The sequence below is a fragment of the Pseudobutyrivibrio ruminis AD2017 genome (assembly GCF_000424305.1).
In the GTDB taxonomy this organism is placed as follows: domain Bacteria; phylum Bacillota; class Clostridia; order Lachnospirales; family Lachnospiraceae; genus Pseudobutyrivibrio; species Pseudobutyrivibrio ruminis_B.
In genome coordinates, this window is the sequence record NZ_KE384162.1 from 403,701 (window position 1) to 634,386 (window position 230,686).

The window sequence follows — 230,686 nt, forward strand, 5'->3', positions numbered from 1 at the left end:
ATAGATTTAGAGCTGTTGCAAGCTTATCTTTTAATTCTGCTTTGGTGGAGTTGTCGTTCTAGAATCCTTATTTATAAGTAAAGCTGCTATGTCGTCATAGGTGCTACCCTGTTTAACATAAAATGTACCCGCTTGAATAAGATTATCCACCTTAATTTTGCTTAGATATTTATTAAAATCATCAACAGAGTCAATAAGACCTGCTTTTTTAAGATTTTTGCAAACCATTTCAGATGATTCGCCACCTCGCACTGTAAACGGAATATAAGTAACAGTTTCTGGCTCTTCACTTTCTTCTTCGGAAACATCTTCTATTTGAGGAGCTGCCTCGGCAGTTACTGTTGCTTCTTTTTCAATATTATTTTCATCTGATTCTTCAGCAACTTCTTCGGAATTTTCTTCATCAGATGTATTCATAACCATTCCAAGCTCTGTGGCTCTTTCAATTATTTCCTCGTCTGAAAGTTTTTCCTTTGCAAAACTGTCTTTACCAAAATAAAAGCTAATAGACAAAATCAGTGTGGCAAAAATTATACCAATTCCAATTCCTCTAATATAGTATTTTATTCTCATCTTCTCCCCTCCTGATAAAGACCAAGAACAAACTTAACTTCACCTAAGCCTCTTCCTAGCTTTTTAGCTATCTCAACCTCAGTAAGGCCCTCGTCATGCAAAGTTAATATTTCCATGTTGCCGCTTTGCTTAATAGCTGGCGATTCATCTGCGAATTTCTCAGCTAAAGCTTCTGTAAATGAGATTGGTTTTTCTACGGCTTCTCCAAGAGCAACAAATGGCTTTTGTGATTCTTCCTTCGCTTTTTCTAAAGCCGCCATTTCACCTTCGATTTCAATTTCTCTGTCTCTAAGTAAATCAAGCTTTTTAGCAATAGATGAATCTAAAGCAACAAGAGTGTCCTCTAATTCAGAAAGCTTTTTTGTCATATCTACAGTATCCTGCTGCTTTTCATTAAGCATAGAATACATAAAGGTCACTTCTTTATGGGACTTATCAACAGACTCTAAAACCGTATCGGAGTACTCTGAAATTTCCATTATCTTCTGATTGGTCTCTTTATCAGTTTTCCTATCCATTTCTTCCATGGCATCATCGATAGTGGCGGATAGTTTATCCTCTAACTCCACTTTAGCATCTGCCATTTTATCTCTTATTATTTGTTCGATTTGGTCCTTTGTAAGCTTTTGAAGATTTTCCCTATCCTTTTCAGATAACTTTTCAGACACAAAAAAACTCCCAATGCAAAAGGCTAACCCAATGATTAGGAGTACAATTTCAAGTACTGTCATTATAAGTCCCCCTTTAAACTCTCATGTCAAACGAAGGCTTTGACTTATCTTTAACTGAGCCATCACCATCTAAATTCTGTCCCTTTTTATCTTTAGGAGGTTTACGTTTTTTATTACCCTCGTAACCTTTGCCATTACCTTCTCTATCGTAAGAATCTTCTGCTTTCTTAGCGTTGTAGGTGTCATTAACCTGATGTGCAAGCTGATCCTGATGCTTTTCAACTGTGTCAGTCAAAGCCGCCTGCTGAAGCAAAGGTTTTTGGTCTTCATTAGCTTTTGTGTTACTAATTTCATTGGTGTTTTGAATCATTCCATTGAAATTAATTGGACTAATTGACATAACATTCCCTCCCTGTTGGAATACCATACAATTAAACTACCAAATTATTTATTTGTTAAAATTCCCATGTAATCACCAAGGGTTGTTCTCATTTTTTGAAGAGCCTTGGTGTGAAGCTGTGAAACTCTTGATTCAGATACCTCTAGGGCTGCACTGATTTCTTTAAGAGTCATATCTTCATAATAATACAATAAAATAACCTGTTTTTCTTTTTCTGTAAGCTTATCTAATGCTTCCTTAAGCTTTTCAGATAATTCCTGCTTTGAAATATTATCTTCCGGTTGAATGAAATGAGAATTATGCTCAGCTTCCATAACTGGTTCATTGCCAGATTCAACGAATTCATTTAATGAAACAACGTTTGTAACATTAAGCTGTGATTGCCATTTCATAAATTCATCAGGAGATATATTTAATTCTGCAGCAACATCTTCATCAGATGCACTGCGGCCTGTTCGCGCTTCAATGTTTTTGATTGCATCATCAATCATTCTTTGACGCTGTCTAATGGTACGTGGAATCCAATCCATCTTTCTGATTTGGTCCAAAATTGAACCTCTGATACGTAAACTAGCATAAGTTTCGAATTTAACATCCTTAGCTAAATCAAACTTATCTATAGCATCAATAAGGCCAAAAATACCATAGCTGCATAAATCCTCATACTCTACTGTATTTCCCAAATACATACAGAGTCGGCCTGCAACAATTTTAACAAGTGGCGCATATTCAAGTATTAATTGTTCTCTAAGCTCACTAGAGGGATTAACTTTATATTTATCCCAGAGCTTTTCTCTGTCACCTGCTTTCATTTATGCCCCCTTCAATACGAGTAATCTTATTGTTTTAACCTTCCTCAGATTCACTCGAATTTTCCTCTGTTGTTGTAACATCCTCTTCTGGTAATTCCTCACCAGCTTCTTCTGGCATAATTGCATTCATCTGTTCGTCTACAGATGCAGTTGGTTCCAAAGTTCTAAACGAATAATCTAAAATAATCTTAATGACAGTCCCCATAAAAAGGAAAATCAAAACGACAACTAAAAGCCTTGTCACAAAAACGGAAAAATCAGCATGCTGCATAATAGAAATGACGCATGAAATTAATGCCGCAACTAGTGTGATAATAATAGGTATAGGCTTAGTATTCATCCTTTCCTCCAACCATCTAGTATATATTTTAAATAATCTTTAACTCTTTGCCAACTGCTTTTATATAGTAATCACCAGATTCACTGTATATTTCTACTGTTCGACCATAATTTAGGCCACAATCTTCCGCTACAAGTCTAACGCCCAACTGCTTCAGCTTTGCCCTGGATGCCTCCGCATTTCTTTGACCAACATTAATTCCTGCTGCGTTAGCTCCAGGCATTTCGAACATCTTGGCGCCACCTGCAATCTTAGCAACAAGTCTAGCCTTATTTGCCCCTGCTTTAATCATGTCATCATAAAGCTTTTGGATTCCAGTATCGGCAAACTTTGCAATATTAGAATTGTTTCTAATCGACGTACTGTCCGGTAACATTATATGTGCAAGCCCTGTAATCTTTGTGGAAGGATCGTAAATCGCAATTCCAATACACGACCCAAGACCAATAGTAGTAAGATTATCTGGAGCTTTGCATACCTTTAAATCGGCCATGCCTACTTTAATCATCTGCCCCATAACTAAACACACTCCTTATATTGGTACACCAAGTGCCGTTAATATCTTTGCATACGAATCTTCCTCAGGCATAAGAATAAAATGTCCTTTTATTCCTAAATCATCAGAAAAATCTGTGTTAATCATAAGTGCATTATCGCCAAAAATTCCAAACTGAACAGCAGGAACAGACAGAATGGCTGCCGCCATATCTACCGCAACAAATGGTACTGAAGGCACAATTGTAAGGTTTGTAAGACCGGATAATGCAGACAAATAAGAGCCTGCAATAATATTTCCTACTTCCTTAATTGCAGACAAATCCATTTCGTCAAAAGGTTCGTTATACGAATCATCTCTCATCATAAGTTTGTTAACGATATGATGTGCACTGGCCATATCCATCAAAAACATCATAGAACCATCTATGTCTTCTTCAACACCAAGTAATATACCAACAATTATCTCATCCTCTGCGCCAATTGCTGAACCTAATTCCTCAACAGGTAAAAATGCAACCTCTGGAACGCTCATATCAATTCTAAGGCCAAGCATATTGGCGATGGCAGTTGTTGCATTGCCAGCGCCAATATTACCTATTTCCTTGAGGACATCAAAATATTTCTCATTAACTTCATCAAGTGTGAGCATAAAAACCTCCCATTAAGAAGCATCATTTTCCCCAATAATTGAGCTAATCTCAAAGATAGAAATAAGCTCGTCACCATTTTTGCCTACACCATTAATGAAAGAGTTTTTGCTCTTAAGTGTAGAGGAAGGTGCTTCAATATCATCCTCTGATAAAGAAAGAACTTCTTTAACCTCATCTACAATAACGCCCATTAATCCACCTGCATCAAGCTTAAGAATAATAATACGAGAAGCATCTGTAAATTCATCATCATCAAGATTCATTCTACGTCTAAGGCTCATTACAGGAACAACCTCACCACGAAGATTAATAACGCCTCTATAGTAAGATGGCGCCTTTGGAACTCTAGTGATTTTACTCATACGAACAATGTTATCAATATAGGAAATGTCGATACCATAATGCTCGCCACCAATTTTTACTACAATGTATTGCTTCTTTTCTTTTTCAACTACATCATACATAGCCAAATCTGACATGGTCTCACCTCCTATTAAATAACAGCGTTGACATCAAGAATCATAGCGATTTCGCCATCACCAAGGATAGTAGCACCGCTAATGAGCTTGTTATTGTCAAGCTTTCCAAGTGACTTAATAACGATTTCGAGCTGTCCAATAAGATTATCTACGATAATACCGCCTAATGTATCGCCCTTCTTACAGATAACAACTGTCATTGTATCTTCTTCACTTTCCTTTGGCTCGAAATCAAGGATCTTATCAAGGTGAATAAGAGGAATAACCTGGCCTCTAAGGTGGATAACCTCTTTAGACTCAACATACTTGATATCAGATACTGGAATATTTTCAATGTTCATAATTGAAGCTAATGCAATCGCATATTTTTCATCTCTTATCTCAACCATAAGAGCCTGAATAATAGCAAGCGTAAGTGGTAATCTTACCGTAAAGGTTGAGCCTTCACCAAGAACAGACTTAACGGATACGTCACCACCAAGTGCTTCGATATTACTCTTAACAACGTCAAGACCAACGCCTCGACCAGAAATATCTGTAATCTGCTTTGCCATAGAGAAGGATGGCATAAACAGGAAGTCGATGATTTCCTTCTGAGTAAGATTTTCTGCCTCTTCAGGTGTAACAAGACCACGCTCGACAGCCTTATCTCTAACCTTATCAGTGTTAATACCGCCACCATCATCACCTACTTCGATGATAACGTTATTACCCTCCTGGAAAGCATTAAGGAAAATAGTACCTTTTTCAGGTTTTCCAGCTGCCGCTCTGTCTTCAGGAGATTCGATACCATGGTCAGCAGAGTTACGAAGTAAATGCTGAAGTGGGTCACCTAACTGATCAACAACAGTACGGTCAAGCTCTGTATCCTCACCAGTCATTACAAGTTCCATAGGCTTGTTAAGCTTACGGTCAAGGTCACGAATCATACGTGGGAACTTGGCAACTACTGATTCAATAGGAACCATTCGAACCTTCATAACTGATTCATGAAGATTTGTTGTGATTCTCTCTAAGTATTCAATATTCTCATGTAATGTCTGATGATCGATTTCACCAGATGCATTAGACTGTGATGCAAGTGAGTTCTTTGCAATAATAAGCTCGGAAACCTGATTCATCAAAGCATCAAGCTTTTCAATATCAACACGGATTGTACGTGAAGTAACAGGCTTGTTAGCTGGCTGATTCTTTGCTCCGGCCTTTGCTGCAGGTGCCTTTGCTGCAGGTGCAGGTGCCGCTGGTGCAGGAGCAGGTGCTGCCTCAGCTGCTGGTGCAGGTGCCGCTGGTGCTGCCTCTTCCTCCTTCTTTTCGTACATATCAGGTGTGACCTTTTCAGCTTCAACAGAATCTATTTCAGAAACTGTCTTTATAGACTCAAGAATTGGGTCAAGTTCTGATTCACTAGAAAGAATAAATGAAAAATCAAATTCGAATTTCTCATCTTCGATATCACCTGAGCTTGGGTCAAAGGCCATAATCTGACCAAATTCCTCTACTGCCTTAAATACAAGGAAGGCTCTGGCTGCCTTAAGTAAGCACTCTTTATTAATATGGATTGTGAAGCCATATAACTGCTTTTCGCCCTTTAGCTTTTCAACAGTTTCAGGCTCAATATTCATATGCTTAAATAAAGGACCATCTGCTTCGCCAGCAGCAGGTGCTGCGTCAGCTGGCGCTGCCTCTGTGGCAGGTGCTGCGTCCCCTGCAGGTGCTTCTCCACCCTCAGCCTGAGCAAGATAGTCATTCAAAAGCTTAATTAAAGCTTCATTTTCTTCTTCGCCTTCGTTTGAAGTTGCTTTTACTGTATCAAGGTAGCCCTCGATAGCATCAAGACACTTAAAAAGAATGTCGATAAGGTTTGAGTTAACCTTAACGTTATCATTACGAACTTCCTGGAAAACATTTTCCATGTCGTGTGTAAGATGCTGCATTCGTTTGAATCCCATAGTACCAGCCATACCCTTTAAAGAGTGGGCAGCACGGAAAATCTCATTTACAACATCCTTATTTTCAGGCTCTTTCTCTAATTCCATTATGTTATCTGAAAGGCTCTGAATATGACCGCTTGTCTCGTCGATAAAGATATCCAAATATTGACTTACATCCATCCTACTAACCTCCAAGTTTCTTTACTATTGAATTAGCTACTGATTTAAGTGGTACTACCTCATTAGATAAACCACCTTGTTCCACTGCCTTAGGCATTCCATATACAACGCATGTGGATGCCTCTTGCGAAATTACGTAAGTCTTTTTGTATTGATTCAAGTATCTGATTCCTTCTGAACCATCTGCACCCATTCCAGTAAGTACAACACAAATAATTTCATCAAAGCTTGTTTTTGCCAGTGACTGATACATAACATCAGCACAAGGCTTCAAGCTATTTACCGGTGGGCTGTCATCTAAATGACAATATGCAGCATGACTTCCGTCTTCGCAGATTTTCATGTGCTTACCACCTGGTGTTATATAAACTACTCCAGGCTTAAAATACTCTCCATCTTCCGCTTCCTTTACCTTTATCGTTGAGATTTGGTCAAGTCTGGCAGCAAGTGAGCCTGTAAATCCTTCAGGCATATGCTGCACTAAAACCAAAGGAACAGATAGGCTTTGTGGAAGCATTGGCACAAATGTGTGAAGTGCCTGTGGTCCTCCGGTAGAACAAGCAAGTGCTATCAGCTTCTTAGTTCTAACTCCTGTTCCCTTTGGAGCAGGTGGCTTTTGATTAGAGCTTGTTGTAGGAGTAGGAGCAGTACCTGTTGCTGGCTTTGATACTGTTGAAGGACTGGTTTGCGCACTACCAATACCTCTTTTAGCCTCCTCAAGCTGACTTCTAATCCCAGCCATTCTTTCGGCTGTCTTCCTGTGAGAATCACCTATAGCTCTTGTATTCTCACTTATGCTTGCCTTAGGAGCGATTTGTTTAAAGGATCGGGATTTAGTAACATTGTGAAGAGCTTCCAAAAGTTGCCTTCCAAAGATTTCTCTGGTTTCGCCGCTAGAACGGATTGGCTTAACCACAAAATCCAATGCACCATATTCCATTGCCTTCATTGTACTATCTGCATCTTCCTTTAAAGAAGAACTGATTAGGACTGTGTTTGAATCAATCCTCTCATTGTGCAATCTTTCAAGCAATTCCACGCCTGTAAGCTTGGGAAGAATCATATCAAGTACAACCAAATCGTATGGATTATTTTTAATTTTCTTGTAAGCATCTTCGCCGTCTGCACTGACGTCAATTACACGAAAATCACTATCTGCATTGATAATATCACAGATAACTCTTCTCATGAGTGCAGAGTCATCGACAACTAAAATCTTATACATTCTTTACCCCTGATCTTTTTTTCTTAAACGTCGGTCTTCATCAAAAATGTACTTAATTATTGTTTCTCTATCTTCAGGTTCTTTAAAAAGAAATTCTATACGATGTTCGTAGATTCCTAGGCCTTCTTTATATTCAGTTTTTATTCTTTTTGCGATTACATTTATCGTTTCATCTATATCTTTTGTTTTTAGCTTAAAAGACACATACATGTATCTTTCAGTTATAATATCTGCTTTCGCATTAAACTTAGCTCCGCCACCACTTATATCTAAAATAAAGCCTTCAACAGGGGCACCGTAAGTATTACCATATTTTTCCAAATCATCCTCTACTAAGGTCATGTTAGGAAGAAGTGCTACATCCTTAGGTATTGGAAGAACTTTTATTGGTATTAAGCATTGAAATCTGAAATAATCTCTTCTTTGTACTTTTTTTAATTTACTATCTGGCACAAACACGTAGACTGGAAAATTCTCTAGCCTACCGCGCTTTGTTATTTCTCCTGATAATTGAAACATACCGGCTTTAGTATTAAACACAGCAGTAAAAGGGACATTCATTGGAATTGTTACCGTATGCCCTTTTCTGGTAGGAATATGAAATACTATTTCCTCTTTTTTTGTTACACCAAAAACACTGGAAATATATACACTCCTATCCTCGTCTATGTTGTTTTCCACGTCAGAATTTGTACTGGCAAATGAAAACTCTATAGGTGTGCCAGGTTTAAGTTCAATTATTTCCATAAACTATGCCCTATCCTTAAGTAATGCGCTAAAAATATGTGAAACACCCCATTTAAAATGAGTGCTTTCATCCTTCTGCAGTAGCTTTGAAGCAACGCTTTCAAAGCACTTGGTAGATTTAGCTGTAGGATACTCCAAAGAAACCACCTTTTGATTTCTTACAGCCTTTTCTAACGAAGAATCATAAGCAATGTATCCTAAGTAATCCAGATTTCCGCCTAAAAACTTTTTAACAACGGAATCCATCTTAGAATAAACAGCTCTTCCCTCGGCTTCACTCATAACCTTGTTAGCAACTAGGTGCACATTGGTTCCTTCTTTAGAATATTTTTGACTTTTATACATAGCCTTCATCAAAGAATATGAATCCGTAAGGGAACTAGGCTCTGGTGTTGATACTAGAAGAACTTCTGGTGAAGCCAAAACAAACTCAAGTACCTGATCCGAAACTCCAGCGCCCGTATCTATAATTAGGATATCACATAAATCATTTAAAAGTGATAGGTTGTGAACTAAAAACGCAATTTGTTCACGATTTAGATTATTTAGTCCTACTACACCTGAACCGCCAGAAATAAATCCAATGCCAAGAGGCCCTGGTGTAATAATATCTCTGATGCTCATTCCCTTAAAAATAACATCAGATAAGTTAAAGTTTGGCAAAGTGCCAAACATTACTTCAACATTAGCAAGGCCAAAATCCGCGTCTAAAATAATTACCCTTTTTCCCAGGCGAGTAAACCACACAGCCAAATTTACAGCCATGTTAGATTTACCAACACCACCTTTGCCAGATGTAATGGTAATAACTTTAGTATTTTCTACTGTCCTTATATTTTGAGCCTTAATAACATTACGAAGATTTTCAGCTTGATCCATTTAATTTCCTCCCAATAACTGTTTTACCAGCTTCTGGGCGTTTACAATCTCAATGTCATCTGGCACATTTTGACCTACAGTAATATACGAAAGTGGAGCCTTCGTATATTGTTTCATATTGAAGATATTTCCAAGACATTTAGTCTCATCAAGCTTTGTAAATATCAAATTAAACTTTGCAAATTCCATATAAGAATCTGCAATATCAATCAAATCCTTTTGCTTTGTTGTAGCCGAAAGAACAAGATACACTTCGCTGTCGTAAAAATCTCCTAGTGCATTAATAAGCTTTTTGGTATCCTGTCTTTGTTCTTCGTTTTTGTGAGAAAAACCAATTGTATCAACTAAAATTACATCTAAATCTTCATTTTCTCTTGTCTGTTTTTTGACGGTATCAAGTAATTCCTCCGCTGAATATATAACATTTAAAGGAACTCCTAAAATGTTAGCATAGGTTTGGAGCTGATTAGCTGCTGCCATTCTATAGGTGTCAGCAGTAATAAGGCCAACCTTCTTACCTTCTTCAACTTTAAATTTTGATGCGATTTTAGCAATAGTTGTAGTTTTACCTACACCTGTAGGTCCAATAAAAAATACAACCTTTGGTCGCCTTTCGCCAGGAACAATTCTGGTTGGTGTACCAAGCTTCAGTACCATCTTCTGATAAACATTTGATAATAGATTATCAAGAGAATGGCTGGTACGAAGGACCTTGTCCATGTCCTCTAATACCTGATTAATATATTTTTCCTGAACCTCGTTTTCTAGAAGAACGTTATATAGCATCTTCACAAAAACATGATTATCTCCATCTATAGAAGGCTTTTCTGAATACCCCTTAATAGGAATATCGTCATTTTTTTTCTCATTTATTACAGTTGTTGTAGCTTTTAATGGTTTCTTGTATATACCAGTTTTCTGGACAGGCACCTCATCAGGCTCCTTAGCAGCTGATTCCTTAATAGCCGATTCCTTAACAACCTGTTCCACTTTAACTTCAGGCTCCTGCTTTTCCAAAACTTCATTTACTGCAGAAAAAGCATTCTTAAGTATGATGGCATCATCTGCAACAGCTTCAAAAGAACCTGAAGCCTTAGGCTGTTCGGCTGTTTCCACAGCAAATGCCTTAGCATCATTCGAAAATCCTTCATCTTCAACAGCAGCAGTAACCTCATAGGTACTGCTTTTGAAAAATCCCCCAATGCCCTTTGGCTTAACAACCTTCACATTCATAATAACGGCTGCATTGCCAAGCTCCTTTCGAACCTTTTCCATTGCTTCTTCTTCAGTTTTACCTGTGTACTTATTAATTGTCATTTACTCACCCCGTTACCATACCTACCGATGAAAGTTCTACATTAGAATCAATTTCATTATAAGAAACAACTATCAAATCCTTAATATAATCCTGCGTCATACTCTTGAAGTACATTCTTACAATAGGCGATGTTACAACAATAGGCGTCTGGCCCATTTCTTCAACCTTCTTAATCTCCTCCTCTAAGGAAGCTATAATAGCCTTTATTCTTTCTGGATCAAGTGTTAGATAAGCACCTTGTTCCGTCTGTTTTATAGAAGCCATTATGTCTTGCTCTACCTTTGGATCAACTGTTATTACCTGAGTTGTCTCATTAGGAGCAAAATATCTTCCAGATATAGCTCTCTTTAATCCCTGTCTTACATATTCTGTTAGTACATCCGTATCATGCGTTGTTGTAGCATGATCTGCCAGGACTTCAAATATAGTAAGCAAATCTCTAATTGAAACTCCTTCTGAAAGTAAGTTTTGGAGAACCTTCTGAATATCTCCAAGACCAAGCAGCTTAGGAACAAGCTCATCAACAATAACAGGATTACTTTCCTTAAGGTTATCAATAAGATTTTGAACATCCTGTCTGGTAAGAAGCTCTGCTATATGGCTTCTAATTACTTCAGTCAGGTGTGTTGCTATTATTGATGGTGGGTCAACAACTGTATAGCCTAAAGACTCTGCTCGTTCTCGCTGACTTTCTGTAATCCAAAGTGCTGGCAAATGGAAGGATGGCTCAAATGTTGGAATACCTGTAATCTCTTCCTCTACATATCCTGGATTCATTGCCATATAGTGGTCAAAAAGGATTTCTCCTTCAGTTACCTGAATACCTTTAATCTTAATGATATATTGATTAGGATTAAGCTGGATGTTATCCCTTAATCTAATAATAGGAACAACAGTACCAAGCTCTAAGGCAATTTGTCGTCTAATCATTACAACTCGATCTAACAAATCACCACCCTGGTTAACATCTGCAAGCGGAATAATTCCATAACCAAATTCCAGCTCGATTGGGTCAACCTGCAGCAGTGAAACAACATTTTCCGGCTTTCTGATTTCTTCTGCCTCTGTCTCCTCGGCTGCAACCTCCTGCTCGATTTCCTCTTCGCCTATTGTCTTGGATATTGAATGGCCGGAAACAATAAATACAATACCAAAAGCTAAGAACAATACCCAGTTAAGTGGTGTTGCAATACCTAGGAATATCATTGCTGCACCAACAATATACAAAACCTTTGGTATACCAAACAGCTGACGTATAAGGATTCCGGAAAAATCAGCAGCCTTTGAACCCTTAGTTACAAGAATACCTGTTGATAACGAAATAAGAAGGGATGGAATCTGAGAAACAAGGCCATCACCAATGGTTAGAATACCAAATTGCTGAATAGCTTCAGCAAATGGAAGTCCCTGGTTTAAAACGCCCATCACCGTACCACCGGCAAGGTTAATCACTGTTATGATTAAGCCTGCAGTAGCATCTCCTTTTACATACTTAGTAGCACCATCCATGGCTCCGAAGAAAGCAGATTCCTCTTGAATCTTATCTCTTCTTCTTTTAGCTTCTGCATCGTCAATTGCTCCAGTGTTAAGGTCCGCATCAATGGCCATCTGCTTACCTGGCATAGCATCCAGTGTAAATCTTGCAGATACTTCAGCTACACGCTCAGAACCTTTATTGATTACCATAAACTGAATGATAATCAGAATAAGGAAAATGATTGCACCAATAACAAGATTATTTCCACCAACGAAGCTACCGAAGGTTTCAACTACATTTCCCGGGTCACCTGTTGAAAGAATAAGTCTTGTAGATGATACGTTTAATGAAATTCTAAAAATAGTAGTGAACAATAGTAATGTTGGGAAGAAGGACATATCCAAAACTTCCTGAACAAAAAGTACGTTCATAAGTATAATGAGAGCTACCGAGATATTAAATGCAATCATTATATCCAAAACAAAATTAGGAATAGGGATAACGAAGAAGGTAACTGCAGCAAGTAAATATAATGCAATTCCTATATCCGATTTTTTAACTGAAGCTGCAAAATCCATACTCATCTCCCCCTTTCCTTAAAGATTAGCTAACCTGCTGATTTCTGTTGGTATAAACAACTGCCAGAATTTCCGCCACCGCCTGATATAACTCAGGAGGAATGGTTTCATCTAATTCAACTGTTGCATATAAAGCTCTTGCTAAAGGCTTATTTTCAACAATTGGAACATTGCTTTCCTTAGCTACATCTTTAATTTTCTTTGCCAGATAATCCTCACCCTTTGCTACAACACGAGGTGCATCATCCTTTGTATTATCATAAAGAATAGCAACTGCAATGTGAGTAGGGTTCGTGATAACAACATCAGCCTGAGGAACATTCTTCATCATTCTACGCTGAGAGCTTTCCATCATTCTCTGACGCTGTTTACCTTTGATTTGAGGATCTCCTTCAGTGTTCTTATATTCGTCCTTTACCTCTTGCTTGGTCATCTTCATATCATCTTTAAATTTGTAGCGTTGATATCCATAATCAACCAAGCCAAGGACTATATAAACTACACTTATTCTAATTCCTGTATCTACAATTATTTGGAATATCAGGCTAAGAGCTGCGTTAAGTGAAATGTCATAGAGTAAAAATAATGTTTTAGCCTGACCTTTAATACTAGTATATGCAATATAAAAAACCAGCAAAATCTTCGCTATAGCAAAGAGAAGATTTACAATTGACTGCTTAGAAAAGATACGTTTAAAGCCGCTTATTGGATTAAACTTTGAAAGCTTTGGTTCTAGTGGTTTCATTGTTGGCTTCCAACCAACCTGTACCAGATTAGTAACAAAATCTGCCGAAAAGCCAATAAGCAAAAACGGTAAAAGTATAATAAGAGTTTTTCCTAATAAACTTCTAAAAATTCCTATAAAGGCCTGGACTGTTAAGCCCCCCTTCATATTTACAATGTCAGGAAATAATGTGTAAATCCATCTAAAGATTTCTGCTATCCTGATTCCTGCGAAGCTTAGAAAAACTCTAAGTGCTATAAAAAAGCCTAAAAGCGAAACTCCATTAACAATCTCCTTACTTTTGGCAACCTTACCTTCCTTTCTGGCATCAGAAAGCTTTTTGCTGGTAGGGTCCTCAGTCTTTTCTCCACCCTCTCCATCTGGAGCGAAGAATTGGAGGTTATATGGAATTAACAAGACTTTTTCTTCATACATCAATACATCCCCTGCAAATAAAGTGACAACATCTTCTTCATTTCCTTAAAAATAAATGTTGCAATATCTGGTAGCAAAAATACAGTCAAAAACAAAACTATAAAACCAACAATAATTTTGAGCTGTGCACCAACAGAAAACATGTGAATCTGAGGTGCAACCTTTACCATAATTCCAAGTATTGCATTAAGTATCATTATTACTGCAAATATTGGAAGAACTATTCTAAATCCAATAACAAAAATATCTCTTATAAAAATAATAGTGGAACTCATTAATGAATCCCATTCAAAAACTGCTCCACCAATAGGGATTAGTTTATAGGCATCACAAAAGGTTCTGAATATGTATCTATGCATTCCTGAAAGAATCAACAGAATCATTATAAAATTGTTATATAAGGTTCCTGTTGCTGATGTTTCTGTCTGCAACGATGGGTCGTATTCCTGTGCCATGGAAAGACCTATATTCATATCAATCATATTACCGGAAAGTAAAATGATGAAATTGCAGCAAAAAGTTGCAAAACCTATTATTAAGCCTGTAATTGCTTCCTTAACAACTAAAAAAGCATATCCTACTACCGTAGAATAATTGAGGTCATCAAAATCAACAACAAAATATAACAGCAAGGCGACTAAGGCAGAAAAGCCTACTTTTAGTCTGGCTGGTGTATTTCTGGTGTTGAAAAATGGTGCCACTACTACGAACATGGATATGCGGGTAAGGAGTAACAAGTAATATTCAAAATTTTGTAAGGTAAAATGTACGCTAAACATCTATTCTAGCCCAGGTATAATGAAAAGTTTGCCCACAAATCAGTAATGTAATTAACCAAAACTGTGAGCATCCAAGGACCGAAAAACATAAGTGCCGCAAATACCCCCACAATTTTAGGTATGAAGGTAAGAGTTTGCTCTTGAATAGATGTGACAGTCTGAAAGATACTAATAACAAGACCAATCACAAGAGAAACTAGCAAAAGTGGTAATGATGTAATCAATAGAATGTAAATACTGTTTCTAATGATGTCTAATACCTGTCCTTCAGTCATAACCTATCCTCTCCGTAAAATGTGAAACTCATTAATAAAACGTCTTCACTAACCCGCCAATAACAAGATCCCATCCATCTACAAGAATAAACAATAAAATCTTGAATGGTAAAGAAATCGTGGTAGGTGGAAGCATCATCATACCCATTGACATAAGTACTGATGCAACAACCATATCGATAACTATAAAAGGTACATAAATCAAAAAACCAATAATAAATGCAGCCCTAAGCTCTGATAATATAAAAGATGGAACCAGAACTGTAAATGGAACTTCATCTAATTCATCTAAATCATAGGTAATGCCAGCAATGTCGCAAAACAATGCCAAATCCTTTTCCTGTGTCTGAGGATACATAAACTCTCTGACAGGAGCTATTGCTGCATCGATTGCTTCTTCCTGAGTAATCTCTCCAGCGTCAAAAGGATCAACAGCATCTGTTTTAATCTGAGTTAAAACAGGTGACATGATGAATAAAGTTAAAAACAACGCCAACCCTATCAAAATCTGATTTGGAGGCGCTGTGTTAGTTCCAATAGCAGCGCGAACAAAGTGCAGTACAATGACGCATCTGGTAAAGGATGTTAGCATTATCAGAATCGAAGGCGCCAAGGTAATGATAGTAAGCACAAGCAGCATTCTTAAAGTTGCTGTAAAATTTCCGTCCTCGCCATCAAAAGTTAATGAAAAGCCCTTATTGCCACTGCCGACAACCTCATCCGATGCATTAGGCGCATTTTCAGTTGCACCATACAGCTCGTTACTAGCCCCATATTCTGTACCATATTCAGTTGCATAAGCCCTTGTGCTGCAAGTAAAAAGCGTAAATGAAACTACAGCTAGTGAAAACACAAAGCTGAAAATCAAATACCCCTTCTTTAATTTTTTCATAACACACTCGTCCGTAAAATTTAATTTTGTTTTTTAGAAAACTTTTCCAATACTGATTTGAAATCAACAGGCATTATCACATCGTTTGTCTCATCGTATTCTCTGAGCTGTGATGAGGATAATTCACCTAAGAGTGTGACCTCGTCCTTGCCTGTAGCAACGACAAAATATTTATCCTCACCAGCTCTTATAATCTGAACAAACTTATTATTGGATAACCTGATAGCCTCAACTATCTCAAGGTTTTTGTTAAGCCCTTGTGTCTTTTGATACCCTGCAATCCATTTGGTCACAAATGTAGTTAACGCAAGGACTCCTACAAATACAACTAAGGCAAAAATCAATTGAAAGAAGCTTTCCCCCGCCGAAGAAAGTAAAATCATTTATCCAATTACCTTCTTTACAGCTTCTAATACACGCTCAGCCTGGAATGGCTTAACGATAAAGTCTTTTGCACCAGACTGAATGGCTTCAATAACCATAGCCTGCTGACCCATAGCAGAGCACATAATAACACATGCGTTAGGATCTTTTTCCTTGATAGCCTTAAGCGCTCCAATACCATCCATTTCTGGCATTGTGATATCAAGAAGTACAAGATCTGGAGAAAGCTCAGCATACTTATCAACAGCGATTTTGCCGTTTTCTGCCTCTCCAACAACATTGTAGCCATTCTTGGTGAGAATGTCCTTAATCATCATTCTCATAAATGCAGCGTCATCACAGATTAAAATGTTTTTTGCCATGTTTTCATCTCCTTAATATATTGTTTATTCTTTGATGATTTCTGTTATACGTACACCAAAAGACTCCTCGATTACTACGACTTCGCCTTTTGCCACGTACTTGCCGTTCACAAGTACATCTATTGGTTCACCGGCTATTTTATTAAGCTCGATGATGGTACCAGGTGCAAAATCCAAAATATCTTGGATTGTTTTATTGGTTCGACCTAATTCTACAGTTACCTCTAAAGGAACATCTAAGATTAAATCGATATTCTCCTGAGCGAACTGAGCTGCAAAACCCGGTCCAAATGGAGAAAACTGTGCCGGTTGTACATTTACCTGCTGCTGAGGAGGATACATGTACTGTGGCATCATCATTGGCTGTCCTTGTGGCATTTGTCCTGCCATAGCATTTGGGTCCATGCCAGGTGGAGCAGCTGCTGGTGGTGGTGGAGCCGCCGCTGCTTCTGGAGCAGGAGCTGCTGCCGGTGGTGGTGATTCAGCAACCCCGTCATCAACAGTTGATTTGGAGTCACTCTCCATATTATTTAGAACTGAATCACACATCTCCTTTGCCAGTGAAATTGGATACAACTGCATCATTTCACTATCTACAAGAGTGCCTATTTCCATTTTAAAAGCGATTCTTACGAAATTGCTTTTCAGGAATTCATCAATATCACCAGCATCAATTGTTGCAAGATCTGTAAGTGTTGCTGTTGGTGGTGAAATATCTACCATTTTATTGAGCATTGATGATAGTGAAGTTGCACTCGCACCCATCATCTGGTTCATGGCTTCTGATATAGCTGATAGGTGTAGATCTGAAATCTCACCGTCTATATTAGTGCCGTCGCCGCCCATCATAAGATCTGTGATGACTTTTACATCATCCTCCTTAAGTACAAGGATGTTTGAGCCATCTAGACCTTTGGTATAACCAATTCGAACTACAACGCAGGAATTATCATAATTAGATGCTAATTCGTCCCAATTAGTTTCAGTAACAACTGGTGTCGAAATTTCTACCTTCTGATTAACCAGTGAGAAAAGTGTAGTCGCCGCACTTCCCATGCTTATATTGGCAACTTCACCAATAGTATCTATCTCCTGTTCAGAAAGCTCTCCACCGCCGCCCCCTGAAGATTCCGGCTCAGCGGCTGGTGCATCGGGAATACCCCCGCTTAGTAGTGCATTAATCTCATCCTGTGATAATACACCGTCACCCATTCTACTGCTCCTCCCTTATGATTTGTGTCACCCTAACTGCGTAATCTTTACCTGATGCTCCTGGAAGGGCTTGGAACTTCTTTATGTCGCCCACGAAAACATCCAATTCTTGATCAACCTTTGTATCAAGTCTTACTATATCCCCAACCTGTAGTTGGGAGAAATCAGCTACTGTAATAGTGCTGTTTCCAAGTACCGCTGTAACTGGTATCTTAGCATGTGAAATGAGTCCTTCAACTGTTTCTGAATAATTCTCTCCTGCTTTCTCCTTTTGACTACTATACCAAAACTTTGTGTTTAATTTGTCCATAACTGGCTCTAAAGTAATAAAAGGTAAGCAAACATTCATAAGTCCTTCAACATCACCTATTTTGATATTAACCGTAACGATTGCTATCATTTCAGATGGTGATATAATCTGTGCGAATTGTGAGTTCGTTTCTATTCTTTCTAGTCTAGGATGTACGTCTAATACATTTTCCCATGGTTCTCTCAACAAATCAACACATGATGTCATGACTCTTTCTATAAGCAAAAGCTCTATTTCTGAAAAGTCTCTAATCTTATCAAGCGGTTCACCTTCACCACCTAGCATTCTATCTACCATTGCAAATCCAAGATTAGAAGCCATTTCTACAATTATATTTCCCTCTAGTGGAGAGAAGTCTACAACGCCAAGAAGTACAGGGTTTGAAAGAGAATTTGAAAACTCCATGTATGTAACAGCTTCGGAGTTCATTACCTCTACCTGTATATTCTTTCTAAGAAAAATCGGAAGGTTGGTGGAAAGCAATCTTCCATAATGCTCGAAGATAATCTCCATTGTACGAAGATGTTCCTTAGAAAACTTGGATGGTCTGGCAAAGTCATAGTTCTTTACAGGCTTTTCTTTATTATTTTTGATCTCATCTGCGTCTAATTCACCACTAGTTAAGGCATTAAGCAGATTATCTATTTCGTTTTGTGAAAGAACGTCACCCAAAGTTTTCTCACCACCTTATTGTCCCTAAATTTTGATTATTGGTAAGTAGCACTACTAAAGTTTACTCTAACTATGAATGCTGACTTAAACAATCCCTGGAGTGCTTCTAGGATTTCTTCCTTTACTGCATCCTCATTGTTTCTCATATCTTCAATTGTATGAGAAGCTATAACAGTTTTGATCGTATCGCATATGATGTTATCTGATGTATCAAGGTTTCCTGCTCCATCACCAAATGTAGCGTAATCTTCGTTTGTAGAATCAAGTGATAAGGAAATTCCAAGCACTGCGTAATGTAAGCTGCCATCACCATTATCCTTTAAGTTAATAGTCATGGTCTCACCTTTATTTACTGGGTAATCAACCATATCCGCAACATTTATAGAAAGTGAGCCTGCCGTATCCCCGGCTACCAAGTCCAAATCGATGGCTGAACAAACCTTTGTGATTAACTCATTAGCCTTTTGTGTTTCAGGTATGATTGTAATAGTAAGCACAGCTGTAAGAACAAGATTGACAACAACCAGTGCAAGTATAACTACCGTAATCAAATTCTTCTTCATAACATGCCTTTCTTATTCACCCAAATCTGATGAATATGAGTTGTATATTTTGATTTCAACACGTCTATTTCTTGCTCGTCCCTCTGCAGTACTGTTATCTGCTATTGGAACATATTGACCTCGACCAGCTGATTTGATATATGCCGGATTAAGGTTTGTTACCTGCCTTATTCTATCAGCTACATACAGCGCTCTGTACATTGAAAGTACATCGTTATTTGCGTATGTGTGAGATTTCATCGGAACATTATCTGTATGCCCTTCAATCTCAATGATATTGTTATCGTACTGACTAAGTATCTTAGATAAATTATCAACTATTGTCAGTGCATCCTCTGTAAGTTCTGCTTTACCTGAATCAAAAAGTAGAGCTCCGTTAATTGTAATCATTACGTAATTTGCATTGAACTCAACCTCTACCTGGTCCTGAAGACCATATTCAGAAAGCTTGTTTTCTATTTCTTCTGCAATAGATTCGCTTTCAGAAGCACCGGCTTCCTCTAAAGCTTCCTTGGCATCCTCTACAGAAACACCATTTGAAGTGTCTTCACCTTCATTTGTTGCAGAACCATCCTCTTCTTGTTCTCCCTCGTTTTGTTGGTCAGAAGCTCCTTCTTTTTCATACTGTTCATCATCACCATCATGAACACTATTGAAATAGTCATCAAACATTTCAAGCTGACTGATTCCCGAAGAAATCATTTGACCTTCACCTATTGAGGTACCGCCTGATGAAAAAATACTAAAACTAGACTGAATACTTGCTATTACTTCCTGAAATTTCTCCGTATCAGTACTACTCATAGAGAACAGTAATACGAAGAAGCAAAGTAACAGGTTCATCAAGTCTGAGAAGGTGGCCATCCAGGCAGGAGAACCAGCAGGAGCTTCCTCTTGCTTTGGCTTCTTTGCCATTAGCCTTCACCTCCTCCATCGCCTCCGCCGATACCTTCACGTGCTGAAGGTGGCAAGAATGATTTAAGTTTTTCTTCTATTACTCGTGGGTTTTCACCTGCTTGAATTGAAAGCAAGCCTTCCACTGTAATACTCTTAGACATTGTCTCTAATCCACTGTTAACACCAAGCTTATTTCCTATAGGGCCTGTAAGCCAGTTGGCAATTAGAGAACCATAAAGTGTTGTTAGTAAGGCAACGGCCATGTTAGGACCGATTGTAGATGCATCCTCAAGGTTCTTTAACATGTTAACCAGACCTACAAGGGTACCAATCATTCCCCAGGCTGGTCCCATTTCACCCCATTTAGACCAAAAGTTAATACAAACTTTATGTCTGGCTTCCATATTGTCTAGATCCGTTTCTAGAATTGCTCTAACTAATTCAGGATCTGTACCATCTACTACTAAGTTAATTCCTTTTTTTAGGAATTCATCATCTATACTATGTGCTGCCTCTTCAAGAGCTAATATACCTTCTTTTCTGGAAATATTGGCTAAATTAATGATTTGAGAAATACTGTCGGCTGGGCTGACAACCTTTGGTTCATTGATAGCTAATGTGATACTCTTCAAGCCACCAATAAAGTCTGGCATCTTATTACAGGCCAAGCAAGAAGACAAAGAACCACCAATTGTGATAATAACCGATGGAACGTCTATAAAGTTTGCCATGGCTGCGACACCACCGGATGAAACGATTCCGAAGATAACCATTACTACACCCAGTAACAAACCAGCTAAAGAAGCTATATCCAAAACTCTCACCACCCCGTAAAATTTTAGTGAAATCTAGCCAAATTATATGGAATTACGCGTTTTAACTTTTGTGTTTATTTTACTAGATTTAAGGTTTATTGTCTACTTTTATACATAAAATCCTCTCATATTATTGTGTTTTTTCCATGTCCTAACCACTAAATATAGAATTTTCACAAAATGTTTAGAATTTTTCTACACAATTATTCTACGCGGCTTCCAAGAACTACATGCTCCCGCAAGCCATCTCCCATTTCAGCCAAGGAAACTTCCCTAAAGGGCCCCTCCTTAGCTGAATGGGGCCCTCTTGCTCGCGCTTGCCTAGGTTGAGTAGCCGCTTACTATACATAAAAATAGCTAGGGCGCGTAGACGCCCTAGCGAGATTTAACCTAAACTACATTATCGTTTAAGATTTATAAGTTCCTCAAGCATTGTATCTGATACTGTGATGATACGTGAGTTAGCCTGGAAACCACGCTGTGTAGTAATCATATCTGTAAATTCAGCAGAAAGGTCTACGTTAGCCATTTCAAGCTGACCTGTGTTCATAGATGAACCATCAGCAGAAATATCCACACCTATTCCATCGAATTCACCAGAGTTAAGTGTTGTCTTGTAACAGTTGTTACCGATCTCTTCAAGACCTGATGCATTAGCAAACTGTGCAGCTGCAATCTGTCCCAAAAGAACTGTATTACCATTTGAGTAAGAGCCGAAGATTCTACCATCATTAGACACTGAAAGTCCTGTCATGGTACCAAGCTTCTTACCTTCACCACGCATAACTGTTCCATCAGGAACACCTCTGTTACCAACAGCTGTTGATGTACCGCCATTGTCATAAGCCATAAGCTGAGAAAAATCAATCTGTATATCTGACAAGGCTCTATTAATATCATCACCCTCTAATGGATTAGTTATACTTCTATTAGGTCCTAATAAAGATGTATGTAGAGTAATTGTCTTTTCACCTTCATTTCCAGCATAAATAAGGTGACCTTCTTTTGTGTGGAACTGAAGAGTAGATGCTGCAAATGTAATTACAAATTTAGCATCCGCACCACTACCTGTACATTGTACATCTGTTACAGCACTATCATCATCTAAACCGCAAACCTGCGCTAATGATACGTTTGTTCCATCTGCAGCATCAAAGGTTTTAGTCTTTGGATTATATGTATAATCTACACCATTATATCTGATTGTGTTAGCATTACCTGTTGACTCAACACCAGTACTTAATGGATATTCCTTTGTAAATGGAACAGTACTGTCACCACCAAAAATCTTATCCAAGGTATTGTCATCAGAAGCATTTAAATAATCAGTAAGAATATTTTTATTGTTTGTATCATAAACGCCAGTTAAATTAATTGTATATTTGCAAGTTGTTGGATCTTCTAGCTTGATTGCAAACTTAGCGGTGTAAGAATATCCCAAGTTATCATAAATGGTAAATGATCTGGCATAACCACTAGATGAACTAAACTGAGAATCATATTTATCAAGTACACCACTGAAGCTAGCCTCTGTTGTAGCCTCTGGTGGAGATGTAAGATTTGCAGGCTGCATAACTCTAAGAGGTGTTACTGTATTTTTATTAATAACAGAAGGATTCTGTGCGTCTACCTGCCAGCCCATTACAAGATAACCTGTTGTAGTCATAGCAAGGTTACCGTTACCATCAATGTAAAACGAACCAGCTCTTGTAAATACATTTTCAGTACCATTATTTACAACGAAAAAGTTTGTAGTATTTGTATCTGATAATCTTATATCAAGAGCATCACCGGTTGATTGAGCAGCACCTGATGATGTAATGGAAATCTTTGTGGCACCATTAGTAACACCAAGACCTATCTGCTTGGCATTAACACCACCACGTGTTTCTGTAGCTCCAGATGCCTGTGAAGTTGTCTGATACATAATATCAGAAAAAGTGGTTGAAGATGATTTGAACGCAACAGTGTTAACATTAGAGATGTTATTACCAATAACATCCATCTTTGTCTGGTGTGTCTTAAGACCAGCCACGCCAGAGAAAAGTGATCTCATCATAATGAATGACCTCCTCAAAGCATAGTGCAATTGAGGTAACTGTGTTGCCCCATCTGTCAGTCAGGGGCAATTAGCTTCCATAAGGTCCAGCTAAACAATTACAGCACCGTCAATATTTGTAAAAATGTTCTCTTCTGATTCAGTCTGATCCATAGCAGTTACAACTGTTTGATTAGGTACGTTTACAATAAATGCAAGTGTATCTACTAAAACAAGAGAATCAGTAATCCCCTTAGCCTGTGCCTTTTGAACACCCTCTTCTAATCTAAGAGACTGCTCTTCAGATAAAGTGATATTTCTATCATCAAGCCTTTGGGTTGCATGCTTGGAGAATTTTAGTTCAGAAGCACTTTCAAGCTTCTGTTTAAAAATATCCTCAAAGCTGGCACCGTTAAGATTGCCTAGAGGTCTAGCCTCAGCAGCTGGATTAAGATATGTTCCAGCAACCTGCTCTATGGAGGTAAAATTTGGATTAATGCTTATATTACTCATATATCCCTCTCCTAAGCTTCAACTTCCTCAACGGTTTCTTCCTTAGCTTCTTCTGCATCACCAGAAGTAGCCTCATTAGTATTATCGGCATCTTGAACTGCATTTTTTAGATTTGAATACTGTGTAATTGAATCAATATACTTTTGATATAGTTTATCAAAATCTTGTATAAAGCTTTGTGAACGTGGATAGTCACTTAATGCGTTAAAATAACCGATTGCTGTTTCAACAATTTCTCCATCCTTAACAGTAATCTGTTCTTTGCTAGGAAGCTTTTTCATTACATCTTCGAATAAGCTGGCTACATATTTAGCCATGTAGTAATCACCATCCACTACCGATGTAATCTTTGATTTCTCATAAAGCTCACCATTAACAGATACCATTAATCCCTTTTCGTCATCCTTCTGAACGAAGTCTACAAGACCGCTTATTTCTTTTCCATTAATGTTTAGTGTAACATAATTACCAACTAAGCTATTGCCTTCGATGTTTTCCATTCCAGCCTGTACATTTTGGATTGCTTCAATCTGTGTAAATGAAGCAAGCTGTGCAACGTATTGGCTATTATCTGTTGGTTGTAATGGATCCTGATATTGCATTTCAGCTACTAGAAGCTGTAAAAACATATCCTGATTATATTCGGTACTTTTTGCATCCTTCGTTTTCGATGTGGATGTAGTAGTATTACTTTTGGTAGCCTCCTGTGACGTTTCAGTCTTTTTATATTGACCATTAGTTACGCCACCAACAAGGTCTAGCTTTACTGCATCTGCCATTTAATTCCTCCTCCCCACTATGCCTTATAATCTAACGAGTTTCCGTTATCCTGCATCATCTGAGCTATCAATATCTCCTCATCAGACATTAATCCTGAAAGCGAATCTAAGCTGTTCAGATTAATTCCCCTTGTCTGCTTACGAGACTGATGTTCCTGCTCCTGACGCTCACGTTGATTTCTGGCATCTTCTTCAAGGTTTCTTTCAAATTCGTGAGTACCAACTGATACTTCAATTGAAGTAACCTTTGTAGAGCTATTGTTCATTTCAAGCTTAAGAGTTGCCATCTGGCTTTCTAAAGCCTGCTTCACTGCATCATTTTCAGTGAATATCTTTGCAGTGATTTCATCTCCTCTTTGTGTTACCTGCATGAAAATTTTTCCTAATCCTTCAGGATTTAATGTCATTTCCATGGTAGTTGATTCTGCATTAGTTAAAACCTTTGCCTGCTCAACCAACTGATTTACAATTTCTTCTGATGTAACTGTTTCTCCTGTTGGCAGTGAAACTATTTGTTTATCAACCGAGAACTGTACCTCAAATTTAGGTTCAGCAAAAACCACTCCTTCAGGTTTTATTTCAGGTTTCGTTTCAACCTTTGTAGCCTCTTTAACATCAAATTTAAATGTTTGCTTGTCATCCATTTCGTTATCAGATGATTTGTTTTCTTCATTTGAAATTTGAGGCTTAATAGGTGTTAGCTCTTCTGTAGAATCAGTGTTAGCAACTGAAGTTTCCTTTGAAACCTCAGCTTTTTCTTCATTCACTTCCATCTTTGGTTGAACACTGATTGTCTCATCAACGGCCTCCTCAAAAATAACAGTATCTTTACTTTCCGTTCCCTCTGTTATCTTTTCTGAAATCTGTGGTTCTGCCACTACTTCAGCCTCAGGTGTGAAAGAAGTAAAAATTTCCTTTAATTCTTCAAAGGATTTATTAGTTTCATTGAATAGCTGGTTTGAAATCTCATTTACAGTATCAAGAATTGTTTTAAATTCCTCACTCATCACCAAAGTGATAGAGTCGTTCTCGCCAGTAAGCTTTGCAACTACCTGAGATAGATTTTGAGGGTTAAACAAATCCATAACAGTAAATCCAAGAAATTCTAAGACCTTTTCAATGTCCTCTTCGGTAACACCAAGCTTTTCTTCAATGACTTCTTTAACTTCCTCAATTGCTTCTTCGATTTTAGAAACAGTCTCTGAAGTATCTTCCTTAACTTCAGGCTTGCTATCTACCATTTCCGGCTTCTTGTCAGTTGTAGTTGCAAGCTGCTTAGTCTGATTTGGTTCTATCAAATCCGGCTTAGTTTCTTTGACATTTGAAGAAGTAGCCATTGAATCGTCAGCATTTGTTCCTGCTAACTTCAAGGTCTTTTCGAATAGGGCGGCATTTTGTGGGCCAGTCTTAGTGGACTGCATCTCAACATTAATGCTCTTTACCTGCACCAGCAAATTCGAAACATTGCTACTTGTCATGCACTGTCCTCCTTTCTACATATTATGTTTTCAAGCTGCTATATAAGAATCCTAAGGCTCCATCATCTTTGTAATGATAGCTGCATTTTCTGTAGACATAGCTGAAATGATATCGGCTCTGGTTGCTGCATCCATAGAAGATAGAATCTCGCAAACCAAATCAAAATCATCAGTCATTGTATCAAAAATTGCGGCTGCATTCTTTGGCTTCATGCTAGAATAAACCTTTACATAGTCTTCGATTTCGGCATCCTTTTGAAGCTGCGAAACAACTTGTTTGTAAATTGCTTCAGCATTGTCAGGCTCAATGGACTCATAGTAACTCTTATATTCATTTATATCGGGTGCTTTATCCGAAAAAACAACCTCTTCATAAAATTTTTCTTTTTCCTCTTCAAATGCAGCCTCATTAGCTTTATACTCTGCAAGCTCTTGAGATGCAGCCTCTAATTCAGCAATATAATCACTATTTGCAGTGCCATCAGCTTTAAGCTGTTCTATCTCAACCTCCAGCTCTTTAATTCTAACGACAGCTTCTTCTACAGTTTTGTATGGAATTTCTTCCTCTTCCTCCTGTGGAATATATTCTTCGATACCAGGAAGAATTTGATTTACATATGGAACATCCTTTAAAAACGGGAATAAAACTGTAGAACCAAATCCACCAACGTCCATCTTTACTAAAAACGCAAAAATAACAAGCCAAATCAAAATGATAAGCAGTACAACAAAGGCCATAATAAGGCCTCCTACAACCCCCAGTCGTTCCTCGTCACCTGGATATACTTCACCATTTTTATGAGCTTCTTTTCTTGCTTCTTTTTCAGCTTTTTTTGCCTCTTTTTTGGCTTCCTTTTCTGCTTTTTTCGCAGCCTTCTTATCAGCCTTTGGATCTGCGGCCTCTTCAGTTGTTGCTTGTGTCTCTGTAACGTCTGCCATAACTTATCCTTCCTCTTTTTCTGAATTAAAATACAAATAACTAACTAGTTCATCAGTAACTTTACTTTCCTCGTAATCCATTTCATCTAAGAATTCTTCAAATGCATGCTCTCTAAGTTTTTCATGCATTTTTCTTTCCATCATGACCTCATTTAACTTCTTTCTGGCAAGCTCCATAGCTTTTTGAGCTTTTGACAGTTCTATCATCTGTTCTCTAAGAGCTACCTTTACAGAAGTAATTGCATTTTTACAAGTTTTAATATCTTTAATATTTATTTCCCCAACAGATAATTCCCTTAGCTGTCTTTCATATCCAGCCTGTTTAATCATTAACTCTCTAAGCTTTCTTTGTTCCTCATTAAACCTGGCTGTAGCCATACCAAAATTTGCTTTTTCCTGCTCTTCAATTTTTTGTTTCAAATCTAGGATGTTTTGCATCCTGTAAACAAATTTTGCCATAGGCTTCTCCTTGATTATTCATCAAAAATAGCTGTCATCTGACTGATGATATCATCAAATTCATATTTATCATGAGTTTGCTGCAAAAGGAACTCATTTACTGCATCTATCTTCTTAATAGCATAATCAATAGATTTGTTAGAACCGTTTTTGTAGGCTCCTATATTTATCAAATCCTCTGCCTCCTGATAGGTTGCAAGAACATTTTTAAGCTTTCCAGCGATGGCTTTATGTTCAGGAGTTGCCACTGCAGACATAACTCTGGAAATAGATTGAAGTACATCGATTGCTGGATAATGATTTTTCTGGGCAAGCTTTCTGTTTAGCATGATATGTCCGTCTAAAATCGAACGGGCTGTATCAGTAATAGGCTCATTAAAATCATCACCATCAACCAAAACTGTATATAATCCCGTAATAGAACCAACTGCCGAATTTCCGGCTCGTTCCAAAAGACGTGGCATTTCCGAATATACTGAAGGTGGATAGCCTCTAGTAACTGGCGGCTCACCCGAAGCTAGACCAATCTCACGCTGAGCCATAGAAAAACGGGTAAGAGAGTCCATCATAAGAAGTACATCCTTGCCTTGGTCTCTAAAATATTCAGCTATAGCTGTAGCTGTAAGTGCAGCCTTTTTTCTAATCAAAGCAGGCTTATCAGATGTAGCACAAACTACAACAGACCTTGCCATACCTTCAGGGCCCAAGTCATTTTCTACGAACTCTCTAACTTCACGACCACGCTCACCAATAAGCGCAATGACATTTATCTCAGCCTTAGTGTTTCTGGCAAACATACCCATAAGAGTAGATTTACCTACACCAGATCCTGCAAATATACCAATTCTTTGTCCCTTACCAACTGTGATAAGCCCGTCAACAGCCTTAACTCCAAGAGATAGTGGTTCTTTAATAATAACTCTTGCCATCGGATCTGGAGGATCTGCCTCAGCTGGATACTCAATAAGATTTTCGAACCCAGTCAAATCATCCACATCTGATGGCACGCCAAGTCCGTCAACAAGATGACCTAAAAGCTCATCTCCAACAGCAACCCCAAGAGGATGCCCGGTATTTTCCACCATGCATCCAACACCTATTCCCTCAACATTCTCATAAGGCATCAAAAGCAGACGTTTATCCTTAAATCCGACAACCTCTGCTTTTATTCTTTCCTGAGAACCTTCTACTATGATTTCACACAAATCACGTAGCTTTGCCTCAGGTCCAACTGATTCAATTGTAAGTCCAACTACTTTAACCACCTTGCCAAGAGATTTAAAATAATCTTTTTCAACAAGCTGCATCAAAGAATTCGCATCCAAATTATCTTCTCCTTAACTCAAGGCTCTTATTTGTCTAATAAGATTATCTAATTCAACATCAATACTACAATCAAATATTCCCCCATCTGTTTCAATGATGCATTGACTGTCATTTAAAAGAGGATCCGAAATAATATCTAGTCCAACCTCTGCCCCAACCTTTTCTTGAATTTCTTCCTTTTTACCTTTAATGAATTCAGCATTTGCCTCACTAACCTTAATTTGCATCTGGCCAGTGCGCTCAATCTTCATGATACAGTGGTCTAGAAGATGATATAAAACATCCTTTTTACCACTTAGCTCACAATTAAAAACATGTTCAAATACAGGAAGGCACATTTCTACAATTTCTCGTTCCATCTGAAGCTGCTTTTCCATGTAATCATTCTGGATACGGTCTACCTCGGTCTGCATTTGTTTTTGCGCATTCTGAAGCTCTACAGCAGCTCTTTGAGTGCCTTCATTATAGCCTGCCTTTTCACCATCCTGACGTGCAAGATTCTTCATTGCATCAGCATTAAGCTGTGCCGCAGAAATAATCTCATCTGCCTGAGAATTAGCATCTGCAATAATGCGTTCTGCTTCCTCTCTAGCCTCATTAAGGATTGCCTCAGTCTGCTCAGACATATCAATAGGCTCTTCTTGGGGTTCTGCAGAAATAGTATCTACAAGTCCTAAGAATTCGTCTACATCCATGCCCTCTGGTATTTGTTCACCAGACTCCTCCATAGCCGCAAGACGCCTCTGCCGCTCTTCCTCTAAAAGCTTCGCCTTATATTCTTCTTCCTGCTTTAGGATAAGTCGTTTGGCAAGTTCATTGGAATCAATAACCGCAGATTCCCTTTCGCCTTCCTCATCATAATTATCCGGTGCAACAGTAAAGCCATAAATGACGTTTTTACTAGACAACAAGTTCGTCTCCTCCACCTCTTGAAATTACAATTTCTGCGGAATCCTCAAGCTTTCTAATAATACCTACAATCTTCTGCTGAGCTTCCTCAACATCCTTCATACGTACAGGGCCCATGAATTCCATATCTTCCTTGATCATTGCTGCAAGACGAGAAGAAAGGTTTTTGAATATAGCTGCCTGAACCTCATCATTAGCTCCCTTAAGTGCAACTCCAAGATCTGAATTGTCGACATCTCGAAGTACACGCTGTATAGCTCTATCATCAAGAAGCAAGATATCCTCGAATACGAACATCTTCTTTCTGATTTCTTCTGCAAGCTCTGGCTCTTCGATTTCCAGAGATTCCATGATACGTTTTTCTGTACCACGGTCTACAGTATTAAGAATATTAACAACTGCATCTACACCACCAGCGATAGTGTAATCCTGATTGATAAGAGATGATAGCTTTCTTTCAAGAACTCGTTCAACCTCTTTGATAACCTCAGGTGATGTTCTATCCATCATGGCAATACGTTTTGCAACATCCGCCTGTTTTTCAGGTGGCAATGCGCCGATAATAAGTGATGCCTGCCCCGCCGACAGGTAAGACAAAATCATTGCAATTGTCTGTGGATGTTCCTCTTGTATAAAGTTAAGAACCTGGGAAGGCTCTGTTTTTCTAATAAATTCAAATGGTCTAACCTGCAAGCTTGCAGTAAGTTTGGTAATAACATCCTGCGCTCTGTCGTCGCCAAGAGCCTTTTCCAAAAGCTCCTTAGCATATCCGATACCGCCTTCTGCAATGTACTGCTGAGCAAGACACACCTGGTAGAATTCTTCAATAACTTCCTCCTTGAGCGCTGGAGAAATGCTTCTCGTATTCGCAATCTCAAGTGTAAGTTCCTCTATTTCCTCTTCCTTGAGATGTTTGAAAATCTGAGCGGATTTCTCTGGCCCAAGAGCAATTAAAAGTATAGCTGCTTTTTGTACGCCGTTTAAATCTTCAGTTGCCATAAATTATGCTCCCCAATCCTCGTTTAGCCAATTTCTCAAAAGCTGAGCAACAGCTTCTGGTTTCTCATCCACAAATTTTTCGATAAGGATACGAGCCTCTGATTTTTCTGTGTAGCCAATATCCTCTAATTCTTCTTCCTCCTCTTCCTGAGTAGAAGCAATCAAATCGTCAATGGTAAGCTCCTGTTCAACAGGTTCTTCCTCTGCCTCAGTCTTAAGACTTCTAAATACAACGAAGCCAAGCATTGCAAATATAAGAAGTGCAAGAACGATTTGAAGTATATCTGTTACTGAAATTCCAGGTCCCTCTGAATACTGGAACATTGGAATTTCATAAGCGACCACCTTAACACTTGCCACTGGAAATCCAGTAGCCTGAGCAACAACCTCTACAATATCATCAGTAACCTCCTGCTGAATTGGATCAGAATTTTCCTTTACAAACTCATCGAAGGTCTGTCCCAATTCATCTAAGGTGCCATCCTTTTCCATTTTATCCTGATTATATATTGCATAGGTCTTACATGTTACTGATATAGAAGAATCTTCCAAAACTCGCTTTCCCATTTCATCCTTATGAGTTGTGATTCTCTCATCTGGCAGATAATCCTTATAGAATTCTTCTGTAGATGTTTCTGTCTGATTATTATCCTCCATAACGTAAGTGGTATCATCATCATTTGTATCCGTTCCTGGTACACCACCTGCGCCATTTACTGAGTTAGAGCTGGAACCTGATTCACTATCTAGATAGCCTTCTGTTCTACCTTCATCTATTGAATAATCGTAATCAACATAGCTGTTTTCATCAAAGTTCATTGAAAGATTAACGCCAACAGAAATATCATCATAAAGATTAGTGCCATCTAAAACCTTGTGAACTCTTTCAGCTATTTCATTACTTGCTTTTTGTCTTACATCCTGATTGCCTTTCGCACTGGATAAGGATGTTGTCTCCTCATCTCCTGGGAAAAGCATATTACCTTCTGTATCCATAATGGAAATGTTATCAGTAGTATCATTTCCCAAAGTGCAGGCTACATATCTTGCTAGGCCTCTAGCTGTTTCTGCTGGCATTTCAGATGAAAGGGTCAATGTAATTGTAGCCCAGGATGGTTCTCTTTTTGCAATTAATGTTCCATCCTGCTCAGGAATATTTAGTATTACATCTGCATGCTCTATCATTGATTGAAGTTCTAGAGTCTTTTCGTACTTTTGCTCTAGAAACTCTTGATATTTCTTTTGCTTATCAGCCTCTGTGGTAGAAAAGCTTCCGTCAAAGACGTCCTTCATGGAATAGCCAGAGCTTGGAATATCATTAGAACCAAGGACGACATTCATCTGTCCATAGTCCTTATCAACAACGTAGAATGTAAAGCCGTCTTCACTGGTTTGATATTTAACGCCCTCACCTTCAAGCAATTCCTTAACCTGTGCGGCCTGTGCTCCATCCTCACACTGAATCAGTTCAACGTAATTCGGTCTTGTAATGACAACCGCTAAAATAATAAAAGACACAAGAACAACAGCAGTAATTGACACTATCAATACCTGCTGTCGCTTTGTGAACTTTCTCCACCATTCAAGTATTCGGTTTATGATTGCTTGGATTTGTTCTGGCATATTATCTCCCCTTTAAACTCATTAATAATACCTAAACTATATCTGCATTTGCATTATCTGCTGGTACGCTTCAAGTACCCTGTCTCTAACAGCAACAGTGTATTGGAGTGCAATATTTGCTTTTTGCTCCGCAATCATTAAATCGTGAGTGTTATCTGTCTCACCAAGAGAAAAAGCAATCTCCTCTTTATGAGCAGCTTGTATTTGTGAATTAGTATCATTCACCAAATTCATTACAGAATCAAGCATGCTCTGAAATCCTTTATCTGCATCCACCTTTACTTCAGCTGTGGATGTAACTGGCGTTGCGCCATATAATTCCTTAATAGCAGCAATATCCATTTAGCTCCTCCCCTGACCTTTATTTAAAATGACCCCTCCTTGATATAGTTACTGTCCAACCTGAATTCCTGTTGTTGCCATACTCTTTATAGCTTGGAAGGCTGTAACATTTGCTTCATAAGAACGACTGGCATCAATAAGGTTAGTCATTTCTGTAACCGTATTTACGTTAGGATATCTAACATATCCGTTTTCGTCAGCATCAGGATGGGAAGGATCATAAGCCATTATGAAATCCGTTTCGGTATCCTCAGAAACCTTGGTTACCTTAACACCATTTCCCATATAAGCCGCTGTGCTATCTTTAAGAATATGTTTAAATGATGGTACGCCTGCCTTTAACTGCTTTTCCTGAAATGTAACAATCTTTCTTCTGTATGGGCCACCGTTTTCAGTACGTGTAGTACTTACATTAGCAATATTTTCAGCAATAACATCCATTCTAAAGCGTTGTGCTGTCATTCCAGTAGCTGCAATATCAAAAGGTTGAAATAATCCCATAGCCTAACCTCCTAACTGAAGCTGATTACTTAGAAATCACCGACTTGAATCTATTAAATTCATTAGTGGTGCTGGTCATAAGTGCCTGGTACCTAATAGTCTCAGATGCAAGCTCTACGTTTTCGGTATCCATATCAACATTGTTACCATCTAATCTATATGAATAATTTTTGTAGTCTGTATATTCAATTCCTTCAACTTTATGTCCATCATCATCAAGCATGTTAACTGCACGCTCTAGAGATGTTTCACGAGTGCCCAGGAGTTCTTTTCTAAGGACGCTTTCGAACTCAATATCCTGCCTTTTATAGCCAGGAGTATCGTCATTAGCCATGTTGTTGAGTATTAAAGTCTGTCTCTGCCAACTAACATCAGCTGTATTATCTAGTGCATTTACAAAACCAAAAGCATCCGAAGTAATCATAAAATATACCTCCTAGATTAATTCTAATTATAAATAATATGTAAAAAAACACAAGGGATTTTTACATCATCTAGTACAACTTTCACAAACCAAATACAAGAATTAGTATTGAACATAAATATTAAAAAGATATTTATATATATATTATGCTATTTTTGTGTAAAAGTTATGAAAAATAACCGCTTTTTATAAATAAACAAAAAAGGACCTACTTCAAGTAAGTCCTTTTATTACACAAATCCGTTTATTTATTTTTCTTAATTTCATCAAGTTCATCAAATACAACATCATTTAACACCTTAATGTATGTACCCTTCATACCTGAAGAACGAGATTCGATAACTCCTGCTGACTCGAACTTGCGAAGAGCATTTACGATAACTGATCTTGTTATACCTACTCTATCGGCAATTTTTGATGCAACCAACACCCCTTCGGTACCATCTAATTCATCGAAGATGTGAATGATTGCTTCAAGCTCTGAGTATGAAAGTGTTGAAATAGCACTTTTAACTACCTGAAGCTTTCTGTTTTCCTCTGCAGACTCTTCGTTAACTGAACGCATCATTTCAAGACCAACAACTGTTGTACCATACTCAGTTAAGATAATATCGTCAATATCATACTGCTTGTCAAATCTATAAACAAATAATGTTCCAAGTCTTTCGCCTGCAATATCAATTGGAGCAATGATTGCTGAATACATATCTATATCAGATTTCTCAAAGCCAAGAGTCTTAAGATTAACATTTTCCTTTGTAGAAAGGATTGAAAGTAATCTTTCGTTTAAAAGAGGATCGATAAAACCACCAACCTCATCAACAATAAGCTCGCCGATTTCTGTTGTATTTGGAAGATGTGAAAGTCCAAGTACTTTACCCTTCTTTGAAATAACAAGTACTGATGAATCAAGGATTTCTGTAAGTACAGAACAGATATCATTGAATACCACCTTTGATGAATTGTTATTATGAAGAAGCTTTCCTATCTTTCTTGTCTTGTCTAATAACTGTACACTCATTTTAAACTATATTCCTCCTAAATCTAAACATACTCAAACATTCATAATCATCTTTCCCCTAATTTTGTGAAATTTGTGTATATTATAGCACCGATTGATACAAATTACAAATAATATCAGAAAATTTATACTATTTATTCTGATTTTCAACAAATCTGCATTCATCGTTGGCGCAAACTAATTTATTGCCCTTCTCAACCATGTAGGTTCCACACTTAGGACATTTTTCAGTAGTTGGTCTAGACCAGCTGATAAAATCACATTCTGGATGATTAGCGCATCCAAAGAACTTTCTACCCTTCTGAGACTTTCTGATAACAACATCTCCACCACACTTAGGGCATGGAACACCAATCTTCTCAAGGAATGGCTTTGTATTGCGGCATTCTGGGAAGCCTGGGCAAGCTAAGAATTTTCCGTGAGGACCGAATTTGACAACCATGTTTCGACCACATTCCTCACAGATAACGTCTGTAACCTCATCATGAATCTCAACCTTTGCAAGTTCTTCCTCTGCAACTTTAACAGCCTTTTCAAGGTCTGGATAGAAGTTTCTAACAACTGACTTCCATTCAACATTACCTTCTTCTACTCCGTCTAAAAGAAGCTCAAGATTAGCTGTAAACTTATCATCTACAATGATTGGGAAGGATGCTTCCATAATAGAATTAACAACCTCTCCAAGCTCTGTAACAAAAAGATTCTTTGCTTCCTTTGTGATGTAGTGACGCTTAATTAATGTTGTTATAGTAGGCGAATAAGTACTTGGTCTACCAATTCCAAGCTCCTCAAGAGTCTTAACAAGTGAAGCCTCTGTAAAATGAGGTGCTGGCTGAGTAAAGTGCTGTTTTTCTTCAAAGCTATTGAATTTAAGCTTAGTATCCTCTGTAAGCTTAGAAAGTGGATGTGTCTTTGACTCCTCTTCGTCATCAGCAGATACGTAAATCATCATGAATCCATCAAAATTGATAGATGAATCAGCTGCTGTAAACACATGATTCTTAGCCTGTACATTAAGAGATACTGTATCATAAATTGCATTTGCCATCTGGCTTGCAACGAATCTCTTCCAAACAAGCTGATATAGTCTAAACTGATCTCTTGTTAAGCTATCTTTAATTTCTGATGGAATAAGCTCAATATTAGCAGGACGAATAGCCTCATGAGCATCCTGTACCTTGCCACTATTCTTCTTAGCAGAAACATTTGCCTTTGATAAATAATTCTCTCCGTAATTACCAGTAATAAATTCTTCCGCAGCCGCTCTAGCTTCATCAGAAACTCTAGTTGAATCTGTACGAAGGTATGTAATAAGACCGATTGTGCCATGTCCCTTTACGCTAACACCTTCATAAAGCTGCTGTGCAACACTCATTGTCTTTTGAATTGAAAAATTCAAAGCCTTTGAAGCTTCCTGTTGCATAGTAGATGTTGTAAATGGAAGTGGCGCCTTCTTCTCTCTTGTGCCCTTTTTAATAGATGCTATTGAAAAATCAGCACCTTTCAAATCTTCCATTATCTTATCAAGACTTTCCTTATCTGAAATGTCTTTCTTACCAGATGTATCGCCATAATATTTAGCGACGATTGGTTTTTTAGAATGTTCTGCATCAAGCAAAACATCAAGTGTGTAATATTCCTGTGGTATAAAAGAATCTATTTCTTTTTCTCTATCACAGATGATTCGAAGAGCTACAGACTGAACACGTCCAGCCGATAAGCCTCTTTTGACCTTTGCCCAAAGAAGTGGTGAAATCTTATATCCAACCATTCTATCAAGCATACGTCTAGCTTGCTGCGCATCAACAAGATCCATATCAATTTCTCTAGGATTCTTAAGTGCGTTTTTAACAGCTGTTTTTGTAATTTCGTTAAAGGTAATACGATATACCTTTTTATCTTGTAAATTAAGGGCGTGAGTAAGATGCCATGAAATAGCTTCTCCCTCACGGTCGGGATCAGTTGCGAGATAAATCTTATCCGCTTTCTTTACTTCCTTGCGAAGCGCAGCAAGTAACTCTCCCTTTCCACGAATTGTAATATATTTAGGTTCAAAATCATTATCTGGGTCAAAGCCAAGCTGGCTCTTTGGCATGTCTCTAACATGACCTTGAGAAGCCATAACCTCATAATTACTGCCTAAAAATTTCTTGATTGTATGCACCTTCGCAGGCGACTCCACAATAACTAGATTTTTTGCCATTTAAATTTGCTCCTATATCTTAAAATAGAAATCGTTTCTCACTATACAACATTATTTTTTTATTTTCAAGAAAAAATTACCTCTATTGATGGAACAATTTAAATAAGTAGTATGTAATCTGACTACAAATCATTCCATTTTTACGTAATTATTTTTGAAGACCTCAGTTAGTATTCCTTCCTTTTCTAAGGACAATACAAGTGATAACAGTTTTAAATAATCCAGCTTGCTCTCTTCTAGTGCAGTAGAAAGACTTTTAGGATATTCATCAAACAAATCATATACCATCTTTTGTTCTTCAGTAAGTTTTAGATTTCTTTTTTTGTTATTTTCAACTTTGGGACTTTGGCCATATGCCTCTAATAATTCATTAATAAACAAATCAATATCACAGATTATTCCGGCACCCTGTGCAATAAGCTTATTAGTTCCCGTACTTAAGCTATCTCCGATACGCCCTGGAGTAACATATATATCCTTGCCGTGCTCTAGAGCAAAATCTGCTGTTATCAAAGATCCAGATTTTTCTCTGGCTTCAATAACTACTACTATATCAGAAAGTGCCGATACAATTCTATTTCTTCTAGGAAAATTCATTGCAAGTGGACTGGTACCCAGTTGATATTCTGATATAACTGCACCACCTGATGATACTATTTCTTCATATATTAAGCTATTCTCACTAGGATAAATAACATCACATCCGCTTCCTAATATAGCAACAGTATTCCCACCTTTATCAAGACAGCCTCTGTGTCCATAGGTGTCAATTCCTCTAGCCATTCCGCTAATTACTGTAAATCCATTTGCTCCTAATTTTTCACCAAGTTCCAAGGCAAGCTTCTTGCCATAAGCGCTGCATCTTCTCGCTCCAACTATTGATACAGCTCTTTTAAAATCAGGTAGCTTTCCTATATAAAACAGGCCATAAGGGACATCATATATATTCTTAAGCTTTTCAGGAAAATCATCACTTTCGATAGTAACAAAGGAAAATGGTGTATTACAAAAATCATAATACTCCTTCTCCAAATCAAATTTATTTTTATGCTCCAAAAAGGCGTCTATTGTTTTTTCATCCAATAGCTTCGAAGCCATAAGTTCTGCCTTTGTTGCATTATATATGTTATAGCTATCGTAAAAAAAGTCAATCAGTTTAGCCTTCTTGCCATATGGAACATCCTCATTTTTCATGAAAAAATATTGGTAATGTTTGCTTTCCATTAGATGCCCTCCTCCCAATATCTTTTATCCAAGCCACGATAACACAAGGCCTCCTGCAAATGTTCTAGAAGTATATCTTCACTTCCTGCCATGTCCGCGATAGTTCTGGCGACTCTTAGAACCTTATGGTAAGTTCTTGCAGTAAGGGAGTATTTTTCATACATTTGCTCCATATATTCAATTTCTTCATCAGATAAGCTGCAGAATTTATTCATCAGGCCGCTCGGAATCTGACTGTTGAATTTGAAATCATAATCCTTAAAACGGTTCCTTTGAATCTGCTGACATTTAATTACTCGCTCTCTAATATCAAATGAGCTTTCATTGTTCTGTTTCATTGAAATCTGGGCAAAATTTAATGTCGGAGCTTCTACACAAATATCAATTCTATCTAAAAGAGGCTGTGATATTTTTGATAAATATCTTTGAATTGACATTCTTGTACAATGACATCTGTTTAAGTCAGGATAATAACCACAAGAGCACGGATTCATTGCAGCCACTAACACGAAATCAGCTGGAAAAGTGAAGCTTCCTGCAGCTCTTGAGATATTCACCTGCTTATCCTCTAACGGCTGTCTTAAAATCTCCAATGTACTTTTATTAAATTCCGTAAGCTCATCTAAAAATAAAACTCCTCTGTGAGCTAATGATATTTCCCCAGGATGAGGATTATGTCCTCCTCCAACAAGCCCCTGTGCTGAGACAGTATGGTGTGGACTTCTAAAAGGTCTTGATGTAATAAGTCCCTTTCTTTCATCAAACATTCCGCAAACAGAATAAATCTTTGATAGTTCAAGCTGCTCTTTTTCATCCATCTCAGGAAGAATTGAAGGGATACATTTTGCAATCATTGATTTACCTGCGCCAGGTGGGCCAACCATAAGCATGTTATGCATGCCAGATATGGCAACCTCACAAGCTCTTCTAAGTGCATGCTGCCCGTTAATCATAGAAAAATCGCATTCATCTTCCAAGCTGTTATTGCAGATTTCTACTGCAAGCTTTTCTTCTTCAAATCTCCCATCATTCATAAGGTCGATAACATCAGATATGTTTTCAACTCCTATGCTTTTTATACCAGAAACCAGTCTTGCCTCAAGAAGATTCTCCTTTGGGACAATCAAAATTTCAAAATTATTCTTTTTGGCTTCAATCGCCATTGATAACACACCGTTTATAGGCTGTATTTTGCCATCTAAGCCAATTTCTCCGCAAAGACATATAGATGGAAGCTTTTCGCATTCAATTACGCCTATAGCCGATAATATGGCCACAGCAATAGGTAAATCAAATCCTGCTCCTGTTTTTCTAATACTTGCTGGGGATAGATTAATGGTCATTCGTTTAATAGGCAGTGCATAACCTGCATTTTTTAATGCAGCTCTAACTCGCTCCTTTGCCTCCTTCACCTCAGAGGATAGATATCCCACCATCTCAAAAATGGGCATACCTTCAGAAATATCTGCTTCCACAGATATTAGCTTTGAATCGATACCAAAAATGGTAGCGGTATTAACAATACTATACAATTGATCTCCTTACGGATAGGAAATGAATTTTAAAAAAATTAGACAGGCGTTATATTAACATACGCCTGTCTAAAAATCAACAAAATTATAACTATCTAATTCTTTCTGTTAAACCTAACTTCTTATGAACCTTTCTTAAGGTCTTGTTTGCAAAATATGAAGCCTTATCAGCATTTTCTTTGATGCATTCGTTAATGAAGGTCTTATCCTGCTCAAGCTCACGGCATCTTTCATGGAATGGAGCAAGCATATCTGCTACTGACTCGCCTACAGCAAGCTTAAAGTCGCCATAGCCCTTTCCATCAAATTCCCTTGCAACCTCATCCATAGTCTTGTTTGTAACAACGCCATAGATTTCCATAAGGTTAGAAACTCCTGGCTTATTTTCAACATCATATCTAACTTCAGCGTCAGAATCTGTAACCGCCTTCTTGAACTTACGGATGATTGTATCCTTGTCATCGATAAGATAGATTGTGGCATTAACATTCTCATCTGACTTTGACATCTTCTTATTTGGCTCTGCAAGAGACATAATTCTTGCGCCAGCCTTAGGAAAATACCCTTCTGGAATTGTAAATACATCACCGTAGATGTTATTAAATCTTTCTGCAACGTCACGGCAGATTTCCAAATGCTGCTTCTGATCAGCCCCGATTGGAACTAAATCTGTCTGATAAAGTAAAATATCTGCTGCCATTAATGCAGGATATGTAAATAAACCTGCGTTAATGTTATCTGCATGCTTTGCTGACTTATCCTTAAACTGAGTCATACGATTAAGCTCGCCCATGTAAGTAAAGCAATCTAAAACCCATCCAAGCTCAGCGTGTGCTGGTACATGTGACTGAAAATAAATACAGTTCTTCTTAGGATCAAGACCTGCAGCTACATACTGTGTGTAGATGCGTCTAGCATTCTGCTTAAATTCTGTAGGATTCTGTCTAACTGTAAGTGAATGTAAATCCATAACACCGAAGAAACAATCGTATTCTTCGTTAAGATTAACCCAATTCTTAAGCGCTCCTATATAGTTTCCAAGTGTAAGCTTGCCTGTAGCCTGCATACCTGAGTATAAAACTTTTCTTTCCTTTTCCATAATGCATTATCTCCAATTATTTATTATGTAATATATTCTTTCTGATGTATTGGTTTGTAGCTTCTTCTCCCTCATTTGCAAGATGGGTAAGCATATCCTCTAGTAACGCCGCTGTATCAGGGTGCATAAGATATTTTGCCTTACCTTTGTTGTAATATTCAAGAGCACTTCTGTCTGTGTAAGCATCCTTTTGGTAAGTCTTACATGCTGCCACTCTATCACAATACATCTCAACTACGTAGTTAACTGGCATTTTCATACCAGCCATTCCAGATTTTCCGTCTAAGGCGTAATCAATCCAGTATTCAAAATGATGTTTATTTCTTCCCTTGTGATGAAGCCATGCCATAGATACCCCATTGGCTTCTCTTTCAGCATTGTTAGGACTTTTATCCCCTTGATAATATTTTGCCCCAACTCTGAATTCTACAAAGGAATATTTAGAAAGGTCATGTAGCAGTCCCTGTTTATATAAACCAACTGCGAAGCAGCCCTTCATAACTAAATGTCTATGATGTGTAATCGTTTTAAAATGTTCCCAAGCCTTCATTTAATTCATACCTTTCTTTACTTTAATTCCAACTAAAACACTAATGGAATTGCCTGGAACATTAATTGATTGCTGGTCATGTATAGGCTTTGGAGAAAAATCTCCATCATAATCAGCAGTATTAAAACACAGGCGCCATCGTTTTCCAGGGGATAACAATGGCAAAGCCATGTCTATAGCATCGTAATGATAGTTATAGCAAACGAAAACCTCTTCGTTTTCGTTAACGTAAGCACCGTTATATAGAACCCCAAGTGCCTTCTGCTCCTCCCCTATAGACATCATCCATGGTTCTGTGCCATGGAAAGACATATCAGGAAGGCCTAAATGCCTGTAATCATTCATCAAAAACGGATTTTCAACTCTAAGACATTTATGCTTCTTTCTAAAATCAATAAGCTGTCGAACAAAATCTGTAAGCTCAGTTTTGCTTTTAGTTTTAGAAAAGACAGTGAATCCTACTTTGTTATCCTGGCAATAAGGATTGTTATTACCAAGATGAGTAGCTGCTGCTTCATCAGCTGCTACAAAAAGAGGAACACTTTGTGCAAGCATAAGCGCAGTAAATGCATTTCTCATTTCCCTGTAACGATTGGCATTTATTGTTCTATTAGTAGTCTTTCCTTCAATTCCATAGTTAAAGGAATAATTGTTATTTGTTCCATCTCTATTGTCTTCGCCATTGTCAAAATTGTGCTTTTCGCCGTAAGAAAAAGAATCCCAAAGAGAAAAACCATTAACATTGGCCATATAATTTACAAAACCATATTTAGAATTCTGGCGTCTCATATGATTAGCAAACTGAACCATGCTGCCATTCATATGATTTTCAATCTGTCTTGTAACATTCATGAAAGAATCATTGTATATAAATAAATGCTTCTTACCTGATTCTTGGCACAGAATTTCTTCTGGTATATATTCGTAAAAAATCTTAGTATCAGCAAGATATGCATCTTCTGCAATACGTTCTATTGGAGCACTACATCCAACAATATGAAAACCATCAATATGGAAATATTCAACATAATATTTAAGGCAATCAAGTATTGTATCTGCAGAAGTTTCAAATGCAAATGCCATCTCCATAATGACCTCAAGGCCACCACGATGAAGCGAGCTAACTAAATCTCTAAGCCCTTCAATGGCTTTATCAGCTCCACCAAAATAAGAAGCCTTAGGCGCAAAATATGAAGCTTCACCAAATCCCCAATAATTATGTTTATCTGTGTATTCAATGACTTCAGAAATCTTGCCATTAGGTGAAATAACCATTTTCTTTTCAAGAAAAAGCTCTTCAAAATCATATAAAGGCATAAGCTCAACTGATGTAATTCCAAGGCTCTTAAGATAATTAAGTTTAGATAATAAACCTTTATATGAGCCTATTTTTGATTGGTGCATTCCAAAGCCAGCCGTAAACCCACGTAAATGTAGCTTGTACATAACCATATCTGTAGGATTAACGTATACTTTAGAATCCTTCCAAGGCTTTTCAATATGACCTATACCGGAATAAACCTTAAAAGACGAAGACTTTCGTCCCTTATCATCGCCCCAAATATCTCTTCCGCAGATAGTGGTAGCATATGGGTCAACATATATAGCTTCATCTTCTTTTATTAAATAGCAAATACTATCAACATCAACATCTAAAAGTTCTATGGAATATGCTCTTCCAATAGCAAAATCATCCGTTAATTCAATCTCTTCAAGCTTCTTTTTTGTAGTCTTATCAAATATGATAATAGAAGCTTTTTTAGTAGCTGGCTTTTTAGCTACTGTAATTACTACCGAATTCTTTTTATTGACTCTAGGACCATACTCCCTAAAATCCCCTCTAGATACCTTCATATTTAAGCCTCGATTCAAAAAAACGTTGTGTCTAATGCATATAAACTAGCAAAAAATAATATTTCCACTAGACAATATTCCTGATGAATTATATCATAATGACATATCTTAAACAATTTTTTTATTAGGAAGGATACATAAATATGGACGAAAATGAAGTATTTCCAGTTGACAACGAAGACGATGATGTTGTTGTCACACTTAATTTAGATGATGGTACTGAAGTTACATGCGAAATTCTTACTATTTTTGATATCGGAGATCAGGATTATATTGTTCTTCTCCCACTTGATGAAAATGGTGAAGAAAACGCTGACGGCGAAGTATACATCTATCGCTATTTCGAAGATGAAACAGGCGCCCCATCACTTGATAACATTGAATCAGATGATGAGTACGCTGCAGTTTCTGCTAAGTTCGACGAGCTCTATGGCGAAAGCATGGACGAAGAATAATCTAGTTCAGTGAGGAATCGGGATTTATCCCGATTCTTTTTATTTGTATAGCTTAGATACAGATTTTTCTTAGTTCTTGTCATTCCAACGTAAAACAATCTTCTCTCACCTTCTATATCTTCTTTGGATACAGCTTTATTAGTGGGGAGTGTTCCCTCATTTGCCGATATTATGAATACATTTTCAAACTCAAGCCCTTTGCTGGCATGAAGGGTGTACAAGCCTATTTTTCCTGCTTTGTCACCGCCTCTATTTTTATTTTCGTAATCAACCTTTAGTTTAAGCATATTAAGCTTATCTATTGATTGCTTTAGTGTTTTACAATCAGATAAAACCCCACTTAGAAAATCCAAAACATCTACATATTCATTAACCTCTACCTGGTTTTTGACTGCTTCCTCCTGTAAAAAACCTCTATATCCCATAACATTTTTTATGTAGTTTATAGCTGCGGCAGGACTCATTTTAGATATGAGTCTGATATCGTTAATAAGCGCCTCAACCTGTCTAAAATTTGAAGGAGTATTACTGTAAAACTTCAGCATTCCCTCTAACGTATTTCCGTATTCGACTGCTCTTCTATGTAAATATCTATTAGGACGATTCATAACAGACAAAAGTCTTGCCTTCGTACTATTTCCAATAGCAATTTGAAAGTAATTTTCGATATCAGCAATGACAAAATGTGTATAGATATTAGGCATTTGTTCCTTTAAATAAAATGGTAGCTTTGCATTAATTAATCCATCCACAATATATCTTGCGTCATTATGATTTCGATAAAGAATTGCTATTTCACCGTAATCAATACCTGATTTTCTCAGCTTACTTATAGCTTCAATTACTCCTTTGGCCTCTAAATAATCATCGTCAAATGCTTTTATAAAAAGACCTCCTAAGGGTGATGTACTATAAATATTTTTTTCGAATCGATTTATATTTTTAGATATTAGCTTTGAAGAGGTTTCAACAATATTTTTAGGATTACGATAATTATAATTAAGTAATATCGTTTCTGCATCTTCGTAGGTACTAACAAACTTTTGCATCAGACCAGGATTTGCTCCTCTAAAGCCGTAGATAGACTGATCATCATCTCCTACACAAAAAATATTTCTGGTTCTTTGAGATAACATATTCATCAATTCAAACTGTATATCATTCATATCCTGCATTTCATCAACAAGGAAAAACGAAAATTTCTTTTGCCATCTTTTTAAAACATCAGGCTTTTCATTAAATAATCTATATGTTTTTGTTAGCATGTCATCAAAATCTACAACATGATATTTTCTTTTTAGTGATTCATATGCCTTTAAAAACTGTATTAAATCATCTTTTTCGATTATCTTTGGTTCATAGTCCAAAATGCTTTTTGCAGAATTATAAAATGCTGAAAGCTCAGCAGAATAAATTCCAAGCATGCTATTATCATCAAATCTTTTATCAATAAGTCGCATGGCATCTAGTAGTACTTTGTTTCTGTATGAGCCCATCAGTATATCCGATGTTTTATAATTCATTTCCTTCTTTAAAATGCCCCAAAATAAAGAATGGAACGTTCCGAAGGTTACCGGATATATATCATCTGATAACCTATCGAAACGTTCCTTCATTTCAATAGCTGCGGCTTTAGTGAAGGTAATCACTAAAATCTCTTCAGCTGGGACACCAGATTTTATTAATTCTATTACTCTTCGAGTAAGTACAGCTGTCTTTCCACTGCCAGGACCTGCTAAAACCATACATGGTCCTTCCTTTTTCATTACAGCTTTAAGCTGACTATTATTTAATTCCATAAATTATCTAATAGTCCAACTTACCAAAAATCTAAGGTTCCCCAACCTTATATATTAAGATAACTTTTCAATTGCTGCTTTGATACGCTTGATTGATTCTTCCTTGCCAAGAATCTCCATAAGCTCTGTTGCACCACCAGGTGTCATCTGCTTTCCTGAAACAGCTGTACGAACTGGCCAGAGCACGTATCCGTTTTTGTATTCATGCTCAGAAGCAAATCCCGAAAGAAGTGCATAAAGAGCATCGTTAGAGTAATCATCCTGAGCCTCAAGAACTGGTAAAAGCTCCTTAAGAACTGCAAGTGATGTTTCCTCGTTTGTCTTCATCTTCTTGTGAGTATACATTGAGCTATCATACTCAGGTACAGCATCAAAGAAATCAACGTGGTCCTTGATGTCTGGGAAGATTTCGATTCTTGTCTGAACCATCTTGGCAATCTTCTTAAGGTCATAATCGCCCTTAATGTATTCCTTAAGATATGGTTCAGCCATCTCATAGAACTTATCAAAGTCCATAGCCTTCATGTATTCACCGTTCATCCACTTAAGCTTTGTGATATCGAATACTGCAGGTGACTTCGAAATACGATGATAATCGAATTCCTTAACAAGCTCCTCTAAAGAGAAGATTTCGTTATCGTTTTCTGGAGACCAACCAAGTAATGCTACGAAGTTAACAACTGCTTCTGTTAAAAAGCCCTGCTCGATTAAGTCTTCGTATGAAGAATGGCCTGAACGCTTAGAAAGCTTCTGGTGCTCCTCGTTTGTAATAAGTGGGCAGTGAATGTACTTAGGTACTTCCCAACCAAATGCCTCGTAAAGACGATTGTACTTTGGTGAAGATGAAATATATTCGTTACCACGGACTACGTGTGTAATACCCATAAGGTGATCATCTACTACGTTTGCAAAATTGTATGTAGGATATCCATCAGACTTGATAAGAATCATATCGTCTAATTCTGCATTATCTACTGTAATCTCACCGTAAAGCTCATCTACGAATGTAGTTGTGCCTGTACGAGGGTTGTTCTGACGGATAACATAAGGCTTACCAGCTGCAAGATTAGCCTCTACCTCTTCCTTTGAAAGATTGAGGCAATGCTTATCATAGATATGGATTTCCTTACCACCGATAACCTGCTTACACTCCTCAAGACGCTTGTCATCGCAGAAGCAGTAATATGCCTCTCCTTTTTCAACAAGCTGCTTAGCGTACTTAAGATAGATGCCTTCTGCCTGTCTTTCAGACTGAACATAAGGGCCAAACCCCTTGTCCTTGTCAGGACCTTCATCATGGATAAGACCTGTAGCTGCAAGTGTTCTATAAATAATATCAACAGCGCCTTCAACAAGACGTTCCTGATCTGTATCTTCTATTCTAAGAAGGAAATCTCCTCCCTCGTGCTTAGCTACTAAATATGCATAAAGAGCTGTACGAAGATTACCAACGTGCATACGACCAGTTGGTGATGGTGCGAAACGTGTTCTTACCTTACTCATTATTTTTCCTCACTAATAAATAAATTTAGGACTGCATACTAAATGCAATCCTAATTTATTCTATACTAATTTCAAATTTTTTCAAGTCTCAGCGAGGGATTTATAGACTTGGTGCTTCTCCATTCAAATCTTCTGGAGGTTCACCCTCAAATCCTTCAGGTCTTTGTCCTCTTTCCATCTGGCCACCACCTTGTCCACCTACTGGACCACGGCCGCCCATGCCTCCCATATTAGCATTTGTATTTCCTGTAATATTTACTTCACCACCATTTTCAATCACCTGACTATTTGTACCGCCTTCTGCATTTACAGTTCCTCCATTAATTACTACTGAAGCGTGGTCTGCATCTATAGCTCCCTCTGGAACATCTGCCCCTGTAGCATTTATTGTTCCACCATTTATGGTAATGCATCCCTCATAGTTTCCATTACAATCAATAGCATCCCCCTTTTCACTTGTAACTGTAATTTCACCATCGTTTATTTCAATGTAATAGCTGGCATTCAAAGAATCATCAGCTGTGGTAATATCAATTGTTCCTCCATTTATATACATTGAATTTTTAGATTCAATCCCTTCATCTTCACTGCTACCTGTAATCTCGCCACCTGTCACAACAAGAACGTCTTCACTTTCAATCAAATCACTTGCAGCAGTAATGTTAATATTTCCGCCATCAATGCAAACCAAATCATTTGCATGCATACCATCTGTACCATTTGATGTGATATTGATTATTCCGCTTTCTACGTATAGCTTGTCATCTGATACAATACCATGCTTATGATTTGCAGTAATATTTAAAGTTCCTTCTCCTAAAATAACAACGTCGTCTTCGCAGGAAATAACTCCCTTTCCGATTTCCTCTCCAGTAGTTGAATCTGTCGCGTAGGTATCACTGTCAGTAAGATTATTTGTTGTGCCATCGGCCATTTCTATGTATAGGTTTTTAACCTGGCTTCCGTAGATAACAGGGCCTGTTGTACTAGTGAGAGTCACATCGTTTAATATAAGCTTTACGTTTTCTTCTGTGTTAATAACTATAGAGCAATCCTCTGATGCACCTGTAAGTGTATATGAGCCCCCTTCTGTTATAGTGCATACGCCATCCTCCGCTGCAGCGCCTGAACCACTTATATCAATACCTGAATCCGAAAATGTTATAGTTCCTTTTTCTTCCCAATCTGTTTTAACTGTTAGCACATTATAGGTTTCAGTGCCACCGCTACTTGCTGCAGCAGTTGCAGTGATTGTGTCTGTTGTAGATTTGCTGCTTGTTTTATTATTTCCGCAGGCTGTTACTGCTGCTACCATCATAATAGCCAAAATACTTAATACTATTCGTTTCTTCATAATTACAACTCCTCTGCTTCATTCATATCACATCTACCACAGATTACTGTGAGGTTACCATTTCTCATTCTGATATCATCTAAGAACTGCTTTTCTTCTCTTTCATTTTTTAGCTTAACTCTGTAATTTATCTCATACATAGACCCCATATTAGTAGTTCTTACAGCTATTTGTCTGTATGTCTTAGTATACTTTTCAAACAAATCATCAAAGATATCACTATAATCAAGATTCTCTGGTATTGTAATTCTCAAATCCTTTTCTTCAGTATTGTTAGCACCATATTTAATTGCATTTAAGATAAAATAAATGATGCAGATTGCAATTGTTAATGTTGCTGCTAAAATAACCTCTCCAACCGCACATACAATACCTATTGTCATTGAAAAGAATATAAAGCTTATGTCCCTAGAGCTTCCCTGAAGTGATCTAAATCTTACTAATGAAAATGCTCCAAGTACTGCGATAGATGTTCCGAAATTCCCATTTACTACTAATAATACGATACAAACTAAAATAGGAAGTGTTATCAAGGTTCGTGCAAAGTTTTTTGAAATCCTATTGCCAGTTTTCATGTAAGTTAAAGAAATAAGTAATCCAAGTAACCCTGCCGCCACTGAATAGATAACAGCGATACTATTTGTTATTTCCACCTCAGCTGTCGAGGTTCCCGATAATGCTAATAAAATTGACTCCATGTTATTTTCTCCTTACGCTTCTTTTAATTGTTTCTTATAGAAATTTCCATACTTTGAAAATGAAGTTGGATAAATCTGATACTTTGATAACAGCCTTGCAAACCAAAGTGGCATGGCATCTGAAATTTTCACCTCCATCAGCCTGGTGCCTTCATCTAATAAATAATCATTATCCTCATCAACATATAATGTAAGATTTTCATCTCTGCTTCTAATGTTGATATCAAAGGTAACTCTAAATTCAGGGTCCTCTTTTCCAAACATTGCTATTCTGTCATAGGCTATGTATCTTTTAGGCTCCAATGGATAATGCCTGAAGAAATAATCTATCTCTTTAAATATCTGATTTGGATTGGTAGGCATCCTACCATCTATGAGATACATTTCAGCCTCTTCCATAGGAATAGCTACTCTTCGTTTATTAACTAACCCCTTGTACTTTTTCTTAATTTCTAAAAAGCACATACTGTCATAAGCGGGTTCTCCATAGCACCGGACTCTGAATTTTTCTTTATACTTTGGACCTTCTATAGAAGTGCGAATAAGTTCATCAGTTGGTGTGTCATAATATATATTTCTTATTGTGTGAAGTCCGTATTCATCTTCTAACATGTAATCATCCAATTCTTTTTTGAATTCCATGTAAGTTTTCTCATCTAACAAAAACTTCTTTTCGTATCTGTTAAATACCTTTTGTATTTGCCCCATATTCTTGCCTCCTTTAGATTGCCCTGTGTTATTGTGATTAAAATTTAGTTTAGTAAAGTGAAGGTGTGGTGAAGAGCTACAAAAGATTGAACGAAGTTTAGCCGAATGTTTTTACATAGAATTTACCCAAAATAAAAAATCCGCTTTGAGATATATTCATCTCAAAACGGATTTAGATACTTGTATATTAAACTATAAAGAATTTATAAATCTCATAAATGCATCAAGGCCTTCTTCGTTATTCTTGTATACACCAGCACACTCAAGAACCTCACAGAATACCTTTCCGATTTCCTGTTCAAGGATTTCATTAACATTAGTAGCATCGATATGGTCATAATTCTTAGAAAACTCATCTACCCAATCTGCATGCTTTTCAAGGACTTCATTACTTCTTAAATCCTTGCCATTTACTATGTAATCAGCAAGCTGCTCCATTTCGCCCTTAAGACGACTTGGAAGAACAGCAAGCCCCATAACCTCAATAAGGCCAATGTTTTCCTTCTTTATATGATGTAAATGAGCATGTGGATGATAAACACCAAGTGGATGCTCTTCTGTTGTAATGTTGTTTCTAAGAGCAAGATCAAGCTCGAATAAATCCCCACGCTTTCTGGCAATTGGAGTAATTGTATTGTGCTTTTCTCCATCTGTTTCAGCAAAAACAAATGCAGCCTCATCAGTGTAGCCTCTCCATGCATTAAGGATGTGCTCTGCTAAATCGATGATTCTCTTCTCATCCTTGCACTGAAGTCTGATTACTGAAAGTGGCCATTTAACAATTCCAGCTTTAACATCCTCAAAGCCATTTACTGTAAATTCCTTTATAATAGGAGCCTTTTCCATGGCAAATGTGTAATGTCCACCCTGGAAATGATCATGACTAAGGATTGAGCCACCGACGATTGGAAGATCTGCATTGCTTCCAAGGAAGTAGTGTGGGAACTGCTTTACAAAATCAAAAAGCTTTACAAATGTAGCACGCTCAATCTTCATAGGTGTATGCTCACCATTAAATACGATGCAATGCTCGTTGTAATATACGTATGGGCTGTACTGGAAGCCCCATTTGCTATCATTTATAGTGATAGGAATAATACGATGGTTCTCTCTGGCTGGATGATTTGTACGTCCTGCATAACCCTCGTTTTCAATACAAAGCTGACACTTTGGATAAGCAGACTGCTTAGCGTTCTTAGCTGCTGCTATAGCCTTTGGATCCTTTTCTGGCTTTGACAGATTTATAGTGATATCAAGTGTTCCATAATCAGTCTCTGTAGTCCACTTTAAATCCTTTTTAACTCTATATGTTCTGATGTAATCAGAATTACGACTCATATTATAGAAGAAATCCGTTGCTGCTTCTGGACCTTCATTCTTATAAATACTATAAAACTTTTCGATAACCTGGGAAGGTCTAGGACAAAGCTGATTCATAAGCTTTGTATCAAATAAATCTCTATATGTAATAGAATCCTCGATGATGCCACGCTTTACTGCTTCATCTAATAAATCCTTTAAAACATCCTCTAAAACAATATTTGATAAATCACAATCAGGGTCAGTATACTCATCCTCTTTCATACATTCTAATAAAAGATTTGTAGTATAAATTCTCTCACATTCTGGTGTAAGTCCCTTATCAATCCCATATTGAACTAATTTTTTTATACTCTCCTGTAGCATAGGCTCCTCCAAAATAAAAAATAGTTTCCAAAGATCATCTCTTCGGAAACTATTTTACACCTTTTCAGTTTTCTACTTCAAGTATTCTTGATAATAAAAAATGCAAAAATGACTATTAAAAACCCGCCTTAATCAACTAATAGTTTATGGTCCTCAACTTATAGTTGATAAAAAAGGTATTTACAGCGTTATATTTGCATGATAATATTGCAACTCGTGTTCTATTTATAACATTTTTAACACAGGTAATTATTAATCATTCATTTTTCACGGAGGAATACATGAAAAGGAAGAATATTCAAAAAACACATGGTGTAAGAACAAAACTTATCTCAATTATGCTCATGGTAGCAATTATACCTTTAGTAGTTGCTGTAACAATCAGCTACGTTAGTTCAACTAACAATGCAAAAGAAACAGCAAAGCAGAATTTAGATTGGCAGGCAAAGTACATCGAGTCTGAAGCAGACAAAATGTTAATCAGAGCCCAGACTTCTCTTGGAAGCTTTGCGACCTCACATGACACAATCGCATTCTTAAAGGGCGAGGTTGAAGATCCAACTATCGTAAAAGAGACTATGGTCGCAATTAATGAATCTTTCCATGATACTAACACAATCGTTATGTCTAACGCAAACGGTGACATGGTTCTTAGAAGTGATGATGGCGAATTAAAGAACATTGCTGAAAGAGATTATTTCCAGGCAGCTATGAAAGGCAAAGCTTATGTATCAAATGTATTCGTTAGTTCAGTAACAAATTCAAGAAACATTTGTGTTGCAGTTCCTATCTTTGATTTAGATGGAACTACTGTAATCGGTGTAGTTCATAAGACACTTAATCCAGATGATATTCATACATTATTAGCAGAAGAAGCTGATGAAGCTTTTGTTGTTGATAAGAACGCTGATATGGTTGCTCATTCAGATTTTGAAATCAAAGCAACAGATGAACCACAGAACTTTTCATCTTCACCTTATATGACATCTGAAGATGAAACTGGTTTCTATATCAGTACTTCAAAGGGTTACCCTGTTTATGTAAGCTATGTAAGAAATGCAACATCTGGCTTCGTTATCTGTGCTGGAAAAGCAGAATCAGAAATCGTTGCTGAGGCAAGACGTGGTGCAATGACAATTATCTTAACTGGCATTGCCATGGTTGTATTAGTATTAATCCTTTCTATATTTGTTGCAAATAGTTTTACAACACCAATTATTGAAGTAAACAAATTATTATCAGCACTTGCTAATGGTGAGTTTAGAAAGACAGATAAATTTACAAAGCGTACAGATGAGTTTGGTCAGATGATCAATAATACAAACTCACTCATCGACAAGCTTTCAGCTATCGTTGGCCACATTAAGGAATCTACAAATACTGTAGGTGAGTCTTCAGACGAGTTATCAGAGATGGCTAACCAGATTGCTGCAACTACAGAATCAGTTGCTGTAGCAGTTCAGCAGATTGCTAGTGGTGCAGTAGAGCAGGCTGAAGAAATCCAGTCAGCTGCAGATAGCACAAACCAGATTACAAATGCCGTAGATAACGTACAGTCATCTACTACAGATATGACAAACCTTGCAGACCGTATGAAGTCAGCATCAGAAGCATCAAGCAACTCTCTTGCTACTCTTCAGGCTACAAGTTCTGAAATGACAACAAAGATTGAAGAAATTTCTACAAAGATTTCTTCAACACAGAACGCAGTTGCAAATATCAACGAGCGTGTAGAAGGTATTTCTGGCATCGCTGCTCAGACAAACCTTCTTTCACTTAATGCTTCAATCGAAGCTGCTAGAGCTGGTGAAGCTGGTAAGGGCTTTGCAGTCGTTGCAGAAGAAATTAGAAAACTTGCTGATGATTCGGAGAATCTTGCATCCGAAATTAGAATTCTTATGGATCAGCTTTTAGCTGAGGCTGAGCAGGCAGTTAATGCTGCAGCCCTTGTTATGAATGGTAATGAAGAACAGCAGAAGGCTCTTGGCGAGACACTCTTCGCTGTAGAGGGAATGCTTCAGGATATCGAGGAGACAGTTGATAGTGTTTCTAAGATTTCAGGCGAAGCTAACACATGTGTAGCTTCAAACAATGTTGTTGCAAATGCTATGTCTTCACTCTCTGCTATTTCAGAGGAAAATGCAGCATCTTCAGAGACAACAGGTGCATCTGTAGAGGAGCTTTCAGCTACAGTTACTAACCTTGCTGAATCAGCAACACACCTTAAGGATATTGCTGAGAAATTAAATGAAGATATGAAGTTCTTCAAGTAAAAAGCGTTGGAGGTTCAAAATGGCAAATTTTATTAATAACTCTAATAGCTCAGATGAAAAGCAGTATATTATTTTCACATTAAACAATGAGTTTTATGGCATTGATATTATCCATATCAACACAATTATTATGATGCCAGAAATCACAGACGTACCACTTTCTGCTGATTACATTAAAGGAATGATTAGCTTACGTGGACATATTATTCCTGTAATTAATTTGCACAAACGTATGAATTACGGCGAAGAAGTAATCACAAAAGATACTCGTATAATTGTTTTCAATATCAATGAAAACGAGCAGGTAGGTATCGTTGTTGATACTGTAAAAGAAGTAATGGTAATTTCTAACGAAGAGATTGAGTTCCCATCACCTTTCATGAAATCAGAAGATTCATTTATTTCAGGTGTTGGTAAAAAGCCTGATATGCTTGTCTCAATCCTTGATATCAACTCAATTGTTGATGATAATACTCTTGCTGAGTGCATAGCATAATAAAAAATAAAGTCTGGAGCAATATTGCTTCAGACTTTTTTGTTTATGGGTGACAATTACCACAAGGTTTGTATGGTGCCGTAGATTTTATATATACCGTTTATTTATATATAATCAAAAATAGTCATCTGACCATCAATCCAAGACTTCTGTATTGTCTCGTGAATTTCATCTCCTTCTTTGAAGCCACCAATCAAAAATGGTGAATTCACATCGTGAAGCTTCTCATTAAATCTTACCTGCTCTAAATCGCTATTGGCATAGCAATATCTGCAGAAATGTCTACAGGTATCATAAGCTCCAATATCTGTGCCAAGATAGCAGGCGCAGTCTGCTCTTGCAGGCTTAACATTCGACTTAGGTACATTTAAATGAGCACCAATGGCATTTTCATACATTGAAACCGTCATACAGCCGTTACAATCAGCCCCGTATCTGGCAAGAAAGTCTCCTTCTGCACATGGCTTTACTACCATATTATTAGCCTCTGCTATTTTAATAAACTCTTTACCAAGAAATAGTTTATCTTCTGCTGAAACAGGTCTTGCTTCTGGAAAGTTTCTTTTAACCTTTTCATAAATATCGATAAAACTAATTACAACATGATCGGTTGAACCTTTAAGAGTTTCAGCCATTTTTGTAAAAGCATCAATATGAAAATCCACTGTATATTTATCATTAACAAAAATTGGATCATAGCGCCATCCAATTCGATTCACTCCTACCTTCTTCGACAGGAACTTAAAGGATTCCATTACTTCTTTTTTATCTGGAACACCTGGCTCAATATCCTTGCCATATGGCGTAATAGTCACATACCAATATTGACCATAGTCTTTTACTAGGTCTAAATACGGAAAAAAAGGTGCTGGATTCTTTGTGCAAAAGCCAATAGCATCCACCACCTGTGGGTTTAATACATATTTATTTACTGAACTTGGGTTATATGGATTACGCACACAGACATACCCTTCTTTCAGACGATTAGCAAACCACTCAGGAAAGAATGCTGGTATATCGGTGCGTTGTCCAGTATTTAATATCATTTATTTACCTTTTATAAATCATCAATAGCGTCTTTTATTTTGTCTGCAAAGCCCTTTTTCTTCTTTTCAGACTTAACAGCCTTAGGACCACCAGAAATAGTATTTCCTGTAAGCTCATCAAACTTACGAAGTGCTTCCTTAGCATCCTTTGATAAGCCTGTTGGAACCTGTACAACAAGTGTAACATACTGGTCACCACGAACATTTCTATTTCTAAGTGAAGGTATACCCTTTCCACGAAGTCTGATTGTTGTATCAGTCTGTGTACCTGGCTTAACCTCGTAGCTTACCTTGCCATCAAGTGTATCAATGATAACTTCGCCACCAAGTGTTGCCTGAGCAAAAGAAATTGGTGCTGAAGAATAAATATCCATATCTCTACGCTGGAAAATAGGATGGCTTGCGACGATAACTTCTACAAGTAAATCTCCTCTAGGGCCACCATTTCGACCTGGTTCACCCTTTTCACGGATACGTACGCTCTGGCCATTATCAATACCAGCTGGAATAGATACAGAAATCTTCTTCTTGCGAGCGACATAACCTGTACCGCTACAATCTGGACATGGAGTATCAATAACCTCACCAGTACCCTGACAATCAGGACATGTAGTAACGTTCTGAACCATACCAAATAATGACTGCTGAGACATCATTACACGTCCCTTACCGCCACACTTAGTACATGTACGCTTGCTAGTACCAGGCTTAGCACCACTACCATGACATGCAGCACACTCTTCTTTAAGTGTAATCTCAAGCTGTTTTTCACAGCCAAAAGCTGCTTCTTCAAAAGTAATATGTACAGCTGCGCGAAGATTTGCACCACGCATAGGACCGTTAGAAGCACGTCCACCGCCGCCACCAAAGAAGCTACCAAAGATATCACCAAAGATATCACCGAAATCCATGCCAGAGAAATCAAATCCACCGGCACCGCCACCTCCGTTTTCGAAGGCGGCATGGCCGAATTGATCATATTGACGTCTCTTATCAGGATCTGAAAGAACAGCGTAAGCTTCTGAGGCTTCTTTGAATTTCTTCTCAGCTTCAGCATCTCCTGGATTCATATCTGGATGATACTTCTTAGCAAGCTTTCTATATGCACTTTTAAGCTCACTCTCTGAGGCTGTCTTGGAAACTCCAAGGACCTCATAGTAATCACGTTTTTGTTCTGCCATCTATTACACTTCCTTGAAATCAGCGTCTACAACATCGTCGTTTGCTGGACCCTGAGCACCTGCACCATTACCTGCTCCTGTGAACTGGCTCATGTCTGGGCCTGCACCCTGAGCACCTGCTGCTCCAGCACCTGCCTGTGACTGCTCGTACATCTTAGCAAATACCTTCTGAGCTGACTCTGTAAGCTTCTCCTGAGCTGCCTTAAGTTCACCGATCTGTGAATCGCTCATTTCCTCTGGAGTCTGGTACTGATCAAGTAACTTCTGAGCTGCTTCGATGTCAGCCTCAACAGCTGCCTTATCAGCTGCATCAATCTTATCACCTACTTCATCAAGAGCCTTCTTTGTCTGGAATACAAAGCTCTCAACATCGTTTCTAGTATCAACAGCTTCCTTACGCTTCTTATCCTGAGCCTCATACTCCTGAGCCTCTTTAACTGCCTTATCGATATCTTCATCAGACATGTTAGAACCAGCTGTGATTGTGATGTGCTGCTCCTTACCAGTGCCTAAATCCTTAGCAGATACGTTAACGATACCGTTAGCATCAATATCAAATGTAACCTCGATCTGTGGTACACCCCTCATTGCTGGTGGGATACCATCAAGTCTGAACTGTCCAAGTGACTTGTTATCCTTAGCGAACTGACGCTCACCCTGTACTACGTTGATATCAACGGCTGTCTGGTTATCAGCTGCTGTAGAGAAGATCTGGCTCTTCTTTGTAGGGATAGTTGTGTTTCTCTCGATAAGTCTTGTAGCAATACCACCCATTGTCTCGATTGAAAGTGAAAGTGGTGTTACATCAAGAAGAAGGATATCGCCTGCACCAGCATCGCCAGCGAGCTTACCACCCTGGATAGAAGCACCGATAGCTACGCACTCATCTGGGTTAAGTGTCTTGCTTGGCTCGTGACCTGTAAGAGCCTTTACCTTATCCTGAACTGCTGGGATTCTTGTAGAACCACCAACAAGAAGTACCTTTGAAAGATCTGAAGCGTTAAGACCAGCATCCTTAAGAGCCTGGTTAACAGGGCCTGCTGTAGCTTCAACAAGGTCATGTGTTAACTCATCAAACTTAGCACGTGTAAGGTTCATATCAAAGTGCTTTGGACCTTCTGCTGTAGCTGTGATGAATGGAAGGTTAATGTTTGTAGTTGTAGCGCTTGATAACTCCTTCTTAGCCTTCTCAGCTGCTTCCTTAAGTCTCTGAAGAGCCATCTTATCTGTTGAAAGATCTACACCCTCAGCTGCCTTAAACTCAGCAAGCATCCAGTCTGTAATCTTCTGATCGAAATCATCACCACCAAGTCTGTTGTTACCAGCTGTAGCAAGAACCTCGATAACGCCATCACCGATTTCAATGATAGATACATCAAATGTACCACCACCTAAATCGTATACCATAATCTTCTGCTCCTGCTCGTTATCAAGACCGTAAGCAAGTGCTGCTGCTGTAGGCTCGTTGATGATACGCTTTACATCAAGACCTGCAATCTTACCAGCATCCTTTGTAGCCTGACGCTGAGCATCGTTAAAGTAAGCAGGTACTGTGATAACTGCCTCTGTAACTTTCTCACCAAGGTAGTTCTCAGCATCGCTCTTAAGCTTCTGAAGAATCATAGCAGAAATCTGCTGTGGGCTGTATTTCTTGTCGTCAATGATACGACCGTTGTCTGTACCCATATCTCTCTTGATAGAAGAGATTGTCTTCTCTGCATTTGTAACAGCCTGACGCTTTGCTGGCTCACCAACAAGTCTCTCACCTGTCTTTGTAAATGCAACGATAGATGGTGTTGTTCTAGCACCTTCTGTATTTGCGATAACTGTTGGCTTTCCACCTTCCATAACAGCTACGCAGCTATTAGTTGTTCCTAAATCGATACCAATAATCTTTCCCATTTTTATTTCCTCCTATATATTACTTAGTTAGCAACCTTAACCATTGAATGACGAACAACAGAATCGTTCATCATGTAACCCTTTTGGAATTCCTCTACGACGATGTTCTCGCCTACCTCTTCATCCTCTACATGCATTACTGCGTTGTGGAAGTCTGGATTGAATTCCTGTCCTACTGCCTCGATTGGCTTAACACCAATTTCTTCGAGTGTAGTAAGTAACTGCTTATATATCATGAGCATTCCATCAGCAAATGGATCTGCTCCTTCCTCAACTGTAGCAAGACCTCTTTCGAAGTTATCTACTACAGGAAGAATCTTTTCTACGATGGCCTTCTGACCATTTCCAAACATCTGAGCCTTTTCCTGGTCAGTACGTCGTCTGAAGTTTTCAAACTCTGCCATCTGACGAGTAACTCTATCTGTAAGCTGTTCGATTTGCTCATCACGCTTATCTTTTTTCTTTTCTTTCTTTTTGAAAGGCTTTTTACCTTCCTTCTCTTCCTTAGAAGACTCTTCTGAAGATTCATTAGCTGTTTCAGCTGAAGCTTCTTCTGAAGGCTTAGCATTTTCTTCTGCCATAGCCTCAGCATTTTCAACTGCTTCTTTTACTGCTTCCTCAGTAGAGAACTCTTCCATCTTTTCTTTATTCTCTGCCACGAATTTCATCTCCTTAATTTCTATTATCATTTATTTCTGTCAGCTTCCTGTTTTAGTAATTTATCCAGCTGACCTTTAAGACTTTTTATATTATCAACAACATTTTCGTAATCCATTCGCTTAGGACCAACGATACCGATGGTACCTTTGACTCCATCACCAAGCTCGTATGTTGCTGTAACTATTGAGCAATCCTTCATGGTAGATATTGGAGATTCATCACCTATATAAACCTGAATGCCTGTATTGTCACCCTCACTTGTGCTGTCACTTAAAAGCTCCATAAGTGATTGTTTTTCTTCAAATGTATCAAGAAGCTCTGAGGCTTTCTTTGAATCTGCAAGCTCTGGGTATTTGAAAATGTTGGTAGCGCCTGATGTATATACCTGCAAATCATCACCCTCAGTGATTGTCTCTGCTACGGTGTCAAGAACCTGAGCAATGATTTCATCATGTATACCTGCCTGCTCCTTAAGCTTAGTAATAAGTGCCAGGTTAATCTGATCAACTGTAAGACCGTTAAGATTAGTATTAAGAAGCATGTTAAGCTTTAGCATTGTTTCGTTATCAAGTGGCTTTTCAACGTTAATGATTTTGTTCTTAACGATGTTGCCATCCATAACAACTACTGATAATACCTGATGCTCATCAACGGCTGAAAGCTGTACAAACTTTAATTTGTTTGAAACAACTGATGGTGCTGAAACAAGTGTTGCATACTGAGTGTTGTTAGCAAGTGTCTTTGCTACATTCTTAAGAAGGCTTTCCATCTTTTCTGTCTTCTCAATCATCCACTCCTGCATGTCGGCAACTTCTTTATCCTTCTCAGCTATCAGATTGTTAACATAGAATCTGTAGCCCTTATCAGAAGGAATACGGCCTGCTGATGTATGTGGCTGAACGATATATCCTAAATCCTCAAGATCTGACATCTCATTTCGAATGGTAGCTGAACTAAGATTCAAATCTGTGTACTTTGAAATTGTTCTTGAACCCACTGGCTCGCCAGTTTCAAGGTAATTCTTGATAATCGCATTTAAGATTTTTATTTTTCTTTCATCTAATTCGATATCAGCCATGCATTCACCTCTTCCCCGTTTTCTTTGTTAGCACTCATCTCATTGGAGTGCTAATCATTTTCTGATGTTAATTTACACCTAGGCACCTCTTTTGTCAACACGCTTTATATTTTTTTTATACTTTTTATCCTTCTTTTATTAATAAGTAATCATGGTTAACAATTGTTATTTTTCAAGGTCTTTGATAATATATGATAAGAAATTCTTAGAGGTGAAAAATGGATCAAAGTAAAATTAGAAATTTTTGCATAGTTGCACATATCGACCATGGCAAATCTACACTTGCCGATAGAATCATCCAGATGACTGGCACTCTCACTGACCGTGAGATGCAGGCCCAGGTTCTTGATAACATGGACCTTGAGCGTGAACGTGGTATCACTATCAAGTCTCAGGCCGTTCGTATCATCTATAAGGCTGATGATGGGAACGAATACATTTTCAATCTTATCGACACTCCTGGTCATGTTGACTTTAATTATGAAGTTTCTCGTTCACTTGCTGCCTGCGATGGAGCTATCCTTGTAGTAGATGCCGCTCAGGGTATTGAGGCTCAGACACTTGCTAATGTATATCTTGCACTGGATCATGACCTTGATGTTATTCCAGTTATTAATAAGATAGATTTACCATCAGCAGACCCTGACCGTGTTGTAGAAGAAATCGAAGATGTCATTGGACTTGAAGCACATGATGCCCCACGCATCTCTGCTAAGACAGGTCTTAATATTCATGACGTTTTAGAAGCAATCGTACATCAGCTTCCAGCTCCTAAGGGAGACCCTAAGGCTCCACTTCAGGCACTTATATTCGATTCCCTTTATGATTCATATAAGGGTGTTATCGTATTTTGCCGAGTTAAGGAAGGTACTCTTAAGGTTGGCGACAGCGTTAAGATGATGGCTACTGGCGCCCAGTTCGACGTAGTTGAGGTTGGATATTTTGGTGCAGGCCAGTTCATTCCTTGCAATGAGCTTCCAGCTGGTATGGTAGGCTACATGACAGCTTCCATCAAAAACGTTAGGGACACTCGCGTAGGTGATACTATAACACATGCCAACAAGCCAGCCGCTGAACCACTTCCTGGCTATAAAAAGGTTAATCCTATGGTTTACTGCGGACTTTATCCTGCAGATGGAGCTAAATATCCAGACCTTAGAGATGCCCTTGAAAAGCTTCAGCTTAACGATGCTGCTCTTCACTTCGAGCCAGAAACATCTATAGCACTTGGTTTTGGTTTCAGATGTGGTTTCCTTGGATTATTACATTTGGAAATTATCCAGGAGCGTCTAGAGCGCGAATACAATCTTGACTTAGTTACAACTGCTCCATCAGTTGTTTACAGAGTATACAAAACAGATGGCACAATGATTGAGCTTACAAACCCAAGCAATCTTCCTGCCCCATCAGAGATTGACTACATGGAAGAACCAATCGTTGAAGCTGAAATCATGGTTACAAGTGATTACATCGGCGCTATTATGGACCTTTGCCAGGAGCGTCGTGGTCAGTACATCAGCATGGAATATATTGAAGAAACCCGTGCAGTTCTTAAGTACACTCTTCCACTTAACGAAATCATCTACGATTTCTTTGATGCACTTAAGAGCCGTTCCCGCGGATACGCAAGCTTTGATTACGAAATGAAGGGCTATATGAAGTCAGACCTTGTTAAGCTTGATATCCTTATTAATAAAGAAGAGGTTGATGCTCTTTCCTTTATTGTCTTCTCTGGCACAGCTTATGATAGAGGCCGCAAGATGTGTGAAAAGCTTAAGGATGAGATTCCACGTCACCTGTTTGAGATTCCTATCCAGGCCGCAATCGGTTCAAAGGTAATTGCCCGTGAAACTGTTAAGGCCATGAGAAAGGATGTCCTTGCTAAATGTTACGGTGGTGATATTTCCCGTAAGAAGAAGCTTCTTGAAAAACAGAAGGAAGGTAAAAAGAGAATGCGTCAGGTTGGTAATGTAGAAATTCCACAGGCAGCCTTCATGAGCGTTCTTAAACTAGACGAGGATTAAAATGACTCCTATTGAACTATATATTCATATACCATTTTGCGTAAAAAAATGTTTATATTGCGATTTCCTTTCAGGGGTTTTCGACGAAAAAATGCAGCGGCGTTACGTCGCTGCTTTGTGCGCTGAAATTAAATATGTAGCAAATGCCCATCCAGGCTGTCTAGTAAAAACTATCTACGTTGGTGGGGGAACTCCTTCCTGGCTTTCAGAGGATTTGATGGATGGGATTATTACAACTGTAAAACAATACTTTAAAATAGACCCACTTGCCGAGATTTCAGTGGAATGTAATCCCGGTACTCTCTCATCTGAAAAGCTTAATGTATACAGAAGCATCGGAATCAATCGTCTTTCTATAGGTTTACAGTCAGCTAATGATGATGAATTAAAGGAGCTTGGTCGAATACATGACTATAATCGATTCCTACATACCTTCGATTTAGTTAGAAAAGCAGGCTTTGACAATGTAAATGTAGACATTATGACAGGACTTCCTCATCAAACAATAGAAAAGCTGGACCGCACGCTTAACGCGGTAACAATGCTTCGTCCTGAACATATTTCAGCTTACTCTCTCATCATTGAAAAGGGCACACCTTTCTATGAGAAATATAAATTCGATGCAGTCAAGCAACAGGCTGGCATGGAAACTGAAGACCTTCCTACTGATGAGGAATCATACCGCTTATATAAGCACACAATGGACTTTTTAGAGTCTAAAGGTTATAAGCGTTATGAAATATCTAACTACGCCAGAAACGGCAAAATATGCCGCCATAACGTAGGCTATTGGGACAGAGTTCCATACTTGGGCGTTGGGCTTGGCGCAGCATCTTTATTTGATAATATTCGAACCAGCAACGTTCGTGATATTTATAAATATGTGGAAACATCAGAGGCAATCGAAAATGGTCAGTCCTTGAATTTTGAACTATCTTCTCCTTACTATGAATCTGAGGAGGTTATTTCTAAAAAGGATGCCATGGCCGAATTCATGTTTTTAGGCCTTAGAAAAATAGATGGAATTGCTAGAGCTGATTTCTATCAAATGTTTGGCATAGATATTGAAGCTATCTATGGCCCAGTTATTACAGCACTTAGAAACCAAGGCTTTATGGATGCTAAAGAGGGCCGATTATTTCTTACTGATATAGGAATAGATGTGAGTAATCAAGTATTATCCAAATTTTTATTGGATTAATCCTTATTTTCTCTTGACAAAACCACATCTATTATCTATTATATTTGAGTATGCGTTGAACTGTCCGTGTCCGGCTACAACGTATTTTAATTTGAAACATTATTTTTATACAAATTGGAGGTGTAGCAACACATGGCAAATATCAAATCTGCTAAGAAGCGTGTTCAGGTAGCAGCTATCAGAACAGAGCGCAATAAGGCAATCAGATCAGAAGTTAAGACATACGTTAAGCGTGTTGAGGCTGCTGTTGAGTCTGGCGATAAGGCTGTAGCTGAGTCAGAGCTTAAGGCTGCTATCAAGGTTATCGAGATGGCTGGTTCAAAGGGTGTTTATCATGATAACACTGTTAGCCGTAAGGTTTCTCGTCTTACAAAGCTCGTTAACAAGCTTGCTTAATTAATTATACGAAACAAAAAGCATCGGTCCCGTCAGCCGATGCTTTTTTTGTTGCTTATTATTTTTTAAAATTGTTCTATTATCTTCTTTTGCCAATTATCTCCAGTAACATTTTTCTTTAATTCTTTTCCAAGTCTCTGGCCTCTGATTAATTCTATCTGTTTATTGGCAATATATCTTTGAAGTTCAGCAGCATGATCAGCCGAAAGAATACAGCCACTTACCACTGTCCCATCTTCTTTTTCTTTTTGGTTATTAATACGTCCTGTTAGCTTGGCTACTAAATAATCCTCACCATCTGCTTTTTTATCAGTAAGCATGAGTACAAACGCCTTATTTGCATCAAGTCTTGTGGTGTTAACTTCTTCTATCGCAACACCGCAATATGATAGATCTTTAACTAGTACTTGATAGGCATTTTCACCTTGTACAATGCTCATGACCCTATCGATAGCTATACGGATACCTCTTCTTCGATTATATTTCTCGCCTATAGGATTATGAACGGTAACAACATGGATAGATTTTCCAGATTTAAGTAAGTACTTAAATATCTTCACGTCTTCCCAGTGAAAAACACCCTGAGGTAATATCGCAATCAAATCAATTTTGGAAACTATTCCCTTGAAGCTAACTTCCTGTAGCTTCTCCTGCCACATCTTAAGTATGTTTTCAAGCGGAAGGAAATTCGTGAATTTATCCTCTAATTCAGCATACTCCTCTTCAGAAAGAATAGCATACTCAGTAGGAAGTTCCATTTTCTTATTGTCTAAATATCCAACAACCGATAAAGTAGCTTCCCTGGTAATATCTGAAATATTAATTTTTATTGTTTGTTTTTCTTTCATAATTTAGTTTTAAATAGACTTAATACAAACTATCCGGTTATTTTCCTGCGTACTTCATAATTATTAGTTCCACGGCAAGCTTTTCGTCCAACTTACCAGTTTTAAACTGCTCTTCAAAATCTGCAGCATCATTTAAAAGATTTGTAATTTCTTTATCTGAAAAATTATTAGCCAGCTGCATGGTACGTCTTACCGCAAAATCTGGAACACCAACTCTTTTAGCAATTGTAGAAGCATTATTACCAAAGCCTGATAATTCCTTTATAACCTTCATCTGCCTAAACTGGCGGACAATCATTGTAAGAATCCTCATTGGTGGTTCTTTTGCTGATAACATGTCCTGATATAAATCCATGGTACGCATCATATCCTTTGCAGATATTGCGTTAAGCATATCAAAAATCTTAGTCTCAACCTTTGCCACACAGATTTCATTAACATCCTCTATGGTAATTTGATTTCTATCGCCAACATAAGTGATTAGCTTTTCTAACTCTCGCGACATATTATCCATAGAGTCATGTGTCATATTAAGGAATTGAGTCCAAGCATCCTTTTTCATCTGTTTTCCGGCATTGTTAAGTTGTGCTCCAACCCATTTTGCAAGAACAGCCTCATTAGGCATATTTATTTCTATATCTCTGCCAACAGCCTTAGCTGCCTTATATAGCTTTCCTCTTTTATCAGCAGATGGTTCTACAAAAATAAAAACAGTAAATTCAGGTATGGCTGACAGGTAATTACCTAAGTCCTCAGGCATCTTTTTGCCAAAGCCACTATTTTCAATAAGAATAACTCTGTGTTCTGCGAAAAATGGCATCGTCTCAGCTTGATCAATTATCTGCGCTGTATTAATACCATTATCCTCATATTTGGAGAAATTCATATTATCCCCTTCATTAACGAGGGCGGCTATAAGCTTATTTTTATATTGAAGCTTAAGATAATCTTCTTCACCATATATTAAATATAAATTTTGAAATTGTCCTTTAGCTATATCTTCATCTATACGTCTCATAGATAAAAGTATAGCTTATATTTAAACGTACTACTAGAGAATTTTTTAAAGAAATAGTTAGAATTTAGCATCAAAATTCATACCAGCGAGCAGACCTGCATCGGCCTCTTTTCTGTTCTTCTGATATGGATTATTTTCATTTGGATAAGCGATTTTGGTAGACGTAGTTCCACCAGAAACATAGGTTTTACCGCATTCAGGGCATACCGCAGTGTGGATAGCAACCGAAGCCTGTAGCACCTTTCCACCTGCCTCTTTAGCCTTATCATAAGCATTACTTACATGCTCCTGCTCGTGGCCTCTTACTCTTGCTCCAGCTGCTTCTGGCGCAATGTGAGCAGCAGATTTAAATGAAACCTGCTCATCAGAGCCGTCCTGATATGTACGGCTTGCACATGTAGCGCACTCAACCAAACCAGCAGATATAGCTTGCCTACGATTGGTATATTTAGCTGCCTGGGCCTCAGTTCCACCATTAGCTATAATCTCACGTCCTAATGAACTAAGAGGCTTAAGATCATAGCCTCCGCCAATACCTATATTCAGATTACCAATCCCCATCCCTTGCATAAGCACCTCCAAGAACCTGTGCCTATAGATATAATTATATTAACACCTAATTACGAAATAACTATGAACAAGGCTTTCTATATCATTAATTATAATTCGTTATCAAATTCTGGTATAAAGCTTTCCTTTGCCACAGTTCTGTCCTGTATAAAGGCATTTTCCACCCCTATAGACAGTGCATAATCTATCAGGCTATCATATTCACGCTTTGTAACTCTGCGGTTTAATTCAGGGTAATTTGAAGCGATTTGAGGCATAGGTGTATATTGGCTCATCATGCTGATGTAGATGTTATCTCCGTATGTTTCATATAGGTATTTAACGATGGCTTTAGCATCCTTTACGTGTCCTGGTAGCAATAACTGACGTACAATTACTCCAGATTGAATAAAGCCATTATCATCAAATACTGGAGTGCCGCACTGCCTTACCATTTCTGCTATGGCTTCTTTTGCAACCTCAGGATAATCTGCGGCATGAGAATATTTTGCTGCAAGGTTAGAATCCATGTACTTAAAATCAGGCAGATACGTATTTACGATACCATCTAGCTGTTTTAGACTATCTGCCTTCTCATAACCACTTGTATTATAAATGATTGGTATTTCAAGCCCATTTGCTTTTGCGATTTTGATAGACTCTACAATCTGTGGGATATAATGAGTTCCAGTAACAAGATTGATGTTATTAGCTCCCTGATTTTGTAAATCTAGATATATTTCAGCAAGCTCATCAATAGTAACTTCCTTTCCAACCTGGCCATGACTGATTTTTTCATTCTGACAAAAAACGCAGTGAAGGCTGCATCCTGAAAAGAATACAGCCCCACTACCTTTTGTACCAGAAATGCATGGCTCTTCCCAAAAGTGTAAAGCCGCTCTAGCTATCTTCACTTTATTAGAAACCTGACATACGCCAAGAGTGATGGTTCTGTCTACACCACAGTTTCTTGGACAAAGCATACATTTCGAATTCATTTATTATTTACGACCCTTTGTCTTAATCTCGTTTACGATAAGCTCTACAAACTCGTCAAACTTAACTGTTGTAGTGCCCTGCTCGCCGTGAAGTCTGTATGAAACAGTGCCCTCAGCCTCTTCATTCTTACCAAGAACTGCAAGGTAAGGAACCTTCTGAATCTGAGCTTCACGCATCTTGTAGCCAAGCTTCTCTGAACGTGTATCAAACTCAACACGAACATCTGCATCAGCAAGTGCATCAACAAGCTTCTGTGCATAAGCGTTAAGACCTTCATCATCATTCTTAACTGGAAGAACCTTAACCTGTGTAGGTGCAAGCCAAAGTGGAAGGTTACCCTTTGTCTCCTCAAGAATGTAAGCCATGAATCTATCAAGAGATCCAAGGATAGCTCTGTGGATTACTACAGGTGTCTGCTTGTTAGAATCAGCATCTGTGTATGTAAGGTCAAACTTAGCAGGCAAGCAGAAATCAAGCTGGCAAGTAGAAAGTGTGATTTCGTTACCAATAGCTGGCTTAACGTTAACATCAAGCTTTGGTCCGTAGAATGCAGCCTCACCGATCTCCTCTGTGAACTCGATGCCGATTTCTGTAAGAGTCTCACGAAGAGCCTGCTCTGCTGTGTTCCACATCTCATCATCCTGATGATACTTCTTTGTATCAGCTGGGTCACGAAGTGAAAGAACGCATCTGTAATCTGTAATACCAAAATCCTCGTATGTGCTGAAGATAAGGTCGCATACGTTCTTAACCTCAGACTTAATCTGCTCCTGTGTACAGAAGATATGTGAATCGTTCTGGCAGAAGTGACGTCCTCTTTCGATACCCTTAAGAGTTCCTGATGACTCGAAACGGAAATCGTGTGCGATTTCAGCGATACGAATAGGAAGCTCCTTATATGAATGTGGTCTATTAGCATAAATTCTCATGTGGTGTGGGCAGTTCATAGGACGAAGAACGAAGTTCTCTCCTTCAACCTCCATAGCTGGGAACATGTTCTCCTTGTAGTGATCCCAGTGACCAGATGTCTGGTAAAGCTGAACTGTACCAACGCATGGTGTCATAACGTGAAGGTAACCAAGCTTACGCTCCTTGTTACGGATGTAGTTTTCAAGCTCTGTCCAGATTGTGTAACCGTTTGGAAGGTACATTGGAAGTCCCTTACCAATTAAATCGTCAGACATGAAAAGCTGCATATCCTTACCGATTTTACGGTGATCACGCTCCTTAGCCTCCTCTAAAAGTGCAAGATGCTCATCAAGCTGCTCCTGTGTTGGGAAGCAAACACCGTATACACGGTTAAGTACCTGATTGTTAGCATCACCCTTCCAGTAAGCACCAGAGTGCTTAACAAGCTTGAAGTAACGGCACATCTTAACGTTGTCTACGTGTGGTCCACGGCAAAGGTCTGTGAAATCGCCCTGGTCATAGCAAGAAATTGTCTGAGTATCCTCATCCATGTTATTGATAAGGTCTACCTTATATGGATCATCCTTAAACATCTCTAAGGCTTCAGCCTTTGAAATCTCACGACGATAAATCTTGCAGCCAGACTTTGCTACCTTCTTCATTTCCTTTTCGATTTTAGCAATGTCTTCATCTGTAAGCATAACATCGCCAAGATCCATATCGTAGTAGAAGCCTTCCTCTACAACTGGACCAACCCAAAACTTAGCGTTTGGATAAAGATGCTTTACAGCCTGTGCCATCATGTGTGCACATGAGTGATTGAGAGTGTTTAATGACTCATCTTCTTTGAAATTAACCATGATTTTCTCCTTTTTCTAATGAATGAAAATGTAAATAACTACTGGTACTAAGGGTGTAAAACAAAAAAGCACCCATAGAACTGGCATTTAACCAATCCTAAGGGTGCGAATAAACATTTCACACGGTTCCACCTTAGTGTTTCACTCATTTTGTCTTTAACGGAACTACCCGGAGACGCTTCGGAATTAATCCTTCTACGTTCAGCTCGAGAATGGTGTTCATATAAGCCTCCACTAGACGCTTCCAGCCTAGGCGTCCTCTCTCTTAGCTTTAGCAAATACTACTGTTTCTGTCATCGCTTTTCGTGGTCTATACTACCACAAATCATAGGATTAAACAAGCACCTGGTAGCTTAATATCACTAATTAAATCTGTTCAAAATTTACGTGGTCTTCAGCAAAATGCTTTGTTGTGGCACCTTTGTCGGCATCACTGCAGCATGGATCTTCTGCCTTTGGTGTAACCTTCTTATCTGCTGATTTATAAACTGGTGTGTTGTTTCCAAATCCAAGCATCTCTGTCTTAAATGTTAAATCTGAAGCTGCCTGTGCAAGGTCTGTAGGAACTACAATCTTTGTAGCACGTCCATCTCCCATCTTCTCAAGTGCTTCAAGCTTCTTTATAAGAAGAACTCTCTCATCAATATTTGCAGCCTTAAGCATTTCAATACCACGAGCCTCTGCCTCATAAACAAGGCGAATAGATTCAGCCTGACCAGTTGCTCTAGCGATTGCTGCATCTCTTTCAGCCTCTGCCTTAAGAACTAATGCCTGCTTATCACCTTCTGCTCTTGTGATAGATGCCTGCTTATGACCTTCTGCCTCAAGAAGAGTCTCACGACGGTCACGCTCTGCCTTCATCTGCTTTTCCATTGAACGCTGAATTTCTTCAGGTGGGATGATATTCTTAAGCTCAACACGGCCTACCTTAATACCCCATGGGTCAGTAGCCTCATCAAGTATTCCCTGCATTCTGGCGTTGATATTATCACGTGATGTAAGTGTCTGGTCTAATTCAAGCTCACCTACAAGGTTACGTAAGGTTGTAGCTGTAAGATTTTCAAGAGCAAGGATTGGGCGCTCAGCACCATAAGCGTAAAGCTTTGGATCCTGAACCTTGAAATAAACTACAGTATCGATTTTCATGATAACGTTATCCTTTGTGATAACATCCTGTGGTGGAAAATCTGCAACCTGTTCCTTTAATGAAACCTTCTTTGAAACCTGGTCAACAAATGGAATGATTACATGGAAACCTGGTCCAAGTGTATCATGATACTTTCCTAATCTTTCGATTACGAATACATATCCCTGTGGAACGATTCTGATTCCCATTCCAATCGCAACAATAATTAAAACTACAAGCGCAATAATAAATCCTGTCATAACATTAACCTCCATTGTAAATTTATTTTACTGGTACACAGTGCTTGTCATTAATATCGCAAACCTTCTGAACTCTGCGTCTATACTTCTCCTCCATAAGAGGCTCAGTTGTAAGCCATGTCTTAACAACCTCCATAGACATAAGTCCACCAATAATCTTTGCACCTAAGCAAAGGATGTTTGAATCTGTATGCTGTCTGGCAAGTGTAGCGCAAAGTGGATCCTGACAAACAGCTGCATAGCAACCATTAATCTTGTTTGCAATAAGCGCACTACCATAGCCAACACCATCGCAGAATATTCCTCTATCACATTCTCCCTTAGCTACTGCAAGGGCTGCTGGATAAACATAGTCAGATAAGTCACAACTGTTTTCATCATATGTTCCAAAATCCTCTACCTCATAGCCCTCGCTTAAAAGATAAGCCTTAATTTCTTCCTTCATTTGAGTTCCCGCATGATCATTTGCCATAGCAATTTTCATATGAACACCTCCATAAAAAACTTTATGTTCTAATTTTAAATGACTTGTATATATTTTACAACATTCTTAATATGTGAATCTTCTTCTAAATCATCTAATATGATATGATTAGTTTAAGAAAACGTTTAAGTTATTGAAAACTCAATATACTAAGGGGGATTTTACAAATGAAAAAACGTATTTTGGCATTGTTCTTAACTTTGTCAATGGTTACGGCTGTGGGCTGTAAGGGGACAGCTCCAGAAGATGCAACCAGTGAACCTAAAGAAGAAGCTACTGTTGAAGTGGAGCCAGAAGAAACTCCACTTACAGGCGAAAATCTACTACAAAACGGGGATTTCACAAGTGGACTATCAGGATGGGATACCTACTGCTATGACGGTGAATGTGGTCTTCTGGTAAATAAAGATGGCGCTTTGGATTGCTGTATCAAAAGCGTAGGTTCTGTAGACTATGGCGTACAGCTTTTTCATGATAGCTTTTCTTTAGATGAAGGCTGCGTATATAAGCTAACCTTTGATGCTTATAGTGACACGGCCCGCCCTATTCAGATGAGATTTCAGATTAATGGTGGCGACTATCACGCTTACTATGAAGAAGTTGTTGATTTAGGCACTGAAAATAAATCCTATGAATATACCTTCACAATGAATGAAGCCTCTGACCCTGCCCCACGCTTTTGCTTAAACATGGGCGTCATGGGCGATATGGGAGCAGATTTTGCAGAGCATCATATCATTATGGATAATTTCGTTTTGACGCTAGAGGATAATTCAAACAAGGTTGAAAGCAATTCGCAGGTTTCAATTCCTGATATTGCGGTAAACCAAATTGGATATTTACCAAATGCACTTAAGACTGCCACAATTAAAGGCTCAGGCTTAGAACAAACTGCAAAGCTTATTAATGAAAAAACTGGTAAAGCCGTTTATGAAGAGGCTATCGGTAAGGGCGAAAAGAATGCTGATACTGGAGACAGGGAAGCAGTATTTGACTTCTCTTCCATCAAGGATGAAGGCACTTATCATGTAGAAGCGGGGGATGCCATTTCACCTTCCTTTGTCATCTCAAAAAGTGTCTATGATGATGCACTGGCAGCCGCAATTAAGATGCTTCATTATCAGCGCTGTGGATGTGAATTAACAAAAAATGAGGCTGGGGATTTCGCTCATCCTGCTTGCCATGACTCAAAGGCTGTTTTGTATGAAGACAATTCTAAAAAGCTGGATGTAACAGGTGGCTGGCATGATGCTGGTGATTATGGCAGATATTCTGTAGCTGGTGCAGTTACCGCCGCAGATTTGTTACTTGCCTATGAAAATTATAGGGATGTTTTTGATAAGAAAAATTTGCCCGATGTTCTTGAGGAAGCAAAATATGAATTGGATTGGCTTTTGAAAATGCAAAGGTCCGATGGTGGCGTTTACCACAAGGTAACCTGCCGAAATTTCCCTGGCGAGGTAATGCCTCAGGATGAAACCGATGAACTAGTGGTTATGCCTGTTTCTACTACTGCAACTGGTGATTTTGCCGCGGTAATGGCTATTGCATCCCGCGTTTATGAGAAAACAGATAAGGCTTATTCAAAGAAATGCTTTGATGCTGCAGTTAAGGCTGCATCATATTTGGATACAACCCCTCATGATTCAACTGGTTATCGCAATCCTTCAGACGTAACAACAGGAGAATATGAAGATACCTGTGACGTGGACGAACGCTTCTGGGCTTATGCTGAATTATATAAAACCACAGGGGACAAAGCCTACGAAGAGAAAATGGTTTCAGAGCTTCCTAACAATGGTTATACTTTAGGCTGGCAAGGGGTTGCTGGATACGGCGCTTACGCATATTTCACCAGCAAAAGTGCTACCCTTTTACCTGATGTAAAAAAGGATGCTGAAGCTGCTGCTAAAGAAATAAGAGGCTTTGCCCATTCAAATGCCTACGGCTCTTCTATCATCACAAACTATCCTTGGGGAAGTAACCTAACAATCGCTAACAACGGCGAATATCTTTTAATGATGAAGGAGGCACTTGGGGAATATGATAAAGAAACTGTAGATAAGCAGTTAAACTACTTATTCGGAAACAATGCTACTGGCTACTGTTTCATGACAGGCTTTGGAACATTATATACAGACCACCCACATCATCGTCCATCACAGGTTGTGGGAAAAACCGTTCCTGGTATGATTGCAGGGGGGCCTAACAATGGACTTAATGATCCATATGCAGCTAATGTACTAAGAGGTGTGCCTGCAGCCAAATGCTATGTGGACAATGCTCAAAGCTATTCAACAAATGAAATTGCTATATATTGGAATTCTCCTGTTATATATCTGCTTGCCGGAGAAATCTCAGAAAGTAAAGGAGGTCGCTAACGCGACCTCCTGATAAGCCATCATCACCCTTTAATAATCTTTCATATACATATCCGGGAACAATTTTAAAACTCGTCCTCAATCTCTGTAATGGCACACTTACCACACATCTGACCTACAAATTCCTCCATATAGAAGAACTCTCCATCAAAATATGAATCAAATTCCTTTATCGCGCCAGCTAAAGTGAATGCCTTGCCGCAATCCTTACATTTTCTCATGAGAGACATGGCAACCTCATCATCCTCTACCTCGTAATCCTCATGCTCCATATCGCCCTCTTCATAGCCCTGTAGCTGATGGCTTGATAAGTACTCATCTGATGGCTTAAGCTCACCATCTATCTCTGAAAAAAATCCCATTAAATCCACCTCTTAAAATCTTCGTGGATTTAATTATAACAGACAAGCACATTATAGCAATAACGAAAGCTTTTCAACCAAATGCATGCACGCGCCTACGTCCTAAATTTCAAAAATCAAAACTTCAGACGTAGTGTATCAATATTTAATACCCTTAGTGTGTCTTAAGCTTAGTTATATCAATTGTATAATAATCAAGTGATATTTCTTTTTTTACAGGATTATTCACAATAATATTTACTACGAATAACTTTGAATATTTTTCATAACAAATTGATTCTTTACAATATAATTCCCAATACTCAAAACACCACTCATAATATAATCGTGCAGCTTTATTACCTGGAATTGATTTAAAATAATAATTCCAGAGGCTGCTCAAAACAACCAATCCATATTCAGGGTTATCATTGAAAATAAGTCGATTAAGGATGAAGTATGTTAAGATTTGAATGTATGGCTGCTTTTTAGGAATAATGAGAACTCCCCCATCATTAACCCATCGAACCCATTGAACAAAAGAATCACTTTCTTTATTCAATTGCTTAAGTATGCCAAGATCGAAACCAATGATTCCAGTATACTTTTTCATAACATCTGTATCATCAAAAATCATTTTAGGATTATAATTTGTTAATTTGTATTTTTCATATACAGAAATCAAATCATCACCGGCTTCCGGTATTAATTTGTAAAATCGATTATTATCAACTTCTGCTAAATCAATATAAATAGTTTCAGCTTGTTCTACAATGAAATTATTTATATTAAAATTTTTAAAATCAAAAATAATTCGCTCTGTCCCCTGCATATATTACCCCCCTATAATAATGCAATTTTTTTAACAACTATAATACTTCGCCAGCAATAATTGATGCTAACATTTGATGTTGATATGAATCTTCTGCATACCAACACCCCAATTCATGATTCCATCTCCAGCCTTGCTTTCGCAATGTCCTTTTAATAAAACTAGATGGCATATCCGAAAAATAGATTTCTAGTTTTCCTTCATCCACAATACGTTTACAGAAACTATTTTCAGCTCTTAACAGTTCATCTATCGATGGCTTAGTTTCATTGCTGCGTTGAACTCTTTCCGACTTATCATTAATCAAAGAATTCATTTCAATAATGCTATGTTTAATACTATTGATATCTACTAATTCACTATTTATATTAACAATAACATCATCCATAAAATAATAGTCATACTTATATATAGATAACACGAGTTTTATATCCAAAAGTTCCCCTTCTTTTAGACACATATCATTCTTTATCTCATAATAAAAATTAATCCAGTCACCATCTCCACTTTTTCTTTTAAGTACTATATCTTTACAATCAGATTTTTTGATAAGGGTCACGTCATTTAAAGTCATTTCATTTAATAATATTTTCCATTCATCTGAAAATCCACTATCTAACCAAAAATCCAAACGAATAATATTTCCATCATATAATACTCCACCATACTCTAAAGAATAATCCTCAGCATCACATATACAAAGATTACCGATTGCTGGTCTATCAACATAAAAACTACTATTCTTATCATAATCTACCGAAGGCATTACTATATCAGCTTCGGTATTACCACTTTTTAAAGACCTTATATCTGAAACTGCAGCCATACCACTAACATCAGGAATATTCTTCATACAGTATTTTCCTGATGAATCTATTCCTCGCTTTTTAGCATCGTTAATCTCAATTGAGAAAATTACATCATCTGATTTGCCTCTAATTGATTCTTTTAGATTAACATAATAATCGCCACTATCTACTGCTGAAACAAATTCTCCAATTTCCTCAAAGAAAGCAATCCTTTTATTATTTATGGTCGCTTCTTTAAGATATATAAATCGTTTCCTTCCTGAAAAATTATATACTCTAAAAATCAGTTGTGTTATATCAACAAGATTATTTACCCCTATAAACTGAATTGTAATACCATCATTATTGTATAAATAATAATTATCTTTACTTTGTGTATAAATAGAATTATCAGAAGCTAATTCAATGAGTTTACCTACACGAATTTTGTCAAATTCATATACCGACTTGAATAAACGTACCGCTTCTGTAATATTTTTCTCAGTTCCTAATCCAAATAAACAATTCAATCCATGACACACAATACATTCCTGCCTCATGGTCCCATCATTCATTCCTTTAATAAAACAAGAATCTGCTAAAGCATCATCTCTATCAACACCTATTCCCCTTTTATAACAAATCCCTAAATAATAATATGCATCGGAGACTCCTTGAGTTTTTGCCATGTTTAGATAATAAAAACCAAGTTTTATTTCTTCCTCAGACTTACCATTAATCAAACGCTTTGCCTCAGCCATTATAGATAAATCATCAAGAGTAAACGCATAGTATTCCGTTAGTTTTTTAATAGCTTTTTCATGATTGTATATAGCAGCTGATAATAATAGATTCTTTGCTTTTAATTTCCTCTTAATTCCGACACTAGAACCATTCAAAATATCGATTGCAAGCCAATACTGAGCATCCGGAATACCAACTTTAGCATATTCCTTAATCAAAGAAATAGGTGTATCACTTCTAAAAACCAATTTCGGATTATTCTCTTTTTGCCATCCTGGGAAAAATTTTGAGAGCTTATTGTCATATCCTCCATATGGATTTAATATGTATGCTGATATCCAACAATTCTTCGCTTTCACTTTATTAAGTTTACAAGGCGATTTTCCCTCATAAAACATCTTAGCTAATTTTGAATAAGCATCTGGATTTGAACCTTTTGTGGCTTCAATAAACCACTTTACAGCTAAAGCACTTCCTTTTTCTGTTCCTTTATTTTCAAAAAAACATCCAATTTTATATTGAGCCTCAGCATTTCCAACTAAAGCGGCTTGCATTATCCAATAATTAGAATGAAAATAATCATTTAAGTCCAAATAACGATTTGCTAATTCTAAATAGTCATTATCCTCAATTGAAGAAAAAACAATTGTTTCAGTTTCTTTAGGTCGTATAGACTCAAGATAATCTTCTAATCGTTCCTCTTCCTCCTCTTCCTCCTTTTTCTTTATTTTCTCCTTTAATTTTTGTTTTTCAAAAGCTTCATGTGCTATTTGAACTACTTCATTTATATCAGTTTTTTCTCCAAGCAATTTTAATGTAAGTCCATAGTCTAATTCGTTTGCTTTACAAAAACTTGAAATTGATGGGTATTCGCCCCCATTGTAGTCAATCTGTATATGTTGAGGATTAGGCTTATTACTTCTGCATTCGTTAATTATCTCTTCTATACTCATTAAAGATTTATAATACCAATAAGCCTTACTCTGTTTTATATTCATTGCTCTGCAAAATGCAGAAAAAGAATTGTATCTAATATCTTTATAATCAATCTGAATTTTATGCTGCCAATTATAGTTTCTATATGAATTCAATATGGCTTCTAACGAACGGCCTCTAGAAATACCGATTCGCAAATCAATAAGTGGTATAGAATAATCCACAGCAAAATCTACTAAATTATCATACTCTTTATCCTTAAAGCTATAACTCATTTCAAATTACTATTCCTTATTTTTTTTACTCTCACCCGTTAAATAATCAATGTCAATTCCAGGTTGCACATTATACACAAACACATGAAAACACACACCTTCTCCGTCATCTTCAACAGAATATGCTTCCATCTCAACTCCTCTAGCTACAAGTTCTTCTCCCTCGAAGTAAGGACTTACTCTGTATAACACATGATTAGAAGAATTATCTAGATATTTCATTACTTCTTCCTCAAAAGGAAGCATTCCTTCAACATTGAAATACCTAGTACCCGTAATAAGATTTAATTCGTTACCATTTTGTCCTGTTAACGCATATGCGATTAAGTGACATCTGTTATATAAATATGGTGGTTCCGAATCAACTATTCCTGGATACTTTTCTTGATGCCACCCTGAGGGTTTAATATATCCAATAGATTGACGTTCTTCGGTTGGCATCATTTTTTTTTCAAGCATCACAAACGCTGTACCACATCGTCCTAATCGATCTAGCGGAGAATACATTTCTCCGTCTAGATTGTTAATATCATACTTTGTAAACCCAGGTTTATTACCATTTAACTCTATATAGAGTTCACCGCCATATTCAGGAATTTCACTTTTTTCTATATCAACAATACTCGCTGAAAACGTATCGGCATTGTTCTCCATAACCGTATGCTTATTAAAAACTACACGAGTAAAAATAAGCACAACAATAAAGGCACAAAGGACAATAGCAACAAATTTAATTTGCCTGTTTTTCTTTTGCTTAACGCTTTTCCGCCAGAATTTATCGTATTCTTTTTTGCTGTCCCATTTATATTGTCTTCCCGTAATTAAATCCTCCAACTTATCGCGAGTATTTAGATTTTTTGTTCAATACATATCCTAAAAATGCGCCAACTGCTCCACCTACTATATGAGCCATATTAGATATATTATCTGTTACTAGTATTCCCTCTAATACTTGTTGGCCAATATATATGATTGCCACCAAAATAAAAGTAAGAGGGATTTCACCATCCCTAAATCCCGTAAATGAAGCTAAAATAATAAATGCAAATACAACTCCACTTGCTCCACAAAGTGCAATTTCAGGAAAGAATATATAGTTAACTAACCCCGTTACCAACGCAGTAATACCAATTATTTCCGCCAAAGTCTGAGAACCATGTTTCTCTTCCAGCATAGGACCTAGCAACAACAAATATGCCGCATTATTAATAAAATGCTCCCATCCTCCATGGCCGAAAATATGTGTAAAGAATCTCACATACGTAAATAGATTACTTAATGGAGAATGATATGTCATAAAATACTTTTCAGTACTCGTTCCCCCGGTCAAATAGCCAATTATAAGAACAACCAAACATATAAGTACAAAGCTCAAAACTACAGGCGCATTATATGTGATTCTTAATCTTTTCTTATTCATCCAACTTATCCTCACATCTCAATAAAAAAGGAGATACCTGCAGATTTCAAGTATCTCCCAGTGTTTTAGTTATCTGCTTCCTGCTTCTAACAATGCCTGTTTCAACTCATCTTCTATCTTTGCTAACTCTTGCTGCGCTTCTACTCTACGTTTAGAACCTTCCTCATGAATCTTAACCACTTCATTTATTGATGTGATTATATCTGAATTAACTTTTCTAATCGTCTCTATATCAACAATTGCACTTTCTGAAGCAATTGCTGCATCAATAGCACCTTGTTTTAATGTCTCAGCATTACGTCTAAACATTTCATTTGTCATATCAGTGACAGCACTTTGTGCATCTAGAGCTCTTCTAGTATGCTCAATACCAAGCGCTAATACCATCTGGTTTCTCCAGAGTGGGATTGTATTAATAATATCAGAACGAAGTTTATCAACAACTTCTTGATCTGAATTTTGGAGAAGACGTATCTGTGGCGCCATTTGAATAGAAACTAATCTTGTAGTCTCCAAATCAAAAATTCTTTTTTCAAAACGCTTACAAGCATCTGTGTAATCTCTGTACATCTGAATATCAAGCTGATCTTGTGTTAAATCTGCCTTCTGTTGAAGTTCAACAAGCTTTGTAGCTTTAGCCTGTTCTAAAGCTTTTTTCCCAGCAATAATATACATTGTTAATTCCTTGTAAAACTCAAGGTTCATATTGTACATTTCATCATAAACAAATACATCCTTTGTAAGGACTTGCTGATGACGCTGTAAATCTTTTTCTATCTTCTTAATATTAGTCTCCGCGCTTTCATAATTAGAGACTAAATAAGTCACTTTATTTTTCCCTTTCTGGAATAGTCCTAATAAACCTTTCTTTTCTGGTGCAACAGTAGAATTTATTGCAGCTCTTAAATCCCTAAGACTGTCGCCAACCTCTCCAAATTCCTTAGTGCGAACCTTTCCTGTTATTGATGCAGAAAAAGTAGAAATTCCCTTCTGCGCGTTTGCTCCATAAGAATTAAGAACCTTAACATCACTTATATCAATCTGCTTAACAAACTCCTCAACCTGTTTCTTCTCCTCCGCTGTTAGCATAGATTCATCTGTTGAACCAGCTGAAAAAGTGTCATTTGAGGCAGGAGTATCAGCTGCACTTAATACAGGCTCAGCAAAACTTGACATCGATTCTTCTGGATTTAATGTCAATGGCCTAGCTTTAATTCCACTAATTCCTTGTTCCATTATTTTCTGTTCTTCCTTTAATTCTGACATCTTCCTCTCCTTATTTTATCCTTAAGTCATTATCTACATATCCATCTTGGCTCATAACGGCCTCTAATGCTCTTGCTTCCGCATTTAATTCTATTGTTACGAATTTATAAATCTCATCTATCTTCTCATTAACAAGCATAATCAATTTTCTTGTAGCTTGCAAAACATTCTCTCTTATACTTGACAGAATATCATCAGAAGGATTTATCACTTCTAATTCTATCAACTTTAATGTTAATCTTAATGTCTCTGGGGCATAATATTCCTCAAACTGATATATATCAACTTGATAAATATCTTTGTGCTTTTCTATAGATTCCAGTAAAACAGGCATTCTCTCAGTTAATATTTTATAATTTTCGCATATCTCACCTGGCTCCAAGAAATCTACTAACATATGGCAAGCTTTAATGTAATTAGATAAATCTTTCCGTTCAATCAAATCCAAAAATGAGCTCTTATCAAAATCAATTTCTGCCGTTTCAAATTCACCAACCACATCTTCGGAGTCTTCATCATTCTTCTGTAATTTATTAACATAAATAGGATTTTGAATAATAGACAGATCCACTACAATATGCACTTTACGATTATACTTACGCTGTATATCCTCCAACGCTAATCTTTCAAGTTCGATTTGTTTCATCCAAGCATCATCTCTAGGTTGTAATGCCTGATATAAATATAAATTTAACAGTAACGCAAAAGTATTAAATTCTTTAAAAAAATCTTCAACAAACTCAATCCGATCTTCGCCTATATGCTGAAGCAGGTGATAAAAATATCTATTTGTCCAAGTCAAATCAAAACACTCTGCAAAATGCTTTCTATACACACGATTATTTTCAAGCAAGTCAAAATGCTCCGAAGCAGAAACGACTTCACTAAACTTATATATACGTGATATAAACACCTGGAGATGTTTTTCCTTATTTTCAGGTGTGGTATGAAAAGCTCTAATATGTCTATCTGCAACATCAATAGCAAAGTCTTTCCATAGCCTATCAGTATCACACATATCTGGAACATTCCCACTAGAAATTATTTTATCATATTTCTGTGAAAGCAATTTGTACTGCCCCATCACACCTTTTAGTAATTCTTGAATATTCTTTTTTGCCAAATTGCCATCTGAAGGTAATTCTATTAGCCAGTTGTAGATTCTTTCTTGCTGCCTTTTTTTCCACTCTTCTTTCTGCTGTGCTTTTGAATATTCTAGAACATCATCGTAATGGTCTTCTTTATTTCCTTGATAATCAATAAAACCCATTATATATGTTTTCCTTTATTTTTCACTTTTTGTATACCAACTTGGCCTATGCTTAGTGGCCAAACCACCTTCTTCTTTGTAAGTCCAGCGAGCACCAAACTTCTTCTTTGTTTCCTGTAAAATAGGGTCGATACTTTTATCACCAACTACCCATAATGCACCATTCTTTGGTCTCTTATCTAAAACTTCTAAGCCATTGTTAGCAAGAAACGAAACCAAATCCTCAGCTGTATTTTTTTCAACCTTTGCATCCTCACTATTTGTCTTTTTATTAACTGTATTACCAGAATAATCAGTTTGTAATAATGTAGGCCGAGACTTCGTTTCTTTTTCAACACTAGCAGGCTTTTCTTTCTTTATTTCCACTTTTGGAGTAAAGCAAGGTACAGTAATATTAGGCTTTTCTCCTACCAGCTTATATAAATCTGAATTCATATCTGCAATAAATCTAGAACCTTTCCCCCAGAAAGTTAATACCAAATGAAATTTAGCTCTAGTCATAGATACATAGACCAAGTTTCTCATCTGAATCATATATTGCTCATAGGATTCTTCATCTTCTGGCTGATAAGCGTAAGGGAAATTTCCTTCCGCAAACATTGGAATAATAACAACATCAAATTCTAAGCCCTTGGCACCATATGCAGATGCAATTTTAACTCCTGGTTTTGCCATGGAAAAAGTGGAATCCTTCTTCACCTGCTCATGTTGAATATTTTCTGAAGCAAACCATTCTGCATATATTGGAATCTGCTTATTCTTTGCGGCGATTATACCTATAGTAATTCTATCATTTGATTCTTGATACTTTTTTACTAGGTTTACTACATACTTTCTCTCAGCAGCCGCATCCTCAAGATGAACCAGTTCTGGGATATTCCCCTCACGTTCCGGAATAGCTCTAAGGCTTCTATCATCTTCTGACAAAATAGCATCATTTTTAGAGCGGACCGATTCTGCTAAGGCATCTATCTGCTTAGTTGTTCTCATAGACTTTGTAAGCTTCTTAGTTGTTGTCTCAATTCCAAGTTGCTTCGCTGTCCATTGTTTATTGAAAATTCGCTGATTTGCATCCATGGCAACAATCATATTTTTGTTGTAAAGCATCATAATTGCTGTCATTTGAGCGAGTGACAAATCTTGCGCTTCATCAATCAAAATATAATCAAACTTCATCCTATCTGGAATAAGCTCAGGATGACGCACAATAAATAAAGTCTGATCTGCCCAATCAGCCTGCTTAGTTCTCTCAAGATGTTCACAATAACAGGTGAATAGCTGATATGCTGTAACTCTATCATTTGCACTCATGCGTACCTTACCACCACGACCTTTACGTGGAATTGTAAGATACAAATCCATATCATCCTTCCAAATATTCATATCCTTCATCCAATCGAATTCTTCAATCCAAAACTCAGGCTCAATTGAATGAAATCTATGCTTACCATATTTTGTCTGATGTGCACGTATGGCTTTATTAACATTTTCAATTCTTGTTTTCTCTGCATTTCTCCCCCAAGGATACTTTCTCTTAGGTGCAGCACCACAGACAGTTAAAAGCTCATACAAATCGCTTATATAGGAATTTATAGTATTTACCAGAACTCCATCTTCTGCAGTACCATTTACCTGTAAAAATTCTCTTGTAGTAGAAACTAACGTATTCTGAAATGTAAAAATAGCGACCTTGTTTTTTGCATCTGGACCATACTTTTCCACTAGTTTTCTTGCAGCTTGCATCAAAACTAAGCTTTTGCCTGCCCCTGCATATCCTTTAACCATTAAAGTACGATCACCGCTATACTTTAGACAAGCCTGCTGCTCGTCTGTAAGCTCTATTTCCTGGTGATAGGCATCATATAATTTCTCTGCCATGCCCAGCCTCCTAACACTAATTATTTATACTCTAAATATCATCCTCTAAATCTAAATCAGCAAGAATATCATCAACTTCATCTAAATCAATATCTGAAAATGCTGTTGATGGGTCAATTAACTCTATTCCTGCCCCCTCAATTTCAGGAATAGAAATACCATCATCATCAGTACTCCAGTTATCAGCAATCTTCTGCCAAAAATTTTTATTAATCATAATAGTTCTCCTGGTCCACCTCGTAGATTGCATTACGGCAATAACTAACATGCGGACAAAAACTACAAGCTAATTGAACAGGATCAAAATCGCCAATCATTTCCTCAGGAGAAGCCTTAAGCTTTTCATACAAATCAAGACCAGTACGTCCGTCAGGAGTAACTAGTTTTCCAAATCTATTTTTTGTAGCTTCCCTAACAAAGTGATTAGGATAATGGATTTTTATTCGTTCATCTGTATAATACTTTCCTCCACATTGAGTTCGATTACCATAATCAAAATCATTTTCACCATTATCGTAGGAAATGTAATCATATACTTGACGTTTTTCACTCTTTCGTAAGGTGGGAAACAGTTCCATCACATTACGATACACCTCATCAACCTTCATTCCCTGTTCCTTCATAAGGTTATAAATTGCAGAAATCAAGGCATTCAAGGCATAACTTTGTTGGAAATCAGAGTCATAGGTTGGATACTTTTCCAAAACATAACTTATGGTATATTTCATAGGACATAAAGCATAAGCCATTCTCGCTTCCTTAATGATTCCTCTTGGAGCCTTGTCCCTATCGTATTTTTCTATTTTTCCTTTTCCTTCTGGAGTCTGCCATACTCTATTGAAAGTAATAGAATCTCTTGTTGAAGGTTCAATTTCTATTCCAGTAGCTTTAGCTATAAGTTTAAGATATGGAGATGGTGCCAATAACTTCTCGCTCATCTCACTAATCCAAGATAAGCATACAGACTTATTCTTTAATGCGGCATACATAAAGTAGCGATTACATAAAACTGTAGCATCCATAATCTGAATCATGTTTGATATCAACGGATTCTTTGTTTTTTCGTAACATTCTAGAATCTTACCCTTTGTCAAAGGCCAGATATAATCCTTATTTCCACCTGGGATTGTGTTTATATCACACATACAGATATGTGCTTTACTATAATTCTTTACAGCTTCAGCCTCTACGAAAAACAATGGTCTAACAAAACCTACTCTACTTGTTTCAATCTCACTATCATCAAATCTTCCACAAATAAATAAATCTAATGCTCTCGCTATATCAACAGGAGAACACTCCGCTATATAACTGTTAGACTGATTTAGTTTCTCGAAAATATCTTGGACAATAACTCGTTCTTCTTCATAAAGCTCGTTAGAGATTTCGCTTCTTTTTAGTATGTTATTGAGTTTACCAAGATGTTCATTAACTTTAATATTTCCATTATTTCCAAACAGCTCCTTAGCCATATCAAGCAACTGATTAATAAGTGCCAATATAACATCAAGCTTTTCTGGCTCAACTGAAAACATTCCAAAATTATCAAAAGGATTCGCTATTGCTTCCTGCCATCTTGAAATAGCTGGATCTACATCAAGTTCAACATTAAACGGCTCTAATACTTCGGTTCTTATTTCCTTTAATCTGCCAATTCTTTGCTCCCACTGTTCAATCGTGTTGCAGTCTCTAAAAAATGGTATAAGGTGCAATAAATCTTGCATATACTGCTTACCTGACACGCCATTGACTGATAACCAACCTGAAGCAAAACAATCGATAAGACTATCTGTGTCTAGGGATATCGTTTGTTGTTCCTCATCCCACATTTTGTTTAAGGAACTAATAAATTGTCCGATTGGATAGGCAAGAATCTTTCTTTCTCCATATTCATCTGGGAAATAATCCTTCAACATTTCATTTACATCGCGCTGATTTGCAGCGTACATTGTAAAATCCTCAGATTTAATGCGCTTGACATCATCTACAAATTCCATGACAGTTGCGTATTCTTTTATCTCAAGATTATTTTCTATTGAAACCTGTTCCTCTCCTTCAAACAACAAGCCATAGGCATCGTACTCGTCAGATTTTTCAATCTTCCACTGTGATTTAGGAACATAACCATTTTCCTCAGAATAATACTTGTCCCAAATTTCATAGGCAAACGGGAAGCGTTCGTCGTAAGGTATAAAGTAAATCAGCTCATAACCGGCCTTTTCCATAAGTCTCATTACATGCTCCTGAATAGGAGTAATATAATAGAATCCATGAAAAACAATTGCTGTAGCTTCTGATAATCCACCAATATTAAATGCCTGCAAGAATACTTTTTCCCATTCATCTTTGGAAGTCATTTTAGCCATTTGTTTTTTATAGTTACTAATTGAAGAATCTCTCTTTTCCAGATATTTCCAGGCCTCAATTAATAGTTGTAAATTTCTGTCGCCTTCACCATTCAGTTGCTCTGGTTCAATTTCTGCTTCTACAAGCAAATTAATAGCAGACAGTAACGAATCAATATTTCTACTACAGCCCGTAAGCCAATTTAATTCTTTCTCGTCTTTAGCCGCATTTGTTTTATTTCTTAAAAACTCCGATAAAACAATTGTCTCATTAAACTTAGCTTGGTCGCTTGTCCATAATCTATTAATACCTGTAGTAATGTTTCTAAATTCAGTTATATTTAATTTGCCACTGTAGGAAATAACTTCGTCTTTTCTTTCAATACCAACCGAACCAATAAATCCTTTTCTTAAATCAGCAGAAACAGTGATGATTGGATATTTCGCCAATTCTTCAAAATAAGGATTATCCGTTATCTTAGTTAAATCAGTATAGGTATAAACTCTTCTACTCATAATCAACACCTACTTCAGCCAACAACGAACCCCACGAAGGATTCGAATGTTTTTTAGGAATAAAGCAAATAAAATGATTTATCGCTCTAGTCATTGCAACATACAAAATTCTAGTTTCTTCCTGAAGAACTGCTAAATCTTCTTTTTTTCTCATTTCATCATAATAGCTACTCTGCATTTCTTCATAGAAATATCTTTTGCCTTTTCCTTTCTTGTCTCCGTTATAAGCCCAAGAAACCTTTTTTCTTAATGGATCAACCAATATTTCTGTTCCAGTATTTATGATTAAACCACGTTTTGTATAAGGAACAAATACAGTGTCAAATTCCAAACCTTTCGCCTTGTGTACAGTCATTATTAACACTGATGTATAATCATCAACTGACTGAACCTCAGCTTCACTTTCAGAACGATTTGTTGCAACATTAAGCTTCAAGAAATTGTAGACATCGTAGATACTAACTTTTTCTCCACCTAGATTCCTTTGAATGATTTCCATAAGCTTTTCAAGATTTGCTTGATATTGTCTTGCTTCAGCAAAAGTTTGAGCATTACATCGTTTCTCTTCCCATCCCTGCTCTGTAAGAATAGCTTTTCTGTTAATGATATAGTTATCAATAACCGAAACATCATCAAGAATTTCCTTAAAAACAGAAAGCACAGGCTTTAATCTCATATCCTTATGGTATTGCTTCCAATTAGTTTGGTCGAGGAAATGGTTTAAGTAATCTACCAAATTATCATAATCACCATGAAGCATCTCCATAGCATTAACATCCATTGAATCAATGTCACCAGCATATGGTGTTAATAAATAATTGAAAATATGTTTTGGCTCATCAGGAAACATAAACGATGTAACCAGAATATAAAAATCTCTAACGGCCTCACTTGCAAAGAAACTTCCATCTTCTCTCACTGAAGCGGGAATCTTATTACGTCGCAAGAGCGATGCACACATTGATACTTCTTTATGAGTTCTAGTAAGCAAAACAACTCTTGTTTTCTCTGACTTAGGAACCTCTTTATCCTCTACACGACGTTCCAAATCATTTAATCTTTGACTTACTAAGTCGGCAAACTTATTTCTAAAATCGTCCGTCTCATCATCAACCAAAAGCATTTTACAAATGCCTGCCTTTTGATTGAAAGGTATTACAGCCTTATCATATTGTAAATATCCTTCTTTTCCCCAAGCTCTAAAGTATTGATCCATCTTGCGCAAAACAGATGCCGAGGTACGGTAGTTATTCACTAGTTCAAAGTTTACTGCATCCTTTATCTTATTCTCGAACATATATCTTCGAAGAATATCAAAAGCCTGCTCGTTAGCTCCTCTAAATCGATAAATACTTTGTTTAACATCGCCCACGACAAACAGCGTTGCACCTAGTAGTTTTACTAAATAACATGCAACCATGATCTGTGATAAGTCAGAATCCTGGAACTCATCAATAAACAAATATTTCATAGAAATATCTGGACTTGGAAGATATTCTGACTTGAGTACTTCTTGAAGGTCACGCATAATATCATCTAAACCAACACCTTCATTTTTTCTTTTTATATCAAAATATTCATCATCCAATTTCGGTATAATTTCCGTAACTGCCTTATGAAAAGCAGCAGAGGCTTTGTCCGCTGGCGTTCCCCAATCCATATGCTCCATATCCGAATGAGAAACTCCTAACTGTAGAAATCTAGACCAATACTGTGTTAATAACCCATTTGCTCTATAAAATGGTATTCCTAATTGTCCTTTGATAGACATTGTGTCATCCAATTTTCCATCAAGAGCATTTTTTATTATCTCAGCTTTTTCATACTTGTAGCTGCGAATGTTAAGATTTTTTGTAAATCCCTCACCAATTCCATATTCCCTGAGCATCTGATACGCGAAGCTATGAATTGTAGATATGTTCATTTGAGATTGTTCTTCTAACCAACGCAAATAAATCTCTTTACGCGTCAATTCGTAACGAGCTACCAACGCATCCTGAAGTCTCTTGTTCATCTGATTAGTGGCATCATTAGTAAACGTAATCATATAGATTTCAGGCAAATGCAACCCAGGCTGTGTATGCATCAAATAAAGAATTCGATCTATCATTACAGTAGTCTTGCCTGTTCCAGCAGATGCCTGAACAACAATATGCTCATCAGCTTTGCAATGTTCAACAAGATACTGTGCAGAATTAAATAATGGACATTGCGGCTCCAAATATTTTTCTACGAAATTTTCTTCATCATCGCCATCAATTATTATCTTCTTTTCTGGAAAAGGCACAGAATATGCCTGAAACAAAAAAATATCTGCATAAGCCTTATGACTAGCTTTTATTGCTTTAACTTTTTCAGAATCCTGTGTAAACCAAATCACCTTTATGCCAGATTCCAACCATTTCTTAATTTTTTCTTCATACTCTGCATAAGATTGATTGCAGAGCAATATGGAATATAAAGGTTCCATATTGTTATACCTCCAAATATGAGAATTAAAGAGTATCTAATAAGCCGTATAAAGCTTGTATTTCTTCATCACTTAAAGTTATTCCCTTGCCCATTTTCTCATGTCCAGGTGCCCAATCGCGAATATCATACTTTGCCTCACGTCCATTCCAAGAAACCTTATTAAGCTCTTTTCTCCAGCCATTACTTCCTTCAGATAAAACACCAATTTCTTCTACAATCTCATAATTAAAATCTGCCATTTATTAAGCCTCCTTCAAACTAACAGTGGCTTCTCCACCAAAATTACTGAAAATAAAGCTATCGTCTTCCATCAAACTTGTCTTATCTACCATATAATTAAACGGGAAGAATAAAGCTGCATTGTTTAAGCTACCTACAGTATGATATGCTGAATCAGAAATGCTCATCATCGTATGCATCATAAAGCAAATTACCTTAGCATTTTTCACTTCAAATTTGTGCACATGATATTTTCCTGGCTTATCACAGGTAAGCACTCCTAAAGCCTTAAGTGTTGCAACGAGCTTATCAATAGAATGAAATAAAGTAGTACGCTCACCCCATTCATCAAAGATTTTTTGCTTAAGCTGTGCTAAAGTAATCTCATCCTGAAACTCTGACATTTTACCAATAAGTCTACATACATCACCAAAAACAGGATATGCAGCCAAAAGCAAGCACCAATGTATCTCTAAAGTATAATCTGGATAATTCTTATAGAGCTTCTTCGCTTCTGCAAAAAGCTCTTTAGAATATTCATTCTCATAGATCCAGATATTCATCAAAATTTCTCTGGTCTTTCTAAGATTTGTTGGGCTACCTATCTCAAATCCCAGATACTCATTCAACTGATTTTTAACTTCATCTTCAGTTAAATCCTCGATTGCAAGCTCAGCCACTTTATTCAACCAAGGCTCTTTTAAATTTCTTGATAAACCGACCATTTTAGCCATTATTTTCTACCGCCTTTATTTTTATAAATGGAACTACCACTTCATCTAGAGTAATTCCTCCATGAGTCAGGACTTTTTCTCCTTTAGTATCAAAAGAAACGCCTGTTTCACAAATCATATAATCAAATTCCTTTGGAAGATAATACTTAGGATACTCAATAAGATTATCTTTCCCTTTTAAAGAATCTTTTACAGCAAAATCTTTCAATACCAGCATTCTTTTACTCTTAGTTTCTAACTCAACGCCAGCACCGGTAATTTTTCCAATACCTGTACAAGCTGTATCTCCATGATCTGCAGAAATATAAATATCAAAGCCAGCTTTAAGCATTCGTCTAACAAGATTCACTAGCTTTTTGCTCTCAGAAAGGAGCTTCATGTCCTGATACATGCCTTTTTTCCCCTGTTTCTGAGCATGCAGCATTTCATCACAATCAAGAATAATAACAGCTCCACATTTTACGAAACTTGAAAACTCTGCATCATAGCCGCGCTCATATCCTATCTCTGTTTCTGTATAACCAAGATTTCTTGCTGCTTCTACAAATTCTTTCTTTTCGTTAGCTTGTTTCCAAGGATCAATCAATTGGCTTGGAAGTTTTCCACTCAACAAACACTGTCTTGATACGGAAGTTGTTGTCGGAATCATAGCCATTGTTGATGCCTTCTGATACTTTAAATCTGTAAATGATTCCGAGATTATATTCCAGTCAAATTCAGACATTCCATCCATTACAACGAGAACAAATCTCTCACTGTTTTCATGCATATATTCCAAGGTTCCACTGACCAAAGTAGGTGCATTCTTTCCTATTTTAGAAGAAAGCTTTCCATATTCCTTAAGAATATATTCTTTAAACTGTTCATTTAATTCAGAGGTATCCTTTCCTAATCCAAACCTACTACAAAGTACATCTATTTCAGCTTTCTGGTCCGCAATATAAAGCCAATCTTCATAATCAGGATTATCCGAAACTACTCGTTGAATCTCACTCCAAAGATGATCTATATAAGCTTTTATATTCTCTTCTGAATATACTTTATTATCAAAAAACTCCTGTACTTCTTTATCATTTAAATTCTTCACAAAACTACTAGTATAAGCATTGATGATAAGATTTAAATCTCTTTCTCTTCCAGGTATTTCTCCATATATACTTGGAAAAAGTTTACTCATACTAATTTGATAAGAAGTCATTCTACGCAGAAGGTCATAGGGAATATACTGGTTACTTTCCGCAAAAACAGCTATCTTATTACCTTCAGCTTTGATTTCAGATTCATGCTCTACACGAAATTCCAGATCATTTTTATATTCAACAGCCTTATGACCTCTTTGCTCAAACTCATCCGCAATATTATATTTTTCTCTTAGTTTTTCATCATCTACAACAAGAACCTTGTCGGCATAGGTCGCAGGTGACTCATCCACTATATACTTCTCTATCATTAAGCCTCCAGCTTCGCCAACAGAATCAGCTTTAATTCAGGATAGATTACCTTTTCACGCTTAAATTCTGATTCCATCACGTTCTTTTCTTCTTCCAGCTTCTTCAATCTTGCATTCTTAATATTGTCTATACCAATGCTTTCAGCAGCTTCTTTTCTTAGATTCCAAGCATGCTCAAACTTGTTATGACTCTCCTTCACTTTGCCAACATACTTATCCCTTATTTCTACAAAGGTATCATAAGCATAGGTTGTGGTAATCTCACAAAGCTTTTCATATTGGTCATCCGATAATGGTAAAGATTCCTGGCAACTAATCTTTGAGTTTGCATCTAAAAATACATCCATTATCCTTTTTCCAGCTATAGGCCGTAATACAAAATCGCTGTTTACAAATACCGGCAGAATTTTTACAGCACTTTCATCCTCCGCAACTGAGAGACTCCACAACATAAAATAACCAGCCTCATTAGGAAAGTTCTCAATTGATACACTTAGTAATTTGTCATTTTTTGCCTGTAAGTACTCTCCATTTAGCATTTCCTTAAACTGAGGATTTTGAACGCTCATATCGCTTAACAACTGAACTTCTCTGCCATTCCAATGCTGATAATAGGTATACATCATTCTCAGTGCGTCATTGATATCGAAATTAGATTCTATCCCCACCAATTCTGATAAATTCTTCTCCTCACAGAGAACATCCCTATAACTCTTAACATTCTTCATCTGGTCCTTCATTTCCATTGTTACAGAGCTCAGATTCTTTTCAATATTGTATGGCTTCTCAATTGACTTGATATACACGTCTGTAAAATCATATTCAGCTACTTCGCTATCAAGGACATCAGAATATTTATCTATTCCCATTTCCTCTAGAATTACAGAAAGCTTTTCTTCAATAACCTCACGCACACGTTTTTCTACAGTCCCCTCAAGGATAAAATTGTAAATATGAACATCCTTTTCCTGACCAATACGATCCACACGTCCACATCTCTGTTCAACACGCATAGGATTCCAAGGCATATCATAATTGATTAGAATGTTAGCAAACTGCAGGTTCAAACCTTCTCCACCGGCATCTGTAGAAATAAAAACATCTGAGTCTTCTTTAAACTCACGTATAGCTTCATTTCTTTCATCAATGCTCATGCTACCATTCAGTGTAGAAACTCTATATCCTTGCTTTTCAAGGTACTCCTTAATATATCTAACTGTTTCAACAAACTCCGTAAAGATGATTACCTTTTGGTCTGTATCCTCACTTCTAAGGCTATCAATCAGTTCTACCAGCTTCTCAACCTTAACATCCGGATACTGAAACATAGCCTGTCTTGCTGTAGCAATTATCTTTTGTAATTCCTCTATTTCTTCTGAAGAATTCACAGAAAGAGCCTCTAAAGCATCCTCAACGTTATCTTCAATGTTAATCTCATCCAACTCTTCCAAGGATAAATTACTTGCCTTAGTTTCTTGATTCAAAAGCACATCAAGTCTTCGTTTAAGACTTTCCTGAATAGCAGCTGTACTACTTGTGACCATTCTCTGCATGATAATCAGTAGAAAAATAAGGCACATATTCTTCTTTCTATTTTTAACAGCTTTACCATAGGTCTTTGATACATACTCACTAACCTGTTCATAAAGCTCTTTCTGTAAAGAATGGCGCTCATCCCATTCCAAGGAAACTAGATGAGTTATTCTGTTCTTGAATAACTTTTCACCCTGATTATCAATCGCATCTCTCTTTTCTGTTCTTATCAGGAAAGGTTCAACCTGTTCTCTCACTACAGAATCAGCATTAGGAAATGCATCTCTTTCCAGTAATCTAATCAAGCGTAAAAACGGTTCAGTCTTTCCATTATGAGGTGTTGCCGATAAAAGGAGTAAATACGGACTTGCTTCTGACAATAGTTGTCCAAGCTTATATCTCGCCACTTCACTTGATGAACCAGCAATCTTATGAGCCTCATCAATGATAATCAAATCCCATCCACTATTAATAATTGAATAGATACGCTCCTGATTGTAGGCTTCAACTTTCTCATCACTCCATCCGGCATGACGTTCTATTGGTTTTATAGAATCCATTGGTGATATTACATAATCAAAGGTTCCGTATACATCCTTTGAATTTGTTAGCCTACGAATAATGTCATAGTCAGAAGGCAAAATAACCTGAAAATGCTCATGAAACTTTTCACGCATTTCTATAGACCACTGAGTAACAAGACCTGTAGGACATACCACCAATACTCGTTTTACTAGACCACGAGCTTTCAACTCTTCTATTATCATTCCGGCTTCAATAGTCTTACCAAGACCTACTTCATCGGCCAAAATATAACGTACCTGATTTGTACGAAGTGCCTTTTTTAAAGCATGAAGCTGATGCGGCAATGGAATAATTCCACTAGAAATAGGAGTTAGTAATCCATCTGACATCTCATTCTTAATTTTTGAAAGCGTTGTTATAAAACGGAGATAGTTTTCATCACATCTACTGTTGTCAGAATCTGCAACTAATCTGTCTTCGCAAACCTTATATACAGTGCCAGATGCTGCATCAAATACCTTGTAAGAAATGTATCCCCAAAGGTCAATGCATTCTAGAACCATCACATTTTGTCCGTTTTCCTTGTCATACGCATAACTGCCTATTTCTAGCATATATTCACCATACCTAACTAAAATTAAATTCGACTCAAGCTTATGTCATAGTACATAAGCAAATTCTGATCTTCCTGGATTGTTGTGTCTGGAAGACGTTGAGCCATATCTACAATAGCCTGATAGTTTTTGTCCTTCCACAACATAGAAAAGCCTGCTCTAATTGCTTCTGATCTAAATAGTTTTAGCTTTCCTTTTGTTTGCATATATCCCTCAAACTCTTTTATAAGCTTTTTCTCACGAAGCTTAGAAAGGTCACCTTCTTTTGTTATATCAGGTATATACCACTTTCCAGAATCATCTTGTAAAAAATTCTCCTCAAGTAATTCTGCCAATTCAGGTATTGCTTCGTATTTATCCACAGATTTTACTTCTCTCATAAACTTAGGCTGAATATCTGCGTAAGCTTGTGGCTCATTTAATTGTTGATACAGCCATCCTATTGCAGTTTTTTCATTTGTTACAACAAACGATAATTGCACTGGTTCAACATCCATTTTTATTCTTGCTGTATCATATTCATTAACCTGATCCGCTAAAAAATACATTGAATCACGTTCAATAAAATGTTCTCCAAGCCCAACATAGAACTCATGCGCATCCATAGGAATTGGAATTCCTTTCATAATGTGATAAGCCACCATTCTATCAAAGAGAAGATACGCTTGTCGCTCATCAATAATATCAATCTTCCCATTGCCGTCTGAATCGACTATTACAGGTAAATTTGCTAAATGCTGCCGTACAAATGACCACGCAGTCTCTTCGGTACCAGCATCTAACAATAAGTTGTCTGTAAAGCTCTTCTTTGGTTTATAAGCAGATATAACCAAATCCTGTTTAACTGCACCTTGACTCATTAACTGTTTGTAACTACTTTGCTGCTTATTTAATGTTCGCACATCCGCAATTACAAATCCTGCTCTCTGAATAGCTTCCTGAATTGCATTCCAAACGGAGTTTTTAGAATTATGGAACTCAATAGTTATCCATCTGTTTGGTTTTAATACTCTAAAGAATTCAGAAAAACACTTTGTCATAAGGTTTTGATATTCAGGCAATCCCTTATTCTGAGCGGCATTTATAATGGCTTCTTTGTCTTGATTAGTCATTACCTTAAGCCATGACTCCCATACATAGCTAAGCTCCGAATAATTTAAATTGCTACCAAATGGAGGATCTGTGAATATATAATCCACTGAGTTATCTGGAATAGGCAACTGCGTTGCACTACCGCATGAAATAATAGTCCCTGAACCATTATCTCTTAATGCAAAATCCTTAAACTTTCGAATTGCAGCATCAAAAATATTGTTTTCCTGGTATAAAGATGGAATATATAAAGTTCCAGATAAAGCTCCACCTTTTCCATTAGTTCTATATCTATACGTTTTAGTGCAATTCATCATGATACTAGTAAACACAATTCTACTTAAACGCATTTTGGGATGATTGAAAATTCGAGAAAAAATCATCAAATTTCTTGGTGTCATAAAATGATGCGTATGCGTAATGCCGCTTATATCATTTCTTCTTCCCTCACTACCTTCACACATTCTATTCTGAGGAAACCATCCATTTATACTTGAATATGTTAAGTTATTAATCATTTTTAAATCTTCATCATCTGGACGCTTATTATATCTTTTTCCACCAAAAGTATAATTAATCTGGACTGGTACTTGTTTTCCAAAATTAATAACCTCACCTGTGGAATCCAATATTTTTTCTATTGCCCTATCACATGTCGCTTTTTTTAATTCCATACCACAATTAGGACACGCGAATTCATCATTTATTTTTTTTGCTTCGAGGTCTACAGCTGCATCCCAAAAAACTATTTCTTTACCACAATGCGGGCAAATAAAAACATCTGACCAAATTGTATAGTTTATCGTTCCATATTGATTATCTAAGAAGCCAAAACTATCCTCATGTTTAGTTGTGTACAAATAATCACATTCTCGTTTGACATCTTCCATAATTTCATTGAATTCATCATGAAATTCTTTCATGGAAAAAGGCGAATTATATCCATTTGCTATAAATGTAGCCGCTGGAGAAATATCATTTAGTATAGCGTATCTTTCGCCGCTATTATTTCTTTCCGAAGGTGATAATTCAAAAACTTCCTTCTCATTTCCACATCTATGAGCTGCTACACCCGTCATACCAGTTCCACAAAATCCATCGAATACTATGTCTCCAGGTTTTGTGTAATGCAGAATATATCGCATTATTGCCTTATAAGGAACTTTAGTATGGTACGTATGCGCCATATAGATTGGGTCGTTTTTACCCTCGCTCACATCTGCTGCAAAAGGTTCTTTTTGATATGAATCATTGTCTTCATCATATTTATGACCATATTCTGAAAGAAACTCCTCAATAAAAGGGTTCGGACATGCAGTATAATAAGGAGCTTCAGAAAGATTAATAATATCCTCGTCTGTAGCCTTTGGAAATCCTTCATATTTTCTCACTGCATCAATATCTGCTCGTGTTAAATTTCTATTCTTCATCTACTTACCTTCTCTTAAATACGACTTAAACTTATGTCATAATACATAAGCAAATTCTGATCTTCCTGGATTGTTGTGTCTGGAAGACGTTGAGCCATATCTACAATAGCCTGATAGTTTTTGTCCTTCCACAACATAGAAAAACCTGCTCTAATTGCTTCTGATCTGAAGAGTTTTAGCTTTCCTTTTGTTTGCGTATAGCTTTCAAACTCCTTGATTAGTTTCTTTTCACGGAGTTTTATTACATCCCCTTCTTTAGTGACATCTGGTATATACCATTTTCCAGTCTCATCTTGTAAAAAATTTTCCTCAAGTATCACGGATAATTCAGGTATCAATTCATATTTATCAACCGTCTTTACTTCCTTCATAAATCTTGGCTGAATATCAGCGTATGTTTGTGGCACATCCAATTGCTGATATAACCAACCAATGGCTGTTTTTTCATTAGTTACGACAAATGATAATTGTACTGGCTCAACATCCATTTTTATTCTTGCTGTATCATATTCATTGACTTGATCAGGTAAAAAATACATTCCATCTCTTTTTAAAAATCTTTCATCAAGACCATGATAAAAATCCGTGGCATCTATAGGCACCGGTATTCCTTGCATGATATGATACGCAACCATTCTGTCAAAAAGAAGGTAATCCTGTCTTTCAGAAATCAATTCAATTCTTCCATTTTTTGTTACTGTTACAGGCAGTTTTTCCAAATGTTGTCTAACAAAATCCCACGCAGATTCTTCTGTTCCAGCATCTAGCATTAGTTGTTTTTTTAGAGACTCCTTTGGTTTATACGCTGAAATAACCAAATCTTGATCAACAGTACCTTTAGCATTTAGCTGATTTATTGTCTTTTTCTCTTTGTTTAATATTCTAACATCCGCTATAACAAAACCGGCTCTGTTTATAGCTTCCTGAATTGCATTCCAAACACTATTCTTTGAATTATGAAACTCTATAGTAATCCAGCGATTCGGTTTCAATACTCTGTATAATTCGCAAAACGCCTTTATCATTAATCCTTGGTAATCAACCAATGATTTATTTTGTGTATTATTCATGATAGCTTCTTCTGCATTATTTGTTAGTACGCCCAGCCAGCTCTCACTTAATATATTCAATTCAGAATACATAATGTTAGCGCCAAACGGCGGATCAACAAAAACATAATCTACACAGTTATCTGGAATTTGTGATAAGCATGTAGCAGACTGAGTCGAAACTAAAGTATCTGCATCCTTATATGATAAACGCTTTAGCTTGTTAAATTGGAATTCAAGTTGTGCAACTACATTGTTTTCTACCGACAACGGTGGCAAATAAAATGTCCCTGCCATTGGTCCCACCAAAGCTCTATACTTATGCTCTTTATCATCATATTCAGGCATAAATCGATTAAGTATCGACAGTTTTGGTAAGGTGCTTGTCAACAGAAATAAAGCTTTAGAATCTGATGTTAAATCCAAAAAAGATTGAATTACATTCAGAGTTCTACTTCTATAGGCCTGCCATACATATTTCAAATTTCCTCTAAACATCTCTGGCGTTTTGTCGCCCTCGAAGAATTTAATTTGAGCATTAGGTAGTCTTCGATAATCAACATGAATAGAATGCGCCCTAGCTATATCTTCCTGGTCCGGTTCTTTTGTATAACGAGTACCATTTACAGAATAACTAATTCTGACAGGAACAGATTTCGTAATATTCATAGGCAATCCCGAAATTGGATCTTCAATTGCTTCAACAGCTCTTAAACACTTTGCCTTAGTTAGAATCAACCCACACTTTGGACACGGAAACTCTTTTAACGACTTTCTAGTTTCTTTTTCAACAGCTTCTTTATAATAAACAAATTCCGACGAACAATGAGGACATATAAAAACATCTGACCAAACCATATAATTGATTTCACCATATATAGGCTCGCCATTAAGACCAAGCACTTCTCTATCATCTATCAAATGTTTCGTTTTATATAATTCGTGACATTTTTCTTTTAAATTCTTTAATACATTCTCAATATCAGATATTTGTTTTTCTCTTATCGATTGATTGTAGTTTCCAGCGATGAATGCTGCAATTGTTGATATATCCGTCAATATTGCATGCCTTGCAGATAATCCAACTCCATTGTCATCACAGATCTTAGCTGCAACTCCAGTCATACCGGTTCCACAAAAAGAATCCAAAACAATGTCTCCTGGTTTTGTATAATGTTCGATATAAGCTTTTATTGCTCTAGGCGGAACCTTTGTATGATAACTATGGATGTTATAAATTTGATCACTTTTACCCTCTGCCACATCTGATGCAAAAGGTTCCCTATGATAATCATCCATTGTCTCATCATATTCAGTCCCATTTTCAGCCAAGAAATCTTCAATAAAAGGATTTGGACAAGCAGTGTAGTTTGGTGCATCAGAAAGCGCAATTATGTCTTCATCTTCGGCAATAGGAAAACCCTCTATATCTCTTAATTTATCTAAATCTTCTTTTGTAAGTTTTCTCTTCTCCATATTTACTCCTTACTTACGCTTAACTACTATCCTCAACTTACTTGCATCTTTTCCCTTTGTGTAGTTCTTTACTAATTCATCAAAATTCTGCTTAAAACTATTCTCATCCATTGGAGGTAATGCCTCCAATCTTTGAATAAGTTCATCAGCGTCAACTACAACCGGTTCAAATCCCTGTAGTAAAGCTTCAATACTCTTAACAAAGAAATCATCTACCTTTTCAGGAAGACTTTCAGAATTAACAAGCTCGTCAATTATCTTCTTCTGATCTGGGCTTAAATAATCTTTTGAACTTGCCACTAAAGGATCAGACAATGTATCAACCAATGTTTTATTCCATTCCTTTAGCAAATCATCAATCTGATTTTCTATATTATCTAACTGCCCAAATACATTAGGCGCATCATCATCCAATCTCAAACTACAGTGAGGACATACTGGCGTAGATTTTATATCTTCTTTCTTAAGGTCATAGCATATCTTAAGAGAAGAAAGCTTCTGCTCTATGCTACTAAGCTTCGCAGTAGAAAGGATCTCGATGCTTCTAAGTTTTTTAAGATTTCCCAATTCCTTGCTTTCCAGAATCTGTCCCCTACGCTGAGCATCTTTAATGTCAAGTCTCTTTTTCTTATGCTCATCCATATAAAGCTCAATATAGGCCTCTTTAATAGTGGAAAGTTTATCTTCAACTAATCTTGCTGAAGCATCTCCAGCTGTACCATCGATTATATTATCTCTTATGTCTCTAAAATCTTTCTTGGCACTTTCAATCTTTGATTTAAAATCAGCACCAAGATCCATCATTTCAATATTAGCAATATAGGTAACTGTTTCTAAACACTCTGACTTGAAGGTTACATATTCCTGTATTGCCTTAATCAAAAGTACTTGTTTTTCGAGTTTAGCTATATCCTCCATCGATAAACTAAAGTTGTTAAGCTTTGCAGGAGTATTATACTTCGCTCCGTAGTTACTGAATTCTTCTTTAATAGCCTCGCAAGCAGCTAACATCTCACTTGCAACAGCAGAATTAACCAGTGGCTCATTCCATAATTCAAAGCCATTGCTCAACTTCTGTTTTTCAATAACTGCCGTATTACTTAATTCCTGGGCTTTTTCACAAAGTTTTTCAACAGCTTTACGTTTAGCATTGTCATCACCATCTAATTCTGCAGGATTGAGATCTACAATTTCAAAAAGCTTTTTGATTTCAGCTAATGATGTCTGTGCTGGACGTGATAAATACTTAAATTCATATAAATCTCCAGCAAGAACACTTGTAATCTGATCCAAATTTGATGCAGTAATCTTCTTATTATTTTTCAGAGTTATCTCAGCATATCCTCCATAAACCATTGCCAAGAAGATAATTGGAGTGAAAATAAAATCTATCTGAAAACGCTTATCTGCATAGTCTCCCATGAACTTTGGCTCAAATATATCAGAGTAATTAATTACTCCCTGAGGCGAGAGCTTATTAACCATATCAATGTAATAAGCAGCATACTTTGAATTCTCCGGTTTAATTTTATCTCCCTCAAGAATACCGAAGCTTTCCAGCATCATTGTAGACTGCTGTGTCTTTCTTCCTGCAAAATGATCAAAAGCAACACGTGCATTATCCGCCATATTTCTTCTCGTAATCTTAGTTTTCATTACAGGATATTCCGGATACTTCTGATTAAAATAATCATCAAAACAAAGAGAAGCTGCTAAATCAATTGTGTCCTTGAAGGACTCATCCTGCTTATATCTTCCCTTAAGAACTTCAATTAACTGATGTTTTTCTTTTTTATAAACAACATCAAAGCAAGTATTCTTGTTTTCACCTAAATGTTTAATAAGCTTCTTTCTGTAGATTACAGATTTCTGCTCATAAGCTTCTCTATCCTTTCCTTCACTTATCTGTGCCTGCAGCTGAGCAGCAGAGAATAAGCCAAGCAACTCTTTAAAGTCGTCAGTTGACTTAAAATACAAATATACTTCATCTTCCAAATTCTGAACTGCTGAACTATCAGCGTTGTATGGAGGCATAATATGAATATAGAAATCTCTTTCCGGCTGAGCTGTGCTTCTTTCTCCCGGTAATCCCATGAACAAATAACCTTCACGGAACATACTATGAGAATCCCAATTCAAGTCATATTCATAGATATTGAAATTGGTAACATACTGTTTTGCATCCCACTCCAAGCAGGAATAAACAATGTCATAGAAGAATCTATTAAGCTCAGACTCCGCCAAAACAGAGGCTCGCTGCTTAATCTTCTCCTCGTAATCTACAATCTTATCTACATCTATGTAGTATTGGTTGTTTGCATCGTTATAGATGATGAACTGTCCTGAAACAGTGGTCATGATATCTTTCAAGGTCTGAGAAACGATTGAAAGCAAGAATTCAGCTTCCTGCTCTGGCATCTGAAGATACAGACAGAGATCATCCTTCAGATTCTCAGCTGTCAGACCGTACTGAACATCAAGACCATTAGTTGTAAGTCTATGTACACTAAGAGCATAGATGATTTTAATAGCCAAAGGCTTGTAGGCAGGCTTAGGGAATGATCTGTTGATGATTTCTTCCAACTGTGAACTTGCATTTACAACCTTAGAAATCATAGGATCTGATTTGAACATTCCATTATTCTTGATAGAAAGCCAGCAACTATCAAAAGAGAAAATACCAGGCGCATTCTCTGGAACTTCTTCATTAAAAATTGACTTAATGGTTGAAGAAATATCCTTCAATATATGTCTTGTCTCAATAACACTAATCTTATTGAACACATCAATGTATTCCGGATGAATAGGATAAAGATCCACAAATTCTTCCAATCTTGAAGACATTCCAGTATAGAGCTCAGAGAAATTCTCAAGATGACTTCTAATCCAAGCCTTCTGCTCTGGTGTCTTCTTTAAAATTCTCTCTGATACAACATATGAGGTTGCCTCTTTTGTAATAATCAGCTGTGTGAATCTGTCACTTACCTTCTTGAGTGTATCTGATACGAAACTGAATTTAGGATTATCGAAGATTTTTTCCTGTACACCAAAGATAACTCTAAGCTTTGACTTAGAGCACATCTCACCGAGTGCACGGAAGAATTCAAGATCAAGAACAATCTGTCTCTCATCTCTTGAAGTTAAGTAAGAAAGGAACTCATCGACAACAATCATGTAACCCTTATCCGGATACTTTTCTTCAAAGTTAACCATGAAATCCTTAATGATTTTCTTATTATCTTTTACATTTGCAAAATCAGGCATCTCAAATGGAATACCTCTATTCTGAAAATCTTCCTGGATATATCCAAAAAGCATTTCACGAAGAGGCATTGTTACGCCACCAATTTCAATTCGAAGAACTTCAAATTTACCAGCAATACATTCGAGTTCTTTTGCAAAATTCTTGTTCTGAAGATACTGTAAGTTTTCTTCATCTGTTGCTACTGCAGAAATAACAGACATCAAGTGAGATTTACCAGTACCATAGTTACCTACTACTAAGACACCTTTATTGTCTACAACTTCATCCATCTGCAACTGATCAAAAACAGGAGCCTGCATATTTTCTGCCATCGTATCTGACATTACATAGGTCTGCACCAATTTCTTAGCTGCTTCTTTTTCCCCCGCCTCAATCAACTGAATAGTAGATTCAATTGGTTGAAAGTTAATTAATTCTGAATACTTCATTATGTCTATCCTCCTAAATCACAACCGTGATATCATAGTCATTTAAATCAAAGCTTTTATAATCACTATACCCTTCCTGAGCATAGATCAATTTGCCATCTTTATAAGTACCTGGCCATACGACCATAAAGCTTTTTCTCTTAGAAACATTTATAAGCGTTCTCAACACATCTAATTGATAATCCGGATTAAACATCACATCAATATCTTTGATAATTGGATTATCACCCAACTTTGAAATAATACTTGATAATATTGACTCCATCTTCATAGTTCTCATCATAGAGCTGCCGCTTTTTTGCAATTCTTTCGCAACAGGAATATTCATGGAATAGGCTTCGCTCAATTCCTCAATTTCACTCGAAGTACAAAAAATAATAGGTTTCATCAAACCGCTGATATTATCAAGTGAGAACTTATACCATTCCATTACGTTCGCCATTATTCAACTTCCCCCTTATTTGATTCACCTTTCTCGTAATGAATCAAATCGCCGAAGTCGCAATCAAGTTCCATACATATCTTCTCTAAGATACTCATGGACACAGTCTCTCCTCTGCTCATCTTTGCAAGAGTGCTACTACTAATTCCGATTCTTTCATTCTCGACAAGATCCATTTTTTTCATACCCTTGTCAATCAATAATTTCCATAATCCGTTATAAGATACAGCCATATAATTCCTCTCTTATGGGGATTACCCATATTGTTGAAGAACCTCCCGGTCCTTATAAATAGTCCTAGATTACATTATACTCTTATAACAAGACAAATCCAAATACAAATTTCGACTTTTCAAAATCTATTTTTGAATCCACAGTCAATTTTTTTATTAATTATGTTCTTATTTCCGCCTTACATAATTGCCGCTTACATAATTTTGCTAAATATCACTATATAGCTATAGCTTTTTTTAACAACGTAAATTGTATGTTCTTTGTTACTCTCATTATGGTTGTACGCAAGTCTCACATCATCATCAGGAATCAAATTCATGAAAAAATTGATAGCTTCCTCAAAATATGGTGCATTATTCAAATCTTTCCTGGTTATTCCAGTAAGTTTAGAAATAAACTAATCAAGATAGCCAAGTTCAGGCTTAACATAAGTATTAAAATGTTGAAGCTATCTCATAATTCTCATCTACAAGTACAGCACCAATCTGGATAGTCTCATTTCTTAATGGCTTTCCCTAATCCCATGAAAACTTTGGCACCTGACACATCTACTTCCAAATCAACAACTACATACTTCATTTCTCTACCTCGACTTCCTAAAACTTACCATCATCAATACAATCCCCAAAATATGGACAATTCAAACAGCACTGCCCGCAACTTCTTTTTTCGATTCTCTTCTTTTTTTGTATCCAATATATAAGTCGTTTCATAAACATCATTAACCTCCTCGGTTACCACACAACTCTTTCTCTATTTTATATTCTACTCATGACATTGTAGTTTTAACGGACAGCTCTAAGCCTTGATTTTGCTGCGTTTTTACATCAAAAAAGCAGCATCTAGTCAACTCTTTAGACCAAATGCTGCAAATCTGCATCAAAAATGTCACCTAAAAGGCTCATAATATTATTTTCTGTTGAAAAAGACGGAACTCCCCCTCTTTTTTCTTGAAACGCACTTTTGATAATTATTTCATACTGTTTTTCATGGACTCCATCATAATATCCAATAAATGTTGCTGTAGGTCTGTCAGCTTCTCAGTCTCCTGTTCATAAAATGTACCGGCCTTATCCTCAGAAATCATTCCCTTTTCTGTCATGTCATAAAACATCCAGAATTTGAAAAACCATTCTGCAGATTTTTCAATATCTTCCCTTGTGCATTTAATTTCTTCCATGGCATTTACCTCCTGAATGAAATTAGACTAACACATTTCTATGTCTAAACCGTCAACCTATTCTGAAGTTCTTTCTTATACATCTCTACTACAGCCTCTGGTCCCGTAATCGCAACATCTTTTCCAAGGCTGAATATCCATCCAAAGAATTGTAAACTAATGGCAACATCAACAGCTATCTTGCTTCTTCCGTCCTCTACTGGACGAAAACTTATATCTTTTCCGAATCTATCTATAAAAATTCCTACCTTCTCATTAGGAAACTCAATATGTACACGTCTGATTTCACCACCAAACATGGAAAAGTTCTCCAGCGCATAACTGGTCATATCAAAGTTTTTGAAATGTTCTTCGCCCTCACGCTTATCCTCTGAAATGGATAATTTCATCATCTTATCCACACGATAATGCTTTACCTTGCACGCCTTGGAATCATATGCGACAAGATAATAATTCTCATCCGCCCAAGTCAAAGCCCAAGGACTAACCTTATACTTTTCTCCATTCTTCCTAGGCTCCAGGGTTTTATCAAGTGTCCAAGAACAATACAAAAACTCTATCTGCTTATTACTTGAAATAGCATTATGAATAGAATCCACCGAGTAATAGATACTCTCATTCATAGTCTTGATTCTATCATTAACATATACCTGCCTTTTCAGCTGCTTGGCTTGATGCTCGCTGACAAATGCATTCATCTTTTTTATCAGCACATCAGACTTGCTCTTAGAAATGAACTTAGATGATTGGATTGCATCAATCAGTAGCTTCACCTCTGCCAGTTCAAATATACGGCTGCCTACATGATAATAAGTCTCCCTGCCTTCCTGCTCCTTGATGACCTCTATGCCAAGATTTTCTTCCATGCATTTGAAATCATCATAAAGGCTCTTCCGCTCTGCAGTAATATCATACTTCTGCAGTTCCTTTATAATCTGTGCCAGTGTAAGACTATGCTCATCATCGGTTTTTTCCTGCATTATTTTACATAGATAACTTAATTTTAATTTTTGATTAGACCCTTTAGACATAAAGATACCCCCTATGTATACTCAATGCTAGTATAACACAGAGGGTTATTTATTGGACGATGTTTCATGAAATTAATCTAGAATTTATATTCCCAACTTGGCTTAATTTCTTTTCTTATTCAGCTAACATCACTAAAAACTTATTTTGTAACATTCTAAGGTATTTCTACTCTAACATCCCACACCTTAAGTGCTGTTATGCGTCTATAATCTGGTGAACACTCAATTAGCCCCGCTGGTCCATATCCATATTGTGCAGCTAATTTTACTAAAGGTTTAAACCAAGCATTCTTTTTTCGATTTATTTCCTCAGTGCTTGTTTCTTCTTTTTCAAATTCAATTACCAGAGGTACTAATTTTTCCATTTCTTCTCTTAATTCCATATTTACTCCTTTTGGCAGAACTCAGGTAGTCCCTCAGCCCATTTAATAATCATTTTTACATCATCTTCTTCAGAAAAATATAAAATATAACTCTTATCGTCATCTGTCTCCCATTTATGACGTATCTTTTCAAGACCTTTTTCAGAATGATATCCATCTAAAAATACAATATATTTACAATCATATTCTATGAATACAGAATATTTTTTCTTACGAAGAATCTCCTCGACGCCTTTCATTGTAAAATATATTTCTGGAAGATTTCGTGCCCACATAAGAATTTCATCGTGCACCTCTGCATTAACCCACAACTTATCATATCCAAATACTACTCCTTCAGTTCCATGTGAATAATTTCTTAATCCATTAACCTTTGGTTCTTCAAATGGTGCGCACCCCTCTTTAAAATATATTTCAATAGGTCTCGCTGTACTCCTTCGAACGGTATATCCTTTTGCGTTAAGAGTTTCCACTATTTCTTTCATTTCATCTTCAACTGGAAAACTAGCATCATATTCTTCTAATCGTGGGAGCCCTTTAGCCCAGGCTAGAACTAGCTCTAGAGCTCTCTTATGTTCTTTATCCACATCTCCGTCACTAAATTTCTTTCTTTCTCTTTTAGGTGCCTCAAAACTAACTAATAATGTAGGCACAGCATCTGAATTTTTAAAAACTTTACGTAATCCCATAAATTCTCTAGCGTGACCATTTTTCCATCCCTCATAATCATCTGTATGCGGATATATATTGGGTGAATATGGTGGTAAATAACCATCTTGAAATTCAATCCATATTGGCCAATATTGACCATATTCTTGTCTCCTCTTAGGCTGTGCATAGCCCTCGCAAAATTGCTTATGTCCTTCACAACAACATGTTGTAATGTAACCTTTTTCATTAAGAATAACAATTGTCTCAGCTAATCCTTCATCTAAATTTAATGTAAAATCATTAATTTTAACCTTTACCTCACAGCTCATTAAATAAATCTCTCCTTGTTACCTTTTTTCTTTTCTTCATTGTCATCATCTTCCAGCAAATTCAAAGTAATTATATCATCCATCATATCTACTTCACCATTTGAATCCCAATCAATACCAAATAAACCATCCATTACTTTTCCTCCATTTTTTTATAAAAATACAAGTTATAAGCTCATATCTTCTATAGATACAAGCATATCATCTTTATTCTATAATAAAAAAATAGGTGTACTTTAAAAAGCACACCTCACAAATGTTAAGCAAATCCAAAAAGCAAATATCTCTTTTATTAATATCAATCAGATAATTTTGCTGAAATCTTCAGATTTGTTTCAAATAACCATGCCATATCATAAATATCAAAAGCTTTTGCGTATCTAATAGATAAAACTCGTTTGCTTCCGTCAACAAATTCATCATCAATTTCACCATTTTCTGTGCATGGACCATACGATAAGAGAATTTTTGAGTTTTCTTTAACGTCAAGCTTAAAACTTGCAATGCAATCATTAATTTGGTCCAAGACTTCGGCTATCTCCCATTCAGAAATATCGATAGAAATATTTTTAGTAGTTGTTTTTCCCCCATTATCTAATGTGATTTGTAATTCAGTGTCATACGCATATCCAATACCTAATACGTTAGAAATAATAGTATATACTCCAAAGGTATTTAAATAATATGGTACTTCCTCTTCATACAAATCTACATAGGAACTCAAATCATCCTCACAATCAACAGCAACAGAAAGTAATGCCACAACTTCCTCACAATCCCATTCTTTGTAATTTTCATGAATAAAAAAATATGCCGCTGGAAGATTCTCAAAATATGCGCTCTGAAAAATATCATCATTCGCAATTAAAAAATCGTGATTCTTTTTTTCTCTAAACTCTACTTTTATTTTTATATCATGTCCTTTGATTATCATTTTTGATCCTTTCTTATATGGAAATTTTTATACAAAGATTATACTCCAATTCTAGCTCTAATGACTATTATTTTATCACTTAATCAGTTATTCTATCTAGCTGCTGTAATATGAATTCTCTAACGCTTTTATTTATATGCTATGATATAATATTTGAATTAGTATATAGTATAGAACCCTTACTTTGTTAAGTCAGTTGTATTTTAGGTTTATATTCTATGTTTCAGCATATTGTAGGAGGATGACAGTGAAAAAGAAAAAAGATATTGGATTAGAATATATAAATAAATTGGGCATAAATTATGAAAGAACTATTAAGGCTATAGAAGAAAAAACGCGTAATAAATATGGTAAAGATAAAGGCCAGCAATTGATTAATAGTTTGCACGAGATTAAAAATAAATCAATTGACTATATGGAATACAATAGAATTCTCGCTTCTCAAGAGAATTTTGCTAATACATGGCAAGGATCTGTAGATGCAAATTTTGTAAGAGCTGCTTGCAATTATATTTATTCAAATAAAGATCAATTTGGGGATAATATATTGGAAGTTGGTTGTGGATTTGGATTTTTAACATGTTTTTTGTCGCAGTTGTTTCCTGATAAACAAATCACATCTATAGATATTGATAAATCATGTATTAAAGTTGCAAAGGAAAATGCAGAAAGACTGGGTTGTCAAAATGTTAGTTTTATTGTAGGCGATGTTAATACCATATCATCAACTTTTGATACTATATTTATTTCTAGAGTTGTTCATGAGGTGGCCGAATATAATGCTAAGTTTAATTTTAATGAAAATCCATTTTTAATAATGGATAATGTCTCTGAAAGATTAAACCCATTTACAGACTCGATTATAAAAAAATTATCTTACGATGGAGTGATAATTAGCATAGATAAAACGTATAGGAATCCCCTTTACCTTGCATGGCTAAAGTCATTGAGTAATTCCAACTACTTTTTAGATATAGATACTCATACAGTGATAGAAGTTCCTTTATCCGGGTTGCCTAATAACACAATATTTATGGCTGGAGTTTACAAAAGAGATATATCCACACAGGATGTTATTAATACATATTTTTCTGTATGTAGTAAGAACCTTAATTATTCATCTGAGCATCTTGAGGGGGATGAGGCTTATTTATATTTTTGGAATTCTAAACCAGAACTTATAAAGGGTGTTTCTGCAAAAACCCAAAATACAGATGGAATGACTATTACAGTTACCTTTTTACTTGCTTTTTCAGAGATAAACCATTCTTATATAGAATACTATTTTTACGATGCTGATGCCAAAATTGCAATACTTCCACAGGAGTTATTCACTAAAGAAGAAGCATTATCTCAATATAATGATGATTATAGCAATTTTTTCCAAACACCTAATAAACATCACTTTCATGATATAGTTGAACTAAGTACACTTAATCGTATGATTTTTGATTAGATAATAATAAGTAAGATGCAAAAAAGGGATAAAAAGAGCTGGTAAGATAATATACCAGTTCTTTTTGAGTAATCAAAGTTCCTCAAGAACTTTGATTATCCTTCTTATTTGACATCTCCAACATTCCATTACTAACAGACAATTTTTTTCTTTGCAAAACATTTATTCTTTAAAATACATATAGCCTCAATTCTTTCCTCAATTGAGTTTATTTCTCAAGTCCAAGACGCCTTCACCTTTTCCATGAACCGAATAGAACAAGTCTGCTTTTCCTTTATAATTTTTAGAATCCGAAGAATGTTCTTCTATATTCTCCTAATACCGGCTTTCTTTCCATAAGTTAATGGAGTCTTTGTAATCTTCTCATATTCTTTATAAATATCTGCATAGGATGCCTGACCTCCTTACGCTACTTTTCTTGCTTCCATTAGCATACTACATATTTGTGACAGAACTGTCTTGAAAGACTCCTTTGTTACCTTAAGTTCACCTGAAATACTTCTGGCATCAAAAGCCATCGGCATTGTTGGGTCCTGCTTGCATTTTTCTATCAGGCTCGACCAATCTCCAAGTCCTGCTACCTTATGAGGACATGCGCCAAGAATAATAGCAGCATATTTTTCAGAGTTATTAATTCTTCCAGCAAAATTTACCACCTTTGAATAATCTGTCTCAAAGCAGAAATCCTTCTTTTCAAAGCCGTAAAGCTTGGCAATGCCTGACATTGTGCTAATATCAAGTGATGTTGCTCCAAGCACAAGTATTCTTCCTTTTCTTTCAAGCAGCTCATGTCCACCCCAGGAATCATTTTCTTTTTCATCGGACTGTTCATTATCAACAAAATTTCGCATCTGCATCAATGCACGTTTATATTCTGCATTTTTATCTTCCAGCTCCTGTATACGAGCTTTATCTTCTGTATAGCACTTTTCTATTTCTGCCAACAGTTCATCTATGTAATCCTGCATACTATCGATAGTTTCCAGTAAAAGGCCTACGGTTATTTCTTCCTCTTGTATTGTCATGGCAGGAAGTTCCTCTGCCTCCTCTATGGCCTCTATAATAGGCTCCTCATCATAAGCAACTTCTATATCATCAAACAATCCGCCCCATGCATTTACCTCTGATTCTTCATTACAGATATCCAGCAGATATTGATGTTCATCATAGATATGCAGATGGGTCCGCTCTGAAATCTTTTTCTCGTACTTAGCCTTGAATGCACCCAGGTTGTTATTTATTACCTTGGCATTCTTAGGAAAAAAGGCCTTAATACTCTTCATAAGGTCATTCGCAACACCAAAATAGTAGCCGGTGTATGTTCCCATGCTGTTCAAAAGTGATATGAATATCGGGTTTCCTTTATAATCCACATACCCGCTATCCAGCCACAGATAAACTACATCCCCATCTGGCTGCATTTTGCTGTTGCCCTTTTTATCTATATAGAACCGGGTATTCTTCTCTTTGGTAATAAACTTTAGGATTGTATCCGCCGCCGGAACTGGCTTGCCACTAATATCAGCTATTCCCTGTAAAACATATTCAATATCCGTAATTACGATATTATTATCAACCTTCAAATCCTTCATAGAAACCTCCTTATTCTAAAACTCTCCATCTTTCACACATTCACTGAAATAAGGGCAGCCTAGGCAACACCTACTGCAACTTCTCTTTTCAATACGCTTCTTTTTCTGTATCCAAAATATCAGTCTTTTCATAAACATTATTTACCTCCTTGCCCATTTTAGTGGAGACACGTCTTTTACTGATTATAAGATTACCAAATCTATCCGCGGTTTATCGGACAGCTCAAAGCCGCTATTTTACTGCATTTTTGTTTATAATAAAAAATGCACCTAATCGAAATGATTAGATGCATTCTATTCTTCAGATTCAAATGTAAAGATACTAACACCATTTTCGCTAAGAAAATTAATAAAATCTTCCTTGCACATTTCAGCTATACTAGCACAATAGCCCATAGAAACCTTATTCTTATAAAGCATTAATGCTACTGCTTTTTTAACAAACTCATCAGCTTCTTTTTTTGACATTTTTATATCATATAAAACTTCATCTGGTATATTAACTGATATTTTGTACATGTATCATTCCTTTCAATAATTCTCCAAAAATCCCTTCGCACTCTCCTTGGCTTTATCAACCACATCACTTGGTCCCGTTATCTTCACATCACTTCCAAGGCTAAAAATCCATCCAAAGAATTGCAGACTCACTGCAACATCCACGGCTATCATGCTCCTGTCCTGTCCCGCCTTTCTGATTGTGATGTCCTTACCAAATCTATCAATGAATATCCCCACCTTTTCATTAGGGAATTCAATATGTACACGTCTGATTTCACCACCAAACATAGAAAAGTTCTCCAGCGCATAGCTGGTCATATCAAAGTTTTTGAAATGCTCCTCGCCCTCACGCTTATCTTCCGAAATGGATAATTTCATCATTTTATCCACACGATAATGCTTTACCTTACCAGCTGCTGAATCATATGCTACCAGATAATAGTTCTCATCCGCCCAAGTCAAAGCCCATGGACTAACCTTATACTTTTCTCCATTCTTCCTAGGCTCCAGGGTTTTATCAAGTGTCCAAGAACAATACAAAAACTCTATCTGCTTATTACTTGAAATAGCATTATGAATAGAATCCACCGAGTAATAAATACTCTCATTCATAGTCTTGATTCTATCATTAATATATACCTGCCTTTTCAGCTGCTTTGCCTGATGCTCGCTGACAAATGCATTCATCTTTTTTATCAGCACATCAGACTTGCTCTTAGAAATGAACTTAGATGATTGGATCGCATCAATCAGCAGCTTCACCTCTGCCAGTTCAAATGTACGGCTGCCTACATGATAATAAGTCTCCCTGCCTTCCTGCTCTTTGATAACCTCTATGCCAAGATTTTCTTCCATACATTTAAAATCATCATAAAGGCTCTTTCTTTCTGCAGTGATATCATATTTTTCTAGTTCTTTTATAATCTGGGCAAGTGTAAGACTATGTTCATCATCTGTCTTCTCCTGCATGATTTTGCATAGAATGCTAAGCTTTAATTTTTGATTAGACCCCTTAGACATAAAAACACCCTCCTGATAATACTTACACTAATTTGAGTATACCACAGGAGGGATATTTATTGGTCGAGATTAAAAAAATAACATTTAAGCTTATAAAAATTGTCAATCCACTAATTATACTAGCCACGCCGACTTTTATTGTTTAAATATTTTGCAGTCTACCCTTCAAGATACTCCTCTATATCATCCTTAACCTCAAGATACAGCCACTCGGAATCTTCATACATTCCAATACCATCTTCCTCAGCAGCTCTCTCCAAATCCCCAATCATAGTCTCCAAAAGCGGATTCAATTCTTCTGAATCAATCCTCCTGATTTGCTCAAATAAAAGCTCTGCACCAATTGCCAAAACATTAGCTGCATTACTATCATGAAGTTCCAGCGGAAATAATCCATTATCGCCATATTGTATTATCAGATCGATTAAATCTTCTTTATTCATCGATTCAAGTACTTCTCTTTTATTCATCATCTTCCACAATCCTCGATTTCATATTTTCAACTATATTCCAAACCTTCTTCTCAATAACCATTCCACTTGAAAATGGATTAATCAGAATACCTGCCACATCTTCCTCACAAGCGCAAGCCATCTTAATAGCCTCTAAGAAATGCTTCTGTAACTGTGAATGATTCTTAGCAGCATCTCCCATTTCTTCAACAGAAGTAAATACAGGAAAATAGATTTTGTCGTCCATTTTCATCAAATCAGGCACCAGCCTTATATCCTGCTGACTTGTAAATGTAGTACCAACCAAATCATCAAGATTATCTGCTTCATCTGCCATTTTTAACAGAGCTTCCTCGTCCAACTGCCCCAGTATTGTATTACAAGGAATCCATATATAGCTGTCTCTTACCAGCTCAAGAATGTCTATAAAATGTTCCTGCGTAGTTTCTCTCGCGAATACATCAATGGCATTGCACAACATCCTACCATCTGCCAAATCCTCAGCCCTCAGCTTTACGCTAGGATTCATATCACATAGTAGATGCTGATTACCATCCTCATCCGTATATACGAAGAATGCGACCTTCTCATGCAGATGATATCCAAAATCCTGATCAGGCTCGTTTAAAAGTTTGCCGATAATGACTTTATCTCCAAGGTCTTCAATGCGTACCCAAACTTGTTCTGGCTGCAAACCGTCTTTCAAGAGCACAACCTGTACATCATCTATGCATTCTTCATGTCTAAACGGATCAAGAAAATTAAATCTACGACTCTTGTCAACATTCTCATTTTCTTCATAGATTTCCAGGCTAGAAATCTTATCCTTGAATAGCTCCATATATTCATCGAAAACATCTTCACTAAACAAGCACTCACACTCTTCTACTGCATCAGCTCGAAGCTTATAGGTGATATCATTTGGTAAATCATAAAATTTAAAACCCCCTTCATCTCCTTGCAAAGCTAACGAGAGAATCTCAAATGTGAAGCCTGCCTCGTGGTCTACATAACCATAGACGAGAACACCATCAAACACTTCGTCCACATCTAAATCAGCTACAATATCCATTATGTTGTCATTGTTAAGCATTATGCTAAAGTTCTTATAAAATGGCCTAAAGCCTAAATCCTTGTAGTTCATTACTGTTCCTCCTCATTAAAATAAGCATCTCTTATCTCTTTTGGAAAATATTCTATAGGCTCAACATATATTAATGGTATTAATCTAAAATCCCTGTCAAACCTTTCCAAAATATCTAGGAACTCCTTATCTAGTCTCTTCACCGCTTCCGCCTTCATGGAATCAGGCACTCCATAAAAAGCCTCGGCGATGCTGCCGGCGATACAGGTAAGTGTGTCACAATCTCCACCTAATGAAACTGCAGTCCTGATAACATCTTCAAAGTCTTCACCTTCGAGGAAAGCTGTAATTGCCTCAGGAACAGTCTCTTGACAACTCTCCACATGATGATAAGTTGGTCGAATCTCATCACAACTTCTGCTAAGATCATAGCCAAACTCTGAAATGATATATTCCTTAATTTTGTCCTTCGTGCATCTATTTCTAGCCATAAAGATTGCACTAGCAACTGACTCTGCGCCCTTGATTCCCTCAGGATGATTATGAGTCACCTCAGCAGACCAGCGCGCCACCTCTCTGGTGCGCTCCAACGTATCAAACATCCAACCTACTGCAGAAACCCTCATGGCAGAACCATTACCATAGCTTCCGTATGGCTGAGGATTGCTAGATTTCAACCAGCCCGCGAAGCTGCCTCCATATTCTCCTTGAGCATATCTTCCGCCAAAGTCCTGCATGCAATCTACAAATGCCGCTTTCATTGTCCGTTCATCTGCATCTGTTCCTACTAACATAATGGCCTTCGCAATAGCAAGCGTCATTACGCTGTCATCAGTGTATCTAATCCATTTTCGGGGATTGAACAAAATGAAATCCTTAGTCTTATCTCCCCTATCAAACTCATATGGTGCACCAATCATATCACCTAAAATTGCTCCGTACATATATCACTCCTCCTTACTACCAGGTATTAGTCTTTTTCTGATTCTATAATAAAAAATGAGATGTACTTTATAAAGTACACCTCACAAGTGTTGAGTTTATGCAGTTTTATGCAGTTTTCAGCCATTACTGTTCCTAAAATATTTCATTATCATTATTAAAGAATACCCAGTCTCCTTCATTGATATCCTTGGCACAAAAAAAGCAGCTGACCAGAATTTGATCAACTGCCTTAGTGTGCATAATAAATTGAAAAAAACTATCTTGAGAGTTGCTTAGAAATAAGCTTTCTATCGCTATCAGCAATACCAAGATTGCTAAATGCCTGCTCTACTGAAACAGATGTTGTCTTCATCAGCATCTTTACAGCTTCAGCAAGAGCATTTATTCTTTTTGTCTCAGACTTCTTATCTGCATATTTTTCTACTGATTCACACATAATCTCACGTCCTTGATTGGCTGAATATTATCTATTTCCTTTTCTTTTTTCATCACATCTCCTCACGCTAACAATAGCATCTTAGCACAACCAAAACAATTAGCATAGAGCAGATTTTAGATAATGTTTATATGTGAAAAGAGTACATTAACACTCTTTCTCATGATTATAGCATGTTCTTTGTCTAGCGCAAGATTTTTCGCACCCCTTAACCACCGCATTCTCAGAGGTATTAGTCTAAAACCCGCGCTCCATCGTGCTCCATTTAAAAACCATACGACTAGATTATGATTCATTCTTATTCATCCAGCATAAGACGTCCTTCTTTGGCCTTTTTCTTCAATCTTGCAATTTGTTCTTTTTCTATCTGTTGAATACTCTTATCAGGAGTTGGAAGATCTTCCGGCATGGTTCCTCCAATCTTTTCGATGGCTGTACGAACCTCTTTTCCAACGGCATAATGTGTCGCTGTTGCATTATCAGCGTCCTTAATATTATCCTTTCTTAGCTTTTCTTCTGTTTGAGATATTCGGAACAAATTAGCTATAAGTTCGGTACTTCCCATATAATCCAATATTTTCTGTCCAACTTCTAGATTTTTCTTAGTGTGAATATCATCGACATCCATTCCTCCATAAAGGCCCATATAACCAGCATTCTGAAAAATAGCAAATTCTTCATTTGTTATTACGCCAGCATCATGAGCAGTTTCAGCTAATAGTTGATTCCACTGCTTAATATCACCACGAACAACTAGCCTTCTTCTATCTTCATCTAGCTCGTTAAAATGGTCTGCAACCTCCTGTCGATAAGTCTGTATTGCAAAATATGTCTGTCCTAAAGCGATTACTTCCTTTCTAGGATCACCATTCTGAACAATTAGATAACAGGCATATCGAGTTAGTTCATAATCTTTTATTGATTTTGAAGTTGCGCCTGCTTCTACGATTTTGTTGACCTCAACAAAATCGCTAAATATATCATGTCCACTATTCTCACAAGCTATCATAGCTCTATTAATAACCTTTGAAAAATTTCTCCACTCAGTATATTCCAAAGATTTAGCCAATTCCCTTGCACTCCAAAATTCGCTTCCATCTTCTCTAATATGTTTAATAGATTCGAATCTTAAATACTCTTTTTCTTTTAATTCTCCCAAAAGAACTACCTCCAAAATACTATAATTCTGAAATAATTATAGCAAACATAATCAGATAAAAACAGAACAAAGTTTCTGTTATAATTTAAATCATATTTCTTTTTGATAAAATCCATCAAAACGCATTATTTGCGTGTTAAAATTCCAAACAAAAAACTTCTGTCGAAATTTCTCAACAGAAGTCTCCATAACTAAATTGTGCCGTCAGTGCCGGCACAATTCAATCTTTATTTCTCTGATATCTTATTCCACTCATAAGGGGTGTTCTGATATACGTAATAACAGATGCATTGAATTTTTCTCAGCCATTGCCAACAGCGGGTTTGGAGATGCTACTCATAATATCGCGCTCCATTGTGCGCCATTTAGAAGCAGATGGAGCCATTGATTATGATCAAAACACCATTTCATAACCAATAAATAACATGAAAAAGCAGCAGACATATGTCCACTGCTTTAATGTGCTTTGTAGCTATAATTAAGTTTTACTTCTGGAGCTGTTTTGCTATGATTGCACGTTCTTTACCTTTAATTTCTAGAGCATTTAGTGCATCCTCTAAAGAACACTTCATGTTCTTCATCATTAGTTTGATATTATTTATTGTTGTCTGTTCAGCTCTTTCATCAGCAACCTTATCAGCTAACTTTGTAAATGATTCACACATAGCATCACGTCCTTCCTCTGTTTCTCTGAAATGTCTGACCCCATCAGCAAGTGGCTTAAAATAAATATTGTCTGCCTTCTTGCAATTAAAATCATGGGCCAACTTACCGAAATCATCTTCACCCCTATACTTACCATTAACGTAAATAATATGAGCGCCATCATCAAACTCCTTACCAGTTTCTCTGATAATCTTATCTACATGATATATCAGCTTGTTTTCCTTAAATTTGTCGTGTTGACAAATGAAAATAACATAAGTGTCTTTCAGATCTTTAAAGTCTTGATTCTTCTTTAAAAGCCTTGAATCCATCATACTCTGATGAAATCTTGGTCGTCTGATATGTGAGCCTTTAGTATTACGCTGAACCTCTACATCAAATTCTACACCATCACCATCTATAGCATCAAAATCACGGCTTAGAAATCAAAAATGCTGGTTGGTAATGCTGCTGCCCCAACGTTGTAGGCATCTCACCTACGTGGCATACAGATCATGCGACCTTCGGGTGCTTCCGTTTGTGGCAGTTGATTTCGGTGCCAGTACACCGCTGTACCGCTCATTGATACAGATACCCCATATGGGAAAGGAATTACTTCCTCTGGCAACTTAATTTAAACATCTTTTGACTAATAATTCAATAGTGCTAACCTCATTTTTCTTTCTAGCACTGCTCATTTCTCTTCTCCCGAATGGGCTTTGTGGCTTTGGGATTTGTGATGTTACGGCAATATGCTATGAATAGTTACTTCTTACCGTAATTTTTCGCTGGGATTGGACTGATTTTCTATTACTTATTTTAGTTTACTTTTGTTTATTAAAGTATATTTCACCATATTTCAAATATGTTGCCAAGTTACGCCACACTACCTGAAGACATTACATCACAAATTCATATTTTTACTATTTTCACGTAATAAGCCATATCTCCTAAGTAATCTCCTACTATCTTTTACCACTGTATCCCACCATTCTAATTTCACAGGGGTAATTCTCCACTTCAGGGCAGTACTGGACGCATTTTCTTCTCTAGCACTGCCTGACCCCACCTATTTCTCGCTAATCTTATTCCACTCATAAGGGGTGTTCTGATATACGTAATAATTGAGCCAGTTAGAATACATAATATTCCCATGACTTCTCCACTGAAGCAGCGGCTTTTCCTCCGGATCATCATTTGGATAATAATTCTCTGGGAGGGCGATGTCTAAGCCCTTGTCACGGTCGCGCTTGTATTCGCTATCAAGAGTGAAACGGTCGTACTCTGGGTGGCCCATAACGAAGATATTGCTACCATCCTTTGACATGCAAAGGAATACGCCAGCCTCTTCTCCCTTAGCGCAGACAACTAAGTCTTCGCAGGCTTCTATGTCCTCGGTGCGCACGCCTGTGTGACGGCTATGAGGTGCATAGAAAATATCGTCAAATCCACGCACAAGAGGAATCTTGCGATTCTGTACTCTGTGTGGAAATACTCCAAATTTCTTTTCATCTAAGTCATATTTAGGAATACCGTAGCGGTAATATAAACCAGCCTGACAACCCCAGCACAAATGTAGTGTTGATGTAACGTGTGTCTTGGTCCAGTCAAATACCTTACACAATTCATCCCAATAATCTACTTCTTCAAAAGGCATCTGTTCTACAGGTGCGCCAGTGATAATTAATCCATCGAAGTATCTGTCATAAACATCCTCGATGTGCTCATAAAAAGTATCAAGATGTGTCTTGCTGGTATTCTTGCTTTCATGGCTTCCAACTGTTAAAAAGGTAACATCCACCTGCAGTGGAGTATTTGAAAGAGAGCGAAGTAGCTGAAGCTCTGTATCCTCTTTCAGTGGCATTAGGTTTAGTATTCCTATACTAATAGGTCGGATATCCTGATGAGTTGACCTATTTTCGTCCATAACGAAAATATTTTCATTTTCAAGTATGGCCTTAGCAGGTAAGTCATTTTGTGTTCTAATTGGCATACTTATTATTCTCCTTTTTTCTCACAACTCTATATCTTCTACATAACTTTTCTTATAATATCACAACCTACCTTCTAGCGCTATGGCTTAATTCTTTATTCTTATACATACGTTCATCCGCAAGTTGATAAATCAAATTAGGATTGCAGCCATCAACCTCATAGCTGAAAGCATAACCAATAGCAGCAGATCTATCGATAGCTGGATCCTGTAAATTCAACTGTTCAAGCTCATAGTTAAGCTTACTTATCAGTTCTTTTACCTTATCTTCAGTAATATTAATTAAAATCACCACGAATTCATCGCCACCTATTCTGGCAATAAAACCGATTTTTCCAAAACAAACGTCTATGGCCTGACTAAACTCTTTAATATATTTATCCCCAACCAGATGTCCTTCACTATCATTTATGGCTTTTAATCCATTTAAATCAATACTAATAATGCAGTAATCATCCTCTATATTTTCGAGGCTCTGAATATATTTCTCGTACTTAAATCTGTTTGCAATTCCTGTTAGTTCATCCATATAAGCCATGTTTACCAGTGTCTCATATTCATTTTTTCGAGCAATAGATTCAGAAATGAAATTATTGTAATTAACCAACGTTGCAAAAACCATGCACATAGCTCCAAGTGGAACTATCTTTTTTGAAAGCATTATCTGTCTTGAGATTCCGGTTACCTCTAAATAATAGAAAAAGACATTAAATATAAAGGATGCTGCAAATATGATTTGTCCTATTACTTGTATCTTTTGAGCAGGTGGAACCTTATTTAATGGAATATCCTTAATGATAATCATGAATGCCATAAACAAAATAAGCACCAACGCATCTATTTGATATAAAGGTAGGAAGCGATTAATATGCACCTTTCCAAGGAAATGCAAAGCAATCAACGAAAACGGTAGTATGGTTCCTAAAAAAACGAATACTAAAAAGCGCTTCGTTTTCAAATAATTTCGCATAGAGCCCATAACCATATACATTAATGGGACTACTAAATATAAAGAAATATATTCTATTTCTGTTTGATGAGTGCCCGTTTCAATAAATAAATCTAGCAGCTTAAATTGTGTAAGAAACCAAATGCCTAGTACTATGTACAACATAGCAGAATACATCTGCATATTAATTTCTGGCATATTACTTCTAAAGCAAATAGCCACTGCAAAAAATATTACACCAAAAATAATTAAAAATGCAGACAGCAAAAATATAAATGTATGATTGTAAATTCCATACATAAGTACATCTGTATATCCGCCTACAACAGGTGCATCAAAATAATTATATGCCCCGTTTTCGCCAACCATTATTGCTATTCTAAGAGTGATTGGCCCATAGGATTTTGGTAAATCAACAAAGTTGTTATTGCAACCTATAAATGCGCCATTTCTAAATTCTTCAACATATCCCCTGGCGATTTCCTTTTCCCATTCATATACAATCCAACCACTGAATCTGGATTCAAACATTACTGTAGGCGCGACATAATCCTTAAGGTCAATTCCATCTTTAACAAACATAATTATATCGCCCTTATGAGTTCCTTCTCCGAGAATTGAGCGGAAATCTGACAGCTTTACATCACTATAAAGCTCGTTGTTATAATAAATGCGCCAACCATCATCTAGTACCAATACATTTGAATAATTTACAGGTTTAAGGAAGAAATGTCCAAGCATGAGAAATAATGTAAAGATAATGAAGGCAATCGCAAGGCTAATTACTTTTCTCTTCATAATGCGCCTCCTTCATTTCATACATACGATTATCCGCTAAATAAAATACATCCTGATATCTTCCAGTATTAACTTCACTGCTAAAAGCAAAGCCTATAGATGCAGATAATTGTATCTTTTCATCATTAGCATTAAATAATTCAATTTCTTTTAACAGCATGTTAATGCATCTATTGCAATTATAAGCAGAAGTATTTTTTCGCACTATGACAAATTCATCTCCACCAGTTCTAGCTATAATATCAGCGTCCTCAAAATTATACGTAAGCAATCTTGCAAACACCCTTATCATTCTGTCGCCTTCTAAATGGCCTAAATTATCGTTTACTTCCTTGAGTCCATCCAAATCAATGCTGACGATTACATAATTGCCCTTTAGCATTGAATAAAACTGATTAAGCGCTGTTCTGTTTCGTAAACCTGTTAAAGAATCGGTGTATGCCATATCTTCCAAGCGAGCTTTAACATAATTTACACTCATGTGATTAATGGAACTCAAGAAATAGAAAACAAAATGGCAAGTCATAAAAATGAGCATTCCTAATTCCAAAAAATCAATAGATAACAATAATTTGGGTTCTACCACACTCTGATTTACAGTCAGGCAATATACCAAAACTAATTCAAGCAATCCAGAAACCAACATTATAATAATGCCTAAAACAATATAATAATCTGAATCATCTCCAATGATTGATTCAAAATCTCTTCGTTCTTTTCGTTGTTTTATTGCATCGGTTATTAATGCTGGAAGAAGGATACAAATCTCAATAGTTCCTATAAATCCAACAAAAAACAAAAATCTATTTATATATATTACCTTTGCGAAATGAAGTGATAATATAATTATCGGAATTGCGATATTTATTAAAATGAAAAAGCGTTGACGAGTATTTGCAACACTTGGACGAATTGAATAAAGAAGCACACTAAATGCTAATGGAATAAAATAAAAAGATAAATATTCCATCATAGAAAAAAGCAATTCATGAGCGCCTAGAAAGCAAAGAACGTTGTTACGGGCCAGTATAAAACAACCCAGTATCATAGAAAAATCTGCGCCAATATAAATCTGTAAAGCAGGCCTTTTTGTTAACATCAAATAAATCCATAGCGAGAAGAAAACGCATGCATATACAATCAAAAAAGAACCAATAAAAATAGAAACTCTGTTGTGACTAAAAAAAGATTTCATTAAGTCACCTTTTTGTCCTATATATACTGGGAAGAAATGATAAACAGATCTATCATCACCTATCGTATATTCAATAGTTATTTCATGCATTCCTGGAGTGGTATCCAAAGTAATCATATTGTATCTCTTTGGAATAAAGCTACCAGATGCCAAAAAATCATGACCATATGTGTCTATGACTTTTCCGTCTAAAGACACATCGACAGCCATTAAATTACTAAGAAACATGAGTGTTGTTGCATTTGTTATCACCGTAACATAATTAGTTGCAACAATGCGCTCACCTCTTCTGCTATTGCCAATAGGATATTCTGTCAGGACCACGTTATCTATGGTTTGATTTCCACGACGAATAAACCAGCCACTGTCTATGTTTGTGATTGCAGTGGCTGATGATGTATTAAGCCAACTTCCCCCAAATACTGCGATAAAAACTATGATAAACGAAAATAGTATTGGTAGAATAATAATTTTTTTCGTCTTAACATATCCTACTGATTCCATCATAAGCACATTATAACTGTGATATGTGTTATTTTTAGGGACAAATCGTTATAATTTAGCTATTTATTAAAGATAATAAGCCCTCTTCGTCTAAAACTGTAACGCCAAGAGAATTTGCCTTATCTAATTTGCTTCCAGCAGCCTCTCCTGCTACAAGATAACTTGTCTTTTTTGAAACAGAGCCAGCACATTTACCGCCATTAAGCTCAATTAATTCCTGAGCCTCTTTTCGACCCATTGTAGGAAGAGTTCCTGTAATTACAAATGTAAGTCCAGCAAGCTTCTCTGTAGCCCCTTCCTTCTCTTCCTCAACCATGTTTACTCCGGCTGATTTGAGCCTGTTTATGATATCGATATTAACAGGATTATGCAGGTATTCATAAATAGATTTAGCGCTTATTTCGCCTATATCATTAACCTGTGTAAGCTCATCTACAGTAAGCTCCATAATCTTTTCAATATCCTTAAACTGGGATAATAAAGTCTTGGCTGCTGCCTTACCAACGTTTGGAATTCCAAAGCCTGTAAACAGTCTGTATGCATCATTAGCCTTAGATGCCTCTATCACACCTAAAAGCTTATCTGTATTCTTTTCTTTTCCGATAATACCCTTTTCGACCAGCTCATCACGATAGTTAACTAAGTAGAAAACATCAGCTATATCCTTTATATATCCTTGCTGTACCAAATCCTCTACATAAACATCTCCAAAGCCTTTTATGTCCATTGCATCCCTAGATACGAAATTAATGATGTGTCTTACAAGCTGAGCAGGACAGCTAGGATTTGTACACTTCATATCAGCTGTATCAGCATCTCTAGATACAACACCACCGCATACAGGACAAACATTTGGAATCTTATAGGTGCAAACTCCAGCAGGTCTCTTAGAATGAACAACCTCTTTTACCTTTGGAATAATCTCACCAGATTTATAAACAACGATTGTATCTCCAATTCCTATGTCTAAATCATCGATAAAATCCTGGTTATGCAAAGTAGCGCGGCTAACTGTAGTACCGCATAAGCGAATTGGTTCAAAAATTGCTGTAGGATTAACTCTACCGGTTCTACCAACAGATAATTCCACATCAAGAAGCTTAGTTTCCTTTTCCTCCGGTGGATACTTGTAAGCAATATGTCCATTTGTATATTTAGCGCTGGTAGAAAAATCGTTTCTGTAGGCTACCTGATCGATTTTAACTACTGCACCATCAATATCGAATGGGAATGTTCCTCTAAGCTCTCCTATTTCATCTATAACCGCAAGAATCTCTTCAGCTGTATTACACTTTCTATGGAATACTGTAGGTACTCCTGCAGCTGTTAGCATATCCATTCCATCGCAATGGCTAACAGTAAGCTCCTCTGGACCCTGCTGTACGTTGAAAACAAACATCTTAAGACCACGTTCCTTTGTGATGTTTGCATCTAACTGTCTTAATGTACCAGCGGCAAGATTTCTAGGATTAGCTGCAAGCTTTGCTCCCTTTAATTCCTGCTCGCTATTAAATCTGTCAAAATCCTCATGGGACATATAAACTTCACCGCGAAGCTGAAGTGATTCATAAGGTAAATCAAGATACTGGTTAACATCAGGAATAACTAGAGCATTTGCAGTAACATCTTCACCTATAAGACCGTCTCCTCTAGTTTCTGCAAGAGTTAATTTTAATTTTCCCATTGAATCCTTTTCATAGCGAAGAGTCATACTTAGCCCATCGATTTTGGCCTCAACTGAAAAATTAGCATCTGAATGCACTGCCTTTACTTTATCTACCCATGCTACGACATCTGCCTTATCAAACACATCCTCAATTGATAGCATAGGTACATCGTGGGTTACCTTAACACCAGCCTCACGCATAGCAACTCCACCAATTTTCTGTGATGGAGAATCTGGTGTAACCCACTCAGGGTGTTCCTTTTCAGCCTCTTTTAGCTTAATCATAAGCTGATCATATTCATAATCAGATATTTCTGGCTCGTTTTGATTATAGTAACGATCCATATGGTAATCGATAGTATCGATTAATTCCTTATATTCTTTTAATTCCATTATTCTTCCTCTTGATTATTAGTTTTTAGAGCCTTCTAGCATTTTATTTAAAGTGGCGATTTCTTCTTCTGTAACATCTCTGTATGTGTCCACCTTCAAATCACCTAATTCAATATTCATAATTCTTACTCGCTTAAGAGTCTTAACCTTGTAGCCTAGCATCTGACACATTCTTCGAATTTGTCTGTTTAAGCCTTGGGTTAAAATGATATTAAACTCATATTTAGAGAGCTTTTTTACCTTGCACTTTCTTGTAGTTACCTCAAGCTCGTCTAGATAAACTCCGTCAGACATTTTTTTTATAAAATCTCCGTCAATTTCTTTATCAACAGATACAATATATTCTTTTTCATGAGCATTTACAGCTCGCATAATTTTATTTACTAAGTCTCCTTGATTAGTAAGAAGAATCAAACCGTTACTATCCTTATCAAGACGTCCTACAGGATATATTCTTTCGGGATATCCAATATGGTCTACAATATTATTCTTCTCTTTCTTTTCCGCCGTACAAACTATGCCTACTGGTTTATTGTAGGCTATAAGCACCGGCTTTTTATTAGCATTTGAAACAGCTTTTCCATCAAATAAGACTTCATCAGAAGATGAAATTCTTTGTCCCATAAGTGCTGGCTTTTTGTTTACAAGCACTCTTCCTTCTTCGATTGCTTTATCAGCTGCTCGTCTGCTACAAACTCCAGCATCACTTAAAAACTTGTTAAGTCTAATGTTTTCTTCCAAACAAATCCTCCAAAAATATAACACAATGGAGACCAAATACATGGTCTCCATAACTTGCAAATTTATTTCAAATTACTGTAAAAGGTCTGTTCTGATATATCCTTCTTTCTTGCCATACTTAACCTTTGTCCAGCCTTCAGCATAGCTCATAACAACAGTAACCTTTTCACCTGCATAAGCAACTGCTACCTTAGATGATGATGAATCCATCTGCGAACGAATATTTATTGTAGAATCAAGAGTAATTTCTGTTCCTTCAGCAAGAGCGCTTGCGTTTGTATTTGTCTCTTCTGTTGCTGTATCGTTGCCTTCAGCAGAATCTAATGTAACAGCATCCTTTGTAATGTATGCCTTTGTTCCGTTGTAATCAAACTTGTAGAAGTCACCCTCTTCACCATAAATCTTGATTGCTACACCAGATTTAATTGAGCCAAGCTTATTACTTGTTTTATCAGCTGCTTCTCTGACATTTGCTTTAGCGTTAGTCTTACCAGTATATGAATTAGCTTCCTCCTGGGCCTCTGCCTGTGCTGCTGCCTCAGCCTCAGCCTGAGCAGCTGCCTCTTCTTCGGCCTTCTTAGCTGCCTCTTCTTTAGCGGCTACTTCTGCATCATAATCGGTATGCCACTGAGCATGTGCTGCTGGAAGTGTTTCGCTCATAAAAGTATTAAGTGCTGAATCATTCTCAAGAGCCTTTGTGTATGCATCCTGAATATCAGCTTCCATATCAAGCAAATCCTGCTGACGAATAAATACGCCGATTAAATCTGAAACCTCTGAATCCATTTCATAAATATTATTGTTCTGATTGAATGAACCATAAATGTTATTTATGAAAAGTTTCCCATCTTCGTTAGTTTCAACATAGAAGAAATCAAGTCCTGGGGCTGCTGTATCGATATCTTTGTACTTAAGCTCAACTTCTGTAGTTACAAGATATGAATTAGCTGTAAGTCCCTGCTTAGTGTAAATCTTAATATTATTGAAGCTGTCGATATAAGCACTGTAGAATTTGATGTAACTAATTTCCTGGTCGCAAACTGGAGTTGCAATTGAAGAAATAGTTTCTGTATCACCATCAGCATATGCTATATAGTAATCATTAATTAATGCTTCAAGTTCTTTATTACTATTCTTTTTAAAATCTTTAGTTGCATTCACCGTAGTCTTGGTTGCCACCGATTCCTTTTCCTTCTTTGGGCTTGTTCCTAAGAATAAAATAAGAACCATGGCTAAGAATATACAGCCTGCTAAAAAGTATCTTCTATATGTAAAAATAAATCGTCCACAAATGATTCCGATATTTTTGATTTTAGATTTGATGTCTTGTAAGTCCATGTGTGTCCTCCACTATATTATCGTATTCTGAATAACTGTAGACGGCCGGATTCGAACCGGCGGTCTTCGGAGTCGGAGTCCGATGCGTTATCCAGCTACGCTACGCCTACTTATTTATCTGCCGAATTATTGTAACACAACTTACATTCTACATCAAATTTTCTGTTATCTTTTTTAACGAACCTTTAGTTGATAAAAGTACTAAAGTGTTTTAAAATAATGTCAATTTTTAATGGGAGGACATGTTTATGAATCCAACAGGTTCAACTAATCTAATATGCTTACTTGGAAGTCCCGTATCACATAGCATTTCACCAGCTATGCACAACACTGCTTTTGATGCGTTGGGGCTTGATTATTCTTACATGGCCTTTGATGTAAACGAAAATAATCTAAAAACCGCAGTTGAAGGATTAAAAACTTTAGGCTGCATGAATTTCAATTTAACTATGCCTCTAAAGACAGCAATAATTCCATATCTTGATGAAATTGATGAAGCTGCCGCACTATCCCATTCTGTTAATACATGTGTAAATGTAAATGGAAAGATTAAAGGCTACACTACAGATGGTATAGGTTTTCTTCAGTCTATGATAGATTCAGGCATAACCTACAAGGATAAAATAATTACTATTCTTGGCGCAGGTGGTGCTGCAACATCCATAGTTACTCAAGCCGCAATAGACGGCGTTAAACAAATAAATATATTAAAGCGAAACAACGCAACCTTCTTATCCACCTGTGAATTTGCTCAAAAAATAACTGAAGCAACAGGCTGCAAAGTTTTCGTTCACGATATAAATGACAAGGCTTTAATGGAAAAGGATATTTCAGAAAGCCATATACTAATAAACGGTACAAACGTTGGAATGGGTGATGATGACCGTTCGCTGGTTCCTAAGGAATTTCTTAACCATAATTTAGTAGTATGTGATGTTATTTATCATCCACCTGAAACAAAACTCATACGTGATGCAAAGGAAATGGGCTGTAAAACCATGAATGGCAAATACATGCTCTTATATCAAGGTGCCGCAGCTTTCAAGCTATGGACCGGATGTGACATGCCAATAGATCTTATCAAAGCCACTTGCTTTGATGCATAGAAAGGACAAGAATAATGAGTTTCAACTACTTAAAAAAAATGCCAACACCTGAAGAAATCAAAGCTGAGCTTCCTGTTCCCGAGGAAGTTAAGAAAATCAAAGCTGAACGTGATAAGCAAGTTGCTGATATTATCACTGGAAAAGACGACAGATTTTTATGTATCATCGGCCCATGCTCTGCTGATAACGAGGATGCAGTATGTGAATATATCGAAAAGCTTGCAAGAGTAGCTGATGATATCAAGGATAAGGTATTAGTTGTTCCTAGAATATACACTAACAAGCCAAGAACTACTGGAAGCGGTTATAAAGGCATTGCATCACAGCCTGATCCAAACGAGGCTCCAGATATGGTAGCAGGCCTTAAAGCAATGAGAAAAATGCACATCAGAGCTATGACAGAGACACATCTTACAGCTGCTGATGAAATGCTATATCCTGAAAACTGGGGCTATGTAGATGATTTGCTTTCATACGTTGCTATTGGCGCCCGTTCCGTTGAAGATCAGCATCATAGACTTACAGTATCAGGCTTCGATGTAGCATCTGGAATGAAAAACCCTACTTCAGGTGATTTTTCCGTAATGCTTAACTCTGTATATGCTGCCCAGCATCCACATCATTTTACATTTTCAGGCTATGAGGTTAAGACAACAGGTAATCCTTTAGCTCATACAATCCTTAGAGGCGCTGTTTCAAAGCATGGTAACAGCACTCAGAATTATCACTACGAAGATTTAATTAGACTTCACAATATGTACGATGAAATGGATCTAGTTAATCCAGCCTGTATCATAGATGCAAATCATTCTAATTCAAATAAACAATTTAAGGAACAAATAAGAATTGTAAAAGAAGTGATGCACAATCGTAATCACTCAGATGCTATCAAAAATCTAGTAAAAGGTGTGATGATTGAAAGCTACTTAGTAGAAGGCTGCCAACCTATCTCCGACCACCAGACCTACGGACAGTCTATTACAGACCCATGTCTTGGATGGGAAGATACAAGACACCTACTCTACACAATAGCTGAGCGAAACTAAAAGGCTTCCCCCTCTGGGGGAAGCTGTCACCGCAGGTGACTGATGAGGGAAATATCTAAAAAAGACCCTCATCCGTCTGCTACGCAGCCACCTTCCCCCAAAGGGGGAAGGCTATTTTCTTGCAGCATAAGCCATAATAGCTGCCACAGTCTTGGCATCCTGGAGGGTGCCGCTGTAGCACATATCCATAAGCTCTTTCAACTCATACGCCTCTATATCAATATCTTCAGCCTCGTCTAAATGCTGTTCACCAATTTCCACTAAATCAGTAGCTAAATATACGTCTATTAATTCGTCGCAGAAAGCCACTGTAGATTTAAGTGATAAAAGCTTTTCCAGCTTGCCCGCGCGGTATCCTGTTTCCTCTTCTAGCTCTCGTGCGGCGCAGATGCTTGTGTCCTCATTTAAGGAATCACGCTTTCCAGCAGGAACCTCAAGTGTAAATCTATCAAGAGCATTTCTGTATTGTCGTACCATTAATATTTTGCCATCAGGTCTAACTGCAAGTACACATGCAGCCCCCATTCTATGACTGACAAAATCCCATTTTTCTTCCTTACCATTTGGAAGTCTAACTGTATCCTCATACATATCAAGGATTGTGCCCTTGTGAATCAGCTTTCTTCCAACTCTTTCAATTTTTTCCACAAAAAATACCTCTCTTCAAAAAAAGCGGCTGGATAAACCAGCCGCAAAATTATTTACTTTGCATAATCAGTAACTCGTGATTCACGAATTACATTTACCTTAATCTGTCCAGGATATTCTAGCTGTGATTCAATCTGCTTTGAAATATCCCTAGCCATGATGACCATATCGGCATCTGAAACCTGTTCAGGAACCACCATGATTCGAATCTCTCTACCTGCTTGAATAGCAAAAGACTTTTCTACACCCTTAAAGCTGTTAGAAATTTCTTCAAGTTCTTTTAATCTGTTTGTGTAAGTTTCCATAGCTTCACGTCTTGCACCAGGTCTAGCTGCACTGATAGTATCAGCTGCCTGTACAATACAAGCTATGAGTGTTTCTGGCTCTACATCGCCATGATGTGCCTCAACAGCATTAATAACTGTCTGAGACTCTTTGTACTTACGGCATAAGTCAGCGCCAAGCTGTACATGTGTACCTTCTTGCTCTCTGTCTACTGCCTTTCCGATATCATGCAATAAACCTGCACGCTTTGCTACTCTAACATCAAGACCAAGCTCTGCAGCGAGTAATCCTGATAATTGAGCAACCTCAATAGAATGCTTTAATACATTCTGACCGTAGCTGGTTCTAAATTTCATCTTGCCCAGTAATCTAAGAAGTTCTGGGTGAATACCCTGAACACCAACCTCAAGTGCAGCTGCATCGCCTTCCTCACGGATTTGTTGTTCAACTTCCTTCTTAGCTTTCTCTACTGTTTCCTCTATTCTAGCTGGATGAATTCTTCCATCTACAATGAGTTTCTCCAAAGCAATACGTGCAATCTCGCGTCTTACTGGATCAAAAGCAGATAAAATAACTGCTTCTGGAGTATCATCAATGATAAGCTCAACGCCTGTCATTGTCTCAAGAGTACGGATGTTACGTCCTTCTCTACCAATGATACGTCCCTTCATTTCGTCGTTAGGAAGCTGTACAACAGAAATTGTTGTTTCGGCAACATGATCTGCTGAACACTTCTGGATAGCACTTACGACTATCTCTCGAGCCTTTTTATCAGCTTCATCCTTTGCCTGAGCTAAGCTTTCCTTAATAAGTTTTGCTGCGTCTAATTTGACGTCTTCTTCTACAGATTTTAAAAGTTGTTCTTTTGCTTGTTCGGAGGTAAGTCCGGAGATTCTCTCTAGTTCCTGCACACGCTGCTGATTAAGTTTTGCAACTTCCTCGCGCTGCTTGTTTAGCTGTTGTTCCTGACGAGTGAATTCAGCTTCTCTCTTCTCGACTGCATCGAGTTTCTTGTCAAGATTATCTTCTTTCTGAGATAATCTATGCTCACTTCTCTGAATTTCAGCTCGGCGCTCGCGGATTTCCTTATCGAGGTCATTCTTCTGTCTCATGGCATCTTCCTTTGCCTCTAACATGGCCTCACGCTTTTTAGCTTCCGCATTCTTAACTGCCTCATCAATGATTTCACGAGCTTTAGCCTCGGCAGAATCCACCTTATTCTTGCCTTGTTTCTCATGAATCATGTTTGAAACAATTAAGGTGACAACAACTGCTACTAGGGCAACGACAATTGCTACAATAATCGTTACTGCGTTCACAGGAGCACCTCCTTATTTAATTTTCTAATTGGAATATAAAATAAAAGCTACTTGCTCTCATTTATAATCTTCAACATAATTAGTTTAACTTTATATAAAGCTTATGTCAAGCCTAGGTATACCATATATAGTAGGTGTAATATCTATTTTAATACTCTATTTATGCTATCCGATGAAAAGCCTCTTCCCGCTAAGAATCTATACATTTTAGATTTCTCTTCATAAGTTGCGTTTTCTTTATCATAATGCTTTTTTATCATCAAAGATTCTATAAGGTCAGACTCATCAGCTGTATATTCTTCCTCTAAAACTCTGTCGATAACATCTGATGAAATTCCCTTTCCAATCAAATCCTGCTTAAGGCGCATCTTACTACGGGAATCCTGATAAAACCTAATATGACTGGCAGCCATTCTGGCATCATCTAAATAACCATATTCATTAATATAATCAATAGCAACATCGATTATATCTTCTGAATATCCACCCTCTTTTAGCTTTGTTCTAAGGTTCTTTTCAGAACGATCCTGCTTTTCTAAAAGATGAAGTGCTCTTTTTTTACATCTAGGAATAAGGATGTCGTTAATAATCTGCATATAATCTGCTTCAGATAAATCGGCACCTTCTTCTATTCCGTAGGCTTCATATTCTTTTTTATATAGAACAAAATCTGTCCCGCCAGCGAGACAGATTTTTGCTCTTCCCTTTGTTAACTTAACAAGAGATAATACTTCCATAATTATTCGATAACCTCTGTAGGAATATCTTCTTTTTCACCGCCGACTACGCCAACTTCAGCTTCGTCTGCTTCTGAGTAATGCTCACGAATTGCATCTGCAATTTCCTCGCATACTTCTGGATTCTGCTTAAGGTATGTCTTGGCATTTTCACGACCCTGTCCAATCTTCTCACCAAGATATGCATACCAAGCACCAGACTTCTGTACAATATCAAGATTAGTAGCGACATCAAGAATATCACCTTCACGAGAGATACCCTCACCAAACATGATATCGAATTCTGCTTCTCTGAATGGAGGTGCTACCTTGTTCTTTACAATCTTTGCACGAGTTCTGTTACCGATAACCTCACCGTTCTGCTTAAGAGCTTCGATACGACGAACATCAATACGAACTGATGCATAGAACTTAAGAGCACGACCACCTGTAGTAGTTTCTGGGTTACCAAACATAACACCAACCTTTTCACGAAGCTGGTTAATGAAGATAACTACACAGTTAGTTTTAGCAACAATACCTGTAAGCTTTCTCATGGCCTGTGACATAAGACGAGCATGTAAACCTACATGTGAATCACCCATGTCTCCATCGATTTCTGCCTTTGGAACTAAGGCTGCAACCGAATCCACAACGATAATGTCCATAGCACCTGAGCGAACCATTGTCTCTGTGATTTCAAGAGCCTGCTCACCATTGTCTGGCTGAGAAATGTATAAATCATCAATGTTAACACCGATGGCCTTAGCGTATTTAGGATCAAGTGCATGTTCTGCATCGATGAAACCAGCAATACCGCCTGCCTTCTGAACCTCAGCTACAGCGTGAAGTGCAAGTGTTGTCTTACCTGATGATTCTGGTCCGTAAATTTCGATAATACGGCCCTTAGGGAAACCACCCTGACCAAGTGCTATATCAAGGCTAATAGAGCCTGTAGGAACTGTTTCAACCTGAATATTAGCGCCTTCGCCAAGCTTCATAACAGAACCCTTACCATATTGTTTTTCAATCTGCGAAATCGCAGCATCTAATGCTTTAAGCTTATCTTCGTTTGCCATTTTATAAAACCTCCGTTCGGAACAACTGTTCGTTCTTTATGTATAATAATAGTGAATCTAATATAAAATGTCAACAAAAAATGGGATAAAAAATTGAAAAAACAAAAACAAAAAGACAGTGACATAAGTCACTGCCAAATAATATACACTGTAGAATTATATCCGTCAAGCTATTTATTTTTTAATTTCAAACAAGGCTGTTCGATAAAATGCCAGCTAAGCCATGAAAGCGGTATAACTATAAGTAATGTTAATACCATGTTTAAATAAGGATTCATGGTTAATGTTTGATAATTCTCAGATGGTGTTCCTAAATATTCTACTAAAATCTGCTGAATAGGAAATGTCATAATATATATTCCGTAAGACAAATCTCCTACCTTGTCATACCACTTTGCTATAAATCTTTTTTGGAATGCTATATAAAAAATAATATAGGCGCCACATATGCTAAATACAAAAATAAAATTTCCGCACAAAATACCAACTACCAATCCTGCTATGGCAAAGCCTAAAGCCTTGGCAGAAAGAATAATTTTATCTGAATATAAATAAGCAGTCATTCCAATAGTAAAGAACATACCAAGCTTAGACATATTAAGCATATATCCAGAAGACAAAACAGGTAAGCTTCCAAGAGGACCGTAAGTAATTCCAAAATATATTCCAGCCAATATAACATACATAGCAGGGGCAAACCATCGTCTCTTCTTCCAGATAATGCTTGTAATTGCCACTAAGATATACCAAATCACTTCGTACATTAAAGTCCAAAGAGATCCGTTAACACTATGTATATAGTGATTAGGAAAAACTCCCGGTAGATTTGTATCAGATGATATAAATAAAAGATTTAAAAGAAAGCCTCTTAAATCACCGTATTCAAAATATTGTGAGAAAGTGTATACAGAAACAATAGGCCCAACAATAAACGCAAGTACCATTACTACAACAAAAAGTAATGGCCATATTCTTAAGAATCGCGCTTTGGCATATTTAAAAACACTGCTTGTCCTATCAAAGCTTCTGCAAATCAAAAAGCCGCTAATGATAAAGAATATATAAACCGCAATACCGCCCGCCAAATCCTTGTGATTAGTGAGGACATAAAATATATCCTTGGACTGATCTGAAATGGATACAGCAAAAGAATGCATGTATAACACCATCAGACTGGCAAATAAACGGATTATATTAAGGTTATTATTTCTATCATTAGCAGCTTCTTTAATTGTCATTAATTTGTACCAAACTCCGATAAAACTAGTCCTTCGTTTCTATCTTGAACCATACCAACAGACCATGAATTTACGAATAATAATAATGGTCTGTCCTTTAAGTCTTTAATCTTCTTCATATCAGATGTACCTGAAATCTTGTCTAAATCGTAATCTCCTTCAATCCATCTGATGTGCTCGTAAGGAAGATTTTCAAGAGCTATTTCTACATTGTATTCGTTGTTAAGTCTATATTTCAAAACATCAAACTGAAGAACACCAACAACACCAACGATGATTTCTTCCATACCAGTGTTGAACTCCTGAAATATCTGAATAGCACCTTCCTGCGCTATCTGTGTAATGCCCTTCATGAATTGCTTACGCTTCATTGTGTCAATCTGACGAACGCGTGCAAAATGTTCTGGTGCGAATGTAGGAATACCTTCGAACTTAAATGGCTTTTTAGCTGATGTAAATGTATCACCAATGCTGTATAGACCTGGATCAAATACACCAATGATATCACCAGCATATGCCTTATCAACTATCTTTCTTTCATCAGCCATCATCTGCTGTGGCGCAGAAAGCTTAGCCTTTCTACCGCCCTGAACATGTAAGTAATCCTTTGACGCGTCAAATGTACCTGAACAAATACGAAGGAACGCAACACGGTCACGGTGAGCCTTGTTCATATTGGCCTGAATCTTAAATACAAATGCTGAGAAATCCTCAGAAAATGGGCTGATTTCGCCAATATCACTCTTACGAGGAAGTGGGCTATATGTCATCTGAAGGAAATGCTCAAGGAATGTTTCTACACCAAAGTTAGTAAGAGCTGAACCAAAGAATACTGGGCTAAGCTCACCTGCTGTAACCTCATCCTGGTTAAACTCTGCACCTGCTCCATCAAGAAGTTCAAGCTCTTCCATAAGCTGATCATACTTTTCCTGACCAATTTCTTCCTTTAAAGCTGGGTCATCAACTGAAAGGATTCTCTCCTCTCCCTGCTTTGTACCCTTTTGAGTATCAGAGAACATTCTAACGCATCTAGTGTTTCTATCATAAACACCCTTGAATTCCTTACCTGAACCGATAGGCCAGTTAATAGGAACTGTTGCGATACCTAATTCGTTTTCGATGTCATCCAACAATTCAAAAGTATCATTAGCATCTCTATCCATCTTGTTGATAAATGTAAAAATAGGGATATGTCTCATAACGCAGACCTTGAAAAGCTTTCTAGTCTGAGCCTCGACACCCTTTGATGCATCTATAACCATTACAGCACTATCAGCTGCCATAAGGGTACGATATGTATCCTCTGAGAAGTCCTGATGTCCAGGTGTATCCAAAATATTGATGCAATATCCATCATATTCAAACTGAAGTACAGAAGAAGTAACTGAAATACCTCTCTCCTTCTCTATTTCCATCCAGTCAGATACTGCATGTCTTGCTGTTGCTTTACCCTTTACTGAACCTGCAAGATTAATCTGACCACCATATAAAAGAAACTTTTCGGTAAGTGTTGTCTTACCAGCATCCGGGTGTGAAATAATCGCAAAGGTACGACGTCTCTTAATTTCTTCTTCAACTGAACGTGCCATAAAACCTCCAAAAAATAATCTCTAATTCGTATAAACCGAAAAATAGCCTGTACCAAGATTAACTGGTACAGGCCATGATTTCATAAATTCTCGAACGTAAATTAGAACTTACGCTTTCTAGCAGCCTCAGACTTCTTCTTACGCTTTACTGAAGGCTTCTCATAGTGCTCACGCTTACGAATCTCCTGCTGGATACCAGCCTTAGCACAGTTTCTCTTAAATCTACGAAGAGCGCTGTCTAATGATTCGTTTTCTTTAACTGTAACATATGACATAGTCTAATCCTAACCTCCCTCCATCTGGGGACTTGTACTTAATATTCTTTAAAGCACTAACAAGCATTATAGCATAAAATCAATATTCGTCAACTACTATTTCAATATTTTCCTTATTTATACAATCCAATATCCCCGTTGCTATATATTCCATCGTTAAATCATTAGGATGCATGGCCACTGCGGCATCATTTATTCTGTGATAACGCCCATCATCACCGTAGACTTTATTTCCCATTTTCGCTATATAGCTCGATTTACTTCTGACAGAAGACAAATCAACATAATCACAACCAAGTTTTTCTGCTACCTGCGTTTTAATTGTATCTCTTCTAGACATTTTCCAAAAATCACCTACAAGTATCACCTTGGCTGTAGGCACACTTCTTTGTACATACTGAACCAATGTTTCATAATCTTTTTCAAAGGTTCTGGTATTCTTGATATTCTCTCCAACCTGAATAACAACTAAATCATAATCCTTTGCTAGTGTCGTATCAAGATTTGGAAGAATTTTTGAACGAACATTATCCCGCTCCCAGGTAGAGAACCCAACAACATCGTAATATACCAATTCGTGATTTGCCTTTAATCCATTTACCGTTTTATGAACATAATCCATTTCAGGAGATGAAGCTGCCATTCCCCAGGATCCCCACCAATATTTGCAAAGTGGATGAACAGTAATCGAATTTCCTATAAAAAGAGCTTTGTAAATTCCATCATCTATATCTTCAACAGGTTGATATGGCATAGCGCCAGCATAAGGCAGTCTCCCTTCCCATTTTCCAGAATTAAGATAATGATTAAGTAAAGCATCATAATTTTTTCCTAATTTTGCAGCAATATCAGGATTCTCATTTGCATAATAATCAGCATCGAACAAAAACTTTGTCTGTGGAATTATAATTGCTGCCTTTGCAATATTGCATGTCATACCAAAGCATTCAAGTACAAGTGCTACAGCAATAAATAAGCCTAGATTTTTAATAATTCTTTTACTAAAACATTTCATTATATGGCCTCCGAAATTGATGTATTCGAATATCTTAGCCTAAAGTATTGTCTAAAATGTGAAAAGAGACCCAAGATTTGGGTCTCTTAAAATTCTATAGCATACCTTCAAGTACATTCTTTGCTTCAGCAAGTGCATCTGCAATACCTGCAGGATTCTTACCACCAGCCTGAGCCATGTTTGGACGACCACCGCCGCCACCGCCAACCTTAGGTGCAATAGCCTTAACAAGGTTACCAGCATGAGCGCCTGCCTTCTGAGCTGCATCAGTAGCCATAACAACAAGGTTAACCTTACCATCACAGTCAGATGCAAGAACGATAACGCCTTCACCAAGCTTATTCTTAAGATCATCGCCAAGGTCACGAAGTCCGTTCATATCAACACCAGCTACTGATGTTGCAAGAAGCTTAACTCCCTTAACCTCAACTACTGAATCCATAGCATCTGAGGCTGCTGCCTGAGCTGCCTTAGCCTTCATAGATTCAAGTTCAGAATTTGTCTCCTTAAGCTGCTTCTGAAGATGAGCAATCTTTTCTTCTACATCTGCTGGCTGGCACTTAAGAGCAGCAGCTGCAGCATTAAGCTTAGCCTCGATATCTGCATAGTATTCAAATACAGCAGCACCTGTGATAGCTTCGATACGACGTGTACCAGCAGCTACACCGCTTTCTGAAAGAATCTTGAATGCAGAGATTTCTGATGTGTTAGATACGTGTGTACCACCACAAAGCTCTGTAGAGAAGTCTCCCATCTTAACAACGCGAACTTCTTCGCCATATTTCTCACCAAAGAGAGCCATAGCACCGCTCTTCTTAGCTTCATCAATTGACATGATAGCTGTAGTAACTGCAAGTCCTTCAGCAATCTTGTCGTTAACCATCTTTTCAACCTTTGCGATTTCCTCATCAGTCATAGCTGAAAAGTGAGAGAAATCGAAACGTGTTCTGTCAGCATCCTGGTATGAACCCTTCTGCTCTACGTGTGTACCAAGTACCTCGCGAAGTGCCTTCTGAAGAAGGTGAGTAGCTGAATGGTTCTTGCAGATACGAGCGCGGCGAGCAGCGTCAACCTTAAGTGTAACCTTATCGCCAACCTTAATCATACCTGACTTCATTTCACCAACGTGGCCAATCTTGCCACCCTTGAGCTTGATAGTATCCTTTACTTCAAACTCACCGTTTGGTGTAGAGATGATACCTGTATCACCAATCTGTCCACCCATTGTAGCGTAGAATGGTGTTTCTGGAACTATGATTGTACCAACTGTTCCTTCTGTAATAGTATCAACAATTTCTGTTTCTGTAGTAAGAACTGTAACTGTAGATTCTGATGTAGTCTTATCATAGCCTACAAATTCAGATGTAACAGTTAAATCAATATCATCATAAACTGATGCATCAGCACCCATGTAGTTTGTTTCTTTACGAGCAGCACGCGCCTTCTGTCTCTGCTCTTCCATGCATGCCTCAAAGCCTTTGGCATCATAGCCAAAGCCCTTTTCCTCAAGGATTTCTGCTGTAAGATCTACAGGGAATCCGTAAGTATCGTAAAGCTTAAATGTGTTCTCACCTGAAAGCTCCTTAGCTCCAGATGCCTTAAGCTCTTCTTCCATCTTAGCAAGGATTTCAAGACCCTTATCGATAGTCTTGTTGAACTGCTCTTCCTCAGCTGTGAGAGTCTTGAAGATGAATTCTCTCTTCTCCCAAAGCTCTGGATAGCCATCCTTACATTCATTAATAACTGTCTCAGAAAGCTTAGCCATGAAAAGACCATCAATTCCAAGAGCACGACCATGCTTTGCAGCACGTCTGATAAGTCGACGAAGAACATATCCTCTTCCTTCGTTTGAAGGTGTAACACCATCAGAAATAAGGAATGTAGATGAACGAATATGGTCAGTAATAAGACGGATTGATACGTCATCAAGAGCATCTACCTGATACTGCTTACCTGACATTTCACAAATCTTATCACGAATAGCCTTCATTGTATCAATATCGAATACTGAATCAACATCCTGCATAACAACAGCAAGACGCTCAAGACCCATACCTGTATCGATGTTCTTCTGAGCAAGCTCTTCATAACCGCCGTGGCCATCACCGTTGAACTGTGTAAATACGTTGTTCCAAACCTCCATGTAACGGTCGCAATCGCAACCAACCTTACAATCTGGCTTACCGCATCCGTATTTTTCTCCACGATCGTAATAAATCTCTGAGCAAGGACCGCAAGGACCAGCACCATGCTCCCAGAAGTTATCGCATTCTCCTGTTTCAGGATCACGATAGAAACGTGTGATTCGCTCTGGAGCCACACCTACTTCCTTTGTCCAGATTTCAAATGCTTCTTCATCCTCACCATAGATAGATGGATAAAGACGTTCTGGATCAAGCTTAAGAACTTCAGTTAAGAATTCCCAAGACCACGCAATAGCTTCATGCTTAAAGTAATCTCCGAAAGAGAAGTTACCCAGCATCTCAAAAAAAGTAAGATGGCGAGCCGTCTTACCTACATTATCAATGTCACCTGTTCTAACACATTTTTGACAAGTAGTAACGCGCTTTCTTGGTGGAATCTCTTGACCTGTGAAATATGGCTTAAGTGGTGCCATACCAGCGTTGATAAGAAGTAAACTGTTATCATTCTGTGGTACAAGAGAAAAGCTGTTGAGACAAAGATGACCTTTGCTCTCAAAGAATTCCAAGTAGGCGCGTCGTAAATCATTAACACCGTTATTCAAAACAATAGTCCTCCAATTATTATTCCTCGGAAGAATCTGTTACAGCATCTGTGATGCCTTTCTTCCTGTCGCTAGACTGACGAAGCTTTATACCAATAAATCCTCCGCAAATGCCTAATGCAACGAGTATGATCATTTTAATTAGATAACTTGCAAAACTAGATAAAAATGCAGACATAGCAATTCCTCCTATATTACAAAATATTTAACCAATTAAATCTTACTACATACTTGGTTAAATTATAATCCAAAGCACTTTTAAATTCCACAGGTATTTCAGAAAAATAATAATAAAATCAATAAAATACACTGTATAAATACAAATACACATAGCTCTATAGATAAAGCTCTTTTTATATCCGATGCTTCAGCCCTCTTATCGTCATCTCCCACCAGATTATTTTTAAGCTTTATACCTAATGCACCAGAAAAAGCTGATACAGCCTTAAACCGGTCTCTAAGGTCTATATATTTGGCATTTTTGCCATCAACACCTGGCAATATGTATTTTGATACAAATGCCGTCATAATACCAGAAAATCTTCCAGGTATGTAATTGACTATCCTGTTAAGTCCTGCGGCTGCATATCCAAAATCAGAGTATCGATAATTTTTATAGCCAACCTGTTTATCAATCATATCAATGGTTCGATACACAAAGCCGCCAACCGGGCCAAATAAAAACATTACAAACATTGAAGAAAGAACTGCATCACTGGTCTCATTAGCAATAAAGGTGATTGCCTCTTTAGTGACCTGCTCTTCATCCTGTCCCTCGCTATTTTTGTCTGAGAAAACCTCATAGGAATGTTTCATAGCATTTATTCCATCCCCATAGAAATCCTCCATTATGATTTTTCCGCTATTATAAATATATCTGAAATCGATACATAAATAGGATGCAAAAGCTTCAAACAATACTCCTAGTGGGATAGCAATATCATAGCAAAGCATTGTAAAAAATGCGCTAACAACAAAAACAGGTGTAACAACAAGCATAATCAGCCAAAGTCCAAGGCTTTTTTGCTTTGAAGGCTCTAGTAGTATAATCTCATCTCCAAGCAATGCTCTATCCAAATATTTAATTAATCTTTTCACGGAATCAAAGGGATTCCAGATACTGTAGATTCGCCCTAAAAAGAAATCTAAAATAGAACCTAAAAGTAGGGCAAGTACATGATATTTAAACATTATTCGTCCCCATTTAATTACTTATTTCGTTTATGGTAAAACTGAAGCTGTTGAACATATCCCTGAAATCCAGAATATGAACAATTAATATATTTCAAATAATCTTCCTTAGAATAAGAAGAATAATCCTCTGAAATAATCTTTTTCATCCATGTATCGATTGGGTAGCTTTCCATAAAGTGAAAGCCGTAAAGCATTATACAGTTAGCAACCTTTGGACCGATGCCCTTTATTTTAAGCAAATTATTCATAGCTTCATCATATTCCATCTCAGATATCTTTTTAATATCAAGAGTGCCGTCTACAACCTGCTTTGAAATACCGATGATGTAATCTGCTCTGTAGCCAAGTGCCGTACCATCCATCAGCTCAGATTCCGGAATAAAGGCAAGCACCTGGGGCTTTGGAAAATGAATTCCATCTGAATATCTGTCACATAGTGTCTGGATGGATTTTTTGATTTTAGGGATATTATTATTCTGAGATATTACATAAGAAATAAATACTTCCCACAAATCCTGTCTAAGAATTCTCATTCCAAAGGAATCCTTTAAGGCATCCTTTAAAAATTTATCGTTACTTTTTCTTATTAAATCGTTGTATTTAACGTAATCTGTTTCAAAATCAAAATATCTTTGCCAGAAATCCCACTGTTCTTCCTCACATACGAAATCCCAGCAATCCGTATCAGTATTTAAATAGAAATATACATCATTATCACCTGAACATGCACTGTAGGTATCAGGGGTTCCATTAGCCCCCTTAGTTTCCCTTTTCATTCTGAATACCTGTCCAGAATTCATAATCACTTCAGGGTTAAATTGTTCTGCCGTAAGCTTTTTTTTAAAAACCATTCTAGTCCTCTATTTCAAAAATCATATTTTCTCTGTCGATGTCTACAATTCTATCATTTAAATTGATAGTGTCAGGTCTTGTTTTAAATCGTGAAATCCACTGATATTCTCCCCACATATTCATTGGGAAAATAGTATCACTATCAATATGCTTGATAAAATAGTCCATGCCTAAGAAATAGCCATCCTCTCCCATTCTGCCATCCATTGGGACAAAGGCTATATCGTATTTGCGATTTAATATTGGTTTTAAGTATCTTCTATACTCTCTGCCATACTGTTCACCGTATAATTCTCCACGGCCTTCAGCGTTCCACCAATTAAGTGTTCCCGCAAAATATATATTAATATCCTTTACTGTCAAGCTAAAGGCCACTCCCACGTCGTTAGACCTAAGAGTCTCTAATTTCATATCATCAATATCGTATTTGCGAAGGGCCTTAACTGACTGAAGCATGGATTTGTCTACCTTTCCCCTTTTTACTTTGACATCCTTAGATAAAATGTATTTCTTAACATTAGGAATATCAAAAATCTTCTCAGTAAAATGATCCTTTCTCCCGTTGCTGGCAAATACATAAATAGGTTTGTTTATATCAAAATCAGGAAGGCATCCCCTGTAATCTATACTCCCTTCCAAATCACCTTTATCAAAATAATCAAATAGCAAATATCTATCACTAAGTTCCACTACAAAAGAACTGTGCATTAAATAATATACCTTAACCATATTATCCTCCTTAAGGTATTTTAGCACACTTAAAAAGGGACATCCACAAATGTGAATGTCCCAATGTTTTAAATATAATTATTTAGCTGCACGAGCCATAGCCTCGTCGAAGTCCTTTGTTCCTTTGAATACGCAGTTAGAATATGGGTTTCCACCGATTCTGATTGCGTTTCTGATGATAACAGAGATGCAAAGAACGTTAACTGCAAGTGCCATCATAGCTACGAATCCCTGCATTGAAGAATCAGCTGTGATACCCATTGCTGCGATAGCTTCATTAGCTGCTGCTGTCTTACCCTGACCTGCATTGTAAAGAGCGATAGCCTTCTCATAAAGATCCATTGTTGTAACACCAGCTTCTGTTGCACCACCGTATACACGTGGAAGAACAGCTGCGAATGTACCCTTTAACTGGAAGAGAGGTACTACCTGAGCCCACATACACCAAATTGCAAGTGTGTTAGCACGGTTCTGAATCCATGCACCCTTGTTCCAAAGAGCGTTAGCAAATGTAGGAGCAAGAAGAAGTGCAACACCACAGTACCATGTATGTGTAGGAAGGTTAAGATATGTATACTCAAAGTTCCATACATCATAAGCAACGATAAACCAAACTGTCATATCTGGCCAAATCATATCTGCCTGATTCTTGTCGTTTGATGTGTAAAGCTTTACACAACCTGTCATACAGAAGATGTTAATCATACCAGCGAGAGCGTTAACAACGTTCCACCATCCACCGTAGATGAATACACCTTCGTTTGAGCACCACCAAGCACCTGAAAGGTCACCTGTGATTGAGTATGCTGCAAGAGCAGACTCCATATCTGAAACATTAGCAATCATGATGTTTGCTGCTACGATGAACCATGGCCACCAAGCAAACCACTTTTCTTTACCAATGCCCCACTTATACTTAATCATCATAAAGCCGACGCATCCGATATCTGCTGCGTAGAGCTTGAAGTAGTGGAACCAACCATCCATATATGCAACAGTTGGATTTGCAGCACCGCCGAATAAACCAACGTGTGCTAAGATGAAATAAACTGTAAGGATACATGGGATGATAACAAAGATAATCATTCCACCGACCTTTGTACGACGGCCGAGTTCATTCATAACAATCAATCCAGCAAATACAAGGAACCATCCAAGGATCTGCCAAAGATTAGTGATTTGGAAAAACATATCCAATCCTCCTTAATAATTATATACTTTAAAATTAGAGAAACTACTCTCTCTATCCTCAGTTTTTATTATACCCATATGTGAATAAAATAACAATATGTCACTTTATAAAAAGTTAATACATTTTTTAGATTTTGTATTATATATAAATGTTTATAATCCCCTAATCTTAAGCATTTGTGGAATACATTCGAAGGTAATACTATTTAAGAAACCAACATGCTCTCCATCTGCATGTACACACATTTTATCCTTCATATCTATTTGAATCTTATCAAAATCAACTAGATCAAAGCCTTCCTTTCCCATGTGTTTTCCTGCAACTAAATAGGGAAGTAATGTAAAACAACGAAATCTGCTTATATCATGTGCGATAAAGGCTGTAAGGTGTCCTGAATCAGGCTCGGCATCTGGCGCCATCGGTATTCCACCCCCTTCTGCCTTGCAATTCATTGCTGCAGCAAAAATTGTGCTATTAATATCTCTCACTGTAGTTTTTCCATCATAATGAATTGTCACCTTTGCATCAGAAAAAGGCATCGTAAAAATGTCACCAACTGTAAGAAGTCCATAGGTAGCAGAGCCTGCTCCAAATTTATTTAGAAACTTTTTAAGCTTACTATCGAGTGCCTGTAAGCAAACATATGCATCCACACCTATTCCTGCGCTTACGCCAAACAACCTAGTGGATTCTTTTTCTTCATTATCTATATATGAAATCTTTCCAATATCAAACCTCTTATATTCTTCGGTATGAATAGCCCTATCAAGAATTTCAAGGGCGTCACCTTCAAGTCCAATGCCTTTTACAAAATCATTAGCTGAGCCTGATGGAAGTGGTGTATAGATAGTTTTTTCAAAATCTTCTATTCCATTTAATGCCTCGTTTAATGTACCGTCGCCTCCCATTACAAACAAAGCAACTAATTCCTCTTTTGACGTTGCAGCTTTGGCAAATTTAGTTGCATCATAAGGGCCTGAAGTAAAATGAACTTCATAATTAACCTTATTAACCGACAAATACTCCTCTACTCTATTCCATAATTCCTCTGCTTTTCCAGTTCGACTGGCCTTATTTACAATAAATACGTTTTTCATATTATTCCCTTTCAATTTCTATTGTTAATTGTGGTTAATTTAAATACTAAAGTCAATGGATTTCTTGCACTAATAAAAATTGAATGATAGCATATCAGTTAGAAATAAAAAAAGAGGAATGAAATATGAATAGTAATGACTTTAAAGAAAAATTTTTGCATAAGATGGATCACAACGGACATCGAGCTTTGTCTGTTGTAGGCTGGACAATCGCAGCTATTTGCATCGGTATAGCAGTTGGATTATTTGCAACAGGCTTTGGTCTATCAATGAGATATGTCATCAGCTTTAGAGAAGCTCACAAATGGCTTATATTTTTGCTTCCTGTTGGTGCAGTTTTTATCACATTCATGTACAAACAGATTTTAAGAGAAAAGGATAGTGGAACAAACACTGTTATCGCTGCAATTCAATCAGACGAACATCTTCCTTTTAGATTAGCACCACTGATTTTTATTGCTACTCTCGTTACACATTTGGTTGGCGGTTCTGCTGGTCGTGAGGGTGCTGCCCTTCAAATGGGTGGAGCCATAGGAAATGGAATTGGTCGTGCTCTTAAGCTTAATTCAACAAATAAAAAGACAATGATAATGTGTGGAATGAGTGCCGCCTTTTCTGCTTTATTTGGAACTCCAATGGCTGCGGCTATTTTTTCAATGGAGGTTGTATCCGTTGGAATTATGCATTACGCTGCTTTAGTTCCATGTGTTATTTCTTCACTTGTAGCTAGATATGTGGCTAATTACTTTGGACTTAGCGCTGAGATTTATCCTATAGATGTAATTCCTAAGTTCACAATCAAAACCTCAATAATGATTTGTATCTTTGCAATACTTTGTGGCATGGCTTCAATGCTATTTTGTACCATGCTCCACAAATACGAAAGCTTCCTAAGTGAAAAGGTTTCAAATCCTTATATCAAAGCTATCATTGGCGGTACTTCAGTTTTAGCTCTTACCCTATTAATAGGTAACCAAACTTACAACAGTACAGGTTCTGCCATCATCATGTCCTGCTTTACAGGAGCAAGCATTAGCTTAGGTGCCTTCCTTTTAAAGATGATTTTTACAGCCCTCACATTATCCTGCGGATACAAAGGCGGTGAAATCGTTCCTACATTATTTATTGGCGCAACTCTTGGTGCTGCGGTTGGACAGCTGATTGGATTTTCGCCAGCACTACTTGCTGCAGTTGGAATGGGTGCACTCTTCTGTGGCGTCACTAACTGTCCTATCTCAAGCTTATTAATATGCTTTGAGCTTTTCGGATATGAGCCAATGCCTTACTTCCTACTTGCTGTCGCATTCAGCTACTGGGTATCAGGCTACACCGGATTGTACCGTGCACAAAAAATCGTCTACAGCAAATATCGAAGCAACTATATCGACAAAAAAGTGGACTAGTTACCTAGTCCACTTTTTCTATGAAGTATAAACGTGCGCCAAAATCTGGGAAGTAGCGTACCTGTTCATTGTAGCCTGTGCCAACATAGCTTTGTGCAAGCTTGATACCGCCTTCGTTAAGTGTATCTCCATAAGCTACAGTATCTTCTACCTCACCAGGCATCTTTACAAATTTGGCAATTACATTGTGTAGCATTCCATCCTGCTTAATGTGAATTGGTGCTACTGTGTTAACCAAATCTCCAAAGCCCTTAAGGTTATATTCTAACTTTCTACCATAGAAGTGATACTTTGTATCAGCATCAAGGCCAGCCGCACCTATTCTAAGATACTGCTCACCTGGCTTGATTTCTCTTTGCATTACCATTGATACAGATGTGTTCTTGTCCTTATCTACAATGCTCCACTGATAGATATTGTCAGCTCTTAATCTGTAGAAGTCACCAAACTGAAGTGTCTTTCTATACTGCTTGTACAATTCAATCTGCGCCTTTACAGCTGAAATATCTTCTGCACTGGCATCATTAAGATTAAGCTCGTAACCAAGTACGCCAAATGCAGCAACAGCAAAGCGTGACTCAAGTGGTGTAATTCTAAGAGTCTGATGGTTAGGACATGAGCTTACATGGGCTGTGTATGTGCTCTGTGGATATCCATATGAATATCCGTCCTGAATTGCAAGACGGCTAACTGCATCAGTATTATCACTTCCCCAAATCTGTGGGAAATAGCAAAGTGCACCTAGATCAAATCTATTTCCACCAGAAGCACAACCTTCCATAAGAATTTCTGGGAATCTCTCTGCTAAAGTCTTAAGCATTCTGTAGAAGCCTAACACATATCTATGGCTAACTTCCATCTGCTTATCAGCAGGCAAATACTTAGAGAAATAATCAGAGAAGTTGCGATTCATATCCCACTTAATATAAGAAAGACCAGGAGTTGCAAAGACCTCGCTCATTCTATCTATCATGTAATCAACAACCTCTGGATTACATAAATCAAGAAGACGCTGATTACGGCCTTCAGCATGATCCATTCCTGGAATATCGATAGCCCAGTCAGGGTGCTTCTTATAAAGCTCGCTTTCAACGTTAATCATTTCAGGCTCTACCCAAAGACCAAACATAAGACCTAAATCATTAACCTTTTTAGCAAGTCCCTCTAAACCGCCTGGAAGCTTTTTCTTATTGATGATATCCCAATCACCAAGGGCATGCTTATCATCATTTCTGTTGCCAAACCAGCCATCGTCCATAACAAACAACTCAACGCCAGTGCTCTTTGCCACCTTAGCAAGCTTAAGAAGTGAGCCTTCTGTGAAATCAAAGTAGCTAGCCTCCCAGCTATTGATAAGGATAGGACGTTCCTTCTTTTTCCAGGTTCCTCTTGTAATATGTTCTCTAACAAAATCGTGCATATTAAGGCTCATCTGTCTGAAACCAGCCTTTGAATATGTCATTACTGCTTCTGGAGCCTCAAATTCCTCTCCTGCTTCAAGTGTCCACTCAAAGCTTTCAGGGTTAATACCGTATGCAACTCTTGTCTTGCCCCAAGGAGATACCTCAGTGGCAGAATAATGATTGCCCGAATAAACCAAGTTGAAACCATACACATCGCCAGAGGTTTCTGTAGAATCAGCATCCGAAAGAATAAATAATGGGTTGCAACGGTTTGAGCTGGTACCTGTAAATGAAGAATTAACATACTTTCCAGCTGGAAGCACCATATCAGTTTTGTTCATCTCTCTAGTCCAGCTGCCGTGGAAGGATGTGATTTTATAGCCACAGTGCTCAAAATCTACAAGCATAGAAAGCATACGTGTAAGCTTTACAGAAGAATCTGTAGTATTTTTAAACTTAGCACTACGTGTGATAACATCACAATCCTCGAATATAGAATATGAAAGCTCTAATGTATATCCATGATTTTTATCCTTTAATGTAACAATAAGAGTCTCTGCATTACCGTTTTCATCATAAGAGCTAGGAAGTGTTTTAAACTCAGGTTTTTCCTTAAGTACTTCAAAGCCCTCATATATGAAATCAAGTGTGCTGCTTCCATCAGGACAAACAGCAGTAATCATTGGCTCTCTATAATCTCCCTTTCCAAGGGTAGATACTTCAAGACAAACATCCTCTAAAGTAAGTTCTGGATGCTCGTTATTGTAGGTAACAGTATTTCCTGGAGCAAATGCACGCTTTTCAATAAGCACAGATGGCTCATCCGTATGGATGAGCCTTCCGTAATACATATGTTCCAGCTGACCTGTCTCCATTACGCGAAATGCGTAAGTTGTGTTCTTAGTATTAAGTGTAAATACCTTTCCATCAGCTTTAATCATTTTAAAAATCCTCCCAGTCATGTATTAAATTTACAAGACCAATTACTCAGTTTATTTTCTAGCACTCAATTCATTAGAAATCTCTTCAAGCTTTTCATCTGTAAGAATATATTTTGCTTTGAAGAAGAAGAATGCAATAACAAGAACTATTGTAGGTCCTACTGTCATAATCATTCTAAGTCCAATTACTGAGTTTGCATCGATAGATTCGACTAATCCACTATTTGCAACCTTTGCCTGAAGTCCAGCAAAATCAAGGATTGCTGCACTATCCTTCTGAATGTTGAATATAGCAAGGCAAACAGAAGCTACTAAAGCTGCAATACCTGAAGCAAGCTTAACTACAAATGTCTGCATTGAGAAAATTACTGATTCGTCTCTACGATAATTCTTAAGCTCACCATAATCTACAGTGTTTGCCAAAAATACAGTAACAACAACATTTAAAATGCCTGCACCAGACATAATTAAAAATCCTGGCATAAAGAAAACAAATACATTTGTCACACCTGAAAGTGCCATTGCAAGAAGTACAATATATCCAATAATTTCAGCAAGTACACAGATATAGAAAATACGAAGTGTAGTAAATGCTTTTCTGAGCAATGGGAAAAGAATCATCATTGCTAAAATCTGCATACCACCTGCAAATGTATTGAACAATGTGTAATTACCCTGCCAATTGCTTCCAGCTAAATCATATTTGAAAAAGTAAATCAAAAGGTTTGATGTAATATAAAGTGCAGTATTAACAAGAACAATTGTAATAACGATTGTCATTGCCTGATCATTCTGGATAAGCGCCTTAAACATCTGACCAATTGATGCAGTCTGCATATCTACAGTAGACTTTTCTTTAATACATGCACATGTGATACCAATGAAAAGAATGAATAAAGCACCAATAATAAGTGAGAAGTACTTGAAACCAAGTCTTTCAACTTCCATTGTGGATGTCATATCGATAGTAATGTTGTTAAGATCAACTTCGCTATTTTCGTATTCTTCATAAGCTGCGCTTGGCACATAAAGTGCTACAGCTACTTCACCAGAATCTACGCTATCCATTGCAACATTGATATCGCAATCGTCACCCTCTGCAAATGTTTTATCACCATAAGTAAAGCTATAATTTGTGTTATTTCCATTAAGAGATACTACGCCGTTATATCCTTTTTCTTCGTCAACAACACCATCAAATACTTTCTGAATACCTGTTACATTAAGAACTACATTATCGCAGGTAATTGTATCTGTGTTAGTTGTTGGATTGCCATCTGCATCACGCTCTACAAGATATACATTAAACTGAGTGTTGCTAGAATCAAATGTCTTTAAAATATTTTCTGAGCTGTTAGCTGCTGCCTTAGAACCAAGAGCTGCTACAACCATAACTGTAACAATAGTTACAAGAGCTGAACCTACACCAGCGCATGAACGTGCAAGAGCTGATAAGCCTTCACGCTCTTTTCCGCTTTCAGTGAAAGCAGGAACCATTGACCAGTAAGGGATATCCATCATTGTGTATGTAACACCCCACATGATATAAGTAACAGCAGCATAAGCGATGAGTCCCTTAGGTGATGCTGTTGGTGGTGCTGAAAACATAAGTACCAGCAACACTGTATTTGTAATAGTACCAATTAAAAGCCAAGGTCTAAACTTACCCCATCTAGTCTTTGTCTTAGCAACAATTACACCCATGATAGGATCATTGAATGCATCAAAGACACGTGCAATTAAAAGGATGATTCCCATCGCAATTGCGTTAACTCCCATGATGTCCTGGAAATAATATAATACGTATGAAGCTGATAGCATATATACCATATCCTTACCAACAGCTCCAATACCATAGGCAAATTTTTCAACTCCCGATAAACTTCTTTTTTCTGCCATTGTTCTCTCCTCCTAGCTAGTTCTTACTCTTCATCCCCATAGCAAGCTCTACAACCTTATATGCCCCATCATAAAGACCAATTGATTTATTTATCTTAATGCTCTCACACATTTCTGTAAGAAGCTTGTCATCCTTCATGAATATATCAATCATCTGAAGTGTATGAGGAATATCTCTACACTCAAGTGTTCCGTCACCCATTTCCGCTGAATGGATAGCGCCCCACATTTCATGCTTACCTACGCGCTTAATAAACAGCTTTGGAACTGGGTAAAAAGCAAGCTCTGATGGCTTTGTAACAAGTACATCGCAGCTACGCATAAGTAAGTTTGTACAATAAACTGCTTCAAAAATATTTTCATGATAGAAACCGTGAATACCGGTAACATCGCCTGTAAGTGCATCCTCAGCAAACTTTGTTGTCTTTTCATATTCGTTGAAGTGCTCTGTAGCAACCGATTTCATCTCAGGGATTTCATTAATAAGATCATCCCAAACATTCTTGTAATCACCAACATTTACATATAATGTAGCCTTATTAGCCTTAATCTCTGGTAATAAATATTTGATGATTGCAGCAAAGATTTCCTTCTGAGCTCCTGCTCCACCAATTGTGAGAAGGAATCTCATTGGTTTGCCATTCTTCTTTCTATCAATACGAGCCTGGCAATCAGCCTCGATGTTAGAAACAAGCTCATGGTCGATGTAGTGACCTGTGTAAACCAATTCATCATTTGGCATTGGATTACAAACTGCGTCACCAGCCATGCCATTGCAGATACGGTATCCCATATAAGCATTCTTACACTGAATAGCATGAACAGCACCCTCTGCAAAATGAAGTGCCATTGGCCAGTTATCTGGAATAGCATTGACAACGTACTTCATTCCAGCGTGAACTGCAGCCTGTGCTGGCCATGCGTGTGTTCCGATTACAGGAATATCCTTTGGAACATTCTTATAAACAGTAGCCATAAGCTCTGCATTCTTCTGATCTGAAGAATTGTAAGAAAGCTTTCTAAACCATTCGTAGTTGGCTGGCTCCCAGATAAACTTGTTGAAAAGCTTGTTCTTAGAAAGGCGTGAGCCCAAAGAATATAAATCATTCTGAGCGCTGATAACCTTAGTACATGTAGTCTGTGGATAGCCATTTAAATCCATCCAATATGGTGTATAGCCCATAGCCTTGGCAGCTGAAGCCATAGCCATGGATATACGATAATGGCCAAATCCCATTCGGATATTTCCTACAATAACACCCTTTTCAGTATCGAATTTTTCTGGTGACTGACCATCCTTTAAAAGCACATCATATACGCCAAGTGAATCACCAATGTGTTCATTCTTCGAAATTACGATATTGTAATCTACGTTAGAATCATCACCATACTTTTTGATGTTTTTCTTTTTGGTATTGCATGCTTTTTTGTAATCTTTGTCTGAAATTACATTACCAAAAATTACTTTACTCTTATCTTTCATTAATTATACCCTCCTCTGTATTATCTAAAAGCATTCTGCTGATAAGCTAATTTCTACTGTTTCAAGTCCATCGCATTTGATTGTAAGCTTACCATCGCCATCTTCACCAATGGATTTGATGTATACACCAGTTGCTCCACCAACAGGTGTAACAACACTTGGTCCAATTATTTCAAATGGTCCATCCACTTCAAAGCTAACAGGCTGATTAAAGAAATACAGCTGATTACCATTTTGATCTGCGATTTTAATTCGTATATGAGATACATCATATGTGTGTACCTCAGTAAGAAGTGTGTGGCTAGCCTTTGTTTCAATATGAGCCTTTGTAACAGCTGCCTTTGTAACAGTTTTTACCACTTTACCATCTTTTATAGCTTCGAATTTGTACTCCCGGGATTCTCCACCCCAGTCTCCAATGAACTTATTGTAGATTGGTACTGCCTTGCTAGGGCTAACGTGATGGAAAACAACTAATCTAAATGCAATCCAAGCAAGCTTTGGTGTCACCTTAAAGCCGCCTAATGTAACCTGATTTAATGCCTGCTTAATAAGCTTTGCCTGACCCTTTGTAAATTCTCCGTCATTTTCTACTGCATCGCCAACAAAATCATCTATAAGAATTGGACCATGCTTCATATTCTCGTATGTAGAATCTGAAGGGAAGTATTCCTTAACAAGTACATTGTTTTTGTACATCTTTACTGAATCTGCATTTGTAATGATATATGACTTTCCTCTGTTGCAGGCAGGATGCTCTCCGATGTCAAAACTTGTTGTAATATCAAGCACTATATCGTTATCGGAATAAGCCGAATAAATAGATGCTGCAAGCTTTGGATTTCTAAACATATCCATAACACCGTGATAACAGATTCTATCTCCAGAACCAAAATCCTTGTGTGTGTTGTAATCAAACATACACCAGCCAAATGAACCTGCTATATCAGATTCTCCAGCAATTGCATTAAGTACATTTGCATGTCTTATTGCATGCTCCTGTCTATGTTCCTCAGGATCATAAGCCTTTGTAGGGAACATATGGCCATTGTACTCACTAACAAGATAAGGCTTTTCTTCATTAGATGTAATATCACTCTTCTTTGAGCAGCCCTTGTTATCTCCTGAATGAACGAAATCATTGTATGTATAAACATCCTCAAGCAATGAGCTCTTAGCGTGTGCTCTAACACCACCTGTAGGACGTGTTGGGTCATACTTATGTGCCACCTCGTTGGTTCTTAAATAGAATTCATCATTATCCTGTGATTCGTTTATACGAACACCCCAAAGAATAATAGAAGGATGATTTCTGTATTGAAGTACCATGTCCTTAGTGTTGTTTACTGCAATATCCTGCCATTCTTTTCCACCGATGTGCTGCCATCCTGGTATTTCTGTAAATACTAAAAGACCAAGCTTATCACATTCATCAATAAAGTACTGAGACTGTGGATAGTGAGATGTACGAACTGCATTAAGTGCTAGCTCCTCCTTAAGAATCTTTGCATCGAATCTCTGCATTGATTCCGGCATTGCATATCCTACATAAGGATAAGACTGATGTCTGTTAAGACCTCTAAGCTTAAGCTTTCTACCGTTTAAGTAGTAGCCATTCTTTCTAAATTCAGAGCTTCTAAAGCCAACACTTGCTACATGCTCATCTACCACTTCATCATCGATAACTAACTGTGTTTTAACGGTATATAGATAAGGACTTTCTACATCCCATAACTTAACCGTTGTAGGAGCTGTTGTAAGGTTAAGAAGATATCCATCACCACATGCTTCTAATCCACCTACTGGCTGAGAGATTAATAAATCATCTTCTAAATATTGCTTGATAAATACATGCTCACCTACAGCAAGTTCATAAATGTTCTTTGTGAGATAGCATTCTGTTTTAAGTATTCCCTGTACCTTCATCATCTGAATCTGCTTTGGAGTGCGCTTGCTTGTAGAAATACGCTCCAATAATGAAGGCTGAAGGAAAATATCTGTAAAATGAGTTGGTTCAGAAATTTCGAAATATACATCTCTATAGATACCACCATAAGTCATATAATCAATTACATAACCAAATGGAGGCTGATTGAGTGTTTCTCTAGAATCAACCTTAACAGTAATAAGGTTTTCTTCACCATATTTAAGATATTCTGAAACATCAACATAAATAGCGGTATATCCGCAATCATGATGCTTAAGATGCTTACCATTGATATAGATATCACAGCTGTGACCAACTGCTTCAAATACAAGTCTGACTACCTTTCCATCCCACTGTACTGGTGCAAAAATGCTCTTTTGATAAGCGCTCACCATTTGGTAAACGTTTTCGTCAAAATATGAAAGAGGTGTCTCTTTAACTGTGTGAGGAATGTTTATAAGCGTGCTCTTAGCCATTGGCTCATTAATCATTTCCTCTTCAAATTTTTCATTAAATCTCCACTTACGATCTAAATATATTTTCTGTGCCATTTATTCTTCCTTTTTCATAATACCATCTACCATAACATCAACAACTTCAGCTAGTGCTGTAGGATAATCAGTACCGCTGGATTTTAAATAATCACCCATTAGTAATCTATCTACGCATGCTTCATACATGAGTTTAAAGATATTTAAATCAATATCTCTAATTGCTCCCTCTGCTATGCCCTGACGCAAAAGCTCCATTGTTTTTTCCCAGCCGCTATCTAGTCTGTCATTCATCTTCTGATAAGCCATCGGGTACTTGGTAGCAAGCTGATGCATCGCTGAATAATCAAATCCATAATGGGATTCAGGCAAAACAGCAAGAATTCCTCTTATTCGCTCAACAATGCCAAGGCTTTCATCCTTATAGACCTTGTCTTCTGCAGCCTTTATCAAATCAAATGCGTAATCCATCATGTCACACATCAATTCATTTTTATCACTAAAAATGGTATAGATTGTTTTCTTGCTCATTTTCATCTCTGTGGCAAGATCATCCATTGTAAATTTCGGCCCCTTCTCCTTGAAAACTTTAAGAGCCCCTTCTAAAATACGTTCATTCATAATTTTGCTCCCAAAAACTAGAATTTGTTCATTGCGTTTCCTTCCCCTTAATTGTAACAAAATGAGGAAACTAACTCAATAAAAACCCGTTTATACATTTTTCACAATTTCTACGCATTATTTTTGTTGACAAAGTACATATCAAGGTTTAATATATGCACGTAAACAAGAGATGAAGAGATTTTAGGAGGAAAAAAGAATGTTCGAAGAAGTATCATTCACAATGTACAGTGTATATTCAGATTATGAAAAGTATTGCAAGAGAATGCAGAAGGAAGGCAAGGAGCCTGTTTCATTTTTCAAGTATGCATTCGGTCAGTTATAATTTTTAGAACTAAAAAAACAGGGACTTGCAAAACGCGAGTCCCTTTCTTATTTATTATTTAATTATCTTCTGCATTTAATGCAGCATCAATGATAGACATAAGCTCCATCGCACTTCTGAAATTAAGTTTCTCATCGCGGTCAGCCCATGTAACCTGTCCCTGCCATGTATCGTTTTCACATTTATTAACATGAACTACAAATGTGCCCTCTTTTTTTTCTGTCATAGTTGCACCTCCCTGCTCGTTCTTATAATATCATACATTCCATTACATAAAGCATTATATTTTTTGATTTGTTTATAAAAACTTTTGTAAATAAAAAAAGCTTAGACTAAATTAGCTTGCCTGGTGCCTTACAAACCTTTAATATTTACATATATTAATCAATTGGAGGCTCTTATGAAAAAATTCATTTCATGGAATGTAAACGGTCTTCGCGCCGTTGTAGGCAAAGGATTCTTTGAATACTTTGATTCTGTAGACGCAGATATCTTCTGCTTACAGGAAATAAAGTTATCTGAAGGTCAGTTTGATACTACAAAAGAAGGCTATCACGTATACTTTAACTATGCTGAGAAAAAGGGCTATTCAGGTACTGCTATCTTCACAAAGGAAGAACCTATTAGCGTAAGCTATGGTATCGGCATTGAAGAGCATGACCACGAAGGACGTGTCATCACTCTTGAATTTGAAGATTACTACTTTATTACCTGCTACACTCCTAACTCTCAAACCGAGCTTAAACGCCTTGACTATCGTATGACCTGGGAGGATGATTTTAGAAACTATCTTTGCAAGCTTAACGAGAAAAAGGGAGTTATTCTTTGTGGCGATTTAAATGTAGCTCATGAAGAAATAGATATTAAAAATCCAAAGACTAACCGAAGAAACGCCGGCTTCACAGATGAAGAACGCGAAAAAATGACTGAGCTTTTAAATGCTGGCTTCATAGACAGCTTTAGATACTTCTATCCTGATATGACTGATATTTATTCTTGGTGGTCATACAGATTTAAGGCCAGAGAGAAAAATGCCGGTTGGCGCATAGACTACTTCATTGTCTCAGAGGATTTAAAAGAAAAAATGGCCGATGCCAAAATACATACTGATGTATTCGGCTCCGACCATTGTCCTATCGAGCTTGATTTAAATTAATTACTACGCAGCGCATCGATTGGGTTTAGGTTTGCGGCCTGGTGGCTTGGAAGGATTCCAAACACAATACCGATAACCATTGAAAATACCACTGCAATAAATGCGGCTGGCCACGAGATGGCTACTGGAGTTCCACTCATTATTGAAATAATTTGTGCAAGTCCAATACCACACACTACGCCAAGAACACCGCCCATCGATGTAAGCACTGCTGCCTCAGTAAGGAACTGTCCCATAATCTTTCCTTTTCTAGCCCCTATGGCCTTCTTCAATCCAATTTCGGCAGTTCGCTCTGTAACAGAAACAAGCATTATATTCATAACACCGATTCCACCAACTAATAGGGAAATAGCTGCAATCCAAATAAGCATTGAATTTGTAGATGAAGACAGTTGCTGTAGCTGCTGCGCCTGCTCTAACAAATCCTTTGATTGATATTTAATAGAATCATCTGCTGGACTAATATATGAATTGACTATATCTGCTGTTTTTTTACCAGCGGCAGTCATATCATCAGTTGATACAGCTCTAACAAGAATGTTTTCTGGCTCATCATATCTGTAGCTTATAGGCCAATCCTTAAGTGGAATATAAAGTGTTCCAGTTTCATCCTGCATATAGGTTTCGTAATCAGCTACTGTATTAATGATAGGTTCAAATGTTGAGCGGGATTCTACAACTCCAATTACAACATATGCGTCACCAGCTATTTCGATTACTTTTCCAAGAGGATCTTCATTCTGTAATAAATCTTCAACTACTGCTGTATCAACAACGCACACCTTCTTAAAAGCATTACATTCATCAGTAGTGAATAATCGTCCCTCTTTAACGGTAAGATTTGCTGTAGAGAAGAAATCTGATTCAACACCCTTTACATATCCACCGTTCATTTGAGTATTTTGATAATAAACTCCATCATATATCTGCCTATTTGCATATTTGCTTGCAGACTGCACTTCAGACAAGGAACGAACCTCTTCTAATACAGTATCACTTATACAAGGAATACCATAAGGTGGTTCACCATATGATAAATCCATTGGCCAATCGTTTTGATAAAGCTGAATATCAACCGTATTAGATCCTGAACCAATAAGATTCTCCTTTATTTGCTGATTTGTTCCTTCTATAGTTGAAACGATAGCGATAATGGCAGCAATACCAATAATAATTCCAAGCATAGTCAAAAATGACCTAAGCTTATGTGTCCATATGCCTCGAAAGGCTAATCTTAAATTTTCAAACATTAACCTAAGCCTCCATCACCATAATCTAAACCATCAGCCTTTTCACAAGGAATACCTTCTATAGCTCCATTGCCATAAGGGAAAGCCAGAAAATCTTTTTTGGTAACTCCTTTTTTGATTTCAGTCATATTTCCCCATAAGCTTTTACCAACCTTAACATATTCCTTCTTAAGAGTCTTAGATTTTCCCATTTTCATAACGTAACTTCCCGATGCATCCTTTCGGATATAGTAAGATGGAATGTAGAAGCCACCATCTTCTCCACCGGCAGGAGTAATAGTAATATCAACAGCTGAACCAATTTCTATACCACTGCTTCTATCAAAGCTTGCTTTGAATTCATAACTGCTACTGTTATTATTTCCACTACCGCTATAAAAATTATTTTCTTTACTTGGTGTATCACTAATTTCAGTAATGATAGCATCTGCAGTGGCACCGTTATCCCAGCAATTGATAGATACTGAATCCCCTACTTTTACGCTATCCAAATAAAACTCTCCAATAGATCCTGATATGAAATATTCATCAGTAGCAGAAACTATGATGAAAGCCTGATTTGTATTGTAGTTATCAACGTTTTGAACCTTTGAAACAGTTCCTGATACCTTTGCTATAATTTCGCCATTATCGGTTGTGTTTTTCATAACCTCCATCTCATTTTGGAGTTTACGTAAAGCTAAATCCTGCTTTTTAACATTAGTCTGAGATGTTTCAATGGCTTCCTTAAGCTGAGCGGCATTCAATCCTTCTGGGACCTTTTTCTCTCTTTCAATTGTGCCGTCCATATAATAAACTTTTTCACCAACTGGCTTATGTGTTTCGGAATCATATATTTCTGTAGTTCTTAGATATTCCTGTTCACTAGTTTCTGTCTTAATCTCGAAATCATCAGATTCTTTAATATTAACTCCTGCTAAGTCACCTCTAAGACTATCAACTGATATCTTTTCACGTATTGGATTGCCATCTGCATCCTCTTCTTCCGTTCCATCTTCTTTCAACTTGTTTTTGTAGATGTAGTAGATGGTGCTACCTGGATTACCATCTGAATCAAATGTCTCGCTGGCTACAACATCACCTCTTTTATAGGAACCATCATAACCATCATGTGCAATATCATTCTTAGCAATATAATCTTTAGCAGATATATAAGAAAACCTGCTATAATAATCCATTGTATATGTATTAGTAGGCACAGCCTTAGTTTTAAGGAGACGATCAAGCTTTGTCTGTTCTACTTGGAGCTCGTGGGTAGCTTTTAGTATCTGAAGCTCCTTTCCCTTCAAATCCTGTGACTCTCTTTTGACAACCATCAAAACATCGCCTTCGTTTACATGGTCGCCTTCTTTAACATTAACAGACTGGATTTCTGTTCCTTTTGCGATAAAAGCAGACTGAGATTTTTCAGAAGTAACTGTTCCATAGCTTTGAATATTGTCTCCCCAATATTCATCCATGCCCTCATTCTGCATTGAAATAACCTTAGCAGTCTTTTTGCTTTGTCTGTAATTAAATACTCCAAACAATGTACCAACAACAAGTCCAACAACTACAACAAATATAATTAAAGGCTTAAACTTCTTCATGTTCGCCCTCCTCTAACCCAGAATAGAGCCTGCCATCAACTATGCGATATGTTTTTTTCGCATGGCTTGCAATATTAGAATCATGGGTAATCATAATAATTGTTGTGCCCTCGTCATTAAGCTTTTGGAACAAATCCATAATTGCTGCACCCGATTTCTGGTCCAAGGCACCTGTAGGCTCATCTGCAAGAAGAACCTTAGGATTATTAACAATAGCTCTTGCTATGGCAACACGCTGCTTTTGACCACCTGATAGCTGGTCAGGTCTAAATTTAACTCTGTCTGCAAGTCCAACTCTGCTTAAAGCTTCGATAGCACGTCTTTCTCGCTCCTTCTTTTTTACACCAGCATAGCTTAATGGAAGGGCCACATTTTCAATGGCATTTTCCTCGTTCATTAGATAAAAGGATTGGAATACAAAGCCGATAGAATTTAATCTTAAATCCGACATTTGTCTGTCCTTTAATTTAAGAACATCCATATCCTCAAAAAAATATTCACCGCTGGTTGGTTTATCCAGGCAGCCAATAACATTCATAAGTGTACTTTTACCAGAACCTGATGGTCCCATTATGGCTACATATTCACCTTCGTCGACAGTAAGAGAAACATCATTAAGTGCTGGTACAGAAGTTTCGGAGCCTGATTGTCCATATACTTTAAAAATATTGTTTAACTTTACTATCATAACTATTCACCCTCAACACCGGAAACTGTCTTCATTCCCTCTTTCATATCTTCCATTGGGTATGCAAGCTTAGTTTTCTTATCTATCCCCTTAACCTCATATACCATCTGCTCTTCATAATAATCACCAAGCTCAACAGATTGTTTTGCAAGCTTTCCCTTGTTATCAACCCAAACAAAAGGATTACCATCCTCATCATAAGCTAAATAGTAATCATACAGATAAGTACCGTTAGAAAAATCCATTTCAGGAGCATCAGTCTGACCAATTTCGATGTATAAATGCTGGCCCATCATCAACCCTTCACTATTATCAAGTGTTATATAGAAAGGATATTTTGTTGATGTGCTATCGCTAGAATCTTCACCGCCATAAGAGTTTTCATTATTTTCCTGTTTAGACTCTGTATCAATCTTTGTAATTGTTCCTGACCAAGTCTTTGATTCATCAACACGAGAACGTAATGTAACAGGCTCATCCACGTTTATAGCCCATACATTCTGCTCATTAATCTGTCCCTTAACACGCATTTCCTTAGATGCAAGGATTGTAATAAAGGTGCCATCTGAAGTGTATGGATTAGTATCATCAGCGATTTTGGTGATGGTACCTGATACAGTAGATTTCACTGTAGAATTGTTTATCTTCTTTTTGTTTTCCTCAATTTTAGCATTAGTCTGCTCAATTGAATTCTTAGTAATTGCAATATCAGTGTTTAATCCATTTATCTGATTTTGAAGGTCTTCTCTTTCATCCTTATCTTTGTCAGTTTGACCTTTTATCTTAGCTATATCAGCCTGGAGCTTTTCTATTTGTCTATTGCTGTTTTCAATATTTAAGTTGTAGCCTTCAATATCGAAACCATATTGAACAATTTCTGCCTCAAGTGAATCTGTTTTGTAAGAAAAAAGTGGTGTACCCTCAGATACAGTATCTCCTTCAGAAACAAATATTTGATCTAATTCTCTTTCTGAGCTTTTTGTAATACTAGTAGACTCCTGTCCTTCAACAATACCCATAAAAACATCAGGAGTATAGCTACTTTGTTCGCCCATTATTTCTGATAAAGGTGTAACGTAGATTTGAGATGAATCATCTGATTTTCCAGAAACATTAGATAGAATTCCAGATTTAAAAGTAAAAACTGCAGACGCAGCAATAATAGCAATCAAGACGATTGCCACAATCTTTTTTTTCATACTTAAACTCTCCCTTTCAATAGTTAAAAAACTGTTCTAGTCTTAATAATACAGTTATAACATTAAAAAAGAGGCAATGCAATACAAGGCCTCGTTTTTTACTCAATACTTACAGGATTTTTTAACCTATTTATCTACATAACAAAGTTTCCTTTGTAGAAATACATTTATCGGCAATACAAACAATCCATGCTTCTCTGCATTTAGGAATTTTTGTTATGTTTAATGGCCACATATGGCTTTCAATAACCCCCTGTGTCTTTTCCGAAATACTAAAATGATTAGTAGCATTGATACGAGCTGTTTTTGAATGAGAAAACCCATGTAGGCCATGTCCATCATCTGTAACATGCCAATCATACAGATAATAATCGTGTAAAAACGCCCCTACGGAAAGTACTTTTTCATCGCCGCCTATGTGAAATCGTTCGTTAATCCAAAAACTAAGTCTTGTAACGCTTTCCACATGATCATATGTTGAAATCTTACCATGCTGAATATAGCTTTTCATTCTCTGCACTCTTTCATCAGCCTTAAAGGGTGCTAGAATTGATTTAAGCTTTCTCTCTTCATCTGGTCTAAGTCTCATAAAAACCTCCGACTAATACCACAATTCAATAGACGCATAATATCAAAAAATTATGTATTAGTTGTGAAATAATAATCTAAAAACAAAAAATAACTATCTAAATTTATAGAAGGAATCTGTTCTTCTTCCATCATTGAAGGTACCTTCTATGATTATTTCCCCATCTTGATTTATTTCAGCAATTCCCACCTTACTAGAATGGTTTTGCAAATATGAAATATAAAAGACATAAACATCCTCTGTAAAGAAGTAATCATATCTTTCTTCATCTGTTAGTTCATCTTCTTTTTCAAGACAACAATCACCTAATTCAAGATTAAATCTACCTACATACTCTGAATCAGTTCTTCCAAATGTAACAGTGTAACCATCTTCCTCTGGGAAATCCAACACTATCTGGTTGTAGGCATCATCCAAAGACGAAACAGCAGTCACCTCGTGCTCAGATACCCTTGGCTTTTCTTCCTTGTTATAGTCAGGGATGCTGTTGAACAAAACAAGAATCCATATCTGAAATAACAATATCAAAACAAGTAATACCACTATAACTGTAGTGATACAACCTTTAATATCAATCTTTAGTTTCTTCTTAGGAGCAACTTCAGATTTAATCTTATTTTTCGCATAATCACTGTCACCAATAGTTTCCATGCAATGATTACATATCACATGGTTATCAGCATGCTGGCCACAGATGACGCATTTTTCGTCAGTCTCAAGGCCCGCAGCTATATCAAATATCCTGCTTTTAAATCTCTTGCCAAAAACTGAGCCTAGAATTTCTCGTTCGTTTTCTAGCCTCAGAATACCTTCCACCACTTCCATCCTAGTAAAATCATATTTGGAAGTAAGCTTCACCATATATAAAAACTCTTGTCTTAATTTTTCATCCCCCATGATTGCCCCTACTCTAAACTATCTTCTTTTCGTCTGTCTAATCCCTTAAAGCATAGATAAGCTAAGAGCTTGTTATCTCTTTCAAGAATCTTGCCCGCGTAAAAAACGCCGTTTCTTTCAGTTTCAGCTCTAACGATTCTAGCCTTTACCGCCAAACTAAAATCCGAATTATTAGCTTCGTCAGCAAAATTAACCTCTACCACATCTCCAATTGTTACTCTAAATGAATTTCCAATAAAAGATATACCGCTATCGCTAATATCAAGAACTGAAACAGAGAATCTACGACCATCTTCCATAAGAGCAGAACCAGGCTTTTTGACTATAACGCGCCCGTCCTCTCTTCTTTCACTAGAAGCTGCAATTTTGCCAAATGCCTTAGCATCAATGGCATAATAATCAATCCCCTTAAAGTTCACTAAAGAAACCGACAAATTCTTCCATACAACTCTGCCATTAGTGACAGGATCTATACAGTGCAAGCAAAAGCTTAATCCCTGTGGTGACCCCTGAGTGAAATCAACTACTGTACCATTATAAATGTAAGGCTTTACAAGCGCCCCAGTGCCATTGTTTGTACCTATAACCTCTGTTTTAAATTCAAATGAAGAATCACCTATTAAAATCTCTAAGGTGACAACCTGTCCCGCAACTAACTTATCAATAGTCATAATACTCTCCCGATTACAATATAATTATATTTTACCTAATTAATCGGTCATTTTGAATTATAATTTCGCTTTTTTTGAGAAATATATTAAGAATTCTGTCGAATTGCTGCCTCTACAACATGCTTAACAAGAATGCTTGTTGTAACGCCACCAACTCCTCCTGGAACAGGAGTAATAGCATCAACCATCGATTCAACCTCGTCGAATATAACATCTCCGCATAATTTGTTTTTCTCAGCATTCCAACCGATACCAACATCAATAACAGTCTGGCCTTCTTTTAAATAATCTTTGCCAACACTTTCCATCTGACCTGAAGCAACTACAACAATATCAGCATCCTTTGTAATAGATGTAATATCAATTGTTTTTGTGTGACAAATAGTAACCGTTGCATTAGCATGCATAAGAAGCATAGCAACAGGACGACCAATTACAAGTGAACGGCCGATTACTACAACCTTTTTTCCCTGTAATGGGATATTATAAAACTTAAGAATTTCCATAGCTGCTTCTGCCGTACAAGGAGCAAATCCAAGCTTAGTGTTTGTAAAAACTCCTGCAAGAGATAAATCTGTACAGCCATCAACATCCTTTTTTGCCGCAAGCATATTTCTTGCTTTTAGTTCATCTATGTGCTTAGGAAGTGGTCTAAACATAAGAATTCCATTTATAGTAGCATCTTTATTTAATTTATCTAATTCACTTAAATATTCTTCTTCAGTAACATCCATTGGCAGAGCAATTGCTTTAACTGAAACTCCTACCTGCTCACATCTTTTTTTAGTGCCTCTTTCATAAGACAAATCATCTTCTCTTTCACCAACTCTAAGAATTGCAAGTGTTGGTGTTATTCCATCTTCCTTAAGCTTTTGCACGTCTTTTGTAAGCTTTGCATTTAAGCTTTCAACAACATCTTTTCCCTTAAGTAGTTTTGCCATGTTTCCTCCTAATTATAATCTTGATATAACTGCAGAATATATATTATCTGCCTTAACAAGATATCTATCTAAATATTCATCAACACTATCATCGATAGCTTTTGCGTAATCCCTATCCTTCATAAGATTGGTGTTAACCTTTACATTAACCGCAGCACCCTTCATGGCACCGGCAAGTAATGCTACACCTGTGGCCGCATCGCTAATCATAAGCTTAGAGCCCTTTATAGCAAATTCTTCCTGCAAATCTATAGCTGCTGCCGCAAGCTTTACTATTTCATAAGGAACTTTTGCTGCATCCTTTAAGCACTGCTCCATAATAATATCTCTTGAGCTGTCCTCCTTTGGAATTGCGTAAGCCTTAGATAAAGGTTCAAAAGCGGTAGCATCATCATCTATACTTTTTAAAAGCTTACTTTGAAGTTCATTAGCTTTAATCATCAATTCCTTTATATCATCTTCAACATCAACATACTTTTTCTTTCCAACAGTAAACTCTCCTACCATTGATCCTAAAGCAATACCAATGCTTCCAACCAATGCGCTGGCTCCACCGCCTCCAGGGACTGATGTTTTAGCTGCCAACTGCTTAGTAAATTCTGTAACACTTACATCCAATAAACTCATAACTTTTCTCCTTGTATAAAATAAAAAGACCTTGGAAATCCTCCAAGGTCTCAATCACTTATAAAATCAAAAATTGTCATCTGATTAGAATCTGCGACTAAATTCTCGTAGGTCTCCTGCTCTTCAGCAGTCATTTCCCTTTGGAAAACATATGTCTCTTGTTTTATGACTCCATCTTTATCAAAATACATCTGTCTGTATCTTGTTGTATTATTTTCTAACATTATTCTTTGCCCATCTATATAATAAAATCAATCTTAATTCTATCATAATAGGGGAAAATATCAATTAATTCTTTCTACGTTCATAGACTGATTGTGAATAAAAATTCTTCTTATCAATTAACATATTATCATCAGCTATATTACATAGTTCTTCTGGCATAGAATCAGGGTAATCTCTGATTGCAGCAACACCAATAGCTGCTGAAAATCCGTCGATATATTTTCCCTTCCAAGTGGAAGCCAGATGATTAAATTTATCTATTCTTCGTTTGATTTCGGATTCGGAGGCAATAAGCATAACTACAAATTCGTCTCCACCAATTCTACTGATTACTGCTGTAGGACTGTCATCGAATGCACTATTCAAACAATATGCACATGCTTTTAATAACTCATCTCCTGCATCATGCCCAAAATTATCATTGTAGTATTTCAATCTGTTAACATCTAAATACACAACCGTCGTATCCTTCAGCAGTTCTCTATCATTTAGAAGGGCAAGCTCCTCATAGAAATATCTTCTGTTAGTAAGATGTGTTAATTCGTCTGTATATGCAAATTCCTTTGCTTGAACCAGTTCTTCCTCTTCCTCTACCTTAAGGCCGATTCGTTTATAAATAAGGCCAACCTGAGTAGCAATATATATCATAAGGCCTATGACAAGAAAAATATTATAGTTACTATCTATGTCATTTATATACATAGCAAGGGAAACCAAACAAACTAATAGAAATGCAAGATTTCCAATAGCTATTAATCGTCTTTCAGATTTGCGCTTAGCTTCCTTTAAGCTAGTATATGAATAGTAAGCAGTTATTCCCAATATTACTAGTGCAATAAGGTGACCTATAACAACAAGCTGGCCCCAATCTATTACTCCAAATAAACAAAGAATAAACAATCCCGCTAAAAGAACTGCAATAATGCCATCAACAACATTATCAACAAATGAAACTCTAAAATTAACAGCTCTCACCAGCTCGAAAAATGCAAGTGGCATCATCAAAAAGACGATAATCTCTAAGATTGCAAAACCAGTTCCATTTCCAAAAACAATATACAGCAATCTGGTTTGACATATAAGCCAAACACTAGCTGTAATTGCAAAAATACCAGCATATAATAGAGCTTCAAAAGAAAGCTTTCTCAATATATGAGAACGTTTAGCAATAAAATATGCGGCTATTAACACCTCACAAAAACCATAGAAAAACAGAATAACTGCAACCACTAATTGCAACCATTGCTTTTTCAAAACATAAATACCATAGCCAGAACGAGTACTTATATATGCACCATATACTTCAGAGCCATATAAGGATTTCTGTAGCTTCAAGGTAATATCTATTTTCTTTCCGGAGTATTCCTCTTTCAAAGGCAAATGTATTTCTTTTTTTCCTACATTTGTATATGAATTAAATAGTTTATTATTTACTGAGCGATACACCTGATTGCCATCGATTTCTATCGAGTAGTCATCGTAATAGCATTCAAAAATCAAGAACTGATCGCCATAAACATTTGGCATTGTATTACTGATTACGAACTCAGTATCGTCTTCATATGGAAACTTTATTTCCACATTATCAATAGTCCATCCACTATCATACTCAATAAAATTCTCGTGGTATTTACTATTTTCCTGATTTGAATAGGCAAATCCCAAAAGCTCAATAAAAAGTATAACTATTACATATACTCCTACTAATACCTTTCGTAAAAAACCCTTATCCATAGCTCCTACCCCACAATATTGCTAGTTTTCAGGTAATTCTAATCCAAATTCACTAGGTAAAAATCTAGGACATACATTGTCCGAGGTTACTATAACTGAAGCTGCAAGAGTAGAACCAATCTCGCAGGCCTCTGCCATAGTCTTTCCATAAGTAAGACCAATAGTTACACCTGCAAAGAAGGAATCTCCTGCACCTGTAGTATCCTTAACATCTACCTTTCTTGCAGGTACAAAACCTGTATTACCATCAATATCTGCATAAACTGCACCCTTGCCACCAAGAGTAACAATCATCTTTTTAATCTGAGCGCCCTGTACCTTTTTAGCAAGGATTTCTTCCATTTCCTCTGGAGTCTTCTCTGAATAATCATCCATGAAAAGAATACCAGCCTCCTGCTGATTACATACAAAGCATTCTACATTCTTAAGAAAATCTCTACGTTCTACAGCAATGCTCATGTTTGAAACAGCTGCATAAACCTTTAGATTATACTTTTCCGCATATTTGAACACTCTTTTAATAGTGTCCTTTTCCATATCTATCTCAAGGGCGATACTATCTGCATCCTTAAAGATTTCATCACCCTCTTCATCAAGAATATCATTGATTACTGAAAGGTCAGGTCTCTTTGAAATTGAAGCAACAACATCACCATGATTATCAAAAACTGCAAGCCACTTACCCATTCCGTCTGGTGTACGACGAACAAATCGTGTATCAACCTTATGGTTATTAAGCTTTTCAAGTACTCCTGTGCCAATACCACTATCATCAACAAGGCTAACAAATGTAGGTCTAAGCTCAACATTTGCAATATCCTCAACTACATTTCTACTAACTCCACCGTGTACCTCTTCTACTGTACCAACATTTCTACCAGCTGGAATATAGCTTGATGTAGAATGTCCTTTAATGTCAATAAATACCGCACCTAGTACAACAATTCCCATAATTAATATTTCCTCTTTCCTCAATTTATAATCTATCCGATTATAACACTCGTAGTAATATTAGCAAAGATTTGTGTAAAAAATATAGTAAAATATGATAGAATTTGAGTATTCTAGTGAGGTAACAAGATGATTAAAGTTGATTTGATAACAGGATTTCTAGGAAGTGGCAAAACTACCTTCCTAAAGAAATATGCTAAATATTTTATGGATAAGGGAATGCGAATTGGCATCCTTGAAAATGACTACGGCGCAGTAAATGTAGATATGCTCCTTCTAAACGAGCTTCGAGGTGATAACTGCGAGCTTGAAATGGTTGCAGGCGGCTGTGATGCCGATTGTCATAAAAGACGATTCAAGACAAAGCTTATTGCAATGGCCATGAGCGGCTACAGCAGGGTAATAATCGAGCCTTCGGGAATCTTTGATGTGGATGAATTCTTCGATGTATTACATGAGGAGCCACTTGATAGATTTTACGAAATTGGTAACGTAATTACGATAGTTAACGCAAAGCTTGAGGATGATTTGTCGTCAGACTCTGATTTCTTTTTAGCCTCCCAAATTGCAAACGCTGGAAAGATTGTCCTTAGCCGCACACAGCTTACCGACAATGCTCAAATTGAAAAGACAAAAGCACATTTACAGCGTGCCGCTGAAAAAAGCCAGCTTAAAATTGATATTGATATGCTTTGCTTTACAAAGGATTGGGATTCTTTAACTGAAGAAGATTTTGCCACGCTTACAAACGCAAGCTACGCTACCCGCTCCTATGTGAAAAGAAGAACCACCGATGACAGTGGCTACAAAACTGTATACTTCCTTGAGCTTCCAATGAAAAAGGCTGATATTAAAGCAAAAATTGACACACTTATGTCGGATGACAGCTTTGGAAACATCCATAGAGCCAAAGGCTTCTTTTTGGATGACGAAACCTGGTATCAGTTTAATGCTACAAAAGAAGATTTCGAATTAAATACCATGCCTGTAGGCCAGGAGGTATTTATTGTAATTGGAGAAAATCTCAATCAGGATAAGATAAAAGAATATATGAATGCATAAAAATAGGGCGTATCAATCACGATACGCCCCCTTTTTAGGCTTCCACAATTGTTCCTGCAATGGCAGTTGCCGCCGCAGTAGCAGGACTGGCAAGATATATCTTAACCTTGCTAGTTCCCATACGTCCCAAGAAATTTCTATTATTGGTAGCTACTACTACCTCATCATCGGAAAGGATTCCGCCACCTCTTCCACAGCAAAGACCACATCCTGGTGTTGTTATTATGCAGCCTGCATCAGAAAGTATCTGCAAAGTGCCGTCACTTAAGGCCTGTCTATAAATCTTTCGGCTGGCAGGAGTAACTATCATCTTTACAAAAGGTGCCACATGCTTTCCCTTTAGAATAGCTGCCGCCGCCTGTAAATCTTCTAATCTTCCGTTAGTACATGAACCTAAGAAAACCTGGTCAACCTTTGTTCCCTTAGCATCTGCAACTGGATGAATATTATCAACAAGTGATGGACATGCAAGCACTGGCACAAAATCCTTGGCATCATATTTTAAAACTTTTGAATATACTGCATCATAATCTGCCATAAGTGCTTTGACACTGTCATCAAAAGGAATGTTACAGTATTCGCAGGTCTTTTCGTCAGGTGTAAACAAACCACATTTTGCACCAGCCTCAACTGCCATGTTGGACATTGTCATTCTGCTTGCAATGCTCATTTCATCTATAGTGCTTCCTGTAAATTCGATGGATTGATATGTTGCCCCGGATGCTGTCAAATCACCTATAATTCTAAGAATCACATCCTTGGACATTACGTTTTTAGGAAGCTTACCATTAATCTCTACCTTAATAGATTCTGGAACTCTCACCCACAACTCTCCTGTGCCAAGAATTCCTGCCATTTCCGTATATCCGATACCTGTAGCAAATGCACCTACGCAGCCGTAAGTAACAGTGTGACTATCAGTTCCAAATGCAATATCACCTGGCTTAACATAGCCTGCCTCAGTCATCAGCTGGTGACAAATTCCATCTGTTCTGTGGATGTGTTTGATTCCATATTTTTCAGCGAATTCATCTCCAACTCTAAAATGTCTGGTATCATCTACCTGTGTAGCAGGTAAGAAGTGATCATAGATTAAAACCACACTATCAGGCTTTGCCACCTTAGCAAATCCCATCTCCTGAAACTTTTGTACTGCAAAGGGCACCATAATATCATCTATCATGCACCAGTCCACAGGTACAGTTACAATATCACCAGGCTTTACTTCGCCACCAACCTTATTTCCAATTATCTTTTCGACTAATGTATGTCCCATAATATCTCCCGTATTACGCTAAACCATTCTTCTTTCTCATTGCCTTTACAAGGCCGCCTGCTTCAAGTATTTCTAACAGATTATCTGGTAATGAAGCTATAGGGTATGATTTTCCATTTACCTTTATTTCCTTACCAGTAAAAACCTCTGCCACATCTCCCTCCGAAACCTCATCATATAAATCAGGCTGTTCTATAAGAAGAAGGCCATTGTTTATAGCATTTCTAAAAAAAATTCTTGCATAGGATTTTGCAACAATGCAGGATACACCTAGAGCCTTTACCACCTCTGGAGCCTGTTCTCTTGAGGAGCCACATCCAAAATTATGACCAGCTACTATCATGTCCCCTGGCTGAATTTTGGCAGCAAGCTCTGGACGAAGTGGACTAAAAGCATAAGGCTTCATCTTTTCCACAGTCTCATACGCTAAATACTCTGTAGGAAGAATAATATCTGTATCTATGTCATCTCCAAGTTTCCAAATCTTTGCTTTAAACATACTATACCTCCGATGTGATGTAGCCTTTTATAGCAGATGCTGTAACGGTGGCGGCGCTGGCAAGGTAGACGAAGGAATCTTTGTGGCCGGCGCGGCCCTTGAAGTTGCGAGTGCCGGTGGAAATAAGGGTCTCTCCTTCTCCGATAACACCTTGGCAAGCTCCCCAGCATACTGAGCAATTAGGATTCATTACCATTGCACCAGCTTCCATAAATATATCTAAAAGGCCTTCCGTTAGCGCCTGCTTATATACTTCTCTGCTGGCTGGAACCACAAGAAATCTCACCTTATCTGCAACATGCTTTCCTTTTATAATGGCTGCACCCACACGTAAATCTTCAATACGTCCGTTGTTACAGCTACCAAGAAATGCTTCGTCAATCTTTGTGCCTTCGCATTCTTTAACAGGCACTACGTTATCTACAAAATGAGGCTTTGCAACAATAGGCTCTATTTCATCTAAATCAATATCGATTACCTGAGCAAAAACAGCATCCTCATCTGATTTAAAGATTGCCTTAGGCTCTCTGCCATGGTCCTTTAAATAATCTAAGGCCACATCATCCACTTCCATAAGAGCTGTCTTTGCACCAGCTTCTACGCACAGATTACAGATAGAAATTCTATCTGCCATAGAAAGGCTAGCCATGCCGTCTCCCACAAATTCCATTGCCTTATAGTTGGCTCCGTTTGCAGAAATACGACCAATTATTGTAAGAATCAAATCTCTGGCATAAACACCTTTTCTTAGCTTACCATGAAGATTAATTCTGATTGTTTCAGGCACTAGCAACCATGATGTTCCTGTAACCATTGCATACAGATAATCCGTACAGCCTACACCTGTTCCAAATGCTCCAAGTGCTCCATAAGCACATGTGTGAGAATCTGCACCAAATATAAGCTCTCCTGGACGTACATGCTTTTCCATCATGACCTGATGGCAGACGCCCTCCCCCTCATAAAATGTAATGCCATGCTCTCTTGCAAAATCACGCATCTTTTTATGGCTTGCTGCAGTCTTAGGACTATCTGCTGGGATATTATGATCAATAATCCACACCAGCTTATTTACATCTGCAATCTTTGGATTTTTCAAATTGTTATACATATCTATAGTCAAATGAGTTGTACCATCATTTGACATTAATCTATCTAAGGTAACTGTTTCAATATCTCCAGCTTTACAGCTTTTTACACCTGCGGCTGCTGCGATAATCTTTTCAGCCATAGTCATTCCCATAATTCTTTCTCCTTTTAGTCCGCATAGTTACGTAAACAAACATTATATTTCAACGGTCAACTAACATGTTTCCCTTTTGAAATATAATTTTTGTTTACTACTATGCTCTTCTAAATATTCTTACTTGTTTAACGAGGCGATTAAACCGCCCTGATCCAATATTTCCTGCATTTTGGCTGGGAGCTTGGTGCAGGAATAGGTGGCGCCGCCTGTTGTGATGGTTCCGTTTTCTAAGTCTAGCTCCATCTCGTCGCCTTCTTTAACTACATCATATAATTCCTTACTAACAATTACTGGCATACCTATGTTAATGGCGTTTCTGTAGAAGATTCTTGCAAAGGATTTTGCAACAACTGCCTTTACTCCAAGTGCCTTTAGCACGCTAGGAGCCTGTTCTCTTGATGAACCACAGCCAAAGTTCTCATCTGCCACTACGAAATCCCCTGGCTTTACTTTGCTTGCAAATTCCCCATTTAGAGATTCAAATGTATGTGTTTTCATTTCATCTATTGTTGGAAATAGTAGATACTGAGAAGCGATGATTTGATCTGTATCTACGTCTTTATCGAATTTAAATACTTTACCCATAACACGACTCCTTTTATTATTTGTACTATATTCTATCCTATCTCTTTAGCAATTTAAAGAGGTAAATCGTCTGTTTTATATTTAGAACTTTAAATAATCACAATCATGCTTTATTATAATTAAATACATTTTTAACTTTATAGGAGATATATTATGAATTTAGTTTTAATCGGAAGAATTTTTTCATTATTGGCTTGCATACTTATGGTTATCATAGGTTACCTTAAGCATAAAAAGACAATCCTTTGGGCTCAGAACCTTCAGTTTGTTTTATTTTCCATTTCATACGCCTGCTTAGGTGGCATCGCTGCAGTAGTTGGTAATATGGTCAGCCTTCTTAGAAACCTTATCTGCCTCAAGTGGAATCTTACATTACCACTTCAGATTTTCTTCATCGGCTTCCAGGGTGTATTTACTTTTATCACTACTCAGAATCGCTGGATTGACTGGCTTCCATTTATGGCTGCAACATTTATTACTTTATCACTTAGTTCTAAAAAGGATATCGTTATTAAGCTTGGTTGCATCGGCAGTATCATCTGCTTTGGAACATACGATTTCTTCCTTCAGAACTGGATTGTTTTTGGATTTGATTGTTTCTCACTTGTCACAAGTCTTATTGGTATTTACCGAATTAAATCAGATAAAAAAGAAGCAGAAGAGACCTTTTAAAGGACTCTCCTGCTTTTCTTTTAAAATCTAAGCATTAACTCACGCTCTATTTCTTCACCATTTCTATAATATACCCTAGGTACTCTCTTGCTAACTGCACATGTAAGCTCATAAGGTATTGTGCCCGCTTTTTCAGCAAGGTCATCTACAGAATTATTCTCACCGAAGATTTCTACTTCACTTCCAACATCTACAGTAGGCATATCTGTAATATCAATCATACACATATCCATGCAAATCTTACCGCGAAGCTTTGCTGGGCCTTCCTTTGTGATTAATGAACAGTTGTTAGAAAGGCTTCTAAGGAATCCATCTGCATAACCATAAGGTAAGACACCGATTCTTGTTGTCTTGTCTGTAACAAAGGTTCTACCATAGCTGATTGCTGTTCCTTCAGGGTAAATCTTGATAGTGCTGACTGTAGTCTTCAATGTCATAGCTGGACGAAGATCCATCTGACGAGCAAAATCTCCATAGCCATATAAAAGAAGACCTGGACGAACCATATCAAGATATGTCTCTGGAAAACGAGCTGTAGCACCTGTATTTGCACAATGTCTAATTTTAAACTTGTGACCAATCTTATCCTCAACAGCTTTAATTACACTTGTGAAAAGCTCAAACTGATGCTTTGTATATTCATCATTGTCTTCGCCAAATTCATCTGCAACAGCAAAATGAGTGAAGATTCCCTCTGCATCTAAGCCTGGCATATTACATGCTTCTGCTATTCCTTCTACACCATTATCAAAATAAGTATTATCGCAAAGATAGCCCAGTCGAGACATACCTGTATCTACTTTTATGTGAACCTTAAGTGTGCCACCACATTTAACAGCTTCAGCGCTGTATTCGTCTGCCTTTGCCTTGCAGGTTATAGCCTGTGTAATATCATATTCAATCAAGCGTGCCACCTGCTCCTTTGGTGTATGTCCTAAAATAAGAATAGGCATTGTTATTCCGTTTGAACGAAGCTCTAATGCTTCATCTGCACTACTAACTGCAAGATAATCTGCTCCAAGCTCCTGCAAAAGACGACCTACCTGGATACTACCATGTCCATAAGCATCTGCCTTTACTACTCCAAGAAACTTAACATCGCTTCCGATTTTCTGTCTGATTACTTTATAATTATGAGCTATCGCATCTAGATTTATTTCAGCCCATGTACGTCTAAGTGTTGATTCCATTATAGTATTGCTCCTATATATTTTTGTAAACAATACTATTATAGCCTTTTATCGAAAAAACTAAAGTACCTTTGATAAGAAGTCCTGAAGTCTTTGGCTCTTAGGGTTTTCAAAAATATCCTTAGGGCTTCCCTGTTCCTTAATTCCCTGCTCATCAAAGAAAAGTACTCTATCTGCCACTTCCTTAGCAAATCCCATTTCATGAGTAACAACAACCATTGTCATTCCATCATCTGCAAGCTCCTTCATAAGTGAAAGAACTTCCTTTACCATTTCAGGATCAAGAGCACTTGTTGGCTCGTCAAAAAGAATAACCTCTGGATTCATGGCAAGTGTACGTGCAATGGCTATACGCTGCTTCTGTCCACCTGAAAGGCTATCAGGATAAGCTGTTGCCTTATCTGCAAGGCCAACTCTTTCAAGCAATTCCATTGCCTTTACATTTGCTTCCTCTTGGCTCATAAGTCCTAACTTAACTGGCGCAAGTGTAAGGTTCTTCTTGATTGTAAGATGTGGGAACAGATTAAAATGCTGAAATACCATTCCAACTCTACGACGAACATCATCAATATCTACGCCTTTTTTTGTAATATCTTCGCCATCCAAATATATTGCACCAGCTGTAAGCTTCTCAAGCTGATTTAATGTTCTGATGAAAGTAGATTTGCCACAACCTGATGGTCCAATTATGGCAATAACCTCTCCCTTTTCAATTTGCATATTTACATCTTTCAAAATCACATTATCGCCGTATGCCTTTGAAAGATTTTCTACTTTAATTAATACTTCAGACATATTTGCTCCTTTATCTCTCGTTCTTTCTAAGCTTCATTTCCAGTTTTGATACAAATGCATTTAATACCTGTACAATTGCAAGATAGATAATTGCAACTGCAATAAGTGGCATAAATGCCTCGTAAGTAATACTTCTAATGATATCTCCACCTCTGGTTAAATCCATAAGACCGATATATCCGCAGATTGAAGTTTCCTTAATAAGAGAAATAAACTCGTTAGCAAGTGATGGCAAAACTGTCTTGATTGCCTGTGGCAAAATGATGATTGTCATTGTCTGCTTATAGTTAAGTCCAAGGCTTCGTCCTGCCTCCATCTGTCCATCATCAACTGACATAATACCGCCACGCATAATTTCAGCAACATAAGCACCTGAGTTAATAGCAAATGCAATAATAGCTACTAAAAGCTTTGGAACATTAACTGTCTTAAATACTACATAGTAGATAATCAAAAGCTGAATCATAATAGGTGTTCCACGGATGATTGTAAGATAAAGCTTGCAGATTGCATTTAAAATCTTAAATCCGCCAGTCTTGTCATAGGTAACACGAACTATTGCAACTAAAAAGCCTATAATCATACCAGCAAGTACGGCGCAAAGTGCAATGATAAGAGTATTTAATAAACCTTTTAACAAGAAAGTATATCTGCTATCATCAACAAAATTTCTCTTAAGGTTCGCAACAAAGCCAAGGCTATCTCCTGAAAGAGAATCATCCTTTACGATGATTGCCTGCTTGGTAGTTACATAAGAGTCTGAGAAATTAATAGACTTAAGTCTTTCCTCTGTCATGGTCATACCAGCAATACCCACATCCGCCTTGTGAGATGATACCGCATTGATGATACTGTCAAATTCGATATCCTCAATTTCCACCTTACGTCCGAGCTTGTCACCTATTGCTTTGATAAGCTCCATATCGATACCAACAACCTCACCATTTTCATAATATTCATATGGAGGGAAAGCGGCATTTGTAGCAACTACAAGTGTACCATTGTCATATGTAGTACCCTCAGGAGTAACATAAGGACATGTTCCCTTTGTCTCATCACCGATATAGTTAGCAGTGATTTGATCTACAACGCCCTCTTCCTTAAGCTCTGCTAAAGCTGTGTTAACTTCATCTAAAAGCTCAGTGTTATCCTTTGCAATGCAGATTGCATATTCCTCCATAGTAAATGGCTCATCCAAAATAGTAAGTGTTGGTTCGTTAGCTGTGCTTGCAAGAGCTGGCTGTTCGTCAACGATAACACAATCTACCTTACCCTGCTTAAGAGCCTGGATTGCATCAGCAATCTTGTTGTATCTATCAACAGTAGTGCCTGCCTCATCTCCTTCGTTTTCAGATGCATATAAATCTCCAACTGTACCGAGCTGTACACCGATTTTTGCACCGGCTAAATCATCAACTGATTTAATCTGTTTGGTTTCATTAGCCTTGCTTCCACAGCCCACCATCATTACAGCTGCAGCAAGGATCATAAATGATAATAATTTCTTTCTCATGTATATTTATCCTCTTGTGATGTATTTTTATACATTATAACACAATAAATTTATAAAAAAAGTATCTAATTATAAAAAATCAGATACTTCTTAATATATTATTTGTTAATTTTAGCCATACGCCTAATACGTCGCACTCTGGTGGACTTCTTAGGACCTCGCCTTCTTGGCGTATGTTCTTTTCTATAAGCTGCAATTTCCTCAAGTAATTTTTCATAATCCCTTTCGAATAATAGCTCACTTATTTGTTTATTTAAATCTGTTACATTAATTCTTGTTTCAGGTATGATTGGTTCCTTACCTTCAGCCTTTGCTGCCCTTTTAATTCGTGTAATTTCAGCCTTGGTAAGTGGAAGCTTCGTCCATTCGATTAATGTCTTTCTTACAAATGCCTTACTTCTTCCATTGTACTTTGGCATATTATACATTTCCTGAAGGGCTGCCAGCTCTGGGCGCCATAAAAGCTCCAGCTTTCGGTTTAACCTCATCTTTTTGTTAAGCTCAGGCCTTCTTAGAAAATAAAAATCACACTGGTTTTCCACTTCATCTACAGTGATTATTCCCCAATGCTCAGGGATATGCTCTCCCACATGGTTAGCATGGCTGCTTCCAACCACTACTATATTGTAATCGAAATATTTGTCGTAATCCTTTATCTGACTTTCAAGACGTGTGTATGTATCAGCATCAGATTTAATCTCGATTCCCACAAGGGCGCCTGTAATCACCATAATTACATCAGCCCTTGAGCTTCCCATCATCTTTTCTTCGATTATCCTGGTTTTTCCATATTCACACTCAAGATAATCAAACAAAGGCTCTCTTATGTCCTTGTCTTTAAGCATGTCTACTCCATTGAATCTATCTTTGCAATGATATCATCTGCTGATTCTCCACCATTTTCGAAGCCATCAACAACAAGCTTTGTATCAATATACTTATTAATTGTCTCATCATATTCTTCCTGGCTTGAAAGCTCTTGTTCATTAACTTCCCAGTAAGAAATGATTGGGTCACCATTTTCATCAAAGCTATCCTCTGCCCAAACATCTAAAGGTCTGCTAGAACCATAAGCAAGCTGGATAAAGAAGCCATCCTTTATAGCTACCACATAATCATTTATTGTAGAATCTGCCACAATGTTTTCGTGGGCGATAAGGCTATTCTTTCCTTTGATATATTTAATATTCTCTATCTGACTCGAGAAAATATTCACTGTAGGATTTGTAAATGTAGCAATTGCAAGCTGATTGTTCATAGTTGTATAAACAAGCTCCGGCACATTATCATCATCTACATAAATAAGGGAATAGCTATGCTCCATTTCGTCATTTTCGCAGTCTTCAATCAAAGACTTATATGCTTCCTGCCAGCTTTCAAATTCTGAAATCTCAGCATCCCCTGACTTTTTATAATTGGTACCTGCTCTGTCATCTGCTTCAAAAGCTGCCTTGTATTCATCGGAGTAGCTATAGCCTTCCACTACCTCTATTTTTACATCATCATTGTTTTCTTCATCGCCTGTAGTTTCTTCTACGTCCTTAGAACCTCCCAAAAGAGACTTTGGTCCGTTGTCTGTGGCCTGCTCCAAGCCACATGCCAGGCATACGCTTCCTACCGATAATATTAATAAAATAGATACTAATTTCTTTTTCATATTGCCTCCTAAATTTAGCTTCCTAATCATTATACTAGATTTAATAAAAAATCGCAGTCTAATTAATAGACTGCGATCTGATGAACCAAAGCTTCTAACTATTTAACAGTCGATTTATTTCATCCACCATTTCGTTTATTGTTTTAGCTTGTACGGCAACCTCTTCAGTATTTTTTGCATTACTTTCTGCCATCGCTCTGATTGATATAAATTGTTCATTTTCATCTCGAATACTTTCAGCGATATTTTGATTTATATCAACTGTTTGTCTGATGATATCAGCCTGTCGTTTAATTGCTGTATTCATTTCATTTACAGCATCCACAGACTCTCTCAACATACCGCTCATATCTCTAATATCATCAAATACCTTCTTGAACTGTTCATTTTGCTCTTCAAGCTTTGATGCATTATTATCTACCTGAGTTGTAATCTCTTTTACATTCAGTTGTACCCTGTCTATTACAGCTCCTACATCATTTAATGAGCTCGATGTACTTTCTGCTAGTTTACCAACTTCTGTAGCAACAACAGCAAAGCCCTTTCCTGCTTCACCAGCTCTTGCAGCTTCAATAGATGCATTCAATGCTAAAAGACTGATTGAAGAAGATATCCCCTGAATCAATTCTAATGTTGTACCAATTTCTTCAACAGCAACTGATAATCTTTCAGCCACATCCGTTGTTGTTGCCATTGAATCTGATACTTCTGTATTTATTCCCTGCAAATCATTGAGAGATTTCTCATTTTCATTAGATTTAATAAGTAGATTATCTGAGGTTATTTCAACTTTTCCAACGTTTTCCTCGACTATGTTCTCACAATCACTTAATTCAGAGAGATTGTTCATACTTTCATCTGCCTTAGTTCCAAGAAGATTACTACTTTCTACCAAATCGTCACTTGTAGCAGACAATTCTTCAGCTGAAGCGCTTTCATTAGAAGCAATATCCAAAAGTGCTGAACCAGCTGTGACCATCTTTTCGGATATAATTTTTACTGCATCCATTACTCCCACAACTCTTCTATTGTTTTCTTCCAACTCATCCTTTTTTGCATTAACAAGGAAATATGAAACAAAGAATACAAATAATGATATGCCAGCCAATGAAATTGTCAGACCAACGATGCACATTATAATATCTGTAACATACAGTTCATCTTTAGCAGGTAATAAAGCACTTCCACGAACAATCCAACCACTTATTAATGTAACAATGCAAACTATACCTGTAATTAATAACTGTTTAATATCTAAGAAAAATCCAATCAAGGTTAAAAAGAATGCCAAAAAGCCCCAGAAATTTCTTGTAGGGCACATGAATACAATATATGTCCACTGAATAATAAGGACTAAAGAACAATAAACTTTTCCTAACGGTAATTTGCCATCTATTAGATACCCATCCTCATCAAATGACATCTTTAAGATAAACATACCTATAAATAAAAAACAAATATCCATAATAGCGAAGCAAATTACAGCTACCCAGGACATATCTTTGTAAAAACCAATCAATTTTTCAGTAATAAACATACACGTAGCAAACATACATGCACCTGTCAAAGCTATTATGCCCCATTTAAATACAGCTGATAAATACACTTCGAAAGCAGACTTTTTATTACCCATTTAACTACAACCTCCTCGTTTTTTAAGATGCAATAATTCTAGCACCACTTTATGATAAAAATGTTAAAAAAAGACCTAAGCCTAAGCTCAGGTCTGATTTTCGGGGAAATCGTCATTATTTACTATTTGAATGCTATCTGTGCGAAGTTATAGAAACCAAGGAACCAAATATTGAAGTCATGAACTCCATTTAATTCCTGCCACTTAAAGTTCTGTCCATCTACAAACTGATTGCATACAGCTGGAAGATTCTTTGCTGCTGCAGATGCGCTAGGATATGCTATACCATCCTGTAATCCGCAGATATTGTAGAAATAGTGAATTGGATATTTATTGTTTCTTAAAAGAGATGCTGTCTTTGAAGCGCTATTGCTAGTTGGTGCTGCTGAGAATGCGCCGTAATAGCTAAACAAATCAACGCACTCACCAATACCAATATTAATAGTCTGCATACCACCCATTGAAAGACCAGCGCATGCTCTGTGATCTCTGTCAGCGTATGTGCTGTAGTGAGAATCAATGTAAGGAATCAAATCGTTTCTAAGCTCTTTTCCAAAAGCATAGAATGAATTTGTAGAACCGCTTGCTGATGCCTTTCCATTTGGTGTTACAACGATAAACGAATCAATATCACCATAGTATGCAAGATTATCCATGATAGCCTTTACAGTTGATGAATTGTTGTACATGCCCCACTCATTTTCATTTCCACCAATTCCATGAAGAAGATATAATACACAATACTTCTTGTTAGGATCATAGTTTGCAGGTAAATATACATTTGCTCTCTTTGTATATGTTCTGCCATTATTCTCATAATCGTGTGCTGTATAGGTTATGTTCTTAATAGTTCCAGAGCCTTCACCATATCTTACTGTAGAATACTTTTTAGGTATGCTATTGCTAAACTTTGTAGCAGTAGGATTATAGTGTGGATTGCTTGGCTGTGGTGTTGGTTGTGGTTGAGGTTGTGGTTGTGGCTGTGGTTGTGGCTGTGGAGCTGGTGCCTGACCACCTGCTGTAGAAGCCTCAATCGAATAATCGATCTTGTTACCAATAGAGCCTGCGCCCTGTGAACCAAATTCAACGCTAGAACCATTTTCAATTGTCTTGTTCCACTCTACAGGAGTGATTACATAATAGTTGCCACTTGTTGTAACATTTACATTCCAGCTAGAACCAATATTTACCTGGTTCTTATTAAGCTTGATTGTCCAGCCATTAACCTTGCTTCCAGAATTGTTTGTTACCTTGTAGCTAATCTGATAGCCTGAGCCCCAGTTATTGATTGTATATGTCAAATCAACGCCCTTTGTAGTTGCTGTAGAACCAGCATTTCCAGAAGGATTAGTTGAAGGTGTCTGCTGACCTGTCTGTCCACTTACACTTTCAAACTGCCACTGCTGATTTGTATTACCATTGAATCTATACTGGGCAACATTTGTGCCATCATCTGTTTTTCTGGCACTTACATCCAAAAAACGTTGTAAACTTGAAACCTTTGTTCCAATAGTATAAATACCATTTGTGTTTGTGGTCTTAACAACAAACTTCTGTGCATCTCCGCCATAGCCCTGGTAAATACCAATGTTAGCATTGTCAGAATCTGCCCCATTAGCTACGTCCAGCATATATTCTCCCAAGCCAGACTTAAGATTAATATAGCCATCATTAGTGTTGCTAACGTACCACTTCTGTCCTTCTTCTCCTGTGCCGGAATTGATACAAACATTAGTCCATCCTCCAGCTCTGTTTCCCTCAACAGACAAATACTTCTGTGACTGTACGCCCTTGATATAATACCAGCCATCATCAATGCGTGCAGTGTCATTTGCAGCCTTAGCATCTGTTGATACACAAGCGCTTACAGCGCTAACAGAAAGCGCAAATGCCAAGGCCTTTGCCAAAATTCTTTTTTGTTTTTTCATTTACATTTTCTCCCTTTTCATGTAATGATTTCCCCATAAATTCATTCTATCAACATTTTGAGTATTTCGCAACATTATCGTAACTTTTATGTAATATTCAGAAATAAAAATTAGAAAAATTTATGAAAAAAAGAGGGCCGTTTTATTTGGCCCTCTAATAGATATACATTATTTATCTTTTAAGATTAAACTTTTCAACTAATCCCTTCAGTGAATCAGCATGCTCGTTCATCTCGTAGCTTAGTGCAAGTGACTCCTCTGATGTAGCTGCATTATTCTGTCCAACAGAAGAAATCTCACCAATATTATTTGACATTTCCTTAACTGATTCAGCTTGGGTATTAGATGCCTCAGCAATGGATTTAACCTTGACAGCAATTCCCTGAACCTGGTCAACCATGTCATTAAGCTTTGTGGCTGTATCATTTGCTATAGAAATACCAATTTCTACGTTTCTTAGGGAAGCGTTAATAAGCTCTGCTGTATCCTGAGCTGCCTCCACTGTCTGTCCTGCCAGCTTTGAAACCTCTCCTGCAACAACTGCGAAGCCCTTTCCTGCCTCACCAGCTCTTGCTGCCTCAATAGAAGCATTCAGTGACAACAGGTTAGTTTCATCTGCGATTTCATTGATTGTATCAATAATCTTTGAAATCTCCTGAGAAGATGATGAAATGGCATCCATAGCATTTACAACATCCTGCATCCTCTTATTGCCTTCTACAATATTTTCTGCAACCACCTCAACCTCTTTTGAAATAGTTGTGGCATCTGTAGAGCTGTTAGAAATCTGATCTGTAATTCTATTTACTGTAACTGACAAATCGTCAACGATATTTGCCTGAGATGTAACTGTATCTGCAAGGTTTTGTCCTGCACCAGCAATCTGGTTAGCACCATTTGATACCATATCAGATACTTCCATAATCTCCGTCATAGAATCAGATATCTGCTGTGAAAATGATTCTATTGCATTCTGGATATCCTTGAAATCTCCATCAAAATCTCTATCAAAGGCAATATCGAAATTGCCCTGTGCCATGGTAGACATCTTGTTTCCAATCTCATCGATGTAATAAATCAGCGATTCAACTGCTGTTCTAAGCTGATTTGCAACTCTTCCAATTTCGTTATCAGCATCATAATCAATGTCTACATGAACATTGCCCTTAGCGATCTCTTCTGTAGCCTTTGCAAGAACGTCCAAATCCTCTTCTATTTCTTTAATGAGGGCTTTGCTCGTTTTCTTATTAATTGTTATGATTACAATAAGTCCTACTATTAAAACAACAACTGCAGCGCCTATAATAACAAGAATTGTTCTATATTTACCAGTTGCAGCTTTTTCTGCAAGTGTACCAGTTTCATCCAAGGAATCTGCTAATGTCTCTGATACATCATTAAGTGTAGAATTATAATATTCTAAAGCGCTCTCAGAATCTCCATTTTCTACTAAAGCCAACATCTCAAAGGAAGCATCCTCAAAGGCCTTCCAATTAGTTGTAAGCTGAGCACCTAAAGTATCGTTATTAAGGTTCTTGGAAATAGTAGAAAAATATCCCTCTATCTTAGGAAATCTTCCCTCCAAATCCTCCTTCTGCGCAGCTGTAACCTCAGGATCATTAGATGCAACAGCAAGAAGCAAACGCTTATTAATTGTCTGCACATCCTTTCTGATTTCCATCTGGTAGGTTTCAGTTACAAATTGAACATTGTAAAAGCTATAAATATTAACAAAAATCACGGCCAGGAATATTGCCATTATCAAAGTTGTTCCTTGAAACAGCTTGATAGTAAATGACGAAAAACCATTTAGCGCCTGTGCTATTGTCCCTTTCTTTTTATTCATTCTTTTCCCTCCAATACATGCTGTAGATTATTACACACATACCTCGATACTGTAATTATAAAAGAAAAGGCTTATCTATAGGCTTTTTTCACAATTTTTTTTATAATTTTTCTTTTACAGAAGATGTGCTAACAGGAAATGTGAAGTATGTATTAGTATATGGCTCATCCGCAAGAGTAAAATGCCACCACTCTTCTGCCAATGGATTAAAGCCATGACGTAGCATAACATCTCTTAAAAGCATACGGTTTGCATACTGTTCTTTAGTGATACCAGTGTAATCAGGATGACTAAGCTCTCCAAAATAATCGAAGGTTCCACCCATATCAACTTCCTTTTCTGTTCGCATATCAAACAAAGTAAGATCTACAGTGCTTCCACGGCTATGGCCAGAATGCTCAGCAATATATCCCTGTGGAAACAATACATTCTTCTGAAGCTCTGGATAAAAATACTGTTTCATTCTTGTATCCTTAGGATTCTGCGCCCAGTCTACAAAATTTGTTACTGCCATCTGAGGTCTATAGGCATCATAAATCTTTAATCTATAGCCCTTTGCTACAAGTTCATCACTGGCTGCCTTTAAAGCTGTAGCAGCTTCTTTTGTAAGTAGCGCCACTGGCTCCTCATAGCCATCTATTCTATCTCCTATAAAATTATAAGTAGAATAATAACGGATTTCTAAAATTGCATCAGGTACAGCATCACTTAACAACACGAAATCTGATGCATCTGCAGAATAAACAACTGTTTCTTCAGCATTTGATTCCATAGGAACCGACAACAAAATAATGATTGCACTAAGAGATAATGCAGATAATGTTCTAAACACTTTTAAACCTTTTTGATACATGTTTTTCTCCTCCATTGCCAATAGCTTTCGCTTAACTCCTCTTAACATGTATCAAGATAACATTTGGATTGTCACAATAGTATCACAGTGACAAATGCTGCCATTGTTTCTGGTGGGATTCTGTCACAAGTATCCCCACAAACCCACATTTTCCATTACCCTTGTGACAGGATTTCACTGATTCTGGCTTTTTTCTGTCACAAACCTCTTCACAAACCCACATTTTTCGTTATCTCTGTGACAGAATTTCATTGATTCCGCCTGATTTCTGTCACAAACTTTCTCACAAACCCACTTTTTCCGTTACACCTGTGACAGAATATCACTGATTCTGGTTATTTTCTGTCACAAACCTCTTCACAAACCCACATTTTTCGTTATCTCTGTGACAGGATTTCATTGATTCTAAAATAACCTACTGTAATATGGAATTCCCCCCCTTGCATTGTTATATTTTTAATGTATATTTCATTCTCGACGTCAATATATAACTTTATCTTGACTATTGTTCATTACTATGGTATTTTAATGAAATCTTTATTGAGTCGTTTTTTATTCCATACATAAAAATTTAATGAATTATAATCTAAAAAATCTATATCAAGAATTAGATAAAATCGAAAAGGAGATTTTATCTCTCCCCAAAGGTAATCTATTAGTTTATCCAAATGGAAAATGGCATAGATGGTTTTATTTAAATAACACCACTAGACAATATATTTCCAAAAAAGATTATTCTTTTGCAACAAAGCTTGCTAGGAAAAAATATCTTGAACTTAGGAAAGCATTATTACTTGCCCAGATTGATGTTATCAACAATGATTCCACTAAAGCTTTTAAAGCTGCACATTCTGAGCTTCAAGAATTATTGCTAGATAAAGGATATAGCTATCTGTTAAGACCCTACTTTAACAAAATTCCCACTGATGATCTAATTAATTGGCAATCATCATATAATTCCAATCCGAAGAACCCTGAGCAATTGACCTTTCAATGCCCTTCAGGTAATTTAGTGCGCTCAAAATCAGAAGTTTTTATTGATATGGCACTATCAAGCAATACTATTCCTTACAGATATGAATGCGAACTCATTTTGAATGGAATCAAGTTCTACCCTGATTTCACATTAAAGCATCCTGTCACAGGCGATATTATTTACTGGGAACATTTAGGAATGATGGACAATAATGATTATGCCAAGAAAGCATTTTCAAAGCTTCAGACGTACCAGGCCAACCACATTATCCCTGGTGAGAACCTTATACTTACCTTCGAATCAAGAAATAATCCTTTCTCATTTTCCGATGCCGAGCTTGCTCTTAACATGCTAGGAATCAAAAAAAATGTGCCGTTATAAAAGGTGTTGTTATTTTTTTAAATGGTGTTATTATAACGCTGTAATTAATGAACTCTTTTTTCGGAGGAATGAAATATCATGAAAAATAGTTTGGTAAAAATGATGACACTCGTTGGTATGGTTGGTATGATGTCTTCTACTGGACTTGTAGCACACGCTGCAGAGGCACCATCTACAGCTCAGACACAGACAGTTAAGCAGAATCTTAATGCTTCAGTTATTGCAAAAGTATTTGATGCCAAGTATTACGCTGAGGCTTATCCAGATGTAGTTGCGGTACTTGGATCTGATCCAGCTGTACTTTTAAATCACTATGTAAATAATGGTATCTATGAAGGTAGAGATGCTTCAGCTACATTCAATGCTTCTATTTATGCACTTGCAAACTCAGATATTGCTGCAGCTTATGGTGATAACCTTGAAGCTTATGTAGAGCATTATCTTGCATTTTGTGCTAAGGAAAATAGAATTGCATGTAATGAGCAGATGGCTAAGCTTGATATTAACACTCAGGCACAGATTGCAAGTAAGGGTGCTGCTACATTTGAAGCTAAGGGTGTTACTGCTATCTCATTTGCTTCAACATACTCTAGTCAGGCTCCACAGGCTTCACTTTGGTATGGAGACATTGTAAAGATTAATGCAAATGGTGATACAGCTGCACTTGGAGAAACAATCGCTAAAGGTAATACTAATCAGTATGTAACATATGTACCAACTGGTAATGGTGGTTATAGAGCAGAATTTTCTTTCAGAAATGGTTATCTTGACGCCGCTGTAAATAAAGATCTTGCAGATGCTGGTGATCCTGAATATATCGCTTGGGTAGCTAATCATCCAGAGTGGTATGATGAAAATGGTGAAGCCATTAAGATGCCTACAGGGCCTATTGCTGGATTTGATGAAAGAGGATTTGCAATCCCTGGTACAGTATCATCTGGTTCATCTTCTAGTTCAGGTTCATCTAGTTCTAGCTCAGGTTCTTCATCTAGTGCTCCAGCAGCTAGTTCAGCGCCATCTGCACCATATATTGATGATGTAGTTCTTTCAGTTCTTTATGGTAATTAATATCTTTTCTCTGATATAAAATATATTATCCCTACTGATTAAATTCAGTAGGGATTATTTTTATACAAAAAAGATAGTTACGGATTACCCATAGCTATCTTTTTTATTAATATTTAATTAATATCCTACGGTTATGCCACTTACAGATATTCTAGAAACTGCATCGGCAGGTTCCCATCCCATTGTCCAACCGTAATTGTCTAATACATTATGAGTTTGTGCTTTTGCACTAACTTTCAAATAACAACCGTTAAGTTGTGAATCGCCTAGACCGTATAGATATATTGTATTACCTGTCGAACTATTTGTAGCCAATATCTCACCGGTAGGTGAATATAGTGTCATTGAAAGATATGCTAAATCTCTTTCATATGAATAATGAAGAGTAATTGTCTTAGCACCTGGATATATTAAATTATCATGGGTAATCATTGCTATCGCACAACTAGAATCTTTCCAAGTCTCTTTTGATCTAGAGCCTTCTGGATATACTGTGTTAGTTCCTACTGCACTAGCTGATAAAGTACCCGCTGTATTAGCTGAACTAAATGAAATAGTCTCTGATGACTTACTAGGAGTCTTATATACTCTTGCAGTATATGTATCCTCTGATCCATCTTTCTTAAAGCTATATGGGCTAACAATTGTATACTCGAAGTAATCACCTTTATCTACTTTAGTAAACTCAAGATTAATATTATCATGTACATGCTTACATCATTTACACAATGACAGTCTACATATGCTCCTGAGTAATCAGATTTCCTCCCTTTCTGTCACAAGCTTCCTCACAAACCCACATTTCATGTTACTCTTGTGACAGAATCCTGGCTCAAATCTGCCCTTTCTATCACAACACCTCCTACAAACCCGCATTTTACGTTGCTCTTGTGACAGAATCCTGACTCTAACCACCATTTTCTGTCACAGCATCTCCTGCAAACCCACATTTTCCATTACCCTTGTGACAGAATCCTGACTCTAACCACCATTTTCTGTCACAAGCTTCCCCACAAACCCACATTTCACGTTACTCTTGTGACAGGACCGCCAACTAAGGGGGATTCGATTCTCGCCCGCCGGCTCGGTCGGCTCGCGACCGTGTGGTCCACTGGACCACGCTCGCCCCTCGACATCGCGGGAACCCCACGGTTTGATTGAGTTGAATTCACATCGAGCTGAATAAAAATAAAAGCTAGACCATTTGGTCTAGCTTTTATTTTTAGTAGCGAGAGGGGGATTCGAACCCTCGACACCGCGGGTATGAACCGCGTGCTCTAGCCAACTGAGCTATCTCGCCATATGTCGAAAATATTCAGTTTTAAAATGGGACCTACAGGGCTCGAACCTGTGACCCCCTGCTTGTAAGGCAGATGCTCTCCCAGCTGAGCTAAGATCCCAGAGCTTTTCGCGATTTGTGTACCGCTTCAAGCGACTCGTATAATATAGCATTGGATTGGAAGAATGTCAACTCAAAAACAAATATTCGCAATACTTTTATTTTGAGCATTAATTTGCTGAAATTTTCTATCCCGTCTCAGCCCCAGTCCCTATACTATCGGACATTTTATAGCTATAAAAGTTTTATAATTATTTCACATATAGATGATATTATTACCCATATAGTGATTCTTGTGAGGATAAAAATATGACAGATAATAACAAACAATTAATTGATGATTCTGGAATGCACTCAGACACTCAAGAGATAGCTTCGAAGAGATTTGTATTGATATGTCGTTTCTTTTGTATTGTATTAGCAATTCTAGGGGTAGCCGCATTGTACAACGGATTTATGTAGAGGATAAATTATGTACGATTTCAAACGAAGAATATACGAAGTATTAGAGGTTTCAAAATTTGGTGATAAATCCAGCCGTGCCTACGATAAATTAATGACGGTAGCAATTATTGTAGGTTTAATTCCCATGATGTTAAAAAAGGAAACCACCTATACCTACTGGATTGAAATTCTAACCAGCTTCATTTTTCTGACAGACTACATCGCCAGAGTTTACACTGCCGACTATAAAATGGGCTATAAAAGCTATAAAGCATACATAGCCTACCTTTTCACGCCACTAGCAATATTTGATTTTCTATCTATTTTACCTGTTATCTATCTGTTTACACCTGTCTCTTCAATGATTGGTCTACTTCGCCTTTTTAGAATATTCCGCGCCCTAAAGCTGATTAGATATTCGAAAACAATGATAATAATAGCCAATGTTATTCGCAAGGTTAAGTCTCAGCTTATGGCTGTTCTCATTCTGATTATTGTATATATATTTGTTTCTGCCATGCTGATATTCCAGCTAGAGCCTAACCTATTTAATAATTTTTTCGATGCTCTCTACTGGGCAACCATTTCTATCACAACAATCGGTTATGGCGATATATCACCTGTAACTCCTATTGGACGCCTTATTACCATGTGTTCAGCACTTGTAGGTGTTGCTGTGATTGCCCTGCCATCAGGTATTATTACAGCTGCTTATATGACAGAGATTACAAAAACAAAATCTAAGTATGAGTTGTAATCATACTTAGATTTGCCTGTAATAAAATATGAAATTGTTACATCAATCCAGCCAATACAAATACTAATGGCGAGTTCCAATAAATAGTAATTTCATTTAATGAATAGCAATCCACATGATCTATATAGCATTTCATTGGTGCTGTATCCTTTGGAAGTTCCTGTGCTCTTTCATCCTGTAAGCCTGTGTTTGGACCACCCGAAACAAGGCCTGGCCATGCATCTAATTTAGCTGCAAAGGTTGGACGAAGATGCGGATTTTTAAATGCCTTTTCACCATTTCCTGTAACATAGCTTACATCCATGGAATTGCAGCCAAGTAAGTAATTTAGTCCTGCTGTTAACGTATTTACGAATTCAGCCTTAGGCTCCAGCTTGTTTGCTACAGTAAGTACCATCAGATACTTAAGTAGTTCCATGTTGCTACCCCAGATGAAGTTCTCCTTTTTCATGCAAAGGCCAAAGCCATTTTCTGATGAATTTCTTACTAATCTGTTAGCTTCCTCAATTAGTGCTCGCTTTACAAATTCATAAAGCTCACTGACCTCATCCTTTAAAATTAATGAAAGTGCGCCAAGTCCGGCAACATCTGCCCAACCAAAGCAAGTAAATATATTTCCTGTGTATTCCTTAAATGCATCCCCCTTATCGTATGCTTCAATAAACGGCTTCTGCTTTAGGGCATCCTGGTAATACTTCTTTTCTCCTGTCGCTTCAAATAAAGCTGCAGCAGCCCAGAATCTATTAGAATTATCTTCGTTTTCAGGATACTCTCCTGTATTTGAGCCTTCGGCATTTTTAAATAATACCGCATCATTATTAGCCTCAAGCCATTTATAAGCCTTTAAAGACCTTTCAAGAAGCAATTTAGCATATTCCTTATCATAAGCCCCATATACGGTATTAGCCAGTGCAAATACTGCGGCAATATCCGCAGTTGCAAGAGATGATACATTAAACAAAAACAATTCCTCTTTGTCATCCTCAGGCATAATAAATGGAGCGTGACTAAAGGTCGTAACCTTGTGCCATACACTTCCATCCTCTCTTTGCATTTTCATAAGAAAATCCAATTCCACTTTTACTTCTGCTAATATATCTGGCAAAAGCCCTTTCTCGCAGGAAACCTTTGGAATGTCAAATTCCACCTCAAGAAGCTTTGGAAAGAATCTTACAGCATATAATAAATGTGCCACCGCTACAGCTCCTGCAGTAGAATATCTGCCAAAGTCACCGGCATCATGCCAACCGCCGCATACATCTACAGCAGGCACATCCTCACCGTATACAGTTGCCTTTGAAACATGGCAAGGCTCATGATAATACTTTCCTGCGTACTTCTTATCCAAGCCATGACCGCAACGAAGATAATAAAAGCATTTGCAAACATCCTTCATAAGCTTATCGAATGCATTTTCTCCAACAAAAAAAGATGCACTGGAAACATCCCCCGCAAGGATTTTGTACATCCCCTGATTTTTAATCTGACTAAAATCAGCGATATAGGTATCCTCACCAGAGATTTCATCAGTGCCAAAGTGAGTAGCTTCCCCTTTAAGCACTGATTCTCCATTTGCATCAATTACTTGAAAACCTGCTGCATCAAAATTAAGCACAGCTTTCTTTTCAGCGTTAGGCATAAACCCAACCTGATTAACAAAAATCTTGTTCATTTTTATTCCCCCAATAATATATTTTACGCCTTTATAGCCCAGCGCATTTTTGTAGATTTACTTCTAGGATTAATTCTGCATTCCTCTGCTGATGGTCTGATTACATCAGAAGAAACCTCAGAATATACGCCAAGCTTTGACAATTCCTTAAATGACTTTTTGACTAATCTGTCTTCCCCTGAATGGAATGTAAGTATTGCTACTCTGCCACCTGGATTTAAGATGCCAGGAAGCTTTTCCAAGAATGAATAAAGTACCTCGAATTCACTATTAACGTCTATACGAAGTGCCTGAAATACTCTTGCACAGGATTTTTTGATGGCCTGCTCCTTTTCCTCCTTTGGCACCTTCCATAAAGCCTCTGATATGGCTTCACGTAATGCTGTGGTGGTATCCATAGGATTGCCCTTTGACATAAGAGTAAACACCTTGTGAGCAATCTCCTCAGCATAAGGCTCATCGGAATTTTCTACCATCATTCCGATAAACTCTTCCTCGGTGATATTGTGAAGACGTTCTGCTGCACTTTCGCCATGCTCAGGGTCTAATCGCAAATCCAATGGTCCATCTATTTTGTAAGAAAAACCACGCTCTGGATTATCTATCTGCATAGATGATACACCTAAATCCGCCAAAACAAAATCAAACTTTCCAGCCTCTGCTGCAACCTGATCAATGTTTGCAAAATTAATAAGTCTAAACTGAAAATTATCCTCTCCAAAGCCAGCACCCCGCAAGCGCTCTACAGTCTTTGCAGATTCGATTGGATCCACGTCAAGGCCGTACATTATACCCTCGCCCTTAAGCTGTTCTAGCATTTTTCTAGTATGTCCACCATAGCCTAGGGTACAATCTAAGCCCTGCTGTCCTGGCTTAATCTGTAGGAAATCTAATATCTCCTTCACCATAATAGAAATATGCATGCCTGCTGGAGTAGAGCCCTTTGCAATAACATGCTCTATAGTATCAGCGTACTTTTCAGGGTTGTGCTCCTTATATTTTTCTTCGAATTTCTTTGGATATTTTCCAGAGTAATGTACTCTTCTTTTATGCTTCTTTTCTTCCATAATCTCCTAACCAAACTTCTTCATTAGATTAGCCACAAGCTTAACACAGTCTGCTGCATCTGCAGAATAACCGTCAGCATTAATCTCATCCTTAAATGATTCGTTGATGCAGGCGCCGCCAATAATAATCTGAGCTCTGCAGCCCTTTTCCTTTGCAAGCTTTACCACATCATCCATTCGCATCATTGTGGTAGTCATAAGTGCGGACAAGCCGATGATATCAGCATCCACCTCCACCGCTTTATCAATTATAACATCCGCTGGCACATCCTTGCCTAAATCTATTACATTATAGCCGTAATTCTTAAGCATAAGTGCCACCAGATTTTTTCCAATGTCATGAATATCGCCTTCAACTGTAGCGATAACAATTGTAGCCTTAGCATCGGAATCTTCGCTTGTAAGAAGTGGTTCGATGTGCTTCATACCAAGCTCCATCGCATTAGCACCTGCAATTAGCTGAGGAAGGAAGTATTTCTTTTTATCGTATAAATCTCCTACCACGTTGATTCCCTTGATAAGGTGTTCTTCTATAATAGCCTGAGGCTCCACGCCCTCATCAATAAGCTTTTGAATCTCAGCTATTATCTGCTCCTTTTTACCCTTAACAACACATTCTGCCACTGGGCTTAAATCACCGTAGGCCGATTGACCAGACTGAGGGCTGCCTGCTCCTTTACTGGCAGTACTAACACTGCTTTCCAATACAGGTAGTGATGCATATTTCTCCAAGGCACCAGGCTTATTCATCAATGTATCCGCAGCTGCAGCGCAGTACATAAGCATATCCTGATTAGGATTAGCGATAGCCATTGTAAGTCCCTTGCTAACTGCAATAGTAAGATATGTTGTATTAACAAATGGTCTGTTAGGCATTCCAAAGGAAATGTTTGAAAGACCGCACACTGTGGGAAGCTTTAGCTCATTCTTGCAATATTCAATAGTTTCAAAGCACTGTAAGCCTGCTGTACCCTCTGCACCTACTGTCTGAACTAATACATCAACAACGGCATCCTCCTTGCGAAGGCCAATACGCTCTGCCGCTGTTAAGACTGTATTAATGTGCTGCTTTTTTTCTTCTATATCCTTAGGAAGTCCTGCCCCTGATAAAGGAAGGGTGATAAACATAGCACCATACTTTTTAGCAAGACGAAGCATATCCTCCATCTTGGCTTCCTCGGCAGAGATGGAATTGATAAGTGCTCTACCAGGATAAATACGAAGAGCTGCCTCCATTACATCCACATGGCTGGTATCAAGACACAGTGGTAAATCCACAGCCGATGTAACCTCATAAATGCTATCAAGCATCATCTGCTTTTCGTCGATACCATTCATACCCATGTTTACATCTAATATGTTGGCACCCTTTTCCTCTTGCTCTCTGGCAAAATCCACTACCATTGAAAGGGAACCATTCTTTAAGGATTCCTGGAACTTCTTCTTTCCAGTAGGATTGATTCTTTCGCCGATAACCATAAATGGCCCATCCAAATCAATCCATGTATTCATTCTCTCAGAGGTAACTACTCTAAGAGGTTCGTTCTTATATACGTGCTGAGGCTTATCCTTAAGGGCAGATACCAACGCCTTAATATGCTCTGGTGTTGAACCACAGCAGCCACCAAAAAGTGATGCACCTGCTTCATAAAGCTTTAGACATGATTCTGTAAATTCAGCTGGTCCCATCTTATAGACAGTTTTGCCATTTTCAAGCTCTGGCAATCCTGCGTTTGGCTTTACCATAATAGGGACGTTTGCAACAGCAGCCATCTGCTTTACCAAATAAAGCATAGCATCTGGACCAGTGCTGCAGTTCATGCCCACACAATCTACACCCATAGATTCAAGAACTATCATGGCTGTATCAGGTGCGGTTCCGTACAGTGTCTTTCCATCAGGATTGAAGGTAAGTGACACGATAATAGGAAGGTCACAGGATTCTTTGATTGCAAGCACTGCTGCTCTACATTCCTGAAGGCTCATCATTGTCTCCACAACAAACAAATCGACACCCTCTTCAAGGATTGCAGCCACCTGCTCCTTGTAGCAATCCACCAAATCCTCAAACATTAAATCCCCAAGAGGAAACAGCTGCTTACCTGTCATGGAAATATCAGCTGCCACAAGTCCCTTTTCGCCTGCCACTTCTCTAGTAAGTCTTACAAGCTGTCTGTTCATCTCAATTAGATTATCCTCAAGACCATATTCTGCCAGCTTTATTCTAGATGCCGTAAAGGTCGGGGCAAGAACTATGTCTGAGCCTGCCTCGTAATATAATCTCTGCAAATCCTGAATTGCTGAAGGATTATCAATAATCCATTTTTCAGGACAAACCCCTGCTTTAAGGCCCCGTTTTTGAAGCTCTGTTCCTGTGGCACCATCAATAAATACAATTCTTTCTTCTAATAGCTGTCTAAACTCTTGTCGTGTCATCCTGTCTCCCTTTCATGCAAAAACCTGTTGCCTACTAATGCTACTTGCCCACGATGGTGCCTCCGCCCAGCACCACATCATTATCATAGAACACTGCTGCCTGACCGGGTGTTATGGCTCTCTGTGGTTCCACAAATGTTATCTGAGCTGTAGTTTTATCTAGTCTGATCACATGGCAAGGCTGGTCTGCCATTCTATAGCGTACCTTTGCACTACAATCAAACTCTTCTCTATCATCATTTGGATCAATCCAATTGATATTCTTAACTAATACATCCCTTGAGAATAAATCCTCATTCTTTCCAAGGATTACCCTGTTACCAGGAACATCTAATGCTACTACGTATAAAGGATATGCGGCAGATATGCCAAGTCCCTTTCGCTGACCAATTGTATATCCAACTATACCCTTGTGCTTTCCAAGAACATTACCTTCCATATCTACAAAATCACCTGGCTCATATTCCTTGCCTGTGAATCTCTTAAGAGCTGAAACATAATCTCCGTCTGGGACGAAGCAGATATCCTGGCTGTCAGGCTTGTTGGCGTTAATGAAATTGTGGCTTTCTGCTATACGGCGCACCTCGTCCTTTGAAAGCTCTCCCAGTGGGAACTCTGTATGTGCAAGCTCCTCCTGAGTCATGTTATAAAGTACATAGCTTTGGTCCTTATTACCGTCAAGGCCCTTTAAAAGCTGATATCCATTATCGGTTTTACGAATTCTAACGTAATGTCCAGTGACAATCTTTTCGCAGCCTAAAATCTGTGCTCTGCGATAAAGCTCGTCAAACTTCATGTGCTTGTTACACTCAATGCATGGATTAGGTGTCATACCACATTCGTAGCAGCTTATAAAATTATCAATAACAGTCTCTCTAAATTTCTCTTGGAAATTAAAGGTATGATGTGACATCTCAAGACGTCTTGCAACAGCCTTGGCATCCTCCACGTCATCTAAGGAACAGCAGGTGTGACCATTGCACACGCCGATGTCCTCATTTGCATAAAGCTTCATAGTGCAGCCTACGCAATCATATCCCTTTTCCTTCATTAATAATGCAGCGACACTACTATCTACGCCACCGCTCATAGCTATTAATGCTTTCATAATGTAATAAACCTCTTATTCGTCCTTAATATTCCCCGCCTTTACATTGGCTTCTATTATAGAATCAACAACCTTAAATAGCTCCTTAGAGCCTAGGGCTGTTTTGTCCTGTCTGCCGTGAACCTGGGTGGCACTTACGCCGTGCTGTCTCCAGTCATCGCCACCATTGCTGTTATTAAGCATTAGTGGCTGCAGATTATCCATGGAATGAGCAAACTTTGATTCAGCAGTCTCGTAGGCTTCAAACTCTTCAAAAAGAGCCATAAGCTCGCTGGCCTGATCACTAGGAAGCATTCCAAAAAGATGCTCTTTAGCAGCCTTTTCTCTTAAAGCCTGAGTCTTCTTTCCCTCTTCATCATAAGCGTAGGTATCGCCAGCTTCTATTTCCACGATGTCATGAATCAGGCACATTAGCATAACCTTTCCTATATCTACAGGCTCGTTGGAATATTCCCTTAAAAGATATGCCATTATAGCCATATGCCAGGCATGCTCTGCGTCATTTTCATTTCTTCCATGTCCTGAAATATGTGTCTGTCTAAATATATTTTTCTCTTTATCTATTTCAAGAGCAAAATCTAGTTGTCTTTTTAATCTATCAGTCATTACTTTTCTCCTATTTTAGATATTGAGTCTCTTACCTATAAAAACTATAGGCTTATTATACTTATGCTTAAGGTAAAAATAAACAAATAAATTATAAAATCTAGCATCCCTTACCTATATTTATTTTTAAAAAATATTCACAAAGTACCCACATTTATTATCTACAATATGCTTAAGTTACTATGTGTAATTAAGTGAGGATGGCATGAAAACACCAACATATAACCTTTTAAAACAATTTGTAAATCTTGCTCCTGCTCCTTGTACGGCCCTTGCTGTAGAAAGAAAACCTGACGGCACCTGCGGCGAGATTCGTTTTTTTGCCGTAAATGATGCCTTCAAAAGAAGCTTCTATGATCTATTCATTAAGACAACAGGAAAAGAGCCAGCCAGCATAGAGGAGTTGGATTCATTCATAGAGGGACAGCCTTACACTCTTACTCTTTCAAAAGAGCCTAAATTTGAGGAAATATGTTTTAGAAGCGCTTGGAATAAGGAATACATCCACACCTACATAGATACTACAAGTATGTACGGATATTGGACTGAGGATTTTTTAATTCCTTGCGATTGTGACCACGAAGAAAATATATCTTATTGCTATTTCATATATCAGCTTAATAGAGAAATGGATACTGGAAAGTTCAGCGCCGTTTCTCCAGATATTTCAAGCTACGTAATCAAAGCCTGCCTGGAGCTTCGAAATGAAAATGAATTTTATTCCAGCATGAATGTGGTTATAAAAGATTTAAGAGAATACACTGATTCCTTTAACGCCTGCATCTTAACAGTGGATTCTGAAAGAAAGACCTTCCAAATTATAAGTGAATCTGTCAAAAATAATGTGCATTCCATAAAGGACTACTTTAAAACCTTCCCTTACGAAATAATTGCCAGCTGGGAAAAGCTTCTTAAAGGCACCAACAATATCATCATTAAAGATGAAAATGACATGGATTATTACGAAACCCTCGCCCCAAGCTGGGTGAAAACCATGAAGGAAGCACATGTTAAAAACCTTTGCCTTTCTCCATTTGTGCATCACGGAGAAATAATAGGTTATTTATATTTAACAGATTTTGATGGTTCCAACTTAGCCAGAATAAAAGAGATTGTAGAATTACTCTCATTCTTTCTTACTGCCGAGGTGGCCAACCATACCTTCCTAGAGAAGCTTGAATACCTTAGCAATGTAGATATACTAACAGGAGTATTCAATCGTAACTGCATGAACGTAAATGTAGATGAATTATCTCTAAAGCTTAAGCTTGAGCCTAAGCCATTTTCAGTAGCATTCTTTGACTTAAATGGTCTTAAATCTATAAATGACCATGGTGGTCATAATTCTGGCGATGACTTGCTTAAGGATGCAGCAAGTGTCCTAAAAGAGGTTTTCCCTGACGACCAGATATATCGAGCCGGCGGCGACGAATTCGTAGTTATTTCTTTAAATGATTCTGAAAATGATTTTCTTAAGAAGCTTGCCGCAGTCCGAGCGAAGGCCTGCGACCCTGATTGGCTTAACTTTGCTATAGGGCACTATCATGATGATTCACAAGGTAATCTTCGTCTGGCCATGCGCTATGCCGATGAAAACATGTACGAAGATAAAAATGCATTCTACGATGCTCACCCTGAAAAACGTAGATAACCCAAAGGAGGGCGAACACCATGTTGTCAAATAACCGAATTGTAAATAAAAATTTCTACGATGAATACAAATACTTTGATGAATATTTGACAAACTACCTTAATGTGGAAGAAAACGGGGTAGACGAATATATCAAACGCATGAAGCATGCCATCTATGAAGTAAAGGATGTACTTCCAGAATGGATGCCTACTATTGCACGCCTTGAAAAAATGAAAGCCAGATTCATGAGCCTAGACGACGCCGAAATAAGCTTCGATGACTTTCAGGGAAAGGATGAAGATGTTGTTTGGATTAGAATCTTTTTGGAAAAAATTGAGCAAAAGGCTGATCCTTTAGAAAAATATAGCAAGCTCAAATTCACTTTTAAGAAAAGGAAAAAGAGCCTGCTACAACGTTTCTTAGGTTTATTTAATTAGATTTTAAATGAATCCTTAATGTCCCTAAGTTCATCAGAATTCTCTTCTGTTTCACTAACTACCTTTACAACTCCATCTGAAAGGTTGGCCACGTCTGTGGCCTTTTCTGCTACTGTAGTAACAGCCTCTGCTGCCTCTCCTACCGTTCGAGAAATCTGCTCGACAGATTCTGAAATAGCAGTTGTTGCTTCCTGCAAATCAGAAATCTTATTAGATATCTGAGTCATGGAATCAGAGAAATTCTCAGCATCCAGCTTGTAGTTATCTGCCATTGATAAGAATGAATCATAATCCTTTGCAATATCAGTCTCAATGTAGTTAAGTGTTCGAGACAGGCATTCGTTCATAAGGTTAACAGCATTCTGAACCTCTGAAACGATTTCCATAATATCTGCAACTGTCTCACTTGATTGTGTTGCAAGTCCACCGATTTCTGTTGCTACTACTGCAAAGCCCTTACCAGCTTCACCAGCTCTGGCTGCCTCAATAGAAGCATTAAGTGCAAGAAGATTTGTCTGGCTGGCAATATCCTGAATAGTTGTTGCAAGAGTATTAACCTTTTCAACAGCCTTAGATTTTTCAAGAGCATCCTGGCCTTGTTCATTAATCTCTTCATATATTCTTTCAGTCTTTTCTTTTGCTGCAACTGTCTCCTTGTAGACTTCATTAGCCTTTCTCTTTGTTTCTACAGCATTATTGGCGCCAGCCTTTGCTTCCTCTGCTATGCCATCAGCGTTTTCTTTAATAAGATTTGTTCTTTCACTGATAACATCTGTAGTAGCGCTTGTTTCCTGCATGCTGGCTGCCAGCTCTTCAGATGTTGCAGAGTTATCAGCATTTGCAGAATCGATTTCTTGAGTGATGTCCTTAAGTCTAAGAGCATGTCCCTCCAAATCTACAGATGTGCTGGCGATACGTTCTACAATATCACGTAAGCTGTGCTCCATAGAATCAACAGCTCTAGCCATAACACCAGTTTCATCCTTCTTGTGTTCGATGGATTCAAGATCATCATTTGCTGTGAAATCAAGCTTTCCTACGTTTTCAATAACACCTGTGATAATTCTGATTGGCTTTGTAATACCATTACCTGCAACAATACCTATCAGTAAAATACCTACGCCAACTATACATGAAAACAGCAATCCAAGATTTCTAATCTGGTTGATTTCTGCCATTATTTCAATTTCATCAGCTACGCAAACAGTAACCCATCCCTGGGAATTGATAACCTGATAAGCTGCATATTTCTTTACGCCATTTTCATCCACATAATGGAAAATCTTTGCCTGAACATAATTTCCGGATGGAATCTGTTTAAGTAATTCGTTTACTACATTATTAGTAGCCTGGGTTCCTACCTTTTCAGGTTTTTTATGGTATAGGAAGAGACCATCAGCATCTGTTACATAGATATAACTAGATGAGATACCATTTAATCCTCTGCCTTCAAAAATAGGCTTTAAAACTTCATAGTCAACGCCATCAACCCCTCGGGCTGCAATCTCCTGCTCTACAATCTCAGAGCACAATGTGGCAAGATCTTGCATATTGTTCTCATTAATCTTCTGAACAGCTGATTTTGCCTGTGGAATAATATAAAACATATTCAGGGCAAAGAAAGCTACAACGCTAATGATAACAAGTGCGAGAATCTTTACATAAATTGAATGCAGATTAATCCCGTTCTTTTTCGATTCCTCCATGAATGATCCCTCCAATTGTTCTACCGATTATGATTTATAGGGACATACTAATAGCACCAAGCAACTCTTCCACCTCTTCATCAGAAGGAATACCATCATAACAAAGGGCATAATCTATAAGTTGCTCAAATGCACTATTTCTACTTGATTCTCTTGGGAATAAATCATTAATAGGCTCTTTCCATCGGCCTAGCATTTCATTTAATTCACCAAGACGCCACGTAAGAACTTCCTTTTCCTTGTTTCTTAAGAACTTTTCTAAGGCTTCACTGTTTCCACAACTAGAAAAACCTGCAACAAGGTTTTGTTCCTTTAAATATGTAGGGAAATCAAATGTACTCTTTGACTTATCTAAAACAACATGTACAGGAATTCCGCCTTCCTTACACATCATAGATATCTGACCGTTAAGCTCATCATCTTCTGTTGCTACAACAACAAGCATTCTTCCCTGTAAATCTATAGGAGTAAACTGTCTTTGCTCTAAAAGAAGATGATCTGTTTCTTCTGAAAGAGCTGCAAGATCCAAGGAAACCTCATCGGCTATTAAATGAACCTTAGCCCCAAAATCTAAAAGAGCTCTTGTCTTTTTTAAAGCAGCAGCATCACCGCCTACTACCAAACAATTAGCATCAGTTAAATCTAAAAAAATAGGGAAATAAGCCATAGACACCTCCTAAAATTCGTCTCTTTCGCAAGTATAACAAAAATATGTGAAAAAATTATTCCTAAACACCACTAATCTGCAACTAAAGCAATAAAAAAAGCAGAAACCTTTCGATTTCTGCTTTTTGCGTTAAATCATTTCATTAATTACTTAATAACGATGTTTCCGTGAACTGTACCATAGTCCTTAGAAGTGATAACACCCTTAAGTTCAGTCTGTACGTAGTCCATAACAGCTTCATCCATTACGATACCTGTATCAAACTGCTCTGAAGCGTTTGCAAATGCATAATATGTGTCACCACCAGCTGCACAGAAGTTGTTTGTTACAACTGCATATTTATCTGTAGCTGAGAATGGCTTGCCATTAATGCTTTGAATACTTACACGGTTAATTGCTGCTGGCTTATAGTATGTTGAAGCAGGATAAGCCTCACCCTGAGCAAATGGCTTTGCTGTATCAACTGTAAATTTGATACCTGATACCTGTGAGAAACCACCGATTGCTCCTGGTGTTGAGAATGTGCTTGCTTCTAATGCTTCAAGCAAATCAACACCACTGATATATACTACTGAAATAGTGTTTCCAAATGGAAGTACTGTATTTAAATCCTTCTTTGTAACACTACCAGCTTTGATAGAAGCACGAATGCCGCCACCGTTTGTGATAGCTACAACGTGGTCTTCCTTAACCTTAAGTCCGCCTTCCTTAAGTACAGACCACTTAATAGCATCTGTGATAAGATCTCCAAGGTTTGTCTCCTGTGTTCTAACACCTGGAGCCTTCTGACCATTTAAGTCAACCTCTGACTTTGCAAATTCAACACCGTATTCAGCATCTACTCTATCAGTAATTGACTTTGAAAGTGCTTCAATTGCTGGAGCCTTAAGAATACCATCATCTACTTTGATAAGGTAGTTATCCTCGATTTTCTTTGTTGCATTATCGATAACAACCATACCGATTTTTTCAAACTTTGTACCTGTAGACTGTACTGGCTCACCATTTTCACCAGCTGTCATTACTGTATGAGAATGACCATCCAAGATAATATCGATGCCTGTTGTCTTAGCATAAAGGTCAACACTTCTGTGTCCGTCTGGAGCAGATTCATCATCTACACCAAGATGTGCAAGGCATACAACGATATCACAGCCATCAGCCTTTAGCTTGTTAATCTGTTCCTGAGCACATGGATAAAGCTCGCCCTTAGATAAGAACTTGATTCCCTTAATAAGAGCAGGGTTAACCTTTGTCTGAGTCTCTGGTGTTTCCATACCAAAGAAACCAACCTTAAGACCTGAAGCTGATGTGAATTCGTAAGTTGGGTCAAGGATTGGCTTACCATTCTTATCTAATACATCAGCGCAGATAGTTTTGAACCAAGCTCTTGAAAGATTGTTCTTAAGCTGGTCATAACCATAATCGAATTCGTGATTACCAAGAGTAGCAACATCATAGCCTGCAAAGTTCATCATTGTAATAGCATCATGTCCCTTTGTAGTGCTTACATATGGTGTACCCTGGCTAAAATCACCTGCATCTGCAAGGATTACCTCAGCACCTCTAGCCTTAAATTCATACTTTAAAGCTGCAGCCTGTGCATAACCTTCAAGTGCTCCGTGCACATCATTTGTGTGGAGAATAATAGTTTTTCCACTTAAATCATTAGGTACGTTGGCAATTGAACGGACATCAGCCTTTACCTCGGCAGCATAAGCTGTCTTTGGTGTAAGACCAATGGATAATACCATTGCAAATGCCATTACAAGAGTGATAATTCTCTTGAAATTTCTTTTTAGTCGCATTATACATCCCTCCTATTTGTATTTCTATACAACCACATACATTATATAGATTTTTATACAAGAAAAGAATATAGTCTTTAAAATAAAAATTGACGAATTTTCAAGCACTAGCTTAGCTATTTTTATAGATTATCCCCTTCAAAGTATGAATAGTTTTGAGACTCACTAGCAACTAAATAGATTTCTTTTCCATTTAGAATTTTCCTTGGCCATCTAAATGGAAGTCCATGGTAAAAATCGTCCTCTACAAGAGCTCCATCTACATACACCTGAACCACATCACATTTCAAATCAACATTGATAAAAGCTCTGTCATCTTCTAATTCAAGCTTATAGTAGCTGATTTCTTTGTTGCTATATAATAATTCAGCTTTATACATTTCAGGAATAACAAAAGGTGCATCTATAAGCTTTGTAATGGTATAGCCTGATTTATCAGCATTCTTTAATGCTTCTATGGATTTGCCAGGTTCCTCTACATAAAATACTCTTCCATCAACCTTTCTAAGCTTCTTTGCTTCCTCAAGGCTGATTAGTCTGATATCACATTTTTCATCTGGATTAACAAATTCAAACTGAGGCTTTATACCAGGAAGCTCCATAAAAATCCATGTGTCTTTATCCTTACATAAAGGCTGAGCTGTAGCATATTTTAGTACTGCAGTATCATTAAGCTTCATGTTAAATGGCATGAAAAAGCTGATATCTCCCTTAACATCAATAGCAGGAAATACCACATCACCTGTATCTATCACCACATCTGAAACATCCCGGGCGTCATGAAGTCTTTGATAATGATTTATAAAAACAAAGCCACCATTTTCATCTCTTCTAACTCCGTACCTGAGCTTTTTCATATCACCTATTTCAACATTACTATCAGCTTCTACATAGGTCATTGTGGCAAGCTTATCTTCATAATCATGTATAAATAGATGCAACAGATTAAGCAAGTCATAGGACTCTCTGGTTTCCTCATAGGAAGAAATTGGAGCCTGAAAATCATATGAGATGATTGGATAATCATTTGGATAGCCTGTGGCTTTGGATTCCTGAAGCGTATAGTCAGGATACACCTTATTTAGTCCACCATGGTACATGTAATATCCAAGCATATTGGCACCTTCGCATAGCATGATAAGTGTCATGGCATAAATATCCATGCCATGAATCTGATATCTTCTATGGTAGGTATTCATAAGACCTGCCCCGATTTCACAGGTAAAATACGGATAACGGTCATAAGGCAATTGCCAGCTATCCTCTTCTAACGCCTTTATTAAATCCTTACCTATGGCAGAATCATTTCTTATGCCAGTAAAATAATATCTTGCGCATGGAGGAAGCTTTTCAGTCCCTTCATCCCATGGTGCATCACAATATCCTCCAAATGAGGGGATTACATCATCAACAGGAATCTTTGCTCCATTTACACTGTTCCAGCCTGTGACTGTAAAAATAGGTACATCTATTCCTACTTCCTTAGCTATGTTTTTAAGTGTAAGCAGATGCTCGGCATTATCTGTAAGCTCATTATCTAACTGGCACATTTCAATAGGACCACCATCTTTAAATAGCAGACCGCTAACTTCGTCTGAAATTGCTTTGTACCATTTCTTTACAAGCTTTAGATATTCTTCATCATTTGTTCTAAGCTCTAAATCCTTATTAATAAGCCAATCAGGGAAGCCACCATTTCTAACCTCGCCATGACACCATGGGCCAATACGAATGCAAACCTTAAGCCCTGCCTCCTTAGCCATAAGAACAAAGGCTCTAAGGTCGTTGTCACCTGTCCAGTTCAGCTTTCCTTCCTCTGGCTCGTGATATATCCAAATGATGTAGGTGGATACAATATCTATTCCACCCTCCTTCATCAGCCTAAGTGCTGTTTTCCACTGTTCTCTAGGGACTCTGCTAAAATGCATTTCCCCCATAATGGCCATGGATGGCTTACCATTTTTTTCTACATAAAGGCTGTTAACTTCTATACCTTCTTTATTTACGTTAACGCCTCCTAAATTAAGATGCTTCTTAATTATTTCTGGCTTCTTGTAGTCCTTAAATTTGTAAATCATTATTTCCCCCTAAATATTTAATTTTTGCAAAGCTCCCAGAAGGTAACTGCACTTGCAGCAGCTACATTTAATGAATCTACATTATGATGCATAGGGATAATAGTTACAAAATCACTATTATCAATTGTCTCCTGCTTTATTCCTGTGCTTTCTGTTCCAAATATAACTGCTAGCTTTTCCTGCTCCTTTAAAACAGGATCAGACAAAGGGATTGCATTATCCTTAAGTGCCATAGATACAACAGAATATCCTTCCTCCTTTAGCAATGAGACGTAATCAGAATCCTTGTCAAAATAAGTCCATGGAACCTGAAATACTGTTCCCATAGCTACTCTGGCTGCTCTTCTATAAAATGGGTCTGAGCTGGCATAGGTAAGGAAGACTGCATCTACCCCAAGTGCTGCCGCAGATCTAAAAATAGCACCTACATTAGTTGGATTCATAACATCCTCCAATATAGCTATCCTTTTTGATGCTGATAGTAATTCCCTAACATCAGGCAGGCTTGGTCGCTTAAAAGCGGCGATAACTCCTCTTGTAAGATTAAAGCCTGTGATATTATTAATAACCTCAAGCTTTGCTACAAAAACATCCACATCCTCTGATGCCATACTTAACAATTCCTGTACTACCTCAGATTCATAAGCCTTTTCCTCTACAAAAAAAGCTAGAGGCTCAGCTCCCCTACTAAAAGCCCTTTTTATAACCTCTGGAGTTTCTGCAATAAACACTCCTCCATTGGGCTCAAAATAGTGATAAAGCTGCGCCTCATTATATTTAGTAAAAATATCTACTCTTTTATCTTCAATATTATCTATCCTAATCAATGTCGACTCCTAATTAAACGTATACTTCAGATAGATAATATCCTTATTTTAAACATTTCGCAATTAATTTATTCTACATCCTGTAGAGCTGCAAAATCCTCTTCACCAGTTCTAATTTTAACAACCTGCTCTACATCATATACGAAGATTTTACCATCACCGATGTGGCCTGTATAAAGAACCTTCTTTGCAGTTTCAATAACATCCTTAACTGGAACCTTACATACAACAACATCCACTCTAATCTTTGGAAGTAATGCTGGCTCTAAAGCAACACCTCTATAATATTCAGGTGCACCCTTCTGAACGCCACAGCCCATTACATGGGATACTGTCATACCTGTGATACCAAGCTTCATAAGAGCATTCTTAAGCTTCTCAAGGTTACGCTCCTTGCAAAGGATTTCTACCTTTGTCATTCTAGGCTTTCCTGCAGCTGTAATCTGTGAAGGTGCGTACTCAACCTCAACTGCCTCATCCATAGATGCAAGACCAGCAGCCTCTAATGTATCTGTAATAAGTGTTGCTGTCTCATCATCATATTCATCTGTATCGAAATCATCCTCAAGCATGTTGAATCCAGAATATGCTGATGGAAGTCCATGCTCTGTTCTATCAAGACCTACAATTTCCTCTTCTGCTGATGCACGAAGACCAATAGTATTTTTGATTAACGTAAATGCGATAGTAATTGTAACCGCCGCCCAGGCACCTACTGAAACAACACCTATAAGCTGAATTCCAAGAAGCTTAAATCCTCCTCCATAAAAAAGACCTGTAAGTGTGCTATCAGGAGCTGCAGTTGTTGCAAATAATCCTACTGCAATTGTTCCCCAAATACCGTTCATCATGTGAACTGCTACAGCTCCAACTGGATCATCAATGCGAAGCTTATAATCAAGAAGCCATACGCCAAATACTACGAGGAAACCTGAAACAATACCAATGATGATTGCACCAAGTGCATCTGTAACGTCGCATGGGGCTGTGATTGCAACAAGGCCTGCAAGTGAAGCATTAAGTGACATTGATACATCTGGCTTACCAAATTTAATCCATGTGAAAGCCATTGTTGTGCATGTAGCAACTGCAGGAGCGATTGTTGTTGTAACAAATATAGATGCAAGCTGCTCTACTGATGTTGCAGCAGCACCGTTAAATCCATACCATCCAAGCCAAAGGATAAATACGCCAAGTGCTCCAAGTGCAATGTTGTGACCTGGGAATGCATTTACCTTTGTAATTTTTCCCTTACTGTCGTGATTAAACTTACCAATTCTAGGTCCTAAGATTTTAGCTCCGATTAATGCACAGATACCACCTACCATGTGGATGGCACAGCTACCTGCGAAATCATGGAAGCCAATAGCTGAAAGCCAGCCGCCTCCCCAAATCCAGTGTGCCTCGATTGGGTAGATTACTAGTGAAATGATACCTGAATAAATACAGTAGCTAATGAACTTTGTACGCTCAGCCATAGCGCCACTTACGATTGTTGCTGTTGTAGCACAAAATACCAGGTTAAAAACAAAGTTGCTCCAGTCAAAGCTGGCATAATCTGTAAATACCTGAAGGGAAGGCTTTCCAACAAGACCAAAGAAAGCATTCTCACCAAACATAAGACCAAAGCCTAAAATAATAAACATTACTGTACCAATACAAAAATCCATAAGATTTTTCATTATGATATTTCCAGTATTTTTTGCTCTGGTAAATCCAGCCTCCACCATTGCAAAGCCAGCCTGCATCCAAAAAACTAAGGCTGCACCAATTAAGAACCATACGCCAAATAGCATGCTTGAATAATCTTCCATATTCAAATCCTCCTTTATATATATTAAATGGGGCGCAGTTCACATTGTGAACTACGCCCCATTGCGTAACTATTTTATTATTTTACTGAATAAAGAATCTCTCCATAGGTTGGATAAGGCCAGATATCACTTGGAACTACTGTCTCAAGCTCATCCACCACTTCTCTAAGTTCATTCATATCTGCAAAAATAACATCATGATGGAACTTAGCAAGCTCGTAGATATCCTCTAATTCCTTGGCCTTTTCAATATCTGCCTCAAGCTTCTCTAATCTTTCATCCATTGTAAATGTAAGCTTAGATGCCTGCTTTAATCTCTTTGTCTCTACAGTGGAATCAACATCAATTCCTGTAGCAGCCTTTGCATTTAATGTTTCAGCAAGTGAATACTGATAATCGTTTGCAGCTGCCATAATGTTCTTCTTTACCATGGCATCCATTGTAAGAGCTTCGATGTCGATTACCTTATAGTAATTTTCAAGCTGAATATCATAACGGCTGTAAAGCTCCTGTTCCGTAAATACGTTATGCTTTGTAAATACATCAATAGCCTTTTTATCGACGAAAGCAGGAAGTGCATCTACTGTAGATTTAAGGTTCTTAAGTCCTCTTCTTTCAGCTTCCTTAACCCATTCATCTGAATAACCGTTTCCGTTAAAGATAATTCTTTTATGTGCTGTAAGCTCTCTCTTTAAAAGCTCTGCTAAGGCCTTTTCAAAATCTGCTGCCTTTTCTAGCTCATCAGAGAACTTATCAAGTTCCTCAGCCACAATTGTATTTAAGATTACGTTTGGTCCAGAGATAGATGCTGATGAACCAAGTGATCTAAATTCAAATTTATTACCTGTAAATGCAAATGGTGATGTTCTGTTTCTATCTGTTGTATCCTGCGAAATGCTTGGGATTACTGTTGCACCTACAGACATCTTTTTCTTTTTAATATCCTCATAATCAGTTCCATCGATGATTGATTCAACAATAGCCTCTAGCTCATCTCCAAGGAACATTGAAATAATTGCTGGTGGCGCTTCGTTTGCACCAAGTCTATGATCATTTCCAGCAGAAGCTACCGATACACGGAGCAACTCCTGATATTCATCTACAGCCTTAATGACCGCTGTAAGGAATAATAAGAACTGTGTGTTATGGGAAGGGGTAGCACCAGGCTCTAGCAGGTTTACTCCGGTATCAGTCGAAATTGACCAGTTGTTATGCTTACCTGAACCATTAACTCCTGCAAATGGCTTTTCGTGTAGCAGGCAAGTCATACCATGTCTTTTTGCAACTACCTTCATCATCTCCATAGTAAGCTGATTGTGGTCTGTTGCGATATTTGTTGTTGAATAAACAGGTGCAAGCTCATGCTGTGCTGGGGCTACCTCGTTGTGCTTTGTCTTAGCAAGTACCCCTAGCTTCCAAAGCTCTTCATCAAGCTCCTTCATAAATGCTGAAACTCTTGGCTTGATGGTTCCAAAATAATGGTCATCTAATTCCTGTCCCTTTGGAGGCTTAGCACCAAACAATGTTCTACCTGTATAAATCAAATCTGGACGCTTGTTGTACATCTTTTCATCAATAAGGAAATATTCCTGCTCAGGTCCAACTGTTGTAATAACTCTTTTAACATCCTCATGACCGAACAGCTTTAATGCTCTTACTGCTGATTTATCAAGAGCTTCCATGGAACGAAGAAGTGGAGTCTTTTTATCAAGCGCCTCTCCTGAATAAGAACAAAATGCAGTTGGAATACAAAGTGTATCATCCTTTATAAATACATAGCTTGTTGGGTCCCAGGCTGTATAGCCTCTTGCCTCGAATGTAGCTCGAAGACCACCTGATGGAAATGAAGATGCATCTGGCTCACCCTTAATTAGCTCCTTGCCTGAAAATGTCATGATAATCTTGCCACCTTCTTCAGGCTGAATAAATGAATCATGCTTTTCTGCTGTAACACCAGTCATTGGCTGGAACCAATGTGTGAAGTGTGTGGCACCAAGTTCGATTGCCCATTCCTTCATGGCATGTGCAATTACGTTTGCCAAATCTCTATCTAGAGGGCGTCCCTCTTCCACTGTCTTTTTAAGGGCCTTGTAGGCATCCTTAGGGAGACGCTCCTTCATGGTTTCATCGTTGAAGACTTTGCTTCCAAATATCTCTGTAACTTTACTCATATCAAATCCTCCTTATGTACGCCCTCATCCGTCGACTTCGTCGCCACCTTCCCCCAGAGGGGGAAGGCTTAAAGGCTTCCCCCTCTGGGGGAAGCTGTCACCGAAGGTGACTGATGAGGGTCTTACTTCCTATACACCACTATCTCCATAATTTGCTAACACTCTCGCTGACGGGTCATCCACATTACAACCTGGCCAGTTTTTATTTGGCATCCAAAAGTCCACTACCATGTGAGCTTGTCCAGGATAATATTTTTCAAACAACTCTCTGTAAAGAAGTGATTCCTTAGTGAAAGGTGCTCTGAATTCGTATTTACGTTTTGCATTCTCCAAATCTTCGTCTGAGTAAATGCTGTTTGCGTATTCCTTTAGGTAATAAACCATTGAATGTCCAACTGCATCTGAGAAGGCTGCCTTTTCTCTGAATAAAATGTCGTAAGGTAAATAATCATCGTTCTCAAAGGCATGTCTTAACAGGTATTTTCCCTTGTTGTATCTATTCATCTTAAGCTTTGGATTAATGCTCATTACATAATCTACAAAATCCAAATCTCCAAAAGGAACTCTGGCCTCCATTGAATGTACTGATATGCATCTGTCTGCTCTTAACACATCGTACATATAAAGCTCTCTTAGCCTCTTTTCTGCTTCCCTTTGGAACTCCTCCTCATTTGGTGCAAAATCTGTATATTTATATCCGAATATCTCATCTGAAATCTCTCCAGTAAGCAATACTCTGATTTCAGGGAATTTCTTTTTGATTCCCTTGCAGATAAGATACATTCCCATGCTTGCTCTGATGGTTGTAATATCGTAGGTTCCAAGGGATGCAACTACTTCCTCTAGAGACTCAATTACTAAGTCCTTATCAATGATGATTTCGTGATGCTCTGAACCGATGTATTCTGCAACCTCTTTTGCATATTTCAAATCAATGGCATCCTCATTCATTCCTATTGCAAAGGTTTTTATTGGCTTGTCCATAAACTTCTGTGCCACCGCACACACCAGTGATGAATCAAGTCCGCCTGATAAAAGAAAACCAACAGGAGCATCTGCATCAAGTCTCTTTTCTATTCCTGCAATAAGCTTTTCTTTAATCTTTGCTGAAGCCTCATCTAATGAATCCTCACTATAAGGCTTGCGCTTTGCCAAATCTCTGTAGCAGGTAAACACACCCTTGTAATAATAATGTCCTGGTGGAAATGGCATTACCTTGTCTGTTAGTCCCACAAGGTTCTTGGCCTCGGAAGCAAACATGATTGAGCCTTCACTGTCGTATCCATAGAACAAAGGCCTGATTCCTATTGGATCTCTGGCTGCTACCAAATCATCCAAATCCTTGTCGTAAATAACCATTGCAAATTCTGCATCCAATTTACTAAACATCTGGCATCCGTATTTACGATACATTGGAAGAATTATTTCGCAATCGCTGTCACTTTTGAATTTGTATCCCTCTGCCTTAAGCTCTTCTCTTACAGGCTTGAAGCCGTACAGCTCGCCATTACATATTACATAATTGCCCTCAAGCTCAAAGGGTTGCATACCATCTTCAGTTAATCCCATAATTGAAAGTCGTTGAAAGCCTAACACGCTGTCATTTACTGTAATGACCTTTTGCATATCAGGTCCTCTAGATAGGGTTTTTGAAAATGCCTCTTCGAAATCTTTCATTTCAACGTGGCATTTACTAAGAGCCATAATTGAACACATAAAATCACCTTCCCGTCGGTAATAAAAAAGGCGCCGTAAGCGAAGACATTTCTTCACTTACGACGCCTTTGTCGTTTACCTTGATTTATTTGTTTAGAATAATATTATTTTGACAATCCGTTGTCAACACTTTTTTTATTTTTCTTGATATTTTTTTATTATATCCATTGCCATTTGATATCTTGAAATCCTAAGATCCATAGCATTCTTCTCTATCTGTTTATGGGCTTCCTCCTCTGTCATATCCTCGTTAATAATCAAAAGAAGCTTAGCCCGTGAAATTACCTTTAGCTCATCCAGCTTTTTTTCTAATTTGGCACTTTCCCTGTGAGCCATGCCAATTCGCCTTTGAGCTGCCAGTGCATGTCGCAGGGCCTGCCAAAGCAAAGGCTTGCTTATAGGCTTTGAAACCGTAATGATTCCATAGTCAGCTACCCTATCGGTGATTTCATCATAATAATCCGCCTTTATAAACAGCAGTACCTGACAAACATTCTTTTCCGCAATATCTATTACCTGCTCTACAGAATTAGAACCGGCCATTGGCAGATTGATAAAGCATATATCAAAATCATAATCCGTAATGGCGCGCTTTGCAGAAGGATAGCTTTCCACACAAAGGATATCCATATATCCGTTTTCTTTCAGATAGGATTTGTAGAATGCGCTTGCCTTTTCATTATCGCAGACAATTAATGCTCTCTCCATAGTCCACTCCTTTTAAGACTAAATACTCATCTTAATTGTCTCAATATAATTTTCTGCGATTTTTGCAAAATTAGAATCCTGTAAAAAGCTACTGTTTTCAGCACATTCAATAGCTTCCTCAATAGATGCTGGAAGCATTTTAAGCTTTGAATATTCCGATTCTGATAATAGTCTTGATTTAACCTCAAGTGCTGGAGGAAGCTTTTCGTTTCCTCTTACACCTGCCATTCCTGCCTGCAAAATAATAGCTGCAGCAAGATATGGATTAAGACATGAATCAGGTGAACGCAAAATAAAATGCTTTCTTCTTCCGTTGATTTCAGGAACTCTAAATAATCTGGAATTATTCTGCTTTGACCAGGTAATATATTTAGGCGCTTCAAGCACACCTAGTCTGTCATAAGAATCACGTCTGCAATTAAGGAAAATGGTAATGTCTCTCATTCTGTTTATGATACCTGCCATAAAGTTTTCTGAAGCAAGCTTATCATCATTAATAAGATTCGTTTCTCCCTTAAAATTAGACATGAGAATATGCAAGCCATTGCCTGGAGCATCCTCAATAGGACGTGGCTCAAAGCAAGCGTACGCGCCATTTCTTGCAGCTATATTTTCTACAACGTTTTTGTAGGTTACAAAGTTATCTGCTGTAGTTAAAACGTCAGCAGAATGAAAATCTATTTCGTTTTGTCCTGGTCCTCTTTCATGATGAGAAGACTGTGGTGATATGCCCATCTCCTCTAAGCTTAGGCAGATTTCTCTTCGAATGTTTTCACCCTTGTCGCTAGGGGCAACATCCAAATATCCACCATTATCAAAAGGCTCACTTGTAGGGATTCCATTATCATCTGTTTTAAAAAGATAAAACTCAGAACGAAGTCCCATCTTGGTAGAAAATCCCATTGTTTCACACTCTTTAAGAGTGTCCTTTAAAAACTGTCTGTAATCCATTGAATATGGAGTACCATCAGCATAAACAACATTGCAATAAAACCTGATAACTCTGCCAGACTGTGGGCGCCATGGAAGTACATGCAGGGTATCTGCATCAGGCTTTAAAAACAGATCTCTTCCAGATTCATCCTCAAAGCCTAAAATCAAAAATGGGTCAAAATTGATTCCATCCTCAAAAGCGCTCTTAAGCTCCGATGGCATTATGGAAATATTTTTCTGATTTCCGTACAGGTCACAAAAGGCCAAACGAATAAACTTTACATCGTTTTCCTCAACAAAATTAATAATATCATCAATAGATAAATGAGACATTGCCTTCCCTCCAAAGGTTAATAGTTAGTTATATCTTAATCAATCAGGTTGAAAAATTCTACAAATTTGTATAACCCATCAAATACTCATCAACCTCTTTTGCACAGTCTCTTCCATTTCTGATTGCCTTTACAACTAAGGATTGTCCTGTATGCATATCTCCAGCTGCAAATACCTTTGCTGTACTTGTAGCAAAACCGCCTTCTTTAGATGCTACATTAGTTCTGCCATCTACCTTTACCTTAAAGGCATCAACAACATATTTTTCTGCACCTAAAAATCCTGCTGCAATCAGGCAAAGCTGACACTTTACTTCCTTTTCAGTTCCCTCTACTGGGACCATCAGCTTTCTTCCAGTCTTTTTATCTACCTGACTTTGAAGAGCTACTAATACAACAGATTTAAGATTACCTGATTTGTCTGTTTTAAATTCCTTTACAGTTGTAGTATACAGTCTTGGGTCATGACCAAACTTTGCAATAGCTTCCTCCTGGCCGTAATCTGTTTTGCAAACAAGAGGCCACTGTGGCCATGGATTGCTTTCGGCTCTTTCATCAGGAGCCTTTGGCATCATTTCAAGCTGAGTTACTGACTTACAGCCGTGACGAATAGCTGTACCGACACAGTCGTTTCCTGTATCACCACCACCGATAATAATTACATCCTTATCCTTGGCAGAAATATACTGTCCATCCACTAATGTCATATTATTATTCCACAGACATTTTGTTGTAGAAGTTAAGAAATCTACTGCAAAATAGATTCCCTTTGCATCCTTTCTTCCTGCCCCATCAATATCTCTAGGTTCAGATGCACCGCAGCATAAAACTACAGCATCATATTTTGCTGTAAGCTCACTAGCCTTAATATCAGCCCCAACATTGGCATTTACTATAAAGCTAACACCCTCCTGCTCCATCACATGAATCTTTCTATCTATGATTTGCTTTTCAAGCTTCATGTTTGGAATACCATATCTAAGAAGTCCACCAACATTATCATTTCTCTCATAAACAGTAACACTGTGACCTCTTCTGTTAAGCTGGTCTGCAACTGCAAGTCCAGCTGGGCCTGAGCCTACTACAGCAACAGTTTTTCCTGTTCTTTGCTTTGGTGGTTTTGCATCTGCCAGACCATGCTCATAGGCGTATTCTATTATTGCCATCTCATTAGCCTTTGTGGTAACAGCATCACCATTTAAGCTGCAGGTACAGGCCTTTTCACATAGGCCTGGACATACTCTGCAGGTAAACTCTGGAAAGTTGCTGGTCTTATGAAGTCTTTTATATGCCATTTCATAGTTTTCCTGATAAACCAAATCATTCCATTCAGGTATCAGGTTATTGAGAGGACAACCTGAAGTCATCCCCTTTATAGTCATTCCAGATTGGCAAAAAGGTACACCGCAATCCATGCATCTAGCTCCCTGCTTTGCTCTTTCTTCTTTAGACAAATGAATATGAAATTCATTGAAATTATTAATACGTTTAAGAGGACTGATTGCTGGTTCCTCTACTCGCTCGTATTCTAAAAATCCTGTAGATTTTCCCATGACTAATCCTCCTTTACGCACCCTGTCCATTCATCAGGAAATTAAATGCTTCTATCTGAGCCTGCTCTGGCGATAAGCCCTTAGCTTCCATCTTCACCATAGCCTGTAGCATCTTTTTGTAATCGTATGGAACAATCTTTTTAAATTTAGGCAGATAATCACTGAAATTATCATAGATTTCCTTGCCCTTCTTTGAACCTGTAGTTTTAACATGCTCTCCAATGATATCCTTCAATTCCATAACATCATATTTATCTGTTACAGTCTCAAGACATACCATGGATTTGTTAAGCTTTTTGTAAAGAGTTGCATCCTCGTCAAGAACATAGGCAACACCGCCACTCATACCAGCCGCAAAATTCTTTCCAGTCTCACCAAGAACAACTACTCTACCACCAGTCATGTATTCACAGCCGTGGTCTCCAACGCCCTCTACAACAGCTGTAGCACCGGAATTTCTAACTGCGAATCGCTCACCTGCTACACCGTTAATAAAAGCTTTTCCGCTGGTAGCTCCATAAAGTGCTACATTCCCGATGATAATATTTTCATCCTCTTTATAGGTAGCTCCCTTAGGTGGATAAATAATCAGCTTACCGCCTGATAATCCCTTACCAAAGTAATCGTTAGAATCTCCTGCAAGCTCCAGTGTTAATCCCTTTGGAATAAATGCACCAAAGGATTGTCCACCTGCACCCTTACAGTTAACCTTGTAGGTATCCTCTAAAAGGCTTTCTCCAAATTTTCTAGTGAGCTGGGCCCCAAGCAAGGTTCCAAGTGATCTATCCGTATTTACGATATCAACGTCGATCTCCTTTGGCTTTCCTGCATTAATGGCACTCTTAAGCTCCTTTAGAAGGATTCGCTCATCAATAGTCTTTTCCAGTTCAAAGTTAAATGTATTCTTTTTATTGTATTCAATCTTCTCGCCACCTGATGGATTCAAAAGTACAGCTGACATATCAATCTTTTCAAATGGTGAATCCTTAGTAGCTTCCTTAAGCTTTAACAAATCTGTTCTTCCGCACAGCTCATCTACAGTTTTACAGCCTAAGCTAGCCATGTATTCACGTAATTCTTCCGCCACAAAGCGCATGAAGTTTACAACATATTCTGGCTTACCTGAAAAACGCTTTCTAAGCTCTGGATTCTGGGTTGCTACACCAACAGGACATGTATCAAGATTGCACACACGCATCATTACACAGCCCATAGTAACAAGAGGTGCTGTTGCAAATCCAAACTCCTCTGCTCCAAGAGCACATGCAATGGCAACATCACGGCCGCTCATAAGCTTTCCATCTGTTTCAATAACAACCTTGTTTCTCAGCCCATTCATAATCAGTGTCTGATGGGCCTCAGCAAGTCCTAACTCCCAAGGTAATCCGGCATTATGAATAGAAGATTTTGGTGCTGCACCTGTACCTCCATCATAACCAGAAATAAGAATTACCTGAGCACCTGCCTTTGCTACACCAGATGCAATAGTTCCGACACCAGCTTCTGAAACCAGCTTAACTGATATTCTGGCATCCTTATTGGCGTTCTTTAAATCGTAAATAAGCTCTGCCAAATCCTCGATTGAATAAATATCATGATGAGGTGGTGGTGAAATAAGTGCCACTCCTGGTGTAGACATTCTTGTCTTTGCAATCCAAGGGTAAACCTTCTTACCTGGCAAATGTCCACCTTCACCAGGCTTTGCTCCCTGAGCCATCTTTATCTGGATCTCTTTAGCAGATACCAGGTATTTGCTGGTTACTCCAAATCGGCCTGAAGCCACCTGCTTTATAGCTGAGCAGCGATTAATTCCATCAGGGCCTATTTCGTATCTTTCATCCTCTTCGCCACCTTCACCAGAATTAGATTTTCCGTGAAGCTGATTCATGGCAATGGCCATTGTCTCATGGGCTTCCTTTGAAATAGAGCCATAGCTCATTGCACCAGTTTTAAATCTTTTTACAATAGAATCTACTGATTCTACCTCATCAATGCTAATACCCTTCTTTGGATAATTAAAATCAATTAATCCACGAAGATTTCTAATGTTATCCTCTTCATTTACAAGTGCTGTATATTCTTTAAATGTACTGTAATCGCCTGTTCTTGTTGCAAGCTGAAGCAAATGAATTGTAGCAGGATTGTATAAATGCTCCTCGGCACCTGAACGCATCTTATGCTGTCCCCTTGAATCCAATGACTCATCCACATCAAGTCCTAATGGGTCAAATGCCTTTGAGTGCTGATATTCAACATTAGACTGAATATCCTCTAAAGTGATTCCACCTATTCTTGATATTGTGCCTGTAAAATATTTATCAATTACAGCTCTGCTTATTCCAATAGCTTCAAAAATCTTTGCACCCTGGTATGACTGAACAGTTGATATTCCCATCTTTGATGCTATCTTGATAATTCCGCTGATAACTGCCTCATTATAGGAATCTATTGCTGCATGAGCATCCTTATTAAGCTGTCCCTTTTCAATCAACTCTGCAATGGTCTCCTGTGCAAGATATGGGTTGATTGCAGATGCACCGTATCCAAGTAAGGTAGCAAAATGATGTACCTCTCTTGGTTCACCTGATTCTAGAATAAGTGAAAGTGATGTACGCTTCTTAGTCTGAACCAAATGATGCTGTACAGCAGCAACAGCAAGAAGTGATGGAATTGCCACATGGTTTTCATCCACTCCTCTGTCAGAAAGGATAATAATGTTTGCCCCTTCTCTATTTACTCTGTCAATCTCTACATACAAATGCTCAATAGCTTTTTCTAATGAAGTGTTCTTGTAGTAGATAATAGGAACTGTAGCTGCCTGTAGTCCTGGAACCTTCATTGATTTAATCTTCATCAAATCAGTTGTTGTAAGAATAGGATTGTTAATCTGCAGCATGTTGCAGTTTTCTTCCTTCTCCTCAAGAACGTTTCCTGCTGTTCCAAGATATATAGTTGTAGCTGTAACTATTTCCTCTCTGATTGAATCAATAGGTGGATTAGTTACCTGAGCAAAAAGCTGCTTGAAATAGTTAAATAGTGGTTGTCTGTTTTTAGACAGCACTGCAAGCGGAACATCTATACCCATTGCTCCTGTGTTTTCTACTCCATTAAGAGCCATAGGAAGAATGGAATCCTTAATCTCCTCGTATGAATATCCAAAAGCCTTCTGCAATCTGTCTCTTTCTTCCTGTGAATATTTAGGAACTGATTCATTTGGAATTTTAATATCAGCAAGATGAGCAAGATTTGCATCTAGCCACTGACCGTATGGCTTTCTGTTTGCATAGGTGCGCTTTAATTCATCATCTGCAATAAGTCTTCCTTCAACAGTATCAACTAGAAGCATTTTGCCTGGCTTTAATCTGTCCTTACATTTGATTCTGCTTTCCTCAATAGGAAGAACACCTACCTCGGAAGAAAGAATAAGATAATCGTCGTTTGTAATATAATATCTGGATGGTCTAAGTCCGTTTCTATCTAAGACTGCACCCATAATATCTCCATCTGAAAACAGGATAGATGCAGGGCCATCCCAAGGCTCCATCATAGTTGAATAATACTGATAAAAGTCCCTTCTTGCCTGCTCCATAGCCTTGTTCTTTACCCATGGCTCTGGAATAGTTATCATGACTGCCAGTGGAAGTGGCATACCATTCATAACAAGAAACTCTAGTGCATTATCTAGCATGGCAGAATCGGAACCAGCCTGATTACATACTGGAGTGATTTTTGTCATCTGCTCCTCTAACACTTGAGAAACCATAGTTTCTTCTCTTGAAAGCATCTTGTCAGCATTACCCTTAATGGTATTGATTTCTCCATTATGAACAATGAATCTGTTTGGATGAGCTCGTTCCCAAGATGGATTTGTGTTAGTAGAAAATCTTGAGTGAACTGTTGCAATGGCAGATTCATAATCCTCATCTAACAAATCAAGGAAAAATGTTCTAAGCTGATCTACTAAGAACATGCCCTTATATACAATAGTTCTGCTTGAAAGTGAGGCTACATAGGTATCCTCTGCTGTCTGTTCAAAAACACGTCTTGCAACATAAAGCTTTCTATCAAAATCCAAGCCCTTTTTACATGCTGCTGGCTTTTTAATAAATGCCTGACATATAAATGGCATACAGCTTTTTGCAAGCTCGCCTAATATTTCTGGTCTTGTTGGTACATCTCTCCAACCTAAAAACTCTAAGCCTTCCTTTTCAACAATGATTTCGAACATCTTCATTGCCTGTTTTCTTTTAAGCTCGTCCTGAGGGAAGAAAAACATTCCTATACCGTATTCACGTTCATTTCCAATATTGATTTTTGCCTTAGCACAAGCCTTTTTGAAAAACTTATGAGAAATCTGAAGTAGAATACCAACACCATCTCCAGTTTCGCCTGATGCATCTTTACCAGCACGATGCTCCAGATTTTCTACAATCTTTAAGGCGTCTGAAACTGTCTGATGTGTTTTGATTCCCTTAATAGAAACTACAGCACCGATACCGCAGTTATCATGTTCAAAGCTAGAATCATATAGCCCCTTCATCTGATGATTGTCCATGTTAGCTACTCCTTCCACTTAGTAGTTTTGTATTTACATAAAAATAAAGGCGCCTAAAGAAAAACCCACTATGGGTATTTCTTTAGACGCCTTTGTCTTGTGAAAAACTATACAACTTATTTGATAATTATGCAAGGATAAACGCTAATTTTGTTATTTTGTAAATGTTGAAATGAAGTTCCAAGCCACCTCACAGGTATGCTCTCTACATTCATGAACCTGATTGTCCACACTACCGAAGGCTGTACGGCAAACTCCATCCTCACTGTCATAGTAATTAACTGTAAGAACGCCACCTGTAGATGGGTCTTTAAACTGCTCTACTCTATCCCCTGGTATACCGTAGATTTTGTCCTCCCAGTTTTCCTTATCTGAAAAGTCCACATTAAAATTGACTTTAAGCTTGTTTACAGAAGCTGCATATTTGATTCTTTCTAGTGACTCATCAGCCTGGAATGGCAATTCTGGTAATGGTGATTTCACACCGCCTGCATAAAAAATAGGCACTGATACAGATGTATTCATACCAGGGTCGCCAAGTGATTTGCCAAATGGATTATTCCTTACAGGGAATAGCGCACTTTGTGGCGCAACTGCAGCAAAAACGTCTGGATATTCCTGGAACATATCCCATGTCTTAGCACTACCCATTGAAAAGCCTGTAGCATAGATACGCTTTTCATCTATGTTGTAACGCTTCTTAAGTTTTTCGATGATTTCTATAGCTTTTGTAGGTGTAACATTCTGGTGATTTTCGATTGCTACGAAAAGGAAACCATGCTTGTGGCATACCTCCCACCAGCCTGATACATAAGTTAAGAACAGCGCTGAATCTCCACCACCGTGAAAACCTATAACAAGAGGTGCAGGACCATTTTCAAATGTATCCTTATTGTAGTATGCAAAATAACCTTCTCCTGGCTCTGCTACCATTCCAATTTCATCAAAGTCTGGCTCGATTTCAACCTTGCCACACCACATTTTATATTTCCATACAAAGCTCTTAAAATCTGCCTGATAGTCTGCCACATCCTTAACTAAAAGATGTTTGCAAGATTCAAATGCTTTATTAATCTCATCTGTATTTCCTACACTGATTACAGCAATATCCTTGCGCTCTACTACAGGTGCCTCAGTAAGACCTTCCATTGAAATCATAATAGGAGTGATTTCACCTGGTCCCCACAAATATTCTCCCTGTATTGTTTTAAGAAGATTTCTTGCACAGTAATCTGCTGATTTACCATAGCTGTAAATGTCTGCTCTATATATTGCACCACGGATGTAATATCCCCTAAACTGCTTGTTTGGGAAATCATAATATTCTACAATTCCATCCTCATATCTTGGGTCAATTCTGGTATTGGCAATAAGCTCCTGGTAAAGGCTTACATCAGCATTGTCCCAACCACCTTCGCAGGTTGGATAAACAAATAAAACACTGGAATCATAAGATGAAGCAATCTTAGCTAGTCCTGATTCTTCTGCAAAAGCTATAGCTTCCTCCTCTGTTCTTTTTGTTTCCTCAAATACTAATAACAGTGGTGCCTTGAAGCCGTAGTTAAGAACAGTTCCATCAATATCTGTTTTAGGAACATAAGCCTTTAAATAAAAGTGCTCATATTCATGCTCCCAAAACTTTCCGCCATCTGGAAGCTTCCTAACTGTTGGTCTAATCATTAATCCCATGTCAAATTCCCCCTATTTTTATGATATGTAATGATACTATTTCAAGGGGAGGATAAACACCGATTTTCTTTAGAAAAAACCTTGAAGAATTATTGCTTATTTTCTCTATTTAATTCCTGCTCTGCCTTATGGCGCCTGTTTATATTTTTACTGGTATCAATGGTGCTGGCTCTTTGAACTGAGGCATTTCCGAATTTGCCTCTGATGGAATCTAATGCACCATCAAGAGCCTTTCGCTTTTCTTTGTTTTCATCCTGAAAAAGGGACATCTGTTCAAAGCCATTTCTATCTATATCGCTGACTGCCAAACCGATTAAACGAAGTGGTTCCCCGTGCCAGCTCTCCTTCATCAGCCTTTTGGCAGTGTTATATATAATATCCGTAACATCAGTAGGGTCAATAAGGGTAGTCTGATGGGACCTGTTTACAAAATCCAGATTTCTATAGGTAATACTTACACATCTGCATTTTCCATCATCAGCTCTCATTCTGGCTGCAACTATATCTGCCTGGGCAAGCAGGATTCTGTTAATAGATTCTAAATCTACCAAATCATCCTCGACTGTAGTTTCCGCAGAATATCCTTTTGCATCCTCCGGTTCATCCACAACAGGGGAATTATCAATTCCATTTGCATAGTTATGATAATGATTGGCTGCTCTTTCTCCTAAGAACAAAGCAAGCTGTTCAACAGGGGTGTTGGCCAGTTCGCCTATTGTATTTATGTTGAAGCTTTTAAGTCTTGCAGTTGTAGATCTACCACAAGAAAATAATTCTGAAACTGGAAGTGGCCACATCTTTTTTGGTATTTCATCCATAAACAGGGTGTGAACCTTATTAGGCTTTTCAAAATCTGATGCCATTTTGGCACAAAGCTTGTTTGGACCAATTCCTACATTTACTGTAAAGCCAAGCTCGTTATATATTCTGTCTTTTATCTCATGTGCTGTTGCTATTGGGTCAGGATATATTAAATGCATACCTGACATATCTAGGAATACTTCATCTATGGAAAAGGATTGCATGGATGGAGTATATTCCTGACAAATAGCCTTAAATGCTCTAGAGCATTTGACGTACCAGTCAAAGTTTGAGCCTGCAATTACAAGGTCAGGACATTTTCTAAGGGCGGAGCTTACTGGCTCTCCTGTTACAATGCCGTACTTTTTAGCAGGGATGGATTTGGCTGCTACAATGCTACGTCTAGATGATGGGTCTCCTCCAACGATGGAAGGCACCACACGCAAATCAGGCCCGCCGTTATTTAACATTTCAACAGCCGACCAGGAAACAAAAGCACTATTAACATCAATGTGAAAAATCAATCTATCTTCCATAAATACCTCTTAAAATATAATACAACATATCTTCTCAAAAGCAAACACATGTTTTATTATTGATAATTTATCCGATTGCCTATATCATCTAATCATGAATTATTTAAGCTTATCTGATTATCTTAAAAATAAATATGGAACCAAGGTTTACAAGCTGTCCCTGTCATCAGGCTGCAGCTGTCCAAACAGAGATGGCTCTATTTCCTATGGAGGATGCATCTTCTGTTCTGAAGGAGGTTCAGGAGATTTTGCTGCAACTGGTATGGATTTGGACAAACAGATTGCATTTGCAAAAGAAAAGGTAGATGCAAAAATCTCAGCTAAAATTCCTGCAAACGAACGAAAATATATAGCATATTTCCAGTCCTTTACTAACACCTATGGAGATGAAGCATATCTTATGGATTTGTTTAAACGAGTAATTGATTATCCTGAGATTGTAGGACTTTCTATTGGAACCAGACCAGATTGCCTGTCTGATGAAATGATTGATTTTTTGGGGAATCTAAATAAGGATAAGGAAGTCTGGGTGGAGCTTGGGCTTCAGACTATTCATGAAAATACTGCAAAGCTCATTAATCGAGGCTATGACCTGCCTGTTTTTGCAGATGCATACAAAAGGCTTACTGATGCGGGGCTCAAGGTGGTAGTCCATGTAATTTTAGGCATACCTGGAGAATCTGATGATGACATCGTTGAAACTGTAAAATACTTAGCAACACTTAATCCAACTTTGTTTGGAATCAAGCTACAGCTTCTTCATGTGCTTAAGGGCACAAAGCTGGCTGAGATGTTTGAAGAAAATCCATTTCGTATTTACGAATTAGATGAATACTGCGAAATTGTAGGCCGCTGCCTAAAAGAAATTCCAAAAGAAACTGTTATCCACCGCCTCACTGGTGATGGTCCAAAAAAGCTCCTTATCGCCCCCCTTTGGAGTGGCAACAAGAAGCTTGTAATGAACACTATGCGAAGCTATATTGCTAAGCTGTAGCCAAGTCAATAATCTTCGCAACAATCTTACTATATTCCATAATCTTATCCATCAAAGAAGTATCCTTCTCTTCAATGGCACGCTTAAATTCAGCAAATTCAAAGTACAGGCGATTGCTTCCATCTGAGAGAGACACTTCTTTTGTTTCAGTATCTTCATCATTGAAAAGCACATCATATTCTGTCATTCCATTTACATGAGGATAAATACAAACTGTTGCATCCACACCCTGAATAGTTGATGGCCCTGGAGCATTACAATCCTTTGTAGCCATGCAGATGCACTTAAAGCTGCCATAATCTGCAAGAAGCACTCCACTTGTATCAACGCCGCGCTCCATGTTTGCAGAATAAATTACATTCTCTGGCATTCCAAAAAGACCTACCATGGCTGAGATATTGTAAACATTTAAATCTCTAAGACATCCCCCTGCATGGTCAGGCGAAAATACAGCCGGTGCCTCACCGCCTTCATGGAAAGCCTTATATCTTCTGGACATCTGACTATAATTGAAGTTACAAAACTTCACATCACCAACTAGCTTCACATCCTGCTGAAGTTGCTTATATGCTGGCATGTGATAGATACTCATAGCTTCAAATATCATCACACCATTTTCCTTAGCCTTCTTTTCAAGCTCTTCAACTTCAGACAGCGTAACACACATTGGCTTCTCACAAATAACATGCTTTTTAGCCTCAAGCGCTTTAACAGCATAATCATAATGCATATCATTAAGTAGCCCGATATATACCACATCCACATCACTTGAAAGAAGCTTATCATAATCTGTAAAAACCTGATTCAAATGATGCTTTTTAGCCAAGGCATTTAACTTATCCTCACTGACCTTCCTGCCACAAATATAAATCTCATCAAAACCAATCTCATCAATAAATGTAAGAATCTCTTGAACGATTACTCCATTTCCTACTATTCCAAGTTTCATAATGTTATTCTCCTACTCATTTTGAATATTCTCCAATGCCGAAATCAACCCATTATTCTCATTGTGTAATTTAATCGCAACTCTATAATATCCTTTCTCAAGCCCTACGTAATCTGAGCAATCTCTTATCAGGATTTTATACTCAAGCAATCTTTCTGCCAAATCCTTTTTATCAGATTTAAACAGGATGTAATTAGCTTCCGATGGATAAGCCTTAAAGCCTAAGGCTGTAAGCTCTTCCTTCAAATACTTTCGCTCAGCATTTATGATTTTCACTGAATCTCCTATATAATCCATATGCTTTAAGCATTCTGCCCCTGCCATCTGGGCAAAAATAGAAAGATTCCATTCTGGCAAATGAGCCTTAATGCTTTCTGCAAGGACCTTCCGTGAGCAGATGGCGTAACCTAGTCTAACTCCTGGAATTGCAAAGGTCTTTGTAAATGCCCTAAGGACAACAAGTGATTTATACTTTCTGATGTTGTAAGCTAATGAAAGTTCCTTTTCCTTGCCTGTAAGTGTAAGGAAACACTCATCAACTACCACTGTACAAGAAATGCTTTCGCAGGCTTCAATTATTCGCTCAAGCAAATCCTTATCAATTAATAGCCCATTAGGATTGTTAGGATTTGTAAGAAACAGCACCCTAGGCTTTTCTGTTTCGATGGCATCTAATATGTCTCCTGTTAGTTTAAAATCATCACTTTCCTTTAGCTGATAATAAACCACATCACATTTTGGGCAAGCCCCCTGCAAGCAGTATTCGTATCCTGAAAAGCCTGGAACTACCAGCATAGCCTTTTTAGGAAGCAGTGCATGACATATTGCCATTATTATTTCCGAAGCGCCATTTCCATATACCACCACATCATTTATTACATTAAACATCTTAGCTGTTTCAGTAACTAAGCTTTCGTGAACAATGTCAGGATATCTTCCTGCGTGTAAAGCTGCTTCAGTAAGCACCCACTGCACCTCTGAAGGTACTCCCATAGGGTTTGTGTTTACTGAAAAATCATAATGAATACTATTTCTATAAATGTCACCGCCGTGCATGTTAAAACCTTCCTTCTAGTACAAAAATCAAGATACTGCAAATCAATGCGCACAATATAGAAGTAGATATCATAAGCACATTCGCTCTTTTAATATCCTTAACTTCAATCTTTCTTAGCATATCTCCAATAAATGGCTTTTCCTTTAGCTTTCCAAAATAAGAGGCAGGTCCTGCAAGCTGAACACCTAAGGCTCCTGCGCACACACTTTCAGTCTGAGCCGAATTAGGACTTGGATGATTAAATCTGTCTCGCCTAAAAATATATATGGCATTTACTGTATTATAATCTCTGCCTAAAAACAGCGTTGCAACGATCATAAGAAATGCGCTGATTCTTGCTGGAATAAAATTAACCACATCATCAAGCTTTGCTGCTGCCCTGCCAAAATCCAAATATTTGTCGCTCTTGTAGCCAATCATGGAATCCATGGTGTTGATAGCCTTGTAGCATATGCCAAGAATAGGGCCTCCTATAGCAAGATAAATCATAGGAGCAATAATTCCATCGGAAGTATTTTCTGCTACAGTTTCTACCGCAGCCTTTGTAACCCCAGCTTCATCAAGGGATGCAGTGTCTCTTCCTACAATCATTGAAACTGCCGCCCTTCCAGCTTCAAGGGATGTATCTTTAAGTGCATAATACACCTTCATGCTTTCAATATAAAGGCTTTTAGTGGCCAGACACTGATAAGTAATGAATGCTTCGATACAGATTCCAAAATAAGGATTTATTTTATAAGCTGCAACGATAATTATTCCAGTGCATAAAACTGATATGGTAATTACGATACTAACAAGTGTAATTCCATTTATTCTTTTCTTATCAGGTGAATCATTTTCATTCAAAAGCTTATCTGTCAAAAATGAAATAAGCTTTCCAATCCAAACTACTGGATGAAAGCCTCCAAATGGATCACCTAATAAAAGATCTAGTACGTAGCCCGTGATAAAGGCCATCAGATGATAAATCAAATGTATATCCCTCGCCGTTTTTAATATGATATGAATAATAGTCCCCTTCAAAAAGAGTGCTAAGTATGGACATTATTGTTCCACCATGAACAACTGCTACAATAGCTTTATAGTTCTTGCTTTCAGCTATAAGCTTTTGAAAGCCAATCATGGTACGCTTAGTTGCATCAGACATGCTTTCACCACCAGGAAAAGCTGCTGTTCCGCCAGACTCAATCCATTTTATATAGTCCGCATTATCTGATAACTCCTTATAGTTTTTTCCTTCAAAGCTACCAAAATCAGTCTCCCTTAATTCATCAATTATTATGGGAGTTTTGTCTGGATAAATGATGTTAGCTGTTTGTATGCAGCGACTAAGGGGACTTGAAAATAGTATGTCGCAATCTGGATAAAGGCCTGCTGCGATTTCAGCCGCTCCCTCTTTTGAAAGCTTTTCGTCAGTGACGCCGATGTATCTCTTTTCACTATTTCCAGGAGTTTTTCCATGGCGGATTAAAGTGATAGTCTTTTCCATTATTTAATCCTCTGTCCAATGCCAAGTATAACTCGATGAACCTCGTCAGCATCTTTGGCAAGTTCTATAAGAATCCTTCCTGCAACCTCTCTATAGGTTCTATCTGCTTCATCCATTGGAACAACACCATTTCCAATTTCATCTGCAATGATTACCCACTGCCCTTCTGATGTAGTTGCTTTAATCTCATCAAGAATTGCCGCCTGAGTCATTCCCTCTGATAATCTCTTTTTTATAAAAAGATGTGCCTGGTTAAAAAATCTGGCTTCTGCAAATGTGCTAAGAGCATATTCTGTTTTACCTTGATAGCTTCCGCCAATAACAAGAATCATCCTACACCTCATACTAAAAAATACCAAAAACCAGGGCCATGAATACCTCTGTAATAACTACGTAATATCCTGCCACATCCCCAGTTATTCCACCGAAGGCTTTGTTTGCTCTAATTTCTGTGCCCTTACCTATTGCAAGTGTAAATATAATAAGCTCTATGGCATGTAATGGAGCAACATATAAACATGTGCATGTGCATATTAATAGCTCTATAATTAGCCCTACAAATACTGCTTTATCTGCAGAATTTTTAGCCTCGGAATAAAGCATTCCATTTTCTTTTGCTTTCTTGCCTTTAATAACCATTATGCCACTGACTGACCTTGCCATGAAAAATGAAAAGCACCAGCCAATAAAACTATTTCTATTCATAAGAAATAATCCTGCAAAACATAATAGTCCTACCGTAATTACGTTAATTATTGAAAATGCTCCTATATGTGGGTCCTTCAAAATCTCAAGACGTTCTTCCTTTGACTTAAAGGAATTAATTGCATCCTCCACATCCATAAATCCATCTAGGTGAAAGCCACCTGTCACAATAAGTGGAATGGCCATAGCCAAGGCTACAAATGCTACACGTGGCATATCACAATATTCCTTTAGAAGTAAAAGCCCGTATTCCAATGCTCCTATAACAGCACCAACCCATGGGAAGAAAATCAGATGATATTTCATATCCTCGCTATCCCATGTGAATCTTGGCATAGGTATTCTTGAATACATGGAAAATGCCACGACAAATGCTTTTAAAAATCTCATAATTTTATTCCTATTCCAACTACTACTTCGTATACATCCTTAGAAATTTCAGCTAGTCTTTCATTGATAAACCCTAAAGCTCTCATGTATTCCTTGGTGCCCTCCTCATAGCTAATACCATCCTCAAAAATGTTATTAGTAACGATAACAAGCTCATCTGTTTTCTTTGAAAGTGCCTTCACATCATCTAAAATCTTGTCAGCACATTCAATAAAGGTCTTAGAGTTTTCATCCCTAAACATTTCATTAGCCACAAGATTAGACATGCATTCTAGCAACACAATAGAATCCTTATCAATTATCGCATTTTCGATATCCACAGGACATTCTACTGTTATAAAGCCTTTGCCATCTCTAAGTGACTTATGCCTTTTAATTCTTTTTTCTGATTCTTCATCAAAGGATTTCATTGTAGCAAGATAATATCTGTTTGCATAATTTGTCTTACAAACTAAATCCTCTGCAAAAGCAGATTTACCGCTACCACTTCCACCGTATACTAATGTAATCATGCTTCCTCATTAAAATTTTCGTATTGATCAACACCTGAATCTCCAAACTTCAGTGCATCGTGAAAAGCAATGTCTGCCATGCGAAGTTGTGATATCATCATAACAGCTCCTGCCCCTTCACCAACTGCCATGGATGCAGCTATTGGTGGTTCTATGGATAGCTTCTTTGCAAGCTTTTGAGCTACAGGCTCTTTGCTGATATGTGATGGGATTAGATAATCCTTTGTGTTTTCTAACAACCTGTCTGCCACAAGTGCAGAAACCATGCTAAGCATTCCATCTAAAACTACAGGGATGTTATAAAGCGCTCCACCTAAGATAACCCCTGTCATGGCAGCCAGCTCTAATCCACCAAAGTTACTGCATATTTCAACTGGTGATAATCCACTGTACATAGAAAGTGCCATGGATACCACAGCTCTCTTTCGGCTAAGTCCTTCATCGTTAAGACCTGCACCTCTACCTGTAACAGCCTCTGCGTTAAGGTCTAACAAATACCCTGCCATAACTGCTGCTGAAGTGGTATTTCCGATTCCCATTTCACCTACAAGCAAAAGATTAAAGCCTGCTTCCTTGCTTTCAAGTGCAAGGTCCATTCCCACCTGAACAGCTCTTGAAAATTCCTCCACTGACATAGCAGGATGCTTTAAGAAATTGCAGGTTCCATATTTTACTCTGCGATTAAGTGTGTATGGAACCTCTTTTGCATAATTAATTCCAACATCCACTGCCATAATATCAATCCCTAAGTGTCTTGCCATAACGCCTGTTGTGGTAAGTCCTTTTCCGATATTAGTAGCGCAGATTCTGGTTACGTCCTGGTCTGTCTGGCTGACCCCTTCCTCCACAATTCCGTGGTCGCCGCAACAAACAATAAGACGTGGATGATATAAATCAGGAGCCTCAAACCCCTGTATTGCTGCTATTTTTGAATGATAGGTTTCGAAGCTTCCAAAGCTGTCAATTGGCTTTGAAACCCTGTCCCATTCTTTTTTAACCTGTTTGATTTTGTCTTCATTGACAGGTTCTATGCTGATTTTGTTTTCTAAAATGTCGTCAAATAAAACTCTAGTTTCCCCCATAATTTTTCATAGCCTCCACAAACTGATTTATAAAATCTGGAGCAGACAGATAATAAAGATGTGGAAATCCAACCAATCCCCCATTTATTTTATGGATGCATTCCCAGTTTCTTTTGCCAGATGGCTTGTAGGCTCTAGCATCACTTCCATTATTATCTGTGTCGTAATAATGAAATTCGTGGCCCTTTATCTTCTTAACTCCATCATCTATTATAGCATAACCAAAACGAACAAGATGGCCCATGTACTTTGCCTTTCCAGGGATAGCCGCCGCCATCTTATAGGATGCTTTATCAGTATCCTCTATCTCCTCAAGAAGATACATAAAGCCACCGCATTCTGCCATTATAGGCATTTTTTTATTAATGGCTTTTTGTATTTCTTCTTTCATTTTTTCGTTGCTTGAAAGCTTGCTAAGATGATTTTCTGGATAGCCGCCACCTAATAGTAAGCCTAATATTCCATCGGGTAGGCTAGTATCCTTTAATGGTGAAAAATACATAAGCTCTACCCCAAGGCTTTCTAACAGCTTAAGATTTTCCTGATAGTAAAAACAAAAAGCATCATCATAAGCTACTCCAAGCTTTATCGTATTTTCGGATTTTGTTGATAGTAGCTTTGTCAGACTTTCTGGCATTTCTTCCCTTTTTAAATCAGGGGCTTTTCCTGCCAAATTTATTATTTCATCTACATCTATTTCTGCTTCTACTCTTTCACCTAAAATAGCAAGCTGAGCTTTAATGTCCTTAATCTCATCAGGAAGATAAAGTCCTAGATGTCTACTTTCAAAGCCTATATTTGAAATATCTGATAAGGTACCAAGATATTTAATGCCTAGCTCCTCTTCAATTAATGGCTTCAAAACTGCTCCAAAGCTTGATGAAGTCTTATTTAAGAGCACACCCTTAATCAAAGAATATTTATCATAATCAAGAAATCCTTTTATGGTAGCAATTAATGATTTGCCTGCGCCCTTGGCATTTACCACAAGAACAATTGGACAATCCAGTGCTCTTGCCAGATTGTAGCTTGAGCCTGTTTCTTCTATTCCACCTACACCATCATATAGCCCCATAACACCTTCTATCAGGGCAATGTCACCATTAGATTCCTGCTGAAAAATCCACTTGGTCATAGCATCCTCTGTAAAAAAAGTGTCTAGGTTTCCAGCATCTATTCCAATTACATTTCTGTGATACATAGGATCTATATAATCTGGGCCACACTTAAAGCTGCAAGGCTTCATGCCTCTTAACTTAAGAGCTGATAACAGCCCACATGTAATTGTAGTTTTTCCGCAGCCACTGTTTGTAGCCGCAATCATAATCCTTGGTTTATTCATTAAATCTCCTATATAGTAAACGCCACGATGTATACGGGATTTTGGGCTTGCATTACGTTGTAGTCACCGATAGTTTTAGCTTTGCTGATGGATGCCTGTACCACATCTGCATCACTGATTGCAAAATTCTTTAGTATGCGATTAACCTCTGCGATGGTTTCTAAGGTGACTGCATTAACCACTACGCGAATGCCCTTGCCTTTGTTCTTTAAGAGCTTAAGAATTTCCTCTAATCTGCCGCCGCTTCCTCCAATAAACACGTGAGTTGGTGTTGGCAAATCAGCCATAGCATCAGGTGCCACGCCCTCAACTAAAGCTACATTTGAAAGAGAGAATTTATTAATGTTTTCTCTAATTAGCTTGCAAGCCTCTTCCTTAAATTCTATTGCATATACGTTAATTGATGGATTAAGCAGTCCCATTTCAACAGAAACGGAACCACTGCCTGCGCCGATGTCATAAACAATGGCATCCTTTGTAAGTCCCAGCTTGCAAATGGAAAGTGCTCTTATTTCTTCCTTTGACATAGGGGTCTTGTTACGCAGGAAATCATCATCTGATAATCCTGGTGTAAGCCTTTTTGCAAGAGGTTTTTTATTTCTAATGAAAAGCACGCAAAGCCCATCATCTGGGGCTGTAGCACATTTCATGGCGCCAAACTTTACAATCTTTTCGTTGGAATAAAGATTGTAGCCTGCGCTTATTTCGTATTTTGTTTTAAAT

General features: G+C 37.6%; 202 protein-coding genes, 3 tRNA genes and 1 pseudogene (1 of these 206 running past the window's edge). 21 read left to right on the plus strand and 185 right to left on the minus strand.

The genetic code is table 11. The features are described 5' to 3' along the window. Positions 1-30: 30 nt before the first annotated feature. The 45 genes from G611_RS0112105 to G611_RS0112325 form a co-directional block, all read right to left on the minus strand. On the minus strand, positions 31-573 hold the full coding sequence (locus G611_RS0112105) for a hypothetical protein (protein ID WP_028243846.1): 543 nt from the start codon (positions 571-573) through the stop codon (positions 31-33). Next, positions 570-1,241, minus strand: a complete 672-nt coding sequence (locus G611_RS0112110) for a DUF6115 domain-containing protein (RefSeq protein WP_155942293.1) — start codon at positions 1,239-1,241, stop codon at positions 570-572. The genes G611_RS0112105 and G611_RS0112110 overlap by 4 nt, the downstream gene beginning before the upstream one ends. Positions 1,242-1,317: 76 nt before the next feature. Further along, positions 1,318-1,644, minus strand: coding sequence for a hypothetical protein (locus G611_RS0112115; protein WP_028243848.1), 327 nt, complete (start codon positions 1,642-1,644; stop codon positions 1,318-1,320). Positions 1,645-1,688: 44 nt separating this feature from the next. Next, positions 1,689-2,456 carry a FliA/WhiG family RNA polymerase sigma factor gene (locus tag G611_RS0112120; protein WP_028243849.1) on the minus strand — a complete coding sequence of 256 codons (768 nt, stop codon included), beginning with the start codon at positions 2,454-2,456 and terminating at the stop codon, positions 1,689-1,691. 34 nt (positions 2,457-2,490) lie between these two features. Next, a complete protein-coding gene (locus G611_RS0112125) occupies positions 2,491-2,796 on the minus strand; it encodes a hypothetical protein (protein WP_028243850.1) in 306 nt (101 codons plus the stop codon). A 28-nt stretch (positions 2,797-2,824) separates the two neighbouring features. Beyond that, on the minus strand, positions 2,825-3,313 hold the full coding sequence (locus G611_RS0112130; protein WP_028243851.1) for a chemotaxis protein CheD: 489 nt from the start codon (positions 3,311-3,313) through the stop codon (positions 2,825-2,827). A 15-nt stretch (positions 3,314-3,328) separates the two neighbouring features. After that, entirely contained in the window at positions 3,329-3,943 is a 615-nt protein-coding gene (locus G611_RS0112135) for a chemotaxis protein CheC (protein WP_028243852.1), read from the minus strand. Between the two features lie 12 nt (positions 3,944-3,955). Continuing rightward, positions 3,956-4,423, minus strand: coding sequence for a chemotaxis protein CheW (locus G611_RS0112140; RefSeq protein WP_028243853.1), 468 nt, complete (start codon positions 4,421-4,423; stop codon positions 3,956-3,958). Positions 4,424-4,437: 14 nt separating this feature from the next. Next, the gene (locus G611_RS0112145; protein WP_028243854.1) at positions 4,438-6,534 is read right to left on the minus strand and encodes a chemotaxis protein CheA; all 2,097 of its coding nucleotides are present in this window, start codon (positions 6,532-6,534) and stop codon (positions 4,438-4,440) included. 4 nt (positions 6,535-6,538) lie between these two features. After that, a complete protein-coding gene (gene cheB / locus G611_RS0112150) occupies positions 6,539-7,759 on the minus strand; it encodes a chemotaxis-specific protein-glutamate methyltransferase CheB (RefSeq protein ID WP_028243855.1) in 1,221 nt (406 codons plus the stop codon). Positions 7,760-7,762: 3 nt separating this feature from the next. Beyond that, positions 7,763-8,506 carry a flagellar brake protein gene (locus G611_RS0112155; protein WP_028243856.1) on the minus strand — a complete coding sequence of 248 codons (744 nt, stop codon included), beginning with the start codon at positions 8,504-8,506 and terminating at the stop codon, positions 7,763-7,765. Between the two features lie 3 nt (positions 8,507-8,509). Continuing rightward, positions 8,510-9,385 carry a MinD/ParA family protein gene (locus G611_RS0112160; RefSeq protein ID WP_028243857.1) on the minus strand — a complete coding sequence of 292 codons (876 nt, stop codon included), beginning with the start codon at positions 9,383-9,385 and terminating at the stop codon, positions 8,510-8,512. After that, a complete protein-coding gene (gene flhF / locus G611_RS0112165) occupies positions 9,386-10,702 on the minus strand; it encodes a flagellar biosynthesis protein FlhF (RefSeq protein WP_028243858.1) in 1,317 nt (438 codons plus the stop codon). A 4-nt stretch (positions 10,703-10,706) separates the two neighbouring features. Continuing rightward, the gene (flhA, locus tag G611_RS0112170; protein WP_028243859.1) at positions 10,707-12,758 is read right to left on the minus strand and encodes a flagellar biosynthesis protein FlhA; all 2,052 of its coding nucleotides are present in this window, start codon (positions 12,756-12,758) and stop codon (positions 10,707-10,709) included. Between the two features lie 25 nt (positions 12,759-12,783). Beyond that, entirely contained in the window at positions 12,784-13,917 is a 1,134-nt protein-coding gene (flhB, locus tag G611_RS0112175; protein WP_028243860.1) for a flagellar biosynthesis protein FlhB, read from the minus strand. Continuing rightward, positions 13,917-14,696, minus strand: a complete 780-nt coding sequence (locus tag G611_RS0112180) for a flagellar biosynthetic protein FliR (protein ID WP_028243861.1) — start codon at positions 14,694-14,696, stop codon at positions 13,917-13,919. The genes flhB and G611_RS0112180 overlap by 1 nt, the downstream gene beginning before the upstream one ends. Before the next feature lie 5 nt (positions 14,697-14,701). Continuing rightward, complete coding sequence (fliQ, locus tag G611_RS0112185) at positions 14,702-14,971, minus strand: flagellar biosynthesis protein FliQ (protein ID WP_028243862.1); 270 nt, start codon at positions 14,969-14,971, stop codon at positions 14,702-14,704. A 31-nt stretch (positions 14,972-15,002) separates the two neighbouring features. Then, entirely contained in the window at positions 15,003-15,863 is an 861-nt protein-coding gene (gene fliP, locus G611_RS0112190; protein ID WP_028243863.1) for a flagellar type III secretion system pore protein FliP, read from the minus strand. Between the two features lie 20 nt (positions 15,864-15,883). Then, positions 15,884-16,246, minus strand: coding sequence for a flagellar biosynthetic protein FliO (locus tag G611_RS0112195; RefSeq protein ID WP_028243864.1), 363 nt, complete (start codon positions 16,244-16,246; stop codon positions 15,884-15,886). Then, a complete protein-coding gene (locus tag G611_RS0112200; RefSeq protein WP_028243865.1) occupies positions 16,247-16,609 on the minus strand; it encodes a response regulator in 363 nt (120 codons plus the stop codon). A 24-nt stretch (positions 16,610-16,633) separates the two neighbouring features. After that, positions 16,634-17,821, minus strand: a complete 1,188-nt coding sequence (gene fliY, locus G611_RS0112205; RefSeq protein ID WP_028243866.1) for a flagellar motor switch phosphatase FliY — start codon at positions 17,819-17,821, stop codon at positions 16,634-16,636. 1 nt (position 17,822) lies between these two features. Further along, the gene (gene fliM / locus G611_RS0112210) at positions 17,823-18,803 is read right to left on the minus strand and encodes a flagellar motor switch protein FliM (protein ID WP_028243867.1); all 981 of its coding nucleotides are present in this window, start codon (positions 18,801-18,803) and stop codon (positions 17,823-17,825) included. 35 nt (positions 18,804-18,838) lie between these two features. After that, the gene (locus tag G611_RS0112215) at positions 18,839-19,366 is read right to left on the minus strand and encodes a flagellar basal body-associated FliL family protein (protein ID WP_028243868.1); all 528 of its coding nucleotides are present in this window, start codon (positions 19,364-19,366) and stop codon (positions 18,839-18,841) included. A gap of 12 nt (positions 19,367-19,378) precedes the next feature. Then, entirely contained in the window at positions 19,379-20,281 is a 903-nt protein-coding gene (locus G611_RS0112220) for an OmpA/MotB family protein (protein ID WP_028243869.1), read from the minus strand. Then, positions 20,281-21,078 (minus strand): motility protein A, encoded by a 798-nt coding sequence (locus G611_RS0112225; RefSeq protein ID WP_028243870.1) that lies wholly within the window; start codon positions 21,076-21,078, stop codon positions 20,281-20,283. The genes G611_RS0112220 and G611_RS0112225 overlap by 1 nt, the downstream gene beginning before the upstream one ends. Positions 21,079-21,478: 400 nt before the next feature. Then, positions 21,479-23,137 (minus strand): flagellar hook protein FlgE, encoded by a 1,659-nt coding sequence (locus tag G611_RS0112230; protein WP_028243871.1) that lies wholly within the window; start codon positions 23,135-23,137, stop codon positions 21,479-21,481. Between the two features lie 90 nt (positions 23,138-23,227). Continuing rightward, positions 23,228-23,629, minus strand: a complete 402-nt coding sequence (locus G611_RS0112235; RefSeq protein ID WP_028243872.1) for a TIGR02530 family flagellar biosynthesis protein — start codon at positions 23,627-23,629, stop codon at positions 23,228-23,230. Between the two features lie 11 nt (positions 23,630-23,640). Continuing rightward, positions 23,641-24,408 carry a flagellar hook assembly protein FlgD gene (locus G611_RS14865; RefSeq protein ID WP_051195250.1) on the minus strand — a complete coding sequence of 256 codons (768 nt, stop codon included), beginning with the start codon at positions 24,406-24,408 and terminating at the stop codon, positions 23,641-23,643. 17 nt (positions 24,409-24,425) lie between these two features. After that, positions 24,426-25,886 carry a flagellar hook-length control protein FliK gene (locus G611_RS0112245; protein WP_028243873.1) on the minus strand — a complete coding sequence of 487 codons (1,461 nt, stop codon included), beginning with the start codon at positions 25,884-25,886 and terminating at the stop codon, positions 24,426-24,428. A 51-nt stretch (positions 25,887-25,937) separates the two neighbouring features. Continuing rightward, positions 25,938-26,825, minus strand: coding sequence for a MotE family protein (locus G611_RS0112250; RefSeq protein WP_028243874.1), 888 nt, complete (start codon positions 26,823-26,825; stop codon positions 25,938-25,940). A 3-nt stretch (positions 26,826-26,828) separates the two neighbouring features. After that, positions 26,829-27,284, minus strand: coding sequence for a flagellar export protein FliJ (gene fliJ, locus G611_RS0112255; RefSeq protein ID WP_028243875.1), 456 nt, complete (start codon positions 27,282-27,284; stop codon positions 26,829-26,831). A gap of 14 nt (positions 27,285-27,298) precedes the next feature. Further along, positions 27,299-28,591: a flagellar protein export ATPase FliI gene (gene fliI, locus G611_RS0112260; protein WP_036949325.1), complete on the minus strand. Its 1,293-nt coding sequence runs from the start codon at positions 28,589-28,591 to the stop codon at positions 27,299-27,301. Positions 28,592-28,621: 30 nt separating this feature from the next. Then, positions 28,622-29,518, minus strand: a complete 897-nt coding sequence (locus G611_RS15495; RefSeq protein ID WP_051195251.1) for a FliH/SctL family protein — start codon at positions 29,516-29,518, stop codon at positions 28,622-28,624. After that, entirely contained in the window at positions 29,511-30,518 is a 1,008-nt protein-coding gene (fliG, locus tag G611_RS0112270; protein WP_028243878.1) for a flagellar motor switch protein FliG, read from the minus strand. The genes G611_RS15495 and fliG overlap by 8 nt, the downstream gene beginning before the upstream one ends. A 3-nt stretch (positions 30,519-30,521) precedes the next feature. After that, positions 30,522-32,141: a flagellar M-ring protein FliF C-terminal domain-containing protein gene (locus tag G611_RS0112275; protein WP_028243879.1), complete on the minus strand. Its 1,620-nt coding sequence runs from the start codon at positions 32,139-32,141 to the stop codon at positions 30,522-30,524. 36 nt (positions 32,142-32,177) lie between these two features. Beyond that, on the minus strand, positions 32,178-32,483 hold the full coding sequence (gene fliE / locus G611_RS0112280) for a flagellar hook-basal body complex protein FliE (protein ID WP_028243880.1): 306 nt from the start codon (positions 32,481-32,483) through the stop codon (positions 32,178-32,180). 48 nt (positions 32,484-32,531) lie between these two features. Beyond that, the gene (gene flgC, locus G611_RS0112285; RefSeq protein ID WP_028243881.1) at positions 32,532-32,984 is read right to left on the minus strand and encodes a flagellar basal body rod protein FlgC; all 453 of its coding nucleotides are present in this window, start codon (positions 32,982-32,984) and stop codon (positions 32,532-32,534) included. Between the two features lie 25 nt (positions 32,985-33,009). Continuing rightward, positions 33,010-33,408 (minus strand): flagellar basal body rod protein FlgB, encoded by a 399-nt coding sequence (flgB, locus tag G611_RS0112290; RefSeq protein ID WP_028243882.1) that lies wholly within the window; start codon positions 33,406-33,408, stop codon positions 33,010-33,012. Between the two features lie 244 nt (positions 33,409-33,652). Beyond that, positions 33,653-34,429, minus strand: a complete 777-nt coding sequence (gene codY / locus G611_RS0112295; RefSeq protein WP_028243883.1) for a GTP-sensing pleiotropic transcriptional regulator CodY — start codon at positions 34,427-34,429, stop codon at positions 33,653-33,655. A 130-nt stretch (positions 34,430-34,559) separates the two neighbouring features. Continuing rightward, positions 34,560-36,632, minus strand: a complete 2,073-nt coding sequence (topA, locus tag G611_RS0112300) for a type I DNA topoisomerase (protein WP_028243884.1) — start codon at positions 36,630-36,632, stop codon at positions 34,560-34,562. 129 nt (positions 36,633-36,761) lie between these two features. Next, positions 36,762-37,856 carry a DNA-processing protein DprA gene (gene dprA, locus G611_RS0112305; RefSeq protein ID WP_036949219.1) on the minus strand — a complete coding sequence of 365 codons (1,095 nt, stop codon included), beginning with the start codon at positions 37,854-37,856 and terminating at the stop codon, positions 36,762-36,764. Next, positions 37,856-39,388: a YifB family Mg chelatase-like AAA ATPase gene (locus G611_RS0112310; protein ID WP_028243886.1), complete on the minus strand. Its 1,533-nt coding sequence runs from the start codon at positions 39,386-39,388 to the stop codon at positions 37,856-37,858. Before G611_RS0112310 ends, dprA begins: the two co-directional genes overlap by 1 nt. Positions 39,389-39,479: 91 nt before the next feature. After that, a complete protein-coding gene (gene trpS, locus G611_RS0112315; protein ID WP_028243887.1) occupies positions 39,480-40,487 on the minus strand; it encodes a tryptophan--tRNA ligase in 1,008 nt (335 codons plus the stop codon). 16 nt (positions 40,488-40,503) lie between these two features. After that, positions 40,504-41,037 carry a DUF5662 family protein gene (locus G611_RS0112320; RefSeq protein ID WP_028243888.1) on the minus strand — a complete coding sequence of 178 codons (534 nt, stop codon included), beginning with the start codon at positions 41,035-41,037 and terminating at the stop codon, positions 40,504-40,506. Continuing rightward, complete coding sequence (locus G611_RS0112325; protein ID WP_028243889.1) at positions 41,038-42,891, minus strand: alpha-amylase family glycosyl hydrolase; 1,854 nt, start codon at positions 42,889-42,891, stop codon at positions 41,038-41,040. 143 nt (positions 42,892-43,034) lie between these two features. Here G611_RS0112325 and G611_RS0112330 point away from each other — a divergent pair, with 143 nt between their 5' ends. Continuing rightward, positions 43,035-43,346 (plus strand): DUF1292 domain-containing protein, encoded by a 312-nt coding sequence (locus G611_RS0112330; protein WP_028243890.1) that lies wholly within the window; start codon positions 43,035-43,037, stop codon positions 43,344-43,346. Here G611_RS0112330 and G611_RS0112335 read toward each other — a convergent pair. The 6 genes from G611_RS0112335 to galT form a co-directional block, all read right to left on the minus strand. Beyond that, positions 43,319-45,145 (minus strand): ATP-dependent helicase, encoded by a 1,827-nt coding sequence (locus G611_RS0112335; protein ID WP_028243891.1) that lies wholly within the window; start codon positions 45,143-45,145, stop codon positions 43,319-43,321. The genes G611_RS0112330 and G611_RS0112335 overlap by 28 nt on opposite strands. 54 nt (positions 45,146-45,199) lie before the next feature. Beyond that, positions 45,200-46,648: a glutamate--tRNA ligase gene (gene gltX, locus G611_RS0112340; protein ID WP_028243892.1), complete on the minus strand. Its 1,449-nt coding sequence runs from the start codon at positions 46,646-46,648 to the stop codon at positions 45,200-45,202. 100 nt (positions 46,649-46,748) lie between these two features. Continuing rightward, the gene (locus G611_RS15500) at positions 46,749-48,002 is read right to left on the minus strand and encodes a carbohydrate-binding domain-containing protein (RefSeq protein ID WP_051195253.1); all 1,254 of its coding nucleotides are present in this window, start codon (positions 48,000-48,002) and stop codon (positions 46,749-46,751) included. 2 nt (positions 48,003-48,004) lie between these two features. Further along, the gene (locus G611_RS0112350) at positions 48,005-48,700 is read right to left on the minus strand and encodes a DUF4956 domain-containing protein (protein ID WP_028243893.1); all 696 of its coding nucleotides are present in this window, start codon (positions 48,698-48,700) and stop codon (positions 48,005-48,007) included. A gap of 12 nt (positions 48,701-48,712) precedes the next feature. Continuing rightward, entirely contained in the window at positions 48,713-49,408 is a 696-nt protein-coding gene (locus tag G611_RS0112355) for a polyphosphate polymerase domain-containing protein (protein ID WP_028243894.1), read from the minus strand. Between the two features lie 192 nt (positions 49,409-49,600). After that, positions 49,601-51,094, minus strand: coding sequence for a UDP-glucose--hexose-1-phosphate uridylyltransferase (gene galT, locus G611_RS0112360; RefSeq protein WP_028243895.1), 1,494 nt, complete (start codon positions 51,092-51,094; stop codon positions 49,601-49,603). A 281-nt stretch (positions 51,095-51,375) separates the two neighbouring features. On the opposite strand from galT, the gene G611_RS0112365 reads away from it, so the two are divergent. Together G611_RS0112365 and G611_RS0112370 are read left to right on the plus strand one after the other, a co-directional pair. Further along, positions 51,376-53,367: a methyl-accepting chemotaxis protein gene (locus tag G611_RS0112365; protein WP_028243896.1), complete on the plus strand. Its 1,992-nt coding sequence runs from the start codon at positions 51,376-51,378 to the stop codon at positions 53,365-53,367. A gap of 19 nt (positions 53,368-53,386) precedes the next feature. Then, positions 53,387-53,863, plus strand: a complete 477-nt coding sequence (locus G611_RS0112370; RefSeq protein WP_028243897.1) for a chemotaxis protein CheW — start codon at positions 53,387-53,389, stop codon at positions 53,861-53,863. Positions 53,864-53,967: 104 nt separating this feature from the next. On the opposite strand, the gene G611_RS0112375 is transcribed toward G611_RS0112370, so the two are convergent. From G611_RS0112375 to hrcA, 5 genes are read right to left on the minus strand one after another with little or no spacing between them, the layout of a single operon-like run. After that, positions 53,968-54,909 carry a DUF1848 domain-containing protein gene (locus G611_RS0112375; protein WP_028243898.1) on the minus strand — a complete coding sequence of 314 codons (942 nt, stop codon included), beginning with the start codon at positions 54,907-54,909 and terminating at the stop codon, positions 53,968-53,970. Positions 54,910-54,920: 11 nt separating this feature from the next. Further along, the gene (gene dnaJ, locus G611_RS0112380) at positions 54,921-56,090 is read right to left on the minus strand and encodes a molecular chaperone DnaJ (protein ID WP_028243899.1); all 1,170 of its coding nucleotides are present in this window, start codon (positions 56,088-56,090) and stop codon (positions 54,921-54,923) included. A gap of 3 nt (positions 56,091-56,093) precedes the next feature. Beyond that, positions 56,094-57,992 (minus strand): molecular chaperone DnaK, encoded by a 1,899-nt coding sequence (gene dnaK, locus G611_RS0112385; RefSeq protein ID WP_028243900.1) that lies wholly within the window; start codon positions 57,990-57,992, stop codon positions 56,094-56,096. Between the two features lie 23 nt (positions 57,993-58,015). Next, positions 58,016-58,681: a nucleotide exchange factor GrpE gene (gene grpE, locus G611_RS0112390; RefSeq protein ID WP_330362046.1), complete on the minus strand. Its 666-nt coding sequence runs from the start codon at positions 58,679-58,681 to the stop codon at positions 58,016-58,018. After that, positions 58,678-59,730: a heat-inducible transcriptional repressor HrcA gene (gene hrcA, locus G611_RS0112395; protein ID WP_028243902.1), complete on the minus strand. Its 1,053-nt coding sequence runs from the start codon at positions 59,728-59,730 to the stop codon at positions 58,678-58,680. The genes grpE and hrcA overlap by 4 nt, the downstream gene beginning before the upstream one ends. A 218-nt stretch (positions 59,731-59,948) precedes the next feature. Here hrcA and lepA point away from each other — a divergent pair, with 218 nt between their 5' ends. The 3 genes from lepA to rpsT all read left to right on the plus strand — a co-directional run bounded on the left by lepA (position 59,949) and on the right by rpsT (position 63,351). Continuing rightward, a complete protein-coding gene (lepA, locus tag G611_RS0112400) occupies positions 59,949-61,754 on the plus strand; it encodes a translation elongation factor 4 (RefSeq protein WP_028243903.1) in 1,806 nt (601 codons plus the stop codon). Between the two features lies 1 nt (position 61,755). Continuing rightward, positions 61,756-62,955: a radical SAM family heme chaperone HemW gene (gene hemW, locus G611_RS0112405; protein ID WP_028243904.1), complete on the plus strand. Its 1,200-nt coding sequence runs from the start codon at positions 61,756-61,758 to the stop codon at positions 62,953-62,955. Between the two features lie 132 nt (positions 62,956-63,087). Beyond that, positions 63,088-63,351, plus strand: a complete 264-nt coding sequence (gene rpsT, locus G611_RS0112410; RefSeq protein WP_028243905.1) for a 30S ribosomal protein S20 — start codon at positions 63,088-63,090, stop codon at positions 63,349-63,351. Positions 63,352-63,416: 65 nt separating this feature from the next. On the opposite strand, the gene G611_RS0112415 is transcribed toward rpsT, so the two are convergent. The 7 genes from G611_RS0112415 to G611_RS0112445 form a co-directional block, all read right to left on the minus strand. Next, the gene (locus tag G611_RS0112415) at positions 63,417-64,199 is read right to left on the minus strand and encodes a PilZ domain-containing protein (RefSeq protein WP_028243906.1); all 783 of its coding nucleotides are present in this window, start codon (positions 64,197-64,199) and stop codon (positions 63,417-63,419) included. A 37-nt stretch (positions 64,200-64,236) separates the two neighbouring features. After that, on the minus strand, positions 64,237-65,217 hold the full coding sequence (gene holA / locus G611_RS0112420; protein WP_028243907.1) for a DNA polymerase III subunit delta: 981 nt from the start codon (positions 65,215-65,217) through the stop codon (positions 64,237-64,239). Between the two features lie 57 nt (positions 65,218-65,274). Beyond that, complete coding sequence (locus G611_RS14875) at positions 65,275-65,787, minus strand: hypothetical protein (RefSeq protein ID WP_330362047.1); 513 nt, start codon at positions 65,785-65,787, stop codon at positions 65,275-65,277. An 89-nt stretch (positions 65,788-65,876) separates the two neighbouring features. After that, positions 65,877-66,764 (minus strand): radical SAM protein, encoded by an 888-nt coding sequence (locus G611_RS0112430; protein WP_028243908.1) that lies wholly within the window; start codon positions 66,762-66,764, stop codon positions 65,877-65,879. A 3-nt stretch (positions 66,765-66,767) separates the two neighbouring features. Then, the gene (gene thrS, locus G611_RS0112435) at positions 66,768-68,534 is read right to left on the minus strand and encodes a threonine--tRNA ligase (protein ID WP_028243909.1); all 1,767 of its coding nucleotides are present in this window, start codon (positions 68,532-68,534) and stop codon (positions 66,768-66,770) included. 366 nt (positions 68,535-68,900) lie between these two features. Then, positions 68,901-69,920: an SPFH domain-containing protein gene (locus G611_RS0112440; RefSeq protein WP_028243910.1), complete on the minus strand. Its 1,020-nt coding sequence runs from the start codon at positions 69,918-69,920 to the stop codon at positions 68,901-68,903. A 22-nt stretch (positions 69,921-69,942) separates the two neighbouring features. Further along, entirely contained in the window at positions 69,943-70,404 is a 462-nt protein-coding gene (locus G611_RS0112445) for an RpiB/LacA/LacB family sugar-phosphate isomerase (RefSeq protein WP_028243911.1), read from the minus strand. 167 nt (positions 70,405-70,571) lie between these two features. Between G611_RS0112445 and G611_RS14880 the strand changes: the two genes are divergently transcribed. After that, positions 70,572-72,785 carry a glycoside hydrolase family 9 protein gene (locus tag G611_RS14880; RefSeq protein ID WP_051195254.1) on the plus strand — a complete coding sequence of 738 codons (2,214 nt, stop codon included), beginning with the start codon at positions 70,572-70,574 and terminating at the stop codon, positions 72,783-72,785. A gap of 65 nt (positions 72,786-72,850) precedes the next feature. Here the strand turns inward: G611_RS14880 and G611_RS0112455 are convergent, their stop codons facing one another. The 26 genes from G611_RS0112455 to G611_RS0112590 all read right to left on the minus strand — a co-directional run bounded on the left by G611_RS0112455 (position 72,851) and on the right by G611_RS0112590 (position 106,867). After that, positions 72,851-73,147: a hypothetical protein gene (locus tag G611_RS0112455; protein WP_028243912.1), complete on the minus strand. Its 297-nt coding sequence runs from the start codon at positions 73,145-73,147 to the stop codon at positions 72,851-72,853. 154 nt (positions 73,148-73,301) lie between these two features. Then, positions 73,302-73,958 carry a hypothetical protein gene (locus G611_RS0112460; protein ID WP_028243913.1) on the minus strand — a complete coding sequence of 219 codons (657 nt, stop codon included), beginning with the start codon at positions 73,956-73,958 and terminating at the stop codon, positions 73,302-73,304. Between the two features lie 37 nt (positions 73,959-73,995). Continuing rightward, a complete protein-coding gene (locus G611_RS0112465; RefSeq protein WP_028243914.1) occupies positions 73,996-76,701 on the minus strand; it encodes a tetratricopeptide repeat protein in 2,706 nt (901 codons plus the stop codon). Between the two features lie 9 nt (positions 76,702-76,710). After that, positions 76,711-77,535, minus strand: coding sequence for a DNA/RNA non-specific endonuclease (locus G611_RS14885; RefSeq protein ID WP_051195255.1), 825 nt, complete (start codon positions 77,533-77,535; stop codon positions 76,711-76,713). 1 nt (position 77,536) lies between these two features. Beyond that, a complete protein-coding gene (locus tag G611_RS0112475; protein WP_028243915.1) occupies positions 77,537-78,121 on the minus strand; it encodes a rhomboid family intramembrane serine protease in 585 nt (194 codons plus the stop codon). 69 nt (positions 78,122-78,190) lie between these two features. Beyond that, positions 78,191-79,387, minus strand: coding sequence for a toxic anion resistance protein (locus G611_RS0112480; RefSeq protein WP_028243916.1), 1,197 nt, complete (start codon positions 79,385-79,387; stop codon positions 78,191-78,193). Between the two features lie 10 nt (positions 79,388-79,397). Continuing rightward, on the minus strand, positions 79,398-80,657 hold the full coding sequence (locus G611_RS0112485; RefSeq protein ID WP_028243917.1) for a hypothetical protein: 1,260 nt from the start codon (positions 80,655-80,657) through the stop codon (positions 79,398-79,400). A gap of 15 nt (positions 80,658-80,672) precedes the next feature. Continuing rightward, positions 80,673-82,535, minus strand: a complete 1,863-nt coding sequence (locus G611_RS0112490; RefSeq protein WP_028243918.1) for a 3'-5' exonuclease — start codon at positions 82,533-82,535, stop codon at positions 80,673-80,675. 31 nt (positions 82,536-82,566) lie between these two features. Beyond that, positions 82,567-82,752: a hypothetical protein gene (locus tag G611_RS0112495; RefSeq protein ID WP_028243919.1), complete on the minus strand. Its 186-nt coding sequence runs from the start codon at positions 82,750-82,752 to the stop codon at positions 82,567-82,569. Continuing rightward, a complete protein-coding gene (locus tag G611_RS0112500) occupies positions 82,745-85,396 on the minus strand; it encodes a hypothetical protein (RefSeq protein ID WP_028243920.1) in 2,652 nt (883 codons plus the stop codon). Before G611_RS0112500 ends, G611_RS0112495 begins: the two co-directional genes overlap by 8 nt. Further along, positions 85,389-87,866: a UvrD-helicase domain-containing protein gene (locus G611_RS0112505; RefSeq protein ID WP_028243921.1), complete on the minus strand. Its 2,478-nt coding sequence runs from the start codon at positions 87,864-87,866 to the stop codon at positions 85,389-85,391. Before G611_RS0112505 ends, G611_RS0112500 begins: the two co-directional genes overlap by 8 nt. Positions 87,867-87,891: 25 nt before the next feature. Beyond that, positions 87,892-88,107 (minus strand): YdbC family protein, encoded by a 216-nt coding sequence (locus G611_RS0112510; RefSeq protein ID WP_028243922.1) that lies wholly within the window; start codon positions 88,105-88,107, stop codon positions 87,892-87,894. Positions 88,108-88,110: 3 nt separating this feature from the next. Next, positions 88,111-88,821, minus strand: a complete 711-nt coding sequence (locus tag G611_RS15505) for a hypothetical protein (RefSeq protein WP_051195256.1) — start codon at positions 88,819-88,821, stop codon at positions 88,111-88,113. Next, positions 88,814-90,271 (minus strand): PglZ domain-containing protein, encoded by a 1,458-nt coding sequence (locus G611_RS14895; protein ID WP_051195257.1) that lies wholly within the window; start codon positions 90,269-90,271, stop codon positions 88,814-88,816. Before G611_RS14895 ends, G611_RS15505 begins: the two co-directional genes overlap by 8 nt. Then, complete coding sequence (locus G611_RS0112525; RefSeq protein ID WP_028243923.1) at positions 90,271-92,943, minus strand: DEAD/DEAH box helicase; 2,673 nt, start codon at positions 92,941-92,943, stop codon at positions 90,271-90,273. Before G611_RS0112525 ends, G611_RS14895 begins: the two co-directional genes overlap by 1 nt. Positions 92,944-92,966: 23 nt before the next feature. Continuing rightward, entirely contained in the window at positions 92,967-95,465 is a 2,499-nt protein-coding gene (locus G611_RS0112530; protein ID WP_028243924.1) for a DNA methyltransferase, read from the minus strand. Between the two features lie 14 nt (positions 95,466-95,479). After that, positions 95,480-97,990, minus strand: a complete 2,511-nt coding sequence (locus tag G611_RS0112535) for a DNA methyltransferase (RefSeq protein WP_028243925.1) — start codon at positions 97,988-97,990, stop codon at positions 95,480-95,482. 9 nt (positions 97,991-97,999) lie between these two features. Continuing rightward, positions 98,000-101,683 (minus strand): DUF6079 family protein, encoded by a 3,684-nt coding sequence (locus G611_RS0112540; RefSeq protein WP_028243926.1) that lies wholly within the window; start codon positions 101,681-101,683, stop codon positions 98,000-98,002. Positions 101,684-101,696: 13 nt separating this feature from the next. Then, positions 101,697-102,125, minus strand: a complete 429-nt coding sequence (gene brxF / locus G611_RS0112545; RefSeq protein ID WP_028243927.1) for a BREX-3 system P-loop-containing protein BrxF — start codon at positions 102,123-102,125, stop codon at positions 101,697-101,699. Further along, on the minus strand, positions 102,125-102,358 hold the full coding sequence (locus G611_RS0112550; protein ID WP_028243928.1) for a helix-turn-helix domain-containing protein: 234 nt from the start codon (positions 102,356-102,358) through the stop codon (positions 102,125-102,127). Before G611_RS0112550 ends, brxF begins: the two co-directional genes overlap by 1 nt. A gap of 971 nt (positions 102,359-103,329) precedes the next feature. Next, complete coding sequence (locus tag G611_RS0112565) at positions 103,330-103,539, minus strand: hypothetical protein (protein ID WP_028243929.1); 210 nt, start codon at positions 103,537-103,539, stop codon at positions 103,330-103,332. 44 nt (positions 103,540-103,583) lie between these two features. Next, positions 103,584-104,570, minus strand: coding sequence for a helix-turn-helix transcriptional regulator (locus G611_RS0112570; protein WP_028243930.1), 987 nt, complete (start codon positions 104,568-104,570; stop codon positions 103,584-103,586). A 155-nt stretch (positions 104,571-104,725) separates the two neighbouring features. Further along, the gene (locus G611_RS0112575) at positions 104,726-104,953 is read right to left on the minus strand and encodes a hypothetical protein (protein ID WP_028243931.1); all 228 of its coding nucleotides are present in this window, start codon (positions 104,951-104,953) and stop codon (positions 104,726-104,728) included. 2 nt (positions 104,954-104,955) lie between these two features. Then, positions 104,956-105,933, minus strand: coding sequence for a hypothetical protein (locus tag G611_RS0112580; protein WP_028243932.1), 978 nt, complete (start codon positions 105,931-105,933; stop codon positions 104,956-104,958). Continuing rightward, positions 105,933-106,067, minus strand: a complete 135-nt coding sequence (locus G611_RS16020; protein ID WP_278244524.1) for a hypothetical protein — start codon at positions 106,065-106,067, stop codon at positions 105,933-105,935. The genes G611_RS0112580 and G611_RS16020 overlap by 1 nt, the downstream gene beginning before the upstream one ends. Positions 106,068-106,231: 164 nt before the next feature. Continuing rightward, complete coding sequence (locus tag G611_RS0112590) at positions 106,232-106,867, minus strand: hypothetical protein (RefSeq protein ID WP_028243933.1); 636 nt, start codon at positions 106,865-106,867, stop codon at positions 106,232-106,234. A gap of 247 nt (positions 106,868-107,114) precedes the next feature. Between G611_RS0112590 and G611_RS0112595 the strand changes: the two genes are divergently transcribed. Beyond that, positions 107,115-108,323, plus strand: a complete 1,209-nt coding sequence (locus tag G611_RS0112595; RefSeq protein ID WP_028243934.1) for a class I SAM-dependent methyltransferase — start codon at positions 107,115-107,117, stop codon at positions 108,321-108,323. A gap of 404 nt (positions 108,324-108,727) precedes the next feature. Here the strand turns inward: G611_RS0112595 and G611_RS0112600 are convergent, their stop codons facing one another. The 16 genes from G611_RS0112600 to G611_RS0112690 all read right to left on the minus strand — a co-directional run bounded on the left by G611_RS0112600 (position 108,728) and on the right by G611_RS0112690 (position 125,844). Then, positions 108,728-109,915 (minus strand): hypothetical protein, encoded by a 1,188-nt coding sequence (locus tag G611_RS0112600; RefSeq protein WP_028243935.1) that lies wholly within the window; start codon positions 109,913-109,915, stop codon positions 108,728-108,730. A gap of 294 nt (positions 109,916-110,209) precedes the next feature. Then, on the minus strand, positions 110,210-110,434 hold the full coding sequence (locus G611_RS0112610; RefSeq protein ID WP_028243936.1) for a UPF0175 family protein: 225 nt from the start codon (positions 110,432-110,434) through the stop codon (positions 110,210-110,212). A 12-nt stretch (positions 110,435-110,446) separates the two neighbouring features. Beyond that, positions 110,447-111,436, minus strand: coding sequence for a helix-turn-helix transcriptional regulator (locus G611_RS0112615; RefSeq protein ID WP_028243937.1), 990 nt, complete (start codon positions 111,434-111,436; stop codon positions 110,447-110,449). A 158-nt stretch (positions 111,437-111,594) separates the two neighbouring features. Then, positions 111,595-111,909: a hypothetical protein gene (locus G611_RS0112625; RefSeq protein ID WP_028243938.1), complete on the minus strand. Its 315-nt coding sequence runs from the start codon at positions 111,907-111,909 to the stop codon at positions 111,595-111,597. After that, positions 111,899-113,032 carry an SseB family protein gene (locus G611_RS0112630; protein ID WP_028243939.1) on the minus strand — a complete coding sequence of 378 codons (1,134 nt, stop codon included), beginning with the start codon at positions 113,030-113,032 and terminating at the stop codon, positions 111,899-111,901. The genes G611_RS0112625 and G611_RS0112630 overlap by 11 nt, the downstream gene beginning before the upstream one ends. Next, positions 113,032-113,916 carry an ADP-ribosylglycohydrolase family protein gene (locus G611_RS14900; protein ID WP_081657047.1) on the minus strand — a complete coding sequence of 295 codons (885 nt, stop codon included), beginning with the start codon at positions 113,914-113,916 and terminating at the stop codon, positions 113,032-113,034. Before G611_RS14900 ends, G611_RS0112630 begins: the two co-directional genes overlap by 1 nt. 257 nt (positions 113,917-114,173) lie before the next feature. Further along, positions 114,174-114,353, minus strand: coding sequence for a hypothetical protein (locus tag G611_RS0112640; RefSeq protein ID WP_028243940.1), 180 nt, complete (start codon positions 114,351-114,353; stop codon positions 114,174-114,176). A 298-nt stretch (positions 114,354-114,651) separates the two neighbouring features. Then, positions 114,652-115,512: a DNA damage-inducible protein D gene (gene dinD, locus G611_RS0112650; protein WP_028243942.1), complete on the minus strand. Its 861-nt coding sequence runs from the start codon at positions 115,510-115,512 to the stop codon at positions 114,652-114,654. A gap of 485 nt (positions 115,513-115,997) precedes the next feature. Further along, on the minus strand, positions 115,998-116,579 hold the full coding sequence (locus G611_RS14905; RefSeq protein WP_081657048.1) for a PD-(D/E)XK nuclease family transposase: 582 nt from the start codon (positions 116,577-116,579) through the stop codon (positions 115,998-116,000). A gap of 647 nt (positions 116,580-117,226) precedes the next feature. Beyond that, the gene (metA, locus tag G611_RS0112660) at positions 117,227-118,150 is read right to left on the minus strand and encodes a homoserine O-acetyltransferase MetA (RefSeq protein WP_028243943.1); all 924 of its coding nucleotides are present in this window, start codon (positions 118,148-118,150) and stop codon (positions 117,227-117,229) included. 67 nt (positions 118,151-118,217) lie between these two features. Further along, complete coding sequence (locus tag G611_RS0112665) at positions 118,218-119,897, minus strand: GGDEF domain-containing protein (RefSeq protein ID WP_028243944.1); 1,680 nt, start codon at positions 119,895-119,897, stop codon at positions 118,218-118,220. Then, a complete protein-coding gene (locus G611_RS15510) occupies positions 119,878-121,599 on the minus strand; it encodes a GGDEF domain-containing protein (RefSeq protein WP_081657049.1) in 1,722 nt (573 codons plus the stop codon). The genes G611_RS0112665 and G611_RS15510 overlap by 20 nt, the downstream gene beginning before the upstream one ends. Before the next feature lie 52 nt (positions 121,600-121,651). After that, the gene (ligA, locus tag G611_RS0112675; protein ID WP_036949229.1) at positions 121,652-123,655 is read right to left on the minus strand and encodes an NAD-dependent DNA ligase LigA; all 2,004 of its coding nucleotides are present in this window, start codon (positions 123,653-123,655) and stop codon (positions 121,652-121,654) included. An 18-nt stretch (positions 123,656-123,673) separates the two neighbouring features. Further along, positions 123,674-124,396, minus strand: a complete 723-nt coding sequence (locus tag G611_RS0112680; RefSeq protein WP_028243947.1) for a pseudouridine synthase — start codon at positions 124,394-124,396, stop codon at positions 123,674-123,676. Between the two features lie 72 nt (positions 124,397-124,468). Further along, on the minus strand, positions 124,469-125,734 hold the full coding sequence (locus G611_RS14915) for an SH3 domain-containing protein (protein WP_051195259.1): 1,266 nt from the start codon (positions 125,732-125,734) through the stop codon (positions 124,469-124,471). A 36-nt stretch (positions 125,735-125,770) separates the two neighbouring features. Next, positions 125,771-125,844, minus strand: a tRNA-Arg gene (locus G611_RS0112690). Between the two features lie 138 nt (positions 125,845-125,982). On the opposite strand from G611_RS0112690, the gene G611_RS0112695 reads away from it, so the two are divergent. Continuing rightward, positions 125,983-126,840 (plus strand): shikimate dehydrogenase, encoded by an 858-nt coding sequence (locus G611_RS0112695; RefSeq protein ID WP_330362048.1) that lies wholly within the window; start codon positions 125,983-125,985, stop codon positions 126,838-126,840. A 14-nt stretch (positions 126,841-126,854) separates the two neighbouring features. Further along, entirely contained in the window at positions 126,855-127,886 is a 1,032-nt protein-coding gene (locus G611_RS0112700; RefSeq protein WP_028243949.1) for a 3-deoxy-7-phosphoheptulonate synthase, read from the plus strand. A gap of 111 nt (positions 127,887-127,997) precedes the next feature. Here G611_RS0112700 and G611_RS0112705 read toward each other — a convergent pair whose 3' ends face one another. The 15 genes from G611_RS0112705 to G611_RS14925 form a co-directional block, all read right to left on the minus strand. Continuing rightward, positions 127,998-128,477 (minus strand): NUDIX hydrolase, encoded by a 480-nt coding sequence (locus G611_RS0112705; RefSeq protein ID WP_051195277.1) that lies wholly within the window; start codon positions 128,475-128,477, stop codon positions 127,998-128,000. A 110-nt stretch (positions 128,478-128,587) separates the two neighbouring features. Beyond that, positions 128,588-130,138: a ribonuclease Y gene (gene rny, locus G611_RS0112710; protein ID WP_278244525.1), complete on the minus strand. Its 1,551-nt coding sequence runs from the start codon at positions 130,136-130,138 to the stop codon at positions 128,588-128,590. A 143-nt stretch (positions 130,139-130,281) separates the two neighbouring features. Continuing rightward, on the minus strand, positions 130,282-130,875 hold the full coding sequence (locus tag G611_RS0112715; protein WP_028243952.1) for a regulatory protein RecX: 594 nt from the start codon (positions 130,873-130,875) through the stop codon (positions 130,282-130,284). Between the two features lie 2 nt (positions 130,876-130,877). Continuing rightward, positions 130,878-131,933: a recombinase RecA gene (gene recA, locus G611_RS0112720; protein WP_028243953.1), complete on the minus strand. Its 1,056-nt coding sequence runs from the start codon at positions 131,931-131,933 to the stop codon at positions 130,878-130,880. Positions 131,934-132,103: 170 nt separating this feature from the next. After that, a complete protein-coding gene (locus tag G611_RS0112725) occupies positions 132,104-133,171 on the minus strand; it encodes an acyltransferase family protein (protein WP_028243954.1) in 1,068 nt (355 codons plus the stop codon). Further along, the gene (locus G611_RS0112730) at positions 133,171-134,760 is read right to left on the minus strand and encodes a peptide chain release factor 3 (RefSeq protein WP_028243955.1); all 1,590 of its coding nucleotides are present in this window, start codon (positions 134,758-134,760) and stop codon (positions 133,171-133,173) included. The genes G611_RS0112725 and G611_RS0112730 overlap by 1 nt, the downstream gene beginning before the upstream one ends. 101 nt (positions 134,761-134,861) lie before the next feature. Beyond that, entirely contained in the window at positions 134,862-135,035 is a 174-nt protein-coding gene (gene rpsU, locus G611_RS0112735; RefSeq protein WP_028236498.1) for a 30S ribosomal protein S21, read from the minus strand. Positions 135,036-135,114: 79 nt separating this feature from the next. Beyond that, positions 135,115-136,050: an SGNH/GDSL hydrolase family protein gene (locus G611_RS0112740; protein ID WP_028243956.1), complete on the minus strand. Its 936-nt coding sequence runs from the start codon at positions 136,048-136,050 to the stop codon at positions 135,115-135,117. A 94-nt stretch (positions 136,051-136,144) separates the two neighbouring features. After that, positions 136,145-138,796, minus strand: a complete 2,652-nt coding sequence (alaS, locus tag G611_RS0112745) for an alanine--tRNA ligase (protein WP_330362049.1) — start codon at positions 138,794-138,796, stop codon at positions 136,145-136,147. Between the two features lie 19 nt (positions 138,797-138,815). Continuing rightward, positions 138,816-138,974 (minus strand): hypothetical protein, encoded by a 159-nt coding sequence (locus tag G611_RS15880; RefSeq protein WP_196801570.1) that lies wholly within the window; start codon positions 138,972-138,974, stop codon positions 138,816-138,818. A 98-nt stretch (positions 138,975-139,072) separates the two neighbouring features. Continuing rightward, positions 139,073-139,987, minus strand: a complete 915-nt coding sequence (locus G611_RS0112755) for a cobalamin biosynthesis protein CobD/CbiB (protein WP_028243958.1) — start codon at positions 139,985-139,987, stop codon at positions 139,073-139,075. 17 nt (positions 139,988-140,004) lie between these two features. Further along, positions 140,005-140,841, minus strand: coding sequence for a DNA-3-methyladenine glycosylase 2 (locus G611_RS0112760; protein WP_028243959.1), 837 nt, complete (start codon positions 140,839-140,841; stop codon positions 140,005-140,007). A gap of 1 nt (position 140,842) precedes the next feature. Then, positions 140,843-141,571: an MBL fold metallo-hydrolase gene (locus tag G611_RS14920; RefSeq protein ID WP_051195260.1), complete on the minus strand. Its 729-nt coding sequence runs from the start codon at positions 141,569-141,571 to the stop codon at positions 140,843-140,845. A gap of 78 nt (positions 141,572-141,649) precedes the next feature. Continuing rightward, the gene (locus G611_RS0112770; protein ID WP_028243960.1) at positions 141,650-142,762 is read right to left on the minus strand and encodes a DUF5692 family protein; all 1,113 of its coding nucleotides are present in this window, start codon (positions 142,760-142,762) and stop codon (positions 141,650-141,652) included. A gap of 153 nt (positions 142,763-142,915) precedes the next feature. Then, entirely contained in the window at positions 142,916-143,860 is a 945-nt protein-coding gene (locus G611_RS14925; protein WP_036949232.1) for a diacylglycerol/lipid kinase family protein, read from the minus strand. Between the two features lie 125 nt (positions 143,861-143,985). Here G611_RS14925 and G611_RS0112780 point away from each other — a divergent pair, with 125 nt between their 5' ends. Further along, positions 143,986-145,263, plus strand: a complete 1,278-nt coding sequence (locus G611_RS0112780) for a chloride channel protein (protein WP_028243961.1) — start codon at positions 143,986-143,988, stop codon at positions 145,261-145,263. Between the two features lie 4 nt (positions 145,264-145,267). Here the strand turns inward: G611_RS0112780 and G611_RS0112785 are convergent, their stop codons facing one another. The 6 genes and pseudogenes from G611_RS0112785 to G611_RS0112805 form a co-directional block, all read right to left on the minus strand. Next, positions 145,268-147,607, minus strand: coding sequence for an alpha-galactosidase (locus G611_RS0112785; protein WP_028243962.1), 2,340 nt, complete (start codon positions 147,605-147,607; stop codon positions 145,268-145,270). A gap of 51 nt (positions 147,608-147,658) precedes the next feature. Continuing rightward, the gene (locus tag G611_RS15990; RefSeq protein WP_334290902.1) at positions 147,659-148,999 is read right to left on the minus strand and encodes an MFS transporter; all 1,341 of its coding nucleotides are present in this window, start codon (positions 148,997-148,999) and stop codon (positions 147,659-147,661) included. Continuing rightward, a pseudogene (locus G611_RS16050) lies at positions 148,979-149,506 on the minus strand (MFS transporter); the annotation flags it as partial. The gene G611_RS15990 and the pseudogene G611_RS16050, both read right to left, overlap by 21 nt. A gap of 16 nt (positions 149,507-149,522) precedes the next feature. Next, entirely contained in the window at positions 149,523-150,989 is a 1,467-nt protein-coding gene (locus tag G611_RS0112795; RefSeq protein WP_028243963.1) for a DUF6937 domain-containing protein, read from the minus strand. Positions 150,990-151,013: 24 nt separating this feature from the next. Further along, the gene (locus G611_RS0112800; protein WP_028243964.1) at positions 151,014-153,467 is read right to left on the minus strand and encodes a glycoside hydrolase family 2 protein; all 2,454 of its coding nucleotides are present in this window, start codon (positions 153,465-153,467) and stop codon (positions 151,014-151,016) included. Beyond that, entirely contained in the window at positions 153,468-154,028 is a 561-nt protein-coding gene (locus G611_RS0112805) for a TetR/AcrR family transcriptional regulator (protein WP_036949235.1), read from the minus strand. It lies immediately after the preceding gene. Between the two features lie 199 nt (positions 154,029-154,227). Between G611_RS0112805 and G611_RS16025 the strand changes: the two genes are divergently transcribed. Further along, positions 154,228-154,353 (plus strand): hypothetical protein, encoded by a 126-nt coding sequence (locus tag G611_RS16025; RefSeq protein ID WP_278244526.1) that lies wholly within the window; start codon positions 154,228-154,230, stop codon positions 154,351-154,353. 58 nt (positions 154,354-154,411) lie between these two features. Here G611_RS16025 and G611_RS15885 read toward each other — a convergent pair whose 3' ends face one another. Next, on the minus strand, positions 154,412-154,579 hold the full coding sequence (locus G611_RS15885; RefSeq protein ID WP_196801571.1) for a hypothetical protein: 168 nt from the start codon (positions 154,577-154,579) through the stop codon (positions 154,412-154,414). Positions 154,580-154,753: 174 nt separating this feature from the next. Between G611_RS15885 and xth the strand changes: the two genes are divergently transcribed. After that, positions 154,754-155,509 (plus strand): exodeoxyribonuclease III, encoded by a 756-nt coding sequence (xth, locus tag G611_RS0112820; RefSeq protein ID WP_028243966.1) that lies wholly within the window; start codon positions 154,754-154,756, stop codon positions 155,507-155,509. Here the strand turns inward: xth and G611_RS0112825 are convergent. The 12 genes from G611_RS0112825 to G611_RS0112880 all read right to left on the minus strand — a co-directional run bounded on the left by G611_RS0112825 (position 155,506) and on the right by G611_RS0112880 (position 166,870). Next, positions 155,506-156,759, minus strand: coding sequence for an ABC transporter permease (locus G611_RS0112825; RefSeq protein ID WP_028243967.1), 1,254 nt, complete (start codon positions 156,757-156,759; stop codon positions 155,506-155,508). The two genes, xth and G611_RS0112825, sit on opposite strands and share 4 nt — an antisense overlap. Continuing rightward, complete coding sequence (locus G611_RS0112830) at positions 156,759-158,348, minus strand: biotin/lipoyl-binding protein (RefSeq protein ID WP_028243968.1); 1,590 nt, start codon at positions 158,346-158,348, stop codon at positions 156,759-156,761. The genes G611_RS0112825 and G611_RS0112830 overlap by 1 nt, the downstream gene beginning before the upstream one ends. Further along, positions 158,335-159,036: an ABC transporter ATP-binding protein gene (locus G611_RS0112835; RefSeq protein WP_028243969.1), complete on the minus strand. Its 702-nt coding sequence runs from the start codon at positions 159,034-159,036 to the stop codon at positions 158,335-158,337. Before G611_RS0112835 ends, G611_RS0112830 begins: the two co-directional genes overlap by 14 nt. A 2-nt stretch (positions 159,037-159,038) precedes the next feature. Beyond that, entirely contained in the window at positions 159,039-160,235 is a 1,197-nt protein-coding gene (locus tag G611_RS0112840; protein WP_028243970.1) for an efflux RND transporter periplasmic adaptor subunit, read from the minus strand. 130 nt (positions 160,236-160,365) lie between these two features. Further along, positions 160,366-160,824 carry an HD domain-containing protein gene (locus G611_RS0112845; RefSeq protein ID WP_028243971.1) on the minus strand — a complete coding sequence of 153 codons (459 nt, stop codon included), beginning with the start codon at positions 160,822-160,824 and terminating at the stop codon, positions 160,366-160,368. 93 nt (positions 160,825-160,917) lie between these two features. Continuing rightward, the gene (locus G611_RS0112850) at positions 160,918-161,721 is read right to left on the minus strand and encodes a hypothetical protein (protein ID WP_028243972.1); all 804 of its coding nucleotides are present in this window, start codon (positions 161,719-161,721) and stop codon (positions 160,918-160,920) included. Positions 161,722-161,729: 8 nt separating this feature from the next. Continuing rightward, a complete protein-coding gene (locus G611_RS0112855; RefSeq protein ID WP_028243973.1) occupies positions 161,730-162,392 on the minus strand; it encodes a PilZ domain-containing protein in 663 nt (220 codons plus the stop codon). Between the two features lie 86 nt (positions 162,393-162,478). Then, positions 162,479-163,333: a bifunctional 5,10-methylenetetrahydrofolate dehydrogenase/5,10-methenyltetrahydrofolate cyclohydrolase gene (locus G611_RS0112860; RefSeq protein ID WP_028243974.1), complete on the minus strand. Its 855-nt coding sequence runs from the start codon at positions 163,331-163,333 to the stop codon at positions 162,479-162,481. Between the two features lie 12 nt (positions 163,334-163,345). Further along, positions 163,346-163,960, minus strand: a complete 615-nt coding sequence (locus G611_RS0112865; protein WP_028243975.1) for a cyclodeaminase/cyclohydrolase family protein — start codon at positions 163,958-163,960, stop codon at positions 163,346-163,348. A 50-nt stretch (positions 163,961-164,010) separates the two neighbouring features. Further along, positions 164,011-164,184 (minus strand): hypothetical protein, encoded by a 174-nt coding sequence (locus G611_RS15795; RefSeq protein WP_155942294.1) that lies wholly within the window; start codon positions 164,182-164,184, stop codon positions 164,011-164,013. 64 nt (positions 164,185-164,248) lie between these two features. After that, positions 164,249-165,919 carry a sensor domain-containing diguanylate cyclase gene (locus G611_RS0112875; RefSeq protein ID WP_028243976.1) on the minus strand — a complete coding sequence of 557 codons (1,671 nt, stop codon included), beginning with the start codon at positions 165,917-165,919 and terminating at the stop codon, positions 164,249-164,251. Between the two features lie 21 nt (positions 165,920-165,940). Beyond that, the gene (locus G611_RS0112880) at positions 165,941-166,870 is read right to left on the minus strand and encodes a carbohydrate kinase family protein (protein ID WP_028243977.1); all 930 of its coding nucleotides are present in this window, start codon (positions 166,868-166,870) and stop codon (positions 165,941-165,943) included. A gap of 129 nt (positions 166,871-166,999) precedes the next feature. Between G611_RS0112880 and G611_RS0112885 the strand changes: the two genes are divergently transcribed. Beyond that, complete coding sequence (locus tag G611_RS0112885) at positions 167,000-167,932, plus strand: GTP-binding protein (RefSeq protein ID WP_028243978.1); 933 nt, start codon at positions 167,000-167,002, stop codon at positions 167,930-167,932. Positions 167,933-167,966: 34 nt separating this feature from the next. Here G611_RS0112885 and G611_RS0112890 read toward each other — a convergent pair whose 3' ends face one another. The 4 genes from G611_RS0112890 to G611_RS0112905 all read right to left on the minus strand — a co-directional run bounded on the left by G611_RS0112890 (position 167,967) and on the right by G611_RS0112905 (position 171,538). Then, positions 167,967-169,208: an aconitase/3-isopropylmalate dehydratase large subunit family protein gene (locus tag G611_RS0112890; RefSeq protein ID WP_028243979.1), complete on the minus strand. Its 1,242-nt coding sequence runs from the start codon at positions 169,206-169,208 to the stop codon at positions 167,967-167,969. 13 nt (positions 169,209-169,221) lie between these two features. Continuing rightward, positions 169,222-169,707, minus strand: a complete 486-nt coding sequence (locus G611_RS0112895; RefSeq protein WP_028243980.1) for a 3-isopropylmalate dehydratase — start codon at positions 169,705-169,707, stop codon at positions 169,222-169,224. Position 169,708: 1 nt separating this feature from the next. Continuing rightward, complete coding sequence (locus G611_RS0112900) at positions 169,709-170,950, minus strand: 3-isopropylmalate dehydratase large subunit (protein ID WP_028243981.1); 1,242 nt, start codon at positions 170,948-170,950, stop codon at positions 169,709-169,711. A 120-nt stretch (positions 170,951-171,070) separates the two neighbouring features. Continuing rightward, the gene (locus G611_RS0112905) at positions 171,071-171,538 is read right to left on the minus strand and encodes a 3-isopropylmalate dehydratase small subunit (RefSeq protein ID WP_028243982.1); all 468 of its coding nucleotides are present in this window, start codon (positions 171,536-171,538) and stop codon (positions 171,071-171,073) included. Positions 171,539-171,691: 153 nt separating this feature from the next. On the opposite strand from G611_RS0112905, the gene G611_RS0112910 reads away from it, so the two are divergent. Next, entirely contained in the window at positions 171,692-172,210 is a 519-nt protein-coding gene (locus tag G611_RS0112910) for a YgjV family protein (RefSeq protein ID WP_028243983.1), read from the plus strand. Between the two features lie 20 nt (positions 172,211-172,230). Here G611_RS0112910 and alr read toward each other — a convergent pair whose 3' ends face one another. The 10 genes from alr to G611_RS16085 form a co-directional block, all read right to left on the minus strand. Next, positions 172,231-173,400, minus strand: a complete 1,170-nt coding sequence (gene alr / locus G611_RS0112915) for an alanine racemase (protein WP_028243984.1) — start codon at positions 173,398-173,400, stop codon at positions 172,231-172,233. Between the two features lie 60 nt (positions 173,401-173,460). Continuing rightward, positions 173,461-174,195 (minus strand): amino acid ABC transporter ATP-binding protein, encoded by a 735-nt coding sequence (locus G611_RS0112920; protein ID WP_028243985.1) that lies wholly within the window; start codon positions 174,193-174,195, stop codon positions 173,461-173,463. A gap of 10 nt (positions 174,196-174,205) precedes the next feature. Then, positions 174,206-175,708 carry an ABC transporter substrate-binding protein/permease gene (locus G611_RS0112925; RefSeq protein ID WP_028243986.1) on the minus strand — a complete coding sequence of 501 codons (1,503 nt, stop codon included), beginning with the start codon at positions 175,706-175,708 and terminating at the stop codon, positions 174,206-174,208. A gap of 98 nt (positions 175,709-175,806) precedes the next feature. Then, positions 175,807-176,553, minus strand: a complete 747-nt coding sequence (locus tag G611_RS0112930) for a sce7726 family protein (RefSeq protein WP_028243987.1) — start codon at positions 176,551-176,553, stop codon at positions 175,807-175,809. 2 nt (positions 176,554-176,555) lie between these two features. Then, the gene (locus G611_RS0112935) at positions 176,556-177,365 is read right to left on the minus strand and encodes a hypothetical protein (RefSeq protein ID WP_028243988.1); all 810 of its coding nucleotides are present in this window, start codon (positions 177,363-177,365) and stop codon (positions 176,556-176,558) included. A 94-nt stretch (positions 177,366-177,459) separates the two neighbouring features. Further along, on the minus strand, positions 177,460-178,998 hold the full coding sequence (locus G611_RS0112940) for a methyl-accepting chemotaxis protein (protein ID WP_028243989.1): 1,539 nt from the start codon (positions 178,996-178,998) through the stop codon (positions 177,460-177,462). Between the two features lie 122 nt (positions 178,999-179,120). After that, positions 179,121-180,926, minus strand: a complete 1,806-nt coding sequence (locus G611_RS15515; RefSeq protein WP_028243990.1) for an RICIN domain-containing protein — start codon at positions 180,924-180,926, stop codon at positions 179,121-179,123. Positions 180,927-181,098: 172 nt separating this feature from the next. Further along, the gene (locus tag G611_RS14945; protein WP_051195261.1) at positions 181,099-182,772 is read right to left on the minus strand and encodes a methyl-accepting chemotaxis protein; all 1,674 of its coding nucleotides are present in this window, start codon (positions 182,770-182,772) and stop codon (positions 181,099-181,101) included. A gap of 100 nt (positions 182,773-182,872) precedes the next feature. Next, positions 182,873-183,490: a M15 family metallopeptidase gene (locus G611_RS0112955; RefSeq protein ID WP_420329230.1), complete on the minus strand. Its 618-nt coding sequence runs from the start codon at positions 183,488-183,490 to the stop codon at positions 182,873-182,875. After that, the gene (locus G611_RS16085) at positions 183,481-183,573 is read right to left on the minus strand and encodes a hypothetical protein (protein ID WP_420329229.1); all 93 of its coding nucleotides are present in this window, start codon (positions 183,571-183,573) and stop codon (positions 183,481-183,483) included. The genes G611_RS0112955 and G611_RS16085 overlap by 10 nt, the downstream gene beginning before the upstream one ends. A gap of 626 nt (positions 183,574-184,199) precedes the next feature. Here G611_RS16085 and G611_RS15520 point away from each other — a divergent pair. Then, entirely contained in the window at positions 184,200-184,982 is a 783-nt protein-coding gene (locus tag G611_RS15520; protein WP_028243992.1) for a hypothetical protein, read from the plus strand. 78 nt (positions 184,983-185,060) lie between these two features. Then, the gene (locus G611_RS15525; protein WP_051195262.1) at positions 185,061-186,050 is read left to right on the plus strand and encodes a hypothetical protein; all 990 of its coding nucleotides are present in this window, start codon (positions 185,061-185,063) and stop codon (positions 186,048-186,050) included. A gap of 117 nt (positions 186,051-186,167) precedes the next feature. On the opposite strand, the gene G611_RS0112970 is transcribed toward G611_RS15525, so the two are convergent. From G611_RS0112970 to G611_RS0112985, 3 genes are all read right to left on the minus strand, one after another. Further along, positions 186,168-186,482 (minus strand): hypothetical protein, encoded by a 315-nt coding sequence (locus G611_RS0112970; RefSeq protein WP_028243993.1) that lies wholly within the window; start codon positions 186,480-186,482, stop codon positions 186,168-186,170. A 794-nt stretch (positions 186,483-187,276) separates the two neighbouring features. Beyond that, positions 187,277-187,350: transfer RNA gene (locus G611_RS0112980), tRNA-Met, on the minus strand. A gap of 27 nt (positions 187,351-187,377) precedes the next feature. After that, positions 187,378-187,450, minus strand: a tRNA-Val gene (locus G611_RS0112985). Positions 187,451-187,861: 411 nt separating this feature from the next. On the opposite strand from G611_RS0112985, the gene G611_RS0112995 reads away from it, so the two are divergent. Then, positions 187,862-188,590, plus strand: coding sequence for an ion transporter (locus tag G611_RS0112995; RefSeq protein WP_028243994.1), 729 nt, complete (start codon positions 187,862-187,864; stop codon positions 188,588-188,590). A 37-nt stretch (positions 188,591-188,627) separates the two neighbouring features. Here the strand turns inward: G611_RS0112995 and G611_RS0113000 are convergent, their stop codons facing one another. The 5 genes from G611_RS0113000 to G611_RS0113020 are packed head-to-tail and all read right to left on the minus strand — an operon-like array spanning position 188,628 to position 195,479. Then, positions 188,628-190,262 carry a glycoside hydrolase family 9 protein gene (locus G611_RS0113000; protein ID WP_028243995.1) on the minus strand — a complete coding sequence of 545 codons (1,635 nt, stop codon included), beginning with the start codon at positions 190,260-190,262 and terminating at the stop codon, positions 188,628-188,630. A gap of 23 nt (positions 190,263-190,285) precedes the next feature. Next, a complete protein-coding gene (gene rsmH, locus G611_RS0113005; RefSeq protein WP_196801572.1) occupies positions 190,286-191,329 on the minus strand; it encodes a 16S rRNA (cytosine(1402)-N(4))-methyltransferase RsmH in 1,044 nt (347 codons plus the stop codon). Positions 191,330-191,335: 6 nt separating this feature from the next. Continuing rightward, on the minus strand, positions 191,336-193,765 hold the full coding sequence (locus tag G611_RS0113010) for a homocysteine S-methyltransferase family protein (RefSeq protein ID WP_028243997.1): 2,430 nt from the start codon (positions 193,763-193,765) through the stop codon (positions 191,336-191,338). A 40-nt stretch (positions 193,766-193,805) separates the two neighbouring features. Further along, positions 193,806-194,873, minus strand: a complete 1,068-nt coding sequence (gene mnmA / locus G611_RS0113015) for a tRNA 2-thiouridine(34) synthase MnmA (protein ID WP_028243998.1) — start codon at positions 194,871-194,873, stop codon at positions 193,806-193,808. 15 nt (positions 194,874-194,888) lie between these two features. Beyond that, complete coding sequence (locus G611_RS0113020; RefSeq protein ID WP_028243999.1) at positions 194,889-195,479, minus strand: HD domain-containing protein; 591 nt, start codon at positions 195,477-195,479, stop codon at positions 194,889-194,891. Positions 195,480-195,684: 205 nt separating this feature from the next. On the opposite strand from G611_RS0113020, the gene G611_RS14965 reads away from it, so the two are divergent. Together G611_RS14965 and G611_RS0113030 are read left to right on the plus strand one after the other, a co-directional pair. Beyond that, positions 195,685-197,130, plus strand: a complete 1,446-nt coding sequence (locus tag G611_RS14965) for a GGDEF domain-containing protein (protein ID WP_051195263.1) — start codon at positions 195,685-195,687, stop codon at positions 197,128-197,130. A 20-nt stretch (positions 197,131-197,150) separates the two neighbouring features. Beyond that, entirely contained in the window at positions 197,151-197,549 is a 399-nt protein-coding gene (locus G611_RS0113030) for a DUF6548 family protein (RefSeq protein ID WP_028244000.1), read from the plus strand. On the opposite strand, the gene G611_RS0113035 is transcribed toward G611_RS0113030, so the two are convergent. The 14 genes from G611_RS0113035 to G611_RS0113100 form a co-directional block, all read right to left on the minus strand. Beyond that, positions 197,546-199,255, minus strand: coding sequence for a methyl-accepting chemotaxis protein (locus G611_RS0113035; protein WP_028244001.1), 1,710 nt, complete (start codon positions 199,253-199,255; stop codon positions 197,546-197,548). The two genes, G611_RS0113030 and G611_RS0113035, sit on opposite strands and share 4 nt — an antisense overlap. A gap of 34 nt (positions 199,256-199,289) precedes the next feature. Then, positions 199,290-199,922 carry a precorrin-2 dehydrogenase/sirohydrochlorin ferrochelatase family protein gene (locus G611_RS0113040; RefSeq protein ID WP_028244002.1) on the minus strand — a complete coding sequence of 211 codons (633 nt, stop codon included), beginning with the start codon at positions 199,920-199,922 and terminating at the stop codon, positions 199,290-199,292. A 146-nt stretch (positions 199,923-200,068) separates the two neighbouring features. Further along, on the minus strand, positions 200,069-201,730 hold the full coding sequence (locus G611_RS0113045) for a bifunctional metallophosphatase/5'-nucleotidase (protein WP_028244003.1): 1,662 nt from the start codon (positions 201,728-201,730) through the stop codon (positions 200,069-200,071). Positions 201,731-201,852: 122 nt separating this feature from the next. Continuing rightward, the gene (locus G611_RS14970) at positions 201,853-203,808 is read right to left on the minus strand and encodes a beta-galactosidase (RefSeq protein ID WP_051195264.1); all 1,956 of its coding nucleotides are present in this window, start codon (positions 203,806-203,808) and stop codon (positions 201,853-201,855) included. A gap of 17 nt (positions 203,809-203,825) precedes the next feature. Continuing rightward, positions 203,826-204,635, minus strand: a complete 810-nt coding sequence (locus tag G611_RS0113055) for a TrmH family RNA methyltransferase (protein WP_028244004.1) — start codon at positions 204,633-204,635, stop codon at positions 203,826-203,828. 68 nt (positions 204,636-204,703) lie between these two features. Beyond that, positions 204,704-206,449 carry an ammonium transporter gene (locus tag G611_RS0113060; RefSeq protein WP_028244005.1) on the minus strand — a complete coding sequence of 582 codons (1,746 nt, stop codon included), beginning with the start codon at positions 206,447-206,449 and terminating at the stop codon, positions 204,704-204,706. 77 nt (positions 206,450-206,526) lie between these two features. Then, the gene (locus G611_RS0113065; protein WP_028244006.1) at positions 206,527-208,620 is read right to left on the minus strand and encodes a glutamine synthetase III; all 2,094 of its coding nucleotides are present in this window, start codon (positions 208,618-208,620) and stop codon (positions 206,527-206,529) included. 129 nt (positions 208,621-208,749) lie between these two features. Beyond that, a complete protein-coding gene (asnB, locus tag G611_RS0113070) occupies positions 208,750-210,336 on the minus strand; it encodes an asparagine synthase B (RefSeq protein WP_028244007.1) in 1,587 nt (528 codons plus the stop codon). Positions 210,337-210,471: 135 nt separating this feature from the next. After that, a complete protein-coding gene (locus tag G611_RS0113075) occupies positions 210,472-211,044 on the minus strand; it encodes an ANTAR domain-containing response regulator (RefSeq protein WP_028244008.1) in 573 nt (190 codons plus the stop codon). An 18-nt stretch (positions 211,045-211,062) separates the two neighbouring features. After that, positions 211,063-212,310, minus strand: a complete 1,248-nt coding sequence (locus tag G611_RS14975; RefSeq protein WP_036949243.1) for a glutamine synthetase family protein — start codon at positions 212,308-212,310, stop codon at positions 211,063-211,065. 58 nt (positions 212,311-212,368) lie between these two features. Continuing rightward, entirely contained in the window at positions 212,369-213,862 is a 1,494-nt protein-coding gene (locus G611_RS0113085) for a glutamate synthase subunit beta (protein ID WP_028244009.1), read from the minus strand. Between the two features lie 13 nt (positions 213,863-213,875). Then, the gene (gltB, locus tag G611_RS0113090; RefSeq protein WP_028244010.1) at positions 213,876-218,417 is read right to left on the minus strand and encodes a glutamate synthase large subunit; all 4,542 of its coding nucleotides are present in this window, start codon (positions 218,415-218,417) and stop codon (positions 213,876-213,878) included. Positions 218,418-218,570: 153 nt separating this feature from the next. Next, on the minus strand, positions 218,571-220,106 hold the full coding sequence (locus tag G611_RS0113095; RefSeq protein WP_028244011.1) for a hypothetical protein: 1,536 nt from the start codon (positions 220,104-220,106) through the stop codon (positions 218,571-218,573). Between the two features lie 89 nt (positions 220,107-220,195). Continuing rightward, positions 220,196-221,443 (minus strand): DNA polymerase Y family protein, encoded by a 1,248-nt coding sequence (locus G611_RS0113100; protein ID WP_028244012.1) that lies wholly within the window; start codon positions 221,441-221,443, stop codon positions 220,196-220,198. Positions 221,444-221,537: 94 nt separating this feature from the next. Between G611_RS0113100 and G611_RS0113105 the strand changes: the two genes are divergently transcribed. After that, entirely contained in the window at positions 221,538-222,437 is a 900-nt protein-coding gene (locus G611_RS0113105; protein WP_028244013.1) for a TIGR01212 family radical SAM protein, read from the plus strand. Here G611_RS0113105 and G611_RS0113110 read toward each other — a convergent pair. The 10 genes in view from G611_RS0113110 to cobK are tightly spaced (at most 13 nt apart) and all read right to left on the minus strand, a layout consistent with a single transcriptional unit that may run on beyond the window. Next, entirely contained in the window at positions 222,427-223,386 is a 960-nt protein-coding gene (locus G611_RS0113110) for a Gfo/Idh/MocA family protein (RefSeq protein WP_028244014.1), read from the minus strand. The genes G611_RS0113105 and G611_RS0113110 overlap by 11 nt on opposite strands. Positions 223,387-223,398: 12 nt before the next feature. Next, positions 223,399-224,442: a pyridoxal phosphate-dependent aminotransferase gene (locus G611_RS0113115; RefSeq protein WP_028244015.1), complete on the minus strand. Its 1,044-nt coding sequence runs from the start codon at positions 224,440-224,442 to the stop codon at positions 223,399-223,401. Between the two features lies 1 nt (position 224,443). Further along, entirely contained in the window at positions 224,444-225,400 is a 957-nt protein-coding gene (gene cbiB / locus G611_RS0113120) for an adenosylcobinamide-phosphate synthase CbiB (RefSeq protein ID WP_330362050.1), read from the minus strand. Next, entirely contained in the window at positions 225,357-225,932 is a 576-nt protein-coding gene (locus G611_RS14980; RefSeq protein WP_051195265.1) for a histidine phosphatase family protein, read from the minus strand. Before G611_RS14980 ends, cbiB begins: the two co-directional genes overlap by 44 nt. Beyond that, positions 225,932-226,264 (minus strand): bifunctional adenosylcobinamide kinase/adenosylcobinamide-phosphate guanylyltransferase, encoded by a 333-nt coding sequence (locus G611_RS0113130; RefSeq protein WP_028244017.1) that lies wholly within the window; start codon positions 226,262-226,264, stop codon positions 225,932-225,934. The genes G611_RS14980 and G611_RS0113130 overlap by 1 nt, the downstream gene beginning before the upstream one ends. Positions 226,265-226,277: 13 nt before the next feature. Then, complete coding sequence (locus tag G611_RS0113135) at positions 226,278-227,027, minus strand: adenosylcobinamide-GDP ribazoletransferase (protein WP_028244018.1); 750 nt, start codon at positions 227,025-227,027, stop codon at positions 226,278-226,280. Next, a complete protein-coding gene (locus G611_RS0113140) occupies positions 227,024-227,539 on the minus strand; it encodes a bifunctional adenosylcobinamide kinase/adenosylcobinamide-phosphate guanylyltransferase (RefSeq protein ID WP_028244019.1) in 516 nt (171 codons plus the stop codon). The genes G611_RS0113135 and G611_RS0113140 overlap by 4 nt, the downstream gene beginning before the upstream one ends. After that, the gene (locus tag G611_RS0113145) at positions 227,536-228,621 is read right to left on the minus strand and encodes a nicotinate-nucleotide--dimethylbenzimidazole phosphoribosyltransferase (protein ID WP_036949245.1); all 1,086 of its coding nucleotides are present in this window, start codon (positions 228,619-228,621) and stop codon (positions 227,536-227,538) included. The genes G611_RS0113140 and G611_RS0113145 overlap by 4 nt, the downstream gene beginning before the upstream one ends. Beyond that, positions 228,608-229,963, minus strand: a complete 1,356-nt coding sequence (locus G611_RS0113150) for a cobyrinate a,c-diamide synthase (RefSeq protein ID WP_028244021.1) — start codon at positions 229,961-229,963, stop codon at positions 228,608-228,610. The genes G611_RS0113145 and G611_RS0113150 overlap by 14 nt, the downstream gene beginning before the upstream one ends. A gap of 8 nt (positions 229,964-229,971) precedes the next feature. Beyond that, a protein-coding gene (gene cobK / locus G611_RS0113155; protein WP_028244022.1) for a precorrin-6A reductase crosses the window boundary here: on the minus strand, positions 229,972-230,686 show its end. 1,331 nt of this gene lie beyond the right edge of the window; the window shows 715 of its 2,046 coding nt (coding positions 1,332-2,046); its start codon lies off the right edge, out of view; it ends in the stop codon at positions 229,972-229,974.

Excerpts from the sequence above, each read along its gene's own strand:
- G611_RS15795 (WP_155942294.1), bottom strand. The coding sequence starts at position 164,184 with ATGTTAGAAAATAATACAACAAGATACAGACAGATGTATTTTGATAAA.
- flgB (WP_028243882.1), bottom strand. The coding sequence starts at position 33,408 with ATGATTACTTCGGATGCTTTTGGTTTTGTAAATGCACTAGATAATACA.
- G611_RS0112455 (WP_028243912.1), bottom strand. The coding sequence starts at position 73,147 with ATGGGATTTTTTTCAGAGATAGATGGTGAGCTTAAGCCATCAGATGAG.
- G611_RS14965 (WP_051195263.1), top strand. The coding sequence starts at position 195,685 with ATGAAAACACCAACATATAACCTTTTAAAACAATTTGTAAATCTTGCT.
- G611_RS15880 (WP_196801570.1), bottom strand. The coding sequence starts at position 138,974 with ATGTCTGCATTTTTATCTAGTTTTGCAAGTTATCTAATTAAAATGATC.
- trpS (WP_028243887.1), bottom strand. The coding sequence starts at position 40,487 with ATGGAAAAGGAAAGAAAAGTTTTATACTCAGGTATGCAGGCTACAGGC.
- G611_RS0112475 (WP_028243915.1), bottom strand. The coding sequence starts at position 78,121 with ATGAATAAGAAAAGATTAAGAATCACATATAATGCGCCTGTAGTTTTG.
- G611_RS0112885 (WP_028243978.1), top strand. The coding sequence starts at position 167,000 with ATGATTAAAGTTGATTTGATAACAGGATTTCTAGGAAGTGGCAAAACT.
- brxF (WP_028243927.1), bottom strand. The coding sequence starts at position 102,125 with ATGGCGAACGTAATGGAATGGTATAAGTTCTCACTTGATAATATCAGC.
- G611_RS0112115 (WP_028243848.1), bottom strand. The coding sequence starts at position 1,644 with ATGTCAATTAGTCCAATTAATTTCAATGGAATGATTCAAAACACCAAT.
- G611_RS0112460 (WP_028243913.1), bottom strand. The coding sequence starts at position 73,958 with ATGCAGGGGACAGAGCGAATTATTTTTGATTTTAAAAATTTTAATATA.
- G611_RS0113150 (WP_028244021.1), bottom strand. The coding sequence starts at position 229,963 with ATGAATAAACCAAGGATTATGATTGCGGCTACAAACAGTGGCTGCGGA.
- G611_RS0112850 (WP_028243972.1), bottom strand. The coding sequence starts at position 161,721 with ATGGGGGATGAAAAATTAAGACAAGAGTTTTTATATATGGTGAAGCTT.
- G611_RS0112550 (WP_028243928.1), bottom strand. The coding sequence starts at position 102,358 with ATGGCTGTATCTTATAACGGATTATGGAAATTATTGATTGACAAGGGT.
- G611_RS14970 (WP_051195264.1), bottom strand. The coding sequence starts at position 203,808 with ATGATTTACAAATTTAAGGACTACAAGAAGCCAGAAATAATTAAGAAG.
- G611_RS0113040 (WP_028244002.1), bottom strand. The coding sequence starts at position 199,922 with ATGGCTTATTTCCCTATTTTTTTAGATTTAACTGATGCTAATTGTTTG.
- G611_RS0112250 (WP_028243874.1), bottom strand. The coding sequence starts at position 26,825 with ATGGCAGACGTTACAGAGACACAAGCAACAACTGAAGAGGCCGCAGAT.
- G611_RS0112325 (WP_028243889.1), bottom strand. The coding sequence starts at position 42,891 with ATGAAGGTATCTAGAGGGGATTTTAGGGAGTATGGTCCTAGAGTCAAT.
- G611_RS0112275 (WP_028243879.1), bottom strand. The coding sequence starts at position 32,141 with ATGCCAGAACAAATCCAAGCAATCATAAACCGAATACTTGAATGGTGG.
- G611_RS0112335 (WP_028243891.1), bottom strand. The coding sequence starts at position 45,145 with ATGGAATTAAATAATAGTCAGCTTAAAGCTGTAATGAAAAAGGAAGGA.
- G611_RS0113100 (WP_028244012.1), bottom strand. The coding sequence starts at position 221,443 with ATGGAAGATAGATTGATTTTTCACATTGATGTTAATAGTGCTTTTGTT.
- fliG (WP_028243878.1), bottom strand. The coding sequence starts at position 30,518 with ATGGCAACTGAAGATTTAAACGGCGTACAAAAAGCAGCTATACTTTTA.
- G611_RS0112540 (WP_028243926.1), bottom strand. The coding sequence starts at position 101,683 with ATGAAGTATTCAGAATTAATTAACTTTCAACCAATTGAATCTACTATT.
- G611_RS0113060 (WP_028244005.1), bottom strand. The coding sequence starts at position 206,449 with ATGGAAGATTATTCAAGCATGCTATTTGGCGTATGGTTCTTAATTGGT.
- G611_RS0112535 (WP_028243925.1), bottom strand. The coding sequence starts at position 97,990 with ATGGAGAAGAGAAAACTTACAAAAGAAGATTTAGATAAATTAAGAGAT.
- G611_RS0113135 (WP_028244018.1), bottom strand. The coding sequence starts at position 227,027 with ATGAGATTTTTAAAAGCATTTGTCGTGGCATTTTCCATGTATTCAAGA.
- G611_RS0112855 (WP_028243973.1), bottom strand. The coding sequence starts at position 162,392 with ATGACTATTGATAAGTTAGTTGCGGGACAGGTTGTCACCTTAGAGATT.
- ligA (WP_036949229.1), bottom strand. The coding sequence starts at position 123,655 with ATGGAATTAAAAGAATATAAGGAATTAATCGATACTATCGATTACCAT.
- G611_RS14895 (WP_051195257.1), bottom strand. The coding sequence starts at position 90,271 with ATGATAGAGAAGTATATAGTGGATGAGTCACCTGCGACCTATGCCGAC.
- G611_RS15885 (WP_196801571.1), bottom strand. The coding sequence starts at position 154,579 with ATGACAGAAAAAAAAGAGGGCACATTTGTAGTTCATGTTAATAAATGT.
- G611_RS0112565 (WP_028243929.1), bottom strand. The coding sequence starts at position 103,539 with ATGGAAGAAATTAAATGCACAAGGGAAGATATTGAAAAATCTGCAGAA.
- flhB (WP_028243860.1), bottom strand. The coding sequence starts at position 13,917 with ATGTATGAAGAAAAAGTCTTGTTAATTCCATATAACCTCCAATTCTTC.
- gltX (WP_028243892.1), bottom strand. The coding sequence starts at position 46,648 with ATGAGTAAGGTAAGAACACGTTTCGCACCATCACCAACTGGTCGTATG.
- fliP (WP_028243863.1), bottom strand. The coding sequence starts at position 15,863 with ATGAAAAAATTAAAGAAGGGGTATTTGATTTTCAGCTTTGTGTTTTCA.
- G611_RS0112505 (WP_028243921.1), bottom strand. The coding sequence starts at position 87,866 with ATGGAACCTTTATATTCCATATTGCTCTGCAATCAATCTTATGCAGAG.
- G611_RS0112740 (WP_028243956.1), bottom strand. The coding sequence starts at position 136,050 with ATGAAATGTTTTAGTAAAAGAATTATTAAAAATCTAGGCTTATTTATT.
- G611_RS0112935 (WP_028243988.1), bottom strand. The coding sequence starts at position 177,365 with ATGAAAAAGAAATTAGTATCTATTTTATTAATATTATCGGTAGGAAGC.
- asnB (WP_028244007.1), bottom strand. The coding sequence starts at position 210,336 with ATGTGTTCAATTATGGCTCTTAGTAAATGCCACGTTGAAATGAAAGAT.
- G611_RS0112245 (WP_028243873.1), bottom strand. The coding sequence starts at position 25,886 with ATGACAAGTAGCAATGTTTCGAATTTGCTGGTGCAGGTAAAGAGCATT.
- codY (WP_028243883.1), bottom strand. The coding sequence starts at position 34,429 with ATGAGTGTACAGTTATTAGACAAGACAAGAAAGATAGGAAAGCTTCTT.
- xth (WP_028243966.1), top strand. The coding sequence starts at position 154,754 with ATGAAAAAATTCATTTCATGGAATGTAAACGGTCTTCGCGCCGTTGTA.
- G611_RS14925 (WP_036949232.1), bottom strand. The coding sequence starts at position 143,860 with ATGAAAAACGTATTTATTGTAAATAAGGCCAGTCGAACTGGAAAAGCA.
- thrS (WP_028243909.1), bottom strand. The coding sequence starts at position 68,534 with ATGGTTAATTTCAAAGAAGATGAGTCATTAAACACTCTCAATCACTCA.
- G611_RS0112795 (WP_028243963.1), bottom strand. The coding sequence starts at position 150,989 with ATGAAAGATAAGAGTAAAGTAATTTTTGGTAATGTAATTTCAGACAAA.
- fliY (WP_028243866.1), bottom strand. The coding sequence starts at position 17,821 with ATGGGTGACGGTGTATTATCACAGGATGAGATTAATGCACTACTAAGC.
- G611_RS14975 (WP_036949243.1), bottom strand. The coding sequence starts at position 212,310 with ATGTCTCATTTATCTATTGATGATATTATTAATTTTGTTGAGGAAAAC.
- G611_RS0112580 (WP_028243932.1), bottom strand. The coding sequence starts at position 105,933 with ATGAGCTGTGAGGTAAAGGTTAAAATTAATGATTTTACATTAAATTTA.
- G611_RS0112155 (WP_028243856.1), bottom strand. The coding sequence starts at position 8,506 with ATGGAAATAATTGAACTTAAACCTGGCACACCTATAGAGTTTTCATTT.
- G611_RS0112725 (WP_028243954.1), bottom strand. The coding sequence starts at position 133,171 with ATGACAATTAAAGAAGCTGCTAATGATAGAAATAATAACCTTAATATA.
- G611_RS0112200 (WP_028243865.1), bottom strand. The coding sequence starts at position 16,609 with ATGGCAAAAAACATTTTAATCTGTGATGACGCTGCATTTATGAGAATG.
- G611_RS14865 (WP_051195250.1), bottom strand. The coding sequence starts at position 24,408 with ATGGCAGATGCAGTAAAGCTAGACCTTGTTGGTGGCGTAACTAATGGT.
- rpsT (WP_028243905.1), top strand. The coding sequence starts at position 63,088 with ATGGCAAATATCAAATCTGCTAAGAAGCGTGTTCAGGTAGCAGCTATC.
- G611_RS14880 (WP_051195254.1), top strand. The coding sequence starts at position 70,572 with ATGAAAAAACGTATTTTGGCATTGTTCTTAACTTTGTCAATGGTTACG.
- G611_RS0112640 (WP_028243940.1), bottom strand. The coding sequence starts at position 114,353 with ATGTGTGAATCAGTAGAAAAATATGCAGATAAGAAGTCTGAGACAAAA.
- G611_RS0112480 (WP_028243916.1), bottom strand. The coding sequence starts at position 79,387 with ATGTCAGAATTAAAGGAAGAACAGAAAATAATGGAACAAGGAATTAGT.
- G611_RS0112760 (WP_028243959.1), bottom strand. The coding sequence starts at position 140,841 with ATGGTTTTTAAAAAAAAGCTTACGGCAGAACAATTTAACCCTGAAGTG.
- G611_RS0112495 (WP_028243919.1), bottom strand. The coding sequence starts at position 82,752 with ATGATTAATAAAAATTTTTGGCAGAAGATTGCTGATAACTGGAGTACT.
- G611_RS0112925 (WP_028243986.1), bottom strand. The coding sequence starts at position 175,708 with ATGAGAAAGAAATTATTATCATTTATGATCCTTGCTGCAGCTGTAATG.
- G611_RS0113010 (WP_028243997.1), bottom strand. The coding sequence starts at position 193,765 with ATGACACGACAAGAGTTTAGACAGCTATTAGAAGAAAGAATTGTATTT.
- G611_RS0113045 (WP_028244003.1), bottom strand. The coding sequence starts at position 201,730 with ATGCGACTAAAAAGAAATTTCAAGAGAATTATCACTCTTGTAATGGCA.
- grpE (WP_330362046.1), bottom strand. The coding sequence starts at position 58,681 with ATGATAATAGAAATTAAGGAGATGAAATTCGTGGCAGAGAATAAAGAA.
- G611_RS0113130 (WP_028244017.1), bottom strand. The coding sequence starts at position 226,264 with ATGATTCTTGTTATTGGCGGAAGCTATCAAGGTAAAACAGAATATGCT.
- G611_RS0112130 (WP_028243851.1), bottom strand. The coding sequence starts at position 3,313 with ATGGGGCAGATGATTAAAGTAGGCATGGCCGATTTAAAGGTATGCAAA.
- G611_RS0112995 (WP_028243994.1), top strand. The coding sequence starts at position 187,862 with ATGTACGATTTCAAACGAAGAATATACGAAGTATTAGAGGTTTCAAAA.
- dnaK (WP_028243900.1), bottom strand. The coding sequence starts at position 57,992 with ATGGGAAAGATTATTGGTATCGATTTAGGAACAACTAATAGCTGCGTA.
- G611_RS0112800 (WP_028243964.1), bottom strand. The coding sequence starts at position 153,467 with ATGGCACAGAAAATATATTTAGATCGTAAGTGGAGATTTAATGAAAAA.
- G611_RS0113145 (WP_036949245.1), bottom strand. The coding sequence starts at position 228,621 with ATGGGGGAAACTAGAGTTTTATTTGACGACATTTTAGAAAACAAAATC.
- G611_RS0112755 (WP_028243958.1), bottom strand. The coding sequence starts at position 139,987 with ATGTTTAAATATCATGTACTTGCCCTACTTTTAGGTTCTATTTTAGAT.
- G611_RS0112355 (WP_028243894.1), bottom strand. The coding sequence starts at position 49,408 with ATGGGGCAAATACAAAAGGTATTTAACAGATACGAAAAGAAGTTTTTG.
- lepA (WP_028243903.1), top strand. The coding sequence starts at position 59,949 with ATGGATCAAAGTAAAATTAGAAATTTTTGCATAGTTGCACATATCGAC.
- G611_RS0112970 (WP_028243993.1), bottom strand. The coding sequence starts at position 186,482 with ATGATTACCCATGATAATTTAATATATCCAGGTGCTAAGACAATTACT.
- G611_RS0112330 (WP_028243890.1), top strand. The coding sequence starts at position 43,035 with ATGGACGAAAATGAAGTATTTCCAGTTGACAACGAAGACGATGATGTT.
- G611_RS15990 (WP_334290902.1), bottom strand. The coding sequence starts at position 148,999 with ATGGTTGTAGCAGCTCTTGGTTCTAAGGCAGCAGCTAACAGCTCAGAA.
- G611_RS0112715 (WP_028243952.1), bottom strand. The coding sequence starts at position 130,875 with ATGGAAGTATTATCTCTTGTTAAGTTAACAAAGGGAAGAGCAAAAATC.
- G611_RS0112825 (WP_028243967.1), bottom strand. The coding sequence starts at position 156,759 with ATGTTTGAAAATTTAAGATTAGCCTTTCGAGGCATATGGACACATAAG.
- metA (WP_028243943.1), bottom strand. The coding sequence starts at position 118,150 with ATGCCAATTAGAACACAAAATGACTTACCTGCTAAGGCCATACTTGAA.
- G611_RS0112140 (WP_028243853.1), bottom strand. The coding sequence starts at position 4,423 with ATGTCAGATTTGGCTATGTATGATGTAGTTGAAAAAGAAAAGAAGCAA.
- G611_RS0112220 (WP_028243869.1), bottom strand. The coding sequence starts at position 20,281 with ATGGCAAAGAAGCCAAAGCAAGAGGAAGCTCCTGCTGGTTCTCCTGCC.
- G611_RS0112180 (WP_028243861.1), bottom strand. The coding sequence starts at position 14,696 with ATGTTTAGCGTACATTTTACCTTACAAAATTTTGAATATTACTTGTTA.
- G611_RS14900 (WP_081657047.1), bottom strand. The coding sequence starts at position 113,916 with ATGTACGGAGCAATTTTAGGTGATATGATTGGTGCACCATATGAGTTT.
- G611_RS0112840 (WP_028243970.1), bottom strand. The coding sequence starts at position 160,235 with ATGAAAAAAAAGATTGTGGCAATCGTCTTGATTGCTATTATTGCTGCG.
- G611_RS0112575 (WP_028243931.1), bottom strand. The coding sequence starts at position 104,953 with ATGGAATTAAGAGAAGAAATGGAAAAATTAGTACCTCTGGTAATTGAA.
- G611_RS15515 (WP_028243990.1), bottom strand. The coding sequence starts at position 180,926 with ATGAAAAAACAAAAAAGAATTTTGGCAAAGGCCTTGGCATTTGCGCTT.
- G611_RS0112590 (WP_028243933.1), bottom strand. The coding sequence starts at position 106,867 with ATGATAATCAAAGGACATGATATAAAAATAAAAGTAGAGTTTAGAGAA.
- G611_RS0112570 (WP_028243930.1), bottom strand. The coding sequence starts at position 104,570 with ATGTCTAAAGGGTCTAATCAAAAATTAAAATTAAGTTATCTATGTAAA.
- dnaJ (WP_028243899.1), bottom strand. The coding sequence starts at position 56,090 with ATGGCAGAACAAAAACGTGATTACTATGAGGTCCTTGGAGTTTCCAAG.
- hemW (WP_028243904.1), top strand. The coding sequence starts at position 61,756 with ATGACTCCTATTGAACTATATATTCATATACCATTTTGCGTAAAAAAA.
- holA (WP_028243907.1), bottom strand. The coding sequence starts at position 65,217 with ATGAGACGTATAGATGAAGATATAGCTAAAGGACAATTTCAAAATTTA.
- G611_RS0112415 (WP_028243906.1), bottom strand. The coding sequence starts at position 64,199 with ATGAAAGAAAAACAAACAATAAAAATTAATATTTCAGATATTACCAGG.
- G611_RS14945 (WP_051195261.1), bottom strand. The coding sequence starts at position 182,772 with ATGAATAAAAAGAAAGGGACAATAGCACAGGCGCTAAATGGTTTTTCG.
- G611_RS0112500 (WP_028243920.1), bottom strand. The coding sequence starts at position 85,396 with ATGAGTAGAAGAGTTTATACCTATACTGATTTAACTAAGATAACGGAT.
- flhF (WP_028243858.1), bottom strand. The coding sequence starts at position 10,702 with ATGACAATTAATAAGTACACAGGTAAAACTGAAGAAGAAGCAATGGAA.
- G611_RS0113110 (WP_028244014.1), bottom strand. The coding sequence starts at position 223,386 with ATGAAACTTGGAATAGTAGGAAATGGAGTAATCGTTCAAGAGATTCTT.
- G611_RS0112350 (WP_028243893.1), bottom strand. The coding sequence starts at position 48,700 with ATGGAGTCAATTTTATTAGCATTATCGGGAACCTCGACAGCTGAGGTG.
- G611_RS16025 (WP_278244526.1), top strand. The coding sequence starts at position 154,228 with ATGTTCGAAGAAGTATCATTCACAATGTACAGTGTATATTCAGATTAT.
- G611_RS16020 (WP_278244524.1), bottom strand. The coding sequence starts at position 106,067 with ATGGATGGTTTATTTGGTATTGATTGGGATTCAAATGGTGAAGTAGAT.
- G611_RS0112230 (WP_028243871.1), bottom strand. The coding sequence starts at position 23,137 with ATGATGAGATCACTTTTCTCTGGCGTGGCTGGTCTTAAGACACACCAG.
- G611_RS0112665 (WP_028243944.1), bottom strand. The coding sequence starts at position 119,897 with ATGAAGAGAAAAGTAATTAGCCTTGCGATTGCCTTCATTATCTTTACA.
- G611_RS0112730 (WP_028243955.1), bottom strand. The coding sequence starts at position 134,760 with ATGGCACGTTCAGTTGAAGAAGAAATTAAGAGACGTCGTACCTTTGCG.
- G611_RS0113030 (WP_028244000.1), top strand. The coding sequence starts at position 197,151 with ATGTTGTCAAATAACCGAATTGTAAATAAAAATTTCTACGATGAATAC.
- G611_RS0113065 (WP_028244006.1), bottom strand. The coding sequence starts at position 208,620 with ATGAGTAAAGTTACAGAGATATTTGGAAGCAAAGTCTTCAACGATGAA.
- G611_RS15510 (WP_081657049.1), bottom strand. The coding sequence starts at position 121,599 with ATGATGGAATCAGTAGGATATGTTAAGACGAAAAAAATTATTATTCTA.
- G611_RS0112695 (WP_330362048.1), top strand. The coding sequence starts at position 125,983 with ATGAATCCAACAGGTTCAACTAATCTAATATGCTTACTTGGAAGTCCC.
- flhA (WP_028243859.1), bottom strand. The coding sequence starts at position 12,758 with ATGGATTTTGCAGCTTCAGTTAAAAAATCGGATATAGGAATTGCATTA.
- rsmH (WP_196801572.1), bottom strand. The coding sequence starts at position 191,329 with ATGGAAGAAAAGAAGCATAAAAGAAGAGTACATTACTCTGGAAAATAT.
- G611_RS0112445 (WP_028243911.1), bottom strand. The coding sequence starts at position 70,404 with ATGAAAATTGCTATGGCAAATGATCATGCGGGAACTCAAATGAAGGAA.
- G611_RS0112860 (WP_028243974.1), bottom strand. The coding sequence starts at position 163,333 with ATGGCAAAACTACTTAAGGGAAAAGATGTTGTTGAAAGCTTAAATGCA.
- dprA (WP_036949219.1), bottom strand. The coding sequence starts at position 37,856 with ATGGAAAGCAAACATTACCAATATTTTTTCATGAAAAATGAGGATGTT.
- G611_RS0112835 (WP_028243969.1), bottom strand. The coding sequence starts at position 159,036 with ATGATAGTAAAGTTAAACAATATTTTTAAAGTATATGGACAATCAGGC.
- G611_RS0112940 (WP_028243989.1), bottom strand. The coding sequence starts at position 178,998 with ATGGGTAATAAAAAGTCTGCTTTCGAAGTGTATTTATCAGCTGTATTT.
- G611_RS0112890 (WP_028243979.1), bottom strand. The coding sequence starts at position 169,208 with ATGGGACATACATTAGTCGAAAAGATAATTGGAAATAAGGTTGGTGGC.
- G611_RS0112805 (WP_036949235.1), bottom strand. The coding sequence starts at position 154,028 with ATGAATGAACGTATTTTAGAAGGGGCTCTTAAAGTTTTCAAGGAGAAG.
- G611_RS0112215 (WP_028243868.1), bottom strand. The coding sequence starts at position 19,366 with ATGAAGAAGAATTTGATTACGGTAGTTATACTTGCACTGGTTGTTGTC.
- G611_RS0112135 (WP_028243852.1), bottom strand. The coding sequence starts at position 3,943 with ATGCTCACACTTGATGAAGTTAATGAGAAATATTTTGATGTCCTCAAG.
- G611_RS0112610 (WP_028243936.1), bottom strand. The coding sequence starts at position 110,434 with ATGTACAAAATATCAGTTAATATACCAGATGAAGTTTTATATGATATA.
- G611_RS0112525 (WP_028243923.1), bottom strand. The coding sequence starts at position 92,943 with ATGCTAGAAATAGGCAGTTATGCGTATGACAAGGAAAACGGACAAAAT.
- G611_RS0113115 (WP_028244015.1), bottom strand. The coding sequence starts at position 224,442 with ATGCACGGCGGTGACATTTATAGAAATAGTATTCATTATGATTTTTCA.
- G611_RS15520 (WP_028243992.1), top strand. The coding sequence starts at position 184,200 with ATGAATTATAATCTAAAAAATCTATATCAAGAATTAGATAAAATCGAA.
- fliE (WP_028243880.1), bottom strand. The coding sequence starts at position 32,483 with ATGGATATTGCTGCTATTAAGGAATTATATGGCGCAACGCCAGTTACA.
- flgC (WP_028243881.1), bottom strand. The coding sequence starts at position 32,984 with ATGGGATTATTTCAACCTTTTGATATTGCAGCTACTGGAATGACAGCA.
- G611_RS0112880 (WP_028243977.1), bottom strand. The coding sequence starts at position 166,870 with ATGGGAATTGTTGTACTAGGTGCGGTATTTATTGACATTAAAGGACAT.
- G611_RS0112705 (WP_051195277.1), bottom strand. The coding sequence starts at position 128,477 with ATGTATGAGGATACAGTTAGACTTCCAAATGGTAAGGAAGAAAAATGG.
- galT (WP_028243895.1), bottom strand. The coding sequence starts at position 51,094 with ATGCTACAGGAGAGTATAAAAAAATTAGTTCAATATGGGATTGATAAG.
- G611_RS0112365 (WP_028243896.1), top strand. The coding sequence starts at position 51,376 with ATGAAAAGGAAGAATATTCAAAAAACACATGGTGTAAGAACAAAACTT.
- G611_RS0112120 (WP_028243849.1), bottom strand. The coding sequence starts at position 2,456 with ATGAAAGCAGGTGACAGAGAAAAGCTCTGGGATAAATATAAAGTTAAT.
- G611_RS0112195 (WP_028243864.1), bottom strand. The coding sequence starts at position 16,246 with ATGATTTTACTTTCTTCGGCGGGGGAAAGCTTCTTTCAATTGATTTTT.
- G611_RS0113075 (WP_028244008.1), bottom strand. The coding sequence starts at position 211,044 with ATGGAGAGAGCATTAATTGTCTGCGATAATGAAAAGGCAAGCGCATTC.
- cbiB (WP_330362050.1), bottom strand. The coding sequence starts at position 225,400 with ATGGCCTTTATCACGGGCTACGTACTAGATCTTTTATTAGGTGATCCA.
- G611_RS0112485 (WP_028243917.1), bottom strand. The coding sequence starts at position 80,657 with ATGGGTTTTATTGATTATCAAGGAAATAAAGAAGACCATTACGATGAT.
- fliJ (WP_028243875.1), bottom strand. The coding sequence starts at position 27,284 with ATGGCAAAATTTGTTTACAGGATGCAAAACATCCTAGATTTGAAACAA.
- G611_RS15500 (WP_051195253.1), bottom strand. The coding sequence starts at position 48,002 with ATGAAGAAACGAATAGTATTAAGTATTTTGGCTATTATGATGGTAGCA.
- G611_RS0113085 (WP_028244009.1), bottom strand. The coding sequence starts at position 213,862 with ATGGGAAAATCTACAGGATTTTTAGAATACGAGCGAGTAGAGGAACCA.
- G611_RS0112770 (WP_028243960.1), bottom strand. The coding sequence starts at position 142,762 with ATGTTTTTCCAAATCACTAATCTTTGGCAGATCCTTGGATGGTTCCTT.
- rpsU (WP_028236498.1), bottom strand. The coding sequence starts at position 135,035 with ATGTCATATGTTACAGTTAAAGAAAACGAATCATTAGACAGCGCTCTT.
- G611_RS0112630 (WP_028243939.1), bottom strand. The coding sequence starts at position 113,032 with ATGAACTACAAGGATTTAGGCTTTAGGCCATTTTATAAGAACTTTAGC.
- G611_RS0112900 (WP_028243981.1), bottom strand. The coding sequence starts at position 170,950 with ATGGGAATGACTATGGCTGAAAAGATTATCGCAGCAGCCGCAGGTGTA.
- G611_RS0112875 (WP_028243976.1), bottom strand. The coding sequence starts at position 165,919 with ATGGATAAGGGTTTTTTACGAAAGGTATTAGTAGGAGTATATGTAATA.
- G611_RS0113105 (WP_028244013.1), top strand. The coding sequence starts at position 221,538 with ATGAATTATTTAAGCTTATCTGATTATCTTAAAAATAAATATGGAACC.
- G611_RS0112160 (WP_028243857.1), bottom strand. The coding sequence starts at position 9,385 with ATGGATCAAGCTGAAAATCTTCGTAATGTTATTAAGGCTCAAAATATA.
- G611_RS0112700 (WP_028243949.1), top strand. The coding sequence starts at position 126,855 with ATGAGTTTCAACTACTTAAAAAAAATGCCAACACCTGAAGAAATCAAA.
- G611_RS14980 (WP_051195265.1), bottom strand. The coding sequence starts at position 225,932 with ATGGAAAAGACTATCACTTTAATCCGCCATGGAAAAACTCCTGGAAAT.
- G611_RS0113035 (WP_028244001.1), bottom strand. The coding sequence starts at position 199,255 with ATGGAGGAATCGAAAAAGAACGGGATTAATCTGCATTCAATTTATGTA.
- G611_RS0112910 (WP_028243983.1), top strand. The coding sequence starts at position 171,692 with ATGAATTTAGTTTTAATCGGAAGAATTTTTTCATTATTGGCTTGCATA.
- fliI (WP_036949325.1), bottom strand. The coding sequence starts at position 28,591 with ATGCAGCTTGTTGAAAAAGATTATTTTAAATCTCTTGGCAAGGTGGTT.
- G611_RS0112865 (WP_028243975.1), bottom strand. The coding sequence starts at position 163,960 with ATGAGTTTATTGGATGTAAGTGTTACAGAATTTACTAAGCAGTTGGCA.
- gltB (WP_028244010.1), bottom strand. The coding sequence starts at position 218,417 with ATGGACAATCATCAGATGAAGGGGCTATATGATTCTAGCTTTGAACAT.
- G611_RS0112920 (WP_028243985.1), bottom strand. The coding sequence starts at position 174,195 with ATGTCTGAAGTATTAATTAAAGTAGAAAATCTTTCAAAGGCATACGGC.
- G611_RS0112320 (WP_028243888.1), bottom strand. The coding sequence starts at position 41,037 with ATGAAGGCTTGGGAACATTTTAAAACGATTACACATCATAGACATTTA.
- G611_RS0112375 (WP_028243898.1), bottom strand. The coding sequence starts at position 54,909 with ATGATATTAAATACTGGACAACGCACCGATATACCAGCATTCTTTCCT.
- G611_RS0112440 (WP_028243910.1), bottom strand. The coding sequence starts at position 69,920 with ATGACAGGATTTATTATTGCGCTTGTAGTTTTAATTATTGTTGCGATT.
- fliQ (WP_028243862.1), bottom strand. The coding sequence starts at position 14,971 with ATGACTGAAGGACAGGTATTAGACATCATTAGAAACAGTATTTACATT.
- mnmA (WP_028243998.1), bottom strand. The coding sequence starts at position 194,873 with ATGAAAGCATTAATAGCTATGAGCGGTGGCGTAGATAGTAGTGTCGCT.
- topA (WP_028243884.1), bottom strand. The coding sequence starts at position 36,632 with ATGGCAAAAAATCTAGTTATTGTGGAGTCGCCTGCGAAGGTGCATACA.
- G611_RS0113140 (WP_028244019.1), bottom strand. The coding sequence starts at position 227,539 with ATGATTACATTAGTATACGGTGGAAGTGGTAGCGGTAAATCTGCTTTT.
- G611_RS0112370 (WP_028243897.1), top strand. The coding sequence starts at position 53,387 with ATGGCAAATTTTATTAATAACTCTAATAGCTCAGATGAAAAGCAGTAT.
- G611_RS0112780 (WP_028243961.1), top strand. The coding sequence starts at position 143,986 with ATGAATAGTAATGACTTTAAAGAAAAATTTTTGCATAAGATGGATCAC.
- G611_RS14915 (WP_051195259.1), bottom strand. The coding sequence starts at position 125,734 with ATGGACTTACAAGACATCAAATCTAAAATCAAAAATATCGGAATCATT.
- G611_RS0112930 (WP_028243987.1), bottom strand. The coding sequence starts at position 176,553 with ATGCTTAAAGACAAGGACATAAGAGAGCCTTTGTTTGATTATCTTGAG.
- alr (WP_028243984.1), bottom strand. The coding sequence starts at position 173,400 with ATGGAATCAACACTTAGACGTACATGGGCTGAAATAAATCTAGATGCG.
- G611_RS15505 (WP_051195256.1), bottom strand. The coding sequence starts at position 88,821 with ATGGCTAAAATGGTCGGTTTATCAAGAAATTTAAAAGAGCCTTGGTTG.
- G611_RS0112905 (WP_028243982.1), bottom strand. The coding sequence starts at position 171,538 with ATGGGTAAAGTATTTAAATTCGATAAAGACGTAGATACAGATCAAATC.
- G611_RS0112615 (WP_028243937.1), bottom strand. The coding sequence starts at position 111,436 with ATGTCTAAGGGGTCTAATCAAAAATTAAAGCTTAGCATTCTATGCAAA.
- G611_RS0112830 (WP_028243968.1), bottom strand. The coding sequence starts at position 158,348 with ATGAAGAAGTTTAAGCCTTTAATTATATTTGTTGTAGTTGTTGGACTT.
- G611_RS14875 (WP_330362047.1), bottom strand. The coding sequence starts at position 65,787 with ATGCAAGGGATGGGGATTGGTAATCTGAATATAGGTATTGGCGGAGGC.
- G611_RS0112430 (WP_028243908.1), bottom strand. The coding sequence starts at position 66,764 with ATGAATTCGAAATGTATGCTTTGTCCAAGAAACTGTGGTGTAGACAGA.
- G611_RS0112490 (WP_028243918.1), bottom strand. The coding sequence starts at position 82,535 with ATGGCAGAGAAATTATATGATGCCTATCACCAGGAAATAGAGCTTACA.
- G611_RS0112235 (WP_028243872.1), bottom strand. The coding sequence starts at position 23,629 with ATGAGTAATATAAGCATTAATCCAAATTTTACCTCCATAGAGCAGGTT.
- hrcA (WP_028243902.1), bottom strand. The coding sequence starts at position 59,730 with ATGGCTGATATCGAATTAGATGAAAGAAAAATAAAAATCTTAAATGCG.
- G611_RS0113095 (WP_028244011.1), bottom strand. The coding sequence starts at position 220,106 with ATGGGATTAATGATTAGACCAACAGTTAGGAAGCTTCCAGATGGCGGA.
- G611_RS0112530 (WP_028243924.1), bottom strand. The coding sequence starts at position 95,465 with ATGAAGAATAGAAATTTAACACGAGCAGATATTGATGCAGTGAGAAAA.
- G611_RS0112625 (WP_028243938.1), bottom strand. The coding sequence starts at position 111,909 with ATGATGAATAAAAGAGAAGTACTTGAATCGATGAATAAAGAAGATTTA.
- G611_RS0112895 (WP_028243980.1), bottom strand. The coding sequence starts at position 169,707 with ATGTTTAAAGCAAAGATTTGGAAACTTGGAGATGACATAGATACAGAT.
- G611_RS14920 (WP_051195260.1), bottom strand. The coding sequence starts at position 141,571 with ATGGTTAAGGTATATTATTTAATGCACAGTTCTTTTGTAGTGGAACTT.
- recA (WP_028243953.1), bottom strand. The coding sequence starts at position 131,933 with ATGGCAAACGAAGATAAGCTTAAAGCATTAGATGCTGCGATTTCGCAG.
- cheB (WP_028243855.1), bottom strand. The coding sequence starts at position 7,759 with ATGTATAAGATTTTAGTTGTCGATGACTCTGCACTCATGAGAAGAGTT.
- G611_RS0112105 (WP_028243846.1), bottom strand. The coding sequence starts at position 573 with ATGAGAATAAAATACTATATTAGAGGAATTGGAATTGGTATAATTTTT.
- G611_RS0112785 (WP_028243962.1), bottom strand. The coding sequence starts at position 147,607 with ATGATTAAAGCTGATGGAAAGGTATTTACACTTAATACTAAGAACACA.
- G611_RS0113020 (WP_028243999.1), bottom strand. The coding sequence starts at position 195,479 with ATGACTGATAGATTAAAAAGACAACTAGATTTTGCTCTTGAAATAGAT.
- G611_RS15525 (WP_051195262.1), top strand. The coding sequence starts at position 185,061 with ATGAAAAATAGTTTGGTAAAAATGATGACACTCGTTGGTATGGTTGGT.
- G611_RS0112510 (WP_028243922.1), bottom strand. The coding sequence starts at position 88,107 with ATGGCAGATTTTAATTATGAGATTGTAGAAGAAATTGGTGTTTTATCT.
- G611_RS0112125 (WP_028243850.1), bottom strand. The coding sequence starts at position 2,796 with ATGAATACTAAGCCTATACCTATTATTATCACACTAGTTGCGGCATTA.
- G611_RS0113000 (WP_028243995.1), bottom strand. The coding sequence starts at position 190,262 with ATGAACAAGATTTTTGTTAATCAGGTTGGGTTTATGCCTAACGCTGAA.
- G611_RS0112145 (WP_028243854.1), bottom strand. The coding sequence starts at position 6,534 with ATGGATGTAAGTCAATATTTGGATATCTTTATCGACGAGACAAGCGGT.
- G611_RS0112600 (WP_028243935.1), bottom strand. The coding sequence starts at position 109,915 with ATGAAGGATTTGAAGGTTGATAATAATATCGTAATTACGGATATTGAA.
- G611_RS0112845 (WP_028243971.1), bottom strand. The coding sequence starts at position 160,824 with ATGAGACTTAGACCAGATGAAGAGAGAAAGCTTAAATCAATTCTAGCA.
- G611_RS0112465 (WP_028243914.1), bottom strand. The coding sequence starts at position 76,701 with ATGAGTTATAGCTTTAAGGATAAAGAGTATGATAATTTAGTAGATTTT.